We start from the raw sequence: 230,686 nt of genomic DNA on the forward strand, positions 1-230,686 counted from the left end.
AATCCTGATCACCGTACTGGCTGGGCTGACCGCCCTGCATGGGATCTGTCATACCGTCCTCTTTCCCTCGCTCAGGACGGCCGAACGGCCGTCCTGTTACCGTCTTACAAGTTTAAATCACCAATGAGGCAAACACAGCTTTTCCCCTAGGCGGATGATTCGCCGGTCCGCTGATTCCCGGCGACCCCGGGCCACGGCATGTCACCGAAGATGGCTAGGCTTGTGGCATGGCACAATCTACTGAATCCAAGACCTCCTCCGGACTTGATCCGGCCTCATTCTCTTCAGTCATTCGACCCCAGGACGACCTCTTTCGTTTTGTCAACGGCCCTTGGATCGATACCTACAGTCTGCCCGAGGACCGCTCCCGGTTCGGCTCCTTCGACAAGCTTGCCGAGGATGCCGAAGCACAGATCCATGAAATTCTGGAAGACCCGGAATCTCCGGCTGTCAAGTCAGCCCTGCTCTATCGCAGCTTCCTGGACACTGATGCCATCGAAACTGCGGGAATGGAACCCATCCGCACCGACCTGCAGGCCATTGATGCTGTGTCCAGCAAGCAGGCGCTGACCAGCCTGCTCGGTCGGTTCAACCCTACTGGCGGACCCGATCTGTTTGGCATCGCCATCTATGGCGATCCAGGCAACGCCGGCGTTAATGTGGCTCATATGGAGCAGGCCGGGCTGGGACTTCCCGACGAGGCATACTACCGGGAGAAGAGCTACGCCCCAGTCCGTCAGGCCTACACCGACATGGTGGCCTCCCTGCTCAGGCTCTCCGGCTACGCCGGCGACCAGGAGGATGCACACAGGCAGGCGGAGTCCTTCCTTGGGGTCGAGACTCGTATAGCGGCACGCCACTGGGACAACGTATCCACCCGAGATGAGGATCGTACCTACAATCCCACTACCCTGGCTGACCTGGAGTCAACGCTCGCCGATTTCGATCTGCACACCTGGATCGAGTCCTGGCAGGATGCATATGCAGCCAGCCCTGTCGCCAATCTGCAACCGGTCGACCTGAGCTCAGCCCTGTCCAGGACCATTGTGCACGAACCCTCTTTCCTGGAGGGTTTGAACGAGCTCTGGAAGATCAGCGACCTGGAGGATCTCAAACTCTGGACCCGCGTGCACACCCTGATCGAGTGGGCAGGCCTGCTCAGCAGCGACTTCGATCAGGCCAGATTCGACTTCTATGGCAAGGTCCTTTCAGGCACGACCAAGATGCGGGACCGCTGGAAGCGAGCCGTCTCCCTGGTCAACGGCATTTGCGGCGAGGAGGTAGGACGCGAATACGTGCGTCGGCATTTCCCGGCCTCCAGCAAGGCCCGCATGGAGGCCCTGGTCGGAGACCTGATCGACGCCTACCGGGTCTCCATCGACTCCAGCGACTGGCTGGGCGAACAGACCAAGGTCAAAGCACTGGCCAAGCTGGACAAATTCTCGCCCAAAATCGGCTACACCGAGCATTGGCGCGACTATACGGCTCTAGCCGTGGACGAAAAGCTGGGTCTGGTCGACAACGTGCGGCGGGCCAACCTCTACGAGTCCGGCTACCAGTTCGGCAAGGCCGGTCAGCCTGTGGACAAGGATGAGTGGCTGATGAACCCTCAGACAGTCAATGCCTACTACGAGCCCACCTTGAATGTCATCGTCTTCCCGGCAGCCATCCTGCAACCGCCATTCTTTGATCCCGAAGCCGACGATGCCGTCAACTACGGAGGCATCGGATCGGTCATCGGCCACGAGATCGGCCACGGATTCGACGACCAGGGCTCCAAATACGACGGCGATGGACGTCTGCAGGACTGGTGGACGCCCCAGGATCGTGAGAACTTCGAACAGCGGACCAAGGCACTCATTGAGCAGTACAACGGGTTTGTCCCCCAGCAGCTGGCCGAGAAGTACGCCGACAAGCCCGAGCAGGCGCCTCATGTCAATGGAGCACTGACCATCGGCGAGAACATCGGGGACCTGGGAGGCGTCAGCATCGCCATCAAGGCCTACGCCCTCTCCTTGCAGAAGAAGGAGGGCGTCACAGCAGGGACAGACGATGCGGCTATGGACCAGGCACTGGCCTCGGCTCCGGTTATGGACGGCTACACTGGTCTACAGCGGTTCTTCCTGTCCTATGCTTCCATCTGGAGGACCAAGAACAGGGATCAGCTGGCCGAACAGTATCTGCAGATCGACCCCCACTCCCCAGCTGAATTCCGCACCAACGGCATCGTCAGGAACGTGGATCGCTTCTATCAGGCCTTCGGGGTCACAGCCGACGACGGCATGTGGCTGGAACCCACTGCACGGGTCAAGATCTGGTGAACCCGCTCACTTAAGATCATTGGTTGGTTGACGGCTTGAATTCAACCAGCTGTTCAAGGCGGAAGGTCGAGGGGCATCAATCGGCCTTCCGCTTTTCATCTTGCTCGACAAACAACAGCCTTCGCTTATCCGGCAATGGGAGTCTCCGCTGATGTCTTCTCTGCGGCAGATGATCCAGAGGCAGCTGCAGTTTCGGGCGACGAGGATGCCAGCGGCGTTGTCCAAGGATCCGAACCGTCGGCCCCCTCATCAATAGACGCTGCACCCGATTGAATCCTGGTGAAGGCGTCCTGTCCCCGGGCCAGGTCGTGACCGATGCCATCCGCCACCAAGACCAAACTGCTATGCGGCTGACCATCACTGGTCCACTCCTCCGTCACCAAGGAACCGGAAACCATGACCGGATCGCCCTTGTGCAGACAGGCTAGAGCATTGACCGCCAGAGTCTTGAAGGCCTTGACCGTCAGCCAGGTGGTCGGCTTTCGTTTCCATGCCCCAGCCGCAGCGTCGTAATAGGCTGGCGTAGACCCCAGTCTGAATGAGCAGACCGGTGTGGCCCCCGGCTGCCCCAGACGCGACGGCTGGGTCCCCATAAAACCAAAGACGGTCGTTTTTATTTCGTTGATGGACATACCGGTACACCTCTCTGTCGAAGTTATGAATTCAACGCTGTAAATTTGCCTGTCGATTCCTGGTCTTGCAGCGTTGAAGCCATTCGAGGAGGGTCGCCGACCAGAGCAGGGATAATCGGAGCGGGGGAAGGAACCAGCCCCGACCAGGAACCCTCCGTCGAACGGTGAATCCATCCTGCCTCCTCCCCAAGTCTCCGCACCTGACCTTCAGGCCATTGTGGTCGAACAGGCTCAGCCTGATTCGCATAGTGGACAAACCAACCCTTCTTCCATAAGAAACATGCAATAGGCCTATTGCTGGGTAGACCTATTTTCATTAGGTACAGCAAAGCGGATTTACCCATTCATGATGAAAAGTCGAGAACAGAGGGAAAGAATGATATCGAAAAACGCTGTATTATCTGTGTTGTGACAGTACTTGCCATGTTGGCAACATTGTCTCCAATGACCGCCCATGCAAGCACCGCCATTCCAAAGACGGATGCTGCCACATCATTATTAGCCGACACTCTCTCCACTGGTTAAAAGCTAAATGGCGGAAACATCTTATTCAGTATTGCACTTATGATTACCATCTGATTTGTGGTGCGCTAGAAAACTGTAAATCCGATGGAATATCCGCATCGTGAGCGCGACTAAGTGCCGATTTCTCTGTCGCATTTACAGGTTTCCCTGTTGAACGGACGGCTTGGATGCAGGTAAACGTCAGTGGCGATAATACCTGAACGACTCATAATCAGTGATTATTCAAGGAAAGAAATCGCACAACATAATTGCAGGAGCAAATGCGAGCGTAATAAAGATAGCGGTAGTCGCCCTACTTGTCACCTTGTTGGTCCGATGCTTCAGGAAGAACAGAACACAGCACAAATAAATCCTGACAATAGCTTATGGGCAGCTCGTGCTTTTGATTCCTATGATTTCATCACCGGTAATGGGTGGCGGCTTGTCTTATATATAATAAGCAGCCACCCATTATCTTTTCCCCGGCCGCTTTTCGTGATGTTGTCATGCTCCCTCATGAACACTCCATGTGAAGAGTCGTAACTGGTCACGATCTGTCAGGAAAAACACGCTGCTGCACATCAATAACGAAGGCCTGTGCAAAGAGAACGAGGGACTCAGGCAATTCCTTTCCTAACAGGAGAAGTCGCAGCTCTCCTCGAACAGTCGCCCAGGCGCGAATGTTCTTGTCGAGGCTCATGCGCAGATGTAAAGGCTGGGCGAATGATCGGCGAGAGGAAGAAGACTCCAGGGCGAGCAGTGTCCGAGGATGCCATTCACTCGGCGTATCTCGATGAAGGCATGATCATCGATGCTTGCCATGCCGACGAAGAGTACGTCAACGGAATCCATAGCCGGATTCGAAATGCCCCTTTCACTGCCCAGGGCCATCGAGCATTGGTCCTGGGCTAAACTGTGAGAGCAGATACATCGGTACGGTTTGGAAGGACCCGCAGTCATGGTTCACACGCTGGTCAGTTGGAATATCGATTCGCTCAACGCCGCTCTGCTGGGCAAGAGCAGCCGCAGCGTCCTCTCCCTGAAGGTGGTGGAGACCATTCGAGATCTGGATCCTGATGTCGTAGCCATCCAGGAGACCAAACTCAACGGTGATCAGAAGAAATCCTCAAGCATCCTTAATGCGCTCATGCGCTATTTCCCCGATTACCAGGAGGTGGACCGCCGCTCCGAGGCCCCGGCCCGCACAGGCTATGCAGGCACGCTCATGCTCTACCGCAAGAGCCTGCCGGAGCCTACCGTGACCCGACCCCGCATCGGCGCTCCAGACACCATGGACGACGAGGGCCGCATGCTCACACTGGAGTTCCCGGACTGCTTCGTGACTACGGTCTACACCCCCAATTCAGGATCGGGACTGGTTAGGCTTAAGCCGCGCGGCGTCTGGGACGATTGCTACCGCCGCTACCTGCAGGAACTGGATGCCCGCAAGCCGGTCCTGGCATGCGGCGACTTCAACGTGGCCCATGAGGAGATTGACATCGCCAACCCGGCCTCCAACCACCATTCCGCCGGCTTCACCGATCAGGAGCGTGAGAAGTTCGGCCTTCTGCTGGAAGCAGGCTTCACCGACACCTTCCGAAAGATCCATGGCGATGCCGCCGGCTTCTATGATGACCATCGCAGCGTCTACACCTGGTTCGCCCAGAGGGCCCCAAAGAGCAAGATCAACAACTCCGGCTGGCGCATCGACTACTGGCTGACATCCAACCGGATTGCTGACCAGGTCAGCACCAGCGAACCCGTGGACACCGGCGAACGCCAGGACCACCTGCCCATTCTGCTGCGCATCTGACCGGATAGATTCCTGAGTCCAACCCAATACAACCAAAAGGGTGGGGTCTTGGTCGCGTGCATCATGACGTAATCAAGGTCCCACCTTTCTATATTGGTTGCGGTAAGCAACTATGAGTGCGGCATTAACTTACTGCAGGGCTGCAGCTCGATCCACGATCGCCTGAGCGGCCAGATCAGCCGGAACTGCTTGCACACCTGAACCGTCGCGATTGCGAATCTCAATGGTGCCGTTGACGATGGTGTCGCGACCTGCAATGGCGACCAGGGGCACCCCGATCAGCTCGGCATCCTTGAACTTGACCCCGGGAGATACCTTGGGACGGTCGTCGTAGATGACCTCCACGCCACGGCCCTCCAGGTCGGCGACCAGCTTCTCGGCGGCATCGAAGGCCTCCTGCTTCTTGCCGGTGGCCACCACATGGACCACAGCAGGAGCGACAGCCTTGGGCCATGCCAGACCCTTGTCATCGTGATGCATCTCAGCGATGCAGGCCAGCACGCGAGAGATGCCGATGCCGTAGCAGCCCATCCAGACTGGAACCGCCTTGCCGTTGCTGTCCAGGACCTTCAGTCCCAGTGCGTCAGAGTATTTCAGCCCTAGCTGGAAGACCTGGCCAATTTCCACGCCACGCTCAAAACTGAGCGGCCCGGAACCATCGGGACTCATATCTCCGTGACGAACCTCGGCGGCCTCCACCACTCCGTCGGCTTGGAAGTCACGCCCATAGACCGCATTGGCCAGGTGCACGCCTTGAGCATCAGCCCCGGTCACCCAGGCTGAACCAGGGGCCACATGCGCGTCAAGGAAGTAACGGATATGGGCGGCGGACTCGATGTCCGAACGCTGCGGCCCCAGCACTCGGGGACCAATGTATCCTTTGACCAATTCTGGGTGGGAAGCCAGGTCAGCCTCATTGGCTTCTTCGACCTCGGCCGGGGCGAACTGGGCTTCCAGCCGTTTCATATCCACCTGACGGTCACCCGGCAGGCCGACTGCCACCAGTTCCCGCCAGCCCTCGGGATGGTCATCGTCCGCAGGGTGCTTGACGGCCACAATCAAGTTCTTCAGAGTATCAGCAGCGGTCCAGTCACGGCCGTCCTCACGAGGATGCAGCCGGTTGAACCGCTCCACCAGAGTGTCGATGGTGGTCGAGTCGGGGGTGTCCAGCTCCTGCATGGCGGGAATCCTGGCATAGTCGACCGGGTCGGGACGCGGGGTGGTCAACGCCTCTACGTTCCATGCCTTCCCCGAGGGCGCCAAGGCAAAGGTGTCTTCGCCTATGGGCAGCGGAGCCAGGAACTCCTCGGATTCGGATCCTCCCATGGGCCCGGAGACCGCATGGACGATTACGTAATTGACCCCCAGACGCTTGAAGATTCGTTCATAGGCGCCGCGCTCATCCTGGTAGGCCTTCTTCAACCCCTCCTCATCCACAGTAAAGGAATAAGCGTCTTTCATAATGAACTCGCGACCCCTGATCAGCCCGGCGCGGGGACGGAACTCGTCGCGGTACTTGGTCTGGATCTGGTAGAGAACAACCGGCAGGTCCTTGTATGAGGAGTACATGTCCTTGACCAGAAGGGTGAACATCTCCTCATGGGTGGGAGCCAGCAGGTAATCAGCACCATGCCGATCCTGGAGGCGGAAGAGGTTCTCACCATACTCCTCCCAGCGATGGGTGGCTTCGTAGGGCTCACGAGGCAGCAGAGCCGGGAAGTGAACCTCCTGGGCGCCAATGCCGTCAATCTCCTCTCGGACTACGCTCTCGACCTTGTCGAGAACCTTCAGACCCAGCGGCAGCCATGTGAAAATGCCAGGGGCCACCTTACGGACGTATCCGGCCCGCTGCAGAAGTTTGGCCGAGTCCACATCGGCGTCGGCCGGATCCTCCCTGAGGGTCCGCAGAAAGAGGGTTGACATGCGCATGGCTTTGGTTCTCATACCTCCCAAAGATATGCGCGCAAAGGGACAAGCAGCCGCTGAAGATGCCACATGACAATTCGCAAAAACCGATCCGGAAGCCAGGCGTCGCATATCGGCGAAGATGGGCAAGTCCGCAACCTGGCATCTATCCATCCCTACGCCTCACCGTAACGAGAGCCAAGTTATAGTGGCTGTATATTGCACAGGCTTTCTGATTCACGGCGACAAGGCGGGCACCTATGTCATCAGAACCGAATATAACCATCCAGACCTTTGCCAACCTCGACGCGGAGCACATGGGACTCCTCCTGGAGGCAGACCCTTCAGCAGAGATGATCCATGACGTTTTCACCCATTCCTGCGCCTACGAAATTCGAGTGGGACAAGCTCTGGCCGGTGTCATGCTGCTTATCAGAGCGAATACGGACGCCTTGGAAATCGCCAATATCAGCGTGGACCGCGCTTACCGCAGACAAGGACTCGGAAGCAGATTAATAGACCGAGCCAAAATGGAGACCGTCAGGCTGGGTCTGAGAAGACTGGAAGTCGGCACCGGATCCACCAGTTTTGGAGCCCTTTGCTTTTACCAGACATGCGGATTCCGCATGGACCGCATTGAGCGGGATTATTTTGTAGACCGTTACGAGCAGGCCATTGTCGAGAACGGTATCACTCTTAAAGACATGGTCCGCCTGTCGTGGTTTCCTGAGCGACCCGAATGACCAAGCACTTGTTCGAGCTCACTGCCGGGCCAAAACCAGCAAAGGCGACCCTTCAGAAAAGCTGATCCTGGCTGAATTCGTCTTCTGGTTCCTGACCGACGGCGCGCTTGGTGAAGGACTCAGGACCTTCATCCTTCAGACGGGCGCAGGCCGCCTTGGACTCGGCCCTCAGGCCTGCATCCAGAACGACGGCATCGGGAGAGACCAGGAAGGCATGCTCATTGATGCCGGTCAGGTAGAGCCCATCCAGACTTTCCACACGGGAGAGGGCCACGTAGCCCATCCCTGGCGCGAAGGTCCGTCTCAGGTCCATGACTGCCCTATCCAGGGTCATCCCCTGCGACTTGTGAATAGTGATCCCCCAGGCGCAGCGCAACGGTACCTGGTTGACGGCAGCCAGAACCGTGTCTCCATCCATGGTCTCCCAGGCGGCAGGCTTCATGGTGACCACATTGCCGTTCTGGAAGGCGACGATCGGCCACCCTCCCTTGGCTGAGCTGGTGAATCCACTGACAGTGCCGATGGAACCGTTGACATACTGATGATCCTGGTCGTTGCGCAGGGCCATAACCGCCGCTCCGGTCTTGAGAGCCAAATCCTCGGGGGCCAGCATGTTCTTCTTCAGCCGCTCCACCAGTCTGGCCTCCCCTCGGGATGTGGCCTGGTAATGATGGGCCTTCTCGTCGATGGATGCCAGGCGCTGGTCGTTGAGAGTGTCGGCCTGTTTGTTGACCGGAAAGAGGTGAACTGCCACCTGGCCGGGAGCGGGGACTGCGCCGACTCGGGCTGCCAGAACCTCATGGTCCTCCTGGGTTACGCCGCCCTCTCTGATATCGGTCAGGACGGTTAAAAGCTGGCCGTCATCCTGGCGGTGCTGCTCGGTCAGATAACAGATGATCGGGTCCAGCTCCTGCCAAACCAGTGATTCGGTGACGAACCCGTCCGGATTCTTGCCGGCCTGAGCGTAGCGTTCACGGGCTGCTTGGTATTCGGGGCTGGGCAGTATCCCTGCAGCTCGGTTGGACCGAGTCACCGGCGGCAGCTGGAAGAAGTCCCCGGAAAGGACCACCTGGATCCCTCCGAAAGGTTCGGGACTGTGACGAACAGCTCGGCAGGCCTGGTCCACCATATCGAAGAGCCAGGCGTGCAGCATAGAGACTTCGTCGATGACCAGGATGTCAGTGCCCTCAATCTGCCTGCGACGACGGGTCTTGATCCGCTTCACGAGCGATTCGGTCATACAGGTGGCGATTCCCACGCCGCTCCATGAGTGGATGGTCTGACCGTTGATGTGCGTGGCGGCGATGCCAGTCGAAGCGGTCACAGCCACAACCGCTCCGGCCTGCCGAGCCTGATGGACGAACTCGTTGAGCACAAAGGTCTTGCCTGACCCGGGAGCACCTGTGATGAAGGCATTGGCCCCCGCACTCAATATGGTCAAGGCTTCGGATTGCTGCATGCCTCCATGGTGCCACGCCAGAGGTACATGGCCACGACTGTCAGTAGTCGGTCTTCTCCGGCTTGTTGGCATCCTCTACCGGATTGCCGGACTCTTCGTAGTTACGCAGAAGGCTGCTTTGCTCAATCCGTTCCGCCCCGGCCCGGGACTGGGCTCGGTCGGGTCCGGGAGCCGGAGCGAAGAACATGGAGCGGTAGTAGCGCAGCTCGTCCATGGACTCGATGATGTCGGCCAGAGCCCTGTGGCCGCCATGCTTGGCCGGCTTGTTCTTGTAGACGTCCGGGTACCAGCGGCGGGACAGCTCCTTGAGGGTGCTCACATCGATGACCCGGTAATGCAGCAGAGCCATCAGATCAGGCATGTACTTATCCAGGAATTTCTTGTCGGAACCCACGGAGTTGCCAGCCAGATGGGCCTTGCCGCTCTTGGGCAGGAAGGGCTTGACGTACTCGATCACCTGACGCTGGGCCTCTTCCAGGTCCAGACCAGTCTTCATCTCCTCGATCAGGCCGGAGGACGTGTGCATCTTCCTGACGAAGTCCCCCATATGATCCAGGGCCGCCTGGGAGGGCTTGATGACCAGATCGATGCCCTTGTCCAGGACCTTCATGTTGAAGTCGGTAGGCACCACGGAGACCTCGCACAATTCGTCATGGAAGATATCCAGACCGGTCATCTCGCAGTCTATCCAGATCATGCGGGATTCCTCCGCAGTGAAGGTCAGATCATTCTTATCGCTCATCTGTACGCCTTTCAGATCCGGGTCGCTCACCGGATCACTCCTTCCGCCGCCTTGGACGGAACATTACAAGATACCGCCAGCACATGACGGGCGAAGAATTTGCCTGCACAGCCGACCGTCCATGACTGATATGAGATATGCAATCGGCGCAGGTCCTGATGAGTTCCTGCGCCGATCGCCTGCCTAAGCAGGCTTAGTTATGGAAGCCTGAGTAGTTGGGGGCCTCCTTGGTCATGACGATGTCATGGGGATGCGATTCGCGCAGACCGGCATCGGTGATCCGAATGAACCTGCCCTTGCGCTGCAGCTCGGGGATGGTGCGGGCACCGGTGTAGAACATGGTCTGATGCAGGCCGCCGACCAGCTCGTAGAGCACATAGTTGAGCGGGCCGCGGTAGGGCACCTCGCCCTCGACGCCCTCTGGCACCACCTTGTCGGAGCTGGTCACATCGGCCTGGAAGTAGCGGTCCTTGGAGTAGCTCTTCTTGCCACGCGGGGCCATGGCGCCAAGCGATCCCATACCCCGATAGACCTTATACTGCTTGCCGTGCAGAAGGACCTTCTCCCCAGGGGCCTCCTGAGTGCCTGCCAGCAGACCGCCCAGCATGACCGAATCCGCGCCCGCCACGATGGCCTTGGCGATGTCTCCCGAGTAATGGATTCCGCCATCGGCGACCAGCGGGATCCCGGCAGGTCGGCAGGCCAGCGCAGCATCGTAGACGGCAGTCAGCTGGGGCACGCCCACACCGGCAACAACACGGGTGGTGCATATGGAACCGGGGCCCACGCCGACCTTGACCGCGTCAACGCCAGCATCGATCAGAGCCTGGGCGCCCTCGCGGGTGGCCACGTTGCCGCCGATCACATCCACATGGTCGAAGGCATGGTCAGCCTTGATCCGACGGATCATGTCCAGCATGAGCTTGGCGTGGCCATGCGCGGTGTCCACGACCAGAATGTCGACTCCGGCATCCGCCAGGGCAGTGATGCGCTGCCAGGCGTCACCAAAGAAGCCCACGGCTGCAGCCACACGAAGACGACCCCGCTCGTCCTTGGTGGCCTCGGGGTACTGCTCGGTCTTGACGAAGTCCTTGACGGTGATCAGCCCGGTCAGCTTGCCCTCGTCATCGACCAGGGGAAGCTTCTCCACCTTGTACTTGGCCAGAAGTTCGTGGGCGTCCTCCTTGGTAATGTCGGACGGGCCGGTGATCAGGTGATCCTTGGTCATGATGTCGCTGACCTTGAGCCGGTCGAAGTCAGCCGGATTGACAAAGCGCATGTCTCGGTTGGTGATGATGCCTACCAACTGCTGCCGACGATCCACTACAGGCAGGCCGGAGACCCTGTAGGTGGAGCAGAGCTTGTCCAGGTCGGTCAGAGTGGCATCTGGGGTGACGGTCAGAGGGTCGGAGATCATGCCGGACTCGGACCGCTTGACGATGTCGACCTGGTTGGCCTGATCCTCGATGCTGAGATTGCGGTGAAGGACGCCAATGCCGCCGTTGCGGGCCATAGCGACGGCCATAGTAGCCTCGGTGACGGTGTCCATGGCAGCCGAAAGCACCGGGGACTTCATCGTAATGTTCCGAGTCAGCCGAGTGGTGGTATCTACTTCGGAGGGGATGACATCGGATTCGTTGGGCAGCAGCAGGACGTCGTCATAAGCCAGACCTATTTTCTGGAAGGCGTCAGGGAGTTGAGTGTAGGAGGAAGATTCGCTTTGTGGGTTTTCCTTAGCCATAGAACCATGTTACAAGTGCTTCTTGACTGTTCCAAGCACCGTGTCCATGAGCTGTGAATCGACGAATCAGTCATCCTTGTCCTTATCGTCCCGGCGGCTCTTGCGATGTCGGAGAGGTCTGGCCGCATGCTGTGATCCCTGGGCTGCCAGAATAGCGTTCTCGCGTCTGATTTCGGGAAGACGGCGACGGTAGTAAGGGTAAAGGGTGGCGAAAGTCAGCAATATGGCGGCCAGGGTCAGGCCGATCAGGACATATCTCAGAGGGAAGAAGAGAATGAAGAGCGAGCCAAAGGCTATCAGCGCCGCCCAGCCCCAAAGAATAAGGACCGCAGACCTAACCGTGTGACCAATGCGCAGCATGCGGTGGTGCAGGTGCATACGGTCGGGGTGCATAGGCGATTGCCCGTGGCTGAGCCGTCGGACAATAGCCAGGCACATGTCCAGAACAGGCAGGAAAAGCACCAAAATAGGCAGAAGAATGGGCATGAAGGCCGGCAGATAGATGCTGGCGTGAATGGTTGCAGGATCCAGTCTGCCAGTGACCACAATGGAGGCACAGGTAATCAGGTATCCCAGCAGCATGGATCCGGAGTCACCCATGAAGAGCTTGGCCGGATGCCAGTTGTGAAGAAGAAATCCCACGCAAATGCCCACCATAGCCACATCGATCAGCGTGGCCAGGGATGCATAGTCGGGCGATATGCGGGCGATGATATAGGAGTAAATAGCGAAGGCGATGCCCCCGATGGCCACGATGCCTGCCGCCAGACCATCCAGTCCATCAACAAAGTTGACCGCATTAATTGAGGCCACGATCAGGAAGGCTGTGATGGCCATGGACAGGCTGGGCGAGGCCGCCACCAGGGAGCCCAGAGGCAGGGAGATGATCTGAATCCCGCCCCAGGAGACGAAGACCGAGATCAACAGCTGTCCAGCCAGTTTGAGCATCCAGTCCAAGTCCCAGAGATCGTCGGCCATGCCCAGCAGGCAGATACCCACGGCACCGGCCAGAATGACCCAGGCCTGATGGCCGGACTGAAAAAGGCCGGTGATGAAGGGAATGCGGGAAGCGAAACACATGGCCACAGCAAAACCGATCAGCATGCCCAAGCCGCCCATACGGGCAGTGGGCACCTTATGAACGTCGCGAGGGCGGACCGCACCTACGGCACCGACCCGGATAGCGAGATGACGAACCATGGGCATAACCAGCCAGGTGGCCCCACCAGCGATGGCAGCAATGAACAGATAAACCCTCACTGGCCCTCCCCTCCGCCTGACCGGCCTGACAGAAGAGCACGGACCCGCGCCTCGCCTATGACGCCCTGCCGCAGCACATGTATTCCGTCAGGATCAGCCTTGTCGGCGGCCACGACCGTGCTAGCCACTGAGCCGGGAGTCGGCCCCCCATCCAAGTAGAGATCGACGCTGTCGCCCAGTTCAGCTCTAGCCTGTTGAACAGTCTCAACGCTGGGATTGCCTGATCGATTGGCGCTGGAAGCGGCCAAGGCCCCAGTCACCTGCAGGAGTGCCCGACAGATAGACGAGTCAGGCACTCTGACGGCCTGTGTGGGGCCATTGGGCTCCATCCGAGGGGTGCGCAGAGGACAGGACCTCCCTACAAGGGCAATGGGCGAAAAAGGACCCGGCAGCAGCGCATCGGCCAGGCGATCCAGAGGTGCAGGCAGGCGAAGATCCAGCCGGTCAATGGCCTTCACCCCATTCAGAAGCACCTGAATGGACTTGGTCCTGGGACGATGCTTGGCCCGGAAGAGCCGATCGATGGCCTTGTCGTTGCATGGATCACAGACGATGCCATAAACCGTGTCGGTAGGAATGACCGCGAGTCCACCGGCGTCCACTACCTGGGCCAGCAACTGCGGCGACCGACTGTCATAGGTCATCACCCGGCTCATATCCTGCATCACGACCTCTCGGTTGGACATGTTCATGTGACCAGCTACTAATCTATCCCAGGACCACGGCAGGCCGCCAGGATGCAAGGAACCGCAGACCAACGACCACTCAGGCTGGCCGCCGGGCTGTCAGGTAGCGGTCTCGACCAGCCAGATCCTGATGGGTGCGTGCCTCAAGGTACCCCCGCTCCAATGCGGCAGCGATCATGGCCGGTCCCTGGGAGGCATCATGTTCCATAACCAGCAGACCACCGGGGGCCAGCAAAATCATGGCCCTGTCCAGAATGCGGCAGGGTAGGAGGCATCCGTCAGGCGAACCGCCATAGAGGGCCAGGTCCGGATCCCAGTCACGCACTTCGGTCTGGCTGGGAGTCGCATCCATGGGAACGTAGGGAGGGTTGCTAATGACTAGATCGACTTGGGAATCCAAATCAGACAGGGTGGCAGAATCCGTGGCATCAGCCAGCAGCAGATGATAGTCGGAGCCAGCATCCCGGATAGCAGCCTCCTGAGCGGTGGCGTTTAACACTCCCCACTGATATGCCTCCTTGTCAATCTCCACGGCCCGAACCCGCACCCCCGGAATCTCTGTGGCCAGGGACAGGCCGATGGCCCCGCTGCCAGAGCACAGGTCCACTGCCAGTGGATGATCCACTCCAGTCAAGGCATCCACTCCCGCCTGGACTACCGTTTCGGTCTCAGGACGTGGAATAAAGACACCCGGCCCCAAACGAAGATCCAAATAACGGAAGTAGGCATGACCAAGAATATATTGCAGGGGTTCGCGTCCGGCACGCCGTTGCAGATAGGACCAATAACGATCCAGGGCCACCGACCGGGAACCATCAGCGCATATGCGACCAGCACCTTTTGTCAGCAATTCCTCTACCGTACGGTCCAAGAGCAGAGACTGATCCAGCTGGTGAAGATCGCACCCAAGGGCTTCGGCCAGGATCAGCCTTGCATCATTGAGCGGAGTAGACACACCTGCCTGGGTCAGCAGGCGATGGCCCCTATCAACCAGCTCGGCCAGACTGGTCTCACGCCCCTGTTGATTCACTCCTGCGAAGCCATCCTGCGGGCCTCATCCGCTTGAATGTCAGAGTCGATGACGGCCTGCAGATCGCCGTCCAGCACCTGTTCCAGGTTGTAGGCCTTGTAGCCGGTACGGTGATCCACAATCCGGCTCTCGGGGAAGTTGTAGGTCCTGATACGCTCGGACCGATCCAGAGAGCGAACCTGGGAATGGCGCATGTCTGCGGCCTGGGCGGCCTCCTCTTCGTGCTTCATGGCCAGCAGACGGGACTTGAGCACCCTCAGGGCGGCCTGACGATTCTGTATCTGGGATTTCTCATCCTGCATGGAGACCACGATGCCGGTGGGAATATGGGTCATGCGCACAGCCGAGTAAGTGGTGTTGACGGACTGTCCTCCAGGGCCGGAGCTCATAAAGATGTCAACCTTGAGGTCCTTGGGGTCAATCTCGATCTCGTCGTCGTCCTCGTCGGCCTCTGGAAAGACAATGACCCCAGCGGCTGAAGTCTGAATGCGGCCCTGGGACTCGGTAACGGGAATGCGCTGAACCCGATGCACGCCGCCCTCGTACTTGAGCGAAGCCCAAACGCCATCGGCCGGAGCCACCTGTCCGCGAGCGCGAATGGCCAGCTGAGCATCCTTGACTCCGCCCAGCTGAGTGCGGTTCTCACTCATGATCTCGGTGGTCCAACCGCGTTTTTCGGCATAACGCATATACATACGCATCAGATCGCCAGCGAAGAGGGCCGCCTCCTCGCCGCCGCTGCCAGCCTTGATCTCCATGATCGTATCGCGGCCATCATCGGGGTCACGCGGAATAAGAGCGGTGCGCAGGGTCTGTTCCAGATCCGGTATGCGATCAGCCATGGCCTTGGCCTCTTCTGCGAAGTCGGGATCCTCACCTGCCATCTGTTCTGCCGCCTGGCTGTCCTCCAAGGCGCTTTGATAGGCCCGGTAGGCTTCAACGATGGGAGCGAGCTCAGCATGTCTTCGGCCCAATTTGCGGATCTGCGCTGGATCTGAAGCCGTTTCGGGCTGACTCATCTGCTTTTCCAAGCGATCGTACTCCTCGACGGCAGCCACCGCCGCCGGAAACTGCTCCTCGCTCATCTACACCCTTCCCGTCCGCTCATCCACATGGTTCAAGTCATAAAAAACGCCAGTCCCCGCCGGGCATAGCAGAGCGACCCGGAAGGGACTGGCGTTGAAAGTGCTACTTGGTTCTCTTGCCGTAACGGGCTTCGAACCGAGCCACGCGACCACCGGTGTCCAGAATCTTCTGCTTGCCGGTGTAGAAGGGGTGGCAGTGCGAGCAGACATCAACCGTCATATGATCGCCGGGAGCGGTCGAACGGGTGATGAAGGTATTGCCGCACGAGCACGTGACCTCAACGGGATGATAATCGGGATGAATTCCCTGCTTCATGGTTACTCCTAGAGTCAAGGGCCCCGGGTCGACCGCCCCTATGGCGGACGTGAACCGGCAACCGCGTAATAGTCTAGCGCAACCCGGGGAGATTACCGCACCCTTGCGCCACACGCCGAATCCTTCAACCGGGTGGCTGGTCGGGCTTCCTTTAGAATCGAACAGTCGGACTGATCGGCCCGGCAAGGCAACAAAGGAGGGCAGCAATGCGGCAGGAAGTGGCGTTCGTTACGGGTGCGGCTCAAGGGATCGGCGAGGCTATTGCCCGCCGGCTGGCCAAGGACGGGTTCGCCGTGGCCGTGGCGGACATGAATACAGACAAGGCCCAGGCGGTGGCCGACTCCATCAATCAATCAGACGGACGGGCCATGGCAGTCACCCTGGACGTGACCGATCGCGTCCAGGTGCGCTCCGCCGTCGAGAAGACGGTCACAAAGCTGGGCGACTTCAATGTGATCGTGAACAACGCTGGCTTGGGGCCGACCACCCCTATCGAGTCCATCACTCCGGAATTGTTCGACAAGGTCTACCACGTCAACGTGGCAGGAACCATCTGGGGGATGCAGGCCGCCATTCAGGCCTTCCGTGATCGAGGCCACGGGGGCAAGATCATCAACGCCACCAGCCAGGCAGGGGTGGTGGGCAACCCCAATTTGATGCTCTATTCCTCCACTAAGTTCGCCATTCGAGGCCTGACTCAGGTGGCTGCACGCGATCTGGCCAAGGAGGGCATCACCGCCAACGCCTACGCCCCCGGCATCGTCAAGACGCCCATGATGATGGACATCGCTCATCAGGTGGGGGTCAACGCCGGAAAGGACGACGAGTGGGGCATGTCCACCTTCTCTGACGGCATCGCCTTAGGACGGCTTTCCGAGCCGGAAGACGTGGCCAATGCCGTAGCCTTTCTAGCTGGACACGACTCTGACTACGTAACCGGCCAGACCCTGATCGTGGACGGCGGCATGCAGTTCCAGTGAGCCTCTGATAGGAATTCGGCCGCATATGATGGACCCCCGCCTATAGGTTCCGCCCGACGGCGAGGGCCCATGATCATTCAGGCGTTGAAGACGTACCTGTCCAAACGGCCCATCGCTTCCTGGACCCGGCTCAAAGGCAGCGCCAGATTCATTCGGATGGCACAGGGAGCCTTGAACTGCCGCCCATCCTGAACGGCCACGCCCACATCCCAGGCACGCTTGAGCAGCTGGTCCAGGCTCAGATCGTGGTCCTTGCACCATTGCGTGCAATCAAGGAAGAGCATGTAGGTGCCCTGCGGCTTGGAGAGCTCGACTCCCCTGAAATGCTGCCGGATGTAGTCGAAGGCATAGTCCACATTTCCGGTCAGGACCTGCCGGAGTTCATCCACCCATTCCTGGCCCTGGGGCTTGTAGGCTCCGATCAGCGCATGCATGGACAGCACGTTCATGTCGTTGTAGTGGGCCTTTGACCCCTTAGCCACGATCCTGTCGCGCAGGTACTTGTTATAGATGATGTGGTAGGAGCCGACCAGCCCGGCCAGGTTGAAGGTCTTGCTGGGCGCATAGAAGGCAGCCGTTCTGTTCCGTGCATCCTCGCTGACCGACTGGGTGGGAATGTGCTTGTTGCCTGCCAGGATCAGGTCTGACCATATCTCGTCGGAGATGACTACGCAGTCGTTCTCCTTATAGACCTCCATGGCCTTCTCGATCTCCCACCTCTCCCAGACGCGGCCGCAGGGGTTGTGCGGGCTGCAGAAGACAGCGACATGGATGCTGTTCTCCTTGAGCTTGCGGTCCATGTCCTCGAAATCCATGCGCCAAATACCCTGCTGATCCTTTTTCAACGGGCTGTGCACAATGTGGTAGCCATTGTTCTCGATGCAGGATGTAAAGCCGACATAGGTCGGGCTGTGAAGCAAAACCGCATCACCGGGAGCCGCAAAGGCAGTCAGGGTGGAGACCACCCCGCCCAGAACCCCATTCTCATAGCCGATGTCCTCTGCCGTCAGACCCTCCACACCATTGCGGATGCGCTGCCAGTCGATAATTGCATCGTAGTACTCATCAGAGGGATCGAAATAGCCGAAAGCCGGATGCTTGGCTCGTTCGATGATGGCCTCGGGTATGGTCGGCACCGTAGGGAAATTCATATCGGCCACCCACATGGGGATGACGTCGTAGCCTTCCTTGGGAGGGTCGGGGGCGAATCCAGGCTCGGCGCCCAGGCCGTCAACAGCAATGGCGTCCTTGCCGTGCCTATCCATGATGCTGGTGAAATCGTAAGTCATAGTCAACCTCTCATCCCGTGCTGATCCGCTCACAGCGACCTTCCGCCAGTTTACAGCTGTGGTCTGGTTCTGAGTGTTCGGCTCCAACGGCAAAACGACGATGGCGCTATCTGCCTTGAGCCAGCTTATGAGGGTGCTCAGCATGATGAAAGAGTCGAAGCCAGTTTCATCTTCTCTACGGCCTTTCGCCCAGCTGGCGGACTTCCTATGCGAAATCCTTGGGCCTGACACGAAAATGGTTCTTCAGAATGCCAAGGATGTCTCGCATCCGATGGTCGCCATCGCCAGCGGCCACTTGAGCGGACGCACCATAAGGCAGTCCCGCCACCGACCTGTTCCTGCGCATCTGACGGAACCATGAAGACGACCAGCGTGACTATCTGACCCATTACACTGGCTACGCCATCCAAGGACGCCCCATGGCCTCCTCTACCTTTTCCTGCGGAATGCAAAAGGACGGGTGATCTGCTTTCTCTGCATCAACACCGATAACTCCGCCTTCCAGCGGGCCAGCCAGCAGCCAAGGCGGGCAGGCGCCTATCTGGATGCACTAGGACTGACCGGATCAGCCGTGAATCTTATGGACATGGAGACCCCGCCAGAGGAATCGGACACCCAACGCGTCCAGGCCAAACGGAATTCCAGTGCCGTCCATCCAAATGCCGGGATCGGGGCCGACCAATCGACTCATGAGGCGCTCTCAGTGAACACAGACGAACTGGTTACACATACCATCGCTGACTTCACCGCTGAGCTGGGTGTTCCTCCGACAAGAATGAGTCGACAGGAGCGGCTGCAGCTGATCACTCGCCTGGAGGGCTCGGAGTCTCTCTCATTAAGGGCGCAGTGGACACGGCTGCCAGGGCTCTAGGGGTCTCCTCCCCCAGCACCTGCCGCTATTTGCACACGACCCGCAATGCTGCTTCGGGCCCTCGATCAGAGCACTTCGGCTCGTCCTATTCAGCGTTGACACACCCCCTCTAGGGTGTATGATTAATAGTAGATATACGGGGGACGTATACATGAAGGACCTACAGGAGCTAAGCTGTTTTCAGTTCCAGAGGAGATGTACATGCGTATAGTTTCCCGATATATATCTACGACTCTTTTTCGAGCATGTTTCGTATTCTCTTCACCGATAAATTCGCATACTTAGCGGTTCTACGGAATCGCTTCCGGATCATTGTACTGTGCGTAGATCTTATGGCTGCCAGTATGTACGTCTGCTGGCATTCAAGCCTAGGTGCACGCCCGCAAATGCTCTATGATCCGACATAAAAAACGCGCCTAGCTCTTTTCCCCCGGCTTGCATGTGAAGCCATACATATTTGCATCGGCGGATCGTGGATGCTAGAGCTAGGCGGCGAAAGGACGGCCCCGGCAATAGCCGGGGCTGGTCCTTCTACTGAGCTTATCAAGAAAATTCTGAGTATAAAACCTTATTCATTCCGTTGGCAGTCATTGGAGACGAAAACCAGTGTTGGGATATGCTACCCCATTGACTGCAAGATCAATAGATAATGATCCTCCAATTCGTCCCACTAAAGTCACTGAAAACTTGTCGAAGCTTCCCAATGCTTGCTCTGCGGAACTTTCAAGGACTTGAATTCGGGACCGAACATTATGAGTCTTATGGTTTATGGGGCGAACGTGTTCCCGCACCGGGATATCCTGTCGCACACGCACCCCGACTGTCCCTGTGCCTCTGCCTTTGGGGCTGGCAGGAGATTCTCAGCCATACCAAGGCCATCCTCGGCAACGCCGAGCACACCGGACTCACAGAATGATGATTTTCTCATGGAAGTGTCCCTATAAAATCAGGAATTCGCCCGCAATGCGGCGGTCGACATCGACAACAGGACCGCCCGGCTCGAAAGGCCGTCAACACCATGGTCCTTCGACTGGGTACTCGCCATCTCCAACACGCCGTCGGTCTGGACAGACAAGTCAAAAATCCTCAACAGGCTCAATAAACCAACCGCTTAAAGACTGTCAGTCTCAGTGTGACGATGCTCCGATTAGGCTGATGCCGTGCAATCCATTCCCCGTAAGAACGGGGAATGGAGGATCGTCGCTATTATCTATTCTTGAGTATTGCTCGTCTTATTGATAAAAGCGAGGCACCAGCAAGCATGAGCCCAATAGCGGTGACAACAAGCGTGCCGCTGTCTTGCCCGGTGTTAGGCAGACCTCCCGAGTTTGCACCGGAGCTATGCAGGGTTCCCGGTTTCCACATGGCGTACAGGACGATATCGTTGTCCGGCATGGTATCGGTAGTAAAATCCCATGCTTTCTGTGGAGGATCCTTTTCGATGCTCCAACCTGCAAACGTATAGCCAGGACGCGTGGGTTGCTCTTTCGGTTCCGGTATGGTGCTTCCTAGGGCAACATTTTGCATGCCTGGGGCAGCACTGTTTCCCCCATTCACATCGAATGTGACAGTATGGGTGCCGACTGACTGCCATTGCGCGAACAAGGTGATATCTTCGCCGCCTGGAGCGTCTTTGGAGAAGTCCCACCATACTCCGCTGGCGTCTGCCTTGGTGTTCCAGCCGACAAAGGTATATCCAGGTCTTGTCGGGTTTGTTGGTGCTCGCACCAGATCTACCGATACGAGATTCTGCGCGACCGGTGTTTTACCTATGCCTCCGTTGAGGTTGAAATTCACGGTTGAATAGAAATCATTGTTCTTTTGGAAGAATGCGGTGCCGAGTGCTGTATCTCTACTGGCAAGTCCAAACAGGAATGTCGAGTAATCGATGCCTTGTACCGAATCAGCCTGCCAGTCAGGCTGCGTTAAGCTATACCGCCAAAGGATCTTTTTCGACGTATCCGACTGTAGGCTGTACACGCCCTTGTTCTGTCTGTATAAATTCAGAAGATCTTCAGTGCCGCTCGGATTTATTGGAAGGAATCCTGAAATGATCTGAGGAGATACAATCTTGAATTCATTGTTGTTAATCGAGTCCGCATGGTATCCCACGGGTGCTGGTGCTGTTCCGGCCCCATTGCCCCACTCGTAAGGAGCGAGGCCTTCATCTGCCGCCCAAAGCTTGTCGGCTTTGCATGCATTGATCATATATGACTTATATTCGTCAGACTTCGAGAACATGTTGACCATGTAGTACGGGAACAGAAGCGTGAATGACGACATGTAGTGATCGGTGCCATCTGTGAGAAGCTTGAGACCCTGATAATCCTTGGTGAGGAGGTTGGCTGGAGTGGCGTATTTATTCTTCCACAATTGAGCAGCCTTGCCTTCTGGCTTGTCGATGTTCTGGTTATAGGCAAGCCAAGCCACGATAATATACTCATTGTAAGGAAGCGTTACAGCTTTGCTGTCCCCCGTTCCGTTCGCATTCATGATCATGTAGATTCCGCCGGTATTCGGGTCTGCTATGGCTGCGCCGAAATCGATGGAATGATACAGTTTGGCGACCATCGTGTTGAGTTCTGGATCATTAAAGTAGTTGGCGGCGAATAGAGCCCCTGTCACAAAAATTGCTGTGTCAATGGTGCTGAACTCTGAATTCCATTCTCGATGGCCATCTTCCAAATTGATAAAATGACGGAAATACCCGTTGGTGGTCCGCTCGGCGTGGAATCCTGGTGTGAGCCCGGTCATCGTTCGGATCGTCGTTTTCACATTGGAAAGAGCTTGAGGCTCCCAGCCTTTTTTGTGAGCAATAGCTTCCGACATGAGCCCGATGCCGGAGGCTGCGATGGAGGATGGATGATATGGCGGACTATCAGTAAGTAATATGCTGTCCCTGTATATGCCTTTCTCATTTCGCAAGTCCTTAAACACCTGATAGCTATTGCTAAACAATGTATCTAACGTGTCTGCCTCCGCAGCGTTATCTTGTTGACTGATTTCATCAGCGCGAGCAGGATACGCAGAGGATGCAAACGGTATCGCCAATAAAGATAATGCCAATATGGGCGCAAGTATTAGCCGGGTGTATTTATACGCACTCTTCATGTCGAGAAAACTCCTTTATTAGGATGGGAGGGGCTCTGCTGCTTTGCAAAGCTCAATAGTCAACTCTATCTGAATGCATCAAGAGCGCAATGAAAAAAGGGCCATTCCGGGCATGAAACATGTAAGTATTTTTTTCATTCTTACATGTGGCTATGGTCCCATCTGATCTGTGTATTATGTCTTCTGAGATATGCCCGATTTCAGCGATCGCGACGATGCGACCACCCGTCCGAAAGCGTGGCGGCAGCAGCATAGCGATACCAGCCAGGAACGCAACCAGCGCATCCGTACACTCCCCAAGCAAGGTAAAGATGCGATCTTCGACGCTCCGCCGAATCTCAGCAGGGCAGTAAGCTCCTCGAAGCCCGGCACAAGAAGATCGAGCGGATGCCTGCACACTCAAATGCAAGGCACCCATACAGGTGGTGCGAGCGCTCGACCGAAGTCGGCAGTGAAGATGATGCCAATCTATTTCCCCATGCAGGACAGTATGCATTTAGTATACATTTTGAGTCTAAGCCCCCATGTCAGCAAGCATAAGAAAACCCCTGCAGGCTTGGTGCTCGTAGGGGTTTCGTCTGGTGGGGCCTCAGGGGCTTGAACCCTGGACCGAACGATTATGAGTCGTTTGCTCTAACCGACTGAGCTAAGGCCCCACGCCGATCGTACCGGCCAGAGTCATGGTATCAAAACGACTCGTCATCAACCAGATCCGGGTTGTCGAACCTATTTGGCGACCTGATTGTAGACAGGCAGACCCATGTACCCGAAAGGAGCCTGGCGGACCTGTTTGCCGGCCACTGCCGAGACCTTCCTGTACCAGAGCGGCAGCACTGGAAGATCCTTGAAGAGCACAGCCTCGGCCTGGCGGTAATCCTGCATGGCTTCGTCCTGGTCGGACTTGGAGGCAGCTCGAGAGAGGATGGCATCATATTCTGCACTTTTGTAATCCCCGTTGTTCAGCCCCTTGCCATCAGCCTGGCTGGAGGCATAACCCTGAACCAAGTAGCCCTCGGGATGGGGATAGTCCGAGGTGATGCCCGAATTGAAAATGCTGTTGATCTGACGGTTATGAACCGCCGTATTGAATTCCTTGCCGGTCGGGAAGATATTCGGTTCCGTCTTGATCCCCAGAACCTGGGCGTACTCATGCAGAACCGCATCTACCCAGTCCTTGTCGGTCCCGTCGGCGCTGTACGCGATGCGAAGCGTGCCCTTCCAGGAAGATATGGCGTCAGCCTCCTTCCAAAGTTTACGAGCCTGGTCCGGATCGTGGCTCAGCACCTCATTGCCTTTGAGGCCGGCGGCATTCCCCTTGATGGTGGGGGCAAGAAAATCAGTAGCCGGTGTCACCGAACCGGCGAAGACCTTGTCTGCTATTTCCGCGCGATCCAGGGCATATGACAGGGCCGCCCGGCGAAGGGCGCCTTCCTGCCCCTGGAAATGCTCCAAGCCTTGCGGGATGGTCAGGGATCGGAAGGCCGGCCCCGGCTTGATCAGGGGCTGCAGGTCCGAATCGGCACGGAAGGTTTTCAGGCGGGAGACCGGAACCGTATCGAGCACGTCCAGGTGGCCGGCTTCGACATCAGCATAGGCGGCATCAAGGCTCTGGTAGTCCCTGAACTCCAGGCTTCCGTTCCGAACCTTGCGCGGCCCTTTGTATGCAGGATCCTTCTCCAGCCTGATTGCCTGATTGGGCACCCATGATTTGAAGCGGTAGGGCCCATTCCCGATCGGTTTCTTGCCGAAGGCTTTGATGTCCTTGTAGGCGGACGCGGGCAGGGGAAGGAAGGCTACATCTCCCACCTTGTAGGGGAAGGAGGAATCCGGCTTGCTCATGGTCACCTCCAGAGTCAGGTCGTCAACCACCCGAAGACCAGACAGAGGGGTCTTGGGGTCGCCATGCTCATCCTGCACCTGCTCGTACCCGGCAATGGTCGAAAAAGCCGAGGCCCCCAGCTGCCCATTGGCTGCATTCGCGGCAAAAGACCACGAATCCGCGTAGGTCTTGGCGGTGATCTTCTCCCCATTGCTGAACGTGAGTCCTGGTTTGAGGACGATCGTGTACCGGCTTGCATCCTCATTGGGAGTAATCGATTCGGCCTCGACCAGGGTCATCCCGCCTTTGGCGTCGAAGGTGACCAACCCATCGAATAGCTGGGTCACCACCTTCCAGCCCGCGGTGTCGTTGGTGCTGGAGGGAATCAGAGGAGCCGCAGGTTCGGCATTGTTGACGCTGATGGCAGCATGGGGGTCGATTCTGTCTTCGTGGGAAGCCTGGGAGGTGCCGCAAGCGCCCGTTGCCAGGATAAGGGGCAACACCGCTGCTGCGAGGTAGGAACGAAGCTTGGTCATAGGAGGACCCTTCCTGCCCGGTACGGGCTGTCACAGCTGCACAACAAACCTATAGTCAATGCAGTCGGTTTGGCGAGGATGCCGATGTTCAGACCTGCCTGACATCCCGCCCGGATGCCAGCCGATCCAGCGCACCGGTGCTGCCGATGGCCCGGAAGAGGAACCAGCTGGTCAGTCCAGCCAGGACCACTCCGCTGATCAGTTCGCAGATGGTGCCGATGATCCCTCTCGGGCTGAGGAGGGAGACCCCCTGATAGTAGAAGGCCAGGAGAAAAGCGTTATACACCAGCGCTATCAGAATTCCACCCAGAACGGTAGTTCCCAGGGTCCACCGGCGGTAGCGGAATATTCCGAAGGCCAACTCCGCGCAGAGGGCCTCGACGATGGCCTCCACAAAAATCATCGGCACGTTATAGGCGTTGCCTGGCAAAATCTCGACCAGGACGCTGATGATGCCAACATAGACGGCCGCGCCAGGCTTGCGCAATATCAGCAGGGACAGAGTGCAGGGAAAATAGAAGATCCCATGCAAAAGGGCGGCCATACCGGGAAGAAGGGCCGTCATCAGCGGGAATATCCACGAGGCGAGCAGGCTGGCCAACCAGTAGATCAGCCCTGACACCGCGCCCAGTCCGGCGCCGACCGCAATGTCAAGCGGTCTCCAGCGCAACCGATGAGCTGCGGAAATCCGACCCTGCTGCTGTTTCGCCGTCATTGAGACTCCCTTACGGCCGTCATAGAGCGGACGGCCCGTTCCTCATGCGCACAGCGATATGACGCAGCCTGCCCATGCCGACAAAGGCCCGTCCGGCGTTCCTTGACCTGCGCATGCCGGGCGGGAACGTCGACTCAAGGCTACCCCGACCACAGCTGCAGAACCAGGGCCGGGTCATAGGTCTTGTTTATAAGCGGCCATCCGCCCACTCCACCTTGCTTATCAGCCCGGCGCATAAGTCAGAAGTTCCCACTACCATGAATGCAGTTTGCACTGTCTCTCTATGGTACTGTGAGGTAGCTTCTTGGCCGAATTCATTTATCAGATGATCAAGGCGCGCAAGTCCTTCGGCGACCGCGTCATCCTGGACGATGTAACCCTGAGTTTCCTGCCCGGCGCCAAGATTGGCGTGGTGGGCCCCAATGGCATGGGCAAATCCACCCTCCTGCGGATCATGGCCGGCCTGGACACGGTCAGCAACGGCGAAGCACAGCTCACCCCCGGCTATACGGTAGGCATTCTCCAGCAGGAGCCGCCCCTAGACGAGGACAAGACCGTGGGCGAGAATATTCGTATGGCCTTCGGCGACATCATGAGCAAGGTGGACCGATTCAATCAGATCGGCGAGCAGATGGCCGACCCCAACGCCGATTATGATGCTCTCATGACCGAGATGGGCCAGCTTCAGGAGCAGATCGATGCCGCCAATGGCTGGGATCTTGACTCCCAGCTGGATCAGGCCATGGATGCCCTGCAGTGCCCCGACCCGGACGCCCCGGTCTCGGTCATCTCTGGAGGCGAGCGCCGCCGGGTGGCTCTATGCCGCCTGCTGCTGGAAGCACCTGACCTGCTTCTGTTGGACGAGCCCACCAACCACCTGGATGCCGAGTCCATCCTCTGGCTGGAACAGTACCTGCACACCTACAAGGGCGCCGTCCTGGCCGTGACCCACGACCGGTACTTCCTGGACAACGTAGCTGAGTGGATCTGCGAGGTCGATCGCGGCCACCTCTACCCCTACCAGGGCAACTACTCCACATACTTGGAGACCAAGGCCAAGCGTCTGGAGGTCCAGGGGCAGAAGGATGCCAAGCTGGCCAAACGGCTCAATACCGAACTGGAATGGGTTCGTTCCTCGCCCAAGGCCCGTCAGGCCAAGAACAAGGCCCGTCTTGAGCGTTACGAGCAGATGGAGAACGAGGCCCGGAACAACAAGAAGCTGGACTTCTCCGAGATCCAGATTCCGCCGGGGCCCCGTCTGGGCTCCAAGGTGTTGGAGGCCGAGCACATCCATAAGGCCTTCGGCGACCGCGTTCTGATCGACGATCTGAGCTTCACTCTGCCCAGAAACGGCATAGTGGGCGTCATCGGCCCCAATGGCGTGGGCAAGTCCACGCTCTTCAAGACCATCGTGGGCCTGGAGCCGCTGACATCGGGCTCCTTGGAGGTCGGCGACACGGTCAAGATCTCCTATGCGGATCAGAACCGCGAGGGCATCGATCCCAACAAGAACCTCTGGGAGGTGGTATCCGGGGGGCTGGACTTCATTGAGGTCGGCGGCGTCGAGGTGCCCACCCGCGCCTACGTGGCATCCTTCGGCTTCAAAGGCTCGGATCAGCAGAAACCGGCCGGTGTCCTCTCCGGCGGCGAGCGCAACAGACTGAACCTGGCACTCACTCTCAAGCAGGGCGGCAACCTCCTTCTGCTGGACGAGCCAACCAACGACTTGGATGTGGAGACCCTGGAAAGTCTGGAAAACGCCCTGCTGGCCTTCCCCGGCTGCGCTGTGGTCATCTCGCACGACCGCTGGTTCCTGGACAGGATCGCCACCCATATCCTGGCCTGGGAAGGCACAGACGAAAACCCGGCCTCCTGGTACTGGTTCGAGGGCAACTTCCAGGCATATCAAGAGAACAAGGTCAAGCGTCTGGGTGAGGAGGCCTCCAGACCCCACCGCATCCACCGCAAGTTGACCCGCTGAGCAAGACATCACAAGAGAGGGAGGGCCAAGGAGAAGTATGAGCACGGCAGATGAATCACTGGTCCGAGCCATCGCTGCTCTGGATGTACAAGAACAGCAGCCTGTCGATGGCCGTTCCCGCTTTCGGGGCGAATCGCTGGACTTTCCCACTGGTCGCCTCTACGGGGGCCAGCTGCTGGGCCAGGCCATCATGGCCGGCGGACGGACTGTGCCCGGAGGTCGACTGCCCCACTCGATGCATGCCTATTACCTGCGTACGGGACTCCTGAAGCAGGACATCCAAGCGGAAGTTGAGACCATTCGCGACGGGCACTCCTTCTCCTCCAGGCGAGTTGATCTGCGTCAGGGGGAGCGGACCATCCTGGACGCCCTCCTCTCCTATCAGCAGGTCGGCCAGGAGGGTATCCACTATGGCGATCCCATGCCGACCGGTCTGCCAGATCCGGAGGATCTGCCTGGCTCCCGGGAACAGATGGAACCCTATGCCGACCAGTCCCCCTTCGCTGACTACTATGCTCATCAGAGCCCCTTCGACCTCCGTCATGTGGGCGGTACGGTCCTGTTGGACGATGCAGAAAACAGTGATTCCGGGGATGACGGCAGAAGTCGCCAGGCCGTTTGGAGCCGCACCCAGGGAAAAGCCGACCTGGACCCGCTGATGCGCCGGGCCCTGCTGGCCATGGAATGCGATCAGATCATGATGGAACCCGCCCTGCGTCGTGCTGGGCTGAGCATGACCACTCCGGGGATTTCCTTCGCCTCCATCGACCATGCTATGTGGTGGTATCAGGATCTGGACCCTTGTGACTGGCACTGCTTCATTCAGGAGTCCCCTGTGGCCGCCCACGGCCGCAGCCTGTGCATAGCCAAGGTCTACACCCGTCAGGGTGATCTAGCGGCCTTCATGGTTCAGGAAGCCATGATCAGGGTGCCTAGGGACTGATCTACTGATCCCTGGCTGAAGCTTTTGCCGCAGCAACAGGTAAAAGCTTCAGCGATAATTGTCCCGACGAACCAGGAAATTTCTCAGCACCGTCACCAGCTGGTTCAACTGCGCCGATCATCCACCGAGTCAGCCTGCTTCTCGGCAGCATCAGCCGCATCGGCCATGGGTCTGCGCGTGGACTTGCGTCCGTCAGGTTTTTCAGGACCGTCGTTCGGGGGCAACTGGCAGAGCCACTCCCCCACTGCTCCGGCCGCCACATCAAACAGACAGACCAGGGATGCGACCAGGCACTCCTGCATGACCCGCGCGTAATAAGGCGCGGCTGCATGGCCCATGCTGATCAGTGCCTGACTGCCATACCAGCCCAAAAGGGCAGCACAGGCAATTCCCAAGGCCTTGCTCATGATCAGCACGTTGACCGCGAAGCGCAAATCCATTTCCTTGCGGTCTCCCTTGGCGTAACGATGCACTTGGAAGGCCATGATCAGGATTGCCAACCCCAACAGGAAGAGCAACAGGATGACCAGCCAGGGAACCCCCATGAGGTCCGTCCTAGTGGACATGCCCAGTTCCGAGATTCCAGCGCCTCCCATCAGGCCTAGGACCAGGGCGACCAGATAGTGCACAAGCGGGGTGCGGCGGGCTTTCATGACAGTCCGTCCAGAATCCAGTCCTCCGAAACCATGCTGATGCGATCACGGTCAGGAGCACGGTTGGCCAGACTCGCCAGACAGGATCCGCCAGCTCCGGGCAGGCAATGCTCAGGCTCCAAATAAGCCCAAGGCACTAGAATGCGCGATGGGGCGTCAGAGGTCAGTAGAGGCGGGCGGACCTGAGCAGAGGGAAGCGAGCCGTCCGAGGTCTCCACCTCCACCACGTCTGCATCCAGTCCGCCAATCTTTCTGATAGGGGCGGCCACCATATCCAGAGCTGACCGCAGCCCCTCCAGATCCAGCGGCGTCTGCAGGATCACCACGGCCGATAGACGCTGGTCTCCCTGTTCATCCCGGTAGGAATACAGGGGCGAGATGCCAACCAGCTGGCTGCCAGGGATCCCATCCAGGGCTGCAAGAGCCCGAAGCATGACCAATCGGTCGGTTCCTGATGCCCCTTCCAGCGCAATCACATCACGCATCAGAAGACCCTGTGCTTTGGATTCCTCAGTAGCCAGCTGGCTGGAAGCTTCATCCTCATTTTCAGGATATGAGGACAGGACGTCCTGTCTGGACGCGGTAACAGGATGACGCAGCCGCGCCCGTGCCGCTTGACCTGGATCGTCCTGACCAGACAGCAGGAGCGAGGGGTGTCCTAGCACAGCATGCCCGTCGCCGTTTACGCGTCCAGACTCCATGCTGCCCGGATTGCCTTGTATCTGATCGGCAGCCGCCCGCTCCAGGGTGACAGCCACCTGAAAATCGACACCTGTTCCCTGATCAGCGCCCAAACGAGTGACTGTGACCCGGGTGCGGCGGATCTGGTGGGAGAGCAGGATGGCATCAGCCACCTTGGCGGTCAGGGATTCCAGAATCTCGTCAATCGGCTCCTTGCGAATCAGATTGACGATCCTGCGAACGATCTGCACATAGTCAACGGTCTGAGTGCCGTCGTTGAGTCTGCCTGCCTCACTCAAATCCAGGTAGAGCACGGCATCGACCTGGTAGCCGGATCCAGACCCTTGATCGTCATGCAGGGGTGCAGCCTTGATGGAGCTCAGACGGATGGAATCCATGTTGTACGCCCCTCCCTTGCCTTGGAACATTCACTGCAGAAAAGCCCGAAACCATATACAAGGCGCCGGGCCAGTTCCGAATTCAGCGCTGGTCTTCTGCAGACGACCCGTTTACGCTGCGTCTGAGCTCCTCAGGAATCTCCACAGGAGGCTGCTCAGAGTCCGGCCGATCCGGTGCGGACAGCCAGAGCTGACGCTCAGGAGCCTTGCGCAGACCAGCGAAGACAGCAGCCAGCTCATCCTTGTTCAGAGTCTCTTTGACCAGCAATTGTCGAACGAGCTCGTCGAGCACGTCACGGTTCTCGGTGATGATCCGCCAGGCCTCTTGGTGGGCCGTCTCGATAAGATCGTGGACTTCCTCATCGATGGCTTCGGCCGTTTTCTCCGAATAGTTGTGAGGCTTCAAAGCATCAAGCCCGGAATCCTGGTCGTTCTCATCGGCCCACTTGATGGCTCCCAGCTTGGATGAGAAGCCATACTGCAGCACCATCTGCCGGGCAATGCTGGTGGCCTTCTCGATGTCATTGGATGCGCCGGTAGTCGGGTCATGGAAGACCACCTCTTCTGCCACGCGGCCGCCCATGGCGTAGGCCATCTGATCCAGCAACTCGTTGCGAGACTGCGAATAGCGGTCTGTGGTGGGCATGACTGCGGTATAGCCCAGGGCCCGCCCGCGCGGCAAAATAGTCACCTTAGTGACCGGGTCTGTGTGGTGCAGGGCCGCCGCCACCATGGCGTGGCCGCCCTCATGGTAGGCAGTGTTGCGCATTTCAGCCAGAGCCATGCCCTTGGTCCGCCGACGAGGTCCGCTCAGCACACGGTCGATGGCCTCGTCGATGGCTCGGTTATCGATCAGCTGAGCATCGGAACGCGCAGTCAGCAGGGCCGCCTCGTTGAGCACGTTGGCCAGGTCGGCGCCGGTGAAGCCGGGCGTGCGCACGGCCACGGTATGCAGATCCACATCAGGCACGAAGGGCTTGCCCTTGGCATGGACCTTGAGGATGGCCTCACGCCCCTCCAGATCCGGAGCCTCCACGGCCACCTGGCGGTCGAACCGACCGGGCCTGAGCAGTGCAGGATCCAGAATATCAGGGCGGTTGGTGGCTGCGATGATGATCAGGTTGGTGTCGTTGTCGAAGCCGTCCATCTCGACCAGGAGCTGGTTCAGAGTCTGCTCGCGCTCATCGTGACCGCCGCTCATGCCGGATCCGCGCTTGCCGCCCACTGCGTCGATCTCGTCGATGAAGATGATGGCCGGGGCATTCTTCTTGGCCTCGTCGAACAGGTCACGCACTCGGGACGCTCCCAGACCAACAAACATCTCGACGAAGTCGGATCCTGCCATGGAGTAGAAGGGGACGCTTGCCTCGCCGGCGATGGCCCTGGCCAACAGGGTCTTGCCGGTTCCAGGCGGACCATAGAGCAGAACCCCTCGGGGTATGCGAGCACCCAAAGCCTTGTACTTGGACGGATCCTTAAGGAATTCCTTGATCTCCTCAACCTCCTGGACGGCGGCCTCCTCACCGGCCACGTCCGAGAACTTGGTCTTGGGGGTCTGCCCGTCGTTCAGCCTGGCGGAGTTCTTCTTGCCACCCATCCCGAACATGCCGCCGCCGGCCGCCGAGGACATGCGCGAGAGCAGGAACCAGAAGACTCCCAGAATGATCAGCATGGGAAGAATGGAGGAGATCAGGTAGCTCATCATGCTGGTCTGCGGCACCACCGAGTTGTACCCCTCGGAGGGCTTGGCCTTCTCGACGGCCTTGACCACCTGCTCCCCCTGAGCCTCCACGTAGTAGAACTGTACGTCCTTGCCGAAGTTCTTAGAGGTGCGGTTACCGCGGAAACCGGGCACATCCTTGACGAAGTCGGTATTGAGCTTGAGCTCGACAACCTGCATCTTCTCGGTGATCTCGGCCTTCCTGACCATGCTGCTGCGGTCGTTCAGCAGCTCCAGGCCGTCCTGCGTGTCGATGGTCTGGGCGCCGTTCTGACTGCTGAAGAAACCGAAGATGGCCAGAATGATGACCACGGCCAGGATTCCCCAAAGCCAAGGGGAATGCCAGAAGGAACGGTTGCCCCCGTTGGATCCAGAACCGTTGCTGCCCAAATTAAAGTTGAAGGGGTTGTTGCCCTTATCCCGGTTGTCCCTGTCTCCATTGGGCGGACCCTGCTGCGGTCCCTGCGAGTAGCTCATGACTGCCCCCTCTGATCCTGTTCCTGAGTCGGGTCCGCATATTCCTCGGACCTCAGTACGGCTATCGAGTCCAGATTACGGTACTGCTCGTCGTAATCCAGCCCGAAGCCGACAACGAATTCGTCGGGTATGGCGAATCCCGGATACTTGACATTCACCTCAACCTCGTGCCGAGAGGTCTTGTCCAGCAGGGTGAAGATCTCCACAGATGCAGCTCCTCGCTCCTTGAGACGCTCAACCAACCAGTGCAAGGTGTAGCCGGAATCGATAATATCCTCAACAATCAGAATATGCCGACCGCGCACATCACAGTCCAAATCCATCCTGATGTCCAAGTCGCCCTCGGAGACGCTGGTTTTGCCAGCCGGATAGCTGGAGATGCTCATGAACTCGATCTGAACCGGAATGGTAACAGCCTGTGAGAGGGCGGCAAGCGTGTTGAAGGCCCCCTTGAGCACGGCCAGCATGATCGGGTTCTTGTCCCGGTAATCCCGGCTGACCTGCTCGGCCGTCCGGTTGATCAGCTCCTTTATCCGTTCCTTGGACACCAGTTCATGGTCGATATGGGATTGAATATCAGCGATGCGCATGGTCCCCATCATTGCATATGAGAATGACTTGACCCTTGCGGATTGCTGTATGGGAGCTGGGAAATCGGGGACCCTGCTGGCCGTGCCATCGACAGACCAAGTCATCCAGAGCCCGAACCTGCACAGCTGTGAAACGAATGCCCAGCCTGGTCAGCACCTGAGCCAGCAGGCGGGTGCGCAGGGCCGGATGACAGTCGGACAACCCGCGGGCATCCAAGCGAGCCAGAACCCCTTTAGCCCTCTGATCCGAATCAGGGCGGGTAACCAGTCGCCGGAACAACTCATCCACCTGGGTATCCAAATACTCCTGATCCAGACGTGCCATGTCCGCCCCCAGGGCAAGACGGCGCACCATGTCCCGGCTAGCGAAGCGATTCAACTCGGGCAGCAGGTCGTGACGGATTCGCGAGCGCAGCGGCATCGTCTTGGGAAGCGTACGGTCAGCCGGCTGATCATCGCCGTTGGTGGGGTCGTCCCACCAGCTGATCCCCTGTTGGCGGCAAATGGCCGTGGTATCCTTCCGGTCCAGGTCAAGGAATGGGCGAAGGTAGCGCATCCCTCCACGCTCCACACGCCGAGCCATGCCAGTGATGGCCTCCAGCCCCTGGGAACGGATCAGGCCGATCAGCACCGTCTCGGCCTGATCGTCACGGGTGTGCGCCAGAAGGACGGCCCTGGCACCCAGTTCGAGGGCCTGCTCGGAGAGGGCCTGGTAGCGGACCACACGGGCATCGGCCTCAGTGCCAGCCGAAGTGACAGGCACATCCACTCTGGTGACGCGGACCGGATTCAACCCCAGCTTCCGGCAGGTTCCAGCCGCGCGCTCGGCGATCCGATCCGAATCAGGCGCCAGGCCGTGATCAATCAGCAGGGCACCGCACCGCAGCCCGTTCATATCGGCCGCCAGGTGGGCTACGCAGGCCAAGGCCAAGGAGTCCCGACCTCCTGAGCAGGCCACCAGAATCAGAGGAGCATCCGGATCAGGCTGATGCACCCCGTGATGGGCAAACCGTCGATCCTGCAAGCCCAGGCCCTCCCGGTCCAGGGTTGAGCGCAGGAGCCCCACCGCCTTTTTCATCTCCGCTGAATAGACCATAGTCCAAGCCGTTTCCCGCTCAGAGCCGATCCAAGGATCCGACCAGGGTGTCCACAGCATGCCTGGCAGCAGCCGCATCCTCGGGGTCGTTGACGACTACAGCAAAGACCAGAACGCCGCCGGAGCGTCGAATCACATTGCCTGCCAGCGAAGTCACATGATCCAAGGTGCCGGTCTTGGCCCGGATCAGCCCGTCGGCCTGATTGTCTATTTTCCGTCTGGCTGCCGTGCCGGTCAGCCCCACCACCGACAGACCCTTGACCAGAGGGGTCAGGCCCTTCTTGGACAGGGCCAGCTGCTGAATGTCCGCCAAGGTGCCCACCTTTAGGGTGGAACCAGGAGTCAGTCCAGAGCAATCGGCCATGTTGAGGCCCGCAGTGTCCACGCCCAGCTTGCTCAGCGTGCTGGTAACGGCTTTCACCGCCCCGGCTGGGCTGTTAGGCATGTCCAAGGCCAAGGCGGTCAGACGACCGAAAAGCTCAGCCAGGCTGTTATCCGAGTTGCGTAGCATCAGCGACATGACCTCGCTGAGCCGAGCCGAGCGGACACGGGCCAGAACCCTACCCTGAGCATGATCGATACGGTCTGGCGCCTGTGCATTATCCACATGGATTCCGGACTGCGTCAGGCTGTTGGCAAAGACAGCCGCAGCGGCTCCTGCCGGATTCTCGACCCTGGGAAGATAGACCCCGCCTGCGTCCGGATCAGCGTCAGGCTCGGTCCGTCCCTGCCGGGCCTCATCCACGGCCATGGAAACAGACTCCTGGAAGTAGATGCCATCAGGATTGTTGTCTTCGATGCCCTTAGGCATCCGATCATCGCCGAAGAGCGTATCCTGGTAGGCCAATGCCACGCGGTCGATCCCCTGCTTGTGCAGGGCCTGGGCCGTCCGCTCGGCCAGGGTTCCCAGCCCGGCCCGACCATTGACGTGCAGAGGATCATCCTTGCCGGCGCCTAGAAGCATGTCGCCATTGCCGCGCAGGGTCAGCGTTGCCGACGAGGAAGAAGAGGAATTCAGCAGCACCTCAGTATCCAGCTGGGACGACATGTCCAGAACTGAGGCGGCAGCGGCGGCGGTCAAGGTCTTCATGGTAGAGGCCGGCTGGCGCACCTGGTCGGCGTTCTTCTGAGCCAGCACCCGTCCATCAGCCTGCCGCACGACCAAGGAGTATGCATTGCCTAAGCCAGGCGTATCGGCGAAAGCATTGACCAGCTGCTGGACCTGGCCGACATCCACTGCGGGTCCAGGCCGGTCCACGGCTGCAGTTGACGACTCGCCCATCATGACCGCAGCGGGAATCGACGAATGTCTGGTCTTGGCCAAGGTCAGCGGACCGGGCGCCAAGTCAGCCAGGTCCATGCAGGCGTAGCTGACAACCAGCATGATCGCTGCAAGCGCAGTCAAGGCCACACGCCAGCGGCGCTTGGTCCGACGACGGCGCGTTATGCGCTGCTGATGTCTGTCACCCAATTGCTCTCTCCCGAACTTACGCCCGCCGACCGAATTCAACGGAGGCCCGGCGGCACTCATGGACTTCGGATCGGTCGACATCATCCCACTAGCCTAGTACTCGTCCCGAGACGACATCAGGACTGCAGGGAATCGTATTGATCCAGAGTCAGCAGAATGGCCGACTGTCGACGATCGAAGATCCGGGATCCCAAAACTATACCTACGGCAAGCACAATCAGACCGTTCGCCAATGCGACCGGCACAGGCAGCCAGAGCGGAAGAATCCCGCCCTTGGTCATAGTCGGCAATGCCACCAATATGGTGGGCAGCATAATCACCAGGCTAGCCAGCAATTGCAGCATTGGCAGGAAGCCCTGGGCAACAGCACGTCCCTGCGGCGATGTGAAGGGCCGGTCCATAGAGGGTACCGGATAGATCAGCAGGGCCGAAAAAATCTGGGCAACTCCCAGCCCAGACAGAAGCAATCCTATGGTCGCAGCCAGCAGATCCAGGGAGATGACCAAGTCTCGTCCGCCCTTCATTGCCCCGGAGAGCGCCAAAGTCACCAGCCCGAGGAGGAACATGCAGGGCATAGCCACAATCAGATGGCTGCGGACACGGGACAGCCGGTCCTCACGACCCTTTACTCCCGCAGCTATCTCCATGCGCAGGGCGAGCCCATCGTAGGCCAAGGCGTTGCCCTCGGGAATCTCCAGTATCAGGGCGCCCAAAGCCGGTCCCAGCCATATCAGCATGGGCATCTGACGGAAGAGTATTGCGTACAGAACCATCAGGACCAGCAAAAGCGGATAGATAGACAGCTTGCGGGAATCCTGACGCAGATAGATCAGCAGCCGTGCGGTCATTGCATCCACAGCGTTCCGGGACCGGCCCAGCATCCCCAGTCCCTTGGAGGCAGTCGACCGCTCAGCGCTCGCCCCAGTGTGCAAACGGTCATGACGCAGACACAGCATGCCGATCATGAAACAGAGAGTCAGCGTGGCCAGCTCCATACACAGACGTCCAGCCAGAGCCCACCATGATCCCGCAAGAAGATCCTCAGGCAGACGGACAGCGGCGCCCAGCGGCGTCCAAGCCAGCAAGTCGGCCACGGACTTCATGGAGTCGGCGTCCACTGCCATGCCATTCATAATCTCACTGCTCAACAGAGAGGGCAGCATGCACAAAACCATGATCACCATGGTGACCAGCAGATAGAGCCCGGATCGGGTGCGCCGAGCAACCATCAGCGTGCCGACCAGGTCCAAAACGGCACGGGACAAGGCCAGCATTACCATGACAGCCAGCAGAGCCGCAACCAAAGCCATGATCGCAGCTCCGACACCCATGCGGGCATAGATGGCCGTCAGAGCCAGAAAGCAGACAAGACCGGTCAATCCCGCAGGCCCGGTCAATCCGGCCAGGTAGAGCCCCAATTGCAACTGACCGTCAGGAATCCCGTAAAGAACGAATCGCGAAGGACTCAGGATCGACCCCTGGCCCAAAAAGATCAGTTGTATCAGGATCACTCCCAAGGTAAGCCCGACCAGGAACAGGATCAATACAGTCCCCATACGCCGGCGGTCGCTCGGACCGGCGCCGGGCAGCCAGCCCCCTAGCGTCAGCGCAGTCTGCCAAGAGGCCAGACAGATGCCTATGGCCATGAGCAAACTGACAATGGCACCGACCATCTGCCAGGAGGAGTGCTTGATCGTTCCCCAGGTAATGGACCAACGCATGGCGATGATGGTGGTTGTCGTGCTCATTCCGTCTCCTGGTCTTCCTCAGACCCGGAACCGTTCAGCCAAGCGATCCGGCGGGCCTGATGACGGCCGCCGACGAGATCCAGGAAACGATCCTCCAGGTCCTCCCCTGCTGCGACCTGAGCCACTGTGCCATCAGCCCGAACCAGACCATGATTGATGATGGCTACATGAGTGCACATCCGCTCCACCAGGGCCATGACATGCGAGGAAATGACCACGGTTCCTCCAGTATCGACATACTCGACAAGGATGTCCTTGAGATTGGCGCTGGAGACTGGGTCGACCGACTCGAAAGGCTCATCCAGTACCAGAAGTCTAGGGGAATGGATCATTGCAGTGGCCAGGCAGATCTTCTTGGCCATACCGGATGAATAATCACAGATCCGCTTGCCTGCGGCATCGGTCAGGTCGAAAGCCTCCAGCAGGTCCCTGGCCCTGCTCAGCGCCTCCTCGCGTGGCATTCGACGCAGCATGCCCGAGTAGACCAGCAATTGCAGACCGGTCAGCCTGTCAAAGATCTGGTCACCCTGGGGCATGACGCCGATGATTCGCTTGGCCGTATCCACGTCAGACCATACGTCCCTGCCCAGAATCATGACCTTGCCGGAGTCAGGCGCCAGGAGGCCGGTCACCATGTTCAGCGTGGTGGTCTTTCCCGCGCCGTTGGGGCCGACTATCCCATAGAAGGACCCCCTGGGAATGTCCAGAGAGAGGGCATTGACAGCAGGCCGGCCCTGGTAGCACTTGACCAGGGCGCGAATAGAGACCGCTGCCTGTGGATCGGGCGGAGGAGCCACTGCCGTCTGGGCGGTCATGCTGGCTGATCGGGCTTCATCGGACATGGCCTTAAGTCTATCCCATCACTATCCCGCTCCTGGCCGCCTCCATAATCTAGTTCGCATGTCGGCGGATGCCCGGTCTCAGTGCCCGGAGTGCTCGATGGGCTTCCATCCAGGATTGGCGAAAATAGCCTGGAAGGAGATGGGCAGGTAACTCAGCATGAAGATGGGGAAGCTCAGACAGTACGCGAAAAGCTCCTTGTTGGATGCGCCTATCTTGTCCCGCTCGGCCAGCACAGTCAAAGCAGCCAGGCCCATCAGGGCCAGGACACCAAGAACCCCGGCTGCGATGCCATCTACCAGTGCGGTTACCTGGCTGGTCCAGGTCACGAAACCCAGAGCCGGGAAGAGCAGGCCGAAGAAACAACGGACCAGGCCTAGGACGGTCAGCGGACAGATGAGAATGGTCAGGTCCACGGCCGAGAAGTCGCGTTCGCGGAAGGCCCGAGAGATCAGAGCAGGCCCGTAGTAGCGAAAGACCTGAAGAAAGCCCTTGCTCCAACGCAACCGTTGCCGCCAGCTCTGTTTGAAGGTGACGGGCTGCTCGTCATAAAGGATTGCCGTGCCGCAATAGCCGATGCGTTCGCCATGCAGGACGGAATCCATAGTGAACTCCAGGTCTTCGGTCAGCAGATGGAACTTCCAGCCGTTGTTGCGCTCCATGACTTCCCTAGAGAACATGAACCCGGTTCCTCCCACATGGCAGCTGGACCCGATGACCATCCTCGAGGTGTTGAGGAACCGGGATTCCCGGATGAACCATAGCGCCGAGCCGGAGGAAACCCAGTTGTCAGAGAAGTTGACTGAGTTGCGGTAGCTGGTCAGTATGCGGAAGCCGGACTGGAAGGCCTTGTTCATCTCTTCGATGTAATGGCGGTCCAGGAGATTGTCCGCATCGAAGACGAAGTAGGCATCGTAGCGGGAGGCAAGGCCCCGCTCAAGAATCCGGTCCAGCAGAAAGGTCAGAGCGTAGCCCTTGCCCACCTGGTTCGGGTCCTGCCGTTCGACCACATGACAGCCCAGGGATCTGGCTAGTCCGGCAGTGTCATCGGTGCAGTTGTCGGCCACCAGCCATATATCGATCATGGAGGATGGATAGGTCTGTTCCTTGATGGAGTTAATCAGATGACCGACCACCTGCTCCTCGTTGCGGGCGGAAATAAGGACGGCGAACCGCTTGTCGAAGGGAGCCTCAGGAAAGACCACCGGCTTGGAGACGAAGGAAATGACGATGCAGATGGCCTGGTAGACGATGCCCACCCCGCCCAGCAGCAGCATCAGGACGTCCAGCACTTTGAGCAGGGCCATCAGCGCCACTCCTTGCGAGGGTTGTCCTCCCCTTCTGAGGCCTCGTCGGATGTCTCAGCGCCTTTGAGCGGCCTGTGCCTTACGGGGGCCGAGGCGGACTTGGGTATGGGCATCGTGGCCGACTCGTCCAGATCCTTGGCCGTCGGCGAGGATGTCGGGTAGAGCTGGCTGGCAATGGTCATGACAGGATCGTCCATTCGGACCCTGGCACTGGTCCCCTTGGCGGACCGGCTGCCAACATGGCTGGCCATCGGCTGGACCACGTGCTCGTTGAAGGCCTCGACGCCCTCGACAACCTTGGACTTGCCGACCGGCTTGGGATCCTGCATGAGCGGGGAGTCGATCAGCTCGTAATGCTTGACCGAGGCCGAGAAGATGGCCTGGAAGCTGGCCGCCAGAGGCAGGGCCAGGAAGGCGCCCAGAGCTCCGAAGACTGCACCTAGTGCCAGTACGGAAAGGAAGGCGATGGCCGGGTTGAGGTCCATGGTCCGTTGGGAGATCTTGGGAGCCAGAATCATGTTTTCGATCTGCTGGTAGATGATGATGTAGACCAGCACGATCACAGCCATCAGCAGTCCGCGGCTCCCCCAGGCCACCACTATGGGAACGGCCCCGCCTATGTAGGTGCCGATCGTAGGCACGAACTGGGATACCAGCCCGCAGAAGAGGGCCAGCGGCAGCCAGTAGGGCACCTTGAGGATGACCAGGAAGACCGACATGCAGGCTGCGGAAATGAGCGCCAGAATGGTCCTGCTGAACAGGAAGCTGGAGATCTGGTCCTGGGCGATGGTCCAGACGAAGAGGAATCGGCGCTGGCTCCTGGGGGCCAGCCACTGGCAGAGGCTGCGGCGCAGCTTGGGGCCTGCCGCGGAGATGTAGTAGATGACCAGCAGGACAGTCATGATATTGATGAAGGACCCTGCCAGCCCCACGGTGGTGGTCAAGGCCTGCCCGGCGAAGTCCGTCACCCAGGAGGTCTGGATGTTCTTGACGATCTCCCCACCCAAATCCTGCATGGCCGGCAGGTGCCAGGGGGTGCGACTGGCGATGAATTCGGCCAACTGCTCATAGAAGGCCGGCAACCCGTTGGCCATGCCGATGACCTGCTGGACCAGCAGGTTGCCGAACAAGCCCATAAGGACGATCACAATGATGATCAGGCCTATCAGGGTGACCACCGATGCTGCGCCCCGCCGCCAACCATGCCTGACCAGCCTGAGCACCAGAGGCTCCATGGCCAGGGAGACGAAGATGGCGATCACCACGTCCAGCACCAGGAATTCGATCTTCCACCAGGAGGAGTAGGCGAACCAAGCCAGAAAGACGGCTATCACCACATAGAGAAGGGCGCGTCCGAACCATTCAGGAGGTCGGCGCGGATCCCCCTTGGGCGGGAAGACCGTCGCGAAATCGAAGCGCTGCTTTTGCTCGTTGGCCATATGTTCCATTATCGCAGGATGGCTGACATGGCGGGCTATGGAGCGCAGGTTGAGCCGACGGTGTATCCGGGCACACGTATCCTGATGGGTATGTTGACCGTTTCCATAGTCATACCCGCCTGGAATGAGGAAGAACGCATTGAGGACTGCCTCCTGAATGCCACTAGGCAGAGTCAGGCCCCCAAGGAGGTGCTGGTAGTCGACAACCACTCCACGGACGCGACGGCCTCCATCGTCCAGCACTTCATCGACGAGAATCCTGACCAGCATGTCAGACTCCTGCATCAGGACAGCGAACAGGGATTGATCCCCACCAGAAATTACGGACTTGACCGGGCAACTGGCGACGTGCTGGGCCGAATCGACGCCGACTGCATGCTCCGCCCCAACTGGGTCGAGGTGGTCTCCGGCATCTTCACCCGGGACCCGGAGGCCATGGGCGCCACTGGTCCCGTGGCATACTACGACATGCCGGGCAAGAGGATCGGACTCAAGGGGGACAACACCATCCGCCGTGCCATCTACCGGGCCGACGACGGGCAATATCTGCTCTATGGCTCGAACATGGCCCTGCGCGCCACGGCCTGGCAGGCCATACGCAACCAGGTCTGCAGGGATAAGGAAGACATCATGCACGAGGATGTCGATATCTCTCTGCATCTGATTGATCAAGGGTTCAAGACGGTCTACTGCAAGGACATGAACGCGGGCATCAGCGCCCGCCGGATGGACACCTCCTTCACATCCTTCCGCCATTACATGCAGCGCTTCAAGAACACTTTCGACGCTCACCCGCAGCACACCAGGGAGCAGAAGCCCGAGCACACCCTATACGCCATCTACCCCATACTCAGAGCCTTCTATCCTGTCTATCAGAAATACCTGGAATCCGCCGACATCAACCCCGCGGAACGCGTCTGGATCCAGGAGCAGATGGAGCTCTTCCACCGACGCGACCAGGAGCTGGACCAGGAGGTTCACTGAGGAGCAGACGGCACACCAGGCTTGCCTGGTCCATAGGGGGCGGGTATCATGGGCACGTTCGCCCCCGTCGTCTAACGGTTAGGACACCAGACTTTCAATCTGACAGCGAGAGTTCGACTCTCTCCGGGGGTACAAGACGCAAGGTGCAGGACGGATGCCAGACAGGGATATGCGGTAATTTCATATTTCTCGGCAAATCCTGAATACAGTTGCATCAATCTGTGCAGGATCCATGCCAGCACACGCCTGCAGATCATCGACAAGGAAAATCACTAGCATGGTAAAGACTCAGTCTTTCGAATTTCTGCAGCTTTGCATAGCACAGTCTGCGAGCGTGCGAAAGCAATCAAAACCTGTTGCTATTATTACGCCAGTCTGAATCGTCCCCATCAGCCATGAGGAACAACTGCATCCGAAGGACGCTTACTGGAGGGGGTCCAAAGCTGGATATAGCCGCCTGAATCGATTGTAACCGGCATCGTACACATGACGATTTGCGTCATCGGGAGAATAGACGCCTCCAGCGAGGTTCGCCTCCACCAGCTTCTCCAAGGCCTGCAGATCGGGCTGTGAAGAAGAGTTGGTCACCTTGCCGACAGAGACCAGTTCAGCCAGGGCCACCGCAGGCATGACATGGGCATCATCAAGCGCCTGAACGGGCGCGTCAAGTATATCTGCCAGCATTTGGCACCATTGAGGTTCGCGAGCGCCGCCACCAATCAGGGTGACCCGCTCGATAGGCGTACCCAGCAGGTCGAGCCCCTGGCGAATCGAATAGGACACGCCTTCCAGCGCGGCTCGGGCAAGGTCGCATGCCTCGGTCTCGGAAGAAATGCCGACATAGGCTCCACGAATTGAAGGGTTCATCATCGGGAAGCGCTCCCCCACCAGATAGGGCAGGCAAATTACGCCGCGTGCTCCTGCTGGACTGGATTCCACCAAGTGCCCCATGCGTTGATAAGGGTCGTCGTTCTCGGCCGGACTGCTCCCTGCAAAGACTCCGGTGGCCCAAGCATGCACATTGCCGGCATTGAGGAAGGGCACTGTATTGATGATGCTGCCGGCGCCCAGATAGGCCAGATTGATCATTCCAGGGCGGTCAGTTACAGCTCGATCTGTCACGGTGGCGATCCACCCGGATGTGCCCAAGTTGATATTGAACTGACCAGGGTGGAACACCCCGCCAGCCAGGGTAGATGCCCCGGCATCCCCCATTCCCGCATAGACTATGGTTCCCGGAGCAAACCCCGTGGCAGCGGATGCACCCGGCGTGCTGGTGCCGACGATATCCCATGGAAAATAGAGTTCCGGGAAGATCGCGGCATCCACGCCTGCAGCCTCCAGAATGTTTCTTCTCCACTTTCGCGAACGCAGATCCATGGCGCCTGCTGTGGAGCAGGCTGTCATATCGCCGCAGTAGGCACCAGTCAGCCACCAAATCAGATAATCCTTGGCATCGATGAGCACATGGCGGACCTGCGCATAACGGTCGGGCTGATGCCTGGACATCCACATCAGTTTGACCAGCGGCAGGGACCCATCGCACGGATTCCCCACTACGGTGCGGAAGGACTCATCCCCATAGGTTCCAGTCAGCTCAGCAGACTCGTCTTCGGCCCTGCCGTCCGCGTACAGGATCGCCGGTCCGACTGGCTGCCCCTGCGCATCCAAAGCAATCAGATCCTGCATCTGCCCGCTCATGATGATGCCTGTGATCTGGTCGCTCTTGAAGTGCTCAATGTCCCGCCCGGCCCTGGCCAAAAGGTCACGGGACACCTCGATGAAGGCCTGCAGCCAATCCTCGGGATTCTGCTCAATACGCCCGTCACCGGCGTCAATGGGCAGAAGACCACTGGATGCGCACACCCTGGCAGATCCCCCATCACCCACAAGAACGGCCTTGACCTGCGTGGTGCCCACGTCGAATGCGGCTGTATAGGTCATAGCGGTCATCCTAGGCCTTCCCAACTGCCCGGATGCCGACATAATCCCCTATGTGGACTGCCGCAGTCATCTCTGAGGTCCTGACCAGTCCACCACTGCTTCGACATTGTTCCCGTCCGGATCCAAGACGAAAGCCGAGTAGTACTTGGGATGGTAGTCACGCAGCCCCGGAGCACCGTTGTCACGGCCACCGGCAGCGAGCGCTTCCCTGTAGAAGGCATCCACCGTTGCTGCATCGGCGGCCCTGAAGGCTAGGTGCGTCACCGGTGAACCGGTCCCGTCCTCGCTCGGCGTCAGGTAGAAGTCCGAGTGGGCCCCATCGTTCTCTGCACCGAACCCAATGGTTGGCTCATGGCGGACCTTGGCCACGTATCCCAACGGCGCCAAGGCCTTGCTATAGAAATCGACGGAAGCGTGGATGTCCCTAACCTTCAGCGTCAGATGATCAATCATATCCGTAATTCTAAGTGAACCATCAACCAACAGTGGCCGACAGCACAGGATGATCTTTTCCGCATGCCACTCGATGCCAGCGACGAATCACACCCAATCCTCAGGACTGTGTCTCAGATGTACCGGCCGCCGGGCAGGTGCATGAAGTCCTCCACCTTATTCCATTTGACCGGATATCCAGCCCCATGGGCGCAAAAGACCGAGTCAGGGGTGTTCTCCGGATCGGACTGCGGATCGTATCCGATGGAATCCACAAGAGCATCCTGGTCCTGGCAGGGACGATATCCGCTGAAGAAGCATGTCAGATGTCCGCGGCCATGACTGTAGGCGCTGATCTCCATGGCGTAATCGCGCATCTGTGATACCGGAGCATCTCCCTCCAGCTCAACCGTGTCCCCGTCTGCTTGCGGTTCTGAGAAACGGCCCTTCATTCTGTAAATGTCAGACATGGCTCTGCCCAGATTCTCCTGTGGAAGTGCGAGCCTGAAGTGGTACCAGGGCTCCAGCAGGATATTGCTTGCCTTCATCAGCCCCTGCCGGACAGCCCGGTAGGTGGCCTGGCGGAAGTCTCCGCCTTCGGTGTGCTTGATATGACCGCGGCCGTCCAGCAGGGTGATGCGCATGTCAGTGATGGGCGAACCTGTCAGAACGCCCAGATGCTCCTTCTCCGCCAGATGGGTCATGATGAGCCGCTGCCAGTTGCCGTCCAAGCGGTCCAGGCTGCATGTCGACGCAAAACTGAGACCGCTGCCCGGCTCCGCAGGTTCCAGGAGCAGATGGACTTCGGCATAATGCCTGAGGGGCTCGAAATGTCCAACGCCTTCGACGGGGGCCGCGATGGTCTCCCTATACAGAATTCCGCCCTGACTGAAAGAGACCCGCATACCGAACCGCCGCTCCAGCTCCTCCTGAATTACCTCCAACTGAACCTGTCCCATCAGACGCAAGCGAATCTCCTGGAGCGGCTCCTGCCAGACCACATGCAACAGAGGATCCTCGTCCTCCATGATGCGTAAGGCCTTCAATACCTGGTGCGGATCCAGCCCCTCAGCAGTTACTGCGTAGGTCAACACCGGCTCCAGCACAGGCTCCAAGTCCTTCCGCTCGCAGCCAAGCCCCTGTCCTGGATGTGTCAGCTCCAGCCCGGTCGCAGCCACGACGATCCCGGCCTGGGCGCAGTCCGTCAGCCTATAAGCAGCTCCTGAATAGAGTCGAAGCTGGTCAATCGTCTCGCTGGTCTCCTTATATTCGGTCTTCCTGGAATCCGCTTGGCCTTCGGATCCATTCCGGGAATCGGTAACCACAGACGATTTGACTGGCAGTTCGCCGCCGGTCACCTTGAGCCAGGTCAACCTGACACCCTTGTCATCATGTGAAATCTTAAACACCCTTGCGCTGAACTGTTTGCCGTACGCAGGCGAAAGGGTGTATCGATCCAGCCCCTCCAGGAGGGCATCAACCCCATCCAAGCGCAGGGCAGACCCGAGGAAACAGGGGAAGAGACGACGATCAGCCACCAGCTTTGCCAGACTCTCATCCGATATGCCATCGGTCTTGAAATACTCATCCATGACGTTGTTGCCGAGCAGGGCCACATCCTCCATATCGCCATGCTCAAGTCCACGGCTCAGATTGAAGCAGCCCGAAGACCAGCGCTGCTTGCAGCTTTCAAAAAGGCGGGCGGCATCAGCTCCAGGGGAATCCAACTTGTTGATGAAAATGAAGGTGGGCACCCTGTAGCGTGCCAGAAGCCGCCAGAGCGTATCAGCATACCCTTCCAATTCAGCGGTTGCATCGACGACCAGAAGCGCATAATCCAAGACTGACAGGGCCCGCTCCATCTCGGCTGAGAAATCCACGTGGCCGGGTGTGTCGATGAGGGTCAGATCCACATCCCGATAAGTCAGCCGAGCTGGCTTGGAGAAGATGGTGATGCCACGCTGTCGCTCCAGTTCGTTGGTATCCAGATAGGCATCGCCATGATCCACCCTGCCCAGACGGCGAATTCCCCCGCCCCGGTAGAGCATGGCTTCCGAGAGCGTGGTCTTGCCGGCGTCCACATGGGCCAGCATCCCCACCACTATCCTCTTGACCATCACGGCCCCCTTGCTCTTCATGCCTACAGGGATCAGACGAATACCCTATCCGTGCACACTCTATGGTCAGTCTGCTGAAGCCTGATACGTCAGATCGTGGATGACCCGGCCGGCCTGGATCCCCTTGCGCTCGAAGTTCGTCACAATTCTGCCGCCAAACCGCTCAGACTCCATGAAAATGGCATGGGGCAGGGATTTGGCTTGATCAGCCGTTCCCTTGCCGACATGCTGAGTGGCCAGACTGACTCGCAGATTGCCCAGATTTTTGAATCTCGGATTCCCGTCCATCACCTCATGCACATGCAGAGCGTAATCCTCAATGTCGGTTGCAATTCGCCAGATACCGCCTGGCACCAGGCACCTCGCCAGATCTTCAGCCAGAGCCGGCTGGACCAGACGACGCTTGTGGTGCTTCATCTTAGGCCAGGGGTCGGGAAAGAAAGTCCAGACTTCCCTGATCAGTCCAGGATCCATACGGGCCAGGAGGTCCGGGGCGTTGACCTGGGCCAGACGCAGATTATTCAGGTCGGATTTACCGGCCATCAGCATGGTATGGGCCAACCCCGGCTGATAGACATCCACGGCCAGGTAGTTCCAATCAGGATGCTCCCGGGCCGAGGCCACGACATTCTCTCCCTGTCCGGATCCGATCTCGACAATCAGCGGGGCATCCCGCCCCCAGGCCGACCTGATCATTGCTGCATCGCAACGCAGATCCTCGGCAACAGTCAACGAACCCTCAACCTGACCTGCATTGAGCAGATATCTGGAGGAATACTGAGCCCATGCCCTCGCCAGCCGGTCACTGAGCTTCTCGGATCGCCTCACATAGGAGACGATGGACCGCATAGGGGCCTTGCTCTGTCTTTTTTCACTCATCACAGCTCATATATATCCTAGAAAGTAGATACAAGCGGGCATAGTGGGCACATGTGCCCGTGATATACTCAATCTAGAACAAAATACAACATATTATTGCAAAACCGAACAAGCTCCTACGTCCGGTTTTCGACAGGAAAGGCATGCAGATGTCAGTTTTGGTTACAGGCGGCTGCGGGTACATCGGTGCCCATGTGGTCCACGCTCTGCAGGAGGCCGGCAAGGAAGTCGTTGTAGTTGATGATCTCAGCTATGGCAAGCCCAGTCGAATCGGCAATGCTCGTCTTTACGGCGCTGACGTGGCCGCGCCAGGCGCTGATCAGCGCCTGGCTGAGATCATCAAGGAGAACAAGGTCGACTCGGTCATTCACTTCGCTGCCCGCAAGCAGGTGGGCGAGTCAGTGGAGAAGCCCATCTGGTACTACCAGCAGAACCTGAACGGCATGCTCAACGTCCTGTCCGCCATGGCAAGGACCGATGCCAAGAAGCTGGTCTTCTCCAGCTCGGCTGCAACATACGGCGAGCCTCCAGTCGACGTGGTCCCCGAGGACGTGCAGCCCATGGTCCCCATCAACCCCTACGGCCAGACCAAGCTGATCGGCGAGTGGATGGCCCGTGCTTGCGAGCAGCCCTACGACATCCGCTTCTGCGCCCTGCGCTACTTCAACGTGGCTGGCTGCGGACCAGTCAGCCTGGAGGACCCTGCGGTCCTTAATCTCATCCCTATGCTCTTTGACAGGCTGCGACAGGGCAAGGCACCCGCAATCTTCGGGGACGACTATCCCACCCCCGACGGCACCTGCGTGCGTGACTACATCCACGTCTCCGACCTGGCTGACGCCCACATCGCTGCCCTGGACTATCTGGATCGCGACCAGCGTCGCTATGATGCCTTCAATGTAGGCACCGGCCAGGGCACATCCGTTCGACAGATCGTGGACGAAGTCAAGAAGGTGACGGGCCTGCCCTTCACCGCAACCATCAAGCCCCGCCGCGCTGGAGACCCGCCGCACCTGATCGGCGACCCCACCCGGATCAACACTGAGATGGGCTGGCATGCCAAGTATGGCGTCGAGGAGATAGTCGAATCAGCCTGGAAGGCCTGGCAGGCCAACCCGACCCACCACATCGACACCGATGGCTGGCAACAGCAGGACTAAGCAACGACGCGCCGGAGCTTGCATTCCTCAGGCGCTCATGTAAACTTTCCTCTTGGCTGTTCGAGCAGCCTCGGCTCCGTAGCTCAGTTGGTTAGAGCGCCGCCCTGTCACGGCGGAGGTCACCGGTTCAAGTCCGGCCGGAGTCGCTGGGAATGGTCTGGCCCGGTTTTCCGGGTCTTTTTGACTGTTCATGGCTCTGTAGCTCAGTTGGTAGAGCGAGCGACTGAAAATCGCTAGGTCAACGGTTCGATCCCGCTCGGAGCCACCAGCCATTAAGCCCCTAAGATTCATGAGGAATCCAGGGGCTTAATTGATATTTACATGCTTCTATCGTTCAGGACAGCTGTCGCGCCACCCAGTCGACGATGTAGGGCGCGGTATGCTCGATCTGATTGATGGCCACATCGAACTCACGAGGGCCGCCATACCAGGGGTCTACCAGATCGATTTGGCTCTCCCGGCCCGGCGCTGGCTTAGGCAGATTCGGATCGAAGCTGCGGTACAGGTGAACGGCAGATCGCTTGCCTGAGGGCAGCAGACGCAACAGGGCGCGCATATGGTCAGCCGTCATAGGCAGGAGCAGGTCGGCGTCTTCGGCCTCCTCCCGGGTGATCCGGTGGGCGAAGTGATCGGACGGAACCTCGTAGCCCCGCTCGCGCAAAACCTTCTGAGCACGCCGATCTATGGGGTTGCCGAACTCTTCGTCGCTGACCCCGCTGGATTCCACTCTGACCTGGTCCTCATTCAGTCCGCGCTCTTGGAAGAACTTGCGCAGGATGATCTCAGCCATGGGCGATCGGCAGATGTTGCCGGTGCAGACGGTCATGACGCTGTAGGGGACCCGTGAAGCCTTTCCTCCAGAATTCTGGGCCATCAACGCACCTTCCCATAGGTGATATACCGAAAGCGCCGGATGGCATCCGCCTGGTCTGGTTTCGCAGGGGTCATCCATTGGCTCTTGTCCCGCACCTGCCAGAACCGCTTGCTGACCAGCTCCTCCATATCAGGCACGAAGACGTCGGCTGGAGTCTGCAGATCCAGGTCAGTCACATAGGCCGCATCAGCCAGCGGAAAGAAAGTACTGAAAACCCCTGCGCCGCCAATGATCCAGATTTCGCTGCGATCCATCCCATCATCAGGAATGGCTTCCTGTCTGGCCAGCTCCAGAGCATCGTCGGCCGCAGATACCACAGTGGCGCCTGGCGCATGGAACCCTGGGTCACCGGACAGAACGATGTTGTCCCTCTTGGGCAGGGGCCGCTCCCCCATGGAGACCCAGGTCCGCCGCCCCATGATGACAGGATGGGATACGGTCAGCTCCTTGAAGTGCCGCATATCCTCGCTCAGATGCCAAGGCAGCGCATTGTGGTAACCGATGGCGCCGCGCCGACCGTCCATGGCCTGCGCCTGCGCCCAGATCATATTGACCGATGAGCGGCGGCCTATCTCTTCTTCCTGATGCCGCCAATCCTCATCGCCTAGAAGCCCGGCCTGACCGGGCTCGGGTTCGTGATAGCCGCTTCGACTATTGTCATGCTCCATCTGTTGCGTTCACTCCTCATGGTGAGTAGATATACGAGTACATTCTAATCTTCGGATCCGACGGTGCCCGTATTCGGCTTAGCGCACCATCAGACCGCTACCGGGGCCTTGATGGCGGGGTGGCATTGGTAGTCCGCCACCTCGAAGTCTTCATACTGATAGGAGAAGATGGAGTCAGCCTTGCGGATGCGCATGGTCGGGTAGGGATAGGGTTTGCGCGACAGCTGCTCCAGAACCTGCTCCACGTGGTTGTCGTAGATGTGGCAGTCGCCGCCGGTCCATACGAACTCCCCTGGCTCAAGACCTGCCTGCTGGGCCATCATCATGGTCAGTAGAGCATAGGAGGCGATGTTGAAAGGCACCCCAAGGAACATGTCGCAGGAGCGCTGGTAGAGCTGGCAGCTCAGCCTGCCGTCGGCCACATAGAACTGGAAGAGCGCATGACAGGGGGGCAGAGCCATGCTGTCAACCTGAGCCGGATTCCAAGCGGTGACGATCATGCGACGGGAGTCCGGGTGGGTGCGTATCAGATCCAGCACCTTGGCGATCTGGTCGATGGTGCGGTGGGGGTCCTCTGGCGTCGGAGCGGGCCAGCTGCGCCACTGGACTCCATAGACCGGGCCCAGATCCCCGGTTTCCGGGTCGGCCCATTCGTCCCAAATATGCACGCGGTTCTCCTGCAGCCAGCGCACATTCTGCGATCCCTTCAGGAACCAAAGCAACTCATAGGCAATTCCACGGAAGTAGACCTTCTTGGTGGTGATCAGAGGGAAGGAATGCGACAGATCGAAGCGCATCTGCCGCCCGAACAGGGATATGGTGCCGGTGCCCGTCCTGTCGGATTTGAGAGTGCCTTCGCGCAGGATGGTGCGCACTAGATCCTCATAGGGGGTGGGAATATCCGAATCGGGACGCTCAGGGATACGTGTACGAATACGCTGCAGTTCTTCGCGAGTCAAGGCCATGCGGCCATACTATCAAGTCCGCCGCCAGCTGAGCGTGCCCCGGTGACGAATTGCACACTCCGGGTTAGATTGGAGGAGCAGGTCCGGCCACAGGCTCGGACCCGGATGACGCACCCGACGGGTGCCGGACAAGGAGGAACAGATGAGCAAGAGACTTTGGGTCGAACGCGACAAGGACGGCACCTGGAACGCCTACGGCGATAATGGAGCCCACATCACCTTCGGCAAGGGCGAGGATCAATTCAACCCAGGCGATCTGATGAAGATCGCTCTGGCCGCCTGCGGAGCGCTCTCCAGCCAGTTCGCCGTGGAAAGTGCCCTAGGCAAGGGCAAGGGGGCGAAAATCGTGGTGGACGGCGCTTATGACGCCGACGACGATGCCTACTTGAGCTTCGACGAACAGGTGGATGTCGATGCCACTTCGGCCAGGCTGGCCCAGGAGGATGCAGACAAGCTGGAGGAGCGGGTCCGCCGCCATATTGCCAAGTCATGCACCGTGGCCCACACCTATCAGCGGGAGACCCCAGTCAGGATCTCCGTCAAAGTTCGCCACTGACCTGACGGTGATAAAGGAGCGGGGATTCCCGGGTTCGCTGAACTTCGAGGGTCCCCGCTCTTCGTCGATGCGGTCGTTGAATCGAGCGCCTTACTCCTTGTGTTCGGGATCGATGGTCGACTCCAGGTCAGCCAGCTGCTCGGGCTTGGCCAAATCCACAGAGATCTGCTCCACTCCGGTGATCTCGGCCACATCCGTGCTTTCAGCCGCGTCGGCTGCGGCCTTGAGGCCGGACTCCTCGGCCTCCACGTACTTGCGCGGCACCACGTAAACAGGGCTGACTGCATGCTGCAGGAGACCCTGGCTGGTAGAGCCCAGCAAGAGTCCGGTGAAGCCACCGCGGCCGCGCGAGCCGACCACGACCACGTCATGGGTCTTGCTGGCCTGGGTCAAGGCCTCTACGGCAGACCCTGGCACCACGGTCTTATTGATGCGCAGATCCGGGTAGGTTTTCATGAGCGGAGCGATCCGGGTATTGAGGTCATCCAGATAGGAGTCCATGACGCTGCGCTCCTCAGCTGAACCTGTGCCAGTCAGTCCGGAGATGTTCGGCACTGCCGACATGACATCAAGTTCAGCATTCCAGCTGTCGGCGAAGGCGGCCGCGATCTGCAGGGCCTTAAGACCCCACTTGGACTCGTCGGAACCCACGGCTACCCGCTGAATATCGTTGCTCAGATGCATCAGATTGCCATCGTCGTCGGTGTAGGGAACAACCACGATAGGGCAGTAGGCATAGGCAGGCAGGCTGGAGCTGGTGGTTCCCAGCAGACGCTCGGCCAGGCCGCCCTTGCCCCGGTTGCCGATGACTATCAGCCGGTAATTGCGGCTCAGCTCCACGAAGACCGAAGAGGGATCCCCGGTCACGATCAGCGTGGCTGCACCGACACCCTGTTCATCGGCGATGGCCTTGGCCTTGGAAAGTATCTCCTGGGCATCGTTGTGAGCCGCTACGTCGTCCCCCATGGTCGTGTACGTCGCATCGAAGGAGACGGCCGCATATGAGGGAAGGGAATAGGCGCAGACAATCTGCAGGGTCAACCCTGCATGCTTAGCGTAGTTGGCGGCCCACCATGCCGCCTTGTAACTGGCGTCCGAGCCATCGACGCCTACCAGAACAGCCTTGTCGTTGCTCATCCGACGACCTCCTTTAAACTTGGCGGTGACAAACCGACACCGCTCCTTCTGTCAGAATATCGCATGCGGACCTGATCAATAAGCTGGCGGGGACCAACACGCGAGGAACATCAACTCTGAATATGCAAAACGCCCCCGTAGGGGCGTTAGGTCTGCTTGAGAACTATGCCTCAGACCAGACGACGATAGTAGAAAGTCTGATAGACCGCCTGAACCCTGACGCAGTTACCTGGAGACGGGGCGTGGATCATGCGTCCGCCACCGACGTAGATGCCCACATGGCTGCCATCGGGGGCCACCATCAGGTCGCCAGGCGCCGGATCCGTGACCGGCACGCCAGCCGAACCCTGGGCAGCGGCAATACGAGGAAGACTGATGCCGAAATTGGCGAACACATACTGGGTGAACCCAGAGCAATCGAAGCCCTTGGCAGGATCAGTCCCGCCAAGCACATAAGGAATCCCCTGGAACTGAAGAGCGTAGTTGACCACCTCTGCGCCCTTGCCAGTTGCCGGCACATCAGCGACTGTACCGCCGGTGCTACCGCGGGCAGCCGAACGGCTGACCTGGGCGGATTGACGCTGACTAGCCGCAGCCTGGGCCTGCTCGCGAGCCTGCTGGGCCCTGGCCTCGGCGTCCTTCTCGGACTGAGACTTGGTCGCAGGAACGTTTAAAGACTCAATGCCACCCCAATTGCTGTCCTTTTCGACGGTGGTCGCCGTCGACTCGGTCAGCAGATCGGCGCGCACCTTGCTGCCCGGGGTGAATGAACGAGACGAAGTGACTGCGGCTTCACTGCCTCCACTGGCTTGGGCCACGGCGGGTATACCGATGGAGAGCATGCCACAGATCGTGGCCGCTGCCATCAGGCTCACATACTTACGTGCGTTTTTCATCGTGCACAATTCTATCACGTGTCGAGAACAAGGTCTGACGAAAAGTGTGACACTATTCGCTCAGCCGAGAATCAGTAATGGATGTAGCTCAGCGCGTGCACGTTGGACAAGGTACGGGAGTAGGTCTTTCCATTCATGACAGCACCACACTCAGAAGTGACGATGGAGCCGTCGGGATTGATCTTCTCGACGATGGCCACATGGCCATAGGCGGAATCCGAACCCTCCTGGCCAGCCTGGAAGACCACGATGTCGCCGACATTGCGTGGCGTATTGTCCACCCAATAGCCCAAAGAGCGGGCTGAAACAGACCAGTCCTTGGCATTGCCCATCTGGGAGCCCACCGGCAGACCCAGCTGATGACGACGGACGTAGGCCCACCAGGTGCACTGGCTGAACTCGTAGGCGTTGCCCGCATCTCCAGTGGCATGGTTGGGATTGAACCCTGCCGGCAGAACCGATCGGTTGGCATCCATCAGCACAGCTACGACCGGGTTGTCGGCCGATGATTTAGACATCCGTCCGGCATCGAGCGCAGACTCGCCTAGCTCCCAACTGCCCTCATTGCGCTGTGACGCCGCAGTCAGGTGCTGACGGTAATCAGAACGAGAGACCCTTGCGCTTCCATTCGCTCCGGAGGGGCCAGCGGAGGGAGAGGGAGAGACCAAATCGATCGCAACGCTGTCAGCCAGAGGAAGGGACCAGTCGTCCCGAGCCTGGCAAACGGCCATGGAGGAAGCCGCGGCACCGACCAGGACAGTCAGGGCCGAGCCAGTCATGATATGGGAGCGACGGGCGGAGGCCTTGGCCGCCAACCGAATGGAGCGACGGGTTCGAGGAGCTACCTCGTTGAGCTTGGCCGCCAAGGCATCATCAATGCCTTCAATGCCCGCTGTCTGGGTTACGCCAGCCGATCGGCTGGTCGGCGAACTGCCGACACGTGCGCGCCGCGTGCCCGAAGCCCTGTGCGCAGCATGCTTCATCTAGAATCACTCCCGTTTATGTTCCGACGCGACTTTCGTGCCGTATCACGAACCATCACAAGGGAACACCATAACGCAAGCGAGAACCCAGGCCAAATGACCTGAATTGTCCATACTGGTGTACTCAAGCATGGCTGGTGGTCGCTCATCTTCGACAACCACGGAATACGCTAGGATTATACGGACATGAGGCCGACATGAGCAAACCAGCATGCGTGCCGCCCGCCACGGCGTGTCCCACGGTTTTGAACCCTGCCTGGTCCACCCTGAGCGAACCAGGCTCATATGAGGTCAAACCGGTGTCGAAGCCAGGAGGAAGGATCCGCCTATATCGTCGGAATCCTCGGGCATGGTGATGTCGACACGGCCATCCTCGGAGGGAATGAAGAGAGCCCGGCCCTGGCCCAGCACACAGGACTGGCCAGCGGCTGAGCAACGGATCCGGCCATCAGTGCAGACGATGATGCGCGGTCCGCTGCGGGGAATCATCAGATGACGAGGCCCCAGGCGCTCTATCAAATCCCCGTAGCGCTGCTGAAGCCTGTTGAGCAGGGGCCAAGTGGCTCCGCCCTCCTCCACATGTCCGTAGACCAGCATGTATTCGTTGATCTTGGGCCGGTAGGTCACCATATTGTGCATGATCAGGGTAGCAATCATGGAGCTGGATGGATCGATAGGAGCCGAAGGCTGGCAGTCCAGGCTGTGCAGCAGGTTGGGAATATCTCGATGCTTGGGAGTCATGCCGGCCCTGAGCACGTTGTCGGAGTTGGTCATGATCTCTGCCGCAGTGCCGTGAATGTATGCGTGAGGAGTCCCGGCGGGGATATAGACCGAATCGCCCTCCTCCAGATCTACAGGATTGAGCATGAGCAGACAGAGCACGGCTGGGTCCCCCGGAAAGGCCCGCACAGCGCACAGGGCATGCCTCAGTATGGCTCCCGCCCGTTTCGACCGCAGCCGCCCAGCAGCAGCCTCCAAGGCTTCCTCCAGGCCTCGGGCCGCCTCTGGTTCAGCAGTCACGGCGGTGTGGAAAGCCCTGAAGATACGTCTGCGGGAGTCCGGCCAGATCAGCGAGGAGACCGGCATCATGGCATCGGCCGAAGCGAAGCGGGCAGGAGGAACTCCCAGGTGGAAGGTACGGGCGGTCAGCGCCTGGGTCATCAGCTCAGCCAGAGGATGATCCACGGCACGCAGAATGGTCAGCTGCGTGGAGATGGTTGCGAAGCCTACACAGGCCTGGAAGGGCTCCAGGGCAACCACCATCTCGTTCTTGGCCAGACTGTCATGAAAGGAGCGACTCGGATCGTCGTCGGGCACCCCCTGAGCATTCTCCCGGTTGAAGCCGGCACGAGCCTCGAAATCCAAGGGATGCACCTGCAAGGACAGAGGAATGCGGGCCGAGATGATTTTGAACAGGTAGGGCAGGGTGGGGCCGAAGAGACGGGAGTCGCGCTCCCCCAGCATGGCCATGGGGTTGCGGCGAATAGCCGCGGTCAGAGGCAGCCGCGACCCGTCGGGCAGGATCAGAGGCGAAGGTGATTCGGTGTGCCCACTGAACCACATCTCCGCCAAGGTATCCCCCTGGCGTCCGTCTGACTCATGCAGGTGAAACATGTGCTGCAGTCGGTCGTGCGAGCCCCAGGCGTAGTGCTTCTCCACAGCTTGGATCGGATACACGCACTCCCCTTTCCACGGGAAATCCCTCCATGGGCCGGTGCATACGAACCCACCAATCCCCGTCATGATAAGACAAGGGCCAAGTCCTGGGCAAGGCGTGGGGGTCCCCGCATGTCAGCTTCGGGTCTGCACGCCAGGTTGTCAGGCATGTCATTGCGAACGGTACAGTGGGGGTATGAAGCTGGCCCCCATTTTCGACCCGGACGCCCGCAGACCATCACCGCGGCCCATGCAGGTGGATCTGCGACGCATCTTCCTGCTCGGCACCGGTTTCTGGATTGTGGCCCTGGTCCTGGTGGGCATCCTGGCCCTAACCGGAATGACGGTCACCAAGCCTTTGATCGTATGCCTGTCCGGGGTTGGCGTCGGCATCCTGCTGATGATCTGGGAGTATTTCAATCGTTGGGATTATCGCCGTCTTGCCCAGCAACCGGATCCTGAGCCAGGGGAAGCATCAGCGTAAAGGTGCTTCCCTCTCCTGGTGCGCTCCAGACAGTGACCGAGCCGTGGTGGGTCAGAGCTACATGCTTGACGATGGCCAGACCCAGACCTATGCCTACTGCAGTCTCTTCATTCTGATTATCGGCGCGGTAGAAGCGCTCGAAGATCCTGTCCTGGTCCGCCTTGGATATGCCTCGGCCGTGATCGACCACCCTGATTTTTGCGTAGTGCCCGTCACCCGACGCCTCAGCCACCAGGGAGACAGTACAGCCAGGAGACGAGTAGGCGATAGCGTTCTCCACCAGCTTGGCCAGAGCAACTCTGATCTGCTGCCCGTCGCCATGAATCGTCAGCGGCTGGTCGCACCGCCATCGCAGGGTCACATGGGCCTGATCAGCCCCGTTCCGTTCATCCTGCACCACTGTCCTTATCTGCTCAGCCACGTCGAGCGTATTCTCCCTGCTGGGCTTGATCCGCTCCTGAGCCCGGATCAGCAGAAGGAGATCCTTGAGCACATGCCCCAGATAGGCGCTGTAGCGCTGGACCGAGGAAGTATCCTTGGAGATGCTGCGCAGATGGCTGCGAAGCAGGTCTGGGTCATCCCCCTCCAGATGGGAAGTGATCTTGAGTTGCGCCGCAAGCTCTTCCAGGGCCTGGACCGGCTTGAGCATCTGCTCGGATACATTGGTCATGAAGGCATCTCTGGTGCGAATGAACCTCACCGAATCGCTCACGTCATCGACGAGCACTACGACCAGGGACTTGCTAATACGTCCCAGAGTGACCTTGAGCCAGTTTCTCCTGGATACCGCCTGCGCCTGAGTGCGGGTTGCATCACCAGAATCCTCGGTCTCACCAATATCCCAGCCATCGGATTCAGAGCTCTCGGCTGCGGCATCCAGAGCGAATTCAGCAGGCGTTCGCGTAGTCAGACTGAAGCTTCGTCTGCCGCCTGAACGGCGCACCTGCGCAATGGCTTCAACAATCTTCGGATCCGCGATTTCGTCGTTGCTGACGATTCCCAGCCTGTAGGCATCCGGACTGGAGCGGACAACCTCGTCATCGCCACCGACCACAACCGTGGCGGCAGGGATGAGCGCCAGCAAGGCCTGAGCCGAGTCATCCAAAGCTTCGCCATCGGCATGTTCACCGTCCTTGCTCCAGTTGCCCATAAGGCTGCGCAGGCGGTCCACGAACCGTCTCATAAGGACTTCCCTCCAGTCCGGCGCCGACCCCGGACGCTGCGACATCAACCAAATCTCATCGGCTGTTCCGGCTTTATTCTCGCATATCCGACATTGGATTGCCGATACGATGGACCGACATTCTTCGAGTCTGGCTTTTTCTTGCCAACATGGTCACATAGACTGAAGTCATATCGTTGATCGAGGCCGAAAGGGAAGAGACATGCGCGTAATTTTCAACGAGGAGCTGGGACTGGTGGCCGACGATCTCGATCGGATGGCCGCCAAGGTTCGCGATGCCATCAAAAAAGCCGGAAGGTCCCTGATGGACTGCGACCTGGAAACGGCCCAGGAGGTCATCGACGGTGATGCCGATATAGACGACCTTCAGGCCAGCATCATCGATCAATGCATCAGGCTTCTGGCCAAGCAGAGCCCAGTGGCCACTGATCTGCGGGTGGTGGTCTCCACGCTGAGCCTGTCAGCCACCTTTGAACGCATGGGAGACCTGGCCAGGCACATTGCCGAGACGGCAAGACGCTCCTACCCCGAGCCGACCCTGCCTGCCGAGGTCATCCCCCTGTTCAAACAGATGCAGGACTTTCTGGATGTCATGGCCGATCGTCTGGTCGAGATGCTCTCCGACAGGGACACGACCATAGCCGAACAGATCATCGTCAGCGATGACCAGATGGACAAGCTCCACCAGCAGACATTTGGCTATGCTCTCTCAGACGACTGGACGGGAACCAGGCAGCAGCTGATCGACCTGGTCCTGGTGGCACGGTTCATGGAGCGACTGGGAGACCATGGCGTCTCTGCGGCCCGGCGCGTGGTCTACATCGTCTCGGGCTTCGACCCCTCTAAGGACCCCAAGGATCTGGATCTCGATCTGGACTGACCGGACGGCAAAGGGGCGGCCCATCACCTGACAGCTGGTCGGGTGACGAGCCGTTCTTGCTTTCCCAACCGCTAAGAACGCGAAAGGTGGTGCCCTCCACGAATAGAGAAGACACCACCTGAACAGCTTTGACTCTCTGCGCCCAAAAGCCGATTTCAGAGCATCAGATAGATCTGCCTGACGGAACTCACTTCTGGCCTTGGGCCGCAACAGCAGCAGCACCGGCTGCGGCCGCCTCCGGATCCAGGTACTCGCCGCGAGGCTTGATGGGCTTGAAGCTCTCATCCAGCTCGTAGACCAGGGGAATGGCCGTGGGGATGTTGACTTTGGCGATCTCGTCCTCAGTCAGGTTGTCGAGCATCTTGACAATGGCCCTCAGAGAGTTGCCATGGGCAGCGATCAGAACGGTCTTGCCGGTCTTGAGCTCAGGAACAATGTCGCTCTGCCAGTAGGGAGTGACGCGCTTGACCACGTTGGCCAGCGCCTCGGCGCGGGGCACGGGGGCTCCGGCATATCGAGGATCATGGGACTGCGAGTATTCGTCGTCAGGATCGATTTCAGGCGGCGGGGTGGCATAGGAGCGACGCCAGAGCATGAACTTCTCGTCACCGTACTTCTCGCGGATCTCGGTCTTGTTCTTGCCCTGCAGAGCTCCGTAGTGACGCTCGTTCAGCCTCCAGTCCCGCCTGACGGGGATCCAAAGGCGGTCGGCCTCGTCCAGGGCGATGTTGGCGGTGTTGATGGCACGGCGCAGCAGGGAGGTGAAGACGATGTCCGGCAGAACACCCTTATCCTTGAGCAGCTTGCCGCCCTTGCGGGCTTCCTGCTCGCCCTGCTCGGTCAGCGGGACGTCCACCCAGCCGGTGAACTGATTGGTGTTGTTCCATGCGCTCTGGCCGTGCCTGAGCAATACTAGTTTGTAGGTCATAGTGAAAATTCTAAAGCCTAAGAGGGACTGTTTGGCGGACCTCACTCGGCTTAAAGCAGGCAGACACCCAGCCAGCAGAACCCGGTCAGTAAATCGGTGTAGCCCGACAACGCGAAAGCTCTGCTGAACCGATTCCGACAGCTGGCCACCGTGGTGGCAACGGCCATCGCCAGAACAGGCAGCAGGCAGAGCAGGCGGGGCCAGGCGGCTGCAAGGGAGCCGCCGGACAGTGACCATGACTCGACGATGCCCAGGATCACAGCAAGGGCATAAGAGGATCCCATCAGCATCAGCGTGCCTCTGGCTCCGATGAAGGAAGACAGCGTGTACTTGCCAGCCAGAGGATCCGCATCGATGTCACGATAGTTGTTGATCTCCAGAACGGGAATGCAGACAAGACCGCCAACCAGGGCGCCGATGAACCCATGACAGTCGATGCTGCCAGTCTCCAGGTACTGGGTGGCCAGCACGCCCACCAGGCCGAAGAAGATCATGATGCTCAGCTCGCCCATGGCCATATAGCCGTAAGGGTGTTTGCCCCCCGTGTAAAACCAGGCTCCCAGCAGACAGAATATGCCTACCAGGATCATCCACCAATGGCCTGTAACCCAGCACAAAATCAGACCGGACAGGCAGGCCATAAGGATGTTGAGATAGGCGGACAGCAGGACCTTGCGAGGTTCCACGCCACCGGCCACTCCCCTTCTGGGCAGATCAGGCAACGAGCCGTCAGCGCCCGCGCCCGAAAGGCTGCTCCGACCTTCGTCAGTACCCCTGATGCCATCGAAGTAGTCATTGGCCAGATTGCAGGTACTGTGAACGAACACAGCCGTCAGACAGCAAAGAAGGACAATAACCCAGAAGCGCGCATCCGGCCCCAGTCCTTGGCTGAACCGCTGTCGGAGAGCCACCGCCGCGCCAATCAGAACCGGCGTGGGCGAGCAGAGCAAGGCCGAAGGTCGCAGTGCGTCCTTGTATTCCTGAAGTGTGATGAACATGATTGTCTGATTATCCACCAATCGCTTGAGAGTCGGAATGCCCGTCCATCAGAGTGCCGAGATCCTTACAGTTGCAGGAGCAGGCCCGCCGACCAGCATAGGGCAGAGACCAGAGTGCCTTTGCCAGCCATGCCGAAGGCCTTGGGCAGCTGGCCGCGGGCAAAGGCCCGACAGATCAATAGAAAGACGGCAGCCACCGGCACAAGGATCAACACCAGAGGGAAGCCTGGCAGGCCATGTCTCATGACAGCCGGAACGAACTGTATCAGGCTCAGGACCAGGCTCAGAATGTAGACCAGATAAATGGAGATGGCTGCTGCGCGCGCACCCACCAGAACCGCGTATGTGTGCTTGCCTGATAGGCGGTCGTCGTCCAAGTCCCGGTAATTGTTGAGCATGAGCAGGCCCACGGCATTGAGCCCGCAGACGCAAGCACCCAGAAGGCCGACGAAGTCGATCCTGTCAATCAAGAAGTATTCGGTGCCCAGGGTGGCCACCAGTCCGAAGAAGATGAAGACGCTGACCTCGCCCAGCCCGTGGTAGCCGTATGGATGAGGTCCACCCACGTAGCACCAGCCGGCAATCAGACAGCAGACCCCGACCAGGATCATCCACCAGTGACCGGTCAGCGCCATGACGGCCAGACCCATCAGACAGGTGAAGGCCGCCGAGATCATGGTGGCGTACAGCACCTGCCTGGGCGGTACGCCTGCGGCCACCAGACGTCTAGGCCTGCCGGATGCGGCCTCCTCGCATCCGCGGCCGGAATCGGTGCCGCGAACACCATCGGCATAGTCATTGGCAAAGTTGGCTGCGATCTGCATGGACAAAGCAAGCAAGACCAATAAGAGCACGATCAGGGCCAAGCGCCCCGGCGTGGCCGCTTTCAGAGCAGGATCGACGGGCGAGGGCGAGCAGGAGCTGGTGCATTGCTCCAAGAGCCGTGACCTCTTCAGGATCGCAGCCGAAGCGCCCACGCAGACAGGCGCCACCGAAGCAGGCAGCGTCCGGGGACGCATGCCGTCCATCCACAGTCTGATATTCATGACCGCTGCTCCTCTGTCATCATGTCAAACCAGCGGCTTGACCAGGGGGAAGGTGATGGTCTCTCGGATGGATGCGCCGGTAAGGGCGATCAACAGACGATCAATGCCCATGCCCATGCCGCCAGCGGGTGGCATACCCACGCCCAGGGCTTCCAGGAAGTCCTCGTCAATGTCCATGGCCTCGTCGTCGCCCCGGCTGGCCATCTTGGCCTGCTCGACGAACCGCTGCCGCTGGACCACTGGATCGTTGAGCTCCGAGTAACCCGTGGCCAACTCGAATCCGCGAACATAGAGGTCCCACTTCTCGACCACGCCCGGCTTGGTGCGATGAGCCTTGACCAGGGGGGATGTTTCAACCGGAAAATCACGCACGAAGGTCGGCTCATATAGCTTGTCCTGCCAGAAGTGCTCCCAGAGGTGCTCGATCAGCTTACCGTGGTTTTCGGCCGGCTCCTCCTCCAGACCCAGTTTGTCGGCGATGGTCCGCAGATGGCCAGCGCTGGTCTGCGGGGTAATCTCTTCGCCTAGGGACTCGGAAAGGGACTCGTACATGCTGATCTGATGCCAATCGCCGCCGAAGTCGTACTGGCTGCCATCCTGCAGGGTCACCTTCAGCGACCCCGACGTGGCCAGTGCTGCCTGCTGAATCAGCTCCTTGGTCAGCTCCCCGATGGTGTCGTAGGTGCCGTAAGCCTGATAGGCCTCCAGCATAGTGAACTCCGGCGCATGAGTGGCGTCCACACCCTCATTGCGGAAGTCTCGGTTGATCTCGAAGACCCGCTCAATGCCGCCGACCAGACAGCGCTTGAGGAAGAGCTCAGGGGCGATGCGCAGGTAGAGGTCGATGTCGAAGGCGTTCATATGCGTGGTGAATGGCCGGGCCGCAGCGCCGCCATGCACTGTCTGCAGCATAGGGGTCTCGACCTCCATGAAGTCGTGGTCCTCGAAGGTGCGTCTCAGCGAGGAGACGGCCTTGGAACGACGACGGACCATGGCCCGCACATCCTCATCGGCGATCATTGCCAGGTAGGGCTTGCGGGTGCGCTGCTCCTCGGTCAGCTCCTTATGAAGGGCCGGCAGCGGCTGCAAAGCTTTAGCCGCGATGTTCCACTCGGTAGCAAAGACGGAGAGCTCACCGGTCTTGGAGGCGACCACGCGGCCGCGCAGGTAGAGGTGATCACCCAAGTCGACCAGCTGCTTGAACCGCTTAAGGGAATCAGCGCCAATCTCACGCTTGGAGATCATGCCCTGGATGCGGGTGCCGTCGCCTGCCGCCAGCTGGACGAAGCAGAGGCCGCCGCCGTTGCGCAGGAAGAGGACCCTTCCGGCGATGCCGACCACATCCTCAGTCTCCTGGCCTGGCTCAAGGCGGTCCTGATATTTGCGGCGCACATCCTCGATGCGGTCGGTCACATCCAGATGAACCGGGTAGGGCTCAATGCCTTCCTTGAGCATGAGCGCCCTTTTGGCCACACGCATGCGCACCTGCTCAGGATGACTTTCAGGGCCATCCTCCAAGTTGCCAGGATCAATGGCGTCATCCAGCTGGGCGCCCTGATCAATCTTCTTCGTGATGGCCATATCCTGGTCAAGCAGTGCCTGAGCACGCTCGACCGGTGTCAGACGAGGGGTTTTTTCCGATGAGTCATTCATAAATCGCTATTTTACGCATGAGCCGGTACTAGGCGCCGGTTCCCCTAATGGCAAGTGGCTGAATGGCCGCGCCGCGCAGACGATGGCGTTTGGCCGACGGTACGTGTACTATATAGTACGTTGTCACGGGGTATAGCGCAGCTTGGTAGCGCGCTTCGTTCGGGACGAAGAGGCCGGGGGTTCAAATCCCCCTACCCCGACAAGCATTCCGGTCCATATGGATCGGGGTTTCTGTTTCCCACAGCTGTTGGATGGGAATGCATGTATCAAGAAGACCGGCACGACTGCTTTCAACGATTACATGATCCATGGCGATATCAATACTATGGTTTGGATAGCATGCGGAAACGATCCAGATCCGTGTTGCACATTCAAGCAATTACATTATCTACATTATCCAAAAGAGCCTGATGGAAAACTCGGCTTCGATACTCAACGATCTTCTATCGCAATAAATTGCACTATGCATGCCGCTGTTCTCCTGGCGATTCCATACCACAGGGCGTCAGCGCCAGCTTTCGACGCGCGGCCCAGAACTCTTGAGAAGCCTAACAGGGGTAGGCAATCGCTAAATTACTGTCAGATTTGACGATACTGAATCCTGATCCACGCAACTCCGATATTGCTCACCAGTGAAGAAGTCCTTCCCAAAGGCAATGACACTAGACGTGACCTAGATGACATCGCCGATCGGAATCCGTCAAAAGCCACCAGTCTAGACTGGTAATAGTAGCGACCTCGGCGCTAGGGCTCCATGAGGAACCCGCACCTTCAGATACTCTGACAGCAAGGGAGCCAAATGAGCCAGGACCAGACACCGATCACAGGCAGCAAGCAGAAAGAGCCTCAACAGTCCTATATGCAACCGGACGGCAGCTTCGACACCCAAGCCTTTCTGGATGGTCTGGATGCCATCTTCAGCGCCGGCAAGGCCCGCGACCAGGCCGAACTCTACCTGCAACAAGCACTGGTGGATGCGGAGAATGCAGGCGACGATGCCGGACTGTTGACCGTGCTCAACGAAGCCATGGGATTCTACCGGTCCCAGGGCCGCCATCAGGAGAACATGTGGATGATCCAGCGCGCCATCGAGCTGGCCTCACGCATGCGCATCGAGGGGTCCGAGGCCTGGACGACCACCCTGATCAATGCGGCCACAGGACTGCGAGCGGCCAAGAAGTACGACCAGGCCGAAGATCTCTACCGGCAGGCACTTGCCTCTGCAGCCAAAACCCTTGGCCCCAAGGACCGGCGGCTGGCGGCTCTGCACAACAACCTGTCCATGCTCTACAGCGAAACCGACCGGCACGACCAGGCCGAACAGGAGCTGCGCCAAGCCATGGACATCCTGGAAAATTCCAGCACCGATCCTTCGCGGGATCTGGATCTGGCCACCACCCATACCAACCTGGCGCTCCTGCTCATGCAGCGCAGCGACAGCCCGCAGACTCTGCAGGAGGCCTGGGATCAGGCTCGCACAGCCCTGGACATCTACCGAACCGGCCACCTGGAAAATAGCGCACACTACGCCTCAGCACTGGCAGGCTTTGCCCAGGTCTGCTATATAGCCGGGCGCTTCAGCCAATCGGCAGATACCTATCGCAAGGCCCTGGCCATCATTGAAGATCGATACGGCAAAGGCAGCGACTACTACCGGATCACCAAAGCCAATCTGGACCAGGCGCAGACTGCCGCCGTAGAAGCCAGGGACAGGGACAAATCCAACCAGAACGACGAAGCCGCATCCAGCCAGATGAAGACCAGCTCAGACCGGCCACCTGCCGAGAATCACAACAGTGACAATGATCCGCTTGATTCCCATCCGGATATTCAAGGACTGGACCTGGCCAAGGCTTACTGGGAGCAGGTGGGCCGCCCCATGCTTGAAGAACGTTATCCGCAGTATCGCGGTCGGATCGCCGCGGGATTGATGGGCCATGGCTCGGATTGCTACGGCTTTGACGACGCCATCTCCCGGGATCACGACTTCGGCCCCGGCTTCTGCCTATGGTTGACCAGCGAGGATTACCAGGCCATCGGCGACCAGCTGCAGAAGGACTATGAGGCCCTTCCCGCCGAATTCATGGGGTTCGGGTCACGAACCGACAGCGTCAGAGCCAAGGGGGCTAACCGACGTGTGGGCGTCTTCGAGATCGGCGCCTTCTTCGAAACCCTGACCGGCTACCGGCAGGCGCCCCCGGAAGATCACCCCCATGAGTGGCTGCTCCTGGACGAAGCCACGCTGGCGGCGGCCACCAATGGCAAGATTTTCGCAGATCCGCTGGGACGGATGCTGGCCACCCGGCAAGGGTTCAAGGCCATGCCCGACGATGTGCGCTTCTGTCTGATCTCCCGTCGCTTGGGCATGATCGCCCAGGCAGGCCAGTACAATCTGCCGCGGAGCCTGCAGCGGGGCGATGGGGCTGCGGCAATGCTGTCAATCAATGAATTCATCAAAGCCTGCGCCTCTCTGATCTTTCTGCTCAACAATCCTTTGACGGTCGGTTATCTGCCCTACTACAAGTGGACGTTCGCGGCCCTGCGGCGGCTGAGCGGACGAATGGCCACCAGACTGTCCGACCTGACCGAACAGCTGGAGAACATCCTGCGCCTGGCCTCGGCTGCCTGCTACGGGGGGCAGGGCTTTGGCGAAGGCGGCAAGGGAGCCCGACCGGCTGCCGAACGCATCACCAAACTTGTAGAGTCAATCTGCGCAAGAATCGTAGAAGAGCTGCAGGCGGAGGGATTGACCAACAGCCCCGAAACCTTCCTGGAGTGGCAGCGCCCCTATGTCGAGGCCCACATCTCCAGCAACGACCCGGTGCTTCACAGCATCTGAAAGGAGCCAAAGATGGCAAACGACGAGCAATGTCAGGATGAGGAATCCCTGCGCGAGCGGATCGTCCGCCACGAATGGAAGCAGTTTCAGCAGGTCAACAACGAGGGCGGCCCAGCCAACTGTCAGGGCAACTGGCCCATGTTTCACCAGATGCGCCTGAGCCAGTTTCTGACCTGGCCGCATCCCCTGTTGACCAGTTATGCGAATGACCTGGATCAGGCCGACAATGAGGGACGCAACCTGTTGACCGAGAAGTACGGGCGCATGATGGAGTCCACGGCGCCGGACCAGTACCACAGCAAGATCGCCCCATACCTGCCCAAGCTGGGCCTGGATCGACAAGAGCAGCAGGAACGCATCATCGACCGGCAGGTGGCCTGGGCCAAGGACTTCCGCGAGCGCTACCCCCGTTTAGGTCAGGAGATGCGGCTCCTGCGCACCAGCGAGGACACGCCGGAGGCTACCTCCTTTGAGACCTATCTGCGTGGCGAACTTGGCACCTATTCGGCCAGGACTCTGGATCTTTACCAGTTCATGGTGGACCAGATCGCGGCTCGGGGCGGCAACCTTACCGAGGAAACCATCCTGGCCACGGTGCAGATGAATGGCTTTGAGACCCTGGACGAAGCCGAGCAGGCCCAGGACCGACCACCTGAACCACAATCATGAGGTCGATCTCTGCAACCAGTCGAGCGGTCGGGTAGAGTTGACGGGTGCAAAAGCTGAAACGGGCGGGTCTCACCGCCTCCTCCTTTGTGGTCATCCTTCTGGTGATGCTCTTTTTGGGCCAGGCCATGACGCCGGACTGGCAGGTGGAACCCTACCGCGACCATCTGCAGGTTTCGACCCGGTCCACTGCCATCGCCACGAGTCTGGGAACCACCACCTCTGAGGGCACTCACCCGGTCAGGGAACAGAAAATCAGCATCACTCTGGATGGCGGAGTTCGCATCCAGGCCATTGTCAGAGAGCCAAGCGACCGAAAGGGCACTGGCCCAGCCTGCCTGTTCATTCATGGCGCCGGAACAGGCAAATCCGCAGAGGTATACGGCGATCTGGCTTCAGCTATGGCCTCGGCAGGCATCACCACCCTGGTGCCTGACAAGCGTTTGGACACTTACACCACCTTCCACCGCGACTATCAGGCCATGGCTGCCGACTATGGACGATCCCTTGATCGTCTGCGTTCCTGGCCGGGTGTGGATCCAACCAAAGTGGGTCTGTACGCCGAGTCCGAGGGCACCTGGATATCGACCATCATGACCGCCAAGGACCCCAGCATCGCCTTCTCCGTTCTGACGTCGCCTCCGGTCTACCCGGGACGACGGCAGATGGCCATGGCGGCCACCAGCTACTTGGATCTGATCGGCGCACCTAGGGGAATCCGCAACGTGATACCACGGCTCATGGGCATGGACCTGTCCATGCTGGGCCTGGAGTACGCCGACTTTCCCTCCCTGCCCTATCTGGATCAGCTGCGGATACCGGTCATGATCAACTTCGGCACCATGGATGTCTCCATGCCAGTCGAGCAGGGTGCGCGCGAGATCATCCGCAGAACTCATGCAATCGGCAACGACAACGTGACCCTGCGCTACTACCCCACCAACCATCAGATCCGCACCGGCAGTCGGCTGGCCAAGGCCGGGTTGCCCCTGGAACCCCGGTATACGCATAATTTGGAAGACTGGATCAACGCCGTAGCGCTGGACACCAAAGCCGATCAATGGTCAACCCCTATGATTGCCGGCAGCCAGCCCCACCAGCTCAATCAAGTGCCCGAGCACACGAATACCGGGTTGATACCTTCACTGACCGCCCTGTTGACCCTGATGGCCAGTGGCCCCATTCTGCTGGCTGCCGCCCTTCTATCTGCCCTGATTGGAGCCTTGAGCTCGCATCGGAGGACTCGAGGCAATGACCACCGACAGTCAGGTTTCAGCAAAGGCCTGACCGGACGGCTCTGGTCGCTAGGCCTGCTAGCCGCAGGACTTATGGCTGCCCTGCTGGCCTATGCCTTCACTGTGGTCCACCGGGCGCTTGGCCTTATGAATCTGTCCTCGATGATGGCATCATGCTGGTCCATGTTGTCCGTCCTGTGTCTGGTGCTCATCCTGCTCTTGGCGAGCACCCTGACCTCTATCTTCAGCCGATCTGACGGCAAGCCAGCTGTTGCCGGGGCTGGCCACTGGCTGACCCTGACCCTGACCCTGCTGGGGTCTCTGGCCATCCTTGGCAGCCTGATCTTCTGGAATATCCTGGTCTTTTGAGACAGATCGGATGCGCCTTGCTGATGCCAGCCAGGCTACTACAGACGCGCCAATCAGCACCACGCCCAGGCCGGCAAAAATCAATGGAATAATCCGCTGCCAGGGTATGACTATGGTCAGATCCGTACCGTAACGCAGGAAGACCAAGCCAAGAGCCAACATGGTCAGAGCCAAAAGTCCAACCAGGGCGCCAAAAATGATAGTAGGCAGGCTGGGGCCGCTAGGACGGACCGGCTCCGGCGGCTGCATCCGAACCTGGTATATCGGGGGTGCCTGTGATTCACGCGCCTCCGATGGAGCGGATCCGACCGGCATGACCTTGGTGGTGCGCTCCTGGCGATCCAGCGGCTGGCCTCCTTCTGGTTGCTGCATATCAGTCATCTTCCTGATCCTCCCCAAACTGCCATGGATTGTAGCTATAATCCCAATATTCATTGATCAAGCCGCTGTAGAGCTGCGCCCGCTTCGGCTGGGTGGCACTCCCCTGGGCTTGCACGGTGACCCGTGCACCGGCCATGAGATTGGCTTCGACGATCAATTCGGGATCGTCGGGCATATGCCACTGATCCTCCTTGGACGCTCGCAGGGCTTCCTCCCAATTGCGTCGTTCAGCTGATGACGACGTATTGCCCCACCACATCCGGTTTCCCTGTTCCGTCTCGGTTATCCAGTCAGCCGCGCCCGATCCCAAGACCCTGTAGAGGTCGGTGTGTTCCCTATAGGACAAACTGCATCCCTTGGGAATGAGCAGGCGAACGTCAGCATAGGCCACAGCCAGGCGGACGGTGCCCGTCGGGCAGCCTGAGACTGTGCTCACCGCATCATCCATAATCTGAACGCGATGGGTGCCGTGTTCCTGCTCATAACCAGTCAGGTCAATGACGGCACTTCCCCGATCCTGCGGATCTCCAACCAGCGCGGTGCCGCGGCGGTAACGCCTCATGTCTGCACTGTTCGCCCCCAACAAGCGCCCATAGTTGTTGCCGTTAACTTGAACTGTGGAGTAGTCGGCCAAGATCCTGCGGTTCTGGGTTTGCTCAATGCCTGGTATGGCCGAACCGGCAGCCAGAATCAGGACAGCCAGACAGGCCATCAAGGCAATGGGGGTCAATCCTCCTGACCTGCGGCCCATCAAGCCCAGGATCAGTATGACCACGCCAAGTATCAGCGTGACGCCTCCAGCCCAGACCAGAGCATAGGTCAAGGCCGCATTCAATCCGCGATAGGGGTTCGTGGCCATCCACCAGACCCCTGCTCCGGAGACCAGGATCAGTCCTGACAGAAGACTGACCAGCACAGGTCCGGCGGGGCGACGTCGCAGCCGGGGCGGAACCGACGGAGCCTTGCGGGCTATTCCCGGCACTGTCGAGAATGATCTGGCTGTGCCATAGCCCGGCCAGGCACTGAATCCATACGACTGATTCATGCTCCCAGCAGGTTCTGCAGGGCATTCTGCCTCCGTCCAGCCTCCGGGAGCTGCACCAGCGATGGGATTGCCCCCATCCTGCATATTATTCGAATCGCTGCCGGCGTTTGCCGAATACTCTGTCTTAGCGATGGGCCCGAGAGAGGTTACCTCCCCCTGTTGCTCCAAAGTTCCATACGAATCGGAATGCCCTGGCTGGTCCTTGTATCCCTCTGTGCTCGCATTGCTGTCTGTCTGCGTATTGCTTCGTGTCCCTGTGTAATCCTGGTACCCCTCATACCCCGAAAAACTTGGGTACCCAGGCTGATTCGGACGCCATTGCGAATCTGCGCCACTCGGCCGTTCCGAATACTGAGGTCCCATCACCCAAGGATCGCCCGAAACCGGCCTGCCTGCATCCGGCCCAGCCCAGTACCCTCTTTGGTACTCCAGGGCCTTATTGCGACTCCACCGGATGAAGAGATACAGGATCAGGGCACCGAAGGCCAGTGAAAAGATTCCGACTCCAGGAATCAGGATGGCCAGCAACCAGTAAATGATGATGCCCACCATGGAAGCGTGCCAAATCCCGTGAATCAGCTCCTGGGCGATAATGACTCCACGCCGGTCCGGCAAAACGAACCAGGCAAAACCGTAGAAGGCGGCACCGGTGCCGAAGAGAAAGACCGCCAAAATCATCAGCGCTCTGACCAGGGTCACGCTCCAGCCCAGCCGACGGGCCAAGGCTACGCAGACGCCTCCGATCCATCCTTGGTCGCGGATCAGGTAGGACTCCCTGCAGGCGCGGAAGAACTTGTCGGACTTCCGCTGCCAGCCGTTATCAGGGCCATTGCCGTTCATATCGCTGCTCATATCTTCATTACAACACCCTACGAGCGTAAATCTTATGGGGGAACACCCTGATTCGACCCTGATTTCTTCCGCTTATTGCCTTGTCGGCACCTTCCAAAAACGATAATGGAAACATGAACGCACCCATGCAGGAACAGCAAATGCTGAAGGAACCACCTCCTCTGCACCCTGCGCGAATGCCCCTGATGAGGCCGCACAAGGGCAGGATCCTGTGCGGAGTCTGCAAGGGCGTCAGCCTGCACCTGGGCATTCCCGTCTTCTGGATACGCCTGGTCATGGTGCTTATGGCTCCCAAAATGATCACCTGCGTGATCTACTGCTTTCTTTGGTTGACGCTCCCCCAGGGCGATCCCACCCAGGCAGTCCAACCGAATGACCCGAAGTCAGCTCCGCTGGCGCCCAGCATCCTTATTGAACAGCCAGATCAGAAGGAGGGCCACGGCATCAGTCCTGGGCGGATAACCAGACTGCTGGCTGGCCTGGGCATCATCCTCCTGCTGACTGCGGTCTTTCTGCTCAACAGCGGTATGCGTCCCGCCTTTGTCGTCCCCTGTCTGCTTTTCTGCGCAGGACTGGTTCTGGCCTGGCTGAGGCCGGAAAACCAAGGAACCGGCTATCACCTGCCGACCCTGATAGGCAGCCTGGCCCTGATCCTGTCTGCTGCGGTGATCTTCCTGCTCTCCACCCAGGAATTGCATTGGGCCCTGACCCTGATAGTCCTGGCCGGCCTGCTTCTTGTGGGCGTGACCGCAGTGGTCGTGCCCTGGGTAGGCTCGATCCTCAGCCAGCTGGGCGATGAACGAGCCATGAAGGAACGCGAGGAAGAGCGGGCCGATATGGCGGCCCATCTGCACGATGGCGTCCTGCAGACCCTGGCCCTGATCCAGTTGCATGCCGACGATTCGCATACCGTCTTCTCTCTGGCCCGATCCCAGGAGCGCGATCTGCGCAACTGGCTCTACCAGGAACGCACGCCCTCAGACCGATCCGTCAGCACCGGACTGAGCCAGATAGCCGCACAGGTGGAGGACGAATCCGGCAAGCCGATCGAGGTGGTCACCGTGGGCGACGCCATGCCCTGCGCCCAAACTGATGCCCTGCTCAACGCGGCCCGGCAGGCCCTGGTCAATGCCGTAACCCACGGTGGTGAACCCATATCCGTATATTGCGAGGCCCGCAGGAATCAGGTTGAAGTCTATGTGCGCGACCACGGTTCGGGCTTCGATATGAATGCAATTCCAGCTGATCGCCTGGGAATCCGCGAGTCCATCATGGGCCGGATTCAGCGGCGTGGCGGCAGGGTCGAGATCGTCTCCCGCCCTGGCTGGGGCACCGAAGTCAGGATGCACATGCCGCTGTCCGAGGCCAGCCAACACAAGGAGGGCAAGGTTGATCAGGCTGAAAAAGGGACCAAGGCTCAGCAATGATAGGATGCATGATGAACCATTCATTCACAGACGCATGCCGGTCCGATCCCAGCCACACCTGAGGACCCCACGTCGGGAAAGGCGGGCTGAACAACGCCCATGACCACGACTGCAAAAGAGCCCCATCAAGCCAAGGATGCCCCTGAATCCCGTGACAGTGGGTCTGCAATCATTCGCGTGGCCGTCGTCGACGACCATGAGATGTTCCGCACCGGCGTCATCACCACCCTGCAGCCGCATTTCCACGTCGTGGGACAAGCGGCAGACGTGGAGTCATCCATTCTCATGGTCAGGCAGACCCGTCCCGATGTGGTCCTGCTGGATGTGCACGTGCCCGGCGGCCAAGGCGGGGGAGGCGCAGAAATTCTCAGCCGCTCCCATCCCTTATCCCCCAGGTCGGTCTTTCTGGCTCTTTCCGTATCCGACTCGCCCAGGGATGTGGGTTCGGTCATCCGCGCCGGAGCCCGCGGTTACGTCACCAAGACCATCTCCGCCAAGGACCTGGTCTCCTCAATCCGCCAGGTTCACGAGGGGTACGCAGTCTTCTCCCCCAAGCTGGCAGGATTCGTGCTCTCCGCCTTCCAGGAGGACGAGGCAGCGGATGCCGGTCTGGCAGAAAACGACGAACTGGATCGGCTCTCCGCGCGCGAGCAGGAGGTCATGCGCCTGATCGCCCGCGGCTACACCTACCGCGAGGTAGCCTCCGAGCTGTTCATCTCCATCAAGACGGTTGAGACCCACGTCTCCAACGTCCTGCGTAAGCTCCAGCTATCCAACCGAACCGAACTGACCCGCTGGGCTGCCGACCGCCGCATCGTCTGAGAGTCCGCTCAACAGGCGATGCCGCGCTGACGAAGAAGCTGACGCAGACTGCTGATGTCACGGGCAACAATCCCCTCCATACCTAGTCTGTCTGCCATAGCCACATGCTCAGAGTCCATATCAACGAAGATCGTATGCCTAGGGCTGATGGCGAAACGACGCAGAGCCAGACGATAGAAGAGCGGATCGGAAAGATCCAGATGCTCCTGGGATGAGATCAGCGCACCTTTCAGAGCAGAGAGGGGCAAAAGGGCCTCTGACGCCGCTTCGGTCAGCTGACTGGTCGTTGCCGCCAAGCCCCAAAGGGTCAGGCCAGCTCGCCGCAGATTCTTCAGCAGATCCGATGCTCCAGGGAGCAGGCCCTTTACTGCTAAGGTGTAGTTTTCCAGACAGACGCGAACCACCCAAGCGACCGCAGGCCCGTGAGTTGTTTCATAATCGGCCAACGCCTGCTGCGGATCCACGCCCAGATTGATCTGTTTGCTGACACAGGCGAAGCCCCAAGGGTCATCCGGATCCAGCACCATATCGACCACCCCGTCAGGGTACTGCCCGATCAGGGCTCGGCGCAGGTCCCAGTCCACTAGGATCCCAGGCAGAGCGAAGAGAATGCTACCGCCTGGGGCCACTGGATCGGGACGGTCCTCGCTGAACAGCTCTTCACCTGGCAGGTCGCCCGATACGCCTTGGCTTAATCCCTGCTGGAACTCCTGATGCTGCCTTGCCATGCCCCCAGAATAAACATCTGGACCTACAGGCCTACGGCAGAATCCAGTCGGCACGTGGTCAATCACTAGGTGAAGGCCGCGGCTTGGATATATTGAAGTCAGCAATGGTCGAATTTTACATTTTGCGACCTGCCCAGGGGGAAGTCCCGCCTGGCACGAAAGGAGCCGTTATGCGTCGGCTGCTGCTCACATCCTCATTCTCCGCTACCGCAGGCAAGCTGCCCGCTTTCCTTGAGGGCTCGCCCAAGAATCATACGGTGGCCTTCATACCCACAGCCAGCCTTCCACAACGTTCAGATAGTTATGTCCAGGAGGCTCGTCAGGCTTTCACCGACATGGGCTGCCGGATCGACAACCTGGAAGTCTCGACCGCCGATCCGGAAACCATACGCCAGAGCCTGCAGGAGGACGACCTGATCTATCTGTCCGGCGGCAACACCTTCTTCCTGCTGCAGGAGCTGCGTCGCTCAGGTGCTGCTGATCTGATCAGGCAACAGGTGGATCAAGGCAAACCCTATATCGGTGAATCAGCAGGCGCTGTGGTAACCGGTCCCGATATCGGCTTCCTGGATGCCATGGATCCGCGCTCGGCCGCCCCGGATCTGGACTCAACCGCCGGGCTGGCCCTGGTGGACTTCCGCCTCCTGCCCCACCTTGATTCCGAGCCCTTCACCGAGGTGACCAGAAAAATTCTGAACCGCTACGGCGACGACAGGCCCATGGTGGCCATCGACAACACCCAGGCTGTGGCGGTCTGTGGGCAGTGCCTGACCATTCTTTAGAGAACGCCAATCAGCGGCAGAGGCCTTCCATGACCTGGCGGGCCTGATCCAGACGATCACCCGGACAGAGCAGGATGACACCGTCTCCGGCGAGCAGCCGCAGATCGCCAGCAGGAATCAACCTATGCTCGCCCCGACGAAGACCGATTACGGCGCATCCATGCGGCCAAGGGACCTGCCCCAACAGACGACCAGCCGCCGGACTGCCATGCTCTACGGGAAACTCCACAGTGACCCTGTCAGGAACCTGTGCGTCGGGAGCATGTCCGCGTCGATAACGCTCCAGCAGAGCCTCGTAAACAGGTTCGACACCCAGCAAATCGGACACCATCAGGGCAGTGAAGGCACATAGAGCCACGGGGAGCATATGAACCAGGGATCCAGACATCTCCACCGTCAGCAGGATGGAGGTTATGGGAGCCTTGACCGAAGCCGTCAGGGTGCCTGCCATGGCGCAGACCGCGCAGACCGGAATAATCCGGACGGGCATTCCCAGGGCGGCTGCGCCCATACCGCACAGGGACCCAGTCAGCGTGCCAACTGCCAGGATGGGCATGAAGATGCCACCGGGTGCGCCGCTGCCGAAGGAACTAGCCGTGAAGAGCATCTTGACCAGAAGCAGAATCAACAGGTTGACGGCCCCCGACCAGGCCAGCTCGCGAACGCCTTCCGCCCTGCCGATCAGGTCCTCGCCGCCACCCAGGACGGCAGGCAGCAACAATCCGACCGGCAGGGCGAGGAAGAGAGAGATCACTGATCCCAGCTTCGAGGGCAGGTGACCGTAAAGACTCTGCGCACCCAGCAGCAGGCGGTTCATGGCAGCTCCCACAAGGCCGGCCACCAGCCCAAGGGGGATCATCAGCAGATACTGGGCGATGGTCAGCTGTGGCATAGCAGTGAAGTCCAGGACAGGACGCAGACCGAAGCGGTTCTTGGCGATGAAATCGGCGCTCAGACAGGCCATGGCCGCCGAAAGGAGGATCATGGGAGAAAAAGACCTGTGAATCTCCTCCAGAGCGAAGACCATCCCCGAAAGCGGCGCATTGAATGCCGCAGACAGACCGGCAGCAGCGCCGGAGGTCACCAGGCAGGTCTCCTCCACATGGTCTCGGCGCAGTCCACGGGAAACCAGCTGGGAACCGGCCGCGCCGATCTGCACCGAGGGACCCTCCCGCCCCAGAGAAAGCCCGAACATGCCGCAGGCCAGACCACCCAGGAATCGCACACCCAGCACAGGCAGAGCAGGCATGCGCATGCCGCGGATGACCACTCCCTCCACCTGCGGAATACCGGAGCCCGAAGCCATGGGAACCCGCCTGACCATCCAGGCCAGAACCAGACCTACCAGCAGGGCGGCCAGCAGCCAAGGAAGAATCATCAGTGGCTGGTCATGCATCTGCGCATAGACCCATCGAGCGAACCTGGTGGCATAGCCGATGCCCTGCCGGTAGAGCACTACCAGCACTCCCACCAACAGTCCGCAACAAGCAGCCCTGAGTGCCACAAGCCACCGGCTTGCTCGACCCGGTCTGATCGCCTGCATCGGGTCGGCAGAGCCGGCTTGATCCGTCTTATCTGCCGATGGTCGTCTCCAAGACAGATTCAGCCTCACCGGCCTGCTCCTTCTCTCCTGCTCAAACAACGGTTCCAGCATCCCTCAGGGCAGAGACCAGAAGCAATGACTGAATAGGCGATTCCACCTCTCTGGCAATATGAACACCTGGGATACCAGCTTGCGGGCAAGATCCGGCAGACAGGAACCAGGCAGGCAGACTGACACGTCATCAGCGCCCAATGGCAGAGCCGTCTGTTCATCAGTTGCCGTCAGGCTGCCATCCAGGACGACAGTGTCCACCTGGCCGTGATGATCCACAAGATCCAGCAGCGAGACCCGGCCCGGCACTGTATCCAGACAGTCACGCAGGGTGGCAGCCGAAGCCATGTGCAGCCTCCGGCATCCGACCAGTGCTCGCACCTGGCGCAGATCAGGACGCGTTATGCCCTTGGCCACCAGGAGTATCAGCAAGCCTCCAGCATCCTCCAGCACCAGGAATTTGGACAGGTTTTCAACAGGCAGCCCCAGAATGTCGGCAATGCCCAGTTCCAAGCCCTGGTCGATGGTGTCCAAAGGCGGATGCTGAACGACGCGCCAGTTCGCTCCTACTCCGTCCAGAAGCTCTCGCACAGCCATGGGGGCAACCCGGTTCCCCGTGTCAATTGATCTTTTATCCCTATCGTCCGGAGCGCCAAGGGCTGCTCTGACTACCGATTCAGTACCGCCATTCCTGAAACTCATGGGCGCCTTTTCAGTCGTTGGCCACTTCCGAGTCGGGCTTCAGCTCCTCCTCCTTCTGGCCTATCCTCTTCCTGTCTATGCGATAGTAAGCATTGAAGAGGCCGCCGGAGGTCAGCAGGAAGACAAGGAGAACCAGCATCCATATATTCTCCGCGGCATCATATGTCTCAAGCAGTTCATAAGAGGATGAGATCATCTTCAGCCAACCTGCAACTGACACGAAGTACCAGGCAGTCGCCTGGTCAAGAAAGCTTAGCGCCCGTCGGCGCTCGGACCTGGTTCTCGTAGCCTGACGAAGGATTTCATGCCCGCGTTTGCGCTCCAAGTGGATCTTGACGATGGGGGCCAGCCACCACCAGGGCGAGACCTCATCCCAATTCTTGCTGAGCTGATCAAAGTCGTCCAGGAGCTCCTGATATTCCTGCAGTTCCATAAGCCCTTGGAAGAGTGGAAATGTGAAAAGCAACCAATCCCCGATCAGAGAGACAATGGCGATGAATTGATCCACGACCCGACCTTTCCCTTGCAGAGTCGGCACCCAAGGGTCGGCTCGCGTGATTAAGCATGGCTACCATGCATCATTGTAGGCACGAAGTTTCAGCCCAACCCGCTGTGCAACCGCTGACCTTAGGGCCGAGAGCATTAAGATTCAGCCAATACAAGAATGCCCCGGATACAGCTCCGGGGCACCAATCAGGCGGACAGGGCGGGATTCGAACCCGCGGTGGCTTGCGCCACAACGGTTTTCAAGACCGTCTCTTTCGGCCGCTCAGACACCTGTCCATAAGACGTGCCGAACAGGCACGCCACTCATCATACGACATCAAGGCTCGTCCAACCACCAGCGGAATGTCGGCCAAGCCTATCAGAGAAGGCTCAGGCCTCCCAGGTCTTAGGCTCGATGACCTCCTTGCCGCCTACATAGGAGCGCATGGCCTCGGGGATGACGATGGATCCGTCGGCGTTCTGATGGTTTTCCAGGATGGCGACCAGCCAGCGAGTGGTGGCCAGGGTACCATTCAGGGTGCTGACAGGACGGGTAGAGCCGTCATCCAGCCGTTCGCGCTCATTGAGGCGGCGGGCCTGGTACTCGGTGCAGTTGGAGGTTGACGTCAGCTCGCGGTAGCGACCCTGGGTGGGCACCCAGGCCTCGCAGTCGAACTTGCGCGCTGCCGAGGACCCCAAGTCTCCTGCAGCGGTGTCGATGATCCTGTAAGGCACGTCCACCTTGGCCAGCATCTCCTGCTCCATGGCCAGCAGCTGCTTGTGCTGGTCGCGGGAGTCTTCCTGCTTGCAGTAGACGAACATCTCCACCTTGTCGAACTGGTGGACGCGGATAATGCCCATGGTGTCCTTGCCGGCGGAGCCAGCCTCGCGCCGGTAGCAGCTGGACCAGCCGCAGTAGCGCAGCGGACCTTGGCTCAGGTCCAGAATCTCGTCCTCGTGCATGCCGGCCAGAGGGACCTCGGAGGTGCCCACCAGATACTGGTCGTCGGGCTCACGCAGACGATAGATCTCGTCGGCATGAGCGTTCAGGAAGCCGGTGCCAGCCATGACCTCGGGCCGGACCAAGGTGGGTGTAATGGTAGGAATGAATCCATGCTCCATGGCCTGGTCCACGGCCATGGTCAGCATGGCGATTTCCAGCCGGGCCACTTCCCCACGCAGGAAGTAGAAGCGGGAACCGGAAATCTTGACGCCCCTGCGCATGTCGATGCCAGCCACGCCCACGCCCAGGTCCAAGTGGTTCTTGGGTTCGAAACCCTCCTTGGCGAAGTCACGCGGAGTGCCGACCTTCTTGACCACCACGTAATCGTCCTCGCCGCCCTCGGGCGCTTCGGGCTCCACTACGTTGCTGAACTTCCACATCAAATCGGTGTACCTGGCGTTGGCCTCGTCGGAGGCTGACTTGCAGGCGTTCACCTTCTCGGACAGGTCCTTGGTCCGGGCCAGAAGGTCGGCTTTCTCATCAGGAGACGCCGAGCCCATGCGCTTGCCGAGCGACTTCTGCTCAGCCCTGCAGCTCTCGTAATCCTGGAGCGCAGCCCTGCGCTCGCTGTCCGCCTTCAGCACCTCGTCGACGAGTTCCACCGATTCGCCGCGTTTGCGCTGTGATTCACGGACAACATCCGGATGCTCCTGAATGAACCTGATATCTAACATATTTGAATTGTATGACTTTCAGGAGACACGGAAACCGGCCTCGCATACCTCTTTCCGAGCGTTATGGCCTCTGCCGCAACCAGCGCAGCCACTGCCCCGACCAGCCAGGAAGAGCAGCCGCGATGGAAGGCGACCAGGAACCATCCGTCCCTTATATGCGTCTGCCAGGCATCATTTGCCGAATACCGTCTTGCGGAACCGCTTGCCGGCGGGAGTGCCTGCAAGTCCGCCGATGCCGGTCTCCCTCAGTGCTGAGGGCATGCTTTCGCCTATGGATCTCATGGCTGCGATGACCTCATCCGGCGGAATCCTGCTGACGCCACCTGACAAAGCGATATCAGCAGCAATCAAAGCGTTGGCAGTACCGATGGCGTTGCGGTTTACGCAAGGGACCTCCACCAGGCCGGCCACAGGATCGCAGACAAGTCCTAGCAGATTGCTCATGGCTATGGCGAAGGCCTGGGCACTGGCATCAGGATCGCCTCCTGCACCTTCAACCGCTGCAGCAGCAGCCATGCCGGATGCGCTGCCCACTTCCGCCTGACAGCCTCCTGTAGCTCCGGAGATCATCGCCTTGTTGGCTGTAACCAGCCCGAAAGCGCCTGCCGTGAACAGGCAACGGATCAGCCCATCGTCATCCAGTCCCAGTCGGTTCTTGAGCACGGTCAGCACTCCGGGCAGAGTTCCCGAGGAGCCGGCTGTAGGCGTCGCGCAGATGATGCCCATGGCCGCGTTCACCTCATTGGTAGCCATGGCGGCCTCAACGGCCTGCAACATGGCATCGCCGCTCAGGCTGGTTCCTGTCTTCCGGTAATGCGCCAACTGAGCCGCCTGGCCACCGCTCAGCCCGGTCTTGGAAAACACGCCATCTCCCTGGGACCCCTTGGCCACGGCAGCCTGCATGACCTGAAGGTTCTTGGCCATTCTCGCCCAGATCTGCTCACGAGTCCGGCGGGAACTCCGCGCCTCCTCGTCGATGGCCACTTCAGATATCGACGAGCCGCGCTCTTCGGCCATACTCACGAGTTCAGCGATCGAAGCGAACATGCGCCATGCCTCCTAGTCGATATAAATCATGCGGGACGAGTGACCCGCGATCTGCTTCTGCCGCTGAGTAGACAGCGGGTTGTCCAAATCGAACTCGTAGACCGCCATGCCGGCCGGACCTTCAGGCTCGTATCTGGTCTCCTTGGTCACGCCCTCTTCGCGAAGCAGATCACGTATGCGCTCCAATCGCCGACCGGCGACGTTTTCGGATTCATCCGATTCCACCAGCAGGATGGGCAGAAGCCCTGGAGGAGTGATCAGACATCCATCCAAGTTGATGCGTCGCACCTCAATGGTCCCGCCCCCGATGGAACAAGCCGCATAGATCACTCGACCGGCTGGGCCCTGCAAATCCAGGACGGCGGTGTTCGGATGGTCGATGGGGCTGGGCTCATCCTCCTCGTGGAAGGTCAGATCCATGCCCTGCCTGCGGGCGATGCCGATAGCATCAGGCACCCGAGGGTCATCCGGGGCAAAACCTAGAAGGCCGCTGATGATGGCATAGTCGGTACCGTGGCCGCTGTGCGTGCGAGCGAAGGAATCATAATAATGAATATCAGCACGGCTTGGAACACCCCCGGCAAGGATGTGGCCAACCCTGCCAATGGCCACTGCCCCAGCCGTATGCGAGCTGGAGGGTCCAATCATGATGGGACCTATGATGTCGAACACGCTCTTGTACTTATCCATGCCTGCCTCCTCTTCCCATACCCCCGGGCTTTCCCAGGCTTCCAGCGCGCGAAGCCGTTGCAGCTCCAGACCGAAGGGACCACATGGACCGAATGACATCATAACGTTGCGGTTTCCCTAACTCAATCAGCTCATACTGTCAGCGTGATTGCTGTAGAGGGTTCGTTCACGTCGGACACACCCAGGAAAATCGGGTCGGCACCGCGCGCACAATGGAGGCATGCCAATTCCAGCGGTCGTCATCCTCGGCATCCTGGCGGTGGCGGCCATTGTCGTCACGGCGGTGGTGCTGATTGTCCGTGCCCAAAGGCGGCATAGGTTCGCCATGCAGATCCTGGCTCGGGACGACGACCAACTCAGCTATGCTTTCGTCATCAACCCCTCCAAACCTCAGGCCGCCGCTGCCCGCGAGCGCATCCAGCAATACTGCCACGACAAGGGCATCCGCGAATTCAGCTTCATCGAAACCCGGCTGGATAGGGACGGGAGAGCTTGCGCCCGCATGGCATTGGACCGTGGAGTCAACGTAGTCGTAGCCGTGGGCGGGGACGGAACCGTGCGCACAGTGGCCAGCGCCATGGCATCCAGCGACCATGTCATGGGCATCATCCCCATTGGGACCGGCAACCTCTTCGCACGTAACATGGGCATACCTGTGGGCGATCTGGACGCCGCCCTGGCCGTGGCTACCTCGCACGGATCCACTCAGGTCGACGTAGGCCGCATGGCCCTGCTGGACGAGAAGGATCAGGAGCGTCGGCGCGGCCATGCCTTCCTGATCATCGCCGGCATCGGCTTCGACGCCCTGATGATCGACGACACCGATCCCAATCTGAAGAAGACAGTCAGCTGGCTGGCCTACTTCATCAGCGGCGCCAAACATTTGTTCGCGCCCAAATACACGGCCGACATCACCATCACCCGACCCGATCAGGTCACACAGACCAACACCTCAGTGACCTTCCGCACCTTCATGGCCGGCAACTGCGGGGAGATCCCAGGATTCTCCCTGATGCCCGACGCCTCCTACAAAGACGGCATCCTGGACTTCGAGATCATCGACACCTCAGCAGGCCTGATCGGGTGGGCCAACCTCTTTGGTGATGTAATGCATCAGACCATCACCCGCAAGGCCAGCCAGAGCCCTTTGTCGACCAACTCCACCATCGTTCAGCTGCAGGGATCCAAGGCGGAGATCCGCCTGGAGAAGCCCGCCCTGGCCCAGGTGGACGGCGACATTCTGGGCGAGACCCGCCATCTGGCGATCAGCGTGGAGCACCGGGCCCTGAATGTTCGCGTGCCCCGATCAGACTGAAACCGGACGACCGCCTCCCCCCCCCCTCGCCTGTCATCTTTCTCATGCCGGGGTGGCATGATGGGAGCCATGACAGCACAGAACGCGGGCAGGCCCGCCAGCCCAGAAGATCTGATCAACGTCGACGATCTGATCGGCAAGTACTACGATCTCATCCCCGACCCTTCAACTCCCTCCCAGCGGGTGTCCTTCGGCACCTCCGGACATCGTGGCTCCGCTCTGACTACCTCCTTCAACGAGGCCCACATCGTGGCTATCAGCCAGGCCATAGCCGAACAGAGAACCAAGGATGGGGTCACTGGACCTCTCTATTTGGGCCGCGACACGCATGCCCTCTCCCTGCCGGCCTGGAAGACGGCCATCGAGGTCCTGACCGCAAACGGCGTACGGGTGCGCATCGACGCCAACGATGACTACACCCCCACGCCCACCGTCTCCCAGGCCATCCTGACACACAACCGGGCGGCCGATGGAACCCAGCGCTTCTCCGGCAAGGACCTGGCTGACGGCATTGTGGTCACCCCTTCCCACAACCCGCCCACCGATGGCGGGTTCAAGTACGACCCGCCCACTGGCGGTCCGGCTCCGGCCGAAACCACCAACGCCATAGCGCGACGGGCCAATGAGCTCCTGGGCAGCTATAGGCAGGTCAAGCGGATACCCTTCGAAGATGCCGTCAAGTCCGACCTTGTGGAGCGCTTCGACTACCGGGAACATTATGTGGCCGACCTGGGCAATGTCATCGACTTCGACCTGATCAGATCCTCGGGGGTCCGCCTGGGCATTGATCCTCTGGGCGGAGCCTCGGTCAATTACTGGCCGCTGATCAATGAAAAGTACGGTCTGAACATCGGTGTCATCAACCCTGAGGTGGATCCGACCTGGCGGTTCATGACCATCGACCACGATGGGAAGATCCGCATGGATCCCAGCTCCCCCTATGCCATGAAAGGCCTGGTGGATCGTCTCAATGCAGGAGCCTGGGGCTCCTATGACCTGGTCGGAGGCACGGATCCGGATGCTGACAGGCATGGCATCGTCTGCCCAGGAACCGGAGTCATGAATCCCAATCACTACATCGCCGTCTGCGTGGAATACCTCTTCTCGGGCAACCGACCCGGATGGCCCCAGGGCTCCGGCATAGGCAAGACCCTGGTGTCCTCCTCGCTGATCGACCGCGTGGCCGCTTCCATCGGCGCCAGGCTGATCGAGGTGCCTGTGGGCTTCAAATGGTTCGTCGACCCCCTCTTCAAGGGCGAAGTGGCCTTCGGCGGCGAGGAGAGTTCCGGGATGAGCTTTCTGCGCCGGGACGGCCATGTCTGGACGACGGACAAGGACGGGCTGATCCCGGACCTCTTGGCTGCCGAGATTACAGCCAAGACCGGAAAGAACCCGGCCCAGCTCCACCAGGAGCAGGTGGATCGCTTCGGCCAAAGCTGGTACAAGCGGGTGGACACCCCGACCACCTTGGAGCAGAAGCAGAAGTTCACCCAGCTGAACGGCGACGATGTGGCGGCCTCCACCCTGGCTGGCGAGCCCATCACTGCCAAGCTGACCGAAGCCCCGGGCAATGGCGCCAAAATCGGTGGCATCAAGGTAACCACCCAGAACAATTGGTTCGCTGCCCGCCCCTCCGGCACCGAGAACATATACAAGGTCTACGCCGAATCCTTCGTCTCCCCTGAGGCCCTGGACCAGGTCCTGGACGAGGCCGGCCAGGTGGTCGCCAAGGCCCTGGGCTGATCTGCAGACAAGACCGCCTGCCCTCCCTCCCCCGCATCAGTCATCACTGACGCGGGGGTTCTCTATCTCCCTGTCTAGGCTGGAAGCCATGACCAATGGCAAGAATCTGGTCGTCTCGACCGATGGCAGCGCACTGAGCAATCCCAACGGCCCCATGGGCTGGGCCTGGGCCGATCATGAGGACGGCGACGCGGATGCAGGAGGCGCGAGCAACGGCACAAATCAGATCGGCGAACTGTGCGCCGTGCTGCAGGCGCTGCGAGCCCACCCAGGCGAGCGCCCGCTGGTCATCGAAACCGACTCCCAGTACGCTATCAACTGCTCCACAACCTGGGTGCCCGGGTGGAAGAAGAAAGGCTGGAAGAACTCCCAGGGCAGGCCTGTCAAAAACAGGCCCCTGATCGAAGCCATCGACCGGGAGATCCAGACCCGGCCGGGATCAGTCAGGTTTGTCTGGGTCAAGGGTCATGCCGGCGACGTCTTCAACGAGAAAGTGGACACTCTGGCCCGTGGCTACGCTACGGCAGCAGGCAGGGGCGACCGAGAAGGATGTCTGCCCATCGAGGGCTGGCGCTCGCTGCTGGCCTCACCCTATGCCAAGGGCACGCAGGTGCCGTCCGCAGTCAAGGCTGAACTGGACGGAGGACCCCAAGTTCTGGACAAGTTGGGTCGCAAGAAGGCTGGCCTGGACCAGGAGGAGCAGAAAGACCTGGCCGAAACCGCCATCGAGTCCAAGGCTGTGGATGCCGATCAGGCCGAGTCGGTGAAAGAAACATTCCCAGGGTCGCCAAAGGCACAGGACGTCGAAGAGAGCCAAATCACAGCAGCGACAGGATCGGAGCCGTCGGATTACCAGCAGACAGCGGACGCAGAAGATGATGCGACACCTGAGGCAGTCGATGGCACACCCGCCCCTGATCTACCCGATGGTCAGGAGGACGAAGTCTCATCTGCTTTCGACAACATTTCGGACACCGACCCGGTTGAACGGGAGGCCAAAAATTCAGGCGCTCGAGGACTGAGAGCCAGCGGCCGCATCCGCATCACGCCGCCCCCGTCCGGCAGCAGCATGTTCACGGGGCACGACCTGCATATCGTCGGCAGCATCGATCTGGACGCGGCCATTGACCCTGACGGCTACGTGACCATACGGGAGGCGCCTTTCCGCCTGCACGCCATCGAAGTGGAGGATTGAGCGGCTCATGAACCGTCAGGGGCCATCATCTACACTGGAGTGAACCTGAACCAACAAGACCCGCAGACACCAGCGGTTAAACGCATGCGGGCATAAAGGAGCGTGTATGGACAAGACCGAGCAGGACAGACTGAAGAAAGCCGCCGGCATCGAGGCAGCCAAACTGGTCGAGAACGGCATGACCGCCGGGCTGGGCACCGGATCGACGGTCCGGTTCTTCGTCGATGAACTGGGACGGCGCGTCAAGGAAGAGGGTTTGGAGTTCACCGGGGTGACTACCTCACGGCGGACCAAGGAACAGGCCGAGAGCTATGGAATTCGCATCGTCGACATCGACCAGGCGGACCATATCGATGTCACCATCGATGGCGCCGACGAGGTTGACAAGGACTTCAACGGCATCAAGGGCGGAGGCGCAGCCCTGCTCTGGGAGAAAATCGTGGCCGTCAATTCTCAAAGGATCGTCTGGATCGTGGACGAGTCCAAGGTGGTCGACACCATCGGCCGCTTCCCCCTGCCAGTAGAGGTCATCCCCTTCGGCGAGCGCCACGTCCTGGACCGCTTCAAGGAGCGCGGCTATAACCCGGTACTGCGGCTGGACGGCCAGGGACATCCGGTTCTGACCGACGAGCACAACCACATCATCGATCTTCATTTGGACCGGATTGAACACCCGCAGGATCTGGCTCAGGACCTGATCACCACTGTGGGCGTCGTGGAACACGGCCTCTTCCTCAACATGGTTGACACGGTCATCGTGGGCGATCCCAATGGCCCCCGAGTCATGACCAACGCCAACAAGTGATGATCAGCGATCATCCAGCCTCTCAGCTGGCGGCACGCTAAAACAGGTCGAGAGCATTACTGGCCTCGATGACTGGCGATGATATATATGAAGCCTCCCGCATCCATCCGGTGCGGGAGGCTTCATCGGCCTTAGCAGGCCCATAAGTCATAAAGCTACTTGCGCTGGTGACGAGTCTTGCGCAGCAGCTTGCGGTGCTTCTTCTTGCTCATCCGCTTGCGGCGCTTCTTGATGACAGAACCCATCCGAGCCTCCGATCCTTAGTTACCTGGAAGTGTCCAACTTGCTTATCGTACACCGGTTGCGGGACGATCAGAGCGGGAAGGCCTTGTAGAAAGCCTCCAGCGCCGTCCGCTGACCTTGGGCGCGGAAAACCACCGTATCATTCTGCCAGATGACCAGGGCTGTGTGCGCATCGTCGCCGTCAGCCTTTTCCAAGTAGGATCCGGTGACCGTGCCGCCGCTGCGAACCTTGCCTGAGGCCAGCTCCTTGCCGGACATGCCCGTGGACAGACTGTCATAGAGCGCCTTGGCATCTTCACTCCTGGACCACTGAGCCAGGTGGAGGGTCACATCCCCGCCGGACTTGCCGGAAGAGTAGACCAGGTTGTACTCCTCGATAGGTGTATGGGTGCTCCACTCGCTGTCGGAATCCGCTTTGACACGGGCGAAATCGCCCACCGTATCAGGCATGGCCTTGAGCAGCTCGGAAGCCGAATCGGGCAAAGGAACGGCCGTGGCCTTGGGACTGGCTTGCGAGGGTCGGGAGGAAGCGGAGGCCGGAGTCTGAGCACCGGGCTCTTGGCTGCGCACCGCCCAGTGAGGCCAGACGAAGGCCGATAAGAGCACCAGGACCACCGCCGCCGCCAGGGCAATAACCAGACCGATCCGTTGACGACGCTTCCTGGCATGCGCGGAGGAGTCGGATGAAGAGGACAGGGGTGCAGAAGGATTCTCAGCCATGACCCCATTCTCTCATGAGCAGGGTGTCGGCACTGCGAAGATGGCGTAAAAGCCTGGCTTCTCGTCCCTGAATCCCGATAGCGTGCAGGTATGGCCAAGACGACAACGCAATACGTGTGCACGGAGTGCGGGTGGACCGGAGGCAAGTGGTTCGGACGCTGCCCGGAATGCGGCCAGTGGGGAACCATCGAGGAATTTCACGAAGCACGTGTCGTAGGTGCAGGCGGGGGTCTATCCTCCTCTGGCGGCAGCCATACGGCACCTGCGCCCCCGAAGACCGGGCTGGCCCGGCCCATCACCCGTGTAAGCACGGATCAGGTAAAGCGCATTCCCACAGGATTCGAGGAGTTCGACCGAGTCCTGGGCGGGGGGATCGTACCCGGGTCGGTCATCCTCTTGGCCGGCGAGCCAGGCATCGGCAAGTCCACCCTTCTGCTGGAGACCGCCGGCCGTGTGGCCGACCGGGGCGGCGAAAGAGGCAAGGTGCTCTACCTGTCGGGCGAGGAGTCCCAGGCCCAGGTGCGGATGAGGGCCAGCCGAGTGGATGCGCTCAAGGATTCACTGCTGCTGGCTTCAACTACCGACCTGGCCACGGTGCTGGGGCTGATTGAGCGCGAAAAGCCGGCACTGGCCATTGTGGACTCCGCCCAGACCATCGTCTCCAGCCAGGTCGACGGCATCGCCGGAGGCTCCACCCAGGTACGCGAGGTAGCCATCAGCCTGATCGACATGGCCAAGTCGCACGATATCCCCATCCTCTTGGTAGGCCACGTAACCAAGGACGGCTCCATAGCCGGGCCGCGGACCCTGGAGCATCTGGTTGATGTGGTCTGCCAGTTCGAGGGCGATCCCCAGACCGCCCTGCGCCTGCTGAGAGCCGTCAAGAATCGGTTCGGCCCCACCGACGAGGTGGGCTGCTTCGACATGAGCGAGCAGGGCATTGAGGAGGTCAGCGATCCCACCGGGCTCTTCCTGTCCACGGCTGGACAGGAGGTGGAGGGCACCTGCGTGACCTTTACATTGGACGGCCACCGCAGCCTGCCTATCGAAATCCAGGCTCTGGTCACCTCCTCTGTTCTGCCCACTCCCCGTCGCAACACCAACGGGATCGACGCCAACCGCCTGGCCATGCTGGCTGCGGTGCTCTATCGCCACGGCCGCGTCAACCTGCTGACAAAGGATCTGTATGTATCCACCATCGCCGGTGGGCTGGCCAAGGAGCCCGGATGTGATCTGGCCATCGTGGCCGCCCTGGCCAGTGCAGCCAAGTCCCGGCCCATCCTGCGCACGACCTGTGCCATGGGCGAGATATCTCTGACCGGGCAGGTCAGGCCGGTGCCGCAACTCAACCACCGGCTGCAGGAGGCGGCTCGGCTGGGATTCACCCGAGCGCTGATCCCGCCTGATCGGCGCTCAAGAGACCGAAAGCCCATCCAGGGCCTGGAAGTGGTCGAGGCCACCAATCTATCCGAGGCCCTGGCTGCTCTGGGACTGGGCTGAGCCCGGCGACGGCTCGTCCCGTGTCGCACAATACGGCGCCATCCTGCCGACTCGTTAACCTGCCGGACTAGGATGGAGTCGCCGGAAGACCGACACCCATCATCATCGCGAGGAGCAGATCAGCATGACCATCTTCACTAGGAAAACCATACGCCGGCTGACGGCGGCCGCACTCACAGCAGTCACGCTCATGGCCGGCGCAGCCTGCGGCTCCTCATCGAGCAGCGGCGGGCAGTCAGCAACCAAACAGGACATTACTCAGCAGACCATCCATCCCGGCACCCTGACCATTGCCACCGGAGACCCGGCTTACGCCCCCTACGTGGTGGGCAACAAGCCTGAATCCGGCAAGGGCTACGAGGCAGCCGTGGCCTACGCAGTGGCAGAGAAAATGGGCTTTGACAAGGCGCACATCACCTGGACCAGGACCACCTTCGATGCCGCCATCGCTCCGGGGAGCAAGGACTACGACCTGAACATCCAGCAGTTCTCCATCACCTCGGAGCGCCGACAGGCTGTGGACTTCACTCCCAGCTATTACAACTCCACCCAGTCGTTAGTCGTCAAAAGCAGCTCTCCATATGCTTCCGCAACCTCTCTGGCCCAGATCAAGGACGCCAAGATAGGAGCCATGGTCGGCTCCACCTCCTACGAGATGGCCCACAAGCTGGTCAAGCCTGACATCGACACCTTCAACGACGACGTGGCTTCATCCCAAGCCTTGGATGCCAATCAGATCGACGCGCTTGTCGTGGACACTCCCTCAGCCGTGACCATGGTCGATTCCGGGCAGGTCAAGAACGCCAAAATCCTCGGGCAGATCAAGGGTTCACAGGACCCGGAGGGCATGGGCATGGTCCTGCCCAAGGGATCCAAACTGACCCCGGCCGCTTCCAAGGCTGTCACGGCCCTGAAGAAGGATGGAACCTTGGACAAGCTGCAAAAGCAATGGCTGCACGTCTACACCTCTCTGCCTACGCTGGGCTGAGAAAAGAAAGGAAACCTTGTCGTTCATGGCCACCTCGGCACAGGACGCGGTCAGCGATATCCAACGGGAACGGGAACGCTACGGCCGTCGACAGAATCTGCGCTCCGTGGCGGTCAGCATCGCCAGCACGCTGGTGCTGGCCCTGCTGATCGCCCTGGGGCTGCACGCCTCACCTGGCTGGCCCCGAGTCAAGCAGTCGTTTTTCTCCGGTGCCTACTTCGCTCAATCCTTCCCCAAGGTCCTCCAGGGACTCTGGCTCAATCTGGAGGTCCTTTTCTTTGCAGTCATCGGCGTAGCGCTGCTGGGCACCCTCCTGGCCATGATCCGCACCAGCCGAAACCCGCTGTTCTTCCCCCTGCGGGTGCTGGCCCAGGTCTACACCACGATCATGAGAGGCATCCCCATGATTGTGGTTCTCTACCTGATCGGCTTCGGCATTCCCGGACTGGCTATCTTCAACCGGATTCCGGCAGCCCTGCTAGGCACTGTGGCGATCATCCTCTCCTATTCGGCCTACATCGCCGAGGTGCTGAGGGCAGGATTCCAGGACGTCGGCCCCTCTCAGAGGGCATCAGCACGCTCGCTTGGCCTGACCTCGGGGCAGACCATGCGTTTGGTCGTCATCCCTCAGGCTTTGCGCAAGGTGGCTCCGGCACTGATGAACGACTTCATCTCCATGCAGAAGGACGTAGGACTGATCTCGGTTCTGGGAGCCGTTGACGCTGTCAGAGCGGCCCAGATCATCGTGGCCACCTCCTACAACTTCACTCCATACGTGGTGGCCTCGGTGCTCTTCATCGCCACATCGGTCCCCTTCATTCTTCTCAACGACTGGTATTCCAACCGGCTGCGCAAGCGCGAACAGAGCGGAGGCATGGTATGAGCGAACATGCAGGGGCCGAACAGGACCAGCCGGTGCTCCGTCTGGAGAATGTTCGAAAGACCTACCCTGGGGGCAACCAGGTCCTGCGTGACATCTCCATGACCATCATGCCTCATGAGACCGTGGCCCTGCTGGGCCCATCCGGGTCGGGCAAATCCACTTTGATGAAGTGCATCAACCTGCTGGAGACCGTCAACGACGGAAGGATCTGGCTGGGCGGCACCGACATCACCGATCCCAGGATCAACCAGGATGTCTGCCGGGCCAGAATCGGCGTGGTCTTCCAGCAGTTCAACCTCTTCCCCCACATGAACGTCCTGAAAAACGTTACCCTGGGAGCCATCAAGGTCCACGGCATGCCCAAGGACCAGGCCAGGGAACGGGCCTTGGAACTGCTTGATCGAATCGGCATGAGGAAGAAGGCAGGAGCATACCCCGACCAGCTCTCCGGCGGCCAGCAGCAACGAGTGGCCATTGTGCGCGCCCTGATGACCGACCCGGAACTGCTCTTGCTGGATGAGATCACGTCAGCCTTGGACCCCATGCTGGTGGGCGAGGTCCTGGCCATGGTCTCCGAGCTGACCGCTGGAGGCACCACCATCCTCATGGCCACCCACGAAATGAGCTTCGCCCATCACGCAGCCAACCGGGTCGTCCTGCTGCTGGACGGCGTCATCGCCGAGAATGGAACGCCGCAAGAGGTTATGGACGAGTCGGAGAATCCGCGCACCAGGGAGTTCTTCAGCCACTTCCGAGGGCTGTGAGTTCCATAATCCCTACAAGCCTTCAGCTGACGAGGAGCCCTTTTCTGCGGCCTTGGTCAAATCCAGGGTTCGATCGGCATCCAGAGCCAGCTGTCGTTTGAGGGGTTCCTCGCCCGCATACCGCTTCTGACCGCGCAGACGGCTGAGAAACTCCACCCGGACCCGGTGACCGTACAGGTCCACCCAATCCTTCCGAACTGCATTGGCCTCCAGGACTTTGGGCATATGCTCGCCCGGGGCCAGGAAGGTCTCCTTGGTGCCTATGGAGATAGCAGCAGGCATCCGCCAGGGCGAACCCTGGGCCAGCCGACCCTCCTGTCCCTCCGGAGTCGCCATGGGATCCGTAGGCAGTCCCAGGTCGACCAGCCAGCCCGCATAGACTCCATCCGCAGGCATCATTCCCTGGCTGTCGGGCGCAAGATTGGCAGTCGGAAATCCCAAGCGGCGGCCCCGCTGCTCCCCATGAACCACTGTACCTTGAACCATATGCGGTCGGCCCAAAATATCCAGAGCCGCATCCACGTCACCGTCCTGGATCAGTTGTCGAAGATGAGAACTGCTCCAAACCCTTACCTGATGTCGCTCAAGGCCGTCAGCGTCAGGCAGCGTGCAGTCGCCGGGGCCCTGGTCATCTATTACTTCCAAATTGAACAATCCTGTGTCTGCCAGGTCGCCAATGGCTTCGATGTCGCCGATTCGCCCCGCACCCATCTGTGCATCGCGGCCCAAAACCAGAGTCCGCATGGCCAGCTGTTCGGTGAGCTGCTTGAGAAAGAACCGATAGGACTTGGCTGCAAAGGCCACTGTGTATCGGACCACCACAACCTGTTCCAGCCCCAGCTGGGCCATGAGCCGCAGGCGCTCCTCCAAGGGCATGATCTGATCAGGGTCATGGCGAATCAGATCCGAGGACGGTTCATCCATATCATGGCTGTCAGCGTAGCTGTGAACCAGTTTGGGGCTGGGGTCGAAAACCAGGGCCATAGGCCGGTCCTTGCCCTTGGAAGCAAGTGCGACCACCCGGTGCAGGAGAGCCTGATGACCCCGATGCATGCCATCGAAGACACCGACAGTGACCACGCTGGACCGGGCGCCCAAGGTTCCCGGCCACCTGACAATGCCCGACGCATTCGGGCTGACCTGACTGACCTTCATCCGCTTCCCATCACTTAGTCACGACTATCCCGAACCCGGGCGCCGAAAATTCCTTAAGCACTGTATTCCCCCCGTCGCACTCTGGCAAGACCCTCAGACTAAACCCGCACCTGCGCACTCAGTCCTCGGGGTGGAAGACCACATCCGGCTTGGCCCCGCCTCGTGGACCGGGCACTAGGATAGCAGCCAGACGCTGCTTGCCTGCAGGCCCAGCCAAAGCGGCTGTGGGCCTGACGACGGGCAGATCCAAGAATCCGCCGTTGGCCACTCTGGCGGCCTGGTCAGCATCCAGGCTCATGACAGGCATGGTCATGCGTGCTGCCTGCGCCAGGTCGAGAGAGGCGTCCAACATCCCCTGTCTGTCGCAGTCCAGGACCATACGACTGCGAACTACCGTCTGACCCTGACGGTTCCGGTAGGTATTAGGAACCACCTGGCCGCTCAAAGCTTTAGACGCCAAGTCAGGATTCTCCAAATCGAACGGGCCCACGCGAATCCGTCTTAAGGCAGTCAAGTGGCCGCCCAGATCCAGCTGCTCACCCAGATCGCGGGCCAGTGCCCGGATATAGGTGCCACTAGAGCAGGTCACCTCCACATCTGCATCGACCACCCTGATATCCTCGTCAGACAAAACCACGCGGCGAAAATCGAGCAGATGGAAAGATGCGATCCGTATTCGACGGGGCTCCAGCCTGACCTCCTGGCCTGCGCGAGCCAGGTCATAGGCTCGCCTGCCCTTGACCTTGATGGCAGAGAAAGCATCAGGCACCTGGTCGATCCAGCCGGTGAAGCAGCGATCGATCAAACCCTGCAGACCATGAGCCGTCAGCTCGTCCGCCCTCGGCGCAGCTCCGGGACGCACCGGCAGCAGATCCCCGTCCGCGTCGTCCGTGGTGGTGCCCAGCCCCAGACGCATGGTGGCGCGGTATGTTTTGTCATGACCGACGATGACCGTCAGCAGCCGTGTAGCCTGGCCGAAACCGATCACCAGCAGGCCGGTGGCCATGGGATCCAGAGTCCCGGCGTGGCCCACGCGTCGCATGCCGAGACTTGACCGAACAGCTGCCACCACGTCATGACTGGTCACACCGCTCGGCTTGTCAACAAGGATGATGCCCGAAGTCGGTTCACCATGACCAGAATCGATCATGTCCGACGGCTTAGAAGCCGCTGATTCACTGATGCCCTCAGCGCTCGGCTTCATCCGCATCCTCTGCTGCAGATTCATCAGGAACGGAGTCCGGCTCCTCGGGCTCCTCCTCGTCGTCATGCCTGTACGGATCGGGGTCGCCCGCATAGCTGGCATTGACCCGGGCCTTGGCCATAGCCTCGTCCCGGTGTCGGGCTGCGGTCAGTACATCCTCGATCTCGGTCGCCTCGGCAGGCACCTCATCGTAGATGAAGCGCAAGGTAGGCGTCAGCCGCAGACCGGCCCGAGCGCCGACCAGGCTGCGCAGCCGCCCGGATGCCTGTCGCAGGGCCTGCTGGGCCCGCTTGCGTTCCCCGGCCTCGTGTCCGGACCGGCCCAGCTGGGTCCAGTAGATCTTGGCTATCTGCAGGTCGTTGGTGACCCGAACCTCAGTGACGGTGACCCCTGCCAAGCGCTTGTCATGCATCTGGGACTCCAGAGCAGAGGCCACGACCCGCTGTATCAGGGCCGCTATGCGTACGGCGCGGGGATTTCCTGCCATCATGATTCCTTTCTCGAATCGCCCATGACCAATCTTCGCCTTCATGAACATCCGCCCCGGCCAGGGAGTACCCGGACCGGGGCGGATCGCCACAGGCCCTCTGACGGGCACTCAGGTGGCCTGCTGGCTTTACTTGCGTTCCACTTCCTGCATCTCGTAGGTCTCGATGATGTCGCCCACCTCGATGTCGTTGAAGGAGCCGAGATTGATGCCAGCCTCGTAGCCTTCGGACACCTCGTTGACATCGTCCTTGAACCGGCGCAGGGAGGAGATCTCCAGGTCGTTGACAGTGACCACCCCGTTGCGGGCGATGCGAGCCTTGGTGCCCCGCTTGACGGTGCCGTCCTGGACCATGACGCCCGCGATGTTGCCGAACTTGGAGGAGCGGAAGATCTCGCGGATCTCGGAGTGGGAGGTTGTGACCTCCTCGTACTCCGGCTTGAGCATTCCCTTGAGCGCGGCCTCAATATCCTCGATGGCGTTGTAGATGACCGAGTAGTACTTGATCTCTACACCCTCGCGGTCGGCCAGATCCTGGACCTGCCTGTTGGGCCGGACGTTGAAACCGATGATGACGGCCTTGTCGACCGTGGCCAGATTGACGTCGTTCTGGGTGATGGCGCCCACACCTCGGTGGATGACCTGAATTCCGACTTCGTCGGAGACTTCGATCTTCATCAAGGAGTCCTCCAGCGCCTCGACTGAACCTGAAGAGTCGCCCTTGATGACGATGTTGAGCATGTCCACCTCGGACTTGGCGAACTGCTCCTTCAGACTCTCCAGAGAGACCACCTTGCGGCGCTTGGCCAGCTGAGCGGCACGGGCCGAAGCCTCGCGCTTCTCGGCAATCTGTCGAGCGGTGCGATCGTCGGGCGCGACCAGGAAGAGGTCGCCAGCGGTGGGCACCGAGGTAAGCCCCAGCACCTGGACAGGCGTGGAAGGACCGGCGGCATCCATCTGCTGACCGTTCTCGTCAAGCATGGCGCGCACACGGCCATAAGCCGATCCAGCCACGATGGCATCGCCCACATGCAGGGTTCCCTGCTGGACCAGCACAGTGGCCACAGCTCCGCGTCCCTTGTCCAGACGGGCCTCAACCGTGGCGCCGCGAGCGTCCATGTCGGGGTTGGCCCGGAGGTCAAGATCAGCATCGGCAGTCAGCAGGACCGCCTCCAGGAGCTTGTCCACGTTGGTGCCCAGCTTGGCAGAGATATCGACGAACATGGTATCGCCGCCATACTCTTCTGAGACCAGGCCGAATTCGGTCAGCTGACCGCGCACCTTCTCGGGATTGGCTCCTTCCACGTCAATCTTGTTGACAGCCACCACGATGGGCACATGAGCGGCCTGCGCGTGGTTGATGGCCTCGACGGTCTGCGGCATGACGCCGTCATCCGCGGCCACTACCAGGATGGCCACATCGGTCAGCTCGGCGCCGCGGGCGCGCATGGCCGTAAAGGCCTCGTGGCCAGGGGTGTCCAGGAATGTGATCTTTCGATCTTCCCCGTCAAGGGTGACCGTGGCCTGGTAGGCACCGATGCGCTGGGTGATGCCGCCGGCCTCCTGGGTGGTCGTGTTGGTCTTGCGGATGGTGTCCAGCAAGCGGGTCTTGCCGTGGTCGACGTGTCCCATGACCGTGACCACCGGAGGCCTGGGCTGCAGGTTCTCGTCATCCTGGCCATTGCGTTCTTCATCCAGATTGATGTCGAACTGCTGTAGAAGCTCCTTGTCTTCCTCCTCGGCGGAGACGATGCGGATCTTCCACCCGATCTCGTCGCCCAGGATCTGGAAAGTGGCCTCATCCAGGGACTGAGTAGCCGTGGCCATCTCACCCAGGTGGAAGAGCACTGTGACCAGGGCGGCAGGGTTGACGTTGATCTTGTCAGCCAGATCAGCAAGGGTCGCGCCCTGACGAAGCTGAACGGTACGGCCGTTGCCTGCGGGGATGCGCACGCCGCCGATGACGGGTGCTTTCATCTCCTGGAATTCATGCCTCTTAGCCATCCGGTTCTTGCGAGCCTTGGAGGACTTGCCCCCCTGGCGGCCGAAAGCTCCAGCAGCACCGCCACGACCACGACCGCCGCGGCCCGAGCCGCTGCGGAAACCGCCTGAGGGTGCCGAGGTACCACCGAAACGGCTGCTGCCGCCCTGATGCGACTGCTGACCGGGGCGGCTATGGCCCCACTGTCCTGGACGAGCGGGCTGCCCGGAGCGACCGCCTCTGCCGTTGCGGAATCCGCCACGGCCTCTGCGTGAATCGTTGACAGTAGGCCTGGCCATGGGGTGCGGCCTGGGGATGTCTGAAGGCATGGGGGTCTTCATCCCCTGCTTGCGGTTGAAAGGATTGTTGCCTGGACGAGGCGTTGAAGCTCCCGACCGTGCTCCATGACGTGCCGCCGAAGCGCCGGAGCCTCCGGGACGACCGTTGTTGCGCGATGCCTGGGGGCCGGGCCTGCCCATGACTGAAGGCTTGGGCCCACGGGACTGGCTGCGCTGTGCATGTTCATTGCGGTTACCCTGGGAGGCACCGGGCTTGGGGAAGTGATTTGCGGGATGCTGCTGCCCCCGTGACACGTTGCCGCCGGCTGAGGGCCGAGGGCTCTGCCCGGGCTTGGGCCCAGACATGGATTTCTGTCTGCTACCGGACTGCGGGCGGTCATGCTGACCCTGGCCGCTTCCATGACTAGGGCTGCCAGGGCGTGCATTTCGTGCAGCGGCCTGACCAGCGTCACCCTGTCCAGTCTGGGGGAAAGCGCTCTTAAGTCGACGAACCACTGGGGCTTCGACAGTGGAAGATGCGGACTTGACGAACTCGCCCATGTCCTTCAATTTCGCCAGAACAGTCTTGCTGTCTACGCCAAATTCCTTGGCCAGCTCATACACGCGTGCTTTGGGCACTTACTTTCTCCTTACCGGACCGCGCATATGACCGGCGCGATCACTCTTTCATGACGGCGAACATATCCTGTCTCATCGTGCGACCATGATCGTGTTACCTCGTCTCTGTGCCGGGGCCGACGGCATAGACCACCGGACTCGGGATACCGGATTCAGCATACTCGCGTCGTCGGATGTTTGCTCTCAGTCGTCTTCACCAGCAGCCGAAGCAGATTGCGCCTGCAGCTCACGCAATTTCTGTTGATGCGCCTCCTCGGACTCAATGCCGATCTTCCAGCCCGTCAGCTTGGCGGCCAGACGGGCGTTCTGGCCCTCTTTGCCTATTGCCAAGGAGAGCTGAGCGTCCTTGATGAAGGCGATGGCCGTGCGGTTGGACTCGCTGACGATCTGCACCTGCCTGACCACGGCCGGTGACAGGGCTGCAGCCACGAATTCGGCAGGATCCTTGGACCAGTCCACAATGTCGATCTTCTCAGGCCCCAGATTTTCCATGACTGCACGAACGCGCGCGCCACCCGGACCGATCAGCGCACCCTTGGGATTGACCCCCTTGCTGTTGGCTCGGACCGCAATCTTGGTTCTGGCCCCGGCCTCACGGGCGATGGCCATGATGGACACTGCGCCCGAGACCAGCTCGGGCACCTCCCGCTCGAAGAGGCGGCGAACCAGCTCCGGATGAGAACGCGATACGATGATTTCCGGCCCCTTGAGCCCTCGGGAGACATTGACCACGTAGACGCGGATACGCTGACCGTGCCGGTAATGCTCTCCAGGAACCTGCTCGCGGCGCGGCAGAATGGCCTCGACATTATCTACGGCCACATGCACATTGCCTGGATCGCTGGCATCCTGCTGGACTACTCCGGTGATCAGATGGCCCTTCTGACCGGAGAAAGCTCCAAAGACGCGCTCATCGTCAGCCTGGCGGAAGAGCTGTCGAATGACCTGGCGGGCAGTGGAAGCCGCCAGCCGTCCGAAGTCCTTCGGTGTGTCGTCGTATTCCTCGCCCAGATCGTATCCCGGATTGGGCTCTTCAGGAGTGGGATCACGTGCGATCTCGTCCTGTGCCCAGATGGTAAAAGTGCCTGCTCGCTCGTCCAGCTCCACCCGTGCGTGTCTGGCTGCATGAGGTGACTTCTGATAGGCCAGAAGAAGAGCCTCGCTCAGTGCTTGATCCAAGGTCTCGGCATCAATCCCTTGTTCGTGTGCCAGCTGATGAATTTCAGCCAGGTCCAGTTCCATGTCAAGACCTCCTATGAAGTTATTCAGACCGCGCTTCTTTTGGTCTGCAATGCCTACTATTCTAGCCTTTCATGCAGACACAGCCGGTTCCTGAATACCAAATGCGGGCGCGTCGTCGACTGACGATCCTGGCACGACGTATGGTCGCCGGCATCGGGGCACTTCTGCTGGCCGTCTCCATGTCCGGATGCGCGCCTTCAGCGGTGCACGTCAGTCGGCACGACCCCGACAATCTCCGTTCCACCGCCTGCGAGCAGGCATGGACCCGAGCCCGGCGGTCGGATCAGCTCCAGCAGAAGGATCAGGCAGACAGCCGGGCCCAGGCCTGGATCCAAGCGGCTCGCGAGTGCCCTTCCCAGCTGGATGAAGCTACAGTACACGCAGCCCAGGCTTTATCGGCCTCCCAGGGCGGGCAGACCAATCGTCGAGCAGCTACGCTCAGACTGGTCCAGGCTGCGCAGCGGTTAGATCCGCTGTCCAGGATGCTGCCCACCGAACTGCACGATCAGGCAGTCACAGGCGAAGACCGTTCCGGGTTCTACTTATCGGTCCTCGCAGCCCGCAAAACTGATGCCACATGGATGCTGACCCTAGCCGATGCGCACACAACGGCCGCGCAGATTCTGGTCGGCCGCTCCAAACACGATCCCCGACAGGGAGTCTATCCCACCACTGATCTTCTGGCGCACCCCGATGATCGAGTCGACCCCGCCAACGGAATACAAATTCCTACTCCCGCTCTTATCGAGATGGACACGGCCCGGACTCTTCTGGATGTGGGGAGAAAACTGAACGGTTCCTCAGGCACGATACGCACCGACGCCAGCCAGAACGCAAAAAGCCGCCAGGAAGCCGCATCTGCCCTGGTCGACATGATCGTAGCCCACATATCCATGGCCATGAACCTTGGCTATCCAACCGCTTCATCAGCTCTGCTGCACACCTCCAAGCACTGACAGCTCACCTGAATCGTTTCTCACGACGTTATCTCTTTCTTATGCGCGAGCGTTCCCTGCCAGTGGATGCCCACAGCGTTAGCAAAGGTCAGCAGCAACGATCAGACATTATCAGTGATCAAACATTTCGAATTCATCGAAATCTTCAACCATAAGAGGACGTTGCGAGTGGCGATATAAGTACGGACAGTGCTACCATAGAACGTGTTCCACGGGATTATTTCCTTGGAACGCGGGGGGTATGAACCCGTGCAATGTAGGAGGCGACCTAGTGTTTGCCACTGCATCGCCTCCTGCATTGCACGGCATTTGCGTTTGCTCAGCATTAAGACACAGTGCCGTGTCAAACCCGTACAGCCAAAGAGGGCATAAGGGAATACTACATATAAAAAGCGGTCACGAAACCCAACTCAAGGGGTGAAGCGCTGCTACTTTGCAATGCCGCAACAGAATCAAATACAAGGGTCCCGACCGTCAGGCCGGGACCCTTAGGGCGGTTGAGGCGAGATTCGAACTCGCGGAGGGATTTGCCCTCACACGCTTTCGAGGCGTGCTCCTTAGACCGCTCGGACACTCAACCATGGTCGTTGCCCGACACTGCCGAACAACAACTTTTCTATTATGCCACAGAGTCCCTACCTGGCAAGCGGCGTGGCGCAACCGCAGCTGCTCCAAATAACCAGGGACCTTACAGGGTGCGGCGGGCACGGATGGCCTGCGCACGTTCTGCAAGCTGTTCATCAGGCGGATAGGCCACATGTTCCAGGGTCAGCCCATGGGCGGCTATGGGGCCTGTTGATCCTTCGCGCAAAGGATGGGCCACCTTGTCGGCAAACCATTGCACGGACCGACGGCCCAAGCCTACCTGGATGCAGGCCGCCACCAGGGAACGAACCATGCTATGGGCGAATGCGTCAGCCACAATACGAAAGACCGTCAGCCCGGACTCCATGAAGACCGGAATGTATCCGACTGAATTCTGCCCAGGCTGCACTCCCGGTAAACTCACGGTCGGAACCAGGTCCCAGTGCGCGGCCAGGACCTTTCGTATGGTGGTGCCGCCAGTGTTTGGCGTAGCAAAGGACCCGAAGTCATGCAAGCCGACGCACTGCGCCGCTGCCTCGTTCATGGCCTGCAGATTCAAGCTCCCCTCCAGATTCAGCACATAGCCTCGCATGCGCGGATCACCTGGCTGACCGCCCTGGCTGACCCGATAGACGTATGTCCGTTCCAGTGCTGAAAAACGTGCGTCAAAGCCTTCAGGCGCCGTGCTGAGTCTTTGCAGAACGATGTCGGAAGGCAACAGGTGTCGTAGGCGACGCTCCAGGGCCTGTACGCCATCCACACCCATGTGCCCCTTGCATGATTCGAGCACAGTCTCGGGAATATCCAAGTGAGTCACCTGATGGGACGCATGAACCCCGGTATCGGTTCTGCCGGCCACGGCCAGCCTGGGTCGCCAAGGACTCCTATCACCGTGGGCACAGCCAGCCTGTCCGTGACCTCCTGCGATCAGGGTCAGCGCATCTTCGATGCAGCCCTGGACCGTGCGCAGACCAGGCTGCCGGGCCCAGCCATGGAAGCCTCCACCATCATAGGCCAGGTCCATGCGCAGCCTGGTAAGGGACATCCTCCCCTCCTCTTCCTCCATCAAGGCCTCCCTGATGCAAATGAGTGACGGGGCCGGAGAGCCATGCTCCCCGACCCCGTCACTTGATGCAATGATCGATTACTCAGCGGCCTTCTCGGCATCCTCAGCCACGTCGGCATCTTCCTCAGCCTGGGCTTCGGCCTTATCCGCCTTGTCAGCGGTCTGCTCCAGATCCTCTGCAGCCTTGTCGGCCTGGGCCACGTCCTGATCGGCCTCATTGGCCTCGACGGCCTGGTCGACAGCATCCTCGGCAGCGCCTTCTGCGACAGCGGCATCAGTGGCTGCAGCCACTTCGGCGCTCTCGTCCTTGGCGGCCACCTTTGCTGCAGACTCAGCCTCCTTGACGACGGCCTTCTTGGCCGACAGAGGCTCGGTGACAAGCTCGATCACAGCCTGCGGTGAGTTGTCTCCGCGACGGGGTGCGATCTTGGTGATGCGGGTGTAGCCGCCTTCGCGCTGCTGCATCTGCTCGGCAATCTGCGTGAACAAAATGTGGACCACAGACTTGTCGCGGATGACGCGCATGACACGGCGACGGGCGGGCTGATCCCCTCGCTTGGCGAAGGTGATCAGCCGCTCAGCCAGCGGACGCAGACGCTTGGCCTTGGGCAGAGTGGTCGTAATACGGCCATTGGCGAAGAGGCTGGTGGCCATGTTGGCCAGCATCAACCGCTCGTGCGCCGGGCTGGAGGCCAGGCGTGGGCCCTTGCTAGGTTTTGGCATTGGATTATCTCCTTACGGCCCGGGAGGACAGGTGGGCATACGCCCGAACATCCGACTTCCCGGAATTGCTGTCAGCAAGCGAGGGAACCCTTCCCCTTCGCCCGCTCATACGAAGGCTGCGATCCTTCACTCGTCGTCGGGCGAGAAGAAGGTGCCTCCCTCGAGATTATTGGTGTCGAAGCCCAGCGGTGAGGCCTTCAGCGACAGCCCCATGCCCTCGAGCTTCTCCTTGACCTCGTCGATGGACTTCATGCCGAAGTTGCGAATATCCAGCAGATCCTGCTCAGTATGCGAGACCAGCTCACCGATAGTATGGATTCCTTCGCGCTTGAGGCAGTTATAGGAACGCTGCGTCAGGTTCAGATCCTCAATCGGCACGGACATCTGCGGATCGGTCTCTTCCGCCACAGGCTCTGGTCCGACCTCCACGCCCTCAGCCTGGGTGTTGAGCTCGCGGCAGAGGCCGAAGAGCTCAACCAGGGTCGACCCAGCTGACGCCACCGCGTCACGCGGTGAAATAGCCGGCTTGGTCTCCACGTCCAGGATCAGCTTGTCGAAATCCGTACGCTGTTCGACACGTGTGGCCTCGACCTTGTAGCTGACCTTGAGCACCGGAGAGTAGATGGAATCAACCGGGATACGCCCGATCTCATCGTTGTCCTGCTTGTTGAGCTGGGCCTGGACGTATCCACGACCACGCTCCACTGTAAACTCGATCTCCAGCTCGCCGTCCTCAGCCAGGGTCGCGATATGCAGATCAGGATTGGCCACGGTGACGCCAGCCGGCGGAGTGATATCTCCGGCGGTGGCCTCGCCCTTGCCGCTCTTGCGCAAATACATGACCACTGGCTCGTCGTATTCGCTGGTCAGCACGATGCCTTTGATGTTGAGCAGGATCTCAGTGACGTCCTCCTCCACACCAGGTAGCGTGGTGAACTCGTGCAGAGCTCCCGAGATGCGGACCGAGGTTACAGCCGCACCTGGTATGGAGCTCAGCAGGGTACGACGCAGGGAGTTACCCAGGGTGTACCCGAATCCGGGTTCCAAGGGCTCGATGGTGAAACGGGAGCGCTGGGCATTGACGACTTCTTCAGTAAGAGTCGGACGCTGTGCAATAAGCACTGTTGCTATCCTTTCAGCTCCGACCGGTGGTGCACTCACCGGTCTTCGCGGGTGGATTCATGGGTTTTCTAGTGCTCAGACGCGACGGCGCTTGGGAGGACGAACGCCATTGTGTGCCTGTGGGGTCACATCGGAGATGGAACCGACCTCCAGGCCTGCGGACTGCAGGGAACGGATAGCGGTCTCACGGCCCGAACCCGGGCCTTTGACGAAGACATCCACCTTCTTGACCCCATGCTCCATGGCCTTGCGGGCTGCGGATTCAGCAGCCATGCCCGCTGCGTAAGGAGTGGACTTGCGGGAGCCCTTGAAGCCTACGTCGCCGCCCGAAGCCCATGCCACTACAGCACCGGAGGGATCGGTGATGGAGATGATGGTGTTGTTGAATGTTGACTTGATATGCGCCTGCCCGACCGGAACCGACTTGCGGTCCCGACGACGAGGCTTGCGCGCGGCCTGCTTTGCTGCTGCCATTGATCCTCGTTTCCTTGTCACGAATAACTGATTGCTAGTGCGAACCATCGGAGACCCTCATCCCCGCTTCGCATTCGGCCTTACTTGGTCGCCTTCTTCTTTCCGGCGACGGTGCGCTTGGGTCCCTTGCGGGTGCGGGCGTTGGTCTTGGTCCGCTGGCCGCGCACGGGCAGGCCCCGGCGGTGGCGCTGGCCCTGGTAGCAATTGATTTGGATCTTACGGCGAATATCAGCGTCGATCTCACGACGCAGATCACCCTCGATCTTGTAGTTTCCCTCGAGGTAATCACGCAGCGTAATGAGCTGCTCGTCCGTGAGATCCTTGACGCGGGTGTCCGGATTCACTCCGGTCGCGGCAAGTGTTTCCTTGGCGCGAGTACGCCCTACACCGAAGATGTAGGTGAGGGCTATCTCTATGCGCTTCTCGTTGGGGATGTCGACTCCGGCAAGACGTGCCATTGCGATTCCTTTTTGCTCTACGCAGGTCGTGCACCGAGTCTTCCGGTCTCCCGGCCCGGGCCTGCGCACCCGGGGTTCAGCCTGTCGGCTGTGACTCAGCGCCTTTGGTGTTCGTTGCCGCTGGGAATCCGCTCAGCCCTGGCGCTGCTTGTGGCGTGGGTTTTTGCAGATCACCATGACGCGGCCGTGACGACGAATCACGCGGCAGTTCTCGCAGATTCTCTTCACACTAGGGCTGACCTTCATGGTTTTCCTTTGCTTGTGTACCTTGTTACTTATACCGGTACGTAATCCGTCCGCGGTTCAGATCATAGGGACTCATTTCGAGCACCACCCGATCCTGAGGCAGAATGCGGATGTAGTTCTTGCGCATCTTGCCGGAAATGGTGGCCAGCACCAGGTGCTTGTTCTCGAGCTCGACGCGGAACATCGCATTAGGGAGAGCCTCGACTACACGCCCTTCCACCTCGATCACACCATCTTTTGCCATAAACCTTCTATCCGATCCTCGGCCGGTTACACAGCGCGCCGAAAGACACGCCAAATGATAAGTATAGCATTGATGGACCCAAATTGGGCAATAGCGTGTTGATACGACAAAAGGGCCGTCTGAACGACTGTCGCTTTATCAGTATAGCAGTCGTGCAGGCGGTCTGAAAGAGGATAATAATCCGTCAGTCCTCAATGGCGATGGTCTGTGTATTGTCGGCCGGTTCGATGCTGGCCTTGGGCAGGGTCACCTCCAGGGTGCCGTTGGCATAGTGGGCATGAATGTCCTCCTGGCGGACCTTGTCGCCAACGTAGAAGCTGCGGGAGCAGGACCCGGTGTAGCGCTCACGCCGAATCCACCGGCCCTGGTCGTCCTTGTCGCCCTGATCGCTGTTCTTTTGGGCGGAAACAATCAGGTAGCCATCCTCCAGACGGAGACCGATGTCGTTCTTATCGAAGCCGGGCATATCAATGGAGAGCTGATACTGCCCGTCCTTCTCACGCACATCCGTGTTCATCAGCGGGCTGTTCAGCGCGTTCTTGGATCCCTGGACCTGCCGACGCCCATCACGCCAGTTGTTGAAGAAGGGATCATCAAAGAAGTCGCTGAAGATCGAATTGTTCATCAATGCGGGAAACATAGCCATAACGCATCTCCTGATTCTCTAAGTCAATAGTTTTCGTGGACCGGAACCCCAGGCGGACATCCTGACCTGTCCTCCCGGGCTTCCTGCCCTTCACTTTGTCCAAACCGCAGGCTCCGGGTTCCATGCCCAATGTTCACCCAAGGAATAAAAGTTGAGCCATAGCGACTCAACTTTGGTCAATAGGCATGCTATTCATCCTTGCTCTCTCATTCTTCGGGCCTTGAATGACCACATGGTAGACATTAAAAGCCAAAATTCTTGTGACACGACTTTGAAACATTTACCATAAGATGAGATTCCGCCAGCCCCGCAGGCACTTGAGGGCGGACCCAATCGCATTTGGACCGGACGGACCGGCCATCCCTAATCAAAGGAGCTCAGATGCTCACCAACGAATACATCAAGCGCGCATATCAGCAAGTTGAGAAGCGCGACGGCGACCAGCCGGAATTCCTGCAGGCTGTTCGAGAGGTTTTCTCCAGCCTGGAGCCCGTGGTGGAGCGGCATCCCGAGTATGAGGCCAACGGCGTACTGGAGCGTCTGGTCGAGCCCGAGCGTACAGTCAAGTTCCGCGTGGCCTGGACCGACGATCAGGGCCACGTGCAGGTCAACCGCGGCTACCGGATTCAGTTCAACTCGGCCATCGGCCCCTACAAGGGAGGCCTGCGTTTCCACCCGACCGTGACCGAGTCGGTTATCAAGTTCCTGGGCTTCGAGCAGATTCTGAAGAATTCGCTGACCGGACTGCCCATGGGAGGAGGCAAGGGCGGGTCCGACTTCGACCCCAAGGGCCGCTCGGATGCCGAGGTCATGCGCTTCTGCCAAGCCTTCATGACTGAACTGCAGCGCCACATCGGACAGTTCACCGATGTGCCCGCCGGCGATATCAATGTGGGGTCACGCGAGATCGGCTACCTGTTCGGTCAGTACAAGAGACTGCGGGACGAGTACTCGGGCGTTCTGACCGGCAAGGATCTGACCTTCGGCGGTTCCCTGGCCCGGACCGAGGCCACAGGATACGGCCTGTGCTACTACACTCAGGAGGCCCTGCAGACGCTGCGCAAGGACTCTTTCCAGGGCAAGACCGTCGTCATCTCCGGTTCGGGCAACGTGGCCATCTTCGCCACCGAAAAGGCCCAACAGCTGGGCGCCAAGGTGGTGACGGCATCCGACTCCGACGGATACATCTATGATCCCAACGGGATTGACCTCGATGTCGTCAAGGACATCAAACTGGGGCACCGTGGCCGAATTCGCGAGTATGCAGACCGCGTGGATTCCGCACAATACCACGAGGGCTGCAAGGGCGTCTGGACCGTGCCTTGCGATATCGCCCTGCCCTGCGCCACACAGAACGAAATCGATGAGGAGTCCGCCAGGACCCTGGTCGCCAACGGATGCACCGTAGTCTGCGAGGGCGCCAACATGCCTTCCACCCCCGAGGCCATTCAGGTCTACCAGGACAACAAGGTGCTCTATGGGCCCGCCAAGGCCGCCAATGCCGGCGGCGTAGCCGTCTCCGGACTGGAGATGAGCCAGAACTCCCTTCGCCTGCAGTGGACCTTTGACGAGGTGGACCAGCGGCTCAAGGACATCATGACTGGAATCTTCCAGAAGTCCTACCAGGCCTCCAAGGAATACGGGCATGAGGGCGACCTGATGCTGGGCGCCAACGTAGCCGGCTTCACCAAGGTGGCCGATGCCATGGTGGCCCAAGGCATCCTGTAAAGGAACCACCCTCCCGGTAATCCGCCGCAGGATATTGTCGCTATATATCCAACCATATTGAGGGAGCGCTCCATCATCGGCTCAGCGTCGTATCGGACCGATGATGGAGCGCTCCCTCTTTTGCAGCAATCGAACATCGATGCTGCCCGGCACCCGTGTGCAGTCGTGGCCCAGTGCCTGATGGGCTTGGATCGGCGCTTTCCCATAGTTGATCATCCAGGTGATTCCTGGCACTTGCGTATATGGCGGGCGGAGCTTTTGGTGATCTCATATATGCCGTTCGGCATTCACCCTGTTTGACGTCCTCCTTCCCTTATTTTCAAAGACCGTGGCAGTGTCGCCAAGGAGGGAAGCGATGAGATGATTTTCGCCTTCCACTCATGCCTGTCTTCTGCCGACACACCTTTTGTCCACCTTTGTTAGCATGGAATTCAGCGGGGGTAACTACACCTAGACGTAGAAATTGAGAGGGAGCAATTGCGAAAACCAATGAAAGCCGCGCTGGGACTTGCAGTAGCGGTGATTTTAGCCATGCCTACCACTGGCTATGCGCTTAGCCAGGGAGGAAAGCCTGAGACTGCTGCGGGAGCGAACGGGGCATACGGGCTGAATGCAGAGCCGTCAAACACTCCGTCCACACGGTCTGAACCTGCATCGATGCAGGGAATCACGGTGACTTCACTGTTCGATCAGGGCAGCAACATGTGGGGTCAGGTTCTGGCCTTCAATGTCAAGATCGACCAGAGCGCCTCAATCAAGAGCGGATCCACGCTCACTCTGACGTTCTCAAACCCTGATTCCCTGGATTGGAACAACATACAGCCCAACGGCGACGAACAATACGGCAAGTGGTCCTACGATGCCCAGAAAGGCACCGCCACCCTCACCTTCGCCATGGATATTTCCCAGGCTGACATCACATTCATCATCAATTTCCACCCCAGCGGCAACCCCAGCAAGAACAACAAGGTCAGCGCCACCTTCAACGGTCAGGATATAGAGCTGAAGGGCGCCAACCAATACGATTTGGACAAGCCCAGTCCTGACCCTGGCGGAGGCTATGGCGATAACCGCATGATCCCTTCATGGGGCAGCTATAGCATCAAAGGCTTGGGAGACAATTACATCGGCCCCATTCAGGGCAAGCAATGCTACCTGCCCGACAGAACGACTATGGATTTCAACATTGTGGTCGATCCGGGCTACCTGTCGAAGCCCGATCAGGAGAAGTCCCGCACCATTACGCTGAGCACGTCGGGAGAATCCTCATCCATCTCCCCCGATGACGTCATGCTGTCAGACACGGGCGGGTGGCCTAATACCTTCACACACTATGTGCCGCTTGCCGACCATGGCTGGACCACGCGCCAGATCGATCCCCAGACCCTTGAGGTGATCATCCCTGACGGATTCCAGATGAGCTGGTTCGTCATGGGCATCAAAGTCCAGGTACGCGATGCGACGGCTGCAGGGAAGCTGACCATGGTCTACAAGTCGTCTCAAATCCAGAAGCAGGTGAAGTACCTCGAGGGATATTACCAGAATCTTGGCAACCTCGGGTTCATACCCCAGCTGAATGCAGGCCCCGACCGCGCCCTCAAGCAGGGGGAAACCATGAACCTCACCCAGTGGCTTTTGGACCCGGTCACTGCCACTGATGTCGAGGACGGCGATCTGTCAGGCAAGGTCGTAGTCGACCAGGCAAGCCAGAAAGCCCTCATGGACAGGCTCAGCGAGCAAAAGAACGGCCCGGTCAAGGTCAAGTTCAGCGTCAAGGACTCGGACGGGAATTCACGCACTGCCGAGTACACCGTCACCGTCTACTCGGACGTCCTCGTGCACTACACTGACGAAAACGGCGAAAAAATCAAGGACGATGCCGTTCTTTCCGGCAAAGTCGGCACAGACTTCACCGTGGATCGCAGCGACGTAACGAAGGGCGACAGCCACTATTACTTCCTTTCCTCTCAGCCGGACGTGGCCAAGGGGACCTACGGGAGCGACGGGCAGCCGACCGATATCACGCTGACCTACAAGAAGGACCTGACCAGCCTGACCGCCGAGGACTACGCCATGTACGTGGGCGACCCCGAGCCGACCGCCGACAGCTTCAAGGCCAAGGCCACCGACCGGGACGGCAAGCCCGTCGCCACCAGCGTGGACCTGTCCAAGGCCGACCTGTCCAAGCCCGGCACCTACCAGGTCACCATCAAGACCGCCGACGGGCGTGAAACCCAGGCCAAGCTCACCGTCAAGGCCGATCAGCGCAGCCTGACCGCCGAGGACTACGCCATGTACGTGGGCGACCCCGAGCCGACCGCCGACAGCTTCAAGGCCAAGGCCACCGACCGGGACGGCAAGCCCGTCGCCACCAGCGTGGACCTGTCCAAGGCCGACCTGTCCAAGCCCGGCACCTACCAGGTCACCATCAAGACCGCCGACGGGCGTGAAACCCAGGCCAAGCTCACCGTCAAGGCCGATCAGCGCAGCCTGACCGCCGAGGACTACGCCATGTACGTGGGCGACCCCGAGCCGACCGCCGACAGCTTCAAGGCCAAGGCCACCGACCGGGACGGCAAGCCCGTCGCCACCAGCGTGGACCTGTCCAAGGCCGACCTGTCCAAGCCCGGCACCTACCAGGTCACCATCAAGACCGCCGACGGGCGTGAAACCCAGGCCAAGCTCACCGTCAAGGCCGATCAGCGCAGCCTGACCGCCGAGGACTACGCCATGTACGTGGGCGACCCCGAGCCGACCGCCGACAGCTTCAAGGCCAAGGCCACCGACCGGGACGGCAAGCCCGTCGCCACCAGCGTGGACCTGTCCAAGGCCGACCTGTCCAAGCCCGGCACCTACCAGGTCACCATCAAGACCGCCGACGGGCGTGAAACCCAGGCCAAGCTCACCGTCAAGGCCGATCAGCGCAGCCTGACCGCCGAGGACTACGCCATGTACGTGGGCGACCCCGAGCCGACCGCCGACAGCTTCAAGGCCAAGGCCACCGACCGGGACGGCAAGCCCGTCGCCACCAGCGTGGACCTGTCCAAGGCCGACCTGTCCAAGCCCGGCACCTACCAGGTCACCATCAAGACCGCCGACGGGCGTGAAACCCAGGCCAAGCTCACCGTCAAGGCCGATCAGCGCAGCCTGACCGCCGAGGACTACGCCATGTACGTGGGCGACCCCGAGCCGACCGCCGACAGCTTCAAGGCCAAGGCCACCGACCGGGACGGCAAGCCCGTCGCCACCAGCGTGGACCTGTCCAAGGCCGACCTGTCCAAGCCCGGCACCTACCAGGTCACCATCAAGACCGCCGACGGGCGTGAAACCCAGGCCAAGCTCACCGTCAAGGCCAAGCCTGCAAGCAATGGGTCAAGCAGCCACACGGTAAACAACCAGGACGGCAACAAGGATCCGGCCGACCTGTCAAGCACCGGCGCAAATTCCGCCTGGCCTATAGCCGCAGCCGCAATCGCTCTGGCAGCTGGAGTCATCCTCCTGCTGGTCGCGATCCGGCGCAGGGGAACCAACAAGCACTGACAGGAAGAACGGCCTGGCTGGCCAGTCACTGAAAAGACCAGCCAACCAGGCCATGAACACCAGCAACAACGCTGTTCCCGCAAATACATAAGAACCGGCCGAATCCCCCAACCAGGGATCCGGCCGATTCTTTTATCCCAGCTGCAAGGCACCCGCATAACGCTGGCGGCACTTACCGCGCCCACCAATCAATTCGCCGTAGGCGACCCGCTCGATGATCCGGCCATGATCCAGGACCATGAACAAGCGATGAGCAATCACGAAAACCTCTATCCCCTTCATCGGAGCATCCATGCCAGCCTTGTCGGCGTCATTATGAAGCGGCAGATCTGACAGGCAAAGCTTTTGTGACCTAATATACATTTTGTGACCTAATATACATTGATGGCGATCTGCCGTTCGGCATTCACCCTGTTTGACGTCCTCCTTCCCTTATTTTCAAAGGCACCGGCCGGGGTCGCCGAGAAGGGAAGCAATAAGATGATTTTCGCCTTCCACTCATGCCTGCCTGCCTTTTGCCGGCACATCGTTTATTTACCTTTGTTAGTATGGAAGCTCGCGGGGGCAAATACACACTGACACAGAATTGAGGGGAGCAATTGCGAAAACCAATGAAAGCCGCGCTGGGACTTGCGGTAGCGGTGATTTTGGCCATGCCTACCACTGGCTACGCGCTTAGCCAGGGAGGAAAGCCTGAGACTGCCGCGGGAGCGAACGGGGCATACGGGCTGAATGCAGAGCCGTCAAACACTCCGTCCACACGGTCTGAACCTGCATCGATGCAGGGAATCACGGTGACTTCACAGTTCAAGCAGGGCAGCAACATGTGGAATCAGGTTCTGGCCTTCGATGTCAAGATCGACCAGAGCGCCTCAATCAAGAGCGGATCCACGCTCACTCTGACGTTCTCCAATCCGAATTCCGTGGATTGGAAAAACATACAGCCCAACGGCGACGAGAGATACGGCAAGTGGTCCTACGATGCCCAGAAAGGCACCGCCACCCTCACCTTCGCTCTGGACATCTCCCAGGCCAACATCAACCTGATCATCAATTTCCATCCCATCGGTAACAACAGCAAGAACAACAAGGTCAGCGCCACCTTCAACGGTCAGGACATAGAGCTGAAGGGCGCCAACCAATACGATTTTGAGATGCCTCAAGACCCAGGCTATGGCGACAACCGCATGGTCCCTGGGTGGGGCAGCTACAGCGTCGCAGGCTTGGGAGACAATTACATCGGCGATATCCAGGGCAAGCATTACTACATGCCTGGCAGCACGTCCATGGACTTCAACATCGTGGTCGATCCGGGCTTCCTGTCGAAGCCCGATCAGGAGAAGTCCCGCACCATTACGCTGAGCACGTCGGGAGACTCCTCATCCATCTCCCCCGATGACGTCATGCTGTCAGAAGATGGCGGGTGGCCTAATAACTCCAAGCACTATGTGCCGCTTGCCAAGCACGGCTGGACCACGCGCCAGATCGATCCCCAGACCCTCGAGGTGATCATCCCTGACGGATTCCAGATGAGCTGGTACATCCTGGGCATCAAAGTCCAGGTACGCGATGCGACGGCTGCAGGGAAGCTGACCATGGTCTACAAGTCGTCTCAAATCCAGAAGCAGGAGAAGTACCTCGAAGGGTGCTTCCAGAATCTCGACAACCTCGGGTTCATACCCCAGCTGAATGCAGGCCCCGACCGCGCCCTCAAGCAGGGGGAAACCATGAACCTCACCCAGTGGCTTTTGGACCCGGTCACTGCCACTGATGTCGAGGACGGCGATCTGTCAGGCAAGGTCGTAGTCGACCAGGCAAGCCAGAAAGCCCTCATGGACAGGCTCAGCGAGCAAAAGAACGGCCCGGTCAAGGTCAAGTTCAGCGTCAAGGACTCGGACGGGAATTCACGCACTGCCGAGTACACCGTCACCGTCTACTCGGACGTCCTCGTGCACTACACTGACGAAAACGGCGAAAAAATCAAGGACGATGCCGTTCTTTCCGGCAAAGTCGGCACAGACTTCACCGTGGATCGCAGCGACGTAACGAAGGGCGACAGCCACTATTACTTCCTTTCCTCTCAGCCGGACGTGGCCAAGGGGACCTACGGGAGCGACGGGCAGCCGACCGATATCACGCTGACCTACAAGAAGGACCTGACCAGCCTGACCGCCGAGGACTACGCCATGTACGTGGGCGACCCCGAGCCGACCGCCGACAGCTTCAAGGCCAAGGCCACCGACCGGGACGGCAAGCCCGTCGCCACCAGCGTGGACCTGTCCAAGGCCGACCTGTCCAAGCCCGGCACCTACCAGGTCACCATCAAGACCGCCGACGGGCGTGAAACCCAGGCCAAGCTCACCGTCAAGGCCGATCAGCGCAGCCTGACCGCCGAGGACTACGCCATGTACGTGGGCGACCCCGAGCCGACCGCCGACAGCTTCAAGGCCAAGGCCACCGACCGGGACGGCAAGCCCGTCGCCACCAGCGTGGACCTGTCCAAGGCCGACCTGTCCAAGCCCGGCACCTACCAGGTCACCATCAAGACCGCCGACGGGCGTGAAACCCAGGCCAAGCTCACCGTCAAGGCCGATCAGCGCAGCCTGACCGCCGAGGACTACGCCATGTACGTGGGCGACCCCGAGCCGACCGCCGACAGCTTCAAGGCCAAGGCCACCGACCGGGACGGCAAGCCCGTCGCCACCAGCGTGGACCTGTCCAAGGCCGACCTGTCCAAGCCCGGCACCTACCAGGTCACCATCAAGACCGCCGACGGGCGTGAAACCCAGGCCAAGCTCACCGTCAAGGCCGATCAGCGCAGCCTGACCGCCGAGGACTACGCCATGTACGTGGGCGACCCCGAGCCGACCGCCGACAGCTTCAAGGCCAAGGCCACCGACCGGGACGGCAAGCCCGTCGCCACCAGCGTGGACCTGTCCAAGGCCGACCTGTCCAAGCCCGGCACCTACCAGGTCACCATCAAGACCGCCGACGGGCGTGAAACCCAGGCCAAGCTCACCGTCAAGGCCGATCAGCGCAGCCTGACCGCCGAGGACTACGCCATGTACGTGGGCGACCCCGAGCCGACCGCCGACAGCTTCAAGGCCAAGGCCACCGACCGGGACGGCAAGCCCGTCGCCACCAGCGTGGACCTGTCCAAGGCCGACCTGTCCAAGCCCGGCACCTACCAGGTCACCATCAAGACCGCCGACGGGCGTGAAACCCAGGCCAAGCTCACCGTCAAGGCCGATCAGCGCAGCCTGACCGCCGAGGACTACGCCATGTACGTGGGCGACCCCGAGCCGACCGCCGACAGCTTCAAGGCCAAGGCCACCGACCGGGACGGCAAGCCCGTCGCCACCAGCGTGGACCTGTCCAAGGCCGACCTGTCCAAGCCCGGCACCTACCAGGTCACCATCAAGACCGCCGACGGGCGTGAAACCCAGGCCAAGCTCACCGTCAAGGCCGATCAGCGCAGCCTGACCGCCGAGGACTACGCCATGTACGTGGGCGACCCCGAGCCGACCGCCGACAGCTTCAAGGCCAAGGCCACCGACCGGGACGGCAAGCCCGTCGCCACCAGCGTGGACCTGTCCAAGGCCGACCTGTCCAAGCCCGGCACCTACCAGGTCACCATCAAGACCGCCGACGGGCGTGAAACCCAGGCCAAGCTCACCGTCAAGGCCGATCAGCGCAGCCTGACCGCCGAGGACTACGCCATGTACGTGGGCGACCCCGAGCCGACCGCCGACAGCTTCAAGGCCAAGGCCACCGACCGGGACGGCAAGCCCGTCGCCACCAGCGTGGACCTGTCCAAGGCCGACCTGTCCAAGCCCGGCACCTACCAGGTCACCATCAAGACCGCCGACGGGCGTGAAACCCAGGCCAAGCTCACCGTCAAGGCCGATCAGCGCAGCCTGACCGCCGAGGACTACGCCATGTACGTGGGCGACCCCGAGCCGACCGCCGACAGCTTCAAGGCCAAGGCCACCGACCGGGACGGCAAGCCCGTCGCCACCAGCGTGGACCTGTCCAAGGCCGACCTGTCCAAGCCCGGCACCTACCAGGTCACCATCAAGACCGCCGACGGGCGTGAAACCCAGGCCAAGCTCACCGTCAAGGCCGATCAGCGCAGCCTGACCGCCGAGGACTACGCCATGTACGTGGGCGACCCCGAGCCGACCGCCGACAGCTTCAAGGCCAAGGCCACCGACCGGGACGGCAAGCCCGTCGCCACCAGCGTGGACCTGTCCAAGGCCGACCTGTCCAAGCCCGGCACCTACCAGGTCACCATCAAGACCGCCGACGGGCGTGAAACCCAGGCCAAGCTCACCGTCAAGGCCAAGCCTGCAAGCAATGGGTCAAGCAGCCACACGGTAAACAACCAGGACGGCAACAAGGATCCGGCCGACCTGTCAAGCACCGGCGCAAATTCCGCCTGGCCTATAGCCGCAGCCGCAATCGCTCTGGCAGCTGGAGTCATCCTCCTGCTGGTCGCGATCCGGCGCAGGGGAACCAACAAGCACTGACAGGAAGAACGGCCTGGCTGGCCAGTCACTGAAAAGACCAGCCAACCAGGCCATGAACACCAGCAACAACGCTGTTCCCGCAAATACATAAGAACCGGCCGAATCCCCCAACCAGGGATCCGGCCGATTCTTTTATTACCTCGGGATCGATTCTCTGGCACGTGTTGAAATCCTTGGAGCCCAGATACCGGTGGGTGCTGGCCTGAAGGGCCCGTGCCTCCGGATATTCGGTCAGATTCTGCAGATCCAAGAAGACGAGCAGGAGCCGCCGACCCTTCCCGCAACGGCATTCCAGCAGCTGCGTCATGGGTCGCAGGTAGGCGTAGCTGTCCGTCTTGGTGATGATGGACTGGTAGCGCTCGGACAGGACGATAGCCCGCTGGACAGCCATGGGCCACCATTGCCGGTCAGCGTACGAGTCAGTAGGAAAATCGGCGAAAACAGGTGATCGGCCTGAATGAACTACCCCATGGTGCCGCTCTGGTCCTTGAATGTCTCCACTGAACAGAAGTCCGTGGAGATCGGATTCTTGTCCGGTTTTTCAATCCCATGAGTTGGAATCGTAAGCTCTGTGCAACCTTTACTGTGCGCCCATAGTCATCAGCCACTTGTCGGCTCAGTAAAACTGTATATATTCGCTCTCGGTTCATAGGCGGAATCGGCCCTCAGAACTGTATGAATTATTTAAAAATACTAAAAATTGCTCCTAGGTCAGTACGTCTGACCAGCACTTGTTAGACTCGGGATGACTGGAGAAAATGGCCGAATACCTACCACGAAAGGGTCGGCCCATCGAAGGACCGACCCCTACACTGGCTTTCGCTTAATGCTGGATCATGCCTTCCTGCGTCTTCTTCCACCGTCAGGCATTCCTGGTGAGCCTATTCCAGTTCCAGGGCTCCGGTGTAGAGCTGGTAGTACTCACCATGCCTGGCTATCAGCTCATCATGGTTGCCGCGCTCGATGATCCGCCCATGATCCAGAACCATGATCACATCGGAGTTGCGGACCGTGGAGAGTCGGTGGGCGATGACGAAGACCGTTCGGCCGCGCATCAGTGCATCCATGCCTTGCTGGACCACTTCCTCGGTCCTGGTGTCGATCGAGGAAGTGGCTTCGTCCAGGATCATGGCCGGGGGATCCGCCACAGCCGCCCTGGCAATGGAAATCAGCTGGCGCTGACCCTGGGACAGTCCGCTTCCATCCCCCTCAAGAACCGTCTGGTAGCCCTGGGGAAGCATGCGGATGAAGCTGTCTGCGTTGGTCATCCTGGCCGCTTCGATGCACTCCTCGTCCGTGGCATCCAGGCGCCCATAGCGGATGTTGTCCAGGACGGTGCCGGTGAAGAGGTTGACATCCTGAAGGACGATGCCCAAGGAGCGGCGGAGGTCAGGCTTGCGGATGTTTTTCACATCGATACCGTCATAGAGGATCTGCCCCTGCTGGATGTCGTAGAAGCGGTTGATCAGGTTGGTGATCGTGGTCTTGCCGGCACCAGTGGCACCGACCAGCGCCACCTTCTGCCCGGGCTTGGCGAACCAGGTGATGTCGTGCAGAACAGGCTTGCTCGGATCATACCCGAAGCTGACGTCAGTGAATCGCGCATCCCCCTGGAGGAGGGTGTATCGCCCGTCAGGGGATGTGATGGCCTGATCCTTGGCCTTCAGAGCCACATCGCGCGCATCGCCTGGAAGCTTCATGGCGGCCTCCAGCGAGCGCCTGCCATCGTCATCGGCCTCGCGCTTCCAGGCCCAATGCCCTGTTTCATGGTCGACGGGGGTCATGGTCCGGCCGTCCGAGGCCAGTTTGACGCTGACCAATCTGACCGTGCCCTGGTCGGACTCGACAGGCTGGTCCATCAGGTCGAAGATCCGGGAGGCGCCGGCCAGGGCCATCATGACCATGTTGAACTGCATGGAGACCTGGCCGATCGGGTTGATGAAGGAGCGGGAAAGGGTCAGGAGGGAGACGATGGTTCCCAGGGTCAGCGGCCCTGCCCCGGTCAGTCCTACGTTGCCCATGCCCGCGATGCCGGCCAGACCGCCGACGATGGCCAGGATGACATAGAGCAGGTAGCCCATATTGCCCACGACCGGCATAGTGACGTTGCCGTAGGTGTTGGCCTGGGCCGAGGCCTGGAAGAGCTCCTCGTTCCTCTCCTCGAAGACTTTGGCAGTGGCATCCTCGTGGTTGAAGACCTTGATGATCTTCTGTCCGTTGACGGCCTCTTCCACGAAAGCGTTCACCTGGCCCAGATAGCGCTGCTGGTGAACGAAGTACCGGCCGCTTCGGGTGACCAGAACCCGGACCACCACAATCAGGACCGCCGCGAAAACCAGTGTCAGAACGGTGAAGGGGATGGAAAGCCAGAGCATGGAGATCAAAGCGGCCAAGGCGGACAGTACCGAGGAGACCATCTGCGGGAAGGACTGAGAGATGGCCTGACGGAGGGTATCCGTGTCATTGGTGTAGCGGCTCATGGTGTCGCCGTGCTCATGGGTGTCGAAGAAGCCGATGGGCAGCTCCTGCTGGTGGGCGAACATCTGGTCGCGGATGGTCTTCAGGGTGCCCTGTTCCACCTTGACAATCAGCCAGTTCCAGAACCAGGAGCAGAAGGTTCCCACCGCATAGAGGCAGCCCATCAGGATCAGCGTCCTCATCAACGGTCCCCAATCGGGGTCAGCGGCCCCAACCAGCGGCAGAATATAGTGATCGATCAGCGGCTGAAGGAAGAAGGCCGATGCGGCCTGGGCTCCGGCGCTGATGATGATGCAGACCACGATCACCGCCAGCTGCCAACGGTAGGCCAGCAAATAGCTCAGGATCCGACGGGTCGTTCCCGGAGCGGCCTTGTCCAGGCGGGGCTTGCGGTCCTTGAATGATCCGTCACTCATGGTCCTTGTCCTCCTCGCCCTGGTTCCTGGTCTGTGATTCGTAGATGGATCGGTACTCCTGACATGTTCGCAGGAGCTCCTGGTGCGTGCCCTGGTCGAGAATCCTGCCCTCCTCCAGGACCACTATCAGGTCGGCATCCTCCACAGAGGCCAGACGCTGGGAGATGATGATCTTGGTGGTGTCTGGGATTTCCTGGCTGAAAGCACGGCGGATCAGCTGGTCGGTCTTGGTATCCACGGCGCTGGTTGAGTCATCCAGAATCAGAATGTCGGGTTTCTTCAGAAGGGCCCGTGCTATGCATAGACGCTGTCGCTGGCCGCCAGAGAGGTTGGTGCCGCCCTCGTCCAGGTAGGTCTGATAGCCATCGGGAAACTCCCTGACAAAACCGTCGGCCTGAGCCAGGGTGCAGGCGCGCACCAGCTCTTTGTCCGTGGCTTGGGGATTGCCCCAGCGCAGGTTCTCGGCGATGGTGCCGGTGAAGAGGACATTCTTTTGGAGCACCATCGCCACCTGGTCGCGCAGGACGGTCAGGTCGTACTGGCGTACATCCACCCCGCCCACCTGGAGGGACCCCTCGGTCACGTCGTAGAGACGAGGGATGAGCTGGACCAGGCTGGACTTGGAGGAGCCGGTCCCGCCCACGATGCCCAGGGTGGAGCCCGAGGGAACGTCCAGATTGATATGGCTCAGAACGGGACGTTCGGACCCATTCGAGTAGCGGAAGGTCACATCCTGGAAGCTGATGGAGCCGTCGGCCACCTTCATCACCGGCTTGGCGGGATCATGCACGGTGCTGACCTCGTTCAGCACCTGGCAAATGCGCTCCGCCGAGGCCTGGGATATAACGACCATGACCACGATCATGGAGACCATGTTCATGGCCATCATGATCTGGATGGCATAGGTGACCAGGGCGGTCAGATCGCCTGTGGTCAGCCCCAGAGCGGCATTATTTCCTGATGCCACAATCTGGGAGGCGCCCATCCAGGATATGACCAGCAGAGAGGCGTAGATGCAGAAGTTCAACAGCGCCGGGTTCAGGCTCATGATCCGCTCGGCCTTGCAGAAGGCCCGGTAGATGGCCATGGAAATACCGTTGAATTTGTGCTCCTCGTAGTCCTCCCGGTTGTAGGACTTGACCACTCTGATGCCCTGAAGGTTCTCGTCCACCACGTTGTTGAGATGGTCGTAGGTGCGGAAGACGCGCTCGAAGATAGGGTGAACCAGCAGGGACAGACCAATCAGACCGAAGCCCAGGATGGGAATGGCGATCAGGAAGACCAGGGATATGGGCTTGGAGATCTTATAAGAAAAGAGCCAGGCCACGATGACCATGATCGGCGCCCTGACCCCGACCCTGATGACCATCTGATAGGCGTTCTGCAGGTTGGTCACATCGGTGGTCAGCCTGGTGATGATGGATCCGGTGGAGAAACGGTCGATGTTGGTGAAGCTGAAGGACTGCACCTTGGCGAACAGATCGCTGCGGACATTCTTGGCCAGTCCGGAAGAGGCGATAGCCGCATACCGACCGGACATGAACCCGGAGAACAGGGAGACGGCCGAGCAGGCCAGCAATATCAGCCCGAACTTGAAAATGGCCGGCATGGACCTCCCCGAGACTCCCTGGTCGATCAGGGATGCCATGATGGTCGGGATTACAATCTCAAGGACGCTCTCAAGAAAGACGAAGGCCGGAGCCAGAAAGCTGGCCTTCCGATATTCGCGCAAGGAGCGCAGAATGGTTCGGATGGTATGCTTCGAACGCGCTGGTTCCTGTTTATCCGATCTGACCACGGATGCCGTAGACCCCTTCAAATGGACCTCTTCTGTTTCTGAACTGATTGCTCTATCTTTTGCAGCCAATCACCGACATACAATACCCTCGAAAGAGGGTCTGAATGCACCTAGGCTATCATCCTGTCCGCCAGGGATGGGCGGACGCGCGGGGATTTCCGCCCTGCACAAAAAGAAGCTGTCACGCCCCTTGGGGTCATGCAGCTTCTATGCTCCTGCGAGTCTTACCAGCGAGTCTTACCAGCGAGTCTTATCAGTGTGTTGCGAACAAGGCATTCACAGTCCTGCTCATTGCCTGGCATCGGTTGATTGAGCCAGCGGCAGGCATCTTATCTGACAGGCTGTAAATTAGCGCTCGTCCAACTTGCTGATGATCTCCTTGGAGATCTGGTCGACCTCGCCCTGGCCATCCACTGCTACTAGAAGGCCGCGGGACTTATAGGTGTTCAACAGGGGGGCAGTCTCCTTGGCATAGATATCCAGACGCTTGGCAATCGCCTCGGGGGTATCGTCTGCCCGCCCCTCTTCCTTGGCCCGCTTGGCGATGCGCTGCATGAGCACGTCATGGTCAGCATCCAGGGCCACCACCGCCGTCAGCGGAGTGTCCAGCTCCTGGAGCATCTGGTCCAGCGCCTCGACCTGAGAGGCCGAACGGGGGTAGCCGTCCAGAATCCAGCCCTGGGCGACATCATCCATACCCAGGCGATCCTTGACGATCTTGTTGGTCAGCTCGTCTGGCACCAGCTCACCCTTGTCGGTGTAGGCTTTGGCCTGTTTGCCCAGCTCGGTTCCGTTCTTCAAGTTGTAGCGGAAAATGTCGCCGGTGGAGATGGCCGGAATCCCGTAATGCTTGCTGAGCAAGGCCGCCTGAGTGCCCTTGCCAACACCTTGAGGTCCCATGATCAACAGTCGCTGTGCCATTCCCGATCCTTTGTTCAATGTTTGATGCTCTTGACTCTCCGGTCCCGGACGGCCTTAGCTGTCTTAGCCGCGCAGAACCCTCATTTATGTATGCTAGCGGCTACCTGACCCAATACAGCCTCCACTCGCTAAACCCATGCAAGCTGTCTTTCCGAGACAAAAAGAATCCGGCTCCATGCCGCCAAGGACCAGGGCCGGACCTTCATCTGTTTTAGGCTGACACCACTTGCAGATGTTTGAGCGCAGTGTCCTCAGCCTTCCTTGTGGTCGCCCTCCAGAAGAAAGCCGGCGTATTGGAACTGCTCGGTCTGCGCCCTGGCCTGGCGCAGAGTATCCAGGCCGACGCCGGCGATGATCAGGATAGTGGTGCCGCCGAAGGGCAGTTTGGAGTTGATCTTCAGCAGCATGATCAGCACCGTGGGGATCAGAGCTACAAAGAGCAGGTAGATGGCGCCCACCGTGTTCAGCCGGTTCATTACGTAGGACAGATACCGACTGGTGGCACGCCCCGCCCTGATGCTCGGAATGAAGCCGCCATACTGCTTCATGTTGTCAGCCGTCTCATCAGGATTGAAGGTGATCGAAGTGTAGAAGAAGCAGAAGAAGACGATCATGACCGAGTAGAGCACGATGTACCAGACCGAGGTCGTGTTGGCCATGTTGTCATTGATCCACTTGACCCAGCCCTGATCGGGCTTGCCGAACTGGGCAATAAGTGTAGGGATAGCCAGAATGGAGGAGGCGAAGATTGGTGGAATCACGCCTGACATATTGATCTTGAGCGGCAGATAAGTGGAGGATCCACCGTACATCTTGCGACCGATCATCCTACGGGTGTACTGGACAGGAATGCGGCGCTGGGCCAGCTCCACGTAGTCGACCAGAATCAGAATGACCACCAGGACGGTCACGACAATGCCGAATTTGACCCAGTCGCCGTTCTTGCCGTTAGTCCCCCAGCCGATGTTCCAGAGCTGGGGCAGGAAGCCGGAGCAGATGGAGGTGAAGATCAGGACGGACATGCCGTTGCCGATCCCCTTGTCGGTGATCAGCTCGGCCATCCACATAATCAGACCGGTGCCGCCGGTCATGATCAGAACCATGACCACCAGATTCCAAACGGAGCTGTCAGGAATGACCTGCTGCTGGCACGCCCCATTGAAGAGCGCCCCGTTGCGGGCCGTGACCAGAATAGTCGTGGACTGCAGCACGGCCAGGCCGATGGTCAAATACCTGGTGTACTCAGTCAGCTTGGCCTCGCCGGACTGGCCTTCCTTGTGCAGGGCCTCGAAGCGGGGAATGACCACGCGCAGCAGCTGTACCACGATGGATGCGGTGATGTAGGGCATGATGCCCAGCGCGAAGATGGACAGCTGCAGCAGAGCACCGCCTGAGAATAGATTGACCAGGCCGATGAAGTCCTCATTGCCGGCCGTAGTGATGCACTTCTGTACGGAAGGATAATCCACGCCTGGGGTAGGTATGAACGACCCGATGCGATAGATGATGATGATACCAAGAACGAAGAGGATTTTCTTCCTCAGCTCCTTGGTCTTGAAGGCCTGGATTAACGTCCTCACCTAAGTTCCCTCCCTACGCGCCCGCGCGTTGGTCCCGGTGCATCGCACCTTCTTGCTCCGACCAGCTTAACCGATGGCTCCGTCAAATTCCGACGGCACCCGAGTCGGAAACGAATTCCGGCCCCGCCCGCTTGGAGCGGGGAGGGCCGGAATCATCTGCCTTGCGGTCTGTCCCCTCTGAGCATCAGTCTTCGGAAACGGATCCGCCTGCGGCTTCTATCTTGCTTTTTGCCGATGCCGAGGCCTTGACGCCCTTAAGGGTGAAAGCAGCCTTGACGTCGCCGTCACCCAGGATCTTGACAGGATGGCCCTTGCGGACCGCTCCCCTGTTGACCAGATCCTCGACGGTAACCTCGCCGCCCTTGGGGAAGAGCCCTTCCAGAGCGCCCAGGTTGACCACCTGGTACTCCTTCTTGAAGGGGCTCCTGAACCCGCGCAGCTTGGGCAGCCTCATGTACAGGGGCAGCTGGCCGCCTTCAAAGCCCGGGCGGACCTGGTAGCGGGCCTTGGTGCCCTTGGTGCCACGACCGGAGGTCTTGCCCTTGGACCCCTCGCCACGACCCACACGGATGCGGTCGCGCTTGGCGCCCGGAGCCGGACGCAGGTCATGCATCTGCAGGATGGTGGGCTCTTGCTTGTCGCTGGCCATAATCAGTCTGCCTCCTCTACGTTCACCAGGTGGCGGACCTTGTCGGCCATCCCCCGGTAGACGGGGGTGTCCTCACGCAGGACTGTCTGGCCGATTTTGTGAAGGCCCAGAGACCTGACGTTCTCCTTCTGGCGCTCGGTGGCATGAGCCACGCCCTTGACCAGGGTGATCTTGATCTGCTTGGTCATCACTCACCTGCCTTCGACTGCTCGTCAGCCTTGGCCTTGGCCTCTTCGCGCTCCTTGCGCTCGTCGGCAATGCCGGCTGCACGTGCACGCAGGAGGGAGTCAGGGGCGACCTCCTCCAAAGGCAGACCGCGGCGTGCTGCGATCTCCTCGGGCTCCTCAAGTTGCTTCAGAGCAGCCACAGTGGCCCGCACCATGTTGACGGCCGTGGCCGACCCCATGGACTTGCTGAGAATATCGGTGATGCCAGCGCACTCCAGGACTGCGCGAACCGGACCACCGGCGATAACACCGGTGCCTGGTGCTGCAGGCCGCAGGAGAACAGTTCCCGCCGCATCGTGGCCGATCACCGGATGGGTGACAGTGCCACGGATCCGGGGAACAGTGAACATGTGCTTCTTGGCGTCCAGCTGACCCTTGGAGATGGCTGCGGGAACCTCGCGGGACTTGCCGTAGCCAACGCCCACGGTGCCTTTGCCGTCGCCCACGACCACCAGGGCCGCGAAGCTGAAGGTTCGCCCGCCCTTGTGAACCTTGGACACACGGTTGATGGTCACGACCCTGTCGAGCATGTCGTCACGGTCATCGCGGTCACGACGACCACGACGGCCATCCCTGCGGCCGTCACGGGAACCGCCGCGACGACCACCGCGGCGATCATCGTTCCGGTCGTTCCGGTCCCTTCTGCCACCCTGGCTGGACTGAGCGTTTGTTGAATCTTCAGTCACCTGGGTTGTTTCCTTTGTCGTTACGTTGTCGCTCACAGTGCCAAACCTCCCTCACGGGCGCCTTCCGCAACCGCTGCGACCCTTCCGTGGTACTTGTTGCCACCACGGTCGAAGACCACGGTGGTGATGCCAGCCTTCTTGGCCTTGGCCGCGATCTGCTCGCCCACCTTGCGGGCGGCTTCGGTCTTGGTGCCCTTGAAGGAGCCATAGTCCGAAGCCATAGTCGACTCGCTGACCAGGGTGACGCCCCTGGTGTCGTCGACGATCTGGGCGATCATATTGCGGTTGGTCCGAGTGACCACCAGACGGGGACGCTCTGCCGTGCCGGAGACGTGCTTGCGCAGACGGGCATGGCGGCGCAGACGGGCGATCTTCTTGCCTTTGCCTAGTATCGAGACCGTCATATCACTTACCAGCCTTTCCAGCCTTGCGCAGGATGTGCTCATCGGCGTACTTGATGCCCTTGCCCTTGTAAGGCTCGGGAGCACGCAGGGCGCGGATATTGGCCGCAGCCTGGCCGACAGCCTGCTTGTCGATGCCGGAGACGACCACTTCGTTGGCGTTCGGCGTCTCGAAGGTGATGCCCTCCGGGGGGTCGACAGTGATGGTGTGCGAGTAGCCCAGCGAGAACTCAAGGGACTTGCCCTTGGCAACCACGCGGTAGCCGGTGCCGACGATCAGCAGGTGCTTGCTATAGCCCTTGGAGACGCCTTCGACCATGGAAGCCACAATGGAGCGGCTCAGTCCGTGCTTGGCCTTGGTAGGGCGGTCCTCGTCGGCGGGGGTCATGATGATCTCATTGCCCTCGACCTTGCCGGTGATGCCCTCAGGCAGCGTGTACTCGTCGGAGCCCTTGGGACCCTTGGCGGTGAATTCCTGGCCCTTGAAGGCCACCTCCACACCTGCCGGAACGGCGATGGGGAGCTTACCAATATGCGATGCCATGTTCAGCTCTCCTTTCTCACCATACGTAGGCGACGATTTCGCCGCCGATGCCCCTATCGAGGCATTCCTTCTGGGTCATCAGTCCCGAGCTGGTCGAGATGATGGCAATTCCCAGCCCGCCCAGGGGCATAGGCAGGGAATCCGACTTGGCGTAGCGGCGCAGGCCGGGCTTGGAGACGCGCTTGATTCCCTGAATGGACTGGCGTCCATCGGGACCGTACTTGAGCGTGATCTCCAGATCCTGCCCGACGCGCGCCTCCTTGGCGCGGTAATCGGCGATGAAACCTTCGCGCTTGAGAATCTGCGCGATGTTCGCCTTGAACTTGGAGTACGGCATGTCGACTGTTTCATGCTTGGCCGCACTCGCATTACGCAGACGCGTCAGCATGTCTGCGATGGGATCTGTCATTGTCATGTGGGCTTATGCCCTTCCTCGCCGTGGTTTCCGCCGCCGGGCAGCAATCTGCCCCGGCCGCGGACCTTCAGCGTCGATCTTTACCAACTGGACTTCGTCACACCCGGCAGCTCGCCGCGATGGGCCTTCTCGCGAAGGCAGATGCGGCACAGGCCGAACTTGCGATAGACGGAATGAGGACGACCGCAGACCTGGCAGCGCGTGTAGCCACGCACCTTGAACTTCGGCTTGCGTGCCGCCTTGTTTCTCAGAGCGGTTTTTGCCATATCAGTTCTCCTTGAAGGGGAAGCCCAGCTGCTTGAGCAGCGCCCGGGCCTCCTGATCGTTCTTGGTGGAGGTCACCACGGTGATATCCATACCACGCTGGTGATCGATCTGATCAGGATCGATCTCGTGGAACATGGACTGCTCCGTGAGACCGAAATTGTAGTTGCCCTGGCCATCAAACTGACGGTCGCTGATGCCGCGGAAATCGCGGATGCGGGGCAGAGCCAGGGTCAGCAGTCGATCCAGGAACTCCCACATGCGCACGCCGCGCAAGGTAGCGAAGGCGCCGATGGCCTGTCCCTCGCGCAGATGGAACTGCGCCACGGACTTCTTGGCCTTGGTGATCTTGGGCTTCTGGCCAGTGATGGCCGTCAGGTCCTTGACCGCACCCTCGATCAGCTTGGAGTCGCGTGCAGCGGCTCCTACGCCCATGGAGACCACGACCTTCTCGATCCTGGGCACCTGCATGGGGTTGGAGAACTTGAACTCCTTCTCCAGCTCGGGCACAATGCTCTCGCGATACTGCTGCAGCAAACGAGGGACTGCCGGTGCTTCAACGGTGGTATCGCTCATGACAGCTCCTTGCCTGACTTCTTGGCGAAGCGGGTGCGCACGACCTTGACCCTGCCGTCACGCGCCTCCTCCTTGATGTTCACGCCGATGCGGGTCGGCTTCTTGGTCTCCGGGTCGATGACCATCACATTGGAGCGATGGATAGGCGCCTCGGTCGGGACGATGCCCGACTCCTGACCCTGCTGGGTTGCCCGCACATGCTTCTTGACGATCTGTATACCCTCGACGATCAGACGATCCTTGGGCAGAATCCGCAGGACCTTGCCCTCCTTGCCGCGATCCTTGCCGCGGATGACCTTGACCTGGTCGCCTGTCTTGATCTTGGCTACCACTTCAGATCACCTCCGGTGCCAGGGACACGATCTTCATGAAGCGCTTGTCGCGCAGCTCACGACCGACCGGTCCGAAGATACGAGTGCCGCGGGGCTCACGACCGGTGCCGAGGATGACTGCCGCGTTCTCGTCGAACTTGATGTAGGAGCCATCGTGACGACGATGCTCCTTGACCGTACGGACGACGACCGCCTTGACGACCTCGCCCTTCTTGACCGACCCGCCGGGAATGGCATCCTTGACGGTGGCGACGATCACATCGCCAATGCCGGCATAGCGTCGCTTCGACCCGCCGAGCACGCGGATGGCCAGGATCTCCTTGGCACCCGTGTTGTCGGCGACCTGAAGCCGCGATTCCTGCTGAATCATTGATTCTCCTTAGCCGCGCTGGTTCTCCGCAGACACCCCACGCCAGGGCGGGATGAAATGCGGAGCCTGGCCGAACTTGTTACTTGGCGCGCTCGACGATGGAGTCGAGACGCCAGCGCTTGGTCTTGCTCAGAGGACGGGTCTCCATGATACTCACGAAGTCGCCCACATGGGCCTCGCTCTTCTCATCATGGGCCTTGACCTTGCGGTTGCTGCGGACGACCTTGCCGTACAGGGGATGGGTCGAACGCTGCTCCAGCTCTACGGTGATGGTCTTGTCCATCTTGTCGGACACGACATAGCCGCTGCGAACCTTGCGGAAGTTGCGCTCCTGCTTGTCAGCCATGCTTACTTCTCCTCAGCTTTGCTCTCGGCCTTTGCTTCGGCGGGCTCCTGGCTGATGCCCAGCTCGCGCTCGCGCAGGACGGTGTACATCCTGGCAATGTCGTGCTTGACGGCCTTGAGGCGGGAGGTGTTCTCCAGCTGACCGGTGGCCGACTGGAAGCGCAGGTTGAACAGCTCTTCCTTGGACTTCTTCAGGAAATCCTCGATCTCCGCATTGGTCTTTTCATTCAGATTCTTGATGGAATACTCGGCTGTTCCGACTGACATCAGATGTCACCGCCTTCACGTGCAATAATCCGGCACTTCATGGGAAGCTTGTCAGTAGCGCGGCGAAGGGCCTCACGGGCCACATCCTCGCTCACGCCGCCGATTTCGAAGAGCACCCGGCCGGGACGGACATTGGCCACCCAGAACTCCGGCGCACCCTTGCCGGACCCCATTCGGGATCCCAGGGCATGCTTGGTCAGGGGGCGATCCGGGAAGACCGTGATCCAGACGCGGCCACCACGCTTGATGTACCGGGTCATAGCGATACGGGCCGCCTCGATCTGCCGGTTGGTCAGGTAGGCCGGAGCCAAGGCCTGGATGCCGTAGTCGCCGAAAGCGATCTGGTTGCCGCCCTTGGACATGCCCGAACGGCCTGGACGATGCTGCTTGCGGTATTTAGTCCTCTTTGGGATAAGCACGGCTCACTCCTTTGCTTCGGTTGCGACGGGGGCCGAGGCGGTCTGCTCCTGAGCCGCCGCCGGCGGCACGGCCACACCGCTGTTCTGCTTGGCTGCATCCTGCTCGCGGCGGGTGCGTCCCTCGGAGGGACGGACGCCACGACGTGGACGACGATCGCCGCGCCGACCGGGACGGTTGTTCTGCTGAGCCTGCTGCTCCTCGAACTGACGCTCGGTCATATCGCCCTTGTAGATCCAGACCTTGACGCCGATGCGGCCGTAGGTGGTCCTGGCCTCAAAGAAGCCATAGTCGATCAGGGCGCGCAGAGTCTGCAGGGGCACACGGCCCTCGCGGTAGAACTCCGACCGGCTCATCTCGGCTCCGCCCAGACGGCCGGACAGCTTGATCCTGATGCCCTTGGCACCGGCCCGCATGGCGTCCTGCTGAGCCTTTCGCATAGCTCGGCGGAAGGTGACGCGGTTGGTCAGCTGCTCGGCAATGCCCTGAGCCACCAGCTGGGCATCGATGGAGGCGTTCTTGACCTCGAAGATGTTCAGCTGGACCTGCTTGCCGGTGATCTTCTCCAGCTTGGCGCGCACGCGCTCGGCCTCGGCTCCGCGACGACCGATGACAATGCCCGGCCGGGCGGTGTGGATGTCGACGCGCACACGGTCACGGGTCCGCTCGATGACGATCTTGGAGACGCCTGCGCGCTCCAGATCCTTGTTCATCTCCTTGCGGATCTTGTCGTCCTCAAGTACGAAGTCGCTATAGCGCTCCCCCGCCTTGTTGGAGTCGGAGTACCACTTGCTGCGGTGCTCCTCGGTGATGCCGAGTCGGTACCCAAACGGGTTGATCTTCTGCCCCATTATCGGGCTCCTTCCTTGTCGGCCACCACGACGGTGATGTGGCTGGTCCGCTTGTTGATGCGGGCCGCACGACCCTGGGCGCGGGCGCGGAACCGCTTCAGGGTGGTGCCCTCATCCACGTAGGTCTCCCGAACCACCAGCTCATGCTCGCGGAAGGGCTGGTTGGCCTTGTCCGCCTTGACACGCGCGTTGGCGATGGCGCTCTCCAGGCACTTGCGGACCGGAACGGCCGCGTCCTGGGGGGCGAATTTCAGAATAGTCACGGCCTCGGTCGCCTGCTTGCCTCGGATGAGGTCGACGACGCGGCGAGCCTTGCGAGGCGTCACGCGAACGTGACGTGCAATTGCCTTAGCTTCCATGTGTCTCTACTCTCCCTCGCCTCAGCGGCGTGCTTTCTTGTCGTCCTTCACGTGACCCCTGAAGGTCCGGGTGGGGGCGAACTCGCCGAGCTTGTGGCCGACCATGGCCTCGGTGACGAAGACCGGGACATGCTTGCGACCATCGTGCACAGCAAACGTGTGCCCGATGAAGTCCGGGGTGATCATGGAACGACGGGACCAGGTCTTGATGACGTTCTTGGTGCCCTTCTCGTTCTGCTCGTCGACTTTCTTCTGCAAGTGGGCGTCGACGAATGGGCCCTTCTTGATGCTACGAGTCATCTTTCCGACACTCCCTTACTTGCGGTTCTTACCATTTGGACGACGACGCACAATCATCTTGTTGGAGGCCTTCTTGGGCCTGCGGGTGCGGACCTCGCCCTTGCCCCAGGGAGACACTGGCGGCTTGCCGCCGCGAGTGCGTCCGCCATGCGGGTGGTCGACCGGGTTCATGGATTCACCACGGGTGATGGGTCTGCGTCCCTTCCAGCGAGCACGTCCAGCCTTGCCTAGCTGGATGTTGGCGTGATCGTTGTTGCCGACCTCGCCCACCGTTGCACGGCAGCGGGAATCGACGTTGCGAATCTCACCGGAGGGCATACGCAGCTGGGCGTACGCCCCGTCCTTGGCCACCAGCTGGACGGCAGCACCGGCCGAGCGGGCGATCTTGGCGCCGCCCAGGGGCCGCAGCTCGATGGCGTGGACGATGGTACCGGTGGGGATGTTGCGCAGAGGCAGGTTGTTGCCAGGCTTGATGTCGGCCTGAGGGCCGGTCTCGATGACATCACCCTGCTTGATGCCCTGCGGCGCAATGATGTAGCGCTTCTCGCCATCTGCAAAGTGCAGAAGGGCAATGCGGGCCGAGCGGTTGGGATCGTATTCGATCTCAGCCACCTTGGCGGGCACGCCGTCCTTGTCCCAGCGGCGGAAGTCGATGAGGCGGTACTGGCGCTTGTGCCCGCCGCCGCGGTGACGGCTGGTGACGCGACCATAGGAGTTGCGTCCGCCGGTCTTGCTCAGCTTGCGAACCAGCGACTTCTCGGGCTTGGAGCGCGTGATTTCGGCGAAGTCCGAAACCGAGGCGTTGCGACGGCCCGCGGTCGTCGGCTTGTATGTACGGATAGCCATAATCTAGTTCTTCCTTAACTTTTCTCGGCTAGCCTTCAGTTGTTGGTACCGAAGACATCGATCGACTGGCCCTCGGCCACCTTGACGATGGCGCGCTTCTCGGCGTTGCGACGACCCCAGCCCGTACGGGTCCGGGTTCGCTTGCCTTGCCGATTCAGGGTGTTGACCGATGTGACCTTCACATTGAAGATCTGCTCGATGGCCTGCTTGATGGCGACCTTGTTGGCATCAGGGTCCACCACGAATGTGTACTGGCCGCGATCCGAGTTGGCGTAGCTCTTCTCGGAGACGACCGGACGCAGAATGATGTCGTGCGCTGGCTTGTGAATAGCTGCCATGAAATTCAGGCCTCCTTGACGGTCTCGGACTTGGCGCCGCCCTTGACGGCCAGGAAGGCATCGAAGCCATCCTTGCTGAAGACGACGTCCTCGGCAGTGACCACATCGTAGGTATTGAGCTGATCGGCGAAGAGAACGTGGACGGTGGGCAGGTTCCTCACGGAGAGCCACTCGTTGATGTTCTCACGGGACAGCACGACGGTGGTGAATCTGTTGTCGACCAGAGGCAGCAGGGCTGCCTTGGCGGCCTTGGTGGACGGGGTCTCGCCAATGCCGAAGTCGACCACGTGCACACGTCCGGCGTTGACCCGGTCGGACAGGACGTAGCGCAGGGCTGCAGCCTTCATCTTCTTGGGGGTGCGCTGGGAGTAGTCACGCGGCTGCGGACCGTGGACAATGGCGCCGCCGGTCCACTGGGGAGCGCGGATGGAGCCCTGACGAGCACGACCGGTGCCCTTCTGCTTCCAAGGCTTGCGGCCGCCGCCGGAGACGGTGGACCGGGTCTTGACCGAATGCGTGCCCTGGCGGGCTGCAGCCAGCTGGGCGACGACCACCTGGTGGATCAGCGGCACATGCGAGCGGACATCCTCCTCGGCGATGCCGAAGATCTGCTCGGGTGCATCCACGGTCCCGGTGTTCTTGCCCTGGGCGTCGGTGATGTTCAGAGTCAACTTAGCCATGGTTTCAGGCTCCCTTCACTGCCGAACGAACCAGGACGATGGCGCCGCGGGGCCCGGGCAGGGCACCCTTGATGGCGATGACGCCCTTCTCGGCATCTGCGGAGACGATGGTCAGATTCTGGACGGTCGAAGTGTCGTGACCCATGCGGCCAGCCATCCGCTTGCCCTTGAGGATGCGGCTGGGCGTGGCGCAGGCGCCCACTGAACCGGGACGACGCTCGTTCTTGTGCGAGCCGTGGGTGCGGCGGTAGGACTTGAAGCCCCAGCGCTTGATGGTGCCAGCGAAGCCCTTGCCCTTGGTGGTGCCGGTCACGTCGACCTCGCTGCCCTCAGGCAGCAGGTCCAGGCCCAGCTCCTGGCCGGGCTGATAGCTGTCGGCATCGGCGGTGCGGACCTCGACCAGGTGACGACGCGGGGTCACTCCGGCCTTGGCGAAGTGCCCAGCCAGCGGCTTGGTCACCTTGGTGGGGTCGATCTGCCCGTAGCCGATCTGGATGGCCTGGTAGCCGTCCTTCTCCTGGTTCTTGACCGCGGTCACCACGTTGGTGGACACGTCCACCAAGGTCACCGGGACGAAGAAGCCGTTCTCGTCCCAGACCTGGGACATGCCCAGCTTGCGGCCCAGGAGAGCCTTGCGGTTCCTCTGCTCTTCAGCCATGCGGTTTCCTCCTCCCCTACAGCTTGATCTCGATATTGACGTCCGCCGGCAGATCGATATGCATCAGCGAATCCACAGCCTTGGGCGTGGGATCCACGATGTCAATCAGGCGCTTGTGGGTGCGCATCTCGAAGTGCTCGCGGGAGTCCTTGTACTTATGAGGAGAACGGATGACGACATACACGTTCTTCTCAGTCGGCAGCGGAACGGGGCCAACCACAGTTGCGCCCGCGTTCGTCACCGTCTCGACGATTTTCTTCGCCGATTGGTCGATGACCTCATGGTCATAGGACTTTAGCCTGATGCGGATTTTCTGTCCCGCCATTGCCGTCCGCCCTTTCTAGCGATCTATGAACTGATTACCCAGTCTGTTTCGAGGGCACGGAACGACGGCCACGAGGAGACATTTCTCCCGACAGGCCTCAGCCGGATCCATGCGCAGCCGTGGAGAATCCCGTGGGGATGGGACTCCTCGCTGCACCCGCTATTGTGATTGACAAAATGCGAGCCCAAAACAGGCAACTTTCTTATTAAAGCACGAGGGTTCCCCTAGAAGAATCCGGGCGTGTCGCACCACTTCCAGGTAGACCCTCGGCGTAATTATGCCCCCTTCAGGCCCGCTGCGAGGCCTCCTGGACTACTTCCTCGCCCTGTCGGGAAACCCTCAACCGGCGGCCCTCCTCCTGGCTTACCCCATAGTAGGCGGCCACGGCAATGTCCTTCATGTCCTCAATCAGCGGAATGCGGGGGTTGGCGGGCGTGCACTGGTCCTCATAGGCGCGCATGCCGATCTGATCCAGGGACTGCCAGTAGAGGTCCTCGTCCACTCCGGCAGCCTGGAAGGAGGAATCCATGCCCAGGCGTTCGTCCCTGTATGATTCCACGGCACTGGCCAGGAGCTCCACGCCATCCTCGGGAGTAGCGGATTCGATGCCCAGCACATGGGCCATCTGCCTGTAGCGCTCCGGGGCCATATACTCGCTGTACTTGGGCCAGCTGGTCGGCTCGTCCGGGATCCGTCCATTATAGCGGATCACATAGGGCAGGAGGATGGAGTTGGCCCGCCCATGAGCCACATGGCAGAGGGCTCCGATGGTATGCGCCATGCCGTGGCACATGCCCAGGAAAGCCGACCCGAAGGCCATGCCGGCCATGGTTGCCGCATTGTGCATCTTCTCCTGGGCGCGTACCTTGGCCTCGCCGCCGGCAGTGCCCACGGCAGGCTCCAGGTTGTCCCAGATCAGCTTGGCTGCGTGCAGGGCCATGGCGTCGGTGTAGTCATTGGCATAGACCGAGACGAAGGCCTCCATGCAATGCGTCAGGGCGTCAAAGCCCGAGTCACAGGCCAGCCGCTTGGGCTGGGTATGGGCCAGAACCGGGTCCACGATGGCCACGCTAGGGGTCAGGGCGTAGTCGGTGATGGGGTACTTGTATCCGGTCTTATGGTCGGTGATGACCGCGAATGGCGTGACCTCCGACCCCGTGCCCGAGGAGGTGGGAATGCAGACCAGCCTGGCCTTGGTGCCCAGGGGCGGAATCTTGAAGGCCCGCTTGCGGATGTCGAAGAACTTCTCCCGAACATCGGCAAAGGAGATCTCCGGATGCTCATAGAGCAGCCACATGATCTTGGCTGCGTCCATGGGGCTGCCGCCGCCCACGGCAATGATGGTGTCAGGGCCGAACTCATCACGCATCATGGCTGCGCCGCGCTCCACCGTCTCGACGCTGGGCTCCGGCTCTACGTAGTCGATGATGCGGAAGGTGACCGGCTCGGGCCGGGACCGCAGCTGATCGATGACCTTGTCGACGATCCCCAGCTGCTCCATGACCTTGTCGCAGACGATGACGGCCCGGCGGATGCCGAACATGTCGCGCAGGTAGCGGACGGAATCGGGCTCGAAGTAGGTCTTGGCCGGCACCTTGAACCACTGCATGTTATTGTTCCTCCGCGCGATCCGCTTGATGTTGATCAGATTGACCGCCTGGACGTTGCCCGAGACCGAATTGCCCCCGTAGGAGCCGCAGCCCAGGGTCAGAGAAGGGGCGATGGCATTGTAGATGTCGCCGATGCCGCCCAGGGAGCTGGGCTGATTCCAGATGATCCGGCAGGCGTGCATGCGCTGGCCATACTCGCGCACCAGCCTCTCATCATCGGTGTGGATGGCTGCCGTATGCCCGGCGCCGTAGCGCAGCATCTGCTCGCAGAGGGTGAAACCCTCTTCCTTGTTGCGAGCCTTGAGCACGGCCTGCACCGGAGCCAGCTTCTCCAAGGTCAGGGGTTCCATGGGGCCGACCTGGTCACATTGGGCTGCCAGGATGGTCGCATCCTCAGGTATCTCGAAGCCGGCCTGACGGGCGATGAACTGGGGGGACTTGCCCGGAACCTCGGAGTTGAGCCTTGGAGCGGGAGCGTCGGCACCGGCATGGGCCCGCACGCCGAACATGTACTCCTCCAGCCTGGCCTTCTCCTCAGGGTTGACGAAGTAAGCCTTGCGCCGCTTCATCTCCTCGATCACCCGGTCATGCACATCCTGATGGGCGATGATGGCCTGCTCCGTGGCGCAGATCATGCCATAGTCGAAATGCTTGGACAGGATCAGGTCGTTGACGGCCCGAGGCACGTTGACCCTGCGGTCCACATATGCAGGGGCATTGCCGGCTCCTACACCCAAGGCAGGCTTGCCCGAGGAGTAAGCGGCCTTGACCATGCCGGGACCGCCGGTGGCCAGTATGGTGGCCACGCCTGGGTGCTGCATCAGGGCGCCGGTGGCCTCCACTGAAGGGTGCTCGATCCACTGGATGCAATCCTGCGGAGCGCCTGCCTCGATGGCTGCGTCGCGGACAATACGGGCCGCCTCCACCGAGCAGCGCTGAGCATAGGGATGGAATCCGAAAACGATGGGACAGCGGGTCTTCAGAGCCAGGAGCGATTTGAAGATGGCAGTCGAGGTGGGGTTGGTCACCGGAGTCACGCCAGCCACGACTCCTACCGGCTCGGCTACCTCGATGATGCCATCCACGTCGTTCTCCCTGATGATGCCCACAGTGCGCTGCCTGGCCAGGTAGTTGGTTACGTGCTCGCAGGCGAAGATGTTCTTGGTAGCCTTGTCTTCCACCAGGCCGCGTCCGGTCTCCTCCACGGCCATCTGCGCCAGGGACAGGTGCTTGTTCAGGGCTGCGATCGAGGCCTTGGCCACGATCCGATCCACTTGGCCCTGGTCGAGCTTTTCAAAGGCGCGTAAAGCCGTCTGCGCTCGGACGACCAGGGCGTCCACCTCCATCCGGGCTAGTTCACCGCTGTCGGCCCGGCCGCCTCCCCTGCTAGCCTCCGACTCTTTCACTTGATATTGATGCTTCTGCTTCTGCGTTCCAGCCAAGATACTGGCCCTCCTCATGTTCAGCGGATTCCGATGAGGACCAGCAGACGGTCTCAGACCATGATGGTCCACAAAGGACATCCGTCATAACGTGACGAAAATCACAATATAGACCGGAGGGGGCACCATTGAGCTCCAGGATGAGCGAACGTTCGCTTGTCGCGTGTCGTGTGGGAATTCGTGGTTTTTCTGGTCATTTTGCGCACTCCAACGTGCGCTTTGCCGTTCGCTTCGGACGAGGGCGTCAAGACATGAAAAATCCCCGAGGTCCATGAGAGCCTCGGGGATATAGAAACTGCGAGCGTCAGCGCTTGGAGAACTGCGGGGCGCGACGGGCCTTGTGCAGACCGGCCTTCTTGCGCTCCACGACGCGGGCGTCACGGGTCAGGAATCCGGCCTTCTTCAAGGCGGGGCGGTTGGCGTCCCGGTCAATGGCGTTCAAGGCACGTGCAACGCCCAGACGGACTGCACCGGCCTGGCCGGTCACGCCGCCGCCCTCGACGCGCACAACCACGTCGAACTTGTCCTCGAGCTTGAGCAGCACGATGGGCGAGTTGACCTCGCGCTGGTGTAGCTTGCTGGGGAAGTACTCCTCCAGCGTGTGCCCGTTGATGCTCCACTTGCCAGAGCCCGGAATCAGACGAACGCGAGCGACTGCCTCCTTGCGGCGACCGGTGCCGTAGCCCGGCTCGATAGCGGAGGTGCCGGTGCCTGCACCGGCGTTGGTTTCGGAAGTGTAGGAAGCGCTGGTCTCCTCGGCATCAAGAACCGCGGAGCTGTTGTTGTTGTCAGCCATGGTGATTATCTCCTCTGGTCCTACTTGGCCTGCTGGGCGACCTGATGGATCTTGTACTCAATGGGCTGCTGCGAGGTGTGGGGATGCTCCTCGCCTGCGAAGACCCGCAGCCTGGTCAGCTGGACCTTGGCCAGCTTGTTCTTGGGCAGCATGCCCTTGACCGCCGTCATGATGATGCGCTCGGGATTGTGCTCCATCAACTGTCCGTAGGAATCGCGACGCAGACCGCCAGGACGGCCTGAGTGGGTGTAGAGCACCTTGTCGTTCTTGTTGCCCGTCAGCACCATCTTGGATGCGTTGATGACGATGACGTTGTTGCCGGAGTCGGCGTAGGGCGCATAGGTGGGCTTGTTCTTGCCGCGCAGCAGATCGGCCACCTGGGCTGCCAGACGCCCCAGCACCACACCGGAGGCGTCGACGATATACCAGTCATGTGTCAGATCGGCTGGTTTCGGGGTGAAAGTCTTCACGATTCAACCTTTTCCTTGCATTGTGTTTCGGGCTCTCCGCGCCGCATGCTGCCATGCTGGCTGAAAGCCGTGTATTCCGTGGGCTCCCTGAAAGTCCTAGACGGCGAGTGGGAAAAGCGCTTTGAGGACCCCTTAGGGAAACACAACAATCCATTATTGTAACGCCTGAGTGCTGTTCGTCAAAATTCGCGTCGGCCCCAGTCTCAGCGGGAGTCGGCTGCCCGTGCCACCTGTCCGTCCGGGTCCTTGCGCAGAGCCTCAAGAGTCGCCTGCCCGGTATTGGGATTCAGGGCCACGGCCCGGCGAACCATGGCGGCCAGCACATGGGGGGCGTCCTGCTCATCACGAGTGCCCAAAGCTGCCAGAAAATCCAGGGTATCGGCATCGGTGCGCTCGTCCTGGGCGCCCTCCAGACGCATCTTCCAGGAGGTCATGGGATTGGTCAGCGCGGCAGCTCTGACACCGGCGTCCTCGTCCTTGGTGAGCAGACCGGCCAGCCAGTTCTTGTCGTCCTTGTTGGCGGCCACCGCCCGGCGGACCTCCGGGCTGGAATCCTGGGAGAGCTTGACCAGAATGTTGGGGAAAGGCATGGTCTGCGCCAGATATACCCTGTCTTCCACCGGCGTGTGCTCGTTGCCGGCTACAGCTTCCAGCAGTGCCGTGAAACGGGAGAAGGCAGCCTGGTCGGACCTGTCAGGCAGGGGGCTGCGGGCGAATTCGTGCAGCTCGGCCGTATCCGTGGAATGCCTGAGCCTTTCATAGAAAACGGTCAGGGCCTCGTGGGGCTTGCCGGATGGCTGGGATTCGGTTTCCGGTTGGTCCTGGGGATTGGTCATGCGGCCAGCTTAGGTCGCCTCCTTGATATCAGACTCAGCCCAGGACCCCCTCTAGCATGGAGACAGCGCAGGGCACTGAGGAAACGATAGGCATAGGAGGCAAGCCGATTGCTCACCATACTGGATACGCCGCAGAAACCGGCCGCAGGCTCCCTGGCCGAGAGGAAGTCGGAGTTCATCGGTCAGGCATGCCATGTGGAGGAGCAGGAGGCAGCCATGGCCTTCGTCCAAGAGGTCCGCTTGCAGAACCCAAAGGCCCGCCACGTCTGCTACTGCGCGATCTGGGGACCGGAGGGCCGCACCAGCGAACGCATGAGCGATGACGGAGAGCCCTCCGGGACGGCCGGCAAGCCCATACTTGAGGTCATGCGTCGGCAGGGGCTGACCGACTGCGTTCTGACTGTGACCCGATACTTCGGAGGGGTCCTTCTAGGGTCGGGTGGATTGATCCGGGCCTATTCCTCAGCAGCTTCACTGGCGCTCAAGACGGCAAGATCTGCACGCGTGCTCCCGACCCAGCGATTCACGATCACCGTGGACTATCCCGAGTACGATCCCCTGCGCCGTCTGATCCGGACCTCTGGAGGACATGTGGAGACCGAGGACTTCACTGATCGGGTCCAGCTGACTTACGACCTGGAGCCAGCAGCGGTGTCGGTCTTTCATAGTCGGCTGGACGACCTTCTGCAGGGCCGGGCCCAACCGAGTGCACTGGGCGAAGGCCGCAGACTGATCCCCCTGTCTAAGGACCAGGCTTTGTCTGCTTCGTGACCTCCCGGACGGTCCATGCAGCCCTTGCTCAGCTGCGGCTTTCCCTGCCAGGCAGACTCATGCCGCACGCCGTCGGTCCACCGCCAAGCGGACTGGTATCGTTCCAGGACTGAACTCCGCAAAGGATATAAGAGTAAACACCTTTAGTAATGAATCCCGTAATAATGGATAAGACCGATGATCGTGTGAAATCAGCGATCATCGGCCATCTGGCGGAGACGAGGAGATTCGAACTCCTGGACCGCTTGCGCAGTCAACACCTTAGCAGGGTGCCCCTTTCGGCCACTCAGGCACGTCTCCATGCTGGCTCTCAAACTAGGGACCTGACCCCAAAGTTATGAGAACAAAACAATAGGATACCATGATTGACTGATCTGACTCGCCGGAACGGGAGGATACGATGCGGCAGGGAACAGACTCGTTCATTTCCGTGGATAAAAACCAGGAAGATGACTCTTGCTCCGGAAGCCGCATTCGAGAATAATGTATTGCACTTTCCTCCGGGGCCACCTTATATCATGGAGCTATGAGTACAGCACCAAGGCTTGCGGCCGCCAAGAGGGACTGGGGGCATGACGAGACCGGCTGCACAGTGCTGCATATTGACATGGACGCCTTCTACGCCTCCTGCGAAGTCGCCCGAAACCCCCGACTACAAGGCCGACCGGTCATCATCGGCACCGGACGACGATCAGTGGTCTCCGCGGCCAGCTATGAGGCCAGGGCTTTCGGCATCAACTCGGCCATGCCCCTGGCACGCGCCAGAAGACTGTGCCCACAAGGAGTCTTCCTCCCGGTTGACATGGCCTATTACCGAAATATCTCACGACGAATTTTTGATGTGATTTTCTCACAAATCACCGATCAGATCGAGCAAGTCTCAGTGGATGAATGCTACATGGATGTGTCAGGGGCGCTCATACGCTGGGGCAAGCCCACCGCCATAGCCCGGTGGATCCGAGCCAGCGTGGCACGTCAGTTCCACGTGACCTGCTCAGTGGGCATCGCTACCAACAAGCTGGTGGCCAAGATGGCCTCGACCAACGCCAAGCCCGACGGCATGCTGCTGATTCCCAAGGCCCGGCAGGCCGAGTTCGTCCAGCTGATGCCCCTGCGCGGCATTCCCGGCATCGGCCCTGCTCTGGAGAAGCGGCTCAACGCCTGGGCCATCAAGAATGTGGCCGACCTGGCTAGCATGAGCGAGCGGGATCTGACCCGGGCCACAGGCTCGAACGTTACAGCCAGGAAGCTGACACAGGCCTCCCACGGGCTGGACGACGATCCGGTTCAGCCGCGAGCACCTGAAAAATCCTTGGGCGCGGAACGCACCTTCCTGCACGATACCACCAGCATGAAGCAGGTCTGCGACCTCCTGCACGTCTGCAGCAACGAGGTGGCCACCGGGCTGCGAGCGCATGACCTGATCGCTCGGACCATTACCGTCAAACTGCGCTTTGATGATCTGCGCTACATGACCAAGGCCCACACCTTGGAAACGCCGGTCAACTCGGCCAATCGCATTTATCCCCAGGCCGTCTCACTGCTCAAGGCCATGCTAGGGCTGCCCGAGGGCGTGCCCATGGACACCTCGCTGCCTCGGCTGATCCGCCTTGCCGGTGTCAGCGCATCCGGTCTGAGCAGGGTGGAGGATACCCCTATCCAGCCATCCTTGGATGACATCATGCGCGAGAGCAAACGTCGCACCGGCAGCGAGTCCCAGCGCCTGGATCAGGCAGAGGCCACCATGGACTCCATCAGGAACCGCTACGGCAAGGGTTCAGTCAGCATGGGTCTTTAGCCGCAGTACGCAAACGCGCCAGAGCCAGCTCCAGCTGCTCGTCAGATATGGTGGATGAAAATCGCAAACGGCGACCATCCCCGTAGAACTCCCCAGGACTGGCCAGGATCCCCATACGGGACAGGTCAGCCATATCGGCCCAGCAATCGCCCGAACGGGCTTGCGCCCAGATATAAAGGCCGCCCTGAGGCATGGCGGCATCGTACCCGTAAGTTGTCAGAGCTTGGGCCAAGGCTCGCAGGCGACGGGCGTAGACCTCGCGCTGGGCCACCACGGCCTCCCTGTCCTCCAGAGCGGCCCGCATGGCCCGCTGCACCGGGCCTGGCACAATCAGTCCCACCTGTTTGCGGCAGGCGGTCATGGCCTTCACCAGGTGAGCGTCTCCGGCCAGGATGGCTGCCCTGTAGCCGGCCATATTGGACTGCTTGCTCAGCGAGTACAGGCAGAGTATCCCGCTGGCATCGCCACCACAGACTTGAGGCTCCAGGATGCAGGGCGAGGCCGGGATCGGCGCATTCTGCCCGGCTTGTGTGGGGCTTGACCAATCCAGCATGGCATAGCACTCGTCACTCAGAACCGTAGCCCCTATCGAACGGGCCGCCCGCACGATCTTAGCCAACGCGGCTCGGTCTATGACCTGACCACTGGGGTTGCCTGGCGAATTGATCCATATTGCTCGCACGCCAGGCAGATCCACCCATGAGTCCGTATCAGCCGGATCATCCACGGTCGTCACCTGGGCCCCGGCCAGCTGGGTTCCGATGGCATAGGTGGGATAGGATACCGCTGGTTGCACCACCCGGTCCCCCGGGCCCAGATGCAGGAGGGAGGCCATGAGCGCCACCGCCTCCTTGGACCCTACTGTGGGCACCAGGTCCGCACCCAGAGCATCAAGATCGACCCCACGGCAACGACGGAACCATTCGGCGGCAGCCCGCCTCAGGAGACCATCACCGGTGGTTTTCGGATAGCCTCGGGCCTGGTCATCATCGGCAGCAGCCGCCAAAGCCTCCCTGACCGATCTGGGCACCGGGTCCACCGGCGAACCCACCGAGAGGTCGACCAGACCGCCGAGGCACTGCTCAGCACGCCGCCTATAGGGATCAACTCTTGACCAGTCGTAGGGGGATTCAAAAGAGTGAAAACCCATGACCCGTCCTTCTCTTATGAATAGGCCGCGGCGGGATGACTCCCATCCGCGGCTGGTCAGCCTTATTCAGCTACTTGTTGGGCGGCAGGGCCGCCACACCCTCCGGATCGTGATCGTAGGGGCCGACCGCAGCAGCGCCGCCGGCATCGCCCACCTGGGCGAAGAAGTCCGTCGCAGCGTCCTTGTACCAGGCCCACTCTTCAGGCAGGTCATCCTCGTAGAAAATGGCCTCCACCGGGCAGACCGGCTCGCAGGCACCGCAGTCCACGCACTCGTTGGGGTTGATGTAGAGTGAACGGACGCCCTCGTAGATGCAGTCCACCGGGCATTCGTCCACGCAGGCCTTGTCCTTGACGTCCACGCAGGGCTGAGCGATGACGTAGGTCATGGGTTACCTCCTGAGTATGCGAATATTCACTCTACACTGCCGCACAGACGCTCATGTCAGTCAAGACCGGCCTTGGTGGCCTTGGATATCTTGTCGCTAAGCTGATGACGTCCGAGCATGGAATGCCGGTAGGAATAGCCGAAGTAGATGGCCAGACCTGCAGCCAGCCAGACCACGAACCGGATCCAGGTCAGCACAGTCAGGTTGAGCATGAGCCAGAGGCAGGCCAAGGCGATCAGAATGGGGACCCAAGGATTGCCGGGCATCTTGAAGGACCGAGGCAGATCCGGCCGACGCTTGCGCATGACGGGCAGGGAGATAGCCACCAGCAGGAAGGCCGAAAGCGTACCGATGTTGACCATGTCGGACAAGACGTCTATGGGGAAGCAGGAGGCCACCACGGCCACCACGATGCCGCCCAGGATCTGAATGCGGGCGGGGGTGCCATGACGGCCTGTGCGGGACAGGGAACGTGGAAGAAGCCCGTCGCGGCTCATGGCGAAGACGATGCGGGTCAGCCCCAGCAGGAGCACCATGACCACGGTGGTCAGCCCCACCACGATGCCGAAGGAGATGATCTTGGCGGCCCAGGGAGCTCCGACCATCTCGAAGCCGGTGGCCAGGGAGGGATTCTTGGCCTTGGCCAGATCCTTGTAGGAGACCATGCCGGTGGTGACGATGGCGACCAGGATGTACAGGGTGATGACGATCAGCATGCCCAGGCCGATTCCACGAGGAATGGTCTTATGAGGCTCCTTGGCCTCCTCGGAGGTGGTGGCGACGATATCGAAGCCCACGAAGGCGAAGAAGACCAGGGCAGCGCCTGAGAGGATGCCAGGGACACCGTAGATGGTGGGCTGCATGCCTGAAACCCACTGCCAGAGAGGCTGTCCCATGATGCCTGGCACGCTGGCCCCCGGGACCGCCGAAGCCGGCTCGGAAGGCGGGATGAAAGGCCTGTAGTTGTCCATCTTGACGTAGAAGAAGCCCACCACGATGACGAAGACCACGATGCCGATCTTGAGAACGGTCAAGGCGCCGTCGAACCGGGCTGAAAGCTTGGTGCCCAGGACCAGAAGGACCGTGAAGAGGGCAACGACCACCAGCGGGGCCAGGTCCACATCCAGGCCGCCTACATGGAAGCTGGAGCTGAAAGAGGTGCCGCCCATCAGATGGATGAAGTCGTTCAGGTAGACGCCCCAGTACTTGGAGATGACCGAGGCGGCCATGAGCATCTCCAGAATCAGGTCCCATCCGATGATCCAGGCCACCAGTTCGCCCATGGTGTTGTAAGTGAAGGTGTAGGCCGAGCCTGAAACCGGGATCATGGATGCGAACTCCGCGTAGCACATGACGGCTGCCGCGCAGACGATGCCTGCGATGACGAAGGAGATGATGACGGCCGGACCCGCATGGAAGGCCGCTGCCTGGGCGCCCACCGAGAAGATGCCGGCGCCCACGGCCACTGCGACGGCCATGATGGCCAGGTCCCAGGTAGTCAGCGTCCGCTTGAGCGACCTGCCCTCTTCCCCGGTCTCTGCCAGAGTCTGTTCAACAGATTTCTTCCTGAATAATTCCATCCTGCTCCCAATCGAGACTCATCGTGTCACAAACCTCTCCGGCCCATAACTATAGGAGATGAGGGCGCACAACTTCGCACTTTGCTCATTTCGGGATATTGCCCGCTGGAAAACCTTCCGGGATCGGCGACTCGAATATGGCGCGACAATCCGCTAACACACAGGAAAACACCCCAGCCGTTACGACCAGGGTACCCACTGGATGCAGCCAGACTCTATTCAGTCGGACCATCCTTGAATATGGCGTGTCCTGCATGCCGTTACCCTCATTGCGGGTCTGCTCGCCGTTGACCGCTGCAAGGACCTTCTTGCGAAAATCATGGAAAACCTGCTCTCCGGGCTCATCCAGAGGACGGCCGGCGTCAAAGTCAATCCAAGGATGTTCTCAAGCTATGTGATAGAGAAATGGCCGAGGAATATGTTGCCGGTTGTTGCTTGTCCTGGCATTTTGATGACATTTTTAAAAAACAGACCCTCGGATCCTTGCATTGATCCGAGGGTCGGAAGAAACGGAGCTTGAAGCAGGGGCTACCAGGCCAAATCAATACCTGGGGTGACAGGTTCGGGAGTCAGACGGATGCCGAAAGTGGAATCCACGCCTTTCTGGATGGCACGGGCCAGGGCCACCATGTCGTCCGAACCGGCACCTCCCCGGTTGGTCAAGGCCAGTGTGTGCACGTCAGACAGAGCGGCAGCCGACCCTTCCTCCAAAGCAAACCCCTTGTGGAAGCCTGAATGATCGATCAGCCAAGCCGCTGAGGTCTTGATCAATGACGCACCAGGAACTGGATAGCGAGGAGCATCCGTCGGCAGGGCATCTGAGGCCTCAGGGCTGATTACCGGATTGGTGAAGAAGCTCCCGCAGCTGTGGCGGTCAAGCAGCACCCGTTCGCCTCTGGGCCCATGAAGGTCATCCTGAACCGCAGCCAAGGCCTCTTCCAGGTCGGGGGTCCGGCGGCAGGATCCCATCCAATCGGTCAGGTACCGGTAGGGATCCTCCAGCATCCCCTTGCCTGCTCTGACGGTCAGAACCGCCTGACGGATCCGCTCAAGGGGAAGGGTTGCCCCGGGCTCCACGCCCAGCACCCTGGCCAGCTGGGCGGAACCCACCTGAGCGGCGGACCCGTGTCGCAGAACCAGGGTGACAGAAAGAACCGCGTAACGAGGCGACGGGAAGAACCGCGCATCGGGCACGGCAGGTGCCTGGTACATGGTCTGCTTGAGCAGGGAGGTCCTGTACCCGAAAGCGAGATCAGAGGCTCTCAGATAGGCAGTGACCTTGTCCTGGCGGTCCCAGACCTCGACCGAGTCGACAAGGCTTCCGACTTCCTGGCCGTAAGCGCCAATATTCTGCACCACCGAGGCCCCGACAGTCCCGGGGATGCCGGATAGACCCTCTACCCCGATCAGATGCATACGCACGCAGTAGGAGACCAGATCATCCCAGTTGGTCCCAGCCGTGGCATTGACGTGAACGACGGGAACGCCGCCATCAGGCGGAGCCACTTCGTCGGGGACGCTGATGTCCTGACGGGCGTCACGCACAACCACGCCGGGAAAGTCCTGGTCAGAGGCCAGCAGGTTGGATCCCCCGCCGATCAGGCAGAGGGGCAACCCCTTGGAATCCGCGCCCTCTACAGCCTCGATCATGCCCACACGGCTTCGGGTCTGAACGAAAGCGGCCATGCTCCCGCCAACACCCACAGTGGTGATATCGGCAAAGGTCGGGGTGCTGTCTCTGGAGGATACATCGGACATGCAGTTCACTGTATCATCGTCCCCTTAGAAGACCCTCAGCTGAACCGATGCCAGGACTGCAATGCTCCCTGTCGCCCTTGGCGAGAATCGATCGGCCATGAAGACCTGATCTCGCCCGTCCTTATCAAGTTTTCCTATACCTTTTGCAAGACTCGCGCAGGTTCAGGGAACGATTGGCGGCGATAGATATTACCTATATGCCGGATCGTTGACCAGCCTGCTACCTGGAGGTTTTATGTGACAAGGCTTTGGGAAGGGGAATCGCCAAAGCCCGGTTTCCGGACGAAGCACCGGGAATATGTGGGCGCCTGACCGGGCGTCCGTAAGACACAAACCAGGAAATGAGAAAGAAATGACAGAAGACAGACGAGCCCAGTTCCATCAGATAGCCCGTGGTCCGGGGAACCAAGCCTGGCTGACCTCCGCTTGGCAGCACCACGTCGGACACGAGTACGGTGCCGAGAATTTTGCCGCAGCCACCTTGGATTTCGTCCGCAAGTGGGATTGGGACTGGGTCAAGATCAACCCGAGGGCCATATATTACGCCGAGGTCTGGGACGCAGTCTACGACAAGGATCACTATGATTGGCTGATCCCGCGCACCGTCCGTACCGCCATCCAGGAGACAGGGGATATCGCCCGCATCGACTACCGCGACCCTGAAACCAACAAGGTGCTCCAAGAACAGATCCAGGCCGCCAGGGCCATCCGAGAAGGCCTGGAGGACCGAGCAGTCATCGACACGGTCTTCTCCCCGCTCTCAGTCCTTCTTCAATTAGCTGATCTTCCCCTCTATCCCGAGGGGCAGGGCTCCGCGCAGGAGGACGACAGGAATCTGAACAGGCAGACGCTGATCTTCGACCAGCCCGAGGCGGCCAAGCGGGCGCTGGACAACATCGCCCGAACCCTTGCCGACTATGCAACCGTGCTGGTCAGCCCCAAGGAGCAGGGCGGGGCCGGCCTGGACGGCATCTTCTTCGCCGAGACCGGTCTGGCCAGCCATGGCTACTTCAACCAGGCGCAACTGGAGGAATGGGCCAAGCCCTATGACCGGATCGTGATCCAGGCGGTCAGACAGGCCAATCCGGAAGCCCTGGTCCTGGTGCATACCTGCCGGGAGGATGCCCATCCCGAAGAATTCACCGATCTGAATCCCGATTTTCTCCACTGGGACCAGTTCCGTTCAGGCAATCCTGAAATCAGCACCGACTTTCCTGCCGTGCCCGTTGGCGGAGCCGACTTCGAACTCTTCAACCCAGGCGGCGATGTGAACCAGATCCGCGAGGAATTGGACCAGACCATCCAGGCTCGTCAAGGCCATCCCTTCCTCCTGGCACCCTCATGCACCATTCCCACGCCCGCCGACGAGCAGGCCCTGCGCGTTCTGAGCGGAACCCGGGCCCCCAAGGAACTCTGAAACCGCAAACAACCACCGACATCAACCGTAAAACTCCAAGGGAGACATCATGGTCATCACATCAAAACAGCACCGGCGGCATCGTGGCACCATCAGGGCAATGGTTGCCCTCATGATCACCATGGCCATGGCCGGGGCGCTGTCATCCTGCGGATTGGGAGGCGACCAGGGCTCCTCTGCAGGATCGTCGGATCATGTGACCGTCGCTGCCATTTACCCTAAGACCGGTCTCTACGCCGAGTACGGAAAGATGTTCCAGCAGGGCTTTGACCTAGCCAAGGACCAGGTCAACAAGAAGGGCGGAATACAGGGCAAGCGCTTGGACATCGACTACTACGACACCCAATCAGATGCCAAACAGGATGCCGCCGTCGCCCCAAAGATCGCCTCCGACAAGTCAGTCATCGCCGTTGTGGGCGACTACTCCTCACCGGCCTCCTCAGCCGCATCGCCCATCTTCCAGCAGGCTGGACTGGTCCATTACGGCTTCAACAACTCCTCGCCGACCTTCACGAATTCTGGTGACCATGTATGGACACCTCAGATATCGCAGAAGACCTACCAGGAAGTGAATGCTGAAGCGGTGTCCAAACGAGCCAAGAAGATCTCCGTCGTCTATATAGAGAACGACTGGGGGAAGGAATCCTTCCAATACTTCAAGGAGGCTGCGGAACGGCTCGGGGTGCAGATCGTCTACCAGTCCTCCTATCTGCCCGATTCCACGGACCTGACTCCGATACTGATCCCGGCCAAGAATGCCGCCCCCGAGGCCGTGGTGGACATCGGTTACGGACCAGATGGGGCGCTGATCGCCAACACCCTGCGGGACAAACTGGACTATAAGGGACCCTTCTTCGGCGGTCAGGAGACCAAGGAGTTCCTCTCCCTGACCGGAGCGAACGCCCAAGGGGCCATTATCACCGGCGTCTTTTCGGCAACAGGCACCAAGGATGCGAAGGCCAAAGCCTTCGTCAAGAGCTTTGAGGACCGGTATCACACCGTCCCCGGCAACTTCGAAATCACTGCCTACCAGGCCATCAAGGACCTGGCCTACGCGGGCGAGAAGACCAGCCCCACCAGGGAGGGCATCCAGGAGGCCCTAAGCAAGGTCAAGGACTTCCCGCTCTACCAAGGCCAGGGAGGGACTTTCCGGTTCAACACCCAGACTCGACGGGCGGATACGATCAAGCCCATCCTCCTTCAGGTGGATCAGGGCAAATTCAAACAGATCGAGGAGTGAGCAGCGATCATGGTCGAGACGCTCTTTTCCGGACTCATTCACGGCGGCGTATACGCCCTGGCCGCCGTGGGTATGTCCCTGGTCTTCGGAGTGACCAATGTGGCCAACTTCGCACAAGGGTCGCTGGTAGCGGTCGGCATGATGACAGGATGGTGGGTGGGCTCTACCCTAGGCTGGGGGCTCATCCCCACCATTCTGGCTGTCGTCCTGGTCACAGGCCTGGTCGGTCTGGTCACCAACCTTCTGGTCATCATCCCCCTGGAGGGCCGGCAGCCAATTGCAGCCCTCCTGGGCACCGTTGGCCTGGGACAGGTCCTGGATAACGGGATGCAGCTGATCTTCGGCTTTCAGACCAGGGCCTTCCCCCAGCTGCTGCCCACCCACAACCTGCATGCGCTAGGCATCAGCTTCGGCACCTCCGACCTGGTCATGGGTCTGGTCGCCCTGGCCAGCATGGCTGCGCTCTGGGCCTTCTTAACCTACGGCAGGACCGGACAGGCCATCAGGGCCACCTCCCAGGATCCCCAGGCCGCATTGCAGATGGGAGTACCTGTCACCTCCATTCGCACCATAGCCTTCGTTATCGGCTCGGTCCTGGCTGGTATCGCCGGAATTTTCATCGGTCTGTTCAAGACGAACATCAACCCTATGGACGGCAACGCCATCGGCATGACGGCCTTCGTGGCCGCCGCTATCGGCGGGCTGGGCTCCATCCCCGGAGCCATTATCGGCGGCCTGGTACTGGGTTTGGCCGAGGCCGTAGGCGTAGGACTCTTTGGCGATGGCGTGCATGATCTGATCACCTTCGGCACCCTCCTGCTGGTCCTGATCCTCAAGCCTTCCGGCTTCCTGGGTCGCAAAGCAGACATGGGCAAGGAGCCCATGACCGGAACCCTCCCGGAAGCCGCCAGACCCATCCGACTGCCGCTTTGGGCCAATCTCGGCCTTGCAGCAGCCGCTCTGGCTACCCCCTTCATGTTCTCCGACCATCTGGCTGGCATCGGGACTCAGGTTGCCATATACGCCATTGCCGCAGTAGGCCTGACGCTGATCTCGGGCTCGGCCGGGCAGACCATCCTGGGCTTGGCGGGACCTGTGGCCGTAGGGGCCTACACCTCGGCTCTCTTGACCATGCGCCTGCATTGGCCCTTCACGCTCTCCCTGCTGGGTGCGGCCGTCATCGCCGCTCTGGCTGCGTCCCTGCTGACATTCCCAGTTTGGAAACTTAGCGGCCACTATGTGGCTATCGCCACCATAGGGGTGGGAGCAGTCATGGTCGCCATCATCCGCATCTGGGAACCTCTGACCAGGGGATCGCTAGGTCTGCAAGGCATTCCCCTGCCAACATTCCTGGGCAAGCCGCTCTACACCCAGCAGATGCAGTACCTCCTGGATCTGGTCATCCTTCTTCTGGTCCTTGCAGTGACCTCCCGGATCCGGTCCTCACATCTGGGCCACGTCTTCGAAGCCATCGGCGAGGACGGGCAAGCGGCCTGGTCCCTGGGAATCAGGACCGGGGCCTACAAGGCACTGGCCTACGCCCTGGCATGCGGTGCGGCGGGTATAGCAGGCGCTCTGCTGGCGCACCAGTACACCTATATCGACCCGACCCTCTTCAACCCGACCATGTCGACCCTGATTCTGACCATCATCGTCCTGGGTGGCATGAAGTCCCCGACCGGAGCCGTGATCGGCTCCCTGATCCTGGTAGGGGCTCCCGAACTGCTGCGCATCCTGCCCGAGGTGAGAATCATGGCCTACGGACTCGTCCTGATCATCTTTATCATCTGCAGGCCACAGGGTCTGTTCTCAACCAAAAGGAGGGCATGATGACGGGCAGCCGGCGCATTCCCGAACCTGCAAGCGACAATCCTGATCAACCCCTGCTCAGCGTGCGCAATCTAGGCAAGAGCTTCCAGGGGCTGCAAGCTGTGGCCAATGTGAACATGGACCTGGCATCCGGCCAGGTGATAGGCATTATCGGCCCCAACGGATCAGGAAAGTCCACGACCATCAACCTGATCTGCGGCTTTCTCAAGCCTGACTCGGGCCAGATCAGTCTGAGGGGACGCACCGTGACCGGCCTGCCCGCCACAGCCATAGCCGAGCAGGGGGTGTCCCGAACCTTCCAGAACGGCAGGGTCTTTCCGACCATGAGCGTTGAGGAGAACGTGGCCGTAGGATTCCATAGGCGCCTGGAAGCTCGCAGGCCCTTTCGCCGTCTGGAGAAGTGGCCCATCCTGCGATGGATCCCAATGCTGGCGCAGACCTGGCTGACGCTGGTGCCCGGTCCCGCCTGCCGCAGGGAGACGGTCCTCGAGCGCAAGGCCGTTCAGTCCGAGATCGACAGATTCAGCGAGCGCCTGGAAGAGCATCGGACGCAGGCCGCCTACACGCTCTCCTACGCGAACCGGCGACGCACCGAGATAGCCAGAGCCCATGTCAGCTCCCCCAGCATCCTGGTTTTGGACGAGCCCACCGCAGGGATGAACCAGTCGGAGACGGCCGAAGTGCTGCAACAGCTCCTGGAACTCAAGGCCCAGGGTCAGACCATGCTTCTGGTTGAGCACAAGATCGACCTGATCGAAGCGCTTTGCGACCGGGTCATCGCCATGGACGGCGGTCGGATCATCGCCTCCGGCCCTCCCAGACAGGTCAGCGCCGATCCCCGCGTCATTACCGCATACCTGGGCGACCGCAGACCCCGCAACGATGCCCCTATGAACGGGCAGGCAGATGTTCTGGCCCGGCAGAATGCCCTGACTCCCGCCACCGTTGCAGAACAAGCCAATGGTCGAGATCATGACGGCGCGGAAACCAGTATGAAGGCCAAGGCAGGGGCATCCGGCAATAATGAGGAAAAGCCATCAGCCGATAGGGACCGGGCCTTGCTTTCACTGGATGCCATCGATGTGAGCTATGGCCCGGTCAAGGCCCTGGATCATGTCAGTCTTCGCGTTCCCCAGGGGGGCATCGTCTCCCTTCTGGGCGGGAATGCTTCGGGCAAGTCCACAACCATGAAGACCATCCTGGGCCTGCTGGCTCCAAAGGAGGGAACCATCCGTTTGGATGGACAGGAAATCACCCACATCCCCACCAAGGATCGGGTCCGCTCCGGAATCGCCTCGGTCCCTGAGGCCAGAAGAGTCTTTGCAGCCATGAGCGTGGAGGAGAACCTGCGCATGGGTGCCTACACCCAAAGGAAGCGCAATCAGATCGATCAGGATCTGGATGTCATCTATCAGCGATTCCCACGCCTGGCCGAACGCCGTGGACAGCAAGCCGGCACTCTTTCAGGAGGCGAGCAGCAGATGCTGGCCTTCGGCAGGGCCCTGATGAGCCATCCCCGGCTGATATGCATGGATGAGCCGACCATGGGCCTCTCGCCCAAGCTGGTCGACCAGGTGCTTGAACAGATCGCCTCCCTTCGTGACCAGCTGGGCATCTCCATCCTTCTGGTCGAGCAGCAGGCCGAGCTGGCCCTGTCCATTGCCGACTACGGGTACGTGCTGCAGAACGGTCTGATCCGTCTGGAGGGGCCCGCCCGACAGCTCTTGACTGACGAGCGTGTCCGCCAGGCATACCTCGGCAAGGCCTCCAATAACTGAAACCGGTTCGGAGGAGACCTCCCGATAGCAGGCGATAAGGAACGCCTATGAGCAGAGCCTTGCCTGCGACCTAGAAAAAAGTTTCGATAGTGGGCTATAGAGGGATTTGCAACCGGATACAAGCAGAGGAACACACCCGCATGAGCAAAGGATTCGCAACAAAAGCCGTCCATGACGGCTATGACTGTCAAAGCCTGGGCGGAGGCGCGGCCAGCATCCCCATCTACCAGTCGGCCGCCTTTGACATGGTCACCGCTGACCGGGGAGATGCCCTGGCCGCTGGCAAAATTCAAGGATTCTCATACTCCCGCCTGGCCAATCCCACGGTCAAGGTCCTGGAGGACCGCCTGGCCAGCCTGGAGGGAGGCAAGGGGGCTGTGGCCATGGCCTCAGGGATGGCTGCCGTCTCATCGGCCCTCATGTGTGCAGCCGAAGGCGGCGGGAGGCTGATCTCCCCTGTCGATCTTTATGGAACCTCCGTGGACGCCATGAAGACTTTCTTCCCCAACTTCGGCATTGAAACGGATTTTGTAGACGACATCAATGACCTTGACGCGGTGGAATCCCTGATCCAGGACAACACCAGGGCTATCTTCGCTGAGTCCGTGGCCAATCCGTCCACAGCCATCGCTGACATCCCCGGCCTGGCCGACCTGGCCCATCGGCATGGGCTGGCCCTGATCATCGACAATACGGTGCCCACGCCGTATCTGCTCAACCCGATCGACTTCGGTGCCGACATCGTCGTCCATTCGACCACCAAGGGGATCAGCGGCCACGGCAATGCCCTGGGCGGGATCATCGTGGATGCAGGGCGATTCGATTGGGGCAACGGCCGCTTCCCGCAGATGAGCCAGCCCGAACTGATCATCAGCGACGAGCGACACGGATCCATGGTCAGCTTTCTGGATGCCTTCGGCAAGATGGCCTTCCTCCACAGGGTCCATACCAAGTACCTGCACACCTTCGGGGCTGTCATGAGTCCCTTCACCGCCTACCTGCAGCTGACCGGCCTTGAGACCCTGCCCCAGCGGGTCGCCGCCGAGGTGAAGACGGCGACAGCTCTGGCCCGCCACCTGCTGACCATCCCCCAGGTGGAGCAGGTCAACTATTCGGGAATTCCCGAGGGTCGGCACCAGGGCGTTGCCACCTTGCAGGACCGCCTGGCCTCGACTCTGCTGCCTAAGGGCGTGGGCACGATCCTCTCCTTCAAGGTCCAAGGTGGCTACGGGCAGGTGAAGCGCATCGTAGACTCAGTGCGTCTCATGAGCTACATGCCCAACATCGGCGACTGCCGCACACTGATTGTGGACCCGGCCAGGATCACCCACAGAGAGGTTCCGGGTTCCTACCGCCTGAGTGCCGGCGTGGGCGACGACCTGATTCGAATCTCCGCAGGCCTGGAGAACCCGGATGACCTGGTCGCCGACTTGGATCAGGCCTTTGCAGCCGCCTACCAGAATAATCTCTGAAGCTGCGTCCCCCTACATCGCCAAAACCCGTTCTGCTCCCAAGGCCATCCTTGGACAATGCGGAGCGGGCATATATGCAGATTTGCATAAAGAAGAACCCGACCGTTTGGTCGGGTTCCTATGAAGCCAAAAGACGGAAAGAACTCAGCGGGTCTCCCGATGCAGGGTATGCTTGCCGCAACGGGGGCAGAACTTCTTGAGCTCCAGACGGTCAGGAGTGTTACGACGGTTCTTGGTCGTAATGTAATTACGCTCCTTGCACACGGTGCACGCCAGCGTAATGCCAGGACGAATATCTGCGGCTTTTGCCATGGTTCACCTCTATAGTCGTTGCACGACCGACGTATGTCGGCCACAGTAGCGAGGAAGAGACTCGAACTCTTGACCTTACGATTATGAGTCGTACGCTCTAGCCAGCTGAGCTACCCCGCCAGAGAGCCTCGGGTGAGAATCGGACTCACGACCTCTTCCTTACCAAGGAAGTGCTCTGCCACTGAGCTACCGAGGCGTGGCGGATAGAGGATTCGAACCTCTGAAGCATTACGCGGCTGATTTACAGTCAGCTCCCTTTGACCGCTTGGGAAATCCGCCATGCCGCACTAGAACCGGAGCTCCGTACGGCAACTTGCCTATGATGACATGTTTTTTTGTTTTTCGCAAGTCCCGCTCCGACGTCGTGTCCCTGGCGTCAGAGCGGGGCGGGCAGGTCAGAAATCCCAGTCGTCGTCGTCCGTCTCCACGGCCTTGCCCATGACATAGGAGGAGCCCGAGCCGGAGAAGAAGTCGTGGTTTTCGTCCGCATTAGGGCTCAGCGAGGCAATGATGGCCGGATTCACATCAGTGGTGTCTGAGGGGAAGAGTGCCGGATAGCCCAGGTTCATCAGTGCCTTGTTGCCGTTGTAGCGCAGGAACTTGGTGACGTCCTCCACCAGGCCCACCCCGGAATACAGGCTCTCGGTGTATTCAACCTCGTTGTCGTACAGGTCTCCCAGGAGCTCGTAGGTATAGTCGCTCATGGCCTGACGCTCGGAGTCGGAGACCTTGGCCAGCCCCTTCTGGTACTTGTAGCCGATGTAGTAGCCGTGAACGGCCTCATCGCGGATGATCAGGCGGATCAGATCAGCCGTGTTGGTCAGCTTGGCATGGCTGGAGAAGTACATGGGCAGGTAGAAGCCCGAGTAGAAGAGGAAGGACTCAAGCAGGGTGGAGGCCACCTTGCGCTTCAGGGGATTGTCGCCCTCATAGTAGTCCAGGACGATCTGGGCCTTGCGCTGGAGGAACTCATTGTGCTCGCTCCACTCGAAGGCGGCGTCTATCTGGGGCGTGGAGGCCAGGGTGGAGAAAATGGAGGAGTAGGACTTGGCATGGACCGACTCCATGAAGGCGATGTTGGTGTAGACCGCCTCCTCATGGGGAGTCAACGCGTCCGGGATCAGGCTGACAGCACCCACGGTCCCCTGGATGGTGTCCAGAAGAGTCAGCCCGGTGAAGACCCGCATGGTCAGGGTGTGCTCCTCCTCGCTCATGGCCTGCCAGGAGGGCAGATCATTGCTGACGGGAACCTTCTCGGGCAGCCAGAAGTTGCCGGTCAGACGGTCCCAGACCTCCAGGTCCTTCTCGTCCTCCAGACGGTTCCAGTTGATGGCGGAGACCCGGTCGATCAGCTTCAGCGGCTGCCGGGGAATGGAAATGGGTGGGACCATGGTTGATTTGCTCCTTGCTGGATGGATGTGGACAGTGCGACGCGGATCGTGACCGGACCGTCAGTCTACCGCATGGACGGACCCGAGCTGTGGACGCGGACCCGAAAGGGCCGGCACCGTTGCGAGAGACGGTGCCGGCCAGGTTCTCCAATGCTTCAGGACATGCTCCTTAGAGCATGCAGCTGACGCAGCCTTCGACCTCGGTACCCTCCAGGGCCTGCTGGCGGATCCTGATGTAGTAGAGGGTCTTGATTCCCTTGCGCCAGGCGTAGATCTGGGCCTTGTTCAGGTCGCGGGTGGTGGCCGTGTCGGGGAAGAACAGGGTCAGAGAAAGCCCCTGATCCACATGCTGGGTGGCCTCGGCATAAGTGTCCACGATCTTCTTCCAGCCGATCTCGTAGGCATCCTCGAAGTAGTCCAGGTTCTCGTTGGTCATGTAGGGGGCCGGGTAGTAGACGCGCCCGATCTTGCCTTCCTTACGAATCTCGATCTTGGAGGCAATCGGGTGGATGGAGCTGGTGGAGTGGTTGATGTAGGAGATGGACCCGGTCGGGGGGACGGCCTGGAGGTTCTGGTTGTAGATGCCGTCCTTGAGGATGGCCGCCTGAAGCTCCTTCCAGTCCTCAACCGTGGGGATATGGACCTGGTACTGGTCGAAGAGGTCCTTGATCCGCTGGGTCCTGGGCTCCAGGGAACGGCTGCCATCGGTGTACTTGTCGAAGTAGTTCCCCTGGCCTGCCGGCTTGGCGTAGTCGGACTTGGCGAAGGAGGCGAAGGCCTTCCCCCGCTCGACGGCCAGGGCGTGGGAGGCCCTGTAGGCGTGGTAGGCCACGGTCATGAAATACATGTCCGTGAAGTCCAGCCCCTCTTCGGATCCGTAGTGGATGCCCTCGCGGGCCAGGAAGCCGTGGAGGTTCATCTGACCCAGGCCGATGGCATGGCCTTCGTCATTGCCCCGCTTGATGGAGGGGACGGCCTCGATGTTGGTGTGGTCGGAGACGGAGGTCAGGGCCCGCACCGAGGTCTCGACCGTATCGGCCAGGCCGCCGTCCATGGCCTTGGCGATGTTAAGGGATCCCAGGTTGCATGAGATGTCGCGACCGATATGGTCGTAGTTCAGGTTCTCAGAGTAGGTGCTGGGCTCCTGGACCTGCAGGATCTCCGAGCAGAGGTTGGACATGGTGATCCGGCCGTCGATGGGGTTGGCCTTGTTGACCGTGTCCTCGAAGAGGATGTAGGGATAGCCGGACTCGAACTGGATCTCGGCCAAGGTCATGAAGAAGTCACGGGCATCGATGTACTTCTTGTGGATCCGCTTGTCCTTGACCATCTCCTCATAGTGCTCGGTGATGGGAATGTCCGCGAAGGGCTTGCCGTAGACCCGCTCCACATCGTAGGGCGAGAAGAGGGCCATGGGCTCCTTGCGCTTGGCCAGCTCGAAGGTGATGTCGGGGATGACCACGCCCAGAGCCAGGGATTTGATGCGGATCTTCTCGTCCGCGTTCTCCCGCTTGGTATCCAGGAAGCGCATGATGTCGGGGTGATGGGCCGACAGATAGACGGCACCGGCACCCTGGCGGGCACCCAGCTGGTTGGCGTAGGAGAAAGAGTCCTCCAGGAGCTTCATGACCGGGACCACGCCGCTGGACTGGTTCTCGATATGCTTGATGGGCGCGCCCATCTCACGCAGATTGCTGAGCAGAAGAGCCACGCCTCCGCCCCTCTTGGACAGCTGCAGGGCGGCGTTGACGCCGCGGGAGATGGATTCCATGTTGTCTTCGATGCGCACCAGGAAGCAGGAGACCGGCTCGCCGCGCTGGGCCTTGCCCAAGTTCAGGAAGGTAGGGGTAGCGGGCTGGAAGCGCCCGGAGATGATCTCATCCGTGTACTTCATGGCGGCCTGCTCGTCCCCGTCGGCCAGCTCGAGAGCCACGGCCACGCAGCGCTGCGGGAAGTCCTCCAGGTAGCGCTTGCCGTCGAAGGTCTTCAGCGCATAGGAAGTGTAGAACTTGAAGGCGCCCAGGAAGGTCTCGAATTCGAAGCCGCTCTCGGCAGCATGCTGATAGATCCTGTCCAGGAACTCCGGGGTGTAGCGCTCGAAGACCTTCCGGTCGTAGTACTCGTGGTCCAGAAGATAGGCGATCCTCTCGGCCGTGGAGGGAAAGGTCATGGTGTTGGTCCGCACGTGCGTGTCCATATACTGACGCTCGGCCTCGCGGTCCTTGTCGAACTGGATCCTGCCGTCCTTGTCATACAGGTTCAGCATGGCATTCAGGGCATGGTAGTCGTGAGCCGGATCGAAGGTCTCCTCATCCTCGGATGCGGTCCTATCCAGGGCCAGGGACGTGTCCTCATTTGCTCCCATCAGGTGTCCTTTCATGAGTATTGCGGTGATAGTGCGTGTAATGAAATTGGCTCAGGACTCTGGGTGGTTGCGGAAGAAATCCACAACCCCGCGGCGAACCTTCTCCTGGTCCTCCTTGGTGCCCATGAGCTCGAAATAGTAGAGGAAAGGCACATTGCACTTGCGGGAGATGATGTCCCCCGCCATGCAGAAGGCCTCTCCAAAGTTGGTGTTGCCCGAGGCGATGACCCCGCGGATGCCGGCCCGGTTGGCCGGATCGTTCAGGAAGCGCTTGATCTGCGGCATGACAGCCTTCTTGGCTGATCCGCCCCCATAGGTGGGGACGATCAGGATGTAGGGCTGTCGAATGTTGAGCGGCGGGTCCTTGGGCCTCAGAGGGATGCGGAAGACGTCTATCCCCTCGTCATCCAAATGGCAGTTGGCGATGAACCGGGCGGTGTTGCGTGAGGCCGACGAGAAGTAGACCACAGCCCCCAGTCGCTGACCCTGGGCGGCGAACTCTGGAACGCTGAGCTCCGAATCAGTTCCGGCGGTCTGCTGTTGCTCCATGCTTCCTCCTGATCAGGCATCCAGAACCTGTCTTGACGGTGGTGCCCGCCTCGAAGACGGACCTGTCAGGACCCGCCCAGCGCGAGCCTGAACTACTATATGTGCTATTGATATTGAAAACGGTGAGCATATATAGGGTTTTCTGTGCCCAATATCACAACGGTTCCAACTCGCCTAGAAGTCCCAGTCGTCGTCGTCCGTGGACTCGGAGTGCCCCATGACGTAGGAGGAGCCCGAACCCGAGAAGAAATCATGGTTCTCGTTGGCCGAGGGCGACAGGGCCGCCAGAATCTCCGAACTGACATCGGTCTGGTCGGCCGCGAACCGGGCCGGGTAGCCCAGGTTCATCAGCGCCTTGTTGGCATTGTAGCGAACGAAGGCGAAGACGTCGTCTACGAAGGGGAAGCCCTGATAGATCTGCCCGGAATAAACCATCTCCAGATCGTAGAGCTTGTCCAGCAAATCATTGGTGAACTTCTCCAGCATGGCCTGGTCGGCCTGCGTCCTCTCCTCCAGACCCCGCTGATACTTGTAGCCCGAATAATAGCCATGGATGGCCTTGTCGCGCAGGATCAGCCGGATCATGTCGGCCGTGTTCATCAGCTTGGCATGACTGGAGAAGTAGAGGGGAAGGTAGAAACCAGCATAGAGCATGAGCGAAGAGAGCATGGTGGAGGCCACCTTGCGCTTCAGGGGGTCCTCGCTGACATACTCATGCAGGACCGTGTGGACGCGCTCCTGGAGGACGTCGTTGGCCACAGCCCAGCGATAGGCCTTGTCTATCTCCTCACTGGAGCAGAGGGTGGAGAAGACCGAGGAATAGGAGCGGGCGTGAACCGACTGCATGAAGGCGATATTGGTGTATATGGCCTGCTCCTGCTCGGTGCGGGCATGATCGATCTGCACCAGCTCTCCGATGGTGGCCTGGGTGGTGTCCAGCATGGTCAGTCCGGTGAAGACTCGGACCGTAGTCTGGCGCTCATGATCGGTCAGGGTGTTCCAGGATGGGATGTCGTTGGACAGCGGCACTTTCTCAGGCAGCCAGAAGTTGGAGACCAGACGGTTCCAGACCTCCAGATCCTTCTCATCGGTGATCTTGTTCCAATTGACCGGACGAATCCTGGCCTCGGGGCTGACCCGGTATTGGGGCGGGGTGATGGACTTGCGCATCATCTCGTCGTCGGCATAGACACCGACCTCTGACTTGGCGCTCTTTCGGGTACCTTCCTGCTGGCTCATGACAAAACCGCCTTTCGTGAATCAGTCGACTGCCGCTGAAGCTGCACTCCCATTCCTGCCAGGATGGCCCTGACTGCTTGAACATCCTCCGAGGTGCCCAGTAGCTCGAAGCGGTAGAGCTCAGGGACGCCGCATCGGCGGGCTATCAGCGGACCGGCCGCGCAATAGGCGCTGCCGAAGTTTCGGTTGCCCGAGGTGACGACCCCGCGGATCAGCCCGCGGTTGATCGGATTGTTCAGGAAGTGGATGACCTGCTTGGGCACGGCCCCCTTAGCTGACCCGCCGCCATAGGTGGGCACCAGCAGAAGGTAAGGCGCATCCATGACGAGCATCGGCTGGCGCCGCTCGTACAGGGGGATGCGGAGAGGCTCCTCCACGCCCAACCGCTGCACAAAACGGTGGGTGTTATTGGAGACGCTGGAGAAATACACCAGCCTGGAGGCGCCATCGGGAGGATCGTGCCGATCCACATCTGCTAAGGACATAGGGACTGCTGCTCCTTGGTAAACACTATATATTGGATTGGTTTGGCCAGCCAACCACAATATATAGGTTTATCCAAGACGACACAAGCTCATCCAAGCAAAACCGCCTCCGCTGTGACATTCCATACAACAGCGAAGGCGGCAATCAAATGCATTTACGTTCGAGCCGATGCAACATTCAATCGGGGATCGGATCTTGCGACAGACCCTCTCGGCGCAGGTCGGCGCAGACCTTCAAAACCCGATCGTTCGCTTCCCGCTCCCCCACGGTGATGCGGATGCCCTCGCCTGGGAATGTTCTGACCGACAGGCCGGCATCTCGGAAACGCTGATCAGCCTGCGCGGCGGCCTGGCCCAGAGGCAGCCAGTAGTAGTTCGCCCGAGGTTCAGGGATATTCCACCCCTGATCCTGCAAACCAGCCAGTATTCTGGCCCGCTCCTGCTTGAGCGCCTGGACCCGTTCGGACAGACGGCCTTGTGCGTCCAGGCTGGCCATTGCCGCCGTCTGGGCCACGTCGCTGACGCCGAAGGGCAGGGCCACCTTGTTCATGCCGGCAATGATCGGCTCGGCAGCCACGGCATATCCGATTCGCAGACCTGCCAGTCCGTAGGCCTTGGAGAAGGTCCGGGCCACTATCACATTCGGATGCTCGCGCATGAGCGCCAATCCGTCGGCTCGATCGGGGTCGTCGTTGAACTGTACATAAGCCTCGTCGAAGAGCACCGGCAGGTCTGCAGGCAGCGCTTGCAGCAGACGCTCAGCCTGGTCATGATCGACATTGGTCGCAGTCGGATTATTGGGATTGTTGACAATGACCAGTCTGGTGTGGTCGTTGACTGCGGCAATCATGGCCTCGATGTCATGCCGTCCCTGCTTATCCAGGGGCACGGGTACCCCGGTGGCGCCGGCCATGGTGACGATGATGGGATAGGCTTCGAAACTGCGCCACGGATAAACCACCTGATCGCCATGACCGGCCACCAGGTCAACCAGCTGGGTGATGACCTCAGTGGATCCGCATCCCAGCTGAATGCATGCGGAATCCACTCCATGCAGATGGGCCAGACGCTCTACCAGAAGGGTGCCACGCATGTCCGGATAGCGGTTCAGGTGACCCAGAGCCTGCTCGGAGACAGTCTGGAGCACGCCGGGCAGGGGCGGGTATGGGTTCTCGTTGCTGGAGATCTTGTAGCTGGTCAACCCGGGAATGGCAGGTGCCGGACTCCCCTGCCGGTAACCGGGCAGGGCATCAATGCTGGCGCGATGACGATAGTACATGGACACCATGCTAGCGGCCGCCGTATGCCCCTGAGGCATCTGGTCCGCTGCACGGTCCTCCTGAGACATGCGAACGGCCCCCAGTCCTGCTAAAGGACCAGGGGCCGCCATCACCACCGCGTGCGGCGGCGCAAAGCCAATGTCTTACTTGAGGATGGCCAGAACGTCGCGCGCGGACACGATCAGGTAGTCCTCGCCGCCGTAGTTGACCTCGGTGCCGCCGTACTTGGAGTACAGAACCTTGTCGCCGACCTTGACATCCATGGGGATGCGCTCGCCCTTGTCATCACGACGGCCGGGACCTGCTGCCAGCACCTCGCCCTGCTGGGGCTTCTCCTTGGCGGTATCGGGAATGACCAGCCCGGAAGCGGTCTTGGTCTCCGCCTCAGCCTGCTTGATGACGATCTTGTCTTCCAACGGTGTGAGTGAAATCGACACTGTGGACCTCCTACATCTTGTGAGAACAGCCAATGAACCCACGCCGGAACGTCGATGAGAGGCTGACGAACACTCACCACGCATTCCTTTGCGCTACATGTCATAGTAGCGCGAAATTAGCACTCTGCCAACTTGAGTGCTAACGCTGGTGGTGAAAGAATGCTCGACGATAGATTCAGGACTTGGCTGCCGGACGACGCCGGGCCAATATGGCATCCACACCGATGGACAGGGAGTCCTCGCTGCGGTCAGGCGCCTCGACCTGGGCCTGCATCTCCTGCTTGTGAAAGTTATCAGGACGCCCGTCGGCCTTGGTCCGATCGGACTGCCGCTTTTCGGGGGGACGAGCAACGGAGACCTGCCTGGTTGACTTGATCTCCAGGCTGTGAGGACCCTCGTCCTCGTTATTCCTGCCGTCCCTGTCCGATCCCTCGCCACCGGCCGATCCCAGGGAGAAGGAGATCAGATCCTGGCTCGCCGCCATGCCGAAGGCATCCAAGGCCGGAGAAGGATTGATTCGTTCGAGTTCATTGGTGGCATCCTGCTGGGTACTCGCTGAGGACGACGCCGCAGATTGGGAGGTCGGAGCCGACGAGACTGGGTGCTCACTGCCAGCAGATGCCGGGGCTGATTTTGATTTACCTGAGGGGGCTGCAGATTGCACAACTGCCGGCTGCGGTGAAATCGGCCGGGCGGCGGACTTGGAAGCAGCGGACCTGTCGATCGAAGACTTGAGCGCTGCAGGCTTGGAGGCTGCCATTGAGGCCTTTGCGGTTTTAGCAGTAGCCGGTTTGGAAGCCGTCTGTTGGGAGACTGCTTGCTTGGCGGAACCAGCGGAGCCCTTAGCCTTGCTACTGCTGACTACCGGCTTTGCAGCCTCGGCGAAATTGTGCTGCCTGGCCTTGAGGGCTGCTCGCTGATCGGCTTTGGCCTGGACCAGCGTTCGACGAATCTCGCCCTGATCCATTACATCCGTAGCCGTTTCAGTGCGGGCTTCGCGCTCGGCCTGTCCAGACCTGCCGGGAGTCTTGTCCGCAGTCAGGCTGGCTGCCTGCTGACGACGCCGACGATTGCGCCGCTGGGCCAAATTACGTTCCCAGGCTCGTGCCTGGGCCGAGGCATGCGCGCCAGCAGCCAACACCGCTATCAACAACGCCACGGGAATCAGAGTGAACCATGCGCTGTAGTCCATAGGGAGGGAGAAACCGGCCACCAGCATGGTGACAATTAACAGAGCAGCAACCAGGATGCGGCGACGGCGTATGGCTGCACGGCGCAGCTGTCTGATCTGCCTGATCCGCTGGACCTGACTTCGTCGGTTGCCATCCTGCTGCCCTTGCTGCATGACCAACCCTTTCACTGTCCTCGACTGCCTGTCGCAGAACCTCATGCCGTCTTCTCCACCCACCATATGCAAGGAGGTGGAAAGCCTGTCCTGGCGATGCTCCGAGGCCCGCTTCATGCCCTTGCTGGTGCGAAACGGCAGCCAACCCAGCACCAGAATCACCGCAATCACCAAAACCACGATGCTGCTGAGTGATTCATAAGCCATCATAGGTACTACGTTAGTTGACGGTATGCCCCAAGCGGCAAGTCAAGCCCAGCGTGTCGGCCATGTCCGCCGCTCGGGTTCACACTCTGGCAAGCAGATCCGGATCGAATTGGTCGCTGATCAAGGCAAAGGTCAAGTGGTCCCGCCACTGTCCATTGACGTACATGTAGCTGCGGCGCAGCCCCTCAGATTCCATATTCAGTTTTTGGACTACGCGCAGGGACCGCTTGTTTTCGGGCAGAATCGCCACCTCTATCCGGTGCAGATGGGGCCCGCTCCCATTCCGGAAAGCCCAGTCAGCAAGCATGGCCAGGGCCAGGGGTGCGAAACCATGGCCAGTCCAGTCCTGATCCACCCAGTAGCCCGCCGTCGCCATGCGCATGGATCCGTAGCGGATGGCGCCCAAGGAGATCTGCCCCACAATGCTCTGATGGAACTCCATCAGGAAGACCGCTTCGGTGCCCTCCTGCCGTGCACGCTCCAGCTCCTGCATCCACTGGGTGTAGGTCATGCCGGGTCCGTGGCGAGGATCCCCGGATTCCCACGGGGCCAGCCACTCCCTGTTCTTCCATCGAACCGCATTCCAAGCCGCCTGGTCGTCCTCGCGGATGGGCCTCAGCAGAAAGTCCCCATGTCCTGGGGGCGAATCCAGACGATCAGGCAGATCCAGGGCATGCTCCGAACGTGTCCGGGAACCTTGCCATACCTGACGGAAAGCGTGCAGAACCGACATGACTCCATATTCTCACTGAACGACGATCGAAACAGACAGGCGTCCATGAGAGAGGGCTCATGCTGGTAGAACTGAGGACATGAACGAGCAGGAAATCATCGACATGGACAAGCAGGATCAGCGTAACCGTCTGCTTGGAGCCCGCAGGCGCATCAACCGGGGTCAATGCATGGACGCAGGTCGCAAGCTGGCCGATCTTCTGGCTAGCCAGGTGCTGCCCAAGGTCGAACGCCCCCGGTGCCGCCAGCCTTTGACAGTGGCTGCCTTTTCCTCAATTCGAGGGGAGATAGCCATGGATCCCAGCCTGGACCTCCTGCTGCGCCGGGACCATCAGGTGCTCATCCCCATGCTGGGCACGGGCATGCAGGTGGGCTGGGGACGTCTGCGATCACGACAGGATCTGGATGACATGAAGCGGATTCCGGGCTGGCGGCCGGATGAGCCAGATACATCGGCCCAACCGGCGCAAGCCCTGAATCAGGCCGATCTAATCCTGGTTCCGGCGCTGGCCATTGACCATGCCGGCATTCGTTTGGGACGAGGCGGCGGCTGGTATGACCGAGCCCTGACCCTGCGTGCGGATCGAACTCCAGTGGTAGGCATCTGCTGGCCGGACGAATTCGTGGAGGCCCCACTGCCGCGCATGGACCATGATCTTCCCGTGGATGCCGTTCTGACGCCCGAAGGCTTCACGCCTACAGCCACAGGCCTGTCTCGAAGCCCCAAGGCAGACCATAATGGGGATGAGCAAGGCTGACGAAAGGCCCGGCCCCGATCCTTCTGGTCGAAGCCAGCACTAGGATATTGGGTGTTGAACCAATCGTCGAGCGAACCGACCATCAGCGGAGGGAAAGAACGGTGCCCACCTATCACTATCGTTGCAAGAGCTGCGGATACGACTTCACCAAGGAGCAGTCCTTCAACGACGAACCCATCACCATCTGCCCCAATTGCGGGCAGCAGCAGGTCCGCAAGATCTTCTCCGCAGTGCCCATTGAGTTCAAAGGTCATGGTTTCTACCGAACCGACGGAGCCTCATCCTCCTCTTCAAGCTCCGACAAGTAGCCAGTAGACCGAAAGGCACATTCGACCACATCGACCATGCCGATCCATATGCAGGCCGGCATCCTGGCAGGCTGGGAGCATGGTCGATTTTTCTATTTTCACCCGCAAAGGCACACCCTCATCCGCCGCCGGATCCCTTAACCGTCGGCGGCGAATTTTTCGACTGCGGCACATGGGAGCCGCCCTGGCATTAGGACTGGCGGTCTTCTGCACCCTGCAGATCCTGATCCAGGCCCAAGGCCGCCTGCCTGTACTGGTCGCCGCGCAGCCTATTGCGCGCGGTTCGGTCATGGAACCTGCCATGGTTGAGACGCGGATCCTGCACAGCAGGGAGCAACTGCCCGGCCTGATCTCCTCGTTTGGACAAGTACGCGGGCAGCGGCTGACCATTAGCGTTCATAAAGGGCAGCCGCTGACGACAAGCATGGTCAGCGGACGACCAGCACAGCCGCCCGGGACCACCCCGGTGACCGTCCTCCTGGCCGACGATCCGGGTGACCTGCAGGCTGGCGACCAGGTGAGTCTGCTAGCCTCGGGGGACTGCCCGGCTGGCGCCGACCCGCATCCTGCCCAGCCGAGTTCTCAGCCACAATCCTCCGCGCAAGACCGACAGGGTTCTGACGAGAAGCCAAGACTTCACCAAGTCCAGCAAGTCTACGACGCACGCACGCAGACATCCGGGCAGACCTCAGGCGGCGGGCGCTGCATGATAGCTGAAAAGGCACTGACTCTGCAACCGGCTCAGGCCATCGACAAGGATCGAACCGACCTAGCAGGACGGGAGAGCAACCAAGTCCGGCAAGGATCCCAGTCCGTCTTCGCCCTGGATCCCAGTCAGGCTCTGCTCTTGCTATCACTGGATCCATCTACACCAGTCATTGCCATCCGCCCCGACAGAACCTCTGCACCGACACCCTCCAATCATGTCGGAAAACCGAAACCATCCTGGGCCCGCGATAATGGAGGAAGAAGGCGGCATGGGGTCTCCATGCCTTACCACAGCTACGGAAGGATGCAGGATGGCCTCGATCAATCAAGCGGCGGCCAAGGATACCGCCGAAGCAGTCCACAAAATCTCGCAGATCAGCAACAAGGGCGTGCTGGGCGAATTCAAACAGTTCATCTCGCGTGGGTCCATGGTGGATATGGCCGTGGGCGTGGTCATGGGTTCAGCGGTGACCAGCGTGGTCAACGCCATCGTCAACAATCTGATCAGCCCCCTGATCGCCATGATCTTCGGCAAACCAGACCTGTCGGGGCTCCTGACCATCAGCTACCGGAACGCCACCATCTCCTTCGGCGCCATTCTGACGGCCCTGCTCAACTTCCTCTTGATCGCCATCGCCGTTTACTTCTGCATCATCATGCCCATCAACAAGCTGCGACAGCTGAGCCGGGCGGCCTCCGGCATCAAGGACCAGCCCAACGCACCCAGCCCTCAGGACCAGAGTCTGCAGCTGCTGCGTCAGATCGCCGACGACATCCACCAGTCGACGGGTGCAGACAGCCAACAGCCTGGAAGCGGACTGCCCAAGGGCCAGAACTAGAACCGGCAGTCAGTCATCACGCTCGTTGGGGAAGAGTCCCCAGTGCGGCGGCAGCTCGCCCAGGATTCGCCGGTCATCCCCATCAATACGATCCTGCGCACAAACCCGGTCCTGGGGATCCTCCTCGACGCCGTCAACATCGAACCGTTCCCTGCCAGGGCGAACCACCCGACGATGCCGACGCGCAGGCGGAGATGCGGATTCGTCGACCTGATTACCACGGTCTTGCCAAGCTTGTGCCATCAACGCGCCTGCTGATAGATATCGGCAAGTCGGGCAACGATCCTGTCAGCCTCCTTGTCAGGATTGACAAATGCCGAGACGCTCCAGACCGTCATGACCGACCACCCAAGATACTGCAGATCTTCGGTGGTGAACCGATGGCGCTCCCGGGTGGACTGGGTATGCATGAACTCGGCATCGTCAGTCAGCACAGCCAAAGCATAGGGCTTGTTCTTGAGCCCGACCACCAGCGGGATTCGGGGCGCCTGGTCGTACCCATAGCCCAGGGCTACATCCAGCCCCCGGGTCCGCAGCCGCTGGGCCAGATCCCGGAAGAGCACGTTGGTGGACTGTTCGTCCTGCTCGGGCCGTACCGATTCAGCGTCGGGATGCTCGGCCCAGATCAATAGCTCCTTGAGCAGACGCGGCCCAGGCTGATGGAGACGATCATCCTCCAGATCTTCAGCAGAGAACGCCGCAACGATGTCCAGATTCCGATCCGGCAGCGCAAGGGAATCCAGCAGCATGCCCTTGCCCCCTTCGCCTTCCAGATCGCCGAATTGCTGCAGGAGGCGGCCGTGGGCGGTCTTGGCAAAGCCTAAGGTCAGGATCGCGTCCGTTGCCCGCGCGCCGCAGACCTCGTCAATGCCGACGATGCGCACATGCCGCAGGAACTTGGCGAAAGCCCTGTCCTTGGCTGCTGCAGACTTGAGCTCGGCTCCCAGCCGAGAGCGATGGGTTGCGGACAGCGTGATCACAGTCAGCAGATAACTGCTAGGAACCAGAGAGAAGGATCTCGCCTTGCGTCTGAGCATGTCGACAACAGCAGTGACCTCCTGTTGGCTGGACTCGACCAGCCCGGTGGCCATGACCGGGACACCAGCGCCATCCACCCTGGTCAGGGTTACCCTGCCAGGCTCACGGCAATCGGGCACAGGTGCCGACAGATCCCCATATCCGTGATCCTTCAGGAAGGATTCCAATTGAATGGAGCGGCGCGAAGGACGAGCTTTGACGGTGACCGGGACCAGATGATCGACCAGCTGCAAGAGGCCATCTGATGTGACCGTAGGTCGGTGAGCGATGACGGCCGCCTGCCGGGCGCGAGCCAGCACGGTCAGCACCTGAATGGAAGGCATATGGGCCCCGGCGTCGATGATAACCGTATCGGCCAGCTGTGTCGGGTTGGTCTTGGTCGCCAGCGTGGCAGGGGTCGCGATGATGATGGGCTTGGCCGCCGAAAGTATGCCAGGTTGGGCCTGTTGGAAGACCGCAAGGGAGGCACCGGGGTTTCCGGCCAGCATGGTATGCAGCTGGTTGGCCTCCTGGGTGCGCGAGAAGAGCAGCTCGGACAGGCGCTTTTCGCTCTCTTGGGCAACCATAGGTCCTATGCTGGCCACATGCTGGGCATCCACCTGGCTGAAGCGGTCGGCTGCGTTGGATAGGGCGGAACCATCCTGGTTGGAGATGATCTGCGAAGAACGCATGATGTCGTCAAAGACGGTGGTCCACCAGGCCAGCTGCAGCTCGGCCCGCACCGCCTTGCCCTCCACCTGGCGATTGCGCAGATCCTGGACCAGGTCCGCCAGCCCCGCCTTGCTGAATTCGCCCTCCAAAGTGCAACGCTCAGGCAAGGTATCCAGGGCTGTATGGTCGTCGAAGAGGGCCTTGAGCCGTTCCTCCGCCTTGTTGAAGTCCATGGTCTCCAGATCGCCGCCTGCCGGAGTCGAAGCCAGAACGGTATCCAGAGCCGTCATATCACGGATCAGGGATTCCTGTGTGTCGATGATGACATCCAGCTTAGGCGGCAGAACCGGCCAGCCGCCATGGGGTACAAAGGTCCGCCACTGCTCGGCCTGCTTGGAGACCACCACCAGCGACTTATGCAGATCCTCGACCTGAGCACCAGGCCTGAGCAGTCTCTTGGCTTCCTTGACCAGACGTCGACGTTCCCAGAATCCCAGATTGGATCCGTTGGCCTTGCGATCATCCTTGGACTTGGTGGCTTCAATCATTGCAGGAATATCGCGTTCGAAGATAGAAGGCTGGAAAACATCCAGCACCCGGCGCAGGTTCTTGAGAACCACCACCTGCCGCCCCCAATCCTTGACGGTTGCCGGCACAGGGAACCCACAGGTCTCTACAGTTGATTTGACCTGCTCACGGGTTTCCGGCAGAAGCCGCTGCAGAAGACGAACCACACGAGAGTACGCGTCCACAGCCTCGTTCTCGTTGATCAAGGTGGCACCGAACCAAGGAGTGTCCTGGGGGCCAATAACGAATTCGCCCAGCTTGGCAGCCCTCTCCAGCTTGTCTGCCCAGGTATCCAACTCGGGCTGCAGGTTGTGGGCCGTGGCTGCGCCCAGACGGACACGGGTGGCAGGATGCGTAGGCATATTGGCAATGTTGGCCAGATTCTGAATGGTCTGATAGGCCGAAACCCCCCAGCTCGAATCCACCCCGTGCAGGTCCCCCAAGTAACGGGCCAACCTGGAACGGACACCAACAAGTTCGTCAGCCACCTGGTCGAAGTGTTCGCTGGCCTTGCCGGGTTTGAACCCCACCGCATCGATCAGCCGCTGATCCAGGCTCCTGCCCAGCTGGTCGTCGGTCAGGTCAAGGGCCATGCTGGCCATTCCCGCAGCATCCAGACAATGTTGGAAGCGCCGCTTCTCCTCCACCACGCAGGGCACATAGAGCACGGTTCTGCCAGCTGCAACACAGCGCGAGGCAATGGCCAAGGCATCCTCAGCGCTGTGGCGGCCGGTCTGCTCATCCACAAGCACGCTGTGCCCGGTCGCCACCAACTGGGCGGCATAACGGACCTGGTTGTCCACATCTCCTGCCTCGAACTCGCTGTGAGGGTCGGCATCAAAGGGGCTATAGCCGGGCACAGGTCCGCCCTTGATCCGCTCGGAGGCTAGCTGGTCGCCAGCCAAGGCATCCAGCAGGTCGTTGCCGGTGGACCCCGCGGTCATCCGGTCCAGAATCCGAAGGCTTTCACCCAACAGCTGGGCCGATGGCTCGATAAAGCATCCCAGAACGATTTTCCGTTCGATGATGAAGTCGCTGATATGCGGCGTGATCAAGGCCGTCATATCCTTGAACAGCGATGAAGTTTCAGGTGTGCCGCCCTGATAGTGGGAGGCGGAAAACAGGCGGTCCGGATCCAAGGTGATGCCCCGCTCGCGCATGGCAGAGATCAAGGCAGGATTAAGGCCCACTTTACCAGTGAATCTGATGGAGGCTCTGGATGCCCCCTGCGTGCTCTCGTCAATACTCACGGGATAGAGCAGCACAGGCATGTCGCACCCCTGCCAGGCAGCAACCCCCACCACCATGGAGAGCTGTGCAAAACCGCTTGCACGTTCCTTGGCGGCCTGATCATCCAGAACCCGCTCCATGCGCCGATGGGCGGCACGCAGCATGCCGCGGTCTCGGAAGAGCGCATCCAGATGGACCTGGCCGCTAGCGAAGAGCTGGGCAATTCCTGAAGGATGCGCATGCGTCAGGTCCATCTGCGCGGCCAGCTGCGACACATTCTCCAAAGGTGTCAGTCCCACTTGGTTCTGATAGTCCTGGCGCCATCCTCGAATTCGCTCCAGAGGAGTCAACGGAGCCTTGACCTGTTCGGCTGCGCGATCGGACAAAGAGCCGGCCGTTGATGCTTGTGCATCTTCAGCCGCTGTGCTCTGTTCCGATATCCCGGTGCTCATTACCGTATCGCTCATCCCTTCACTCACTCCCGCACCGTGTTCAGATATTTGTGGTACCCGTCATTGTTGCGCAGGGCCGCGTCGATGTCGCGATCGCCCTGAGCCTCCAGCCAAGCGTAAAGATCATCATAAAGAGACGGGTTCATAGCCAGGAAAGGCAGCAGCTGCCGATGCTTGGCCATGGCGAACTGCAGAGCGAAGTCCCCTGTGCGCTTGGCATCATCGGAGCTCATCCCGTCTACTTCGATGGTTTCCCGGTCATGGTCATAGTCACCCTTGGAGATCCGCTCGAAGACGGATCCGGGCTCAAAGGCCGGCTGATAACGCTGGGCGTCTTCATCCGGCTTATCCGCTGGCTCAGGACGCCGGGCCTGCTCCGATGCCTTCTTGGACAGGCGGGCCAGCTCCACAGCCCCTAGCGGAGTGAACCCCTGGACCGAGTCAGTTTCACCCCATCGGCCTTGTCTGGACTGGCCGGCTGCATAGCCCTTACGGCCTGAAGCCGAGCGACCATCGCGATCAGTGTTGTCATCGCCGCCTTGTTCAGTGGTGGGCTCAGCTGAACGGGAATGACGAGCATCAGCGAAAAGGTTGCGGTCGGCCGGCTGGCTGTTCTCCTCTTGCGTACCGACCAGCGGCAGATCCTGCTTGGATTCGTGCTCCTGCGATGGCAGAGATCGGCCGACTTCGGCACGAGAGCCCTGGGCCTGGGAGTACTTTCCAGGCCGGTCAACCCCACGATCTTCGAATTCCCTGCCATCCGGCTGAGCGGCATGAGCACCGTGATGGCCTGATGCCTGAGCGTCTGCCACGCCGGTATCAACAGGTCTTTCGGCGCTCTGACCCTGCTGGGCTGAATCGGGATGCTGCGCTTGTGAGCCTTGCGAATCTGCGGGTGCTGATTTATCAGTCAAAGGCGACGACGAATTATCCTCCAAACTGCGAGCGACGTGCGCAGGCTCTGAATGATCTTGCGAAATTCTGCTGGCCTCCTGGGACGAATCGTTTGCCTTGGCGGCCCCCAAGGCCATGTCGTGCAAAGCAGCGACCCGGTTGCGGACCCCATCAGCCTTGAAGATGCCAGTAGGCTCACCGGCGCGCATATCCAGAATATCGTCGACGGACATGTCAGCGGCATCAGGCTCCACCATGCCACGGGGCTGTGCGGAGTATGAAAAGAGGTCAGACACATGGAACGAGGAATTGGTCTGATCCTCTTCGGGATTGCTGATTCGCACGAAATCGACAGGAACATCGCCGAACTGGAATCGAGCCGAGCTGCCGGACAAGGGGAAGGCGGCATCCACAGGCAGCCTGACCAAGGATCCATCGGGCTGGACCAGATAGGAGCCGTTGGTGGAACCCATGTCGCGCAAGGTAGCCAGACCGTCCTGATCTATGGCGAAAACGGCATGCCGTTTGGACATGGATTTGGTGCTATCGGACACCTCCAGACGACGCCGACCGTCATCAGCCAGCGGACGCAGAGGCTTACGGCCAATCTCGACGGTCTCGCCGGGCTTGAGCCTGGTTTCTTCCGCCCCATGTAACTTGATTATCCACACCTGCCCCGGTCGCCGATCGTCACTCACGTTTTCGACCTCCCAAATCTGCAGCCGACTTCACTCGGTACTATCGCCTATTCTGTCATGAAACCCAGAGATAGAGTTGATTGCGTGCCGAATTGACTGATAACGGACACATGAGAGGCTTGCAGACATCACAGCGCAGCGAATTCTCCCCGCTGGGCCAGAGTCCAGGTCATGGCCGGCCAGGAGGGGCGTTGGAGGGTTCGTTCTGCACCGTAACAGCCCGGATAGGGATGCCTATGGCTTCCATCTCTTTGATATAGCGGGCGAAATAACGAGCATGGACCCCCTCTATGGCTCCTCAAGTGGATCATAGCCGTTGCCGGTCCACTCGTTGAAGCGCAGATGGCCACCCTTTGTCAGGGTTGAACATGTCGTCCAGAAGGGCGTGTCTTTGCTGTACGGTCTGACCGCCCCCAGATCAGCGAGGCCGCGACATCGCTGATGGCGGCCACGGCCCTGATTCAGTGCTGATGACGCTGGCAGGGATCAATGACGATGGGCTCGGCGCTCATGGGCTTCTCCCCATTGGAGGGGCTTGCAGGGGCCGGCGTCGATCGGTCAGATCTTCCGGAGGCCACGATCCTGAGTAAAAGTTATGGTCATGATCGCCCTATCGCTGTCATACCTGGGCATCGGCGTCACGGTCGATAGGGCAGGGGCTTAGCTTAGCAGCGGTTCCAAACATGAACACACTGTCTGGATCAACTTCGATCATCGCAATTGGATAGTTGCTTCTATGCTCCTGAGCGGCCGAAACCACGATCGCTGCAACTGGGGCAGACCCGCCCATGCACACCTGTGTGGATCAGCTCTGCGCTGGGCAGCACAACCATTCCTGCGCGCACGTCCACACAGGATTATGGAAAGCCCCGCACCGTCAGTGACAGTGCAGGGCTTTCCCGGATGCAAAGGCTCAGAAGAGCCGATGACTACTTGAGCTCGACAGTGGCGCCGGCCTCTTCCAGCTGGGCCTTGGCCTTGTCGGCGTCTTCCTTCTTGGCGCCTTCCAGGACGGCCTTGGGGGCACCGTCAACCAGAGCCTTGGCATCGGCCAGACCGAGGTTGGTGATGGCCTTGACGGCCTTGATGACCTGGATCTTCTTGTCGCCGACGGCGGAGAGGACGACATCGAACTCGGTCTTCTCCTCCTCAGCCGGAGCAGCAGCACCGGGGGCGGCAGCGGCCACGGCCACGGGGGCGGAGGCCTCGACGTCGAACTCGTCCTCGAACTTCTTGACAAAGTCGGACAGCTCGACCAGAGTCATTTCCTTGAACGCGTCGATGAGCTCGTCAGCGGAGAGCTTGGCCATAATGGCTTCCTTTCATTTGTGGCAACCGGCATTGACTGGTAGGCCGGTCACCGAACATCTTCTTGTATTTGCCGTATGAATCCAGGGGCGAAACCTTGGAATCAGGCGGCCTTTTCCTGCTTCTCGCGCAGGGCGTCGAACGTGCGCACAGCCTTGGTAGGCACAGCGACGAACAGGTTGGCGGCCTTGGACATGGTGCCCTTGAGCGCGCCGGCCATCCGGGAGAGCAGAACATCGCGGGATTCCAGATCCGCGATCTTCTCCATGGCATCTGCGTCGGCAACGGCTCCATCGATGAAGCCGCCTTTGACGATCAGTGCCGGATTGTCCTTGGCGAAATCACGCAGCGTCTTGGCGGCATTGACGTAATCACCCTTGACGAAGGTGATGGCGCAGGGACCGGCAAGCATCTCATCGAGACCCTCGACTCCGGCCTCTTTGGCCGCAATCCGGGCAAGCGTGTTCTTCGCCACGTTGTAGGAAGTATCGCGGCCTAGCTTGTTTCGCAGATCGGCGACCTGCGGAACACTGAGCCCGCGGTACTCGGTGAGGATGATGGCGTCGGCGTCACGGAACTTGTCCGTCAGCCTGGCGACAGCCTCTTCCTTTTCGGGCCTTTTCATGGCGTTCCTTCCTAGACAGACCTATGGAGGGAGCCGGACGACCGAGCATGGCAGGCAAAAAGAAAGCCCTGCCGACAACAGGCAGAGCAAAAATAGGTCATAAGGACCGGCTTAAAACTCAACCTGTGCTGGCTCGATCAACCGAACTTAGGAGACCCAAGGGTCCCGACCAACGGTCTTTGGTATGCAAACGCTTATAGTACACAGATCCATAAGGACCGTCAAGTCTACAAATCTATAAGTCTGTGAGTACGGCACCATTAGATGGTGATGGCCGCAGAGCAGCGCATCCATAACCGGGGATCCTGCTCTGCAACGAATGCCGGCTACCCGACTCTCGGCGTCCAAGGCCTTCAGCATGATTGGCGACCCGTCCAGCAAGGCTTCGACCCGGCCCCTAATCTGACGCCGAGCACAGGAGGGATGACCAGATGACCCCGTCAGCCCTGGAGCACCCACCAATTCCAGATCGATGCCCGGCAGAAGAGCGTACCCGGGCCTGGCATCCGCGCTTGCCTTGAAACTGTAGGACAGGTGGATGTCTCCAGTGGACACGGGCATGGTCGACTCGGCCTGGGCCAGACCTCCAGGCTGAGAGGCCGCAACGACGATATCCGGGCTTCAATGGCCGCAGCCCCATCAGCCCGCTGGGAATCAGCCAGACAGGCGAGGCTGCTAGGGGTGCGAATAAGCGGTGTTGGATTTGGTCGATGGGTCCCAGGCCTTCATGGTGTCTCCAGCGCCCTGGTCCAGCATGTACTTCAAGGTGCCCCAGCCCTCCCCTGCCGAGAACAGAGCCGGAACACCAGTCCCTCGGCCTGATCGATAAAGCCCACCCAGAAGCACAGCGGCCGTATAGGCGCTGCAGGCCATCCCGTTAGGCGCCGACCACTGGATCGTAGAGCCGCTCATCCAAGGCAAGCTGCATTTTCCGGGACGCCTCTGCCAGATGGGCGGATCGGCTGTGACGGCCAAACGCCCATAGGAGACGAGCCATGGCTTTATAGGCAGCACTGACCAGTGCGCTGATGACCGTGCCGACACGACCGAAGACATATCCATCGCGTTCAACGGGCGGCCAGTCGACCAGGTCGCCGTCCATCTGGCTGGGAGTCTTGAACTCAGGGGTCATATCCAAAGACCATCCTGCAAAGGTGATAATCGTTGTGGTCTTGCTGTCGAATCCATCGCTGCCTGAAGAGGCCGGACAAGGCGACCCTTCTCGCCTTCCGGATTCATCACAGTCCCTAGGTAAACCCTTGCTGGCTTACCTGCCCATGATGGTTCCAAGCGACCAAGCCGGTCGACACGGTGAACAAGCAAGAACCAGCTGCAGCGGAAGCGCCAAGGGCAAAACCAGCGCCGGCTTGCCAAGCCTTGCCATGGATCAATCCTCCAGCCAGGATAAAGCAGGTGTCGTTCGTAGAAGCCGGATCGGGATCCCTGCCTGAACCCAGCTTCATCTGACCCTCAGCGACCGATGCCATCAGACGTATGGCGGCCGAAAAATTCGGCATGAAGATCATTGCTCAGGAAACCTCTTATGAAACCCTTCCCGAGGCAGATATCCTGGATGATCTGGCTGGCGATCCACAGATGCTTGGACTGATCATGGCCCCCACATCGAACCGAATGTCGCGCCGGAAACCTGGCAATGGCTGACCGAGGACCAACTGCCAGGTACCATTCTGGAGTGTCATCAGCCCCAATGGCTGACCGGATTCTTCGACTCGGTTCATGTCGGCCACCCAAATCGGGGTTCGTCGAGGACTGCAACGCTTCCCGTCAGCACGGCCATTATCGGGTGGGAATGGCTCTGGGCAGCACCCCCCCCACCGCAGGCGATATCAAGCTAGGCTGGCATCTGATGATGAACGAGGGAGGCAGACCTGAACAGACCTTCCTGCTCAAGGGCAAGCAGCCATATGCCGCCGAGGATGCAGAACAGATCGTCCAGACGGTTCTGAAGACGCACACCACGCCTGTCCTGGTCCATCCTGACTACCTTCCATCGCCCTGGTCCAGACCCTGGAAAGACAGGGCTGCCGCATCCCCAACGATCTATTCATGACCACGATTGCGGCTGCACCGGACGCCCGACTGCACTGCAATCCTCGGCCCGGGCCCTGGCGATCGCCGCCCTGCGCCTGCAGGTGCAGCGGGTACAAGACCCGAACTAGCGCATCGAGCACGTCTGCATAGAGCCCGCGCTCATTGACAGGGGATCAGCTGTCGATATGACTGACGAGTAGGCAGCGTCTGCTCAGAGTCTGCATGGTGCAACTGACATCTGGCTGATCCAAGAGCCGGTCAAGGCCAAAGTGGCCGCAATAAGCAGGCCGCCAATGAATCATTAGCCAATGAGTGCGCAAGCGAAGGCCGCCAACCCACGGTCAACGGCCTTCCAGGCATAAAGGCGCTCAAACAAGAAATCCTTGCCGGTCAGCGCTTAAAGTTCGCGTACGATACCCAGCACCAGTCTGGCGGCGGTATCGGCATATTCGGAGATGTCGAACTCTCGGAAGACCTCGTAGTCGGTATCGGCGTTGTCGCTCAGAGCGCGGATCACCAGGGCCGGGACCTTGTTGCGCGCCGCCACGTGGCAGACTGCCGCCCCCTCCATCTCGACCGCATCTGCTCCGGTCTGCTTCTTGACCTGGGCGGTCTTTTCCTGGCTGTCCACAAAGTAGTTGCCTGTCGCAATAGTGCCGACGATATGTTTGATCCCCATGGAGTCCAAGGTTCGGCCGGCAAGATCCAGAAGGCGGGGGTCCGAGTGGAATTCCTCAGTGCCGGGAGCCGACTGGGCCACCAATCGCATGTCGGTGTCCAGATAGCGCAGGGTGCCTCCAAGAACCACATCGTTGATGTGCAGGTCCTTATTCAGATTCCCTGCAATGCCGGAGAAGATGACAGCCCTGGGGTGGAAGGCATCAATCAGATACTGCGTGGTGGCTGCAATGTTGACGGTGCCCATGCCGCCTACAGTGGCAGCTAGCCGCACAGGACCGTGTGCTCCATCAAGGGTGCCGCATATGACCTTCAGCCCGGCATCGCCGGCATGGGGATCCTGATCCGCCTGATCCAGACCTCGACCGATCAGGGCCACCTCTTCTTCCATAGCTCCGATGACAGCAATGGGGCGTCGATTTTCGGCATCAAGAGGATCATCCGTTTCGCTCATGCATGACTCCTTATCCATGATTTCATCCGCAACTGCGGCCCGACCAGCCTACTGCAGACCTCGCATCAACGAGCCGAGCTTCGGCGACGGTCCACTGCGCTTGCCAGCTCCTCCAGCAGCTCCTGAGTGTCCGGCCAGGAGATACAGCGGTCGGTGATCGAACACCCATAGACCAGTTGATCCAGCGGAGCCGGTTTTTGATTGCCTCCACGTATGAAGCTCTCCATCATCAGGCCGGTGACGCCCTCCTCGCCGTCGCCTATTCGCTGGGCAAGTTCGCGAACGACTTGGATCTGGCGCCTCTCGTCCTTGCCTGAATTGCCATGCGAGGCATCGATGATCAGTCCGTGGGCAGCCGCGCTATCCATGGGCATACGCTGGCGCAGCACGGCCAGAGCCGCCCGCACTGAATCCTGATCATAGTTGGGTCCGGACTTGGAGCCGCGAAGAACCAGATGGCAGTCGGGATTGCCCATGGTCGCTACGGCTGCGGCCTGGCCCTCATGGTCTATCCCGAAGAAGGTGTGGCGCTGAGATGCCGCGTAGCAGGAATCAATGGAAACATCCACACTGCCATCCGTAGCGTTCTTGAAGCCGATGGGCATGGACATGCCGCTGGCCAGCTGCCGATGCACTTGGCTCTCCGTGTTTCTGGCCCCGATGGCCCCCCAACTGACCGCGTCGGAGATGTACTGGGGCGATGTAGGCTCCAGAAATTCCGTGGCCGCCGGAAGTCCGGTTTCCAATACGCCCAGCAGGATGCGCCGTGCCAGGACCAGGCCCTTCTGGATATTATGGCTGCCGTCCAGGTCGGGATCATTGATCAGGCCCTTCCAGCCGACCGTGGTCCTGGGCTTCTCAAAGTAGACCCGCATGACGATCAGCAGCCGATCCTTCAACCGCTCATTGACAGCCGCTAGACGACGGGCATAGTCCAGTGCAGCCTCCGGGTCATGAATGGAGCAGGGGCCCACAATGACTAGCAACCGGTCATCCCGGCCATGCAGACAGCCCACAATCTCCTGCCGGGAGCGAATGACCAGATCCTTGGCCGATCCATTCAGAGGGTATCGGGTCAGCATCTGCGCGGGCGAAGGCAAGCGGTCAAGCTCAAAGACCCGTCTATTGACGATCCGGCCTATGCCTACCTCGTCCTCCCACCTGGACAAGTTCCCAGTCTGCAAGGGATTGACTCCGGCCGCCAGCGCCTTGTGCACCAGTTCAACCTCGTAGGCCTTGCTGGGTCGGGGCAGAGGCTCCTGTGGCTCATCCTTCATCCGACTCATGCCTTCTCCTTGTCCACCCATCAGGACCGGACCTCCCGACGAGCCTGGACGGCATCGGCCAGGATCTGCAGCAGTTCCTCGGTCCTGTCCCAGGAGATGCAGGCATCTGTGACGGATCTGCCGAAGACCAGCTGATCCAGTGGGGCCGGTTTCTGGTGGCCGCCCTCAAGAAAGCTCTCCATCATGATGCCCGACAGGCCCTGCTCGCCGTTGGCGAGACGGTCTGCCAACTCCTCGACCACCTGGGCTTCACGTACGGGGTCCTTGCCGCAGTTGCCGTGGGCGGCATCAACGATCAGACCCCGACAGGCGCCAGGGCCCAGCGGCGCCTGGTGGATGGCCTCCAGGGCGGACCGGACGGATTCGGGATCGTAGTTGGGACCGTGACTGGAACCACGCAGAATCAGGTGGCAGTCCGGGTTGCCCCTAGTCTCAGCAGCGATGACATGACCATCCAGGTTGATGGACAGGAAGTGATGCTCAGAGGATGCAGCCAAGCAGGAATCGACCGCAGCCTCTACGCTGCCCTCGGTCGAGTTTTTGAAGCCCATGGGCATGGACATGCCGCTGGCCAGCTCCCTGTGAACCTGACTCTCCGTGTTCCGAGCGCCGATGGCCCCCCAGCTGACCGCATCAGAAAGATACTGGGGAGTGATAGGATCCAGCCATTCCGTGGCCGCCGGAATCCCCTGGCCCAGGACCTGCCAGAGCACTTGACGGGCCAGGCGAATCCCCTTGCGAATGTTGAATGATCCATCCAGGTCGGGGTCATTGATCAACCCCTTCCAGCCGACCGTGGTCCTGGGCTTCTCAAAGTAGACCCGCATGACGATCAGCAGCCGATCCTTCAACCGCTCATTGACAGCCGCTAGACGACGAGCGTACTCCAGCGCAGCCTCCGGGTCATGGATGGAGCAGGGCCCGGTGATGACCAGAAGCCGGTCATCGCGTCCATGCAGAACTTCCCGGATGGCCTGGCGGGAATCACGGACAAGCCCCATTCGCTCTTGGTCCAATGGGCGCGAACGCAAAAAGACCCTGGGCGCTGGGATGGGATCCAACTGACGGATGTTGACATCCACCGTTTCGGGAAAGACGGCCGTATCGGCAAAATACTGCCGCTCCTCTTCCGGGATGATATCCGGTCCCTTGACGAATGCCACGGTCGCTCTCCTCTCTGTCATACTTCAACGATCATGCCCGAATTCCTTATGACCGCCCACATCCGGGCCACTGCAGACGGTCCGTTCCCGCGACCCTTAGAGACCCACGGGAACGAACAGTTATATAGATAAATAGATTACAGTTGCTCAGGCCAAGGCACCCATGGGATCCCAGGCAGGCAGCATGATGGCCTCTTGGTCGAAGGCCTGACGATACTGGTCAGACAGCATGGACTTGGGCACGGCCACCTCGTAGACATACTGGCTGAACCAGTCGTCGCTCATGGTGAAGTAGCCCTTGTTGGCGATGTCGCTCCCCCAGGAGTTCTCAACGCGCCAACGGTTGGTGGTACGGCCGTCGTCGGCCACATCCACTCCCACGAATGCCATGGCATGGTTTTGGGCCGAATCGCCGAAGCGCACCCGCTGCTCCTTGTCCATGTCAAAGTCCACACCGTAAACCCGGCCATACTCGAACAGGTCGGTGGCCCACTGACCGGCCTTGCGGTCCATCATGGGATGGCAATCGGCGCCGAACCAGACCGGCAGGCCCTGCTCGCTCATCAGACGACGGGCACAGTCCTTCATGACCTCCACAGGAACGTTCAGATATTCGGTGGGATCGCCGCCAGCCACGTTGCCCAGGTGCTCGATGCCGATCTTGCGACCCTTGGGATGCTCAGGACGCGGATCATCAACCAGGCAGACATAGTCCTCAAGTCCGGCATCCACGTAGCGCTTCCAGAACTCCTGCGGAGTGATCCGCCCATCCCGGTGGAAGACGCCGTCCTTGTCGGTCCACTCCCAGTCGAAACTGGTGGGCGGGGTGCCCAGATGAATAGTCAGCATACGGTGACCAGCCTCCAGGGTCCGATCAATGATCTCGTCGATGCCGTCCGGGTTGGCCACCATGTGAGCCGTAGCCTGATGCAGGAGACGACGCAGCTGATCGTTCATCTGGCTGGTGTTCTGGGAGGAGGCGGTCTCGGGATAGAACTGCTTGGGCACCGCACCGTACTTCTTGTAGATGTTCATGGCCATGATCCACTGGCCGCCATCGCCCATGACATCGCTCATCAGGAAGCGCATGAGCTGGGAGTCGACTGGCTCGCCGGCACGCACCAGGGCAGCCACGTCGCGCAGGAAGTAGTTGACGCGCTCAAGCTTGTCATAGTACATGGCGTAGTTCTGGGACAGCTCGAAGTCGCCCATAGGATTGGCAGTGCTTTCGCCATCAATGTTCAGAGCCTTGCGAGCCACGAACCGGGCCACGTTCAGCGAGCTGAAGAGCCAGCAGCGACCGGAATGAGCCTGCGATGTGACCGTGCCGTTATCGATGCTGACCGAAAATCGGTGCTGGAGCAGGCGGGAGCGATTATAGTTGTGAGCCACTTCGTCGATGCCTACCTGAGTGACGGCGTTCATGGCGACGTGATTGGCCTCTCGACCATCGAAAGCGGAGCGCAGGCCCTCCAAACGGGTCTGATCCAGTGGTGTCAGTACTGATGTCATACGGTCTGTCCTTGTTTCCTTTCATGCGGATGTATCTGCATCCCTGCATCCAGCATAGCGGGAATCGGTCATCGGGGATTCGCCTAGTGGAGGATGTGGACAGCTGTACCTATGTCAAGCCAAGGAAAAGCGCTGGGCCGCATTGATCGCGGCCAGAACGACCAGGACGGCCAACCCTAGGGAGATCCAACCCCGATAGGTGCCGGAGCGTGAACGATTGGCGCGCAGATGGTCTGCCAGGCGTCCCCGAATCAGCCAGAGGACCGCCAGTCCTCCAACCAGGCCCAGAAGGGTCATTCCCTGGTTGATCATCATGGCGGTGCGGGCAGGCACCGTCTGGGTCAGCCACATCATGGCATCAGCCAGAACCAGGTTGTTGAAGATATGCAGAGCCATGGACCAGAGGATGGAGTATTCCATGGCGACGACGCCCAGAACCAGACCCAACAGGAAGGTGAACAGACTCTGGGTGATGTCTCCGTGCAGACAGGCGAAGATAAAGGAGGAGGTGACGATGGCGAAGGTCCGTCCGTAGGGCCGCAGTCGGCCCATGACCACGCCGCGCAGCAGGAGCTCTTCGACGATGGGCACCAGAACAGCCGTATCAAGGGGCGACAGGAACCCATGCTGGCCCGCCGCTATCTGGGAAGTGGTGGAATGGTAGACCAGCCCCAGAGCCTGGGATCCCTGGTTGACCACCCAGGTAAAGCCGATCTCGATGCTGCTGGCCAGCATGATCAGCAGGATGGCCCCGATCAGCACGGCCGGTCCTGGATTGGTCTGAGCCTTGTACTGGACAGGGTGGGAGCCGCGGCCAAGCAGATCCTGGCCACAGGTGCCGAAAAGAAAGACCAACATGACCAGATCGCCCAGCAGATCGCCCAGCCCCGGCTGGCGGGCGATGCCCAGGGCTGCAGCCACTGAGGGCAGATTCAGAACCCCGGCAATCAGGTTGGCGACCACCAAATACACTATGGCGTAGAGGGATTGCAGGTCCACCCCGCGACGCACCTGGGCGCCCCATGAGGATGGGGACCACGGGGCTGTGCTCGGTCCTCCTTGCCTGTCAGCGCCCGTCTCGATCGACTCCGTGGCAGGTGAATCTGATGATGACTGATTCGGCTGCTGCATGATGTCCCCCCAACCCTGTGACCTTTGGCCTGCACCCCTTTGCCACCGACTCTAGGCCACAGCAAGGGCTTGGATCGAGATTGACACCCGTGCCTGTTTCGGCCTGCGGCCAGGCAGCTTTCAGGCAGGATAAAGGCCGGGTCGCAGATCATGCCTGCGACCCGGCCTTGAAGAATAATGACGTCTGCTGATCAGTCCCCATCTGTCGGGGTAGCGTTACTCTTGATGCGCGGAATGATCGTGGTCTCCTGGTCCGCGACCGACTTCTCCACCCGTCCGTCTTTAGCCTGAGCCGGCGCATCATCAGTCTTGGCGGGTGCTTTGGGCAATATGCTCGGCGCCGGAGAGGGCAGGACCTGCGTCGGCATATTGGCCGAAGGTCGGGCGGTCGCAGCCGTACTGGCCTCATTCGCTGAATCGCCGTCGGAATCACTCGCTACGTCATCAGCAGGCTGGTTCGCCGCCACGGAATCGACCGATGACTGGGGGTCTTCTTTCTGCGCGTCTGCAACTGACTGGTCGGCGGTCTGATCCTCACTTTCAGCCTTCGAAGAAGCCACCGAAGCCGAAGAAGCAGGAGCCGGAAGCGGAACTGCAGCAGGCACGGCGTTGACCACGGGCATGCTAGGCGCTTGCCCCTCGTCCTGGTCCTTGACCACAGCCTCTTCGTGGAAGCCGTCGAAGTTGCCAAAGGACTTGGAGAAGATGTTCCTCAGCTCGTCGACCCGAGCGGTGATGGTGGCTTCGCGGTGCTGCAGCATGGCGATATTGTCTTTAAGCCCGTCCAGCTCAGCCTGGGCAGCCTTGCGATGGGCGTCGACTTCGGCCTGAGCGCGCTGCTTGGCCTCCTCCAGCAGCTGGCTGGCCTTGCGCTCGGACTCCTCCCGCTTGAAGGATGCGAACGAATCAGCATCCTTGCGGGTGACCTTGGCCTGTTCGATCAGCTCCTGCGTCTCCTTCTCGGTCTTGACTCGCCGTTCCTCCAGGCTCTTGAGGAGTTCGCTCACCTTCTTGGTGGCATCCTCCTGCTGGGCGGCGATGTCGGAGCGGATCTGCTCAGCCTCGGCGTTGACCTTGGCCATGGTCTGAGCACTGGTGACCTTGGACTCGTCCACAATCTGCTGAGCCTCCGACTGAGCCTTGTCGGTGATCTCCGAGGCCTGACGACGGGCGTCATTCAGGCTCTTGGAGACCTGCTCACGCACATCGGCAAGCTTCTTGTTGGCCTCCGCCAGGGCCTTCTGGATCTGATCGTTGGCATCCTTCTTGAGCTTGGCGATCTCCTCGTCGTTCTTGCGGCGCTTGTCAGCGATCTCCTTGGCGACCTTGGCCTTCTGTTCGGACAGCTCCTTGTCCTGGGTGGCCTTGCTGGTAGCCAGCCGCTTCTCATGCTCCTCGCGGGAGTTCTGCAGCTCCAGATCCAAAGCCTGGCGGCGTTCGGCCACGACCTTATCGGCTGCGGTCTTGCTCTGTTCGCTCTGCTGCTTGGCGGTTGTGGTGACGGTCTTGGCTTCGTCATTGGCGGCTTCAACGATCGACTTGGCCTTGGCGCTGGCTTCGTCCACGATGCGCTTGGCTTCAAGGCGAGCCTCGTTGACCAGGGTAGTCGCCTTCTCCTGGGCGGAGGTCTTAGCGGATGCTGCATCCTGCTTGGCGCGGTTGAGCAGCTCAGTGCTGGTCTGCTCGGCAGAAGCCAGCAGCTGCTGGGCATTGGCCCCCAGGGAAGCGAAGGAGTTGCGAGGCTGTTCAACCTTGCGGGATTTGACCTCCTGCAGCTCTGCCTCCAGCTTCAGGATGCGATCATCATCGGTCTTGATCTGCTGACGCAGCCGGGCCAGATTGCTCCGCGAGGCCGCCAGGGCCTGGTCGACCCGCTCCTTGTCATAGCCTCGCAGGACAACGGGAAATTGATCTTCGGCCATGAAAATGCTCCTCTTCGTCACCAGGACATGCCGGCCCGAGACAAGGGTGTCTTCGGCCCGGTGTTTTACCTTGAACTCTACCCTATGATCTGTCGAAACTCGCTGTCGGACGTATCGCCGACACATTGACCTTACATACCGGTCTTAGGCAATAAGAATGGGGCTGGAGGAGGGTCTCCGGTAGTAGCGGATGGTCTCATTGGCCACCTCGCGCACAGCCTGTATCTGCTGGTTCAGAGGCAGACCCCACTCCTGGCCGCCGCCTTCGTTGACCAGGGGCAGGCTGACGAACCCCGCCAGGACATCAGTATGACCAGCAGCCCATGCCAGCAGATTATAAAAGAGCGCGTTACAGACATAGGTGCCCGCGTCCGAGCTCAGCGTGGCGGGGATGCCGCAGGCGCCGAAGTCATGCAGGATGGCTCTCAAGGGCAGGCGAGTCCAGTAGGCGGCTGGACCCTGGGGGTCGATAGGCTGGCGGCCGGTCTCGCAGACGATACCCCGAGGCTCCTGCTTCCCGGAATTCTGACGGTCATCCGCATCGTCAGCGTCATCCTCCTTGAGGTTGACGGCGCAACGCTCCATGGCGATTCCACGAGCCCGACGCTTGAGCCCTGTGGCGATGATGATGTCGGGCTGCACCCGCTCTATGGCCTCGTGTAGTATGGGCCAGGCCTTGGCGAAGCTGACGGGCATGGTGACGGAGGAAATCGCCAAGTCCACGCCCTCCAGAGGATCCTCCTCGGTGGGACCGACTGGCCGCATGCCCTCCATGCCATGATCGGCCAGAGCCCGTGAGACCTGATATGAGGGGTTGACATCAACACCCTCGTAATGGTCGTATCCGGCGACGATGACCTTGATCTGCTCCATGTGCCCCATGGTACACAGGGCTTCACCCGGCCAGGGAGCCTGCAATCAATTCAGCCATGGGTACGTCCGAGGGCAGGGTGATCTTCATGTTGTTCACGCTGCCGGCCACAATGGCCACCGGCTCGTCGGGCAGGCGGTCCACCACCACCCGGGTGTCATCGGTGGGATGGAAGTCGGGATCTGCAGCGGCCAGGTCATAGGCCTTGCGGAGGGTACCAAAACGGAAGGCCTGCGGGGTCTGGGCCCGGAACATATTGTCACGATCAGGCACCTGACGCACCACCTTGCGCTCGCCCAGGTCGCCGGCCATCAGCATGGTATCGGTCGAGGCCACGGCCACGGTCGCGGCATTGAACGTATCCAGGGCATCGATGCAGCCATCGATGGACTCTTGGGCGACGAAGGGTCGTACCGCATCGTGGATAAGCAACTTGGCATCCTGCGGAATCTCCGCCTCGGCCAGGACCTGCAGAGCCGCTTCGGTGCTGTCCATTCGCTCGACGCCGCCCTTGATAACCATGCGAACCTTGTCGTAGGTGTCATCGCCCACAATGGTTTCGACAGCATCTCGCACCCGATCGTTGACCACGACCAGGATGTCGGTGACGCGGGCATTAGCCTGGAAGGCCTCGATGGACCAGGCAATGATGGGCTTGCCGCCTACCTGCACCAGCTGCTTGGGATTGTTCTGGTCGAAACGAACGCCCAGCCCGGCCGCCAGAATCACCGCCACAACAGGCTTGCGCTGCTCCTCCGGCTCCTCGTTGTCCTGATCCGCCTCGGACGGGGCTGCTGACGCTCTGCTCTCACTCATAGGTTCAACGGTACTCACGCCGCAGAGAAAAGTGGCGCAGACCCGGCGCTATCTGCACCGAAAATCTGCACCAGACACCTGCCCAAGTTGCCAGCGGCAGGATCAATCAACCCTGCATCTTCAGGCATCGGCCAAAATAAGGGCCAACATGCGGCCCTCCCCCGCCTTGCCGGCCAGCGAGGCCCGGCGGTGGGAGTACCAGAGCGGGTTCTCCAAGGTGCACAGCGGTCGACGCAGATCCTCAAGACGCTTCGACAGGGAGGGACCTTCGCGATCCTGGTCGCACAATTCTCCCATGTCCGGATCCTGACGCAGATAGCTGGTGGCAGCCCCAACCCGGGGGGCGGAGTCAACGATCCGCGTCACTCCCGCCGCTTTCAGCTCCATCCTGGCTGCGGAAGCGATGTCAATGGCGATTCCGCCGAATCGACAGGGGCCGGATGCGCCGGGGAAACGCTGCTCGAAGTCATCAGCCAGGTCCGTGCCCACCTGATAGCAGGCAGCGCAGATCCGAGGCCCCAGGGTTGCCACGATCCGGGAAGGGTCAGCGCCCTTGCCGGCCATGGCCCGGACTATGGCCGGAATGACTCCGGCAACCAAACCACGACGGCCGCAGTGGGCCGCCCCCATCACGCCGGCCTTGGAGTCGGTCAAAAGCACAGGGAGGCAATCGGCAGCGAAGATGCCCAGGGCCAGGTCACGACGGGTGGTCACCTGTGCATCAGCCTCGCAGCGCCCAAGGGGCTGAGCCTGATCGGCATCCCAGACTCGGGCCGAGTGAACCTGGTCCACCAGAACTATGGCGCGGCCCAACTGACGACCCAGGGCCTGACGGTTAGCAGCCACTGCCTGTGGGTCATCGCCGCCCTTGCCGCCCAGATTCAGCTGAGCATAATCGCCCGAGGAGACCCCGCCCAGCCTGGTGGTGTAGACCACCTTGACTCCTGGCGCCAAGGCTATGGGAATGGTGACGGGTATCGGACGGCCTTGATCGTCCAGCGCCGCCAGGGGACTGCTGTCCAGCAAGGTCCGTTCCCGATCCCAGGATTCACCGCTCTGAACGCTCTGAGCATCCTGCTCTCCTGGCTGGGACTCGAGACTCATGCAGTCGCCGCCCGGTTCAGACGGTCCATCTCCGCGTTGCTCAGCTCCATGTCGACCGCCTGCAGGGAGTCCAGAATGGTGGCCGCCCTGTGAGCCCCGGGAACCACAAAGACGTTGCGGTTCTGCGACAGCTCCCAGGCCAGGACCACACGCTGGTGGGAAACCCCGCGCTCCTGGGCCACCTGCCGGAAGGCATCATAACGGGTTTCATCCTTGGGCGCTCGGAAGCCTCCCAGGGGGCTCCAGCAGACGAAGGCCAGCCCCAGTTCGGCAGCATGGTCCAACTCCTGGCAGGAGCTGGTGAAAGTAGGCGAGAACTGGTTCTGCACGGCTACGAGGTCATCGCCCAGAATCTGATGGGCCAGGTCCATCCGCTCAATGTCTACGTTGGAGACGCCCAGGGTCCGAGTCACGCCCTGTTTAGCCAGCTCGGCCATGGCCTCCAGTGATTCCTGGTAGGGCACCTGCGGATCGGGCCGGTGCAGGTAGAGCAGGTCGATGGTGTCCACGCCTAGGGCCTGGGCAGACTCCTTGGCGTGCTGGATCAGGCTCTCCGGCCGACCATCCACAGCCCAGGTGGGCCGACCATCGGTGAAGTTACGGTAGTGTCCCACCTTGGTGGCCACCAGCACATCCTGACGAGGTCCCTGCCAGGAGTCCAAAGCCTGGCGAACCAGTCGTTCATTGGTCTGCTCAGGGCCGCCTGATTCGTAGTAGGACCAGGCAGTATCCAGATGCCGACAACCGGCATCCAGAGCCTGATGGATGACGTCGACGGCCGTTGCCTGGTCCGGCTTGCCCTCGATGGACAATCCCATGCAGCCCAGTCCGACCGCTGTCGTAGTAAAGGGCCCCAAGGCCCGCATCGACGATGTCATGCACGTACTCCCGTCTTGTAGATTGAGGCTGGCTCCGATGCCGCCGGCCTCCCATCGAGCTTAGCTGGCGGCCCGGTCTCAGCGGCCGCCGAAGGAACCACCACCGGAACCACCGCCAGAACCACCGAAGGAACCACCGCCGCTGCCAAACCCACCAACACCACTGCCTAAGCCATTGCCGCTGGCCTGGCCGATCAGACCGCCGATCTGTTCGAGTCCCTGAGTCAATTGAGTGCCCAGATCAATAACGCCGCCTTGGCCGAGCAGCGAATTGGCACCCAATACTTCAGAGCCACCCAGAGAGGAAGCCACCGGAACATTCTGACTGTAAGGCAGGAAGGTCCAGTAGAGCAGGCTGCCGCGGGCATTGTCAGTCAGCCAGGCATAGTCGGTCAGTTCAGGGCTGGACTGGGCCAGCTGAGTGACGACTCGGTCGCTGATGCCGAAGGCCGCAGCGTAAACCAGGTAACGGTCCCAGAGCACCAGATCCTCCACGCCCCGATGGCTGAAATCACTGAAGTCCAGCAGGTAGCGCCGAAGCCCTGACACCTGGCCGGCCATGAGCTGCCCATTCCTGCTGAGCACTTGCGAACAGCCATAGCGCACGGAGAATGCTGCCACGGCCACCAGAAGCACGGCCAAGGGCGCACGCACCAGCACAGTGCCCGGCAGGAATCCGGCCAGCAGAATGAAGGCAGCCAAGAGCACGGCCAGGAAGGCCAGGACCCCTATACCATGGCGGTAGGCGCGCAGGTCGGCATTGTTGGTCTCATACTTGACAGCCTTATCGAAAGTCTCCAGGTAGCGCTTGCCAGGACCGGCTTCGGTACTGGAAAAGAGCGCGATCATCTCATATAGGTCGAAGCGCTTATCCTCGGAGCCCATCATGGCGCAGGCACCCTCCAGCATGGTCAGGCAGGCTTCCTCGCTGAAGGACAGAGCCAGGGAGGCTCGATCCTGACTGCAGACCGGATTGATGACCACCTCCATGGACTGCTTCTTGCCTTTATGGAGCAGCGAGCGCATCGCCTTAGTCACGGATCCTCCGCCGGAATTCGCTCGGCCCTCATGCTTGACCGGGATCAGAGCAATGGCACGCTTGGAAGCGAGCGAGAGAATGGTGGCTGACAGTTGTCTGCCGATAGGGGATTCTCGGGTCAGCATCAGATCATTGACAACGGCGGCCACGGCCGGTGACAGATCAGGAGGCTGACGGTAGTAGATAATATCGCCTCGGTACTGGGAGTCCCCATAGGTGCGGAAGGCCTGCCAGAGCATCACTGCAATCAGCGCGATAGCAGCCAGCACGGCCAGGACGCCAGCCAAAAGTCCGATCCGCGCCCGTCTGGTCTGCTCAGCGTGCCAGCGCTCGTACTGCTGGCGCTCATGCTCGACAATGCGGTCACGTGCCGGCTGAGAGTCGGTCCTGACCACCGAGGAAGTCCTCCCCGCATCGAAGAGCACCACCAAATCCAGATGCTGGCCCGGCTCGATGCGGTCTGCGGAGAATTGGACGCGGCTGTCATCCCCCACCTGGTAGGAACCCCTGCCAGCGAAGTGCAGCCAGGCCTTGGCGTCCTTGCCTTTCTCCGTTCCTATCTGCTTGGGAAGCTTGACGTTGGCGCTCATATGCTCAACGGGAATCTGGTTGGTGCCGCCTACAGGCTCCCATTGGAATTCAGCCACATCGGGATGGGCAGTGGTGACCCCGTGGAAGGTCATGTCAATGCGGAAGCGCCGCCCTGAATCCTTGGCGGTCTGTGGAATGTTCCAGCCCAGCTCCACCTGGCACTGGTTTCCTTGATCGCCGCAGGCGGAGCCTTGGCCCGCATCGCCCGGATTGTAGGATTCCAGCCCCGAATCCGAGACCGTGCCCATATACCAGGTGCCAGCCATGGTCTTGTCCCAGTCGGGAACTTGATCGAGGTTATCAGGATCCTTCGGCGGGTCGGCCTGCCTATATGCGGAGCCGTTGGTCAGATCACTCACGCTTATGTCGCTTATGCCGGTCAGCCGGTCAGGCTTGATCTGATAGCGCTGGTAGAGCTCCCGCCAAGGACGTTCATCGCCATTGCCATCCTCACGGGAATTCATAGTGACGGTAAGGTTCTGGCTGATACGCAAATCGCCATTGTTCAGGACCTGGACATCGTAATCGACTGAATCGTATACCAGGTCGGGCTGATTCCTATTGAAGACCAGCAGGGCAGTGGCTAGACACGTCACCAAGGCTGCCGCCAGAGCCAGCGCCAAGGCTCGGAAAAAGCGGGAGGTGCTCCAGAAGGGATGGCCTGCGACCGGCTTGCTGGAGGACGCTGCTGGTGCGTTCACTGTCCGAAGTCCACAACGGGCGCCTGGCGGCTGCCCTCGTCAGTCTGGAAGTACTGAGCCTGACGGAAGTGGAAAAGCGAGGCGATGATGTTGGAGGGAACCGTCTCAATGCGGGTGTTGAACTTCTGGACAACGTCATTGTAGAACTGCCTGGCGTAGGCGATCTTGTCCTCCAGATCCTTGAGTTGGCGTTGTAGATCCATGAAGTTCTGGTTGGCCTTGAGCTCCGGGTAGGCCTCCGTCCGAGCTATCAGAGTGACCAGAGATTGGCCCAGCCGCTGCTCGGCATCGGCACGTGCCTGCATCTGGTCCCCACCAGCTGTCTGGGCCTGGGCCACATCGGCGCGGGCCTTGGTCACCTCCTCCAGAACAGTGGACTCGTGCGAGGCGTAGCCCTTGACCGTCTGGACCAGATTGGGCACCAGATCGGCACGCTGCTTGAGCTGAACGTCGATCTGCGACCAGCCATTGGCCACGCGATTACGCAGGTTAACCAGGCCGTTGTAAATGCTGATGCCCCAGATGACCAGCAGCACGATCAGCAGGACGATAACGATAAGCACAATCAGCGATACGGACATGTTCCCTATTCTCTCATGGAAGGGTCTGCATACAAAACAGGACCCCGCCCATTGGAACGGGGTCCCGGCATCAGCAGGAATCAGTCCTCACTGTCGAAGGGATCGAAGTCCCTGCGCACGCGGCGACGGGGACGCTCTGATCGCTCCTCCCGGTCGGCCCGGTACTCGTCGTAGTGCTCGTCGGCGGCATAGCGCGGATTCTCCCTGCGGCCACGGTAGCCGCCACGTCCGGTAGAGCGACGCTCATGACGGCCACGGCGCTCGCCTCGATCATCCCGCTCGGTGCGGATGCTGCGGCCTCGGTGCTCGCCACGACCACGGCCGTTACGATCCTCGTCATCATCGCGGGAGACCCGGCGATGATCGCGGCGGGAGCTACGGTCCTCGTCCTCGAACCAGTCTCCGCCGTCCTCATAGTCGCGGTCGCGGCTCTGACGACGGTGCCGGGGACGATCCTCCTGGTCCTCGTCGTCGTAGTAGCGATCATCACGCTCGGAGCGGGAACGGCGTGGCGCCTCATACCGGTCCTCGCGCTCGGAGGAACGGCTGCGGCGATCACGACGATCACGGTCGCCACGGCCACCGCGATCACGACGGTCACTGCCACGGTCACGACGGTCGCCACGGCCACGGCCTCCTGCGGACTCCTGGTCCTCGAAGCCGGGGATGGCCAAGGAGATCTTGCCGCGGTCGTCCACACCCTGGACGATGACCTCGACGGTGTCGCCCTCCTTGAGGACGTCCTCCACAGAGTCGATGCGTTCGCCGTTGGCCAGGTTACGGATCTGCGAGATGTGCAGAAGTCCATCGGTGCCGGGGGTCAGGTTGACGAAGGCGCCGAAGCTGGTGATCTTGACCACCTTGCCGTTGAAGGTCTCCCCCGCCTCGGGCACGTGCGGGTTGGCGATCTGGTCGATGACCTCCTTGGCCTTGGCTGCAGCCTCGCCGCCCTCGGAGGCGATGTAGACCGTGCCGTCGTCCTCGATGGAGACATCAGCGCCGGTGTCCTCCTGGATCTGGTTGATCATCTTGCCCTTGGGGCCGATGACCTCGCCGATCTTGTCGACAGGAACCTGGGTGGTGATGATGCGCGGCGCATAGGGGCTCATCTCGGCAGGCCCGTCGATGCACTCGTTGATCACGTCCAGGATGGTGGCCCGGGCTTCCTTGGCCTGCTGCAGGGCGGCGGCCAGGATGTCGGCGGGGATGCCGTCCAGCTTGGTGTCCAGCTGCAGAGAGGTGATGAACTCGGAGGTGCCGGCCACCTTGAAGTCCATGTCGCCAAAGGCATCCTCGGCGCCCAGAATGTCGGTCAGGGTCTTGTAGGTGGGCCGACCGTCGACCTCGCCTGTGACCAGGCCCATGGCGATGCCCGCCACCGGGGCCTTCAGGGGCACGCCGGCAGCCAGCAGAGACAGGGTGGATGCGCAGACGGAGCCCATGGAGGTGGACCCGTTGGAGCCGATGGCCTCGGAGACCTGACGGATGGCGTAGGGGAACTCCTCGCGGCTGGGCAGAACCGGGATCAGTGCACGTTCGGCCAGGTTGCCATGGCCCACCTCGCGGCGCTTGGGCGAACCCACGCGGCCGGTCTCGCCGGTCGAATAAGGCGGCATCTCGTAGTTGTGCATGTAGCGCTTGGTGGTGGGGCCAGACAGAGCATCAATAGTCTGCTCCATCTTCAGCATGTTCAGGGTGGTGACGCCCAGCACCTGGGTCTCGCCGCGCTGGAAGAGGGCGGAGCCGTGCACACGGGGCACCACGTCCACCTCGGCGGACAGGGTACGGATGTCGCGCAGACCACGACCGTCGATGCGGTAGTCCTGGGTCAGGATGCGGCGACGGACGATCTGGCGTTGAAGCTCCTTGAAGGCGTTGCCCAGCTCCTTGTCCTTCTCGGCCTCGTCCATGTCGGTGAACTCGTCAGCCAGAGTCTCGCGGACCTTCTCCTTGATCTCGTGGATTCGATCCTGACGAGGCAGCTTCTCCGCGATGGACAGAGCCAAGTCCAGGTCAGCGTGAGCCACCTGGTCGATGCGCTCATAGAGCTCGTCAGTGTACTCGGGGAAGAGCTGGAAGTCCTTGGTGGGCTTGGCGGCCTTGGCCTTGAGCTCGCTCTGCGCCTCGCACAGAACCTTGATGAAGGGCTTAGCAGCCTCAAGACCCTGGGCGACCACCTCTTCGTCGGGCTTGATCTGGCCCTCGTCATAAATAAGACTCCAAGCGTTCTTGCCGGCGCCTGCCTCGATCATGGCGATGGCGACATCCCCGCTCTCGACCACACGGCCGGCTACGACCAGCTCGAAGACGGCGCGCTCACGCTCGCTCCAACGGGGGAAAGCCACCCACTGGCCATCAATCAGGGCCAGGCGCAGACCCGAGACCGGGCCCTCGAAGGGCAGACCGGAGATCAGGGTGGAGGCGGAGGCCGCATTCAGGGCCAGCACATCGTAGGCATCCTCCGGGTTGACAGCCAGGATGGTCTCCACAACCTGAACCTCGTTGCGCAGCGTATGCGGGAAGAGAGGGCGCAGGGGGCGGTCAATCAGCCGGCAGGCCAGGATGGCCTCGTTGGAAGGCCGACCCTCGCGACGGAAGAAGGAGCCGGGGATCTTGCCCGCGGCGTACATCTTCTCTTCCACATCTACGGTCAGCGGGAAGAAATCGTAGTTCTCCTTGGGGCTGGACCCAGCGGTGGTGGTGGACAGCACCATGGAATCGTCATCAAGATAGGCGGCTACTGCCCCATCCGCCTGCTGGGCGAGACGACCCGTCTCGAAGCGCACAGTGCGCCTGCCATATGATCCGTTGTCGATCGTGGCTTCTACAGCCGTGATTTCGGGACCCTCCATAGGGTTCCTCCTTTTGTTTACTGCTTGTTTACTACCTGATGTCAGGATGCTCGGCATCAATTGACTGTCGGAGATCCTTGTACTCCGGTCTGGTCCAGCCGAACCCCATGTCCGGCTATCTTCATGCCTTGCGGACCAGCCTTGCATTTGAACTCGGCACCATCTTCTGCTTCTGCAACCCCATCCAGGGGTTAACGGTGCCTGGTTCAGTCATGCAAAAGCGCCCGAGCGCTAGGCCCGGGCGAAAGCATGCATATTAGTGGCGCAGTCCAAGACGCTCCACCAGGGAACGGTAGCGGTTGATGTCCACCTTCTTGAGGTAATCCAGCAACCGACGACGATGGCCGACCATGAGCAGCAGACCGCGACGCGAATGATGGTCGTGCTGGTGCTGCTTGAGGTGCTCGGTCAGGTCGGAGATGCGCTTGCTCAGCAGAGCCACCTGGACCTCGGGGGAGCCGGTGTCACCCTCGTGGGTCGCGTATTCCTTGACGATTGCCTGCTTCTGCTCACTCGTAAGAGCCACGGCTCCTCCTCTTGCATTCTTCCGTTACGCGGTGCACCAGCCCTATGCTGAAGCGCTCTCAATCCGCGGGCGAAACACGCCAAAGAATCATTATACACATTTTGCGGACCAAGCAAACAGTGACGGGATCAACAAAGCACGGCGAGGAAAAGGCGAAAGCTATACTACGTGAATACACATGTGCCCCTTATCTCAGCTCCACCAATTTCCCTGCTCGACCATGACGAACCAACACAATCGATTCCTTTCCCCCAACTATGGCACTGCTGCTGTGAACGTGGTTATCGCTTGCACCGTAGCGAAAATTGGATTGGCGCCAATGAGAAATGAGCCATTTCACTCCGATGCAGCGAAGATGTCGTACTGTGCTGCATGAGTCGACCGCGATTTACCGTGTAGTATCATCATAGGTTGTTAGAGAAGTTGAAGGAGTGTAACTTCATTCATCCATCAAAGAGGAGCACGCAATGAAGCAACCCGAGCAGGACTCCGTCAAACCAGAAGATACCATTCTTCCTTTGGGATCCGTGGTGAAAACCGGAAGAGACCCAGGTACCCTGCTTGTTATCATCGCCCGCGCTCCGTTGACAGTCATGAATGGAACAACGGGCTACTTTGACTATGGTGCCGTACAATTCCCGTACGGCATGACGGATCCGGCCAAGACCATCTTCTTCAACCGTCCAGACGTCACGGAAATAGTGTTCATGGGATATATCAACGCCGAGGAACAATCCTATGAACGAACATTTGATGAAGTCACCAAATCAACCGACTACCCCCACCTTCATCTCTGATTCAGCTACCGGCCACATAGGACATACTCGATAAAAGGAATAGACGGGAGAAGACCATGGTGGACTTTTCCGTGGATTACGGCCAGCTTGGCGACATGAGCAGAACCCTGAACCAGGCCGACAAAAACTGGGACTCCGAAGTACAAAACATTGACGTCGATAGCGCCCAGGGTGAAAACGGATTAGGGGACGACTCAGTAGCCGACAGCACGAATCGGGTCAATGACAACCTAAAACAGCGTTTGTCGAACCTTCAGCAATCTGTTCACGTTCTTAATCGGTTCATTGAGTCGGTAACCATGCAGACAAGCAAAGTCGATGACAAGCTGAGCGTTGAAATCGAAAAACGCCAATAAAAAAATCACAACTTTTCGTATTTGCATTGACGGGGATGACTCCACTTAAGGATACGACATCATGGGCACTTCAGATTTGGATTGGTCGGCTCTTGACCTATCAAAGAACCCTGTACCAGGAGAGAAGAGCGCAATCGACAGACTGGCCTCACAGTTTTCCGCGAACGGTGACCGCTGCTACGACGTGAGTCACTCCATTACCAGCGCTTGCGGAAAGGCACCTGATTTCAAAGGCGATTCAGCAAAACAGCTCCAACAGTCCCTTTCTCAGGTGGCACAGTTTGCCGGACGCCTTTCGGATGTCTGCGAGGACATCGAGCAAGCATTAAGAAGCTGGGGGTCTGCAGTTGATACGAGCCAACAAACCGCATACAAAGATTGCCAAAGGGCAATGGACCTTCGCGACTCAATCGCGCAGAATCAGAAGAAACTCGACCAAGCGAAACAGACGTTGAAAACAAACAGCGACAACCTGAAAAAGGTCAGGCAAACCAACGGGGATAGCATGTCGCGGGAGACCAATCGTCTGCTTGGTGTCATTAATTCGACAACCGAGAGCATAACTCATTACCAAGGGCTCGTTACTGGCGACAAGGCCGAAATCAAGCGGTTGAAGGGCGAAGTCAGCTGGGTCAGGGAACAATATAAGAACGCTGCCAAGCAAACCACACACGACCTTGACGAATGCGTTGATAAAGCAACAGCCAAGGCTATGCAACTCGACATATTGAACCACGCTTTCACGGTCGGCGGTAATCTTTCTGGCGTTTTTGAAGCATTGAGCGGCATCGCTTTACTTATGACAGCCGATCCTGCCCTTATTGAGGGGTTGAAGCTAGCAGGCCTCATTGGGGATGGGTTGTCGGGAAACTGGCTGGGACCAATCGTTGAAGGGCTCATTGAGGTGGGAAACCTGGTTGCACCGGCAATCAAAACCAGCGGGCGTTTTGCTCAAGTTGCCACCATGGTTGCCGGCACGGCTACAACAGCTATTGCCGTTAATGCCTTTGGCTGCATAGTTGGCGGAATTGCTGATTCCTTCGACACATACTATTCACGTAAGGAAGCCTACGGAGAACAGGCAGCTACCCAAGATGCTATAGCTCATGGCCTAATCGCTGCCTCTAGTGCTGCAGAAGGAGCAGTCGCTGGAGCAATTATAGGATCAATCGCCCCTGGACCAGGTACGATTGTGGGAGCTGGAATTGGTCTTGTCGTAGGATTACTCGGTGCAGCAGTCCCCAACGCTCTTTACGACGATTCCGTCAATCGCGGGGACGGAGATGACCTGCGAGGCCACTTGGAGGACAATCTATGATAGCTTTCCCGCTGTCTCCTGCATTGCCATGTGCGCGGCTCGGATTGAAACCAGGAATAATATTAGAGGATGCGTACTGATGCTGTACCTATAGGTAGATGTCCTATTAGGCGCTCCGGCGATGCTGATCTGGTTGTTTGCGGTGATGTCGTTCAATGCGTGGAGGTCAAGGCGGCTGATGGATCGCGGCCTGGAGCCCTACCTCTTGGCGCGGGGCCTGTGCCTGCCGACCTTCCAGGGGCATGTGTGGCGGCGGCGCGGCAGGATCGGTCGGCCCCGGCCCGGGCAGATCCTGCACCTGGGCTCGTTGGTCGTCCTGGCCGACGGACCCGCCACGGTATCCGGAGCCTACAGAGGCATCGGACGGTTCGACGGGCTGGGAGGGGACGGGCTGGTGGTCCACCTGGTCGGCCTGTGCGTGCAGCCACTCGCACAGGCCACCGGGTCATCCGGCCCATGGTACGCGGGCAGGATCTGCTCCGTGGGCGGCGTTGCCTGCGGACCCCGGAAGCCAGGGAATACAACAGAAGACACTACTCCGTCCCCTTATACGTCACCGCGCTGATCATCATCATCTTCATATCCGCCTTGAAAATAGCCCGCGCATGGCACCGCTCCAGGCCGCACCGCCCCCTCCAGGGCGGCGAGGTACTCCTGGACATGCCCCCGCTGACCTCGGCGATCGTCAGCTGCGACCTGGGCCTCGCCATCGGCATCGGCACATGGGCCTGGGCCACCCACCGGCAATTCCCCCAACACCACATGACCCCGGCCAGCAGCCGCGAACTCCAAACCGCCCTCGACAACGACTTGATCGGCATGCGATACATCACCGGAACCACCATCCCCTACACCATGCACGTCCTCGGCTACACCGCACTCGTCCTGGTGCCGCTCAGGTTCATCATTGATTTCTTCACCCTTCCCGAATGGGCTAATATTTGCCTGCGCTGGCCCTTCGTCGTTCTGTTTACGACCAGCTATGTCCTATCCCTCATAGATATCTTCTACGGTGGTTCGATAGCCAACCGCCTGGATCGGGAATTAGCGGAGTAAAGCCCATATGCATTAACCCCATCCCGCGCTCAATAGCACTACAGCTATCTATGGAAGGCAGCATCCTGGTCTTACGCTCGCACCACTTGACAGCATGCGGACAGGAATCAACCCAAAACCACAACCGGCCAGCTACCGGCACCCATCGCCCAGCATATTCTGGTAAATCCAGCGATCCTATGACTCAAACCGCGGTGATCAGGCCTCCGAAAAGGACGATGGCGATAGCAATCAGTTCAATGATGAAGAACATGGACAGGGCCGACCAGCTGTGAGTCAGCGTGTTCCAGGGGGAATCCTTGCGCACACAGACCAGGATGGCCACAAAGAGGATGGCGAAGACCGCCACGCCCAGCCCGGCCGCGATGATGCCCAGGTTAGCCGCGTTGGCCAGGATGGCCTGATGCTGATAGACCACGAAAGTGCTGTACCAGAAGTCCATCTTGAGCAGACAGAGGCCGGCGATCAGCTGTTCGGCGGCCAAGCCCAGCACGAAGACCACCCGCCAGAACCAAGAGGACGACTCGATGATGGACATGCCGATGCCCACAAAGGTCAGCACGGTCACCGTCCAGGCAATCAGAGCTATGCCGCGCGGGTCCAGGATTGAAGCATAGCGGAGCACGCCCTGAGTGTGGTTGATGGCCAACGAGCGCCCGTATCCATAAGGAATGACGATTGCCAAAAGAATCGCCAGCGCCAAGACCACCCAGCGGACCGGGCGGGCGCGGCGCTGCTCAATCTCGGCCAGCGAGTATTCCGAATCCGGAATGGTCGCCTCAGGATGAGCCGAAACCTTGTTCACCGAAGTCACTTCATCAGGGTGCGATGGCACAGCCACATAACCCGCCGCATCGCTTCTGCCGGATTCCGCGCCATCCGCATCGTCGAATTGCTCCATCGGCGACCACACCTCCAAGTCCGCTACTCGTGGACACATCGCCTACAAGCTTATACCGGGGGGCACGCCCGGGCCTAGGGACGAGAAAGGACGTGGAAACAAACACTCGGTATCCAGGCGAGAGAGGATAAAATGAGCATCCTGCAAGCGATATAGTTCATCCCCGCGGACGCGAGGAATACTTAATCTCTACGGCCGAAAACGCGTCAGACAAAGGATCATCCCCACGGATGCGGGGAGCACAACGCCAAGCCCACAAACTCGCAGGTGATCTCCGGATCATCCCCGCGGATGCGGGGAACACCGCTCCGCAGCGTGCTTTCCGCGTACTGCGCGCCGGTGGCGAATAGTTCCAGGGGCTGGAAGACGCTGCCCCCGCCTTTGCTCATGTCGATGGTGCGGATCTGCCCCGCCCACTCGTACACATCCTGGAACAGGAAATGATGGATCCGCTGCAGCTGCTCGACGGTCCCCTCGGCAGTGAGCGGCATCGCCCGCAATTGCAGGAATCGGAACGTCACCCAGTCATTCTCAGCGGCGCTCAGCGCCTGCTCGCTTTGAGCATTGACCAGGTTGCGCTGCACGTTGGTGCCGGGTATCAGATACGGGTCGATGACACTCATAGGCTGCTATGCATGGCATACCGTTGGTTCAGCCGGTCGAGCAGACCCTGCAAGTCGATGGATCCATCCACATAGTCCTGTGCGTCTCGACGGAAGGCGTCAGTGACGCGCCCGCCTTCAAGCTCGGCGGAATGCATGCCATCGCGCAGCGCTATTGCTCGTCGTGTCCGCTCATCCATTGCGGCCTCCCTTGCTTGTGCCTTCCATCATTCCACAATCGCCAGAACGGCGGCGCCTACTGGTCAGCCTGCGCATCCTGACGGATGTGATCTCAGGGATCATCCCCGCGGATGCGGGGAGCACACGCTCATGATTAGGCTGGCCGCCGAATGCGGGGGATCATCCCCGCGGATGCGGGGAGCACGGCGGTTTTGTCTACCCAGCGACCGGCTACGGGGGATCATCCCCGCGGATGCGGGGAGCACCCCACCGACCGGCTGGTCACCGTGCGCTTCACGGGATCATCCCCGCGGATGCGGGGAGCACCCACCGGTTGGTGCCCGGGTAGGCGTAAGACCAGGATCATCCCCGCGGATGCGGGGAGCACGTGAGTGTCCTCGCCAGTCAGCGCGAGACCGTAGGATCATCCCCGCGGATGCGGGGAGCACCTCCGGTGACCTTTTTCTTCTAGTCCCTCACGGGGATCATCCCCGCGGATGCGGGGAGCACATGTAGCCAGACGTGGCCGCTAAGCTCGGCAGAGGATCATCCCCGCGGATGCGGGGAGCACTGATGATGGATACCAGATTAGTCTTGGTCATGGGGATCATCCCCGCGGATGCGGGGAGCACTCTTTGCCGTTCCATAGCTGGATGCCGGTCACGGGATCATCCCCGCGGATGCGTGGAGCACGAGGACCAGTTCTTCAGGGACCTTCATGCGGAAGGATCATCCCCGCGGATGCGGGGAGCACTAGTAAAGAAGCTAGGCGCATTATGGAACACGAGGATCATCCCCGCGGATGCGGGGAGCACGCTCATCTGGTGTGATGCCCCAGGCATTGCAGAGGATCATCCCCACCAATGCGGGGAACACGTCTCAAGAAGAGGCTGTAAACAGTCTACACAGCAGCCGTGGCCAATTCTCAGAACCACGCCTATAGCCTGTACTGCACACCGCTAGCTATGTGTAAAACCTTGAGTACTTGAAACGACTTCAACGAAATCGAAGCCTCATCCCTTCTGCAAACTGCTCTTTGGATAGGCTAACAAGCCAGTTAGGAATTCATCCAGACTCCCCACGTCTCAGCCTAGTTCCAGACACACCTGCACAGAAGCACAACCGCCGAGGCAACCGGCCCATCATGGCTGAGAGCAATATGCCAGCACAACTGCACTCGGTCGAACTGACCACCGGTCAGAGTCATGGAGTCATAGAGCCTGGCTTCTACGTTGGATTCTAGGTGAACGCTCGGCCGACCCCGGCCGTCATCCAGGACCTCGACCCCGCTCCAGGGGAAATCATCCAGACCATAGGGCGAGGGCTCAGGTCCCAGCGCCTGAGACCAGGCCTTGAGCACCGACTCCTTGCCAGCCCAGCGCACCGCCAAGTGCGCCGCCATATCGTCATGCTTGAGCAAGGCCCGCTGCTCAGCCTGCCGCCGCTCCCGTGCCGAGAACAAGCCTGTCATGCGCGTGCCGGGCATAGCCAGCTGCCGACCGAACTCCTTCAGGTCGACCAGGTCATGCCCCAACCCCAGCACCTGTCCAAAGCCGGCATCTTCCATATGCCCGAGTATGCCCCTCATCGGCCCCTGCAGCAAATCATCCAGGCAGAACAGACCATGCACAATCCAGGGGCCTGATCAACGATCACCGCGTCTTGCACAAATAGCCCTAGGAGGAGATAAAACAACAAAGGAACAGAGCTGAGCAAGGAGGGAAGGCATGAATGAGGAAAGGAGTAGTGAGACCCTGCCATATCTCATGGAGCGCAGTCAGTGCCCTTCCATTGAGTCCGTAAAAGAACTTGTATCAACACTATCTCCATTGTCATTGAAGAACACCGCCCCAGTCATCTCAGGAACAACTGCATTCCCGGTCTGATGCCCTGGTAATGGTTTGGGGCGGACAGAATGTGAGAAGTTTTCTCCAACTTTCATCTTGCTGGATTGCTCGGCTGGTCGAATCCGATCACTGTGACTTGGTTCAGATGCCAGTTCTTCTGCAGGACGAGCAGAACGCATCCTCTCCTCTGTCCAGTATCCTGCCGCGTCAATGTCTTGAGGCGACGATCGTGAAGAAGAAATGGTCGGTGCATCCATTGAGACTGGCTGGTCCGCTGCAGTGTCTCCCAGTGCAGGCTGCACGGATACCTGAGCTGGGGAGATTACGAAACCCAGCAGCATCACGCCCAAGAACATCATGAAGGTTCCTATGGTTAATGATCGCTTCATCATGGCACTCATCCTTGAGTAGCTCATTGAGATCTTCTCCGATTTTAACATGTAAGTCACGCCTCCAAAAGAGGCTTTAGCAAACGGTATCTGCCATATCTCCGACCTGCTGGAAGATCAGCGGGCGGAGCCCACCGTACGCAACAACCGAATCAATCCAAAACATGCAATGCATTAAGGGAAGATGCGGAACAGGCCAACGTAACATTCCAACACGCTAACGCAGCAGATCTTCTACATCACTTTCGGGCGTACCCGCTAACGCAAACGCCGACTTATCAAATCCTGCGTCCAAGTGGAGCGGGCGACGGGGATCGAACCCGCGTACTCAGTTTGGAAGACTGACTACATACTGCACCTCACGCATTGCAAGGCAAATCATAACTCATGCTCATGTGCCCCAAATATACCCTTAACGGTATCTGTGCTCTATATCTCTTACAGTCTTCTCGGTGGCCCCGTATCGTATTGCGGCAAGATCAACTCTGATCTGCTTATGCATGACGGCCGGGCGCTCGCGATCCTGTCGGCTGAGACCGGCTTGCTGCTCCTGTTCGATGACCTGGTCGAGGCGCTTGAGCAAAAGGAAAGTCAGTCGCTCCCGCTCGCCCTCCGAAGCGGGTGTGTAGCCAAGGTGGTTGTCGAGGATCTGGGAGATGTCATCGGGAATGTAGGCCATACCTGGATGATATGGCTGATTGGCTTGTGACATGAGTATGGCTGTGAGGTTGCCCCGGCGCAAAATACTCGGACACCTCCACTTTGCATCACATCGTTAGAGATGTAATATGGGCGTCGGCAAGGGGTACACACAATCGAGGAGGACAAGATGGCACTTTGCCGCATCACCTACAGGTGCGGGCATACGGACACGGTGGAGATCAAGGGCATCAACTTGTTCGGGAGACGCAAGAAGAAGATCGCCCGGTACAGGACCATCGACTGCCCAGCCTGCTGGGCGGCGAAGGTCCGCTGGGAGCTTGATGGCCTGCCCGCGCTTGAAGGCAGCGACGAGCAGGTGTTTCGCGCCGCCGACATACGCGAGAAGATCGTGGAGATGCTGATGAGGATGGAGGACGAGGCGCAGAAGGACCACGACGCCCGGGACAAGCACAGGGCCACCGAAGAGCAGACAGCATTGGCCGCCCGCAGAATCGCCTGGCTCAAGGCCCAGGCATCCGCATCATGGTGGATCGACCACCAGGAGCCCCTCCGTGCCGTCATAGCCGCTCGGGATGCGCTGCCCGGGCAGGGGGACTGACATGGCCATGATCCCCATCACACAGTATGCGGCCATGCACGGCAAGGCTGAGGTCACCGCCAGGCAGATGGCCCGCAGGGGCGGCCTGCGCACCGCCCGCAAACAGGGACGCGACTGGATAGTCGACTCCCACGAGCCCTACCCCGACCATCGCCGGCGCATGAGCGAGGCCCCCACCAGGGAGGGCCTGGACGCGCAGCAGCGTCGGCACGAGCTCACAATCACCCAAGCCCAGCAATACAGCAGAGCCGGCGAATCCGGCGGGGCTTTCGCCGCCAACTGGAATCGGATCCCGGCAGAGCTTGCCGTCCAGCTCACCCCCGAGCAGCTTGGCTGGATAGTGGACCTGCTGGCTGATGCCTACACGGACGGGCAACGGCACCCCGACTAGGAGTGCCTCCAGGCCGACGGCGACTGACGGCCCGGAGGCAACCAGGAGACCAGCTTCCACCCTTGTGGAAGCTGACCTGGTCTCGCTTGTCCATGCTCCGCTTGACCGCAGCAATGCCGGAGGACGCTTGAATCGCGCCATGCTCCCCATCCTCCAGGCCGAACAGGTGCGCATGCGAGCGGCCCCAGCCGCGTAGGTCATGCACCCGCCAGATTCGCCCGTCCGGGTAGCGCAGCACCCAGTCGGAAGCAACTCTGTTGAGCGAACCACGTTGGCTGGCAGGGTCGGCCATGACCAGCCTGCGATTGGCCCGGACTCTCCCCCACGCAGTCGTCTGAGGTTACGCTCCACAGCCCGTTTATTCTGCTGCCAGGAGCCGTGGATGATCGAGCCCGCCTGGTACCGCTGCAGCTCGTGCATGACCATGATGCTGTGGACGCCGTTGCGGGTCACCAGCTCTGACGAGGTGAGGGCGAAACGCTCGGCCTGCCACATGAGCGTCCGCGAGCGCGCTGCGCAGGCGGATGTAGGCGTTCAGGGCGGTCTTGCCGCTACGGTCCCGCATGATCTTGTTGCCCATCTCCCTGACGCGCCAGGGCACGAGGTCTTCGAGTTGCACGCTGCCGATGACGGCAATGATGTTCCGGCAGTCGCTCCGGCAGGTTTCGTAGACGCGGGTCTTTACCATGGGTCGCTTGTACCCGTTGAACCATCGGCCGAGCCGGTCGCGCAGCAGCGCCGATTTGCAGGTCTTGATCTTTCCCGTCCGCCGGTATTCGGCCAGCGCGTCCTCGAATTTCTCCCGCGCCTTGCTCCTGATCCGGTCGCTTTTGTCGAACCTGCGGCGCTTGCCAGTGGCTGGGTCGCGGGGCAGTTCGCGGCACAATGCCAGCAGCCTTTCCCGTCCTGTTACGACCGTTATACCCATGCGATGCCTGCAGGCCTTGTCGCTGTAGTCATCCGAGCACCTCCGTATGTACCCTAGCGTGTACCCATTTAGCCCGTAAAGTGCCGGATACTGGGGAAAATCTCGCTCAGTCAGGCCCGATCCTGACCGCTCCAAATTGGTAGGGAACCTGCTAAGAATGACGGGATATCAACGATAATCGTGGAGCGGGCGACGGGAATCGAACCCGCGTAATCAGTTTGGAAGACTGAGGCTCTACCATTGAGCTACGCCCGCAAAGCCGTCGGCTCGGTACAGAGCATAGCACATAGGCCAGCCGAAACATGCAGCAAATTGATCATTGCGCGGTTTCACTCAGCAATAAACCTATGCAGACATCACTGGGCAGAACCTTGGCGCAACACGGAAACCCACGCTGATTGGCCCTTCCCACAAACTGACTTTGAAGATCGGTACAGAAATCCTGGCCGTTCGCCGACCAGGCCCGACCCGGGCAGTTCATTCACCTTAAATAAGGAATCGTGCCGTCACCAGCATCGATTCGATGAGTATTTATGGATTCACCCCCAAGCACACGCCGGTTATGACGACAGTCGCCAGCCGCTGGACCCTCGATTCGATTGCCTGAACTGACGATATCAACATCCAGTACATGTTCCAGCCTGTAAGAGTCACGCCCACAGCAGAAGAGGAAAAGTACCGGCGTGGCTATGGCGTTCAGGCTTCTTGCCATGGGTATTATTGCAGCAAAACGCAGCCGCAGGATTTTCATAAGAGCGGCCACTGATACTTAGCGCGAGTAAGGGGCCGGACCACTCCCGCAAGATAAGTCCGGCCATTCGGGTGGCCCAGCAATAACCCCAAGTAAAACCTGGGCCACCTATTTACTTTTATACCATTTTGTTAACAGGGTCCAATCACGGTCAGAATGTAAGAACCGCCTGCCCCTCAAGCAGCACTGAAGCAACCCCATTTACAGACAGCAGACAAAACCCTAATGCGCAGCACGTTTTCATCGCTCCGATGCCGATATAGCTCATATGCCTGTAAGGAACCCTCTACGCATAGGTCATAGGGCACGGCAAAGGCTAATCATAGCCAAGCCCGTCGTACCTAGGGACACAACAAAAGGAAGATAAGCCACCAAGAGCCCCAGCAAAGAGGGAGGTGAGCCATCTGGCCCACCTCCCCCTGATCAGTGCGGTGATTGAACTCTCACCGATTTCCCATCCTCCACTGCGGAGGACGGAGAATTGACCAATTCAGGATGCTCTCAGCTCCGGTCATAGTAGCCGTCAGCACCCAGACGGGCCTGGGGATCCAACAGCATGGCCTTCTCGACCTCATGACCCACATACCCGTGACCGTCCTCATGGAAGCGACGATTGTCGATGGGCTCGTAGAGCGGGGCCCGACCCATGCGACCCTCCTCCAGACGGCGCTGACCGGCAGCCAGACGGTCATTAGCACGGCGACGCCACTCGTCCAGAGCCTCTTGGCCGGAGGTTTTGAGCACAGCCGCTTCAAAGGCTCCGGGGCTGACGATGACCCCGATGCCGGAGACATGGCCGAAGCCCAGAGAGGTGACCAGTCCGGCCTTGACCCTGCCCACCTTCAGAGGCTGCTCCAGCCAGACCAGATGATCGTCGCGCCTTAAGACCGGATCCACGCAATCCAGGGAAGCATTGGCCGGGATGACTCCGGACCGGAAGAGCTGGGTGAGCCCGTTGATCTGGAAGATGCAGGCGCCGCCCTTGGCATGGCCGGTCAGGCTCTTCTGGGAGATGACGTAGAGCGGGTTGCCGTCCGTCCGACCGATGGCGTGAGCCAGAGTGTTATGCAGCTCGGACTCGTTGGGATCGTTGGCGTTGGTGGAGGTGTCATGCTTGGAGACCACGGCGATGTCGTCGGGGTCCACGCCCAGCTTGGCCAGCGAGCGCACCATATCCGAGTCCCTGCCGCCCATGCCGGCGGCCAGCGCCCCCAGCCCAGGAGCTGGGATGGAGGTGTGAGCACCGTCCGCGAAGGAGTGGATGTACCCGACCACGCCAGCCACTGGCAGACCCATGCGCAGGGCGATGTCGCCGCGGGTGAGCAGGATGGTTCCGCCGCCCTGGGACTCCAGGAAGCCCCCGCGCCGACGGTCGTTGGCCCGGGAGAAGAACCGGGGCTGGATACCCTTGGCGTACATCTCGGCGGAATCGGCGGTGGCATTCATGTTGCCGAAGCCGATGACCGACTCCACGCCGATGTCGTCAATGGCGCCTGTGACCACGAAGTCCGCCTTGCCCAGGGCGATCTTGTCAGCGCCCTCCTCCAGGGAAACAGCAGCCGTAGCGCAGGCCGAGACCGGTTGGACCATGTTGCCGTATCCGCCGATGTAGGACTGCATGACATGTGCGGCCACCACATTGGGCAGAGCCTCCTGGAGGATGTCCGTGGGGATTTCCTTGCCCAGGAAGCGGTCCAGGTAGAGCTTGCGCATGGAGGCCATGCCGCCGAAGCCGGTCCCCTGGGTGGAGGCCACCTTGGAGGGGTGCACGGCCTGGAGGATCTCCACCGGGGTGAATCCGGCCGAAAGGTAGGCATCCACGGTGGTCACGATGTTCCAGAGGGCGATCTGATCCACGTCCCCGACCATGGAGGCTGGAATGCCCCACTTGACCGGGTCGAAGCCCTTGGGGAACTGGCCGCCTACGGTCCTGGACATGGTAGCCCGGCGCGGCACGCGGATACGAGAGCCGGGCCGACGTGTGACCGTCCACTCGCCGGACTGGTCATCGCGGGCGACGCTGGTGTGGTCCGGATCCTGAGCCACGTACTCCTCGGCCATATCCCTGGTAGGCACCGAGAAGGCCACGTCGTGATCCAGGAAGACGTCGACCTCCTCTTCGTTGGTGCCCTGGCGGTAGTCGGAGCCCATGCCGTCATCGAAGGGACGAATGCCGGAGCGGGCCACCACCTGGTCGTGGTAGCGCTCGGCGATGTCCTGCTCGGGCACCAGCTCGCCGTCGGTGTCGTACCAGCCCGGCTTGGGGCTGTCCTGCCATTCGACCAGACCCATGTTCCAGGCCAGTTCGAGGACGGCGGCGGCGCTCAGGTCTACCTGACCATCCGAGTGGATGCCCATCTCGGCCTCGAAGCGTGTGCGGCCGGAACCCCAAGGGCCCATCTCGCCGATGGAGACGATGACGATCTGATCCTCGGGTCTGGCGGTCACGTCCTGCCAATCCTGCATATCCACCAGTGCCTGGGCAGGCACCTGGGGAGTGGGCAGAGCCTTGATGATCCGGCCTGGATCCCTGCCGCCAGCTTCGGACGCGTCCCCGGTCTGCTCCGGCGGAGCCGGTATCGACGAATCGTCAGTCCGGGCGGCCTCGGCCTTCAGAGCCTTGAGGTCCAGCGGGCTGGAGCCCAGACCGCCGGTCAGATCAGCCCGGAGTGGGGCCTGGAGAGCCTGCTGACGAGCCTGAACGGTGCACAGCTCCAGCAGGGAATCGGCCATCTGCTCAGTGGAGTAGGTGTGGATGCCGTGGCGCTCCACCACCCGGACCAGCGGATCGTTGCCGCCCATGAGCCCGGTGCCCCGGACCCAGCCGATAAGCGGATGGGCGAAGGTGACCCGGCCGGACCAGTCCTGCTCGGGGCGGGAACGGTTGACGATGGCATCCAGGGCGGCCTTGACCTCCCCGTATGCCCCATCGCCCCCGAACATGCCGCGGTTGGGCGATCCAGGCAGGACCACATGCAGACGGTGATCCACGTCAGTGTCTGCCCCGATGCCGGCAAACCCGGCGATCTGGCGTTCCAGGCTCCAGAGCATGAGCCGGGCCTGGGACTCGAAGAGCCGGCCCGAGTCAGCCATGGTCCCGTGCATGGCGGGGGCTGCGAAGGGCAGCAGGAGGGTGGGCTCGTAGGCTGGTTTGAGCACGGTGGTCGTAGCTCCCGTGGTCTTGCGCTGCTCATTGCCGACCCAGTCGACCAGGGCATCCACATCCCGGTAGCTGGACAGGTTGGCGGACACGATCCAGAGACGGGCGCCGCCCACGGCATGGCGGCGGTAGAGGTCGCGGGCCCAGATGACGGTCTTCGGCTTCAGGGAGTGGCAGACGGCGATGACCGTCGCTCCTCCCTCCAACAGGCCGGCGGTCACAGATCCCGCGATGGACTTGGCAGCCACACCGGTGACCACGGCCACGTCCTTGGCAAATCGCGTGGCGGTCTGGTCCAAGTCGGCAGGAGTCATGGCCTGGTCGGCGATGCCGCTGAAGACTCGGGCCAGATCCTGCTCACCGCGTTTGCGCGCCTGCTCGGCGTACCAGAAAGCCTGATCGCGCACCTCGCGTCCGGCTCCGACGAAGCTCAGGCGGCTGCGATCATCATCGTGCTCGTGGTAGATGTGAGCCAGATCCTCGCGGGCGCTGGCCCAGCGATCGTCGAAGAGGACGGCGCGTGAGGACTCGAACCGTGGCGCCACCTGATCGGGCCAATCGCTGCCCAGCTCGGCATCGACAGCGGCAACGACGGCCGCGTCCTCATTCTCGCCAGGCTGGACGGCCGGTGGTTCAAGCCCCAGCTTGTCAAGCAGGAATCGGGCAGTGGAGGCCAGCACGCCGTCAGAACCGGTCACCTGGGCTGCGAAGGCATCCAGGGCGGCGGAGTCAACCACGGCACCGCCAGCGGCACCGCCTGCAGAGGGCATGGAGACCGTAACGCCATGACGCTGGGCCACCTGCTGAACGGCCTGGTCGATCAGAGCATTGGCAGCGGCTGCAGTGGAGACTGCCTCGGTGGGCAGGAGCGCCAGGTCACCGCCACGCGAGGATGCGCCCTCGCGCGTGTCCAGGACCAGGCTGGCCACAGTGGCCGAGACCCAGCCAGCACCCAGCTGCCAGACGTCGGAGACCCGCTGCTCAACCTGCTGCAGCTTGAGACCGGAGGGGCCGAAGAGGTCGCGGATGCGCTCACGCACGATGTCGGAGAGCACCGGGCCGAAGGGCCGATAGTTCGGGGCCACCTTGTTCACCAAGGCACTCAGGTCGGTCATGCTGGCCTCGGCTGCGCCGTCCACGCTGGCCACGCCAAGCTCGGAGCTGATGTCCATCAGCAGCTGGTTGCGCCTGGAAGAGACGCCATTGGTCAGCGTGTCGGTGGTATCGGTCTGCCCGATCTGCTCGGGACGGATCTTGGTGGCGTAGGCCAGCAGGACGGCGATGGCGTCCGAAGCCTTGAAAGGCAGGTCGGCTACATCGGCACCCGATGGACCGCCGGTCGCCGGAGCCGGAACCGGAACCGAGTCGTCGGCTGCTGCAGGGGCAGAAGCCGGAGCCGGAGCCGGATCTGGTACGGGGGCTGCCGCGGCAGTCTGAGCTGAATCACGGCTGGAGTCCTGGACCAGAGCTGCGGGCTCCTCCACCGGGGCCATGGGATCGGTGTCGGTCAGATAGACCCGGCTCTCATCCCTGCCCAGGTTGTAAACGTTCACGTGACGCTCGCGGAAGTCAGGCAGTTTCAGGGTCTTGGTGCCCAGATTGGCCAGAGTGGGCGAATGGCCCAGCCCTACCTCGATCAGCTGCTCCACGCCCAGGCCGCCCTGTTCGGGGGCGTCGAACATGATCGCCTGGGTCTCGATCCAGCGCACAGGAGAGGCGAACTGCCAGGAGAGCAGCTCGGTCAGCAGCAGACGGCCCAGCTTCTGGTCGTCGGCCGCATACTGGTCCCAGACCTGAGGATCGTCCAGAGCCTGCTTGATGCGTTCGGAAGGAACCACCTCCAGGATGGAGGCGGCGAACTCCTTGCTCATCTGGAAGGGCCGCGCAACCAGGTTGGGGATGTAGCGGCCCTCCAGGCGGGAGTAGTCGATGTGCGCAGGCAGCAGGGCATCCAAGGTATCGCGGAACTCGGGCACCCCCTTGCGCAGCAGAGTGGAGTGGAAGGGCACGTCAATGCCGGGCACGTACATGAAGGCCGGCTTGCCGCCCGCCTCCTTGGCCCGACGGTTGGCGTCGGCTCGCAGATACTCCAGACCGGCGATGGTCCCGGCCACGGCGTACTGCTGGCCAGCCAGGTTATAGTTGACGATCTCCAGGAATTCGCCGCACTCCTTGGACACGGACTCCACGTACTGCTTGACGCCGGAGTCGCCCACGCCGAACTGGTTGGGGCGAAGAGCGCCCATCCGGTAGTTGCTGCGCCCCTGCTCATCACGTTCGATCAGGGAGTGCATGGTGGACCCGCGATGGAAGACCAGCTCCAGAACCGTCTCCAGGGACATGACCCCGGCAAAAGAGCTCAGGGCGTTGTACTCGCCCAGGGAGTGCCCGGCAAAGTAGGCGGGCCAGATGTCCATGCCGGACTCGCGCAGGCGGGCGGTCTGGGCGAAGGCAACGGTGGCCAGCGCCACCTGGGTGAACTGGGTCAGGTTGAGCAGACCCTCCGGATGATGGTAGGTGACCCCTTTGGCGGTCAGGGTGTGCGGGTTGTCACGTACCACGGCCAGGATGGAGAACCCCAGCTTGCTGCGTGTCAGGGCGTCGGCCCGCTCCCAGGTCTCGCGGGCGGCCGGTGACTTGGACCGCTCGTCCAGGACCATGCCTTGCTGCTGAATCCCCTGACCGGGATAAACGTAGGCGGTCCTGGGGGCGCGGGCGATTGCTGTGCCTCGGGAGACCAGCTGGCCGTCGATCCTGCAGGTGACCTCCAGGACCAGGCCGCCGTGGCGGACCTTGCCCACGCGCTCCAGGCTGATCTCCACCTTGTCGCCCAGCTGGACCATGCCATACATGTTGTAGGTCCATCCGGCGATCTCGTAGTGGACGCCCTGCTCGTCAGTGGCCTGAGCTGCATATTGGGCGGTGGCAGACAGCCACATGCCGTGCACCAGCGGCGCAGACAGGCCGGAGACCGCCGCTCCTCGCTTGGAGGTGTGGATGGGATTGAAGTCCCCGGAGGTGCGGGCGAAGGCGGTCATGTCCTTGGGAGCGGTGACGGTGACGCGACGCAGCAGCCTGCGGGGTGTGTCCACCGTGTCGGCGCGGATGCCGCCGTACTCGGGGGCCTCCAGGGGCAGCTGGTCGCTGTAGGCGCGGCCACGGATAGCGAAACGCTCGACTTCGCGAGCCAGCACGGTCCCGTCCTGCGCGGAGTGGACCACGTGGATGGTCACCACCCGGCCGGAGGCTGACTCCTGATAAGGTTCGGCCCAGCTGGTCAGTTCGATCCGCTGGCCGGTATGCTTCAGCAAGCGTTCCTCGCTGACCTCCAGCTCGATCAGGTGGTCCAGATGGACCGCGTTGAGCAGTCCCTCGATGATGGGGAAGCCATCCACATAGACGGATCCCAAGGCTGCGTAGATGGCAGGCCAGGCCGGACCCACCAAGGCGTCAGGGGCGAAGCCGGAAGGGATCAACGCATCGGGCAGGGCGCCTCCGGTGGCCGCCTCATGGTCGAAGCCCAGGTTGGCCGCCAGAGTGTAGCTGGTGCGGGCCAGGCCGAAGGGATGGTCAGGGTCGTCATCGTCCTTTTCGATGACAGGCATGGCCTTCAGCTTGTCGCCGGTGATGGAGGTGTTGCCGATGCCGGCTGTATCGGCCAGCATGGCGTAGACATCCTTGGGCAGGCGGCTGCGGTCGACCACCGGGAAGAGACCGACCTGGTCGCTCTTGAGGGTCAGCGGCACGACGATGTCGCGCACCGCATGCCGGTCCAGGCCGCCATCAGGGTCATCGTCCCAGTAAGTGTCCAAGTGGATGTCCAGATCGTAGTGCTCGCCCTGATCGTCATAACCGGTGGCAGTGATGGTGTAGTTGGGGTCGTCCAGGGCTGTCCCGTAGGCCGGATTGGCCATCAGATGGCCTACCCAGGAGATGTTGGGGCTGCGGCGGATGAACTCCTGCGCATCAGAGGCGCCCGCCAGTTGGCTGTAGGCCTTGACGGGACCGCTGCACAGATCGCGTACCCGGTCTATGGCCGCCTGCTCGAACCGTCCCAGAATGGAGGCCACCGGCTCGTCCACCGTGGTGATGCCAGCCACGGAGATGGGTCCAGGGATGGCCCTGACCGAGTCGGCCCCGTAACGAGGATCCTCTGACTGCCAGAGCTGATCCTGACCCCACCATCGCAGCAGATCATTGTCGATGACCGGCACGAAGGGCATGGGCTTGGGGTACTCGCGCACTAGAACGGGGAACCAGGCCACATCGGTAGGCACCACCTTGAGCTCGGCTGCCTGGGGATAGGCCTCGTGCAGTCGGCGAAGCGCCTGCTCGGGCTCAGCCACATCCTGCCTGGAGGCGAAGATGGAGTCGAACTCGCCGCTCTGACGCTCGCAGACACGGGCTTCGATGCGCCGCAGCAGGTGCAGGAAGCGGTCGATGTAGGTGTCGTCGGCCCAGGGGTATGACAGGTCGGCGAAGCGCTCGGCCCAGTCCTGGTAGGTCATGGTCTCCAGATCGCCGAAGTAGGGCTTGGCGGTCCTGTTCAGGGCCTCGATGATCTCTGCCCGACGGGTCTCCAGCTCCTCCGGGTGCTTCATGACCCGGACCAGCAGACGGCCGCACTCGGCAGAGGAGTTCTCCATCTCGTAGATGTCGGCATGCAGATGGCTCAGGCCGGAGCCCACGCCCCCCACAGACTTGCCGCTGGACACCCACTTCTCGCCCATGGGGGCGAAGGGATCCGGATCAGGAGTGGAGGAGTCGATGCCGGGAGTGGCCACCAGGGCCCGCTTGATCTCAGGATTGGTGTGGGCCTCCTTGGCGGTCATGGCAGCCGTGCCGATCATGACGCCGTCCACGGGCATGTCCGGCAGATGATAGGCACGGGACCACTGGCCGCTGATGTAGTCGGCCGCCCGCGCAGGGGTGCCGATGCCGCCACCGGCCACCAGGACGATGTTGGGGCAGGCGCGGACCTCGGCGTAGGTGGTCGAAAGCAGATCGTCCAGGGACTCCCAGGAGTGGTGGCCTCCAGCAGCGCCGCCCTCGACCTCCATCAGAATGTTGGTGGGGGCGACCTTGCGGGCGATGGCCACGACCTGGCGGATCTGGTCCACCGTACCGGGCTTGAAGGCCACGTAGGGAAAGCCCTCTTCGTTGAGCTGACGGATCAGGGTCACAGCCTCATCCAGCTCGGGGATGCCGGCAGAGATGACCACACCGTCGATGGGAGTGCCCGAGGCGCGCTTCTTGGGCACGATATGCTGGCTGCCGAACTGGAGGTTCCACAGGTAGCGGTCCATGAACATGGCGTTGAACTCGACCGTGCGGCCCTCCTGCAGCTGGTCCTCCAGCTGGGACACATGGCGGTCGAAGACCTCAGCGGTCACCTGGCCGCCGCCGGCCAGCTCGGCCCAGTAGCCGGCGTTGGCGGCCGCGGCCACGATCTCGGGCTCCACGGTGGTCGGGGTCATGCCGGCCAGCATGACCGGAGGCTTGCCGGTCAACCGGCTGAAGGCCGTCTCCACCCGGGGGCCAGCAGGAGTCTCAAGCAGACGGGGCGCCAGCTTGGACCAGTCCTGTGTCCGGCCAGGATCCTCCTCCATGGTGGACAGCTGCGCGCGCCGGGCCTGGTTGGAGGCCTCGACCACACCCACGCCGGTGCCCTGGACCAGGTTGTCCACCAGCTTGCCCAAGGTCTCGCCCGGGCCCAGATCCACCAGCCAGAGGGAGGCAGCGTCCTGCTGGTTCATGACCTCGGCGATTCGGCCGGCCCAGTCGGCATGGTTGAGCAGGACCTCCTCGGCCAGAATCCGGGCGCGCTCGGTGTCCAGACCGCAGCGGGAGGCCCAGTCCACACTCAGATCCACGGCCTCCTTCATGAGCGGGGAATGGAAGGGCAGGGTCACATCCAGATACTCCAGAACCGGCGAGAAGGCGGTTCCGCCACGGACCTTGTCCTCGCGCAGTTGCCGCTGATGATCGCTCTCCTTGCCTGCCTCGATGGCGAAGGCAGCCAGATCCTCCGGATAGCCGGACAGGACCAGGTTGCGGTCCGAGTTGGTCACGGCCACGCTGATGGGGCCGCGAGCGCCAGGCACCCGGTCGACCAGGACCTCCACCTGATGGCGGGTGGCGCCACGCACCGAAAGCATGGGTGTGGCCTCACCCTGGCGATGGATGCCCAATCGACGGGCCTGACGAGTGCCAGCCGCGCCAATCAGCATGGCGGTAGCCAGAATCTGGTCGATGGCGCCCTGGGCGGCCTTCATGGATCCGGCCGACTGGATCTCTTGGACCATGTGAACCCCGATGATGCCCTGGGAGTGCCCCAGCAGGGCTACCGGACGGGCTTGGGCCGCGTCGTAGCCCAGCTGATTCATGTCCATGAGGGCACCCAGCTGCACCAGGGCGATGCCGGGCACGCTGACAGCCGCGTCAGCAGCCGGACCCAGCCTGACCGGGTCAGGCTTGTAGCCGAATAGATCCAGCTGACGGCCGTTAGTGGCCAACAGGTCGGGCTTGACCGCCCTGAGCAGGTCGGTGGCCGCCGCCATCCGCTCCCTCAGGGCCCTGTCGATGTCGGGATCACCCTGCAGGTCTGCCAGGGCCACGGTCCAGGGGTTGGACTGGCCGGCGAACATGAGCGCGTGCGGCTGCTCGGCGAGACGGTTGATGAAGAATGTACTGGTCATGATGTCCTATTCGTAGAGGTTTGGGGATTGCTGATAATGACGAGGAGAAGCTCATAGAGGCTGATTGCCATGGTGCTTGTCGTTGACCCTGACATGCTGCTTGTCTGCCAAGAGGTCCATGGCGTGGATCAGGACCGGTCTGGTCTGCTCCGGGTCGATCATGCCGTCCAGCTCGCCCATTTCCAGGGAGAGGTTGGCGTTGACGGTGCTGTTTTCGTACTCCTGGGCCAGCCGGTTGCGCAGTTCGTCCACGTCCCGGCCGGCCTCCTTGGCCTCCTGCAGGTCGCGTCGGTGGATGATGTTGACCGCGCCTTGGGCTCCCAGCACGGCGATCTGCGAGGAGGGCCAGGCGTAGTTGAGGTCTGCGCCGATGGCCTTGGAGCCCATGACGATGTAGGAGCCGCCGAAGGCCTTGCGCAGAACAATGGTGACCATGGGCACCTGAGCGTTGGCGTAGGCGTAGATGACCTTGGCCCCCCGGCGGATGATGCCGGCGTGCTCCTGATCCGAGCCGGGCTTGTAGCCGGGGGTGTCCACCAGAGTGATGACCGGCAGATTGAAGGCGTCGCAGAGGCGAACGAATCGGGCCAGCTTCTCGGAGGATTCCACATCCAGGCTGCCCGCGTCCACCATGGGCTGGTTGGCAACGATTCCCACTGGCCGGCCCTCCAGGCAGGCGAATCCGACCACGATGGACCGGGCGTAGAGCTCCTGGACCTGGACCAGCTCGCCATAGTCGACTATGGCATGGATGACGTCCAGCACGTCGTAGGGCTGCCGGTCGCTCTCGGGGATGACCGTGGCCAGGCGCTTGGCGGCCTGACGCTCGGCATGGCCGGAGATGAAGGCGTATCGGGGAGGCTCCAGGCCGCTGTTGGCAGGCAGGTAGGCCAGCACGGTCCTGGCGTAGTCGATGGCGTCGGCCTCGTCCTCGCCCAGGTAGTGGGCCACGCCGGAACGAGTGTTGTGCACGTAGCCGCCGCCCAGCTGGTCCATGCTGATGGTCTCGCCCGTGGCCGCCTTGACCACGTCGGGGCCAGTGACGAACATGTCCGAGTTCTCCTTGGTCATGATGATCAGGTCGGTCAGGGCCGGGCAGTAGACGGCACCGCCTGCGCAGGGCCCCAGGATCAGAGAGATCTGCGGGACGAATCCGCTGGCCTGGCAGGTCTTGCGGAAGATTCGGCCATACTGGGTCAGGGCGGCCACGCCCTCCTGGATGCGGGCGCCGCCCGAGTCGATCATGGCTACGATGGGGACCTTGATCCGCAGGGCCATGTCCATGAGACGACAGATCTTCTCGCCTTCGGCCTGGCCCAGGGTGCCGCCTCTAACGGAGAAGTCCTGGGCGTAGACGCCGACCTTGCGTCCGTAGACCAGGCCGAAGCCGGTGATGACCGCAGATCCCGCCCGGTCCCCGGCAATGTCACCGCCGGCGAATCGGCCCACCTCCTCGAAGGTGTCCTTGTCGAAGAGCAGATCCAGGCGCTCCCGGGCGGTCTGCTTGCCCTTGGCATGCTGACGGTCGCGGGCGTGCTCCTCGGCCTGCTTGGCCAAGGCGGCGGCCCGATGGATGCCCTGGCGCACCGGCTGGGAGCCCAAGGTGGATTCGGTGACGCTCATGCCTGCTCCTTCTCGCCCAGATCCAGGGTGACCAGGGTCTGGCCCGGATCCACCCCTTGTGCCACGGCCACATCAATGGTCTTCACACGGCCCTTGGCCGGGGCATAGACGTAGTTCTCCATCTTCATGGACTCCAGAACCACCAGCAGGTCGCCCTTGTCAACGTCCTGATCGGGGGCGACGTTGATGCGGGTGACCACCGCCTGCATGGTGGCCACGATGACCCCGGACCGGGCCGCATCCTGCCGGGGTGCGCCAGGCTCCTGATCCCGCAGCCCACGCCCGCGCAGGGGCTGCCGGGGCCGGGAAATGCCGCCGTGACCGCTGATGCCGCCCATGCCTCCCAGCAGCGACTGGGGCAGGGCCAGCCTGACCCGCTTGTCGTCGATCTCCACGTTATAGGTCTCCATGGGATCGCTGTCCCGCTCCTGTTCCTGGGCGGATGCGCCGGAGACCGAGGCGGGCTGGCCGCTGCCGTTGGAGGCAGGCTCCACGTTCAGATAGACCCGTTCAAGCCACTTGGTGGACACTTCGAAGGAGTGCCCGTCCTCGGCAGTGAACTCGGGGTTGGTGAAGATCTTCTGGAAGAGTCCGGCCGGAGTAGGGACCCCGCCGATGCTCATCTCGCGCAGGGCCCGGCGAACCCTGGCCACAGCTGCCGGGCGGTCCTGAGCAGTCACGATCAGCTTGCCCATCATGGAATCGTCCCTGGGCGAGACCGTGTCGCCCACTTCGACGCCCGAATCCACGCGAATGCCGGGGCCGGAGGGCCACTGAATCGACTCGATGGTCCCTGAGCTGGGAGTCAGGTTGGTGGCCGGGTCCTCGCTGGTGATGCGCAGCTCGAAGCTGTGGCCTCGGGGCGAAGGCGCCACGTTCAGGGAGCCGCCGTCGGCGATCCGCAGCTGTTCGCGGACCAGGTCCAGTCCGCAGACCTGCTCGCTGACCGTATGCTCCACCTGCAGCCGGGGGTTGACCTCCATGAAGTAGACGTCTTCCCGAGGGGTGACCAGAAACTCGCAGGTACCTAGACCTACGTAGCCCACCGTATCGAACAGGCGGCGGGAGAATCCCTCCAGCTGGGCGATCACATCGTCGGACAGGAAGGGGGCCGGGGCCTCCTCCACCAGCTTCTGGTTGCGACGCTGGACCGAACAGTCTCTTGTGGAGTAGACGGTGAACTGGCCGTGGCTGTCCCTGCCGGACTGGGTCTCCACGTGCCGGGCCCGGTCCACGAACTTCTCGATGAAGTAGTCGCCCAGGTCGCCGCCCTGAAGGGCATCATGGTTCATATAGAAGGTGCGCAGCTCGTCGCTGTCGTTGATCAGGGTGATCCCACGGCCGCCGCCGCCGTCAGCCTTCTTCATCATGACCGGATAGCCGTGCTCGTCGGCGAAGTCCAGCAGGGGGCGCATGTCGGTGACGGGCTCGCTCAGTCCGGGCACCACCGGCACCCGTGCTCGCTCGGCCACCTTGCAGGCGGTGATCTTGTCGCCGAGCTCATCCAGAACATCCGGATCCGGACCCACCCAGGTGATGCCCGCCTCGAGCACCTTTCGCGCGAAGGAGGAGAACTCGGACAGGAAGCCGTAGCCCGGGTGAAGGGCGTCAGCGCCTGACCTGCGGGCGATGGAGACGATCAGATCCTCGTTCAGATAGGTCTCCATATTGGTATCCCCAGGCAGCAGGTAGGCCTCGTCCGCCATCTGGGCATAGGGGGCGTCCCGATCCTGATCGGCATAGACGGCCACGGTGGCGATGCCCATCTCCTGGGCGGTGCGCACAACCCGCAATGCTATCTCGCCGCGGTTGGCAATCAGCAGTTTTTTCATTCCCCTCTCCTCACTGGTTGATCAAGGGCGATTGGACTGACAGAAAGGCATGAGCATGGCAGGATTAGGCCCTCACAGCGGCCACTTCGGGCAGGATGCCCACGTCGGCCGTGGACACATCAACTTGGTCTCCATCCGACAGCCGCACCCGCAGGGAGGCATCGGGGTTGATCTCCAGGGCACGACCCTCCACGGGAGCTCCGGACACGGGAACGACCCTGACCCGCCGACCGAGCGTCCAGCTGAGCGCGGTGATCCTCGAACGCAGGCCCTTGGGCCCGTTCAAGGCTCTTTCCAGCGAACCGTCAAGGCCAAGGGGAGCCATTTGCCCGCTCAGGTGCCAGCTGATGGCGTCGACCAGATCGTCGCGCAGGGTCTGGTAGTCGGGCAGGCTGAGGTAATGGAGCTGCAGGGAGGTGGAATCAGCAATAGGCAGCGCCTGTCGAGGCAGAAAAAGGTTGATCCCGATGCCGACGGCCAGAGCCGACCAGTCCTGATCCACCCGGACCAGTTCGCACAGGATGCCCCCCAGCTTGGACCCGCGGCAGAACAGATCGTTAGGCCATTTGAGAGTCAGAATTCGTTCAGGCTCGCCGCCGTCGGCCAGCTGGCAGCCATGGTACTCAAGCACGTCCTGAAGACCTTCCAGAGCAGCCAGTCCCGCCACCATAGGCATCCACCCGCTAAGCGGCCCGGTAAGCAAGCTGGTGGGCAGCGGCAGGGCCCAAGTAGCCAGCAGGGAGCATCGAGGCTGGTTGACCCAGGTTCGGCCAAGACGACCGCGGCACCGGGACTGCGCATCAGCAACCGCTACGCTGAGCGGCATGGTGCGCCCCCCGGCGCCCGGCCATCGCCGAAGACCTTTACTTGCGACTCTTCCCTCGTAGTTTCTAGTCGTAGAAACACCCTGACGGGCATTTTTTCGAGGCGTACCTTCGGCTTTCCCCTTAGTGCCAGAGACCAGTACTTTCACAGCCCCCGTGCTCGTTGTCGATTCACTGCCCCCGAATAGTCGCTCGACCCGGTCGCGCGCATCCGAATAGGACGAGGCTTCCAGAGCATGAGCCACGAGCGTATTGGTCGAATCGACGGTGTCGAACACCACGATCGAGGAGACCACGCCACTGTCCAGCGATGCCGATGGTTGCCACTTGATATTCTGATGAGGCACGCGTTCCACTATACGGCACAAGGGGTCAGCCCTGGTAGCGAACCATCCACAAAAGCGGCGGCCGATTTTTGTATCTTTTCACAGGATGCTCCTGAACAGCTCATAACGCATCCTCGGATGGACACTGGATAAAATAGGAAAATCATGCAATAAACACAATCTGCGAAAGGGGTTCTTTTGAGCGCAGACGGTCGTAGGGTGCAGCCAAGAGAGGAGGTCGAGCGACCTGTGTCGACCTCGGTCCTGAAGACCAAGAGGCCTCGGCCTGGTGCATCCCGGACCGTCGGCCTGACTCTGGCCCTGCTGGCCTGCCTCTGGATCGCCTGGTGCACCGGACTGGGTCCCATCTACCGTCTGCAGGGTTCTCTGACGCAGATAGGCCTGGCCCAAATGCTGATCATGCTGGGAACCCTGGCCGTCTGCACGGCTCTGGTCCTGGCCTGCCGCCGGATTCTGCTAGGCGGCGCACCACTGCGAATGCCGCAGCGGCTGACCGCCCTGGCACAGCGCCCACGGATGCGTGCCTACGCGGCCTTCATCAACCGGCAAACCAGCGGCTGGCGGTCCATTATGCGTCTGCTCCTGCTAGGCTGGGCCTGGGCCTTTCTTACCCTGCTGGCCGCCTACGGGGCCGACCTGTACGCACAGGCCCAGGAATGCGCCAATTTCCTGGCCCAGCTGCAGGGCGATCAGCCCCCTTACGGCGGCAATGCCTTCACCCAGATGGACGTCTACCCCATCGGCCACTACCTGTGGCCGGGGCACCCAGCCTTCCTGACGGATCAGCACAACATAGTGCTGACCCTAGCCTATGGGATGACCATCATGGCCTCCAACCACCTGACCGGATCCTATGACGCGGGCATCGTGCTCCTGGCAGGGCTGCAGGTGGTCTTTGCGGCCTTCTGCTGCGCCGTCACCGCTGACCGCTTCCTGCGCGGCAGGGGAACCGAACAGGTCGGCGCCCTGGCCCGCACCCTGGTCATGCTTTTCTTCCTGCTCTGCCCCTTCGTGGTTTTCAGCACCTTCAGCCTGACCAAGTCCCCCCTTTTCGCCTTCGCCTTCATCTGGTGGTTCGGCATCTGGCACCAGCTGGAAGCGGAGAATAGGAACTCGCCGCCTTCCGCCAGCCAAGCGACCCGACTGCGACCTGCCCTTGCGCTGAGCACCCTGATCATGCTGATCAGCGCCAAGTACGCCCTTTACATCGTCCTGGCCCAGCTGGTCCTGGCTCTGATCATCCACCGTCGTCAGTGGGTCACCATCCTGAGCGGACTCCTGCTGCCCCTGGTCCTGTTCACAGGGGCGACCGGGGCCCTGACGGCCACAGGGACGGTCATCCAGGGCGATCCCGTGGAAAGCCGCAGCATCCAGCTGCAGCAGATCGCCCGAGTGGCCCAGCTCAACCCCCATGGGATTCCTGCCCAGGCGAGGGCCGACCTTGAGCCCATCATGGACCTGGACAATGCCGCCATCCAGTACACCCCCTGGGAGGCCGACCGGGTCAAGTCCTCGGGCAACCAGCCCAAACTGATCGTCTACCGCTGGAGGACCGTGACGCCCGAGCAGATGTCCCGGCTGAATCGGGCCTGGCTCCGGGTGGGACTGCACAACCCGGTGATCTACCTGGATGCCTTCATGGCCGAGTCCTACGGCTACTTCGACCCCGGCGACCCTGCCTACGTGGCTATGTCCTACTACCTCAACAATGGTTACGTGCAAAATTCCGGCTCCTGGCTGGCGGCCTGGTGCCACGACTGGCGTAACGGGGTGACCGGATTCGTCAGAGCCTGGGCCGATACACCCCTGCTGGGCCTGGTGGCAAGGGCCAACTTCTGGGTGGTGGCCGCTCTGCTGCTGATCGTCGCCCGACTGGCAGCCGGCCACTGGCGCGGAGCCCTGTGCTGGTTCCCCCTTCTGCTGATCATGGGGGTCATGATCACCGCCCCAGCCAACAACTTCGAACGGCACATGCTTCCGGTGGACATGGCAGTGCCCTTCCTGATCCTGGATATGGTCCGGCAGAGCCGCCGTGCCCGAACTGGTGACATGATGGACCGCCTGACATGATCGGCCAGTCGAGGAGCCCCGGATCGCGGGCCAACCGCCCCGCCAAGACACAGCAAGCCCACCAGGTATCTGCCGCATCCAAAACAACCATGGAGCAGATTCTCCGGAAGACGCTGGATCATCTGGAGGAGGCGCTGCCATGGGCCAGGTCCTTGCCCCTCGATGGACGCAGAACCTTGGAGGGGGCCATTCGAACAGCTCTGGACGACCTGCTGTCCCGACTTGACGCCCAAGGCAGGCAGGACAGCAAAGTCCCCTCCCCTGTACCAGCAAAGCTCTCCCGGAGCCTGGGCCCGCACCGAGCCATGGAGCTGACCGAAGTCATTCTGGACATGCTTGAGGAGGCTGGCCGGACTTTAGGGGGCGAAGGGGAACGGTCCACGCTGATCTACACCCGCCATGCAGCCACTGCGGCAGCCAGTCTCTACGCCGACCTGGCCGAGGCAAGGAACGGACGCAAGGCCGCAGCGGAGTCGAGAATCATTCGGCATTTGATTGAGAAAACGGCAGACACACGGACTGTTGACGATCTGGCCAGGCTAGGCTGGCCGACCGAATTCGACAGCTTCGCCGTCGTTGGCGAAGCCCGAGGCAACGATGACGGGCAGGGAATGGAGAACGCCCGCCAGCCGATCCATACCACTGTTGCCCATCTAGGCGGCAGAGCCCTGGTAGGGGAAAACGAGGGGCTCATGGTCGTCCTGATCGACCCCGACCGGTCGGGCACTCCAGTTGACTTCTGCGCATCCATCCTGCGTTTCTTCGCCGACCGGTCCGCTGTCTGTCTGGGGCCTCTCCGCCATGGGACCTTCGGTGCTGGGACCTCCATCCGAGCCGCCCTGAGCACCCAGGCTGCAGCCCCGGCAATAGCTGATCCCATCACAGCCGCCCTGCCCAGGCCCCTGCACGCCGACGATCTGCTGCCAGAACGAGCCTTGAACGGAGATAAGGAGGCCTGCGATCAGCTCTACCAGGAGGTCTATCTAAGCCTGGCCGGACAGGACCCGGACGGCCCTCTGCCGACCACTCTGCTTACCTTTCTGCGCTCGGGCAGCTCGCTGGAGGCCACCGCCAAGAAGCTGGGCATCCATCCCAACACCGTGCGCTACCGGCTCAAGCGCTGCGTAGAGGTAACCGGCTGGGATGCCATGGATCCGCGAGAATCCTTCGTTCTTCAGGCAGCCCTGATCATTGGCAGAATCCGCAGATCGCATCCGTGCGCAGACTGACTGGCGCCGGTTCAAAAAGAGCGATCAAAATATAAAAAGGGCGGGAACCCGAAGGTCTCCCGCCCTGGAAGTATACGACGAACCGACTCAGAGCACCGCGATGTCCAGGGGAACGCCCGGACCCATGGTGGTGGTGACGGTGGCCTTGGTGATGTAACGGCCCTTGACCGTGGCCGGCTTCAGGCGCTTGATCTCCTCGTCAACTGCGTGGAAGTTCTCCTCCAGTGCCTGCTGCTCGAAGGAGACCTTGCCCACGGGGAAGCTCAGGTTGCCGTTCTTGTCGACACGGAACTCGATACGTCCAGCCTTGATCTCAGTGACCGCCTTGGCCACGTCCATGGTCACGGTACCGGTCTTGGGATTAGGCATGAGGCCACGGGGACCCAGCACACGGCCCAGACGGCCGACCTTGCCCATCATGTCGGGTGTGGCCACCACGGCATCGAAGTCCAGGTAGCCGCCGGCAACCTTGGTCACCAGCTCGTCGTCGCCCACCTCGTCAGCTCCGGCCTCGGCGGCTGCAGTCGCCTGGGGGCCACGAGCGAAGACCAGGACGCGCACGGTCTTGCCGGTGCCGTTGGGCAGGCTTACGGTGCCACGGACCAGCTGATCAGCCTTGCGGGGATCCACGTTCAGGCGGTAGACAGCCTCCACGGTCTCGTCAAACCCGCGCTTGGGCATGCTCTTGAGCAGGGCGATGCCCTCCTCGGGGGTGTACAGGTTGGTGCGATCGACCTTCTCGGCCGCCTCGCGATACTTCTTGGAACGCTTGGTCATCTGCTTCTCCTATCAGCAGTTGCGGTGCGGGCAAGCGTATGCCCTACCGCTCACAACGAAAATTTCAGTCGGTGACGGTGATGCCCATGGAACGGGCGGTGCCTTCGATGATCTTCATCCCGGCCTCGACGTCACGGGCCGACAGATCCTCCATCTTAGTCTGGGCGATCTCGCGGACCTGGGCCTTGGTGACGGATCCCACCTTGGTGGTCAGCGGGTTGCCTGCACCCTTGGAGACGCCGGCCGCCTTGCGCAGCAGGTCGGCTGCCGGCGGAGTCTTGGTGATGAAGGTGAAGGAACGATCCTCGTAGACGGTGATGATGCAGGGGATGACCTGTCCCATCTTGTCCTTGGTGGCATCGTTGTACTGCTTGCAGAAGTCCATGATGTTCACGCCATGGGAGCCCAGTGCGGGACCCAGCGGGGGTGCGGGGTTGGCCTTGCCGGCCTCTATCTGCACCTTGATCAGCGCGGTGACTTTCTTCTTTGCAGCCATATGCTGGTTCTTCTTTCTACGAAGCGGTGATGTCGGAGACCGTAGGTCCCCTCCCGCAACCTGTTCTTTCCAAATGCGCTCCACAGGGAAGCACAAGCTTGACGATTATCGCAGCGACCGAGGACGGCCGAGGACTTTCAGACGATCTTTTCGACCTGATCGAATCCCAGCTCCACAGGCGTGTCCCTGCCGAAGATGGAGACCAGGACGGTCAATTTCTGCGTGGTGGGCTCCACATCGGAGACCACGGCGGCCATGGTGGCGAAAGGCCCTTCGGTGACAGTGACCTGATCGCCAACGGCGTAGGAGACCTCCACAGTGCGCTTCTTGGCGGCCTCAGGCTTGTCCCCAGCGGCCTTCAGGGCCTCGGAGGCAATCATGGGGGCCATCATCTGGACGACCTCCTTGCGGCTCAGCGGAGCCGGCTCCTTGTTGGGACCCACGAATCCGGTGACGCCCTCGGTATCGCGGACGATGCGGCGGGCGTTCTCGTCCGGCCACATGCGAATCAGCACGTAACCGGGAACCCGCACTCGGGTGACGATCTTCTTGCCCTTGTCGGTGTGCTTCTCGACCTCCTCCATGGGGATCTCCACCTGGAAGACCTTGTCCTCCAAGCCAAAGGATGCCACGCGGGACTCCACGTTGGCCTTGACGCGCTTCTCATAGCCGGAGTAGGTGTGCAGAACATACCACTTGCCCTCAAGGGTACGCAGCTTCTTGGAGAACTCATCCACGGCACGCTGACCAGGATCCTCCTGGTCGACCTGGTCAGTGCTCTCCCCGTCATCAGAGGAGTTGCCAGAATCGGAGGAATCGTCCTTGCCCAGCCCGGCCTGCTCCGGAGAGGACGCGAGCGACTGATCCTGGACCTGGGCATCCTCCTGCGTGGGGGCATCGACGGACGCCGACGGGACCGATTCAGCGGCCTGATCGGGGTCCAGTCCCTCTCTGGTCAGATCATCACTCATGGATCACTCCACCTTCTACCTTGTCACAGCTCAGCCAAATATCAGGAAGGCCAGTTTGCCCAGTCCAAAGTCCATCACGGTCACAAGGACCATGAGCAGCAGCACAAAGATGAAGACTGCCACGGACCAGCCCACCAGCTCCTTGCCCGTGGGGGTCACGACCTTGCGAATCTCATCAATAACCTGCTTGATGAAGAGTCCGATACGCATGAAGAAGTTCGGCCTGGCTTCCTCAGCCCCATCCTTCTGTGCCATGGTCATCCGTCCTTCGTTTGTTCTGCATCATCTGCTGCAAGCCCTGGCAGGGAAGGCGGGACTCGAACCCACAACCTACGGTTTTGGAGACCGTTGCGCTACCAATTGCGCCACTTCCCTATCGGAACTTCCCACCAGCCTACTCGACAGGGAGGAAAAACCGCCAAATCGCAAGTTTAGCCTAAAGGGTGGATTGCGTCCAACCGTGTTGCCTCGGCAGCATTTCGGCCAGGAGCCGGATCAGGCTCTGACCCAGTCCCCAAGGCGTTGCATGCCCTCGGCCAGGTCGTCGTCGGCAAGCGCGTAGGAAAAGCGCAGACAGCCGGGCGCGCCGAAGGCCTCACCCGGCACGGCCGCCACCTGGATCTGCTCCAGGATGACCTCGGCCAGCTCACTCGATGTAGCGCAGACCGTGCCTTGCGGACCCACTGGCCGATCCAGCAGACCGGACACGTCGGCAAAGGCGTAGAAGGCACCCAGGGGTTCAGGGCATGTCACACCCTCCATGGCGTTCAAGGCATCCACGATGGCCCGTCGGCGCAGGGCGAAAGCCGACCGCATGGCATCCACGTCCTCCAGGCCACCGGTCAGTGCAGCCAGCGCTGCCTGCTGGGAAACGTTGGCCACGTTAGAGGTCATATGCCCCTGAAGCTTGGCGGCCGCCTGGGCCACCGGCAGGGGGGCAGCCAGCCAGCCCACCCGCCAGCCGGTCATGGCATAGGTCTTAGCCACACCGTTGACCACGATCAGCTGATCGCGTACCTGGGGCAGCAGAGCGCCTGGATAGGGCGTACGCGCCCCCTGGTAGGTCAAGTGCTCATAGATTTCGTCGCTGATCACCCAGATCTGGCGGTCCATGGCCCAGCGGTCCACGGCAGCCACCAAGTCGGCGTCCCAGATCGCCCCGGTGGGATTGGCAGGCAGGTTGAGGATAATGGCACGGGTGTGCTCGGTTCGGGCTGCCTCCAGCTGCTCCAGACTGGGAATATAACCCTGGTCGGCTCCGCTGAGAACCGGGACCGGCCGGCCGCCAGCCAACAGAGCCATCTGGGGATAGCTGGTCCAGTACGGTGCCGGAATGATGACCTCATCGCCTGGGTTCAGCAGGATTTGGAAGGCCTCGTAGACGGCCTGCTTGCCGCCGTTGGTGACCACCACCTGATCCGGGTCGATCTGATAGCCCGAATCACGCAGGGTCTTGTCGGCGATGGCCTGCTTCAGTTGGGGCAGACCCGCCGTGGGCGTATAGCGATGGTTGCGCGGATCCAGGCAGGCGCGGGCCGCTGCCTGCACGATGTGGTCAGGCGTAGGAAAGTTGGGTTCGCCCGCACCGAAGCTGATCACATTCATGCCCTGGGCCTTCATGGCCTTGGCCTTTGAATCCACAGCTAGAGTGGCACTGGGGGCCACCGCATCAATGCGTCTGCTCAGGGTCTGCCATTGCGCCATAGTCATGCTGTCATGCTACCGCTCGGCACCCCCAGTGCTGCGCTCAGACCAGGACCAGAGAGTCCCGATGCACCAGTGGGTGGGCATAGTGAGCGCCCAGTCGGCGGCGGAGCTCCTGGGTGTTCAGGCCCAGCATGTCTTGAGCCTCCTCGGAATCGTAGCCTGACAGGCCCTTGGCCACCTCTTGACCAGACTCATCGTGGATCCAGACCGGGTCCCCGGCCGAGAACTCACCTTGGACCGATCTGGCACCGGCCGCCAGCAGACTGGCACGACCGCCACGCAAAGCTTTGACAGCCCCCTGATCCACCAGATAGCCACCCCGGGGACGGGAGGCGAACTTGATCCAGAGCCGGTGTGAGGATCCCCTCGGACGGATTGGCGCGAATAGAGTGCCCGCCCTGTCGCCGGCCAGGGCAGGACCCGCAAGGTCGGCGCGTGTCAGGACCACAGGCATGCCGGAGGCCGCAGCAATCCGCGCCGCCTCCAGCTTGGTAGACATGCCCCCTGTCCCCAGACCGGAGACGGACCCTTGGGCATCCACCTGGTCCATGATGGCCGCCACATCGGGCACGAAATCAATCCTGCGGGCCCCTGGCCTGGATGGGGGTTCAGTGTAGAGCGCATCCACATCAGTCAGCAGGACCAAGGCATCGGCGCTGACAATATTGGCAATCAGGGCCGAAAGGTGGTCGTTGTCGCCGAAGCGGATCTCGTTGCTGGCCAGGGCATCGTTCTCATTGACGATGGGGATGACCCCCAGATCCAGCAGACGGCAGAGGGTGCGCCGGGCGTTACGGTACTGGATGGCGTGGGTGGTGTCACGGGCGGTGATCAGGATCTGACCAACCCGTAGGCCATAACGGGCGAAGGCAGTCTCGTACTGGGCCATAAGCAGACCCTGGCCCACTGAGGCCGTAGCCTGCTGGGTAGCCACGTCATCAGGACGTTGGTCGAACCCCAGGGTGCCGAAGCCGGCTGCGATGGCCCCGGAGGTGACCAGGACCAGGCGTGCGCCGTCTACGGCCGCCGAGGCCAGGGCCCCCACCAACGAACGCAGACGGCCAAGGTCCAAGCGTCCATGGGGATCAGTCAGGGAGCTGGAACCTACTTTGACCACCATGGTCCGGGCCTGGGCCACCCGAGAGCGGACCTCAGCCTCGTCGGATCCCTCCCGTCCGCTCATTGCCCAGCCTCCTCCGAACTGGCAGCATCCGTATCCCCGCGCCCTAGCAGGCCCTGCCTGTCATGGGGATCGTCGTCCACGGAAGGGTCGGCCCAGTGCCCCTGGCGCCGCTCCTGCTCCATGACCTGACGCACCGCCTGCCGGGCATCCATCATCTGGTGGTACTGGCGGCGACGCTCGCTGTTGGTGCGGCGGCGATTGAGCCCCTGGCTCTCCTCCAGACGCAGATCACGACCCCGCGCCACCTGGGGGGTGCCGTCCAGCATTTCGGCACCGGCCGCCACGCTCGGATCCCAGTCGAAGGCCACCGCATCGTCGCCAGGGCCGATGCGGACTTCATCTCCAGGCCTGGCTCCGGCCTTTCGCAGAGCATCCTCTACGCCCATTCGGGCCAGGCAGTCGGCCAGGTAGCCTACGGCCTCTTCGTTGTCGAAGTTGGTCTGGCGAACCCAACGCTCGGGCTTGGCTCCGCAGACTCTGAACCAGGTCTGACCGGACCGTGTCTGATGCCGCTCAAGAGTGAAGTCGCCGGTCTGGTCTGCATTCCTGCGCCGCCGCTCCAGGGGGCGGATGACCACGCGTTCCTCCTGCCTGGCCTCCTGCTGCTTCTGCAGCTGCCTACGCAGGCGATCCACCAGACCGCCCAGGTAGTAGCCCAGTTCCTTGAGTCCCTGATGCGAGGCTGTGGAGACCACGAAGACCTTAAGCCCCAGGGCCTCGAAGTCAGGCCGGACAAATTCAGCCAGTTCGCGAGCCTCCGGCAGATCGGCCTTATTGAGGATGATCACCCTGGGCCGCTCGGCCATGGGGATGACTCCCAGCGGAAGCTCCAGTCGGTCGGCATAGCGGGCAAGCTCCTCCTCCAAGGCCCGATAGTCGCTCATCGGGTCTCGATCAGGCTCCAGGGTGGCGCAATCAATGACATGGGCGATGATCTCGGTGCGCTCGATGTGCCTCAGAAACTCCAACCCAAGGCCTTTGCCCTGGGAGGCGCCCGGGATTAGCCCTGGCACATCGGCCATGGTGAAGCGGCTCTCCCCTGCCTGGACCACGCCCAGGTTGGGCACCAGAGTAGTGAATGGGTAGTCGGCAATCTTGGGCTTGGCCGCGCTCATGGCCGCCACCAGACTGGACTTGCCTGCACTGGGGAAACCCACCAGGGCCACGTCGGCGATGGATTTGAGCTCCAGCACCAGGTCACGCTCCTGACCGGGGTCCCCCAGCAGTGCAAAGCCGGGAGCCCGCCTGGCCTTGGTGGCCAGGGAGCGGTTGCCCAGTCCACCCACGCCGCCTTGGGCCGCCACGAACCGGTCCCCCGCATGAGCCAGGTCAGCCAAGCGCTCGCCCGGCTGCTTGCGCTCGCCTTGGCCTCCCTTGGCGGTGAAGACTACAGTGCCCACCGGCACTGGCAGGATCAGATCCTGGCCACGGCTGCCGTCCTTGTCGCCGCCCAGACCCATGGTGCCCGATTCAGCCTGGCGGTGCGGCAGAAAACGGTAGTCCAGCAGACTGGTCGCGTTGGCGTCTGCTTGAAGAATGACCGAGCCGCCCTGGCCTCCGTCGCCCCCGTCGGGCCCAGCCAGGGGCTTGTACTTCTCGCGGCGGATAGAGGAAGCCCCATTGCCGCCGTCGCCACCCTTGACATGGACGGTGACCTGATCCACAAATGCGCTCATAGGGGCCCATGGTACTCAATCCGGCCTGACATGCGGCCCCTGAGAGCTGAATGCCCGGCATCTCCATACATAAATGCAAAAAGGCCATCCCATGACAGGGATGGCCTTCGACTGATGCCAATAAAAGGCAATCAGGCGGTAAGCACGTCAACGACCTTGCGGTCACGCCGGCTGGCGAACCGAACCGTTCCGTCCGTCAGAGCGAAGAGGGTGTGGTCCTTGCCCAGACCGACGTTCTGTCCGGGATGGAACTTGGTGCCACGCTGGCGAACGATGATGTTGCCAGCCACCACGGCCTCGCCACCGAACTTCTTGACGCCCAGGTACTGTGCATTCGAATCGCGCCCGTTGCGTGAACTGGACGCGCCCTTCTTATGTGCCATGTCTGGTTCCTTTCCTACCTCGACCTAGGCCCTCAGGCGATGGCCGTGATCCTGACCACGGTCTGCTTCTGGCGGTGGCCCTTGCGGCGCGCCACACCGGTCTTGTTCTTGAACTTCTGGATGTTGATCTTGGGGCCCTTGGCCTCGTCGTCCACGACCTCGCCCTTGACGGAGATCTTGGCCAGATCCTTGGCGGCCATGGTCACCTTGGATCCATCGACGACCAGCGCGACCGGAAACTCGACCGACTCGCCCTTCCTGGCAGCCAGACGGTTGACCGTGATCTGGTCACCGACTTCGACCTTCTCCTGATGGCCTCCGGCCTTCACAATCGCGTACATAGCCCTACCTTGCCTGTTGTCCAAAGCTGTATGCGCCCGGCATTCGAATCCCGCCATGCGATTGACGGACCCGTCCAGACACCAGCTAACCAGTATAGAAGCAAACACACCGCGTCGTCAAATGTGCCCGCCCCGTCGACAAAACGAAATTTAGTTTATGACTCCTTGGCGACATCCGCCGTCTCAGCCTGGGCATCGTCCTCGTCCGACGCCGCCTGGGCCGCCGCAGCGATCCTGGCCAGCTTGGCCTTGACCGCAGGTGTCGAGCCGGTGGACAAGGTCTCCTTGGATGAGGAGCCATGCCCATGCTTGTTGGTCTTGACGAAGGGGTCGCCGCCTTTGACCGCATATGGGTCGGCATAGGAGGCGGAGATGGTCGGCTTGTCGTGGAGGATGAAGCCTCGACCATGACAGGTGGGGCACTCCTCGGAGAAGGCCTCGACCAGACCCTGGCCCACCCGCTTGCGGGTCATCTGCACCAGGCCCAGAGAGGTGACCTCGGCCACCTGATGCTTCGTGCGGTCCCGGGCCAGACACTCGACCAAGCGGCGCAGGACCAGATCGCGATTGGCCGGCATGACCATATCCACATAATCGATCATGATCATGCCGCCGATGTCGCGCAGACGCAGCTGCCGGGCGATCTCCTCGGAAGCCTCCAGGTTGCAGCGGGTCACCGTCTCCTCCAAGGACTTGCCCTTGCCGATGAAGCGTCCCGTGTTCACGTCGATGGTGGTCATGGCCTCGGTGCGGTCGATGACCAGGGAGCCGCCGGAGGGCAGGTAGACCTGACGCTCCATGCCCTTGCGCAGCTGGCTGTCGATGCTCCAGCGGTCGAAGACGTCCTTGCCCTGATGCTCGGCAGGATCCCAGTGCTCAAGCTTCTCCTCCAGATCGGGGGCCATGGTCTCCAAGTAATTGCGGACCCTCTCATAGACCCCCTGGCCCTGGACCACCAGCTTGGCGAAGTCGTCATTGAAAATGTCACGGACCACGCGGATGGCCACGTCCGGCTCGCCCTGCAGGAGCTTAGGACGCTTCCCGTGCAAGAACTCCTTGTGCTTGTCCTCGATCCTGCTCCACTGGCGCTGCAGGTTCTCCAGGTCCTTGGTCAGAGCCTCCTCGCTGGCTCCCTCGGCCGCGGTGCGGATGATGACGCCCATATCCTTGGGAGCCACCCTGGAGACGATGCTCTTGAGGCGGGAACGCTCACGGTCGGGCAGCTTGCGGCTGACGCCGGTCATCCCGCCCGAGGGCACCAGGACGAGGAAGCGGCCGGCCAGCGTAACCTGCGAGGTCAGCCGGGCGCCCTTGTGGCCGATGGGATCCTTGGTGACCTGAACCAGCACGGGGTCGCCGGACTTGAAGGCCAGCTCGATCCGCCTGGGCTGCCCCTCCAGACGGGTGGAATCCCAGTTGACCTCGCCAGCGTAGAGCACGCCGTTGCGGGCCTGGCCGATATCCACAAAGGCGGCCTCCATGCTGGGCAGGACGTTCTGGACCCGGCCCAGATAGATATTGCCGACAGTGGAGACCTCCTGGATATCGGAGACGTAGTGCTCGACCAGGATGTCGTCCTCAATGACCGAGATCTGAGTGTGATGTTCCTTCTCACGCACCACCATCAGGCGGTTGACGTTCTCACGGCGGGCCAGGAAGTCCTGTTCGACCAGCTGGGACTGACGGGAGCGCTCGCGGCGATTGTCCCGCCGACGCTGCTTCTTGGCCTCCAGGCGGGTGGAGCCCTCCACGTCGGTGATCTCGTCAATATATTGCTGCTTGCGTGAGCGGCGGCTGCCAGACTCCTCTGACTCGCCCTCAGCGGACTTGGAACCCCTGCGACGGCGACGACGACGGGTCAGCGGGGCCTCGTCCTCCTCATCCTTGTCTTTTTCCTGCTCGTGCCCGCGACGGCGACGACGACTGGAAGCGGACTTCTCGGACTCCTCATCATCGCTCTTCGAACGGCGACGACGGCGGGTGCGGGTCCCGGACTCCTGCAGATCCTCGTCCCGCTCCTGATCCTCGTCTGCTACGAAGGTGATGCCCTCGTGATCCAGATCCTCCTCGATGCGCTCCACCTCGTCGGCGGCTCTGCGCTCCTCTGCATTGAGCCTGCGGGAACGGCGCGAACCGCCCTCCGAAGCGTTCCTGGATTTGCTCCGGCGGGAGGGCTTGGGTGATGGCTCGACATCCTCATCCTCATCATCGCGCTCATCATGCTCAGGTCGCGAAACGGGTATGACGGGCTCCTGGAAGAGCAGCGATGTCATAGGGCGGGGACGGGAGGCGTGGGCTGCGCGCGGACGCTCAACCTGCTCCTCATCCTTTCGACCGGACCCCTGTCCGCGAACCGCAGTCAAAGACTCCACGGCTTCAAGAGCCCTCTCCTGACGATCCTGGTCAGGTTCGCCCTCCTGGGCATGCTCTTCAGTCCGTCGATGAGCGGCGGTTCGGGTGCGGCGGCGGGCGGCGGTCCTGGTTGGCTTGGACTCGCCCTCATCCTCCTGGA

General features: G+C 60.7%; 202 protein-coding genes, 13 tRNA genes, 3 pseudogenes and 1 CRISPR repeat array (2 of these 219 only partly in view). Of the genes and pseudogenes, 56 read left to right on the top strand and 162 right to left on the bottom strand.

Annotated features, from left to right (window positions below; genetic code table 11):
- Nucleotides 1-52, bottom strand: the start of a protein-coding gene (locus ACUIAD_RS00245; RefSeq protein WP_445343309.1) for an HdeD family acid-resistance protein. It extends 647 nt beyond the left edge of the window; only the first 52 of its 699 coding nucleotides appear in the window; its start codon is at nt 50-52; its stop codon lies beyond the left edge, outside the window.
- A gap of 175 nt (nt 53-227) precedes the next feature.
- Between ACUIAD_RS00245 and ACUIAD_RS00250 the strand changes: the two genes are divergently transcribed.
- On the top strand, nt 228-2,321 hold the full coding sequence (locus ACUIAD_RS00250) for a M13 family metallopeptidase (RefSeq protein ID WP_445343310.1): 2,094 nt from the start codon (nt 228-230) through the stop codon (nt 2,319-2,321).
- Nucleotides 2,322-2,446: 125 nt separating this feature from the next.
- On the opposite strand, the gene ACUIAD_RS00255 is transcribed toward ACUIAD_RS00250, so the two are convergent.
- Nucleotides 2,447-2,953 carry a single-stranded DNA-binding protein gene (locus ACUIAD_RS00255; protein WP_445343311.1) on the bottom strand — a complete coding sequence of 169 codons (507 nt, stop codon included), beginning with the start codon at nt 2,951-2,953 and terminating at the stop codon, nt 2,447-2,449.
- 1,462 nt (nt 2,954-4,415) lie between these two features.
- Here ACUIAD_RS00255 and ACUIAD_RS00260 point away from each other — a divergent pair.
- A complete protein-coding gene (locus tag ACUIAD_RS00260; RefSeq protein WP_445343312.1) occupies nt 4,416-5,270 on the top strand; it encodes an exodeoxyribonuclease III in 855 nt (284 codons plus the stop codon).
- Nucleotides 5,271-5,399: 129 nt separating this feature from the next.
- Here ACUIAD_RS00260 and ACUIAD_RS00265 read toward each other — a convergent pair whose 3' ends face one another.
- Complete coding sequence (locus ACUIAD_RS00265) at nt 5,400-7,214, bottom strand: proline--tRNA ligase (RefSeq protein WP_445343313.1); 1,815 nt, start codon at nt 7,212-7,214, stop codon at nt 5,400-5,402.
- 221 nt (nt 7,215-7,435) lie between these two features.
- Between ACUIAD_RS00265 and ACUIAD_RS00270 the strand changes: the two genes are divergently transcribed.
- A complete protein-coding gene (locus tag ACUIAD_RS00270; RefSeq protein WP_445343314.1) occupies nt 7,436-7,918 on the top strand; it encodes a GNAT family N-acetyltransferase in 483 nt (160 codons plus the stop codon).
- A gap of 52 nt (nt 7,919-7,970) precedes the next feature.
- On the opposite strand, the gene ACUIAD_RS00275 is transcribed toward ACUIAD_RS00270, so the two are convergent.
- The 8 genes from ACUIAD_RS00275 to rpmE form a co-directional block, all read right to left on the bottom strand.
- Nucleotides 7,971-9,377, bottom strand: coding sequence for a PIF1 family DEAD/DEAH box helicase (locus ACUIAD_RS00275; protein WP_110452471.1), 1,407 nt, complete (start codon nt 9,375-9,377; stop codon nt 7,971-7,973).
- A gap of 40 nt (nt 9,378-9,417) precedes the next feature.
- Nucleotides 9,418-10,119 carry an oligoribonuclease gene (gene orn, locus ACUIAD_RS00280; protein WP_445343315.1) on the bottom strand — a complete coding sequence of 234 codons (702 nt, stop codon included), beginning with the start codon at nt 10,117-10,119 and terminating at the stop codon, nt 9,418-9,420.
- Between the two features lie 193 nt (nt 10,120-10,312).
- Entirely contained in the window at nt 10,313-11,860 is a 1,548-nt protein-coding gene (gene guaB, locus ACUIAD_RS00285; RefSeq protein ID WP_110452472.1) for an IMP dehydrogenase, read from the bottom strand.
- A 66-nt stretch (nt 11,861-11,926) separates the two neighbouring features.
- Nucleotides 11,927-13,120 carry an MraY family glycosyltransferase gene (locus ACUIAD_RS00290; protein ID WP_110452473.1) on the bottom strand — a complete coding sequence of 398 codons (1,194 nt, stop codon included), beginning with the start codon at nt 13,118-13,120 and terminating at the stop codon, nt 11,927-11,929.
- Nucleotides 13,117-13,776: an L-threonylcarbamoyladenylate synthase gene (locus tag ACUIAD_RS00295; RefSeq protein ID WP_181414489.1), complete on the bottom strand. Its 660-nt coding sequence runs from the start codon at nt 13,774-13,776 to the stop codon at nt 13,117-13,119. Before ACUIAD_RS00295 ends, ACUIAD_RS00290 begins: the two co-directional genes overlap by 4 nt.
- Before the next feature lie 109 nt (nt 13,777-13,885).
- Entirely contained in the window at nt 13,886-14,836 is a 951-nt protein-coding gene (gene prmC / locus ACUIAD_RS00300; RefSeq protein ID WP_445343316.1) for a peptide chain release factor N(5)-glutamine methyltransferase, read from the bottom strand.
- Nucleotides 14,833-15,921 (bottom strand): peptide chain release factor 1, encoded by a 1,089-nt coding sequence (gene prfA / locus ACUIAD_RS00305; protein WP_445343318.1) that lies wholly within the window; start codon nt 15,919-15,921, stop codon nt 14,833-14,835. The genes prmC and prfA overlap by 4 nt, the downstream gene beginning before the upstream one ends.
- Before the next feature lie 103 nt (nt 15,922-16,024).
- On the bottom strand, nt 16,025-16,237 hold the full coding sequence (gene rpmE, locus ACUIAD_RS00310) for a 50S ribosomal protein L31 (RefSeq protein ID WP_015022244.1): 213 nt from the start codon (nt 16,235-16,237) through the stop codon (nt 16,025-16,027).
- Nucleotides 16,238-16,443: 206 nt separating this feature from the next.
- Here rpmE and ACUIAD_RS00315 point away from each other — a divergent pair, with 206 nt between their 5' ends.
- On the top strand, nt 16,444-17,217 hold the full coding sequence (locus ACUIAD_RS00315; protein WP_445343319.1) for a (S)-acetoin forming diacetyl reductase: 774 nt from the start codon (nt 16,444-16,446) through the stop codon (nt 17,215-17,217).
- A 77-nt stretch (nt 17,218-17,294) separates the two neighbouring features.
- Here the strand turns inward: ACUIAD_RS00315 and ACUIAD_RS00320 are convergent, their stop codons facing one another.
- A complete protein-coding gene (locus tag ACUIAD_RS00320; protein ID WP_445343836.1) occupies nt 17,295-18,506 on the bottom strand; it encodes a MalY/PatB family protein in 1,212 nt (403 codons plus the stop codon).
- A 145-nt stretch (nt 18,507-18,651) separates the two neighbouring features.
- On the opposite strand from ACUIAD_RS00320, the gene ACUIAD_RS00325 reads away from it, so the two are divergent.
- Nucleotides 18,652-18,867 carry a PAS domain-containing protein gene (locus tag ACUIAD_RS00325; protein ID WP_375315006.1) on the top strand — a complete coding sequence of 72 codons (216 nt, stop codon included), beginning with the start codon at nt 18,652-18,654 and terminating at the stop codon, nt 18,865-18,867.
- Nucleotides 18,868-18,966: 99 nt separating this feature from the next.
- Nucleotides 18,967-19,377: a hypothetical protein gene (locus ACUIAD_RS00330; protein ID WP_445343320.1), complete on the top strand. Its 411-nt coding sequence runs from the start codon at nt 18,967-18,969 to the stop codon at nt 19,375-19,377.
- 1,206 nt (nt 19,378-20,583) lie between these two features.
- Here the strand turns inward: ACUIAD_RS00330 and ACUIAD_RS00335 are convergent.
- From ACUIAD_RS00335 to ACUIAD_RS00350, 4 genes are all read right to left on the bottom strand, one after another.
- On the bottom strand, nt 20,584-22,488 hold the full coding sequence (locus tag ACUIAD_RS00335) for an InlB B-repeat-containing protein (protein WP_445343321.1): 1,905 nt from the start codon (nt 22,486-22,488) through the stop codon (nt 20,584-20,586).
- 579 nt (nt 22,489-23,067) lie between these two features.
- Nucleotides 23,068-23,144: transfer RNA gene (locus ACUIAD_RS00340), tRNA-Ile, on the bottom strand.
- Nucleotides 23,145-23,214: 70 nt separating this feature from the next.
- Nucleotides 23,215-24,843, bottom strand: a complete 1,629-nt coding sequence (locus ACUIAD_RS00345) for a peptide ABC transporter substrate-binding protein (RefSeq protein ID WP_445343322.1) — start codon at nt 24,841-24,843, stop codon at nt 23,215-23,217.
- A gap of 88 nt (nt 24,844-24,931) precedes the next feature.
- A complete protein-coding gene (locus ACUIAD_RS00350) occupies nt 24,932-25,558 on the bottom strand; it encodes an ECF transporter S component (RefSeq protein WP_110452483.1) in 627 nt (208 codons plus the stop codon).
- Between the two features lie 304 nt (nt 25,559-25,862).
- On the opposite strand from ACUIAD_RS00350, the gene ettA reads away from it, so the two are divergent.
- Together ettA and ACUIAD_RS00360 are read left to right on the top strand one after the other, a co-directional pair.
- Nucleotides 25,863-27,539, top strand: a complete 1,677-nt coding sequence (gene ettA / locus ACUIAD_RS00355) for an energy-dependent translational throttle protein EttA (protein WP_445343323.1) — start codon at nt 25,863-25,865, stop codon at nt 27,537-27,539.
- Between the two features lie 37 nt (nt 27,540-27,576).
- Nucleotides 27,577-28,482: an acyl-CoA thioesterase gene (locus ACUIAD_RS00360; protein ID WP_445343324.1), complete on the top strand. Its 906-nt coding sequence runs from the start codon at nt 27,577-27,579 to the stop codon at nt 28,480-28,482.
- Between the two features lie 104 nt (nt 28,483-28,586).
- Here the strand turns inward: ACUIAD_RS00360 and ACUIAD_RS00365 are convergent, their stop codons facing one another.
- The 10 genes from ACUIAD_RS00365 to ACUIAD_RS00410 form a co-directional block, all read right to left on the bottom strand.
- Nucleotides 28,587-29,135 (bottom strand): DUF3180 domain-containing protein, encoded by a 549-nt coding sequence (locus tag ACUIAD_RS00365; protein ID WP_445343325.1) that lies wholly within the window; start codon nt 29,133-29,135, stop codon nt 28,587-28,589.
- Complete coding sequence (locus ACUIAD_RS00370; protein WP_445343326.1) at nt 29,132-30,214, bottom strand: dihydroneopterin aldolase; 1,083 nt, start codon at nt 30,212-30,214, stop codon at nt 29,132-29,134. Before ACUIAD_RS00370 ends, ACUIAD_RS00365 begins: the two co-directional genes overlap by 4 nt.
- Before the next feature lie 82 nt (nt 30,215-30,296).
- Complete coding sequence (gene ftsH / locus ACUIAD_RS00375; RefSeq protein WP_110452488.1) at nt 30,297-32,411, bottom strand: ATP-dependent zinc metalloprotease FtsH; 2,115 nt, start codon at nt 32,409-32,411, stop codon at nt 30,297-30,299.
- Nucleotides 32,408-33,001, bottom strand: a complete 594-nt coding sequence (hpt, locus tag ACUIAD_RS00380; protein WP_110452489.1) for a hypoxanthine phosphoribosyltransferase — start codon at nt 32,999-33,001, stop codon at nt 32,408-32,410. Before hpt ends, ftsH begins: the two co-directional genes overlap by 4 nt.
- On the bottom strand, nt 32,988-34,097 hold the full coding sequence (gene tilS, locus ACUIAD_RS00385; protein WP_445343327.1) for a tRNA lysidine(34) synthetase TilS: 1,110 nt from the start codon (nt 34,095-34,097) through the stop codon (nt 32,988-32,990). The genes hpt and tilS overlap by 14 nt, the downstream gene beginning before the upstream one ends.
- A gap of 19 nt (nt 34,098-34,116) precedes the next feature.
- Nucleotides 34,117-35,568 (bottom strand): D-alanyl-D-alanine carboxypeptidase/D-alanyl-D-alanine endopeptidase, encoded by a 1,452-nt coding sequence (dacB, locus tag ACUIAD_RS00390; protein ID WP_445343328.1) that lies wholly within the window; start codon nt 35,566-35,568, stop codon nt 34,117-34,119.
- Between the two features lie 116 nt (nt 35,569-35,684).
- On the bottom strand, nt 35,685-37,316 hold the full coding sequence (locus ACUIAD_RS00395; RefSeq protein WP_445343329.1) for a hypothetical protein: 1,632 nt from the start codon (nt 37,314-37,316) through the stop codon (nt 35,685-35,687).
- Entirely contained in the window at nt 37,313-38,158 is an 846-nt protein-coding gene (locus tag ACUIAD_RS00400) for an ABC transporter ATP-binding protein (protein WP_445343330.1), read from the bottom strand. The genes ACUIAD_RS00395 and ACUIAD_RS00400 overlap by 4 nt, the downstream gene beginning before the upstream one ends.
- A gap of 78 nt (nt 38,159-38,236) precedes the next feature.
- The gene (locus ACUIAD_RS00405; protein WP_110452493.1) at nt 38,237-39,463 is read right to left on the bottom strand and encodes a glycosyltransferase family 2 protein; all 1,227 of its coding nucleotides are present in this window, start codon (nt 39,461-39,463) and stop codon (nt 38,237-38,239) included.
- Complete coding sequence (locus tag ACUIAD_RS00410) at nt 39,463-40,902, bottom strand: AI-2E family transporter (protein ID WP_445343331.1); 1,440 nt, start codon at nt 40,900-40,902, stop codon at nt 39,463-39,465. The genes ACUIAD_RS00405 and ACUIAD_RS00410 overlap by 1 nt, the downstream gene beginning before the upstream one ends.
- Nucleotides 40,903-40,992: 90 nt before the next feature.
- Between ACUIAD_RS00410 and ACUIAD_RS00415 the strand changes: the two genes are divergently transcribed.
- Complete coding sequence (locus ACUIAD_RS00415; RefSeq protein WP_110452565.1) at nt 40,993-41,886, top strand: glycosyltransferase; 894 nt, start codon at nt 40,993-40,995, stop codon at nt 41,884-41,886.
- A gap of 60 nt (nt 41,887-41,946) precedes the next feature.
- A tRNA-Glu gene (locus tag ACUIAD_RS00420) sits at nt 41,947-42,018 on the top strand.
- A 291-nt stretch (nt 42,019-42,309) separates the two neighbouring features.
- Here ACUIAD_RS00420 and ACUIAD_RS00425 read toward each other — a convergent pair.
- From ACUIAD_RS00425 to trmB, 4 genes are all read right to left on the bottom strand, one after another.
- Entirely contained in the window at nt 42,310-43,830 is a 1,521-nt protein-coding gene (locus tag ACUIAD_RS00425) for a xylulokinase (protein ID WP_445343332.1), read from the bottom strand.
- A gap of 66 nt (nt 43,831-43,896) precedes the next feature.
- Nucleotides 43,897-44,283, bottom strand: coding sequence for a VOC family protein (locus tag ACUIAD_RS00430; protein WP_110452496.1), 387 nt, complete (start codon nt 44,281-44,283; stop codon nt 43,897-43,899).
- A 113-nt stretch (nt 44,284-44,396) separates the two neighbouring features.
- Nucleotides 44,397-46,379: a GTP-binding protein gene (locus ACUIAD_RS00435; RefSeq protein WP_445343333.1), complete on the bottom strand. Its 1,983-nt coding sequence runs from the start codon at nt 46,377-46,379 to the stop codon at nt 44,397-44,399.
- A 66-nt stretch (nt 46,380-46,445) separates the two neighbouring features.
- Nucleotides 46,446-47,258: a tRNA (guanosine(46)-N7)-methyltransferase TrmB gene (gene trmB / locus ACUIAD_RS00440; protein ID WP_445343334.1), complete on the bottom strand. Its 813-nt coding sequence runs from the start codon at nt 47,256-47,258 to the stop codon at nt 46,446-46,448.
- A 149-nt stretch (nt 47,259-47,407) separates the two neighbouring features.
- Here trmB and galE point away from each other — a divergent pair, with 149 nt between their 5' ends.
- The 3 genes from galE to ACUIAD_RS00455 all read left to right on the top strand — a co-directional run bounded on the left by galE (nt 47,408) and on the right by ACUIAD_RS00455 (nt 48,686).
- Nucleotides 47,408-48,418: a UDP-glucose 4-epimerase GalE gene (galE, locus tag ACUIAD_RS00445; protein WP_110452567.1), complete on the top strand. Its 1,011-nt coding sequence runs from the start codon at nt 47,408-47,410 to the stop codon at nt 48,416-48,418.
- Between the two features lie 72 nt (nt 48,419-48,490).
- Nucleotides 48,491-48,564, top strand: a tRNA-Asp gene (locus tag ACUIAD_RS00450).
- A 46-nt stretch (nt 48,565-48,610) separates the two neighbouring features.
- Nucleotides 48,611-48,686 (top strand) — tRNA-Phe (locus ACUIAD_RS00455).
- Between the two features lie 66 nt (nt 48,687-48,752).
- Here ACUIAD_RS00455 and ACUIAD_RS00460 read toward each other — a convergent pair.
- From ACUIAD_RS00460 to ACUIAD_RS00470, 3 genes are all read right to left on the bottom strand, one after another.
- On the bottom strand, nt 48,753-49,292 hold the full coding sequence (locus ACUIAD_RS00460) for a low molecular weight protein-tyrosine-phosphatase (RefSeq protein WP_110452498.1): 540 nt from the start codon (nt 49,290-49,292) through the stop codon (nt 48,753-48,755).
- Complete coding sequence (locus tag ACUIAD_RS00465; protein ID WP_110452568.1) at nt 49,292-49,960, bottom strand: dihydrofolate reductase; 669 nt, start codon at nt 49,958-49,960, stop codon at nt 49,292-49,294. The genes ACUIAD_RS00460 and ACUIAD_RS00465 overlap by 1 nt, the downstream gene beginning before the upstream one ends.
- 89 nt (nt 49,961-50,049) lie before the next feature.
- A complete protein-coding gene (locus ACUIAD_RS00470; protein WP_445343335.1) occupies nt 50,050-50,925 on the bottom strand; it encodes a thymidylate synthase in 876 nt (291 codons plus the stop codon).
- Nucleotides 50,926-51,067: 142 nt separating this feature from the next.
- Between ACUIAD_RS00470 and ACUIAD_RS00475 the strand changes: the two genes are divergently transcribed.
- Complete coding sequence (locus ACUIAD_RS00475) at nt 51,068-51,481, top strand: OsmC family protein (protein WP_110452500.1); 414 nt, start codon at nt 51,068-51,070, stop codon at nt 51,479-51,481.
- 90 nt (nt 51,482-51,571) lie between these two features.
- Here the strand turns inward: ACUIAD_RS00475 and ACUIAD_RS00480 are convergent, their stop codons facing one another.
- From ACUIAD_RS00480 to manA, 4 genes are all read right to left on the bottom strand, one after another.
- Nucleotides 51,572-52,618: a universal stress protein gene (locus ACUIAD_RS00480; RefSeq protein WP_110452501.1), complete on the bottom strand. Its 1,047-nt coding sequence runs from the start codon at nt 52,616-52,618 to the stop codon at nt 51,572-51,574.
- Between the two features lie 170 nt (nt 52,619-52,788).
- Nucleotides 52,789-53,514, bottom strand: coding sequence for a C40 family peptidase (locus ACUIAD_RS00485; RefSeq protein WP_110452502.1), 726 nt, complete (start codon nt 53,512-53,514; stop codon nt 52,789-52,791).
- A 71-nt stretch (nt 53,515-53,585) separates the two neighbouring features.
- Nucleotides 53,586-54,497: a CHAP domain-containing protein gene (locus ACUIAD_RS00490; protein ID WP_110452503.1), complete on the bottom strand. Its 912-nt coding sequence runs from the start codon at nt 54,495-54,497 to the stop codon at nt 53,586-53,588.
- Between the two features lie 291 nt (nt 54,498-54,788).
- Nucleotides 54,789-56,174 (bottom strand): mannose-6-phosphate isomerase, class I, encoded by a 1,386-nt coding sequence (gene manA / locus ACUIAD_RS00495; RefSeq protein ID WP_110452504.1) that lies wholly within the window; start codon nt 56,172-56,174, stop codon nt 54,789-54,791.
- Between the two features lie 175 nt (nt 56,175-56,349).
- On the opposite strand from manA, the gene ACUIAD_RS00500 reads away from it, so the two are divergent.
- Nucleotides 56,350-56,637 carry a DUF2530 domain-containing protein gene (locus ACUIAD_RS00500; RefSeq protein ID WP_110452505.1) on the top strand — a complete coding sequence of 96 codons (288 nt, stop codon included), beginning with the start codon at nt 56,350-56,352 and terminating at the stop codon, nt 56,635-56,637.
- On the opposite strand, the gene ACUIAD_RS00505 is transcribed toward ACUIAD_RS00500, so the two are convergent.
- On the bottom strand, nt 56,570-57,820 hold the full coding sequence (locus ACUIAD_RS00505) for a sensor histidine kinase (protein ID WP_445343336.1): 1,251 nt from the start codon (nt 57,818-57,820) through the stop codon (nt 56,570-56,572). The two genes, ACUIAD_RS00500 and ACUIAD_RS00505, sit on opposite strands and share 68 nt — an antisense overlap.
- A gap of 202 nt (nt 57,821-58,022) precedes the next feature.
- Between ACUIAD_RS00505 and phoU the strand changes: the two genes are divergently transcribed.
- Nucleotides 58,023-58,700, top strand: coding sequence for a phosphate signaling complex protein PhoU (gene phoU, locus ACUIAD_RS00510; protein WP_445343337.1), 678 nt, complete (start codon nt 58,023-58,025; stop codon nt 58,698-58,700).
- A 187-nt stretch (nt 58,701-58,887) separates the two neighbouring features.
- Here phoU and ACUIAD_RS00515 read toward each other — a convergent pair whose 3' ends face one another.
- The 4 genes from ACUIAD_RS00515 to lysS all read right to left on the bottom strand — a co-directional run bounded on the left by ACUIAD_RS00515 (nt 58,888) and on the right by lysS (nt 63,325).
- A complete protein-coding gene (locus ACUIAD_RS00515) occupies nt 58,888-59,628 on the bottom strand; it encodes a phosphoglyceromutase (protein ID WP_110452507.1) in 741 nt (246 codons plus the stop codon).
- 50 nt (nt 59,629-59,678) lie between these two features.
- On the bottom strand, nt 59,679-60,626 hold the full coding sequence (gene menA / locus ACUIAD_RS00520) for a 1,4-dihydroxy-2-naphthoate octaprenyltransferase (RefSeq protein WP_445343338.1): 948 nt from the start codon (nt 60,624-60,626) through the stop codon (nt 59,679-59,681).
- A 65-nt stretch (nt 60,627-60,691) separates the two neighbouring features.
- On the bottom strand, nt 60,692-61,672 hold the full coding sequence (menA, locus tag ACUIAD_RS00525; RefSeq protein WP_445343339.1) for a 1,4-dihydroxy-2-naphthoate octaprenyltransferase: 981 nt from the start codon (nt 61,670-61,672) through the stop codon (nt 60,692-60,694).
- Nucleotides 61,673-61,696: 24 nt separating this feature from the next.
- Entirely contained in the window at nt 61,697-63,325 is a 1,629-nt protein-coding gene (lysS, locus tag ACUIAD_RS00530) for a lysine--tRNA ligase (RefSeq protein ID WP_445343340.1), read from the bottom strand.
- A 126-nt stretch (nt 63,326-63,451) separates the two neighbouring features.
- Here lysS and ACUIAD_RS00535 point away from each other — a divergent pair.
- The 4 genes from ACUIAD_RS00535 (at nt 63,452) to ACUIAD_RS00550 (ending at nt 68,434) form a co-directional block, all read left to right on the top strand.
- Nucleotides 63,452-63,525, top strand: a tRNA-Pro gene (locus ACUIAD_RS00535).
- A gap of 599 nt (nt 63,526-64,124) precedes the next feature.
- On the top strand, nt 64,125-66,164 hold the full coding sequence (locus tag ACUIAD_RS00540) for a DUF4037 domain-containing protein (RefSeq protein WP_445343341.1): 2,040 nt from the start codon (nt 64,125-64,127) through the stop codon (nt 66,162-66,164).
- 12 nt (nt 66,165-66,176) lie between these two features.
- Complete coding sequence (locus tag ACUIAD_RS00545; RefSeq protein WP_445343342.1) at nt 66,177-66,833, top strand: DUF4125 family protein; 657 nt, start codon at nt 66,177-66,179, stop codon at nt 66,831-66,833.
- A 44-nt stretch (nt 66,834-66,877) separates the two neighbouring features.
- The gene (locus tag ACUIAD_RS00550) at nt 66,878-68,434 is read left to right on the top strand and encodes an alpha/beta hydrolase family protein (RefSeq protein WP_445343343.1); all 1,557 of its coding nucleotides are present in this window, start codon (nt 66,878-66,880) and stop codon (nt 68,432-68,434) included.
- A 373-nt stretch (nt 68,435-68,807) separates the two neighbouring features.
- On the opposite strand, the gene ACUIAD_RS00555 is transcribed toward ACUIAD_RS00550, so the two are convergent.
- On the bottom strand, nt 68,808-70,712 hold the full coding sequence (locus ACUIAD_RS00555; RefSeq protein ID WP_445343344.1) for a PspC domain-containing protein: 1,905 nt from the start codon (nt 70,710-70,712) through the stop codon (nt 68,808-68,810).
- A gap of 140 nt (nt 70,713-70,852) precedes the next feature.
- Between ACUIAD_RS00555 and ACUIAD_RS00560 the strand changes: the two genes are divergently transcribed.
- Both ACUIAD_RS00560 and ACUIAD_RS00565 read left to right on the top strand, forming a co-directional pair.
- Nucleotides 70,853-72,139: a PspC domain-containing protein gene (locus ACUIAD_RS00560; RefSeq protein ID WP_445343345.1), complete on the top strand. Its 1,287-nt coding sequence runs from the start codon at nt 70,853-70,855 to the stop codon at nt 72,137-72,139.
- Between the two features lie 201 nt (nt 72,140-72,340).
- Complete coding sequence (locus ACUIAD_RS00565) at nt 72,341-72,961, top strand: LuxR C-terminal-related transcriptional regulator (protein WP_445343837.1); 621 nt, start codon at nt 72,341-72,343, stop codon at nt 72,959-72,961.
- Between the two features lie 8 nt (nt 72,962-72,969).
- On the opposite strand, the gene ACUIAD_RS00570 is transcribed toward ACUIAD_RS00565, so the two are convergent.
- The gene (locus tag ACUIAD_RS00570; RefSeq protein WP_445343346.1) at nt 72,970-73,689 is read right to left on the bottom strand and encodes a hypothetical protein; all 720 of its coding nucleotides are present in this window, start codon (nt 73,687-73,689) and stop codon (nt 72,970-72,972) included.
- 170 nt (nt 73,690-73,859) lie between these two features.
- Here ACUIAD_RS00570 and ACUIAD_RS00575 point away from each other — a divergent pair, with 170 nt between their 5' ends.
- Entirely contained in the window at nt 73,860-74,471 is a 612-nt protein-coding gene (locus ACUIAD_RS00575; protein ID WP_445343347.1) for a Type 1 glutamine amidotransferase-like domain-containing protein, read from the top strand.
- Between the two features lie 10 nt (nt 74,472-74,481).
- Here ACUIAD_RS00575 and ACUIAD_RS00580 read toward each other — a convergent pair whose 3' ends face one another.
- From ACUIAD_RS00580 to ACUIAD_RS00610, 7 genes are all read right to left on the bottom strand, one after another.
- Nucleotides 74,482-76,014: a ClC family H(+)/Cl(-) exchange transporter gene (locus ACUIAD_RS00580; RefSeq protein ID WP_445343838.1), complete on the bottom strand. Its 1,533-nt coding sequence runs from the start codon at nt 76,012-76,014 to the stop codon at nt 74,482-74,484.
- Nucleotides 76,015-76,128: 114 nt separating this feature from the next.
- Nucleotides 76,129-76,767 (bottom strand): YbaK/EbsC family protein, encoded by a 639-nt coding sequence (locus tag ACUIAD_RS00585; RefSeq protein WP_445343348.1) that lies wholly within the window; start codon nt 76,765-76,767, stop codon nt 76,129-76,131.
- Between the two features lie 10 nt (nt 76,768-76,777).
- A complete protein-coding gene (locus ACUIAD_RS00590) occupies nt 76,778-77,275 on the bottom strand; it encodes a hypothetical protein (protein ID WP_110452520.1) in 498 nt (165 codons plus the stop codon).
- 190 nt (nt 77,276-77,465) lie between these two features.
- Nucleotides 77,466-77,550 (bottom strand) — tRNA-Ser (locus ACUIAD_RS00595).
- 93 nt (nt 77,551-77,643) lie between these two features.
- Nucleotides 77,644-78,930, bottom strand: coding sequence for a serine--tRNA ligase (serS, locus tag ACUIAD_RS00600; RefSeq protein WP_445343349.1), 1,287 nt, complete (start codon nt 78,928-78,930; stop codon nt 77,644-77,646).
- 171 nt (nt 78,931-79,101) lie between these two features.
- Nucleotides 79,102-79,977, bottom strand: coding sequence for an L-serine ammonia-lyase, iron-sulfur-dependent, subunit alpha (sdaAA, locus tag ACUIAD_RS00605; protein ID WP_445343350.1), 876 nt, complete (start codon nt 79,975-79,977; stop codon nt 79,102-79,104).
- 12 nt (nt 79,978-79,989) lie between these two features.
- Nucleotides 79,990-80,667: a serine dehydratase beta chain gene (locus ACUIAD_RS00610; RefSeq protein WP_445343351.1), complete on the bottom strand. Its 678-nt coding sequence runs from the start codon at nt 80,665-80,667 to the stop codon at nt 79,990-79,992.
- 220 nt (nt 80,668-80,887) lie between these two features.
- Here ACUIAD_RS00610 and ACUIAD_RS00615 point away from each other — a divergent pair, with 220 nt between their 5' ends.
- The 4 genes from ACUIAD_RS00615 (at nt 80,888) to rpiA (ending at nt 85,725) form a co-directional block, all read left to right on the top strand.
- Nucleotides 80,888-81,982, top strand: a complete 1,095-nt coding sequence (locus ACUIAD_RS00615; RefSeq protein ID WP_110452523.1) for a diacylglycerol/lipid kinase family protein — start codon at nt 80,888-80,890, stop codon at nt 81,980-81,982.
- A 69-nt stretch (nt 81,983-82,051) separates the two neighbouring features.
- Complete coding sequence (gene pgm, locus ACUIAD_RS00620; protein WP_110452524.1) at nt 82,052-83,725, top strand: phosphoglucomutase (alpha-D-glucose-1,6-bisphosphate-dependent); 1,674 nt, start codon at nt 82,052-82,054, stop codon at nt 83,723-83,725.
- 88 nt (nt 83,726-83,813) lie between these two features.
- Complete coding sequence (locus ACUIAD_RS00625) at nt 83,814-84,920, top strand: ribonuclease H family protein (protein ID WP_445343352.1); 1,107 nt, start codon at nt 83,814-83,816, stop codon at nt 84,918-84,920.
- A gap of 106 nt (nt 84,921-85,026) precedes the next feature.
- Nucleotides 85,027-85,725 (top strand): ribose-5-phosphate isomerase RpiA, encoded by a 699-nt coding sequence (gene rpiA / locus ACUIAD_RS00630; RefSeq protein WP_445343353.1) that lies wholly within the window; start codon nt 85,027-85,029, stop codon nt 85,723-85,725.
- 155 nt (nt 85,726-85,880) lie between these two features.
- Here rpiA and ACUIAD_RS00635 read toward each other — a convergent pair whose 3' ends face one another.
- The gene (locus ACUIAD_RS00635; RefSeq protein WP_004268639.1) at nt 85,881-85,970 is read right to left on the bottom strand and encodes a 30S ribosomal protein bS22; all 90 of its coding nucleotides are present in this window, start codon (nt 85,968-85,970) and stop codon (nt 85,881-85,883) included.
- A gap of 67 nt (nt 85,971-86,037) precedes the next feature.
- Nucleotides 86,038-86,688, bottom strand: a complete 651-nt coding sequence (locus ACUIAD_RS00640) for a hypothetical protein (protein ID WP_445343354.1) — start codon at nt 86,686-86,688, stop codon at nt 86,038-86,040.
- Between the two features lie 90 nt (nt 86,689-86,778).
- Between ACUIAD_RS00640 and radA the strand changes: the two genes are divergently transcribed.
- From radA to ACUIAD_RS00660, 4 genes are all read left to right on the top strand, one after another.
- Complete coding sequence (gene radA, locus ACUIAD_RS00645) at nt 86,779-88,188, top strand: DNA repair protein RadA (RefSeq protein ID WP_445343355.1); 1,410 nt, start codon at nt 86,779-86,781, stop codon at nt 88,186-88,188.
- A gap of 124 nt (nt 88,189-88,312) precedes the next feature.
- Complete coding sequence (locus tag ACUIAD_RS00650; protein ID WP_445343356.1) at nt 88,313-89,176, top strand: ABC transporter substrate-binding protein; 864 nt, start codon at nt 88,313-88,315, stop codon at nt 89,174-89,176.
- A gap of 25 nt (nt 89,177-89,201) precedes the next feature.
- A complete protein-coding gene (locus tag ACUIAD_RS00655; protein WP_110452530.1) occupies nt 89,202-90,059 on the top strand; it encodes an amino acid ABC transporter permease in 858 nt (285 codons plus the stop codon).
- Nucleotides 90,056-90,823 carry an amino acid ABC transporter ATP-binding protein gene (locus tag ACUIAD_RS00660; protein WP_445343357.1) on the top strand — a complete coding sequence of 256 codons (768 nt, stop codon included), beginning with the start codon at nt 90,056-90,058 and terminating at the stop codon, nt 90,821-90,823. The genes ACUIAD_RS00655 and ACUIAD_RS00660 overlap by 4 nt, the downstream gene beginning before the upstream one ends.
- Before the next feature lie 12 nt (nt 90,824-90,835).
- On the opposite strand, the gene ribF is transcribed toward ACUIAD_RS00660, so the two are convergent.
- The 5 genes from ribF to nusA all read right to left on the bottom strand — a co-directional run bounded on the left by ribF (nt 90,836) and on the right by nusA (nt 97,809).
- Nucleotides 90,836-91,978, bottom strand: a complete 1,143-nt coding sequence (gene ribF / locus ACUIAD_RS00665) for a bifunctional riboflavin kinase/FMN adenylyltransferase (protein WP_445343358.1) — start codon at nt 91,976-91,978, stop codon at nt 90,836-90,838.
- Nucleotides 91,979-92,096: 118 nt separating this feature from the next.
- Complete coding sequence (gene truB, locus ACUIAD_RS00670; protein ID WP_445343839.1) at nt 92,097-93,128, bottom strand: tRNA pseudouridine(55) synthase TruB; 1,032 nt, start codon at nt 93,126-93,128, stop codon at nt 92,097-92,099.
- 37 nt (nt 93,129-93,165) lie between these two features.
- On the bottom strand, nt 93,166-93,669 hold the full coding sequence (gene rbfA, locus ACUIAD_RS00675) for a 30S ribosome-binding factor RbfA (protein ID WP_110452573.1): 504 nt from the start codon (nt 93,667-93,669) through the stop codon (nt 93,166-93,168).
- 129 nt (nt 93,670-93,798) lie between these two features.
- The gene (gene infB, locus ACUIAD_RS00680; RefSeq protein ID WP_445343359.1) at nt 93,799-96,567 is read right to left on the bottom strand and encodes a translation initiation factor IF-2; all 2,769 of its coding nucleotides are present in this window, start codon (nt 96,565-96,567) and stop codon (nt 93,799-93,801) included.
- Nucleotides 96,568-96,750: 183 nt separating this feature from the next.
- Entirely contained in the window at nt 96,751-97,809 is a 1,059-nt protein-coding gene (gene nusA, locus ACUIAD_RS00685) for a transcription termination factor NusA (protein WP_110452534.1), read from the bottom strand.
- Between the two features lie 71 nt (nt 97,810-97,880).
- Here nusA and ACUIAD_RS00690 point away from each other — a divergent pair, with 71 nt between their 5' ends.
- On the top strand, nt 97,881-98,765 hold the full coding sequence (locus tag ACUIAD_RS00690) for a hypothetical protein (RefSeq protein ID WP_146208621.1): 885 nt from the start codon (nt 97,881-97,883) through the stop codon (nt 98,763-98,765).
- 494 nt (nt 98,766-99,259) lie between these two features.
- On the opposite strand, the gene ACUIAD_RS00695 is transcribed toward ACUIAD_RS00690, so the two are convergent.
- The 9 genes from ACUIAD_RS00695 to ACUIAD_RS00735 form a co-directional block, all read right to left on the bottom strand.
- Nucleotides 99,260-99,345 (bottom strand) — tRNA-Ser (locus ACUIAD_RS00695).
- Nucleotides 99,346-99,453: 108 nt separating this feature from the next.
- Nucleotides 99,454-100,416: a tRNA pseudouridine synthase A gene (locus tag ACUIAD_RS00700; RefSeq protein ID WP_110452536.1), complete on the bottom strand. Its 963-nt coding sequence runs from the start codon at nt 100,414-100,416 to the stop codon at nt 99,454-99,456.
- Between the two features lie 78 nt (nt 100,417-100,494).
- Nucleotides 100,495-101,139, bottom strand: a complete 645-nt coding sequence (gene rplQ, locus ACUIAD_RS00705; RefSeq protein WP_445343360.1) for a 50S ribosomal protein L17 — start codon at nt 101,137-101,139, stop codon at nt 100,495-100,497.
- A 126-nt stretch (nt 101,140-101,265) separates the two neighbouring features.
- The gene (locus ACUIAD_RS00710) at nt 101,266-102,261 is read right to left on the bottom strand and encodes a DNA-directed RNA polymerase subunit alpha (RefSeq protein ID WP_110452538.1); all 996 of its coding nucleotides are present in this window, start codon (nt 102,259-102,261) and stop codon (nt 101,266-101,268) included.
- Between the two features lie 75 nt (nt 102,262-102,336).
- Nucleotides 102,337-102,735, bottom strand: coding sequence for a 30S ribosomal protein S11 (gene rpsK, locus ACUIAD_RS00715; RefSeq protein WP_015022328.1), 399 nt, complete (start codon nt 102,733-102,735; stop codon nt 102,337-102,339).
- Nucleotides 102,736-102,815: 80 nt separating this feature from the next.
- Entirely contained in the window at nt 102,816-103,193 is a 378-nt protein-coding gene (rpsM, locus tag ACUIAD_RS00720) for a 30S ribosomal protein S13 (RefSeq protein ID WP_015022329.1), read from the bottom strand.
- Nucleotides 103,194-103,325: 132 nt separating this feature from the next.
- The gene (rpmJ, locus tag ACUIAD_RS00725; RefSeq protein WP_015022330.1) at nt 103,326-103,439 is read right to left on the bottom strand and encodes a 50S ribosomal protein L36; all 114 of its coding nucleotides are present in this window, start codon (nt 103,437-103,439) and stop codon (nt 103,326-103,328) included.
- A 25-nt stretch (nt 103,440-103,464) separates the two neighbouring features.
- Nucleotides 103,465-103,683, bottom strand: a complete 219-nt coding sequence (gene infA / locus ACUIAD_RS00730) for a translation initiation factor IF-1 (RefSeq protein WP_015022331.1) — start codon at nt 103,681-103,683, stop codon at nt 103,465-103,467.
- A gap of 184 nt (nt 103,684-103,867) precedes the next feature.
- Entirely contained in the window at nt 103,868-104,329 is a 462-nt protein-coding gene (locus ACUIAD_RS00735) for an Hsp20/alpha crystallin family protein (RefSeq protein ID WP_110452539.1), read from the bottom strand.
- Between the two features lie 381 nt (nt 104,330-104,710).
- On the opposite strand from ACUIAD_RS00735, the gene gdhA reads away from it, so the two are divergent.
- Nucleotides 104,711-106,057: an NADP-specific glutamate dehydrogenase gene (gdhA, locus tag ACUIAD_RS00740; RefSeq protein ID WP_445343361.1), complete on the top strand. Its 1,347-nt coding sequence runs from the start codon at nt 104,711-104,713 to the stop codon at nt 106,055-106,057.
- A gap of 672 nt (nt 106,058-106,729) precedes the next feature.
- Nucleotides 106,730-109,597 (top strand): MucBP domain-containing protein, encoded by a 2,868-nt coding sequence (locus ACUIAD_RS00745; protein WP_445343362.1) that lies wholly within the window; start codon nt 106,730-106,732, stop codon nt 109,595-109,597.
- A gap of 132 nt (nt 109,598-109,729) precedes the next feature.
- Here ACUIAD_RS00745 and ACUIAD_RS00750 read toward each other — a convergent pair whose 3' ends face one another.
- Nucleotides 109,730-109,879 (bottom strand): hypothetical protein, encoded by a 150-nt coding sequence (locus ACUIAD_RS00750; protein ID WP_445343842.1) that lies wholly within the window; start codon nt 109,877-109,879, stop codon nt 109,730-109,732.
- Nucleotides 109,880-110,391: 512 nt separating this feature from the next.
- Here ACUIAD_RS00750 and ACUIAD_RS00755 point away from each other — a divergent pair.
- Complete coding sequence (locus ACUIAD_RS00755; RefSeq protein ID WP_445343363.1) at nt 110,392-114,126, top strand: MucBP domain-containing protein; 3,735 nt, start codon at nt 110,392-110,394, stop codon at nt 114,124-114,126.
- Nucleotides 114,127-114,151: 25 nt separating this feature from the next.
- Here ACUIAD_RS00755 and ACUIAD_RS00760 read toward each other — a convergent pair whose 3' ends face one another.
- From ACUIAD_RS00760 to ACUIAD_RS00905, 30 genes are all read right to left on the bottom strand, one after another.
- Nucleotides 114,152-114,517, bottom strand: coding sequence for a hypothetical protein (locus ACUIAD_RS00760; RefSeq protein WP_445343364.1), 366 nt, complete (start codon nt 114,515-114,517; stop codon nt 114,152-114,154).
- A gap of 490 nt (nt 114,518-115,007) precedes the next feature.
- Nucleotides 115,008-117,020: an ABC transporter ATP-binding protein gene (locus ACUIAD_RS00765; protein ID WP_445343365.1), complete on the bottom strand. Its 2,013-nt coding sequence runs from the start codon at nt 117,018-117,020 to the stop codon at nt 115,008-115,010.
- Nucleotides 117,013-118,818 (bottom strand): ABC transporter ATP-binding protein, encoded by a 1,806-nt coding sequence (locus ACUIAD_RS00770; protein ID WP_445343366.1) that lies wholly within the window; start codon nt 118,816-118,818, stop codon nt 117,013-117,015. Before ACUIAD_RS00770 ends, ACUIAD_RS00765 begins: the two co-directional genes overlap by 8 nt.
- 348 nt (nt 118,819-119,166) lie before the next feature.
- The gene (locus ACUIAD_RS00775) at nt 119,167-119,739 is read right to left on the bottom strand and encodes an adenylate kinase (RefSeq protein ID WP_445343367.1); all 573 of its coding nucleotides are present in this window, start codon (nt 119,737-119,739) and stop codon (nt 119,167-119,169) included.
- Between the two features lie 251 nt (nt 119,740-119,990).
- Nucleotides 119,991-121,319, bottom strand: a complete 1,329-nt coding sequence (gene secY, locus ACUIAD_RS00780) for a preprotein translocase subunit SecY (protein ID WP_445343368.1) — start codon at nt 121,317-121,319, stop codon at nt 119,991-119,993.
- A 184-nt stretch (nt 121,320-121,503) separates the two neighbouring features.
- A complete protein-coding gene (gene rplO, locus ACUIAD_RS00785; RefSeq protein ID WP_110452579.1) occupies nt 121,504-121,968 on the bottom strand; it encodes a 50S ribosomal protein L15 in 465 nt (154 codons plus the stop codon).
- A 2-nt stretch (nt 121,969-121,970) separates the two neighbouring features.
- Nucleotides 121,971-122,156 carry a 50S ribosomal protein L30 gene (gene rpmD, locus ACUIAD_RS00790; RefSeq protein ID WP_110452580.1) on the bottom strand — a complete coding sequence of 62 codons (186 nt, stop codon included), beginning with the start codon at nt 122,154-122,156 and terminating at the stop codon, nt 121,971-121,973.
- Nucleotides 122,156-122,917, bottom strand: coding sequence for a 30S ribosomal protein S5 (gene rpsE, locus ACUIAD_RS00795; RefSeq protein WP_110452581.1), 762 nt, complete (start codon nt 122,915-122,917; stop codon nt 122,156-122,158). Before rpsE ends, rpmD begins: the two co-directional genes overlap by 1 nt.
- Nucleotides 122,914-123,285 carry a 50S ribosomal protein L18 gene (gene rplR / locus ACUIAD_RS00800; protein WP_015022343.1) on the bottom strand — a complete coding sequence of 124 codons (372 nt, stop codon included), beginning with the start codon at nt 123,283-123,285 and terminating at the stop codon, nt 122,914-122,916. Before rplR ends, rpsE begins: the two co-directional genes overlap by 4 nt.
- Nucleotide 123,286: 1 nt before the next feature.
- Nucleotides 123,287-123,826 carry a 50S ribosomal protein L6 gene (gene rplF, locus ACUIAD_RS00805; RefSeq protein ID WP_110452582.1) on the bottom strand — a complete coding sequence of 180 codons (540 nt, stop codon included), beginning with the start codon at nt 123,824-123,826 and terminating at the stop codon, nt 123,287-123,289.
- 16 nt (nt 123,827-123,842) lie between these two features.
- Nucleotides 123,843-124,241, bottom strand: a complete 399-nt coding sequence (rpsH, locus tag ACUIAD_RS00810) for a 30S ribosomal protein S8 (protein ID WP_024626787.1) — start codon at nt 124,239-124,241, stop codon at nt 123,843-123,845.
- 80 nt (nt 124,242-124,321) lie between these two features.
- Nucleotides 124,322-124,507 (bottom strand): type Z 30S ribosomal protein S14, encoded by a 186-nt coding sequence (locus tag ACUIAD_RS00815; protein WP_015022346.1) that lies wholly within the window; start codon nt 124,505-124,507, stop codon nt 124,322-124,324.
- A gap of 1 nt (nt 124,508) precedes the next feature.
- Entirely contained in the window at nt 124,509-125,081 is a 573-nt protein-coding gene (gene rplE, locus ACUIAD_RS00820; RefSeq protein WP_024626788.1) for a 50S ribosomal protein L5, read from the bottom strand.
- On the bottom strand, nt 125,078-125,413 hold the full coding sequence (gene rplX, locus ACUIAD_RS00825) for a 50S ribosomal protein L24 (RefSeq protein WP_445343369.1): 336 nt from the start codon (nt 125,411-125,413) through the stop codon (nt 125,078-125,080). Before rplX ends, rplE begins: the two co-directional genes overlap by 4 nt.
- Before the next feature lies 1 nt (nt 125,414).
- Nucleotides 125,415-125,783, bottom strand: a complete 369-nt coding sequence (gene rplN, locus ACUIAD_RS00830) for a 50S ribosomal protein L14 (protein WP_015022349.1) — start codon at nt 125,781-125,783, stop codon at nt 125,415-125,417.
- A 79-nt stretch (nt 125,784-125,862) separates the two neighbouring features.
- Nucleotides 125,863-126,129, bottom strand: coding sequence for a 30S ribosomal protein S17 (rpsQ, locus tag ACUIAD_RS00835; protein ID WP_445343370.1), 267 nt, complete (start codon nt 126,127-126,129; stop codon nt 125,863-125,865).
- A gap of 2 nt (nt 126,130-126,131) precedes the next feature.
- On the bottom strand, nt 126,132-126,395 hold the full coding sequence (rpmC, locus tag ACUIAD_RS00840; protein WP_015022351.1) for a 50S ribosomal protein L29: 264 nt from the start codon (nt 126,393-126,395) through the stop codon (nt 126,132-126,134).
- Nucleotides 126,395-126,814: a 50S ribosomal protein L16 gene (rplP, locus tag ACUIAD_RS00845; protein WP_110452584.1), complete on the bottom strand. Its 420-nt coding sequence runs from the start codon at nt 126,812-126,814 to the stop codon at nt 126,395-126,397. Before rplP ends, rpmC begins: the two co-directional genes overlap by 1 nt.
- Before the next feature lie 3 nt (nt 126,815-126,817).
- Nucleotides 126,818-127,663: a 30S ribosomal protein S3 gene (gene rpsC, locus ACUIAD_RS00850; protein WP_110452585.1), complete on the bottom strand. Its 846-nt coding sequence runs from the start codon at nt 127,661-127,663 to the stop codon at nt 126,818-126,820.
- Nucleotides 127,663-128,022, bottom strand: a complete 360-nt coding sequence (gene rplV / locus ACUIAD_RS00855; RefSeq protein ID WP_110452586.1) for a 50S ribosomal protein L22 — start codon at nt 128,020-128,022, stop codon at nt 127,663-127,665. The genes rpsC and rplV overlap by 1 nt, the downstream gene beginning before the upstream one ends.
- Before the next feature lie 21 nt (nt 128,023-128,043).
- Nucleotides 128,044-128,322, bottom strand: a complete 279-nt coding sequence (gene rpsS / locus ACUIAD_RS00860; protein ID WP_015022355.1) for a 30S ribosomal protein S19 — start codon at nt 128,320-128,322, stop codon at nt 128,044-128,046.
- A 15-nt stretch (nt 128,323-128,337) separates the two neighbouring features.
- Entirely contained in the window at nt 128,338-129,168 is an 831-nt protein-coding gene (gene rplB / locus ACUIAD_RS00865; RefSeq protein WP_445343371.1) for a 50S ribosomal protein L2, read from the bottom strand.
- Between the two features lie 35 nt (nt 129,169-129,203).
- The gene (gene rplW, locus ACUIAD_RS00870) at nt 129,204-129,506 is read right to left on the bottom strand and encodes a 50S ribosomal protein L23 (protein WP_110452588.1); all 303 of its coding nucleotides are present in this window, start codon (nt 129,504-129,506) and stop codon (nt 129,204-129,206) included.
- Nucleotides 129,507-129,511: 5 nt separating this feature from the next.
- Entirely contained in the window at nt 129,512-130,186 is a 675-nt protein-coding gene (gene rplD / locus ACUIAD_RS00875) for a 50S ribosomal protein L4 (protein WP_015022358.1), read from the bottom strand.
- Nucleotides 130,187-130,190: 4 nt separating this feature from the next.
- Nucleotides 130,191-130,844: a 50S ribosomal protein L3 gene (gene rplC, locus ACUIAD_RS00880; protein WP_015022359.1), complete on the bottom strand. Its 654-nt coding sequence runs from the start codon at nt 130,842-130,844 to the stop codon at nt 130,191-130,193.
- A gap of 16 nt (nt 130,845-130,860) precedes the next feature.
- The gene (gene rpsJ, locus ACUIAD_RS00885) at nt 130,861-131,169 is read right to left on the bottom strand and encodes a 30S ribosomal protein S10 (protein ID WP_006295278.1); all 309 of its coding nucleotides are present in this window, start codon (nt 131,167-131,169) and stop codon (nt 130,861-130,863) included.
- Nucleotides 131,170-131,455: 286 nt separating this feature from the next.
- A complete protein-coding gene (adhE, locus tag ACUIAD_RS00890; protein ID WP_445343372.1) occupies nt 131,456-134,239 on the bottom strand; it encodes a bifunctional acetaldehyde-CoA/alcohol dehydrogenase in 2,784 nt (927 codons plus the stop codon).
- A 286-nt stretch (nt 134,240-134,525) separates the two neighbouring features.
- Nucleotides 134,526-135,017 carry a 30S ribosomal protein S9 gene (rpsI, locus tag ACUIAD_RS00895; protein WP_110452591.1) on the bottom strand — a complete coding sequence of 164 codons (492 nt, stop codon included), beginning with the start codon at nt 135,015-135,017 and terminating at the stop codon, nt 134,526-134,528.
- Nucleotides 135,018-135,037: 20 nt separating this feature from the next.
- Nucleotides 135,038-135,487, bottom strand: coding sequence for a 50S ribosomal protein L13 (rplM, locus tag ACUIAD_RS00900; protein WP_046323307.1), 450 nt, complete (start codon nt 135,485-135,487; stop codon nt 135,038-135,040).
- 203 nt (nt 135,488-135,690) lie between these two features.
- A complete protein-coding gene (locus tag ACUIAD_RS00905) occupies nt 135,691-136,323 on the bottom strand; it encodes an AbrB family transcriptional regulator (RefSeq protein WP_445343373.1) in 633 nt (210 codons plus the stop codon).
- Nucleotides 136,324-136,431: 108 nt separating this feature from the next.
- On the opposite strand from ACUIAD_RS00905, the gene ACUIAD_RS00910 reads away from it, so the two are divergent.
- A complete protein-coding gene (locus ACUIAD_RS00910) occupies nt 136,432-137,094 on the top strand; it encodes an IMPACT family protein (protein ID WP_445343374.1) in 663 nt (220 codons plus the stop codon).
- A gap of 210 nt (nt 137,095-137,304) precedes the next feature.
- Here ACUIAD_RS00910 and ACUIAD_RS00915 read toward each other — a convergent pair.
- A tRNA-Ser gene (locus ACUIAD_RS00915) sits at nt 137,305-137,394 on the bottom strand.
- A 226-nt stretch (nt 137,395-137,620) separates the two neighbouring features.
- On the opposite strand from ACUIAD_RS00915, the gene dinB reads away from it, so the two are divergent.
- Nucleotides 137,621-138,892 carry a DNA polymerase IV gene (gene dinB, locus ACUIAD_RS00920; RefSeq protein WP_110452594.1) on the top strand — a complete coding sequence of 424 codons (1,272 nt, stop codon included), beginning with the start codon at nt 137,621-137,623 and terminating at the stop codon, nt 138,890-138,892.
- On the opposite strand, the gene dapC is transcribed toward dinB, so the two are convergent.
- The 4 genes from dapC to ACUIAD_RS00940 all read right to left on the bottom strand — a co-directional run bounded on the left by dapC (nt 138,876) and on the right by ACUIAD_RS00940 (nt 143,768).
- Nucleotides 138,876-140,042, bottom strand: a complete 1,167-nt coding sequence (gene dapC, locus ACUIAD_RS00925) for a succinyldiaminopimelate transaminase (RefSeq protein WP_445343375.1) — start codon at nt 140,040-140,042, stop codon at nt 138,876-138,878. The two genes, dinB and dapC, sit on opposite strands and share 17 nt — an antisense overlap.
- Before the next feature lie 70 nt (nt 140,043-140,112).
- Nucleotides 140,113-140,430, bottom strand: coding sequence for a ferredoxin (gene fdxA / locus ACUIAD_RS00930; RefSeq protein WP_110452596.1), 318 nt, complete (start codon nt 140,428-140,430; stop codon nt 140,113-140,115).
- Between the two features lie 56 nt (nt 140,431-140,486).
- Nucleotides 140,487-142,010 (bottom strand): amino acid permease, encoded by a 1,524-nt coding sequence (locus ACUIAD_RS00935; RefSeq protein WP_445343376.1) that lies wholly within the window; start codon nt 142,008-142,010, stop codon nt 140,487-140,489.
- A 528-nt stretch (nt 142,011-142,538) separates the two neighbouring features.
- On the bottom strand, nt 142,539-143,768 hold the full coding sequence (locus tag ACUIAD_RS00940) for an FAD-binding protein (protein ID WP_445343377.1): 1,230 nt from the start codon (nt 143,766-143,768) through the stop codon (nt 142,539-142,541).
- A gap of 352 nt (nt 143,769-144,120) precedes the next feature.
- On the opposite strand from ACUIAD_RS00940, the gene ACUIAD_RS00945 reads away from it, so the two are divergent.
- The 5 genes from ACUIAD_RS00945 to ACUIAD_RS00965 all read left to right on the top strand — a co-directional run bounded on the left by ACUIAD_RS00945 (nt 144,121) and on the right by ACUIAD_RS00965 (nt 151,505).
- Nucleotides 144,121-145,185: a uroporphyrinogen decarboxylase family protein gene (locus ACUIAD_RS00945; RefSeq protein WP_445343378.1), complete on the top strand. Its 1,065-nt coding sequence runs from the start codon at nt 144,121-144,123 to the stop codon at nt 145,183-145,185.
- Between the two features lie 49 nt (nt 145,186-145,234).
- A complete protein-coding gene (locus tag ACUIAD_RS00950; RefSeq protein WP_445343379.1) occupies nt 145,235-146,425 on the top strand; it encodes an ABC transporter substrate-binding protein in 1,191 nt (396 codons plus the stop codon).
- Nucleotides 146,426-146,434: 9 nt separating this feature from the next.
- Nucleotides 146,435-148,255: an ABC transporter permease gene (locus ACUIAD_RS00955; RefSeq protein ID WP_445343380.1), complete on the top strand. Its 1,821-nt coding sequence runs from the start codon at nt 146,435-146,437 to the stop codon at nt 148,253-148,255.
- Nucleotides 148,252-150,033, top strand: a complete 1,782-nt coding sequence (locus ACUIAD_RS00960; RefSeq protein ID WP_445343381.1) for an ATP-binding cassette domain-containing protein — start codon at nt 148,252-148,254, stop codon at nt 150,031-150,033. Before ACUIAD_RS00955 ends, ACUIAD_RS00960 begins: the two co-directional genes overlap by 4 nt.
- A 140-nt stretch (nt 150,034-150,173) precedes the next feature.
- Complete coding sequence (locus ACUIAD_RS00965; protein WP_445343382.1) at nt 150,174-151,505, top strand: O-acetylhomoserine aminocarboxypropyltransferase/cysteine synthase family protein; 1,332 nt, start codon at nt 150,174-150,176, stop codon at nt 151,503-151,505.
- A 144-nt stretch (nt 151,506-151,649) separates the two neighbouring features.
- Here the strand turns inward: ACUIAD_RS00965 and rpmG are convergent, their stop codons facing one another.
- The 13 genes from rpmG to ACUIAD_RS01030 all read right to left on the bottom strand — a co-directional run bounded on the left by rpmG (nt 151,650) and on the right by ACUIAD_RS01030 (nt 161,848).
- Entirely contained in the window at nt 151,650-151,817 is a 168-nt protein-coding gene (gene rpmG, locus ACUIAD_RS00970) for a 50S ribosomal protein L33 (RefSeq protein WP_015022386.1), read from the bottom strand.
- A 46-nt stretch (nt 151,818-151,863) separates the two neighbouring features.
- Nucleotides 151,864-151,937: transfer RNA gene (locus ACUIAD_RS00975), tRNA-Met, on the bottom strand.
- Between the two features lie 4 nt (nt 151,938-151,941).
- A tRNA-Thr gene (locus ACUIAD_RS00980) sits at nt 151,942-152,013 on the bottom strand.
- Between the two features lies 1 nt (nt 152,014).
- A tRNA-Tyr gene (locus ACUIAD_RS00985) sits at nt 152,015-152,096 on the bottom strand.
- Nucleotides 152,097-152,212: 116 nt separating this feature from the next.
- Nucleotides 152,213-153,208 carry a class 1b ribonucleoside-diphosphate reductase subunit beta gene (gene nrdF / locus ACUIAD_RS00990; RefSeq protein ID WP_029678084.1) on the bottom strand — a complete coding sequence of 332 codons (996 nt, stop codon included), beginning with the start codon at nt 153,206-153,208 and terminating at the stop codon, nt 152,213-152,215.
- A gap of 169 nt (nt 153,209-153,377) precedes the next feature.
- Nucleotides 153,378-155,573 (bottom strand): class 1b ribonucleoside-diphosphate reductase subunit alpha, encoded by a 2,196-nt coding sequence (gene nrdE / locus ACUIAD_RS00995; RefSeq protein WP_110452603.1) that lies wholly within the window; start codon nt 155,571-155,573, stop codon nt 153,378-153,380.
- A 51-nt stretch (nt 155,574-155,624) separates the two neighbouring features.
- Nucleotides 155,625-156,122 (bottom strand): class Ib ribonucleoside-diphosphate reductase assembly flavoprotein NrdI, encoded by a 498-nt coding sequence (gene nrdI, locus ACUIAD_RS01000; protein WP_445343383.1) that lies wholly within the window; start codon nt 156,120-156,122, stop codon nt 155,625-155,627.
- Nucleotides 156,123-156,296: 174 nt separating this feature from the next.
- Nucleotides 156,297-157,292: a class 1b ribonucleoside-diphosphate reductase subunit beta gene (nrdF, locus tag ACUIAD_RS01005; RefSeq protein ID WP_258333201.1), complete on the bottom strand. Its 996-nt coding sequence runs from the start codon at nt 157,290-157,292 to the stop codon at nt 156,297-156,299.
- 65 nt (nt 157,293-157,357) lie between these two features.
- Nucleotides 157,358-157,846 (bottom strand): class Ib ribonucleoside-diphosphate reductase assembly flavoprotein NrdI, encoded by a 489-nt coding sequence (nrdI, locus tag ACUIAD_RS01010; protein WP_110452606.1) that lies wholly within the window; start codon nt 157,844-157,846, stop codon nt 157,358-157,360.
- 178 nt (nt 157,847-158,024) lie between these two features.
- On the bottom strand, nt 158,025-159,125 hold the full coding sequence (locus ACUIAD_RS01015) for a histidinol-phosphate transaminase (RefSeq protein WP_445343840.1): 1,101 nt from the start codon (nt 159,123-159,125) through the stop codon (nt 158,025-158,027).
- Nucleotides 159,126-159,269: 144 nt separating this feature from the next.
- Nucleotides 159,270-159,563 carry a co-chaperone GroES gene (gene groES, locus ACUIAD_RS01020; RefSeq protein ID WP_015022393.1) on the bottom strand — a complete coding sequence of 98 codons (294 nt, stop codon included), beginning with the start codon at nt 159,561-159,563 and terminating at the stop codon, nt 159,270-159,272.
- A 175-nt stretch (nt 159,564-159,738) separates the two neighbouring features.
- Nucleotides 159,739-161,118 carry a hypothetical protein gene (locus ACUIAD_RS01025; RefSeq protein WP_445343384.1) on the bottom strand — a complete coding sequence of 460 codons (1,380 nt, stop codon included), beginning with the start codon at nt 161,116-161,118 and terminating at the stop codon, nt 159,739-159,741.
- Nucleotides 161,119-161,194: 76 nt separating this feature from the next.
- The gene (locus tag ACUIAD_RS01030; protein WP_445343385.1) at nt 161,195-161,848 is read right to left on the bottom strand and encodes a GNAT family N-acetyltransferase; all 654 of its coding nucleotides are present in this window, start codon (nt 161,846-161,848) and stop codon (nt 161,195-161,197) included.
- A gap of 79 nt (nt 161,849-161,927) precedes the next feature.
- Here ACUIAD_RS01030 and ACUIAD_RS01035 point away from each other — a divergent pair, with 79 nt between their 5' ends.
- The 4 genes and pseudogenes from ACUIAD_RS01035 to ACUIAD_RS01050 all read left to right on the top strand — a co-directional run bounded on the left by ACUIAD_RS01035 (nt 161,928) and on the right by ACUIAD_RS01050 (nt 164,460).
- The gene (locus ACUIAD_RS01035; RefSeq protein WP_445343386.1) at nt 161,928-162,605 is read left to right on the top strand and encodes a 5-formyltetrahydrofolate cyclo-ligase; all 678 of its coding nucleotides are present in this window, start codon (nt 161,928-161,930) and stop codon (nt 162,603-162,605) included.
- A 101-nt stretch (nt 162,606-162,706) separates the two neighbouring features.
- Nucleotides 162,707-162,913, top strand: coding sequence for an FmdB family zinc ribbon protein (locus ACUIAD_RS01040; RefSeq protein ID WP_110452610.1), 207 nt, complete (start codon nt 162,707-162,709; stop codon nt 162,911-162,913).
- A 301-nt stretch (nt 162,914-163,214) separates the two neighbouring features.
- Nucleotides 163,215-163,283 (top strand): annotated as a pseudogene (locus ACUIAD_RS01045) (hypothetical protein); the annotation flags it as partial.
- Nucleotides 163,284-164,049: 766 nt separating this feature from the next.
- Nucleotides 164,050-164,460, top strand: coding sequence for an MscL family protein (locus tag ACUIAD_RS01050; protein ID WP_445343841.1), 411 nt, complete (start codon nt 164,050-164,052; stop codon nt 164,458-164,460).
- Between the two features lie 9 nt (nt 164,461-164,469).
- Here ACUIAD_RS01050 and ACUIAD_RS01055 read toward each other — a convergent pair whose 3' ends face one another.
- The 8 genes from ACUIAD_RS01055 to ACUIAD_RS01090 form a co-directional block, all read right to left on the bottom strand.
- A complete protein-coding gene (locus ACUIAD_RS01055) occupies nt 164,470-164,703 on the bottom strand; it encodes a hypothetical protein (RefSeq protein ID WP_110452612.1) in 234 nt (77 codons plus the stop codon).
- Nucleotides 164,703-168,413: a helicase gene (locus ACUIAD_RS01060; protein ID WP_445343387.1), complete on the bottom strand. Its 3,711-nt coding sequence runs from the start codon at nt 168,411-168,413 to the stop codon at nt 164,703-164,705. Before ACUIAD_RS01060 ends, ACUIAD_RS01055 begins: the two co-directional genes overlap by 1 nt.
- Nucleotides 168,414-168,421: 8 nt before the next feature.
- Entirely contained in the window at nt 168,422-169,990 is a 1,569-nt protein-coding gene (locus tag ACUIAD_RS01065) for a variant leucine-rich repeat-containing protein (RefSeq protein ID WP_445343388.1), read from the bottom strand.
- 929 nt (nt 169,991-170,919) lie between these two features.
- Complete coding sequence (gene rplL / locus ACUIAD_RS01070) at nt 170,920-171,300, bottom strand: 50S ribosomal protein L7/L12 (protein ID WP_110452615.1); 381 nt, start codon at nt 171,298-171,300, stop codon at nt 170,920-170,922.
- A gap of 101 nt (nt 171,301-171,401) precedes the next feature.
- Nucleotides 171,402-171,923, bottom strand: coding sequence for a 50S ribosomal protein L10 (rplJ, locus tag ACUIAD_RS01075; protein ID WP_110452616.1), 522 nt, complete (start codon nt 171,921-171,923; stop codon nt 171,402-171,404).
- Between the two features lie 675 nt (nt 171,924-172,598).
- Nucleotides 172,599-172,835 (bottom strand): hypothetical protein, encoded by a 237-nt coding sequence (locus ACUIAD_RS01080; protein WP_445343389.1) that lies wholly within the window; start codon nt 172,833-172,835, stop codon nt 172,599-172,601.
- Nucleotides 172,801-173,055 (bottom strand): hypothetical protein, encoded by a 255-nt coding sequence (locus tag ACUIAD_RS01085; RefSeq protein ID WP_445343390.1) that lies wholly within the window; start codon nt 173,053-173,055, stop codon nt 172,801-172,803. Before ACUIAD_RS01085 ends, ACUIAD_RS01080 begins: the two co-directional genes overlap by 35 nt.
- 115 nt (nt 173,056-173,170) lie before the next feature.
- Nucleotides 173,171-173,440 carry a hypothetical protein gene (locus tag ACUIAD_RS01090; RefSeq protein WP_445343391.1) on the bottom strand — a complete coding sequence of 90 codons (270 nt, stop codon included), beginning with the start codon at nt 173,438-173,440 and terminating at the stop codon, nt 173,171-173,173.
- Between the two features lie 293 nt (nt 173,441-173,733).
- Between ACUIAD_RS01090 and ACUIAD_RS01095 the strand changes: the two genes are divergently transcribed.
- Entirely contained in the window at nt 173,734-173,994 is a 261-nt protein-coding gene (locus ACUIAD_RS01095; RefSeq protein WP_445343392.1) for a hypothetical protein, read from the top strand.
- Between the two features lie 378 nt (nt 173,995-174,372).
- Here ACUIAD_RS01095 and mtnN read toward each other — a convergent pair whose 3' ends face one another.
- The 14 genes from mtnN to rpsO form a co-directional block, all read right to left on the bottom strand.
- Nucleotides 174,373-175,107: a 5'-methylthioadenosine/S-adenosylhomocysteine nucleosidase gene (mtnN, locus tag ACUIAD_RS01100; RefSeq protein ID WP_110452622.1), complete on the bottom strand. Its 735-nt coding sequence runs from the start codon at nt 175,105-175,107 to the stop codon at nt 174,373-174,375.
- Nucleotides 175,108-175,172: 65 nt separating this feature from the next.
- Nucleotides 175,173-176,414, bottom strand: coding sequence for a 3-deoxy-7-phosphoheptulonate synthase (locus ACUIAD_RS01105; RefSeq protein WP_445343393.1), 1,242 nt, complete (start codon nt 176,412-176,414; stop codon nt 175,173-175,175).
- Nucleotides 176,414-177,556, bottom strand: coding sequence for a 3-deoxy-7-phosphoheptulonate synthase (locus tag ACUIAD_RS01110; RefSeq protein WP_445343394.1), 1,143 nt, complete (start codon nt 177,554-177,556; stop codon nt 176,414-176,416). The genes ACUIAD_RS01105 and ACUIAD_RS01110 overlap by 1 nt, the downstream gene beginning before the upstream one ends.
- A gap of 147 nt (nt 177,557-177,703) precedes the next feature.
- Nucleotides 177,704-179,068: a C1 family peptidase gene (locus ACUIAD_RS01115; protein ID WP_445343395.1), complete on the bottom strand. Its 1,365-nt coding sequence runs from the start codon at nt 179,066-179,068 to the stop codon at nt 177,704-177,706.
- 114 nt (nt 179,069-179,182) lie between these two features.
- On the bottom strand, nt 179,183-180,079 hold the full coding sequence (locus ACUIAD_RS01120; protein WP_445343396.1) for a lysostaphin resistance A-like protein: 897 nt from the start codon (nt 180,077-180,079) through the stop codon (nt 179,183-179,185).
- Between the two features lie 311 nt (nt 180,080-180,390).
- Entirely contained in the window at nt 180,391-182,121 is a 1,731-nt protein-coding gene (locus tag ACUIAD_RS01125; RefSeq protein WP_445343397.1) for a cell division protein, read from the bottom strand.
- A 144-nt stretch (nt 182,122-182,265) separates the two neighbouring features.
- On the bottom strand, nt 182,266-182,994 hold the full coding sequence (locus ACUIAD_RS01130; RefSeq protein WP_445343398.1) for a pyroglutamyl-peptidase I family protein: 729 nt from the start codon (nt 182,992-182,994) through the stop codon (nt 182,266-182,268).
- A gap of 22 nt (nt 182,995-183,016) precedes the next feature.
- Nucleotides 183,017-183,808, bottom strand: coding sequence for an IspD/TarI family cytidylyltransferase (locus tag ACUIAD_RS01135; protein ID WP_445343399.1), 792 nt, complete (start codon nt 183,806-183,808; stop codon nt 183,017-183,019).
- Between the two features lie 120 nt (nt 183,809-183,928).
- Nucleotides 183,929-184,912 (bottom strand): polyphenol oxidase family protein, encoded by a 984-nt coding sequence (locus ACUIAD_RS01140; RefSeq protein ID WP_445343400.1) that lies wholly within the window; start codon nt 184,910-184,912, stop codon nt 183,929-183,931.
- On the bottom strand, nt 184,909-185,790 hold the full coding sequence (locus ACUIAD_RS01145; RefSeq protein ID WP_445343401.1) for an aldo/keto reductase: 882 nt from the start codon (nt 185,788-185,790) through the stop codon (nt 184,909-184,911). The genes ACUIAD_RS01140 and ACUIAD_RS01145 overlap by 4 nt, the downstream gene beginning before the upstream one ends.
- A gap of 78 nt (nt 185,791-185,868) precedes the next feature.
- Entirely contained in the window at nt 185,869-188,121 is a 2,253-nt protein-coding gene (locus tag ACUIAD_RS01150) for a DUF2207 family protein (RefSeq protein WP_445343402.1), read from the bottom strand.
- Nucleotides 188,118-188,702, bottom strand: coding sequence for a LemA family protein (locus ACUIAD_RS01155; protein WP_445343403.1), 585 nt, complete (start codon nt 188,700-188,702; stop codon nt 188,118-188,120). The genes ACUIAD_RS01150 and ACUIAD_RS01155 overlap by 4 nt, the downstream gene beginning before the upstream one ends.
- Nucleotides 188,703-188,782: 80 nt before the next feature.
- Complete coding sequence (locus ACUIAD_RS01160) at nt 188,783-191,554, bottom strand: polyribonucleotide nucleotidyltransferase (RefSeq protein ID WP_445343404.1); 2,772 nt, start codon at nt 191,552-191,554, stop codon at nt 188,783-188,785.
- Nucleotides 191,555-191,810: 256 nt separating this feature from the next.
- Nucleotides 191,811-192,080, bottom strand: a complete 270-nt coding sequence (rpsO, locus tag ACUIAD_RS01165; RefSeq protein WP_024626835.1) for a 30S ribosomal protein S15 — start codon at nt 192,078-192,080, stop codon at nt 191,811-191,813.
- A gap of 467 nt (nt 192,081-192,547) precedes the next feature.
- Between rpsO and ACUIAD_RS01170 the strand changes: the two genes are divergently transcribed.
- From ACUIAD_RS01170 to ACUIAD_RS01190, 5 genes are all read left to right on the top strand, one after another.
- Nucleotides 192,548-192,877, top strand: coding sequence for a DUF4176 domain-containing protein (locus ACUIAD_RS01170; RefSeq protein ID WP_110452634.1), 330 nt, complete (start codon nt 192,548-192,550; stop codon nt 192,875-192,877).
- A gap of 56 nt (nt 192,878-192,933) precedes the next feature.
- Nucleotides 192,934-193,233, top strand: a complete 300-nt coding sequence (locus ACUIAD_RS01175) for a hypothetical protein (RefSeq protein ID WP_445343405.1) — start codon at nt 192,934-192,936, stop codon at nt 193,231-193,233.
- Nucleotides 193,234-193,294: 61 nt separating this feature from the next.
- A complete protein-coding gene (locus tag ACUIAD_RS01180; protein ID WP_445343406.1) occupies nt 193,295-194,551 on the top strand; it encodes a hypothetical protein in 1,257 nt (418 codons plus the stop codon).
- A 178-nt stretch (nt 194,552-194,729) separates the two neighbouring features.
- Complete coding sequence (locus tag ACUIAD_RS01185) at nt 194,730-195,116, top strand: hypothetical protein (RefSeq protein WP_445343407.1); 387 nt, start codon at nt 194,730-194,732, stop codon at nt 195,114-195,116.
- Between the two features lie 95 nt (nt 195,117-195,211).
- A complete protein-coding gene (locus ACUIAD_RS01190; protein ID WP_445343408.1) occupies nt 195,212-195,607 on the top strand; it encodes a hypothetical protein in 396 nt (131 codons plus the stop codon).
- A gap of 184 nt (nt 195,608-195,791) precedes the next feature.
- On the opposite strand, the gene ACUIAD_RS01195 is transcribed toward ACUIAD_RS01190, so the two are convergent.
- The 6 genes from ACUIAD_RS01195 to ACUIAD_RS01220 all read right to left on the bottom strand — a co-directional run bounded on the left by ACUIAD_RS01195 (nt 195,792) and on the right by ACUIAD_RS01220 (nt 200,238).
- Complete coding sequence (locus ACUIAD_RS01195) at nt 195,792-196,508, bottom strand: hypothetical protein (protein WP_445343409.1); 717 nt, start codon at nt 196,506-196,508, stop codon at nt 195,792-195,794.
- Between the two features lie 218 nt (nt 196,509-196,726).
- Nucleotides 196,727-197,131, bottom strand: a complete 405-nt coding sequence (locus tag ACUIAD_RS01200) for a hypothetical protein (protein WP_445343410.1) — start codon at nt 197,129-197,131, stop codon at nt 196,727-196,729.
- A complete protein-coding gene (locus tag ACUIAD_RS01205; protein ID WP_445343411.1) occupies nt 197,128-197,310 on the bottom strand; it encodes an antitoxin VbhA family protein in 183 nt (60 codons plus the stop codon). Before ACUIAD_RS01205 ends, ACUIAD_RS01200 begins: the two co-directional genes overlap by 4 nt.
- 96 nt (nt 197,311-197,406) lie before the next feature.
- A CRISPR array of direct repeats spans nt 197,407-198,166; the repeat unit is 28 nt; unit sequence GGATCATCCCCGCGGATGCGGGGAGCAC.
- Between the two features lie 214 nt (nt 198,167-198,380).
- The gene (locus ACUIAD_RS01210) at nt 198,381-198,878 is read right to left on the bottom strand and encodes a holo-ACP synthase (RefSeq protein ID WP_445343412.1); all 498 of its coding nucleotides are present in this window, start codon (nt 198,876-198,878) and stop codon (nt 198,381-198,383) included.
- 189 nt (nt 198,879-199,067) lie between these two features.
- Nucleotides 199,068-199,529 carry a hypothetical protein gene (locus tag ACUIAD_RS01215; protein WP_445343413.1) on the bottom strand — a complete coding sequence of 154 codons (462 nt, stop codon included), beginning with the start codon at nt 199,527-199,529 and terminating at the stop codon, nt 199,068-199,070.
- A 409-nt stretch (nt 199,530-199,938) separates the two neighbouring features.
- Complete coding sequence (locus ACUIAD_RS01220; RefSeq protein ID WP_445343414.1) at nt 199,939-200,238, bottom strand: hypothetical protein; 300 nt, start codon at nt 200,236-200,238, stop codon at nt 199,939-199,941.
- Nucleotides 200,239-200,355: 117 nt separating this feature from the next.
- Here ACUIAD_RS01220 and ACUIAD_RS01225 point away from each other — a divergent pair, with 117 nt between their 5' ends.
- A complete protein-coding gene (locus ACUIAD_RS01225) occupies nt 200,356-200,787 on the top strand; it encodes a hypothetical protein (protein ID WP_445343415.1) in 432 nt (143 codons plus the stop codon).
- 1 nt (nt 200,788) lies between these two features.
- A complete protein-coding gene (locus ACUIAD_RS01230) occupies nt 200,789-201,178 on the top strand; it encodes a hypothetical protein (RefSeq protein ID WP_445343416.1) in 390 nt (129 codons plus the stop codon).
- Between the two features lie 358 nt (nt 201,179-201,536).
- On the opposite strand, the gene ACUIAD_RS01235 is transcribed toward ACUIAD_RS01230, so the two are convergent.
- The 7 genes and pseudogenes from ACUIAD_RS01235 to ACUIAD_RS01265 form a co-directional block, all read right to left on the bottom strand.
- On the bottom strand, nt 201,537-202,106 hold the full coding sequence (locus tag ACUIAD_RS01235) for a hypothetical protein (RefSeq protein WP_445343417.1): 570 nt from the start codon (nt 202,104-202,106) through the stop codon (nt 201,537-201,539).
- Between the two features lie 181 nt (nt 202,107-202,287).
- A tRNA-Gly gene (locus tag ACUIAD_RS01240) sits at nt 202,288-202,361 on the bottom strand.
- Nucleotides 202,362-203,358: 997 nt separating this feature from the next.
- Nucleotides 203,359-205,380 (bottom strand): annotated as a pseudogene (locus tag ACUIAD_RS01245) (beta-ketoacyl synthase N-terminal-like domain-containing protein); the annotation flags it as partial.
- A 78-nt stretch (nt 205,381-205,458) separates the two neighbouring features.
- A pseudogene (locus tag ACUIAD_RS01250) lies at nt 205,459-212,715 on the bottom strand (fatty acid synthase subunit beta domain-containing protein); the annotation flags it as partial.
- 51 nt (nt 212,716-212,766) lie between these two features.
- The gene (locus ACUIAD_RS01255) at nt 212,767-214,338 is read right to left on the bottom strand and encodes an acyl-CoA carboxylase subunit beta (RefSeq protein WP_110452654.1); all 1,572 of its coding nucleotides are present in this window, start codon (nt 214,336-214,338) and stop codon (nt 212,767-212,769) included.
- Nucleotides 214,335-216,170 (bottom strand): acetyl/propionyl/methylcrotonyl-CoA carboxylase subunit alpha, encoded by a 1,836-nt coding sequence (locus tag ACUIAD_RS01260; protein ID WP_445343418.1) that lies wholly within the window; start codon nt 216,168-216,170, stop codon nt 214,335-214,337. Before ACUIAD_RS01260 ends, ACUIAD_RS01255 begins: the two co-directional genes overlap by 4 nt.
- A 64-nt stretch (nt 216,171-216,234) precedes the next feature.
- Nucleotides 216,235-217,341: a biotin--[acetyl-CoA-carboxylase] ligase gene (locus tag ACUIAD_RS01265; protein WP_445343419.1), complete on the bottom strand. Its 1,107-nt coding sequence runs from the start codon at nt 217,339-217,341 to the stop codon at nt 216,235-216,237.
- 177 nt (nt 217,342-217,518) lie between these two features.
- On the opposite strand from ACUIAD_RS01265, the gene ACUIAD_RS01270 reads away from it, so the two are divergent.
- Entirely contained in the window at nt 217,519-219,411 is a 1,893-nt protein-coding gene (locus ACUIAD_RS01270) for a DUF6020 family protein (RefSeq protein WP_445343420.1), read from the top strand.
- 89 nt (nt 219,412-219,500) lie between these two features.
- On the top strand, nt 219,501-220,640 hold the full coding sequence (locus ACUIAD_RS01275; RefSeq protein WP_445343421.1) for a PucR family transcriptional regulator: 1,140 nt from the start codon (nt 219,501-219,503) through the stop codon (nt 220,638-220,640).
- 87 nt (nt 220,641-220,727) lie between these two features.
- Here the strand turns inward: ACUIAD_RS01275 and rplA are convergent, their stop codons facing one another.
- The 11 genes from rplA to ACUIAD_RS01330 form a co-directional block, all read right to left on the bottom strand.
- On the bottom strand, nt 220,728-221,417 hold the full coding sequence (gene rplA, locus ACUIAD_RS01280; protein WP_015022450.1) for a 50S ribosomal protein L1: 690 nt from the start codon (nt 221,415-221,417) through the stop codon (nt 220,728-220,730).
- 64 nt (nt 221,418-221,481) lie between these two features.
- Nucleotides 221,482-221,913: a 50S ribosomal protein L11 gene (rplK, locus tag ACUIAD_RS01285; protein WP_015022451.1), complete on the bottom strand. Its 432-nt coding sequence runs from the start codon at nt 221,911-221,913 to the stop codon at nt 221,482-221,484.
- 137 nt (nt 221,914-222,050) lie between these two features.
- Entirely contained in the window at nt 222,051-222,884 is an 834-nt protein-coding gene (nusG, locus tag ACUIAD_RS01290) for a transcription termination/antitermination protein NusG (protein WP_110452660.1), read from the bottom strand.
- A gap of 30 nt (nt 222,885-222,914) precedes the next feature.
- Complete coding sequence (gene secE, locus ACUIAD_RS01295; protein ID WP_110452822.1) at nt 222,915-223,139, bottom strand: preprotein translocase subunit SecE; 225 nt, start codon at nt 223,137-223,139, stop codon at nt 222,915-222,917.
- A 44-nt stretch (nt 223,140-223,183) separates the two neighbouring features.
- Nucleotides 223,184-223,259 (bottom strand) — tRNA-Trp (locus tag ACUIAD_RS01300).
- A gap of 120 nt (nt 223,260-223,379) precedes the next feature.
- Entirely contained in the window at nt 223,380-224,588 is a 1,209-nt protein-coding gene (locus tag ACUIAD_RS01305; RefSeq protein WP_445343769.1) for a pyridoxal phosphate-dependent aminotransferase, read from the bottom strand.
- A gap of 43 nt (nt 224,589-224,631) precedes the next feature.
- Nucleotides 224,632-225,774, bottom strand: coding sequence for a glutamate 5-kinase (gene proB / locus ACUIAD_RS01310; RefSeq protein ID WP_445343422.1), 1,143 nt, complete (start codon nt 225,772-225,774; stop codon nt 224,632-224,634).
- Nucleotides 225,771-227,450 carry a GTPase ObgE gene (gene obgE, locus ACUIAD_RS01315; RefSeq protein WP_445343423.1) on the bottom strand — a complete coding sequence of 560 codons (1,680 nt, stop codon included), beginning with the start codon at nt 227,448-227,450 and terminating at the stop codon, nt 225,771-225,773. Before obgE ends, proB begins: the two co-directional genes overlap by 4 nt.
- Before the next feature lie 131 nt (nt 227,451-227,581).
- Nucleotides 227,582-227,833, bottom strand: a complete 252-nt coding sequence (gene rpmA, locus ACUIAD_RS01320; protein WP_110452664.1) for a 50S ribosomal protein L27 — start codon at nt 227,831-227,833, stop codon at nt 227,582-227,584.
- A 32-nt stretch (nt 227,834-227,865) separates the two neighbouring features.
- Complete coding sequence (rplU, locus tag ACUIAD_RS01325) at nt 227,866-228,174, bottom strand: 50S ribosomal protein L21 (RefSeq protein ID WP_015022458.1); 309 nt, start codon at nt 228,172-228,174, stop codon at nt 227,866-227,868.
- 155 nt (nt 228,175-228,329) lie between these two features.
- A protein-coding gene (locus ACUIAD_RS01330) for an Rne/Rng family ribonuclease (protein WP_445343424.1) crosses the window boundary here: on the bottom strand, nt 228,330-230,686 show its 3' portion. 310 nt of this gene lie beyond the right edge of the window; 2,357 of the gene's 2,667 nt are visible here — the last part of the coding sequence; its start codon lies off the right edge, out of view; its stop codon occupies nt 228,330-228,332.

It is taken from the genome of Bifidobacterium sp. ESL0819 (assembly GCF_052606245.1).

What these genes read in the sequence shown, in the direction of transcription:
- ACUIAD_RS00345 (WP_445343322.1), bottom strand. Translation starts at nt 24,843, where the DNA reads ATGACCAAGCTTCGTTCCTACCTCGCAGCAGCGGTGTTGCCCCTTATC.
- ACUIAD_RS00765 (WP_445343365.1), bottom strand. Translation starts at nt 117,020, where the DNA reads ATGAGTGACGGATCATTCAAGGACCGCAAGCCCCGCCTGGACAAGGCC.
- ACUIAD_RS00690 (WP_146208621.1), top strand. Translation starts at nt 97,881, where the DNA reads ATGCAGACACAGCCGGTTCCTGAATACCAAATGCGGGCGCGTCGTCGA.
- ACUIAD_RS00750 (WP_445343842.1), bottom strand. Translation starts at nt 109,879, where the DNA reads ATGAAGGGGATAGAGGTTTTCGTGATTGCTCATCGCTTGTTCATGGTC.
- ACUIAD_RS00960 (WP_445343381.1), top strand. Translation starts at nt 148,252, where the DNA reads ATGATGACGGGCAGCCGGCGCATTCCCGAACCTGCAAGCGACAATCCT.
- ACUIAD_RS00470 (WP_445343335.1), bottom strand. Translation starts at nt 50,925, where the DNA reads ATGGCCTTGACTCGCGAAGAACTGCAGCGTATTCGTACACGTATCCCT.
- ACUIAD_RS01025 (WP_445343384.1), bottom strand. Translation starts at nt 161,118, where the DNA reads ATGATGGCTTATGAATCACTCAGCAGCATCGTGGTTTTGGTGATTGCG.
- ACUIAD_RS01090 (WP_445343391.1), bottom strand. Translation starts at nt 173,440, where the DNA reads ATGCCGAATTTTTCGGCCGCCATACGTCTGATGGCATCGGTCGCTGAG.
- ACUIAD_RS01305 (WP_445343769.1), bottom strand. Translation starts at nt 224,588, where the DNA reads ATGGCGCAATGGCAGACCCTGAGCAGACGCATTGATGCGGTGGCCCCC.
- ACUIAD_RS00625 (WP_445343352.1), top strand. Translation starts at nt 83,814, where the DNA reads ATGACCAATGGCAAGAATCTGGTCGTCTCGACCGATGGCAGCGCACTG.
- rplD (WP_015022358.1), bottom strand. Translation starts at nt 130,186, where the DNA reads ATGGCTAAGTTGACTCTGAACATCACCGACGCCCAGGGCAAGAACACC.
- ACUIAD_RS00485 (WP_110452502.1), bottom strand. Translation starts at nt 53,514, where the DNA reads ATGAAAAACGCACGTAAGTATGTGAGCCTGATGGCAGCGGCCACGATC.
- rplW (WP_110452588.1), bottom strand. Translation starts at nt 129,506, where the DNA reads ATGGCAGCTATTCACAAGCCAGCGCACGACATCATTCTGCGTCCGGTC.
- lysS (WP_445343340.1), bottom strand. Translation starts at nt 63,325, where the DNA reads ATGAATGACTCATCGGAAAAAACCCCTCGTCTGACACCGGTCGAGCGT.
- ACUIAD_RS00700 (WP_110452536.1), bottom strand. Translation starts at nt 100,416, where the DNA reads ATGGAGGAAGAGGAGGGGAGGATGTCCCTTACCAGGCTGCGCATGGAC.
- ACUIAD_RS00660 (WP_445343357.1), top strand. Translation starts at nt 90,056, where the DNA reads ATGAGCGAACATGCAGGGGCCGAACAGGACCAGCCGGTGCTCCGTCTG.
- ACUIAD_RS00295 (WP_181414489.1), bottom strand. Translation starts at nt 13,776, where the DNA reads ATGAGCCGGGTGATGACCTATGACAGTCGGTCGCCGCAGTTGCTGGCC.
- dapC (WP_445343375.1), bottom strand. Translation starts at nt 140,042, where the DNA reads ATGGGTTTTCACTCTTTTGAATCCCCCTACGACTGGTCAAGAGTTGAT.
- ACUIAD_RS00935 (WP_445343376.1), bottom strand. Translation starts at nt 142,010, where the DNA reads ATGGAATTATTCAGGAAGAAATCTGTTGAACAGACTCTGGCAGAGACC.
- ACUIAD_RS01255 (WP_110452654.1), bottom strand. Translation starts at nt 214,338, where the DNA reads ATGAGCGTCACCGAATCCACCTTGGGCTCCCAGCCGGTGCGCCAGGGC.
- rpsM (WP_015022329.1), bottom strand. Translation starts at nt 103,193, where the DNA reads ATGGCACGTCTTGCCGGAGTCGACATCCCCAACGAGAAGCGCATAGAG.
- ACUIAD_RS00945 (WP_445343378.1), top strand. Translation starts at nt 144,121, where the DNA reads ATGACAGAAGACAGACGAGCCCAGTTCCATCAGATAGCCCGTGGTCCG.
- ACUIAD_RS00565 (WP_445343837.1), top strand. Translation starts at nt 72,341, where the DNA reads ATGTTCCGCACCGGCGTCATCACCACCCTGCAGCCGCATTTCCACGTC.
- nusG (WP_110452660.1), bottom strand. Translation starts at nt 222,884, where the DNA reads ATGAGTGATGATCTGACCAGAGAGGGACTGGACCCCGATCAGGCCGCT.
- rpmC (WP_015022351.1), bottom strand. Translation starts at nt 126,395, where the DNA reads ATGTCAGTCGGAACAGCCGAGTATTCCATCAAGAATCTGAATGAAAAG.
- ACUIAD_RS00635 (WP_004268639.1), bottom strand. Translation starts at nt 85,970, where the DNA reads ATGGGTTCTGTCATCAAGAAGCGCCGCAAGCGGATGAGCAAGAAGAAG.
- ACUIAD_RS00540 (WP_445343341.1), top strand. Translation starts at nt 64,125, where the DNA reads ATGAGCCAGGACCAGACACCGATCACAGGCAGCAAGCAGAAAGAGCCT.
- ACUIAD_RS01055 (WP_110452612.1), bottom strand. Translation starts at nt 164,703, where the DNA reads ATGGCACAAGCTTGGCAAGACCGTGGTAATCAGGTCGACGAATCCGCA.
- ACUIAD_RS00610 (WP_445343351.1), bottom strand. Translation starts at nt 80,667, where the DNA reads ATGGATAAGTACAAGAGCGTGTTCGACATCATAGGTCCCATCATGATT.
- ACUIAD_RS01200 (WP_445343410.1), bottom strand. Translation starts at nt 197,131, where the DNA reads ATGAGTGTCATCGACCCGTATCTGATACCCGGCACCAACGTGCAGCGC.
- ACUIAD_RS01260 (WP_445343418.1), bottom strand. Translation starts at nt 216,170, where the DNA reads ATGAAAAAACTGCTGATTGCCAACCGCGGCGAGATAGCATTGCGGGTT.
- ACUIAD_RS01125 (WP_445343397.1), bottom strand. Translation starts at nt 182,121, where the DNA reads ATGGCCGAAGATCAATTTCCCGTTGTCCTGCGAGGCTATGACAAGGAG.
- ACUIAD_RS00400 (WP_445343330.1), bottom strand. Translation starts at nt 38,158, where the DNA reads ATGTCCGATGAAGCCCGATCAGCCAGCATGACCGCCCAGACGGCAGTG.
- ACUIAD_RS00940 (WP_445343377.1), bottom strand. Translation starts at nt 143,768, where the DNA reads ATGTCCGATGTATCCTCCAGAGACAGCACCCCGACCTTTGCCGATATC.
- rplU (WP_015022458.1), bottom strand. Translation starts at nt 228,174, where the DNA reads ATGTACGCGATTGTGAAGGCCGGAGGCCATCAGGAGAAGGTCGAAGTC.
- ACUIAD_RS00615 (WP_110452523.1), top strand. Translation starts at nt 80,888, where the DNA reads ATGCCAATTCCAGCGGTCGTCATCCTCGGCATCCTGGCGGTGGCGGCC.
- rplN (WP_015022349.1), bottom strand. Translation starts at nt 125,783, where the DNA reads ATGATTCAGCAGGAATCGCGGCTTCAGGTCGCCGACAACACGGGTGCC.
- rpsJ (WP_006295278.1), bottom strand. Translation starts at nt 131,169, where the DNA reads ATGGCGGGACAGAAAATCCGCATCAGGCTAAAGTCCTATGACCATGAG.
- rplQ (WP_445343360.1), bottom strand. Translation starts at nt 101,139, where the DNA reads ATGCCAAAACCTAGCAAGGGCCCACGCCTGGCCTCCAGCCCGGCGCAC.
- ACUIAD_RS00425 (WP_445343332.1), bottom strand. Translation starts at nt 43,830, where the DNA reads ATGACCTATACAGCCGCATTCGACGTGGGCACCACGCAGGTCAAGGCC.
- ACUIAD_RS00505 (WP_445343336.1), bottom strand. Translation starts at nt 57,820, where the DNA reads ATGAGACGGTTCGTGGACCGCCTGCGCAGCCTTATGGGCAACTGGAGC.
- ACUIAD_RS01275 (WP_445343421.1), top strand. Translation starts at nt 219,501, where the DNA reads ATGGAGCAGATTCTCCGGAAGACGCTGGATCATCTGGAGGAGGCGCTG.
- guaB (WP_110452472.1), bottom strand. Translation starts at nt 11,860, where the DNA reads ATGGCTAAGGAAAACCCACAAAGCGAATCTTCCTCCTACACTCAACTC.
- ACUIAD_RS01215 (WP_445343413.1), bottom strand. Translation starts at nt 199,529, where the DNA reads ATGATGAAGCGATCATTAACCATAGGAACCTTCATGATGTTCTTGGGC.
- ACUIAD_RS00905 (WP_445343373.1), bottom strand. Translation starts at nt 136,323, where the DNA reads ATGACCAATCCCCAGGACCAACCGGAAACCGAATCCCAGCCATCCGGC.
- ACUIAD_RS00500 (WP_110452505.1), top strand. Translation starts at nt 56,350, where the DNA reads ATGAAGCTGGCCCCCATTTTCGACCCGGACGCCCGCAGACCATCACCG.
- nrdE (WP_110452603.1), bottom strand. Translation starts at nt 155,573, where the DNA reads ATGGGAGCAAATGAGGACACGTCCCTGGCCCTGGATAGGACCGCATCC.
- ACUIAD_RS00405 (WP_110452493.1), bottom strand. Translation starts at nt 39,463, where the DNA reads ATGGCCCTGCTCAAAGTGCTGGACGTCCTGATGCTGCTGCTGGGCGGG.
- trmB (WP_445343334.1), bottom strand. Translation starts at nt 47,258, where the DNA reads ATGAGTGAAAAAAGACAGAGCAAGGCCCCTATGCGGTCCATCGTCTCC.
- ACUIAD_RS01210 (WP_445343412.1), bottom strand. Translation starts at nt 198,878, where the DNA reads ATGAGGGGCATACTCGGGCATATGGAAGATGCCGGCTTTGGACAGGTG.
- ACUIAD_RS01140 (WP_445343400.1), bottom strand. Translation starts at nt 184,912, where the DNA reads ATGAGTCTCGAGTCCCAGCCAGGAGAGCAGGATGCTCAGAGCGTTCAG.
- ACUIAD_RS01115 (WP_445343395.1), bottom strand. Translation starts at nt 179,068, where the DNA reads ATGACATCAGTACTGACACCACTGGATCAGACCCGTTTGGAGGGCCTG.
- ACUIAD_RS00955 (WP_445343380.1), top strand. Translation starts at nt 146,435, where the DNA reads ATGGTCGAGACGCTCTTTTCCGGACTCATTCACGGCGGCGTATACGCC.
- ACUIAD_RS01145 (WP_445343401.1), bottom strand. Translation starts at nt 185,790, where the DNA reads ATGACATCGTCGATGCGGGCCTTGGGGCCCTTTACTACGACAGCGGTC.
- fdxA (WP_110452596.1), bottom strand. Translation starts at nt 140,430, where the DNA reads ATGACCTACGTCATCGCTCAGCCCTGCGTGGACGTCAAGGACAAGGCC.
- ACUIAD_RS01160 (WP_445343404.1), bottom strand. Translation starts at nt 191,554, where the DNA reads ATGGAGGGTCCCGAAATCACGGCTGTAGAAGCCACGATCGACAACGGA.
- ACUIAD_RS01205 (WP_445343411.1), bottom strand. Translation starts at nt 197,310, where the DNA reads ATGGATGAGCGGACACGACGAGCAATAGCGCTGCGCGATGGCATGCAT.
- tilS (WP_445343327.1), bottom strand. Translation starts at nt 34,097, where the DNA reads ATGGTCTATTCAGCGGAGATGAAAAAGGCGGTGGGGCTCCTGCGCTCA.
- ACUIAD_RS00545 (WP_445343342.1), top strand. Translation starts at nt 66,177, where the DNA reads ATGGCAAACGACGAGCAATGTCAGGATGAGGAATCCCTGCGCGAGCGG.
- ACUIAD_RS00315 (WP_445343319.1), top strand. Translation starts at nt 16,444, where the DNA reads ATGCGGCAGGAAGTGGCGTTCGTTACGGGTGCGGCTCAAGGGATCGGC.
- ACUIAD_RS00435 (WP_445343333.1), bottom strand. Translation starts at nt 46,379, where the DNA reads ATGGTCAAGAGGATAGTGGTGGGGATGCTGGCCCATGTGGACGCCGGC.
- ACUIAD_RS00640 (WP_445343354.1), bottom strand. Translation starts at nt 86,688, where the DNA reads ATGGCTGAGAATCCTTCTGCACCCCTGTCCTCTTCATCCGACTCCTCC.
- orn (WP_445343315.1), bottom strand. Translation starts at nt 10,119, where the DNA reads ATGAGCGATAAGAATGATCTGACCTTCACTGCGGAGGAATCCCGCATG.
- ACUIAD_RS01050 (WP_445343841.1), top strand. Translation starts at nt 164,050, where the DNA reads ATGGTGGATATGGCCGTGGGCGTGGTCATGGGTTCAGCGGTGACCAGC.
- ACUIAD_RS00555 (WP_445343344.1), bottom strand. Translation starts at nt 70,712, where the DNA reads ATGAGCAGCGATATGAACGGCAATGGCCCTGATAACGGCTGGCAGCGG.
- proB (WP_445343422.1), bottom strand. Translation starts at nt 225,774, where the DNA reads ATGAGCGGACGGGAGGGATCCGACGAGGCTGAGGTCCGCTCTCGGGTG.
- nrdI (WP_110452606.1), bottom strand. Translation starts at nt 157,846, where the DNA reads ATGTCCTTAGCAGATGTGGATCGGCACGATCCTCCCGATGGCGCCTCC.
- ACUIAD_RS01195 (WP_445343409.1), bottom strand. Translation starts at nt 196,508, where the DNA reads ATGGAGCAATTCGACGATGCGGATGGCGCGGAATCCGGCAGAAGCGAT.
- phoU (WP_445343337.1), top strand. Translation starts at nt 58,023, where the DNA reads ATGCGCGTAATTTTCAACGAGGAGCTGGGACTGGTGGCCGACGATCTC.
- ACUIAD_RS00320 (WP_445343836.1), bottom strand. Translation starts at nt 18,506, where the DNA reads ATGACTTACGATTTCACCAGCATCATGGATAGGCACGGCAAGGACGCC.
- nusA (WP_110452534.1), bottom strand. Translation starts at nt 97,809, where the DNA reads ATGGAACTGGACCTGGCTGAAATTCATCAGCTGGCACACGAACAAGGG.
- rpsI (WP_110452591.1), bottom strand. Translation starts at nt 135,017, where the DNA reads ATGGCTGACAACAACAACAGCTCCGCGGTTCTTGATGCCGAGGAGACC.
- ACUIAD_RS01230 (WP_445343416.1), top strand. Translation starts at nt 200,789, where the DNA reads ATGGCCATGATCCCCATCACACAGTATGCGGCCATGCACGGCAAGGCT.
- pgm (WP_110452524.1), top strand. Translation starts at nt 82,052, where the DNA reads ATGACAGCACAGAACGCGGGCAGGCCCGCCAGCCCAGAAGATCTGATC.
- rpmD (WP_110452580.1), bottom strand. Translation starts at nt 122,156, where the DNA reads ATGACCAAGCAGATCAAGATCACCCTGGTCAAGGGCGTGGCTCATGCC.
- rplK (WP_015022451.1), bottom strand. Translation starts at nt 221,913, where the DNA reads ATGGCTGCAAAGAAGAAAGTCACCGCGCTGATCAAGGTGCAGATAGAG.
- ACUIAD_RS01185 (WP_445343407.1), top strand. Translation starts at nt 194,730, where the DNA reads ATGGATCGCGGCCTGGAGCCCTACCTCTTGGCGCGGGGCCTGTGCCTG.
- ACUIAD_RS00250 (WP_445343310.1), top strand. Translation starts at nt 228, where the DNA reads ATGGCACAATCTACTGAATCCAAGACCTCCTCCGGACTTGATCCGGCC.
- ACUIAD_RS01190 (WP_445343408.1), top strand. Translation starts at nt 195,212, where the DNA reads ATGCCCCCGCTGACCTCGGCGATCGTCAGCTGCGACCTGGGCCTCGCC.
- secE (WP_110452822.1), bottom strand. Translation starts at nt 223,139, where the DNA reads ATGGCACAGAAGGATGGGGCTGAGGAAGCCAGGCCGAACTTCTTCATG.
- ACUIAD_RS00580 (WP_445343838.1), bottom strand. Translation starts at nt 76,014, where the DNA reads ATGCAGGCGATCAGACCGGGTCGAGCAAGCCGGTGGCTTGTGGCACTC.
- gdhA (WP_445343361.1), top strand. Translation starts at nt 104,711, where the DNA reads ATGCTCACCAACGAATACATCAAGCGCGCATATCAGCAAGTTGAGAAG.
- rpmG (WP_015022386.1), bottom strand. Translation starts at nt 151,817, where the DNA reads ATGGCAAAAGCCGCAGATATTCGTCCTGGCATTACGCTGGCGTGCACC.
- adhE (WP_445343372.1), bottom strand. Translation starts at nt 134,239, where the DNA reads ATGAGGAGGGCCAGTATCTTGGCTGGAACGCAGAAGCAGAAGCATCAA.
- infA (WP_015022331.1), bottom strand. Translation starts at nt 103,683, where the DNA reads ATGGCAAAAGATGGTGTGATCGAGGTGGAAGGGCGTGTAGTCGAGGCT.
- rpmA (WP_110452664.1), bottom strand. Translation starts at nt 227,833, where the DNA reads ATGGCACATAAGAAGGGCGCGTCCAGTTCACGCAACGGGCGCGATTCG.
- truB (WP_445343839.1), bottom strand. Translation starts at nt 93,128, where the DNA reads ATGATCGATTCTGGTCATGGTGAACCGACTTCGGGCATCATCCTTGTT.
- menA (WP_445343338.1), bottom strand. Translation starts at nt 60,626, where the DNA reads ATGTTCATCACACTTCAGGAATACAAGGACGCACTGCGACCTTCGGCC.
- ACUIAD_RS00585 (WP_445343348.1), bottom strand. Translation starts at nt 76,767, where the DNA reads ATGAGTTTCAGGAATGGCGGTACTGAATCGGTAGTCAGAGCAGCCCTT.
- ACUIAD_RS00335 (WP_445343321.1), bottom strand. Translation starts at nt 22,488, where the DNA reads ATGAAGAGTGCGTATAAATACACCCGGCTAATACTTGCGCCCATATTG.
- ACUIAD_RS00465 (WP_110452568.1), bottom strand. Translation starts at nt 49,960, where the DNA reads ATGGAGCATGACAATAGTCGAAGCGGCTATCACGAACCCGAGCCCGGT.
- ACUIAD_RS00490 (WP_110452503.1), bottom strand. Translation starts at nt 54,497, where the DNA reads ATGAAGCATGCTGCGCACAGGGCTTCGGGCACGCGGCGCGCACGTGTC.
- ACUIAD_RS00370 (WP_445343326.1), bottom strand. Translation starts at nt 30,214, where the DNA reads ATGGATTCCATCCGTCTGAGCTCCATCAAGGCTGCACCCCTGCATGAC.
- ACUIAD_RS00265 (WP_445343313.1), bottom strand. Translation starts at nt 7,214, where the DNA reads ATGAGAACCAAAGCCATGCGCATGTCAACCCTCTTTCTGCGGACCCTC.
- mtnN (WP_110452622.1), bottom strand. Translation starts at nt 175,107, where the DNA reads ATGAGCGAAACGGATGATCCTCTTGATGCCGAAAATCGACGCCCCATT.
- rplB (WP_445343371.1), bottom strand. Translation starts at nt 129,168, where the DNA reads ATGGCTATCCGTACATACAAGCCGACGACCGCGGGCCGTCGCAACGCC.
- rpmJ (WP_015022330.1), bottom strand. Translation starts at nt 103,439, where the DNA reads ATGAAGGTCAGCCCTAGTGTGAAGAGAATCTGCGAGAACTGCCGCGTG.
- rplF (WP_110452582.1), bottom strand. Translation starts at nt 123,826, where the DNA reads ATGGCATCGCATATTGGTAAGCTCCCCATCGCCGTTCCGGCAGGTGTG.
- ACUIAD_RS00735 (WP_110452539.1), bottom strand. Translation starts at nt 104,329, where the DNA reads ATGGCTATGTTTCCCGCATTGATGAACAATTCGATCTTCAGCGACTTC.
- ACUIAD_RS00775 (WP_445343367.1), bottom strand. Translation starts at nt 119,739, where the DNA reads ATGGCACAGCGACTGTTGATCATGGGACCTCAAGGTGTTGGCAAGGGC.
- ACUIAD_RS00575 (WP_445343347.1), top strand. Translation starts at nt 73,860, where the DNA reads ATGCGTCGGCTGCTGCTCACATCCTCATTCTCCGCTACCGCAGGCAAG.
- ACUIAD_RS00570 (WP_445343346.1), bottom strand. Translation starts at nt 73,689, where the DNA reads ATGGCAAGGCAGCATCAGGAGTTCCAGCAGGGATTAAGCCAAGGCGTA.
- ACUIAD_RS01175 (WP_445343405.1), top strand. Translation starts at nt 192,934, where the DNA reads ATGGTGGACTTTTCCGTGGATTACGGCCAGCTTGGCGACATGAGCAGA.
- ACUIAD_RS01130 (WP_445343398.1), bottom strand. Translation starts at nt 182,994, where the DNA reads ATGGAGCAGATCAAGGTCATCGTCGCCGGATACGACCATTACGAGGGT.
- ACUIAD_RS01235 (WP_445343417.1), bottom strand. Translation starts at nt 202,106, where the DNA reads ATGGGTATAACGGTCGTAACAGGACGGGAAAGGCTGCTGGCATTGTGC.
- nrdF (WP_258333201.1), bottom strand. Translation starts at nt 157,292, where the DNA reads ATGCGCAAGTCCATCACCCCGCCCCAATACCGGGTCAGCCCCGAGGCC.
- ACUIAD_RS00325 (WP_375315006.1), top strand. Translation starts at nt 18,652, where the DNA reads ATGAAAGAGTCGAAGCCAGTTTCATCTTCTCTACGGCCTTTCGCCCAG.
- ACUIAD_RS01105 (WP_445343393.1), bottom strand. Translation starts at nt 176,414, where the DNA reads ATGGGTGGACAAGGAGAAGGCATGAGTCGGATGAAGGATGAGCCACAG.
- ACUIAD_RS00480 (WP_110452501.1), bottom strand. Translation starts at nt 52,618, where the DNA reads ATGAGCAACGACAAGGCTGTTCTGGTAGGCGTCGATGGCTCGGACGCC.
- rplA (WP_015022450.1), bottom strand. Translation starts at nt 221,417, where the DNA reads ATGACCAAGCGTTCCAAGAAGTATCGCGAGGCGGCCGAGAAGGTCGAT.
- ACUIAD_RS00410 (WP_445343331.1), bottom strand. Translation starts at nt 40,902, where the DNA reads ATGGCCAACGAGCAAAAGCAGCGCTTCGATTTCGCGACGGTCTTCCCG.
- ACUIAD_RS01135 (WP_445343399.1), bottom strand. Translation starts at nt 183,808, where the DNA reads ATGAGTGAGAGCAGAGCGTCAGCAGCCCCGTCCGAGGCGGATCAGGAC.
- ACUIAD_RS01095 (WP_445343392.1), top strand. Translation starts at nt 173,734, where the DNA reads ATGGCTCTGGGCAGCACCCCCCCCACCGCAGGCGATATCAAGCTAGGC.
- ACUIAD_RS00965 (WP_445343382.1), top strand. Translation starts at nt 150,174, where the DNA reads ATGAGCAAAGGATTCGCAACAAAAGCCGTCCATGACGGCTATGACTGT.
- ACUIAD_RS00655 (WP_110452530.1), top strand. Translation starts at nt 89,202, where the DNA reads ATGGCCACCTCGGCACAGGACGCGGTCAGCGATATCCAACGGGAACGG.
- ACUIAD_RS00460 (WP_110452498.1), bottom strand. Translation starts at nt 49,292, where the DNA reads ATGGCCCAGAATTCTGGAGGAAAGGCTTCACGGGTCCCCTACAGCGTC.
- ACUIAD_RS01085 (WP_445343390.1), bottom strand. Translation starts at nt 173,055, where the DNA reads ATGACCCCTGAGTTCAAGACTCCCAGCCAGATGGACGGCGACCTGGTC.
- ACUIAD_RS01220 (WP_445343414.1), bottom strand. Translation starts at nt 200,238, where the DNA reads ATGTCACAAGCCAATCAGCCATATCATCCAGGTATGGCCTACATTCCC.
- ACUIAD_RS01035 (WP_445343386.1), top strand. Translation starts at nt 161,928, where the DNA reads ATGAACGAGCAGGAAATCATCGACATGGACAAGCAGGATCAGCGTAAC.
- ACUIAD_RS00760 (WP_445343364.1), bottom strand. Translation starts at nt 114,517, where the DNA reads ATGGCTGTCCAGCGGGCTATCGTCCTGTCCGAGCGCTACCAGTCCATC.
- rpsK (WP_015022328.1), bottom strand. Translation starts at nt 102,735, where the DNA reads ATGGCAGCAGCAAAGCAGGCCGCGCGCAAGCCTCGTCGTCGGGACCGC.
- rplC (WP_015022359.1), bottom strand. Translation starts at nt 130,844, where the DNA reads ATGGCTGAAGAGCAGAGGAACCGCAAGGCTCTCCTGGGCCGCAAGCTG.
- nrdF (WP_029678084.1), bottom strand. Translation starts at nt 153,208, where the DNA reads ATGGTCCCACCCATTTCCATTCCCCGGCAGCCGCTGAAGCTGATCGAC.
- ACUIAD_RS00365 (WP_445343325.1), bottom strand. Translation starts at nt 29,135, where the DNA reads ATGAAAGCCCGCCGCACCCCGCTTGTGCACTATCTGGTCGCCCTGGTC.
- rplV (WP_110452586.1), bottom strand. Translation starts at nt 128,022, where the DNA reads ATGGAAGCTAAGGCAATTGCACGTCACGTTCGCGTGACGCCTCGCAAG.
- ACUIAD_RS01170 (WP_110452634.1), top strand. Translation starts at nt 192,548, where the DNA reads ATGAAGCAACCCGAGCAGGACTCCGTCAAACCAGAAGATACCATTCTT.
- hpt (WP_110452489.1), bottom strand. Translation starts at nt 33,001, where the DNA reads ATGCGCATCGCTGATATTCAATCCCATATCGACCATGAACTGGTGTCC.
- rplJ (WP_110452616.1), bottom strand. Translation starts at nt 171,923, where the DNA reads ATGAAAAGGCCCGAAAAGGAAGAGGCTGTCGCCAGGCTGACGGACAAG.
- ACUIAD_RS00395 (WP_445343329.1), bottom strand. Translation starts at nt 37,316, where the DNA reads ATGAGCACGACAACCACCATCATCGCCATGCGTTGGTCCATTACCTGG.
- serS (WP_445343349.1), bottom strand. Translation starts at nt 78,930, where the DNA reads ATGTTAGATATCAGGTTCATTCAGGAGCATCCGGATGTTGTCCGTGAA.
- ACUIAD_RS00430 (WP_110452496.1), bottom strand. Translation starts at nt 44,283, where the DNA reads ATGATTGATCATCTGACGCTGAAGGTTAGGGACATCCACGCTTCCGTC.
- menA (WP_445343339.1), bottom strand. Translation starts at nt 61,672, where the DNA reads ATGAATATCAGACTGTGGATGGACGGCATGCGTCCCCGGACGCTGCCT.
- rpsS (WP_015022355.1), bottom strand. Translation starts at nt 128,322, where the DNA reads ATGACTCGTAGCATCAAGAAGGGCCCATTCGTCGACGCCCACTTGCAG.
- rplO (WP_110452579.1), bottom strand. Translation starts at nt 121,968, where the DNA reads ATGGCCAGCGACAAGCAAGAGCCCACCATCCTGCAGATGCATGACCTG.
- ACUIAD_RS01015 (WP_445343840.1), bottom strand. Translation starts at nt 159,125, where the DNA reads ATGTACTATCGTCATCGCGCCAGCATTGATGCCCTGCCCGGTTACCGG.
- ACUIAD_RS00560 (WP_445343345.1), top strand. Translation starts at nt 70,853, where the DNA reads ATGCTGAAGGAACCACCTCCTCTGCACCCTGCGCGAATGCCCCTGATG.
- radA (WP_445343355.1), top strand. Translation starts at nt 86,779, where the DNA reads ATGGCCAAGACGACAACGCAATACGTGTGCACGGAGTGCGGGTGGACC.
- rplE (WP_024626788.1), bottom strand. Translation starts at nt 125,081, where the DNA reads ATGAGCGATACCACCGTTGAAGCACCGGCAGTCCCTCGTTTGCTGCAG.
- ACUIAD_RS00515 (WP_110452507.1), bottom strand. Translation starts at nt 59,628, where the DNA reads ATGACCTACAAACTAGTATTGCTCAGGCACGGCCAGAGCGCATGGAAC.
- prfA (WP_445343318.1), bottom strand. Translation starts at nt 15,921, where the DNA reads ATGAGCGAGGAGCAGTTTCCGGCGGCGGTGGCTGCCGTCGAGGAGTAC.
- ACUIAD_RS01060 (WP_445343387.1), bottom strand. Translation starts at nt 168,413, where the DNA reads ATGAGCGATACGGTAATGAGCACCGGGATATCGGAACAGAGCACAGCG.
- ACUIAD_RS00270 (WP_445343314.1), top strand. Translation starts at nt 7,436, where the DNA reads ATGTCATCAGAACCGAATATAACCATCCAGACCTTTGCCAACCTCGAC.
- ACUIAD_RS01080 (WP_445343389.1), bottom strand. Translation starts at nt 172,835, where the DNA reads ATGAGCGGCTCTACGATCCAGTGGTCGGCGCCTAACGGGATGGCCTGC.
- ACUIAD_RS00475 (WP_110452500.1), top strand. Translation starts at nt 51,068, where the DNA reads ATGAGCAAGAGACTTTGGGTCGAACGCGACAAGGACGGCACCTGGAAC.
- rbfA (WP_110452573.1), bottom strand. Translation starts at nt 93,669, where the DNA reads ATGGCAGGAAATCCCCGCGCCGTACGCATAGCGGCCCTGATACAGCGG.
- sdaAA (WP_445343350.1), bottom strand. Translation starts at nt 79,977, where the DNA reads ATGTTCGCTTCGATCGCTGAACTCGTGAGTATGGCCGAAGAGCGCGGC.
- ACUIAD_RS01180 (WP_445343406.1), top strand. Translation starts at nt 193,295, where the DNA reads ATGGGCACTTCAGATTTGGATTGGTCGGCTCTTGACCTATCAAAGAAC.
- ACUIAD_RS00275 (WP_110452471.1), bottom strand. Translation starts at nt 9,377, where the DNA reads ATGCAGCAATCCGAAGCCTTGACCATATTGAGTGCGGGGGCCAATGCC.
- ACUIAD_RS01225 (WP_445343415.1), top strand. Translation starts at nt 200,356, where the DNA reads ATGGCACTTTGCCGCATCACCTACAGGTGCGGGCATACGGACACGGTG.
- ACUIAD_RS00260 (WP_445343312.1), top strand. Translation starts at nt 4,416, where the DNA reads ATGGTTCACACGCTGGTCAGTTGGAATATCGATTCGCTCAACGCCGCT.
- ACUIAD_RS01155 (WP_445343403.1), bottom strand. Translation starts at nt 188,702, where the DNA reads ATGTCCGTATCGCTGATTGTGCTTATCGTTATCGTCCTGCTGATCGTG.
- rpmE (WP_015022244.1), bottom strand. Translation starts at nt 16,237, where the DNA reads ATGAAGCAGGGAATTCATCCCGATTATCATCCCGTTGAGGTCACGTGC.
- nrdI (WP_445343383.1), bottom strand. Translation starts at nt 156,122, where the DNA reads ATGGAGCAACAGCAGACCGCCGGAACTGATTCGGAGCTCAGCGTTCCA.
- ftsH (WP_110452488.1), bottom strand. Translation starts at nt 32,411, where the DNA reads ATGAGCTACTCGCAGGGACCGCAGCAGGGTCCGCCCAATGGAGACAGG.
- ACUIAD_RS00650 (WP_445343356.1), top strand. Translation starts at nt 88,313, where the DNA reads ATGACCATCTTCACTAGGAAAACCATACGCCGGCTGACGGCGGCCGCA.
- rpiA (WP_445343353.1), top strand. Translation starts at nt 85,027, where the DNA reads ATGGACAAGACCGAGCAGGACAGACTGAAGAAAGCCGCCGGCATCGAG.
- ACUIAD_RS00815 (WP_015022346.1), bottom strand. Translation starts at nt 124,507, where the DNA reads ATGGCAAAAACCGCTCTGAGAAACAAGGCGGCACGCAAGCCGAAGTTC.
- galE (WP_110452567.1), top strand. Translation starts at nt 47,408, where the DNA reads ATGTCAGTTTTGGTTACAGGCGGCTGCGGGTACATCGGTGCCCATGTG.
- ACUIAD_RS00255 (WP_445343311.1), bottom strand. Translation starts at nt 2,953, where the DNA reads ATGTCCATCAACGAAATAAAAACGACCGTCTTTGGTTTTATGGGGACC.
- ACUIAD_RS01030 (WP_445343385.1), bottom strand. Translation starts at nt 161,848, where the DNA reads ATGTCGGTTCTGCACGCTTTCCGTCAGGTATGGCAAGGTTCCCGGACA.
- rpsH (WP_024626787.1), bottom strand. Translation starts at nt 124,241, where the DNA reads ATGACAATGACAGATCCCATCGCAGACATGCTGACGCGTCTGCGTAAT.
- rpsC (WP_110452585.1), bottom strand. Translation starts at nt 127,663, where the DNA reads ATGGGGCAGAAGATCAACCCGTTTGGGTACCGACTCGGCATCACCGAG.
- rplR (WP_015022343.1), bottom strand. Translation starts at nt 123,285, where the DNA reads ATGACGGTCTCGATACTAGGCAAAGGCAAGAAGATCGCCCGTCTGCGC.
- dinB (WP_110452594.1), top strand. Translation starts at nt 137,621, where the DNA reads ATGAGTACAGCACCAAGGCTTGCGGCCGCCAAGAGGGACTGGGGGCAT.
- ACUIAD_RS00415 (WP_110452565.1), top strand. Translation starts at nt 40,993, where the DNA reads ATGTTGACCGTTTCCATAGTCATACCCGCCTGGAATGAGGAAGAACGC.
- ACUIAD_RS00360 (WP_445343324.1), top strand. Translation starts at nt 27,577, where the DNA reads ATGAGCACGGCAGATGAATCACTGGTCCGAGCCATCGCTGCTCTGGAT.
- rpsQ (WP_445343370.1), bottom strand. Translation starts at nt 126,129, where the DNA reads ATGGCTGACAAGCAGGAGCGCAACTTCCGCAAGGTTCGCAGCGGCTAT.
- ribF (WP_445343358.1), bottom strand. Translation starts at nt 91,978, where the DNA reads ATGAAGGTCAGTCAGGTCAGCCCGAATGCGTCGGGCATTGTCAGGTGG.
- rplL (WP_110452615.1), bottom strand. Translation starts at nt 171,300, where the DNA reads ATGGCCAAGCTCTCCGCTGACGAGCTCATCGACGCGTTCAAGGAAATG.
- ACUIAD_RS00350 (WP_110452483.1), bottom strand. Translation starts at nt 25,558, where the DNA reads ATGACGGCGAAACAGCAGCAGGGTCGGATTTCCGCAGCTCATCGGTTG.
- obgE (WP_445343423.1), bottom strand. Translation starts at nt 227,450, where the DNA reads ATGAGCGCATTTGTGGATCAGGTCACCGTCCATGTCAAGGGTGGCGAC.
- ACUIAD_RS00950 (WP_445343379.1), top strand. Translation starts at nt 145,235, where the DNA reads ATGGTCATCACATCAAAACAGCACCGGCGGCATCGTGGCACCATCAGG.